This window comes from Nesterenkonia sp. HG001 (genome assembly GCF_034438835.1).
Taxonomy (GTDB): domain Bacteria; phylum Actinomycetota; class Actinomycetes; order Actinomycetales; family Micrococcaceae; genus Nesterenkonia; species Nesterenkonia xinjiangensis.
This window is the reverse complement of record NZ_JAOSZD010000005.1, coordinates 1-229888: the sequence shown is the minus strand read 5'-3', so window position 1 is coordinate 229888 and position 229888 is coordinate 1. Positions and strand designations below refer to the sequence as shown.

At 68.4% G+C, this 229888-nt stretch carries 220 protein-coding genes, 2 tRNA genes and 1 riboswitch (1 of these 223 cut by a window edge); of the genes, 172 read left to right on the top strand and 50 right to left on the bottom strand.

What is annotated here, in order from left to right:
• From ODE13_RS10630 to secG, 7 genes are all read left to right on the top strand, one after another.
• On the top strand, nt 1–993 hold the 3' portion of the coding sequence (locus ODE13_RS10630) for a uridine diphosphate-N-acetylglucosamine-binding protein YvcK (RefSeq protein WP_322479243.1). The gene continues 72 nt to the left of window position 1, outside the view; 993 of the gene's 1065 nt are visible here — the last part of the coding sequence; its start codon lies beyond the left edge, outside the window; the stop codon is at nt 991–993.
• A 142-nt stretch (nt 994–1135) separates the two neighbouring features.
• A complete protein-coding gene (gene whiA, locus ODE13_RS10625; RefSeq protein ID WP_179542601.1) occupies nt 1136–2116 on the top strand; it encodes a DNA-binding protein WhiA in 981 nt (326 codons plus the stop codon).
• A gap of 185 nt (nt 2117–2301) precedes the next feature.
• A complete protein-coding gene (locus ODE13_RS10620; RefSeq protein ID WP_179542602.1) occupies nt 2302–2925 on the top strand; it encodes a superoxide dismutase in 624 nt (207 codons plus the stop codon).
• Between the two features lie 312 nt (nt 2926–3237).
• A complete protein-coding gene (gene gap, locus ODE13_RS10615) occupies nt 3238–4245 on the top strand; it encodes a type I glyceraldehyde-3-phosphate dehydrogenase (protein WP_322479242.1) in 1008 nt (335 codons plus the stop codon).
• Nucleotides 4246–4381: 136 nt separating this feature from the next.
• Nucleotides 4382–5608, top strand: a complete 1227-nt coding sequence (locus ODE13_RS10610; protein WP_322479241.1) for a phosphoglycerate kinase — start codon at nt 4382–4384, stop codon at nt 5606–5608.
• Nucleotides 5609–5684: 76 nt separating this feature from the next.
• Entirely contained in the window at nt 5685–6509 is an 825-nt protein-coding gene (gene tpiA, locus ODE13_RS10605; protein WP_179542605.1) for a triose-phosphate isomerase, read from the top strand.
• A 55-nt stretch (nt 6510–6564) separates the two neighbouring features.
• Nucleotides 6565–6816 (top strand): preprotein translocase subunit SecG, encoded by a 252-nt coding sequence (gene secG / locus ODE13_RS10600; RefSeq protein WP_179542606.1) that lies wholly within the window; start codon nt 6565–6567, stop codon nt 6814–6816.
• 139 nt (nt 6817–6955) lie between these two features.
• On the opposite strand, the gene ODE13_RS10595 is transcribed toward secG, so the two are convergent.
• The 11 genes from ODE13_RS10595 to serB all read right to left on the bottom strand — a co-directional run bounded on the left by ODE13_RS10595 (nt 6956) and on the right by serB (nt 21913).
• Nucleotides 6956–8107: an ABC transporter ATP-binding protein gene (locus ODE13_RS10595; RefSeq protein WP_322479240.1), complete on the bottom strand. Its 1152-nt coding sequence runs from the start codon at nt 8105–8107 to the stop codon at nt 6956–6958.
• 12 nt (nt 8108–8119) lie between these two features.
• On the bottom strand, nt 8120–9784 hold the full coding sequence (locus ODE13_RS10590) for an iron ABC transporter permease (RefSeq protein ID WP_322479239.1): 1665 nt from the start codon (nt 9782–9784) through the stop codon (nt 8120–8122).
• The gene (locus tag ODE13_RS10585; protein ID WP_322479238.1) at nt 9756–10769 is read right to left on the bottom strand and encodes an ABC transporter substrate-binding protein; all 1014 of its coding nucleotides are present in this window, start codon (nt 10767–10769) and stop codon (nt 9756–9758) included. The genes ODE13_RS10590 and ODE13_RS10585 overlap by 29 nt, the downstream gene beginning before the upstream one ends.
• A gap of 76 nt (nt 10770–10845) precedes the next feature.
• On the bottom strand, nt 10846–11670 hold the full coding sequence (locus tag ODE13_RS10580) for a metallophosphoesterase (protein WP_322479237.1): 825 nt from the start codon (nt 11668–11670) through the stop codon (nt 10846–10848).
• 342 nt (nt 11671–12012) lie between these two features.
• A complete protein-coding gene (pgl, locus tag ODE13_RS10575) occupies nt 12013–12813 on the bottom strand; it encodes a 6-phosphogluconolactonase (protein ID WP_322479236.1) in 801 nt (266 codons plus the stop codon).
• Nucleotides 12814–12841: 28 nt separating this feature from the next.
• The gene (locus tag ODE13_RS10570; protein ID WP_322479235.1) at nt 12842–13786 is read right to left on the bottom strand and encodes a glucose-6-phosphate dehydrogenase assembly protein OpcA; all 945 of its coding nucleotides are present in this window, start codon (nt 13784–13786) and stop codon (nt 12842–12844) included.
• A 24-nt stretch (nt 13787–13810) separates the two neighbouring features.
• Nucleotides 13811–15409 carry a glucose-6-phosphate dehydrogenase gene (gene zwf, locus ODE13_RS10565; RefSeq protein WP_322479234.1) on the bottom strand — a complete coding sequence of 533 codons (1599 nt, stop codon included), beginning with the start codon at nt 15407–15409 and terminating at the stop codon, nt 13811–13813.
• Nucleotides 15410–15463: 54 nt separating this feature from the next.
• The gene (locus ODE13_RS10560; protein ID WP_322479233.1) at nt 15464–17104 is read right to left on the bottom strand and encodes a glucose-6-phosphate isomerase; all 1641 of its coding nucleotides are present in this window, start codon (nt 17102–17104) and stop codon (nt 15464–15466) included.
• A 206-nt stretch (nt 17105–17310) separates the two neighbouring features.
• Nucleotides 17311–18435, bottom strand: a complete 1125-nt coding sequence (gene tal / locus ODE13_RS10555) for a transaldolase (protein WP_322479232.1) — start codon at nt 18433–18435, stop codon at nt 17311–17313.
• A 69-nt stretch (nt 18436–18504) separates the two neighbouring features.
• Nucleotides 18505–20715 (bottom strand): transketolase, encoded by a 2211-nt coding sequence (gene tkt / locus ODE13_RS10550; RefSeq protein ID WP_416210656.1) that lies wholly within the window; start codon nt 20713–20715, stop codon nt 18505–18507.
• Between the two features lie 196 nt (nt 20716–20911).
• A complete protein-coding gene (gene serB / locus ODE13_RS10545) occupies nt 20912–21913 on the bottom strand; it encodes a phosphoserine phosphatase SerB (protein ID WP_322479230.1) in 1002 nt (333 codons plus the stop codon).
• Between the two features lie 171 nt (nt 21914–22084).
• Here serB and ODE13_RS10540 point away from each other — a divergent pair, with 171 nt between their 5' ends.
• The 15 genes from ODE13_RS10540 (at nt 22085) to ODE13_RS10470 (ending at nt 36994) form a co-directional block, all read left to right on the top strand.
• The gene (locus ODE13_RS10540) at nt 22085–22873 is read left to right on the top strand and encodes an ABC transporter ATP-binding protein (protein ID WP_179542618.1); all 789 of its coding nucleotides are present in this window, start codon (nt 22085–22087) and stop codon (nt 22871–22873) included.
• A gap of 7 nt (nt 22874–22880) precedes the next feature.
• On the top strand, nt 22881–23723 hold the full coding sequence (locus ODE13_RS10535) for a sulfite exporter TauE/SafE family protein (RefSeq protein ID WP_179542619.1): 843 nt from the start codon (nt 22881–22883) through the stop codon (nt 23721–23723).
• Complete coding sequence (locus ODE13_RS10530; RefSeq protein ID WP_322479229.1) at nt 23720–24595, top strand: RNA methyltransferase; 876 nt, start codon at nt 23720–23722, stop codon at nt 24593–24595. Before ODE13_RS10535 ends, ODE13_RS10530 begins: the two co-directional genes overlap by 4 nt.
• Nucleotides 24596–24673: 78 nt before the next feature.
• The gene (locus tag ODE13_RS10525; protein WP_322479228.1) at nt 24674–25510 is read left to right on the top strand and encodes an NAD(P)-dependent oxidoreductase; all 837 of its coding nucleotides are present in this window, start codon (nt 24674–24676) and stop codon (nt 25508–25510) included.
• Nucleotides 25507–26916, top strand: a complete 1410-nt coding sequence (locus ODE13_RS10520; protein ID WP_322479227.1) for a flavin monoamine oxidase family protein — start codon at nt 25507–25509, stop codon at nt 26914–26916. The genes ODE13_RS10525 and ODE13_RS10520 overlap by 4 nt, the downstream gene beginning before the upstream one ends.
• Nucleotides 26917–26999: 83 nt before the next feature.
• Entirely contained in the window at nt 27000–27257 is a 258-nt protein-coding gene (locus tag ODE13_RS10515; RefSeq protein WP_179542623.1) for a type B 50S ribosomal protein L31, read from the top strand.
• A 157-nt stretch (nt 27258–27414) separates the two neighbouring features.
• The gene (locus ODE13_RS10510; protein WP_322479226.1) at nt 27415–28587 is read left to right on the top strand and encodes a biotin/lipoate A/B protein ligase family protein; all 1173 of its coding nucleotides are present in this window, start codon (nt 27415–27417) and stop codon (nt 28585–28587) included.
• 125 nt (nt 28588–28712) lie between these two features.
• Nucleotides 28713–28799 (top strand) — tRNA-Leu (locus tag ODE13_RS10505).
• Between the two features lie 155 nt (nt 28800–28954).
• Entirely contained in the window at nt 28955–29674 is a 720-nt protein-coding gene (locus ODE13_RS10500) for a GntR family transcriptional regulator (protein WP_322479225.1), read from the top strand.
• Entirely contained in the window at nt 29671–30969 is a 1299-nt protein-coding gene (locus ODE13_RS10495) for an anhydro-N-acetylmuramic acid kinase (protein WP_322479224.1), read from the top strand. Before ODE13_RS10500 ends, ODE13_RS10495 begins: the two co-directional genes overlap by 4 nt.
• On the top strand, nt 30957–32447 hold the full coding sequence (locus ODE13_RS10490) for a sodium:solute symporter (protein ID WP_322479223.1): 1491 nt from the start codon (nt 30957–30959) through the stop codon (nt 32445–32447). The genes ODE13_RS10495 and ODE13_RS10490 overlap by 13 nt, the downstream gene beginning before the upstream one ends.
• A gap of 20 nt (nt 32448–32467) precedes the next feature.
• Nucleotides 32468–33403, top strand: coding sequence for an N-acetylmuramic acid 6-phosphate etherase (gene murQ / locus ODE13_RS10485; protein WP_322479222.1), 936 nt, complete (start codon nt 32468–32470; stop codon nt 33401–33403).
• A complete protein-coding gene (locus tag ODE13_RS10480) occupies nt 33400–34362 on the top strand; it encodes a BadF/BadG/BcrA/BcrD ATPase family protein (protein WP_322479221.1) in 963 nt (320 codons plus the stop codon). Before murQ ends, ODE13_RS10480 begins: the two co-directional genes overlap by 4 nt.
• Nucleotides 34363–34407: 45 nt before the next feature.
• Nucleotides 34408–35727 carry a M20/M25/M40 family metallo-hydrolase gene (locus tag ODE13_RS10475; RefSeq protein ID WP_322479220.1) on the top strand — a complete coding sequence of 440 codons (1320 nt, stop codon included), beginning with the start codon at nt 34408–34410 and terminating at the stop codon, nt 35725–35727.
• Nucleotides 35728–35788: 61 nt separating this feature from the next.
• Nucleotides 35789–36994, top strand: a complete 1206-nt coding sequence (locus ODE13_RS10470; protein ID WP_322479219.1) for an acyl-CoA dehydrogenase family protein — start codon at nt 35789–35791, stop codon at nt 36992–36994.
• A gap of 37 nt (nt 36995–37031) precedes the next feature.
• On the opposite strand, the gene ODE13_RS10465 is transcribed toward ODE13_RS10470, so the two are convergent.
• Nucleotides 37032–37283 (bottom strand): DUF5703 family protein, encoded by a 252-nt coding sequence (locus ODE13_RS10465; protein ID WP_322479218.1) that lies wholly within the window; start codon nt 37281–37283, stop codon nt 37032–37034.
• A 182-nt stretch (nt 37284–37465) separates the two neighbouring features.
• Between ODE13_RS10465 and ODE13_RS10460 the strand changes: the two genes are divergently transcribed.
• The 3 genes from ODE13_RS10460 to mshC all read left to right on the top strand — a co-directional run bounded on the left by ODE13_RS10460 (nt 37466) and on the right by mshC (nt 40116).
• Nucleotides 37466–37810 carry a primosomal protein gene (locus ODE13_RS10460; protein WP_322479217.1) on the top strand — a complete coding sequence of 115 codons (345 nt, stop codon included), beginning with the start codon at nt 37466–37468 and terminating at the stop codon, nt 37808–37810.
• A 91-nt stretch (nt 37811–37901) separates the two neighbouring features.
• A complete protein-coding gene (locus tag ODE13_RS10455) occupies nt 37902–38729 on the top strand; it encodes an undecaprenyl-diphosphate phosphatase (protein ID WP_322479216.1) in 828 nt (275 codons plus the stop codon).
• Nucleotides 38730–38823: 94 nt separating this feature from the next.
• The gene (gene mshC / locus ODE13_RS10450) at nt 38824–40116 is read left to right on the top strand and encodes a cysteine--1-D-myo-inosityl 2-amino-2-deoxy-alpha-D-glucopyranoside ligase (RefSeq protein ID WP_322479215.1); all 1293 of its coding nucleotides are present in this window, start codon (nt 38824–38826) and stop codon (nt 40114–40116) included.
• A gap of 14 nt (nt 40117–40130) precedes the next feature.
• Here the strand turns inward: mshC and ODE13_RS10445 are convergent, their stop codons facing one another.
• On the bottom strand, nt 40131–41069 hold the full coding sequence (locus tag ODE13_RS10445; protein ID WP_378936797.1) for a proteasome assembly chaperone family protein: 939 nt from the start codon (nt 41067–41069) through the stop codon (nt 40131–40133).
• Nucleotides 41070–41162: 93 nt separating this feature from the next.
• Here ODE13_RS10445 and ODE13_RS10440 point away from each other — a divergent pair, with 93 nt between their 5' ends.
• The 12 genes from ODE13_RS10440 to tatC all read left to right on the top strand — a co-directional run bounded on the left by ODE13_RS10440 (nt 41163) and on the right by tatC (nt 54467).
• Nucleotides 41163–41897 carry an HAD family phosphatase gene (locus ODE13_RS10440; RefSeq protein WP_322479213.1) on the top strand — a complete coding sequence of 245 codons (735 nt, stop codon included), beginning with the start codon at nt 41163–41165 and terminating at the stop codon, nt 41895–41897.
• A complete protein-coding gene (locus tag ODE13_RS10435; protein WP_322479212.1) occupies nt 41894–42679 on the top strand; it encodes a site-2 protease family protein in 786 nt (261 codons plus the stop codon). Before ODE13_RS10440 ends, ODE13_RS10435 begins: the two co-directional genes overlap by 4 nt.
• Before the next feature lie 150 nt (nt 42680–42829).
• Nucleotides 42830–43897: a tRNA (adenine-N1)-methyltransferase gene (locus tag ODE13_RS10430; RefSeq protein ID WP_322479337.1), complete on the top strand. Its 1068-nt coding sequence runs from the start codon at nt 42830–42832 to the stop codon at nt 43895–43897.
• On the top strand, nt 43894–45621 hold the full coding sequence (arc, locus tag ODE13_RS10425; RefSeq protein ID WP_322479211.1) for a proteasome ATPase: 1728 nt from the start codon (nt 43894–43896) through the stop codon (nt 45619–45621). The genes ODE13_RS10430 and arc overlap by 4 nt, the downstream gene beginning before the upstream one ends.
• On the top strand, nt 45618–47321 hold the full coding sequence (gene dop / locus ODE13_RS10420) for a depupylase/deamidase Dop (protein WP_179542638.1): 1704 nt from the start codon (nt 45618–45620) through the stop codon (nt 47319–47321). The genes arc and dop overlap by 4 nt, the downstream gene beginning before the upstream one ends.
• A 143-nt stretch (nt 47322–47464) precedes the next feature.
• Nucleotides 47465–47680, top strand: a complete 216-nt coding sequence (locus tag ODE13_RS10415) for a ubiquitin-like protein Pup (protein ID WP_322479210.1) — start codon at nt 47465–47467, stop codon at nt 47678–47680.
• A gap of 4 nt (nt 47681–47684) precedes the next feature.
• Nucleotides 47685–49169: a Pup--protein ligase gene (pafA, locus tag ODE13_RS10410; RefSeq protein ID WP_322479209.1), complete on the top strand. Its 1485-nt coding sequence runs from the start codon at nt 47685–47687 to the stop codon at nt 49167–49169.
• Nucleotides 49170–49295: 126 nt separating this feature from the next.
• Nucleotides 49296–50402, top strand: coding sequence for an FKBP-type peptidyl-prolyl cis-trans isomerase (locus ODE13_RS10405; protein WP_322479336.1), 1107 nt, complete (start codon nt 49296–49298; stop codon nt 50400–50402).
• Nucleotides 50403–50574: 172 nt separating this feature from the next.
• Nucleotides 50575–50979: an FKBP-type peptidyl-prolyl cis-trans isomerase gene (locus ODE13_RS10400; protein ID WP_322479208.1), complete on the top strand. Its 405-nt coding sequence runs from the start codon at nt 50575–50577 to the stop codon at nt 50977–50979.
• A gap of 6 nt (nt 50980–50985) precedes the next feature.
• Nucleotides 50986–53358, top strand: a complete 2373-nt coding sequence (locus ODE13_RS10395; RefSeq protein ID WP_322479207.1) for a helix-turn-helix transcriptional regulator — start codon at nt 50986–50988, stop codon at nt 53356–53358.
• Nucleotides 53355–53618: a Sec-independent protein translocase subunit TatA gene (gene tatA, locus ODE13_RS10390; protein ID WP_179542644.1), complete on the top strand. Its 264-nt coding sequence runs from the start codon at nt 53355–53357 to the stop codon at nt 53616–53618. The genes ODE13_RS10395 and tatA overlap by 4 nt, the downstream gene beginning before the upstream one ends.
• A 9-nt stretch (nt 53619–53627) precedes the next feature.
• Nucleotides 53628–54467 (top strand): twin-arginine translocase subunit TatC, encoded by an 840-nt coding sequence (tatC, locus tag ODE13_RS10385; protein ID WP_179542645.1) that lies wholly within the window; start codon nt 53628–53630, stop codon nt 54465–54467.
• A gap of 138 nt (nt 54468–54605) precedes the next feature.
• On the opposite strand, the gene pepN is transcribed toward tatC, so the two are convergent.
• Nucleotides 54606–57299, bottom strand: a complete 2694-nt coding sequence (gene pepN / locus ODE13_RS10380; protein WP_322479206.1) for an aminopeptidase N — start codon at nt 57297–57299, stop codon at nt 54606–54608.
• 66 nt (nt 57300–57365) lie between these two features.
• Nucleotides 57366–59462 (bottom strand): acyl-CoA dehydrogenase, encoded by a 2097-nt coding sequence (locus tag ODE13_RS10375; RefSeq protein WP_322479205.1) that lies wholly within the window; start codon nt 59460–59462, stop codon nt 57366–57368.
• A 116-nt stretch (nt 59463–59578) separates the two neighbouring features.
• Between ODE13_RS10375 and ODE13_RS10370 the strand changes: the two genes are divergently transcribed.
• The 7 genes from ODE13_RS10370 (at nt 59579) to hemW (ending at nt 68273) form a co-directional block, all read left to right on the top strand.
• Nucleotides 59579–60889 carry an acetyl-CoA C-acetyltransferase gene (locus tag ODE13_RS10370; RefSeq protein WP_322479204.1) on the top strand — a complete coding sequence of 437 codons (1311 nt, stop codon included), beginning with the start codon at nt 59579–59581 and terminating at the stop codon, nt 60887–60889.
• 8 nt (nt 60890–60897) lie between these two features.
• Nucleotides 60898–62256, top strand: coding sequence for a 3-oxoacyl-ACP reductase (locus tag ODE13_RS10365; protein ID WP_322479335.1), 1359 nt, complete (start codon nt 60898–60900; stop codon nt 62254–62256).
• Nucleotides 62257–62349: 93 nt separating this feature from the next.
• A complete protein-coding gene (locus tag ODE13_RS10360) occupies nt 62350–63306 on the top strand; it encodes a MaoC family dehydratase (protein WP_322479203.1) in 957 nt (318 codons plus the stop codon).
• 51 nt (nt 63307–63357) lie between these two features.
• Nucleotides 63358–64383 (top strand): DNA polymerase III subunit delta, encoded by a 1026-nt coding sequence (holA, locus tag ODE13_RS10355; protein ID WP_322479202.1) that lies wholly within the window; start codon nt 63358–63360, stop codon nt 64381–64383.
• 289 nt (nt 64384–64672) lie between these two features.
• Complete coding sequence (rpsT, locus tag ODE13_RS10350; RefSeq protein WP_179542650.1) at nt 64673–64933, top strand: 30S ribosomal protein S20; 261 nt, start codon at nt 64673–64675, stop codon at nt 64931–64933.
• A gap of 208 nt (nt 64934–65141) precedes the next feature.
• Nucleotides 65142–66998, top strand: coding sequence for a translation elongation factor 4 (gene lepA, locus ODE13_RS10345; protein WP_322479201.1), 1857 nt, complete (start codon nt 65142–65144; stop codon nt 66996–66998).
• Nucleotides 66999–67001: 3 nt separating this feature from the next.
• Nucleotides 67002–68273, top strand: a complete 1272-nt coding sequence (gene hemW / locus ODE13_RS10340; protein WP_322479200.1) for a radical SAM family heme chaperone HemW — start codon at nt 67002–67004, stop codon at nt 68271–68273.
• Here the strand turns inward: hemW and ODE13_RS10335 are convergent.
• A complete protein-coding gene (locus tag ODE13_RS10335; RefSeq protein WP_322479199.1) occupies nt 68263–68739 on the bottom strand; it encodes a DUF4870 domain-containing protein in 477 nt (158 codons plus the stop codon). The genes hemW and ODE13_RS10335 overlap by 11 nt on opposite strands.
• 110 nt (nt 68740–68849) lie before the next feature.
• Nucleotides 68850–69674 (bottom strand): DUF3097 family protein, encoded by an 825-nt coding sequence (locus ODE13_RS10330; protein ID WP_322479334.1) that lies wholly within the window; start codon nt 69672–69674, stop codon nt 68850–68852.
• A 166-nt stretch (nt 69675–69840) separates the two neighbouring features.
• Here ODE13_RS10330 and hrcA point away from each other — a divergent pair, with 166 nt between their 5' ends.
• The 10 genes from hrcA to ODE13_RS10280 all read left to right on the top strand — a co-directional run bounded on the left by hrcA (nt 69841) and on the right by ODE13_RS10280 (nt 80578).
• A complete protein-coding gene (gene hrcA / locus ODE13_RS10325) occupies nt 69841–70866 on the top strand; it encodes a heat-inducible transcriptional repressor HrcA (protein WP_322479198.1) in 1026 nt (341 codons plus the stop codon).
• A gap of 3 nt (nt 70867–70869) precedes the next feature.
• Nucleotides 70870–71994: a molecular chaperone DnaJ gene (gene dnaJ / locus ODE13_RS10320; protein WP_179542655.1), complete on the top strand. Its 1125-nt coding sequence runs from the start codon at nt 70870–70872 to the stop codon at nt 71992–71994.
• A complete protein-coding gene (locus ODE13_RS10315) occupies nt 71991–72803 on the top strand; it encodes a 16S rRNA (uracil(1498)-N(3))-methyltransferase (RefSeq protein WP_322479197.1) in 813 nt (270 codons plus the stop codon). Before dnaJ ends, ODE13_RS10315 begins: the two co-directional genes overlap by 4 nt.
• An 11-nt stretch (nt 72804–72814) precedes the next feature.
• Entirely contained in the window at nt 72815–73927 is a 1113-nt protein-coding gene (locus ODE13_RS10310) for a PhoH family protein (RefSeq protein WP_179542657.1), read from the top strand.
• The gene (gene ybeY, locus ODE13_RS10305; protein ID WP_322479196.1) at nt 73924–74457 is read left to right on the top strand and encodes an rRNA maturation RNase YbeY; all 534 of its coding nucleotides are present in this window, start codon (nt 73924–73926) and stop codon (nt 74455–74457) included. The genes ODE13_RS10310 and ybeY overlap by 4 nt, the downstream gene beginning before the upstream one ends.
• Nucleotides 74454–75872, top strand: coding sequence for a hemolysin family protein (locus ODE13_RS10300; RefSeq protein WP_322479195.1), 1419 nt, complete (start codon nt 74454–74456; stop codon nt 75870–75872). Before ybeY ends, ODE13_RS10300 begins: the two co-directional genes overlap by 4 nt.
• An 80-nt stretch (nt 75873–75952) precedes the next feature.
• A complete protein-coding gene (gene era, locus ODE13_RS10295) occupies nt 75953–76927 on the top strand; it encodes a GTPase Era (protein WP_322479194.1) in 975 nt (324 codons plus the stop codon).
• 283 nt (nt 76928–77210) lie between these two features.
• Nucleotides 77211–78953 carry a 2-isopropylmalate synthase gene (leuA, locus tag ODE13_RS10290; RefSeq protein ID WP_322479193.1) on the top strand — a complete coding sequence of 581 codons (1743 nt, stop codon included), beginning with the start codon at nt 77211–77213 and terminating at the stop codon, nt 78951–78953.
• A gap of 9 nt (nt 78954–78962) precedes the next feature.
• On the top strand, nt 78963–79703 hold the full coding sequence (gene recO, locus ODE13_RS10285; protein ID WP_322479192.1) for a DNA repair protein RecO: 741 nt from the start codon (nt 78963–78965) through the stop codon (nt 79701–79703).
• Nucleotides 79703–80578: an isoprenyl transferase gene (locus ODE13_RS10280; protein ID WP_179542663.1), complete on the top strand. Its 876-nt coding sequence runs from the start codon at nt 79703–79705 to the stop codon at nt 80576–80578. The genes recO and ODE13_RS10280 overlap by 1 nt, the downstream gene beginning before the upstream one ends.
• Here ODE13_RS10280 and ODE13_RS10275 read toward each other — a convergent pair.
• Nucleotides 80482–81621 (bottom strand): alpha/beta hydrolase, encoded by a 1140-nt coding sequence (locus ODE13_RS10275; protein WP_322479191.1) that lies wholly within the window; start codon nt 81619–81621, stop codon nt 80482–80484. The genes ODE13_RS10280 and ODE13_RS10275 overlap by 97 nt on opposite strands.
• 64 nt (nt 81622–81685) lie before the next feature.
• Here ODE13_RS10275 and ODE13_RS10270 point away from each other — a divergent pair, with 64 nt between their 5' ends.
• Nucleotides 81686–82888, top strand: a complete 1203-nt coding sequence (locus tag ODE13_RS10270) for a quinone-dependent dihydroorotate dehydrogenase (RefSeq protein ID WP_322479190.1) — start codon at nt 81686–81688, stop codon at nt 82886–82888.
• Here ODE13_RS10270 and ODE13_RS10265 read toward each other — a convergent pair.
• On the bottom strand, nt 82815–83426 hold the full coding sequence (locus ODE13_RS10265; RefSeq protein WP_322479189.1) for a DUF3043 domain-containing protein: 612 nt from the start codon (nt 83424–83426) through the stop codon (nt 82815–82817). The two genes, ODE13_RS10270 and ODE13_RS10265, sit on opposite strands and share 74 nt — an antisense overlap.
• A 106-nt stretch (nt 83427–83532) precedes the next feature.
• Here ODE13_RS10265 and ODE13_RS10260 point away from each other — a divergent pair, with 106 nt between their 5' ends.
• From ODE13_RS10260 to def, 5 genes are all read left to right on the top strand, one after another.
• The gene (locus ODE13_RS10260) at nt 83533–83955 is read left to right on the top strand and encodes an iron-sulfur cluster assembly accessory protein (protein ID WP_322479188.1); all 423 of its coding nucleotides are present in this window, start codon (nt 83533–83535) and stop codon (nt 83953–83955) included.
• Nucleotides 83956–84341: 386 nt separating this feature from the next.
• Nucleotides 84342–85211 (top strand): cytochrome c oxidase subunit II, encoded by an 870-nt coding sequence (gene coxB / locus ODE13_RS10255; protein ID WP_179542667.1) that lies wholly within the window; start codon nt 84342–84344, stop codon nt 85209–85211.
• 2 nt (nt 85212–85213) lie between these two features.
• On the top strand, nt 85214–86938 hold the full coding sequence (ctaD, locus tag ODE13_RS10250) for a cytochrome c oxidase subunit I (protein WP_179542668.1): 1725 nt from the start codon (nt 85214–85216) through the stop codon (nt 86936–86938).
• Complete coding sequence (locus tag ODE13_RS10245) at nt 86938–87339, top strand: cytochrome c oxidase subunit 4 (protein ID WP_179542669.1); 402 nt, start codon at nt 86938–86940, stop codon at nt 87337–87339. Before ctaD ends, ODE13_RS10245 begins: the two co-directional genes overlap by 1 nt.
• A 156-nt stretch (nt 87340–87495) precedes the next feature.
• Nucleotides 87496–88086: a peptide deformylase gene (def, locus tag ODE13_RS10240; protein WP_322479187.1), complete on the top strand. Its 591-nt coding sequence runs from the start codon at nt 87496–87498 to the stop codon at nt 88084–88086.
• Between the two features lie 51 nt (nt 88087–88137).
• On the opposite strand, the gene trpD is transcribed toward def, so the two are convergent.
• Nucleotides 88138–89190, bottom strand: coding sequence for an anthranilate phosphoribosyltransferase (gene trpD, locus ODE13_RS10235; RefSeq protein ID WP_322479186.1), 1053 nt, complete (start codon nt 89188–89190; stop codon nt 88138–88140).
• A gap of 194 nt (nt 89191–89384) precedes the next feature.
• Between trpD and ODE13_RS10230 the strand changes: the two genes are divergently transcribed.
• From ODE13_RS10230 to ODE13_RS10215, 4 genes are all read left to right on the top strand, one after another.
• Nucleotides 89385–90032, top strand: a complete 648-nt coding sequence (locus tag ODE13_RS10230; RefSeq protein ID WP_322479185.1) for a cytochrome c oxidase subunit 3 — start codon at nt 89385–89387, stop codon at nt 90030–90032.
• Between the two features lie 105 nt (nt 90033–90137).
• A complete protein-coding gene (locus ODE13_RS10225) occupies nt 90138–90935 on the top strand; it encodes a c-type cytochrome (RefSeq protein WP_179542673.1) in 798 nt (265 codons plus the stop codon).
• 78 nt (nt 90936–91013) lie between these two features.
• Complete coding sequence (locus ODE13_RS10220; protein ID WP_179542674.1) at nt 91014–92096, top strand: ubiquinol-cytochrome c reductase iron-sulfur subunit; 1083 nt, start codon at nt 91014–91016, stop codon at nt 92094–92096.
• On the top strand, nt 92093–93817 hold the full coding sequence (locus ODE13_RS10215; RefSeq protein WP_322479184.1) for a ubiquinol-cytochrome c reductase cytochrome b subunit: 1725 nt from the start codon (nt 92093–92095) through the stop codon (nt 93815–93817). The genes ODE13_RS10220 and ODE13_RS10215 overlap by 4 nt, the downstream gene beginning before the upstream one ends.
• A 122-nt stretch (nt 93818–93939) precedes the next feature.
• Here ODE13_RS10215 and ODE13_RS10210 read toward each other — a convergent pair whose 3' ends face one another.
• Nucleotides 93940–95346 carry a replication-associated recombination protein A gene (locus ODE13_RS10210; protein WP_416210651.1) on the bottom strand — a complete coding sequence of 469 codons (1407 nt, stop codon included), beginning with the start codon at nt 95344–95346 and terminating at the stop codon, nt 93940–93942.
• Nucleotides 95347–95442: 96 nt separating this feature from the next.
• Here ODE13_RS10210 and dtd point away from each other — a divergent pair, with 96 nt between their 5' ends.
• Nucleotides 95443–95907, top strand: a complete 465-nt coding sequence (dtd, locus tag ODE13_RS10205; RefSeq protein ID WP_322479183.1) for a D-aminoacyl-tRNA deacylase — start codon at nt 95443–95445, stop codon at nt 95905–95907.
• A gap of 55 nt (nt 95908–95962) precedes the next feature.
• Here the strand turns inward: dtd and aspS are convergent, their stop codons facing one another.
• Nucleotides 95963–97786 (bottom strand): aspartate--tRNA ligase, encoded by a 1824-nt coding sequence (gene aspS, locus ODE13_RS10200; RefSeq protein WP_322479182.1) that lies wholly within the window; start codon nt 97784–97786, stop codon nt 95963–95965.
• Between the two features lie 135 nt (nt 97787–97921).
• Nucleotides 97922–99247, bottom strand: coding sequence for a histidine--tRNA ligase (gene hisS / locus ODE13_RS10195; protein WP_322479181.1), 1326 nt, complete (start codon nt 99245–99247; stop codon nt 97922–97924).
• Nucleotides 99248–99346: 99 nt separating this feature from the next.
• On the opposite strand from hisS, the gene ODE13_RS10190 reads away from it, so the two are divergent.
• The 21 genes from ODE13_RS10190 (at nt 99347) to ODE13_RS10090 (ending at nt 122662) form a co-directional block, all read left to right on the top strand.
• On the top strand, nt 99347–100678 hold the full coding sequence (locus ODE13_RS10190) for a DUF349 domain-containing protein (protein WP_322479180.1): 1332 nt from the start codon (nt 99347–99349) through the stop codon (nt 100676–100678).
• Nucleotides 100679–100770: 92 nt separating this feature from the next.
• Nucleotides 100771–102327, top strand: coding sequence for an endolytic transglycosylase MltG (gene mltG / locus ODE13_RS10185; RefSeq protein ID WP_322479179.1), 1557 nt, complete (start codon nt 100771–100773; stop codon nt 102325–102327).
• Entirely contained in the window at nt 102324–103196 is an 873-nt protein-coding gene (locus tag ODE13_RS10180) for a shikimate dehydrogenase (RefSeq protein ID WP_322479178.1), read from the top strand. Before mltG ends, ODE13_RS10180 begins: the two co-directional genes overlap by 4 nt.
• A 116-nt stretch (nt 103197–103312) precedes the next feature.
• Complete coding sequence (aroC, locus tag ODE13_RS10175; protein ID WP_322479332.1) at nt 103313–104557, top strand: chorismate synthase; 1245 nt, start codon at nt 103313–103315, stop codon at nt 104555–104557.
• Nucleotides 104557–105093, top strand: a complete 537-nt coding sequence (locus tag ODE13_RS10170) for a shikimate kinase (RefSeq protein ID WP_322479177.1) — start codon at nt 104557–104559, stop codon at nt 105091–105093. Before aroC ends, ODE13_RS10170 begins: the two co-directional genes overlap by 1 nt.
• A gap of 27 nt (nt 105094–105120) precedes the next feature.
• Nucleotides 105121–106383, top strand: coding sequence for a 3-dehydroquinate synthase (gene aroB, locus ODE13_RS10165; RefSeq protein ID WP_322479176.1), 1263 nt, complete (start codon nt 105121–105123; stop codon nt 106381–106383).
• A 77-nt stretch (nt 106384–106460) separates the two neighbouring features.
• Nucleotides 106461–107024: an elongation factor P gene (gene efp / locus ODE13_RS10160; protein ID WP_179542684.1), complete on the top strand. Its 564-nt coding sequence runs from the start codon at nt 106461–106463 to the stop codon at nt 107022–107024.
• 3 nt (nt 107025–107027) lie between these two features.
• Nucleotides 107028–107438: a transcription antitermination factor NusB gene (nusB, locus tag ODE13_RS10155; protein WP_322479175.1), complete on the top strand. Its 411-nt coding sequence runs from the start codon at nt 107028–107030 to the stop codon at nt 107436–107438.
• A gap of 99 nt (nt 107439–107537) precedes the next feature.
• The gene (gene pyrR / locus ODE13_RS10150; protein ID WP_322479331.1) at nt 107538–108113 is read left to right on the top strand and encodes a bifunctional pyr operon transcriptional regulator/uracil phosphoribosyltransferase PyrR; all 576 of its coding nucleotides are present in this window, start codon (nt 107538–107540) and stop codon (nt 108111–108113) included.
• Nucleotides 108110–109114 (top strand): aspartate carbamoyltransferase catalytic subunit, encoded by a 1005-nt coding sequence (locus ODE13_RS10145; protein WP_322479174.1) that lies wholly within the window; start codon nt 108110–108112, stop codon nt 109112–109114. The genes pyrR and ODE13_RS10145 overlap by 4 nt, the downstream gene beginning before the upstream one ends.
• Complete coding sequence (locus ODE13_RS10140; RefSeq protein ID WP_322479173.1) at nt 109111–110514, top strand: dihydroorotase; 1404 nt, start codon at nt 109111–109113, stop codon at nt 110512–110514. Before ODE13_RS10145 ends, ODE13_RS10140 begins: the two co-directional genes overlap by 4 nt.
• Complete coding sequence (locus tag ODE13_RS10135; RefSeq protein WP_179542688.1) at nt 110511–111011, top strand: hypothetical protein; 501 nt, start codon at nt 110511–110513, stop codon at nt 111009–111011. Before ODE13_RS10140 ends, ODE13_RS10135 begins: the two co-directional genes overlap by 4 nt.
• 8 nt (nt 111012–111019) lie before the next feature.
• Entirely contained in the window at nt 111020–112174 is a 1155-nt protein-coding gene (gene carA / locus ODE13_RS10130) for a glutamine-hydrolyzing carbamoyl-phosphate synthase small subunit (RefSeq protein ID WP_322479172.1), read from the top strand.
• The gene (gene carB, locus ODE13_RS10125; protein ID WP_322479171.1) at nt 112167–115472 is read left to right on the top strand and encodes a carbamoyl-phosphate synthase large subunit; all 3306 of its coding nucleotides are present in this window, start codon (nt 112167–112169) and stop codon (nt 115470–115472) included. The genes carA and carB overlap by 8 nt, the downstream gene beginning before the upstream one ends.
• Nucleotides 115469–116320 carry an orotidine-5'-phosphate decarboxylase gene (pyrF, locus tag ODE13_RS10120; protein WP_322479170.1) on the top strand — a complete coding sequence of 284 codons (852 nt, stop codon included), beginning with the start codon at nt 115469–115471 and terminating at the stop codon, nt 116318–116320. Before carB ends, pyrF begins: the two co-directional genes overlap by 4 nt.
• 130 nt (nt 116321–116450) lie before the next feature.
• The gene (gene mihF / locus ODE13_RS10115; protein ID WP_322479169.1) at nt 116451–116771 is read left to right on the top strand and encodes an integration host factor, actinobacterial type; all 321 of its coding nucleotides are present in this window, start codon (nt 116451–116453) and stop codon (nt 116769–116771) included.
• A 176-nt stretch (nt 116772–116947) separates the two neighbouring features.
• Complete coding sequence (gene gmk, locus ODE13_RS10110) at nt 116948–117517, top strand: guanylate kinase (RefSeq protein WP_322479168.1); 570 nt, start codon at nt 116948–116950, stop codon at nt 117515–117517.
• A gap of 55 nt (nt 117518–117572) precedes the next feature.
• Nucleotides 117573–117836, top strand: coding sequence for a DNA-directed RNA polymerase subunit omega (gene rpoZ / locus ODE13_RS10105; RefSeq protein ID WP_179542693.1), 264 nt, complete (start codon nt 117573–117575; stop codon nt 117834–117836).
• Between the two features lie 31 nt (nt 117837–117867).
• Complete coding sequence (gene coaBC / locus ODE13_RS10100) at nt 117868–119181, top strand: bifunctional phosphopantothenoylcysteine decarboxylase/phosphopantothenate--cysteine ligase CoaBC (protein WP_322479167.1); 1314 nt, start codon at nt 117868–117870, stop codon at nt 119179–119181.
• Nucleotides 119182–119265: 84 nt separating this feature from the next.
• Nucleotides 119266–120465, top strand: a complete 1200-nt coding sequence (gene metK, locus ODE13_RS10095) for a methionine adenosyltransferase (protein ID WP_322479330.1) — start codon at nt 119266–119268, stop codon at nt 120463–120465.
• Nucleotides 120466–120670: 205 nt separating this feature from the next.
• The gene (locus ODE13_RS10090) at nt 120671–122662 is read left to right on the top strand and encodes a primosomal protein N' (protein ID WP_322479166.1); all 1992 of its coding nucleotides are present in this window, start codon (nt 120671–120673) and stop codon (nt 122660–122662) included.
• A gap of 47 nt (nt 122663–122709) precedes the next feature.
• Here the strand turns inward: ODE13_RS10090 and ODE13_RS10085 are convergent, their stop codons facing one another.
• Nucleotides 122710–123669, bottom strand: a complete 960-nt coding sequence (locus tag ODE13_RS10085; protein ID WP_322479165.1) for an alpha/beta hydrolase — start codon at nt 123667–123669, stop codon at nt 122710–122712.
• A gap of 164 nt (nt 123670–123833) precedes the next feature.
• On the opposite strand from ODE13_RS10085, the gene leuS reads away from it, so the two are divergent.
• From leuS to ODE13_RS10065, 4 genes are all read left to right on the top strand, one after another.
• Nucleotides 123834–126359, top strand: coding sequence for a leucine--tRNA ligase (gene leuS / locus ODE13_RS10080; RefSeq protein ID WP_322479164.1), 2526 nt, complete (start codon nt 123834–123836; stop codon nt 126357–126359).
• A gap of 3 nt (nt 126360–126362) precedes the next feature.
• Entirely contained in the window at nt 126363–127379 is a 1017-nt protein-coding gene (locus ODE13_RS10075; protein ID WP_322479163.1) for a DegV family protein, read from the top strand.
• 123 nt (nt 127380–127502) lie between these two features.
• Nucleotides 127503–128333: a ComEA family DNA-binding protein gene (locus ODE13_RS10070; protein WP_322479162.1), complete on the top strand. Its 831-nt coding sequence runs from the start codon at nt 127503–127505 to the stop codon at nt 128331–128333.
• Nucleotides 128327–131098, top strand: coding sequence for a ComEC/Rec2 family competence protein (locus ODE13_RS10065; RefSeq protein WP_322479161.1), 2772 nt, complete (start codon nt 128327–128329; stop codon nt 131096–131098). The genes ODE13_RS10070 and ODE13_RS10065 overlap by 7 nt, the downstream gene beginning before the upstream one ends.
• Nucleotides 131099–131221: 123 nt before the next feature.
• Here the strand turns inward: ODE13_RS10065 and rpf are convergent, their stop codons facing one another.
• The 4 genes from rpf to ODE13_RS10045 all read right to left on the bottom strand — a co-directional run bounded on the left by rpf (nt 131222) and on the right by ODE13_RS10045 (nt 135926).
• Nucleotides 131222–132004 (bottom strand): resuscitation-promoting factor Rpf, encoded by a 783-nt coding sequence (gene rpf, locus ODE13_RS10060; RefSeq protein ID WP_322479160.1) that lies wholly within the window; start codon nt 132002–132004, stop codon nt 131222–131224.
• Nucleotides 132005–132398: 394 nt separating this feature from the next.
• Nucleotides 132399–133625: an FAD-binding protein gene (locus ODE13_RS10055; protein WP_416210666.1), complete on the bottom strand. Its 1227-nt coding sequence runs from the start codon at nt 133623–133625 to the stop codon at nt 132399–132401.
• Between the two features lie 334 nt (nt 133626–133959).
• Nucleotides 133960–135438, bottom strand: a complete 1479-nt coding sequence (locus ODE13_RS10050) for a Mur ligase family protein (RefSeq protein WP_322479159.1) — start codon at nt 135436–135438, stop codon at nt 133960–133962.
• Nucleotides 135435–135926, bottom strand: a complete 492-nt coding sequence (locus tag ODE13_RS10045; protein WP_322479158.1) for a DUF6326 family protein — start codon at nt 135924–135926, stop codon at nt 135435–135437. Before ODE13_RS10045 ends, ODE13_RS10050 begins: the two co-directional genes overlap by 4 nt.
• 162 nt (nt 135927–136088) lie before the next feature.
• On the opposite strand from ODE13_RS10045, the gene ODE13_RS10040 reads away from it, so the two are divergent.
• Complete coding sequence (locus tag ODE13_RS10040) at nt 136089–137228, top strand: sensor histidine kinase (protein WP_322479157.1); 1140 nt, start codon at nt 136089–136091, stop codon at nt 137226–137228.
• Entirely contained in the window at nt 137225–137872 is a 648-nt protein-coding gene (locus ODE13_RS10035; RefSeq protein WP_322479156.1) for a response regulator transcription factor, read from the top strand. Before ODE13_RS10040 ends, ODE13_RS10035 begins: the two co-directional genes overlap by 4 nt.
• A 466-nt stretch (nt 137873–138338) precedes the next feature.
• Here ODE13_RS10035 and ODE13_RS10030 read toward each other — a convergent pair whose 3' ends face one another.
• A complete protein-coding gene (locus ODE13_RS10030; protein WP_322479155.1) occupies nt 138339–138599 on the bottom strand; it encodes a helix-turn-helix transcriptional regulator in 261 nt (86 codons plus the stop codon).
• A 93-nt stretch (nt 138600–138692) separates the two neighbouring features.
• Here ODE13_RS10030 and ODE13_RS10025 point away from each other — a divergent pair, with 93 nt between their 5' ends.
• From ODE13_RS10025 to ODE13_RS10010, 4 genes are all read left to right on the top strand, one after another.
• Complete coding sequence (locus ODE13_RS10025) at nt 138693–138920, top strand: helix-turn-helix transcriptional regulator (RefSeq protein WP_322479154.1); 228 nt, start codon at nt 138693–138695, stop codon at nt 138918–138920.
• Nucleotide 138921: 1 nt separating this feature from the next.
• The gene (locus tag ODE13_RS10020; protein ID WP_322479153.1) at nt 138922–139203 is read left to right on the top strand and encodes a hypothetical protein; all 282 of its coding nucleotides are present in this window, start codon (nt 138922–138924) and stop codon (nt 139201–139203) included.
• Complete coding sequence (locus ODE13_RS10015) at nt 139200–139433, top strand: helix-turn-helix domain-containing protein (protein WP_322479152.1); 234 nt, start codon at nt 139200–139202, stop codon at nt 139431–139433. Before ODE13_RS10020 ends, ODE13_RS10015 begins: the two co-directional genes overlap by 4 nt.
• An 81-nt stretch (nt 139434–139514) precedes the next feature.
• Complete coding sequence (locus ODE13_RS10010; RefSeq protein ID WP_322479151.1) at nt 139515–139766, top strand: hypothetical protein; 252 nt, start codon at nt 139515–139517, stop codon at nt 139764–139766.
• Between the two features lie 71 nt (nt 139767–139837).
• On the opposite strand, the gene ODE13_RS10005 is transcribed toward ODE13_RS10010, so the two are convergent.
• Nucleotides 139838–140305 carry a hypothetical protein gene (locus ODE13_RS10005; RefSeq protein ID WP_322479150.1) on the bottom strand — a complete coding sequence of 156 codons (468 nt, stop codon included), beginning with the start codon at nt 140303–140305 and terminating at the stop codon, nt 139838–139840.
• 25 nt (nt 140306–140330) lie between these two features.
• Between ODE13_RS10005 and ODE13_RS10000 the strand changes: the two genes are divergently transcribed.
• From ODE13_RS10000 to ODE13_RS09960, 9 genes are all read left to right on the top strand, one after another.
• Complete coding sequence (locus ODE13_RS10000; protein ID WP_322479149.1) at nt 140331–140495, top strand: hypothetical protein; 165 nt, start codon at nt 140331–140333, stop codon at nt 140493–140495.
• Nucleotides 140496–140636: 141 nt separating this feature from the next.
• Nucleotides 140637–140834: a hypothetical protein gene (locus tag ODE13_RS09995; protein WP_322479148.1), complete on the top strand. Its 198-nt coding sequence runs from the start codon at nt 140637–140639 to the stop codon at nt 140832–140834.
• Between the two features lie 15 nt (nt 140835–140849).
• Nucleotides 140850–141761, top strand: a complete 912-nt coding sequence (bet, locus tag ODE13_RS09990; protein ID WP_322479147.1) for a phage recombination protein Bet — start codon at nt 140850–140852, stop codon at nt 141759–141761.
• Nucleotides 141754–142308 carry a hypothetical protein gene (locus ODE13_RS09985; RefSeq protein ID WP_322479146.1) on the top strand — a complete coding sequence of 185 codons (555 nt, stop codon included), beginning with the start codon at nt 141754–141756 and terminating at the stop codon, nt 142306–142308. Before bet ends, ODE13_RS09985 begins: the two co-directional genes overlap by 8 nt.
• 39 nt (nt 142309–142347) lie before the next feature.
• Nucleotides 142348–142818, top strand: a complete 471-nt coding sequence (locus ODE13_RS09980; RefSeq protein WP_322479145.1) for a single-stranded DNA-binding protein — start codon at nt 142348–142350, stop codon at nt 142816–142818.
• A 193-nt stretch (nt 142819–143011) separates the two neighbouring features.
• Nucleotides 143012–143998 (top strand): thermonuclease family protein, encoded by a 987-nt coding sequence (locus ODE13_RS09975; protein WP_322479144.1) that lies wholly within the window; start codon nt 143012–143014, stop codon nt 143996–143998.
• A gap of 135 nt (nt 143999–144133) precedes the next feature.
• The gene (locus ODE13_RS09970) at nt 144134–144451 is read left to right on the top strand and encodes a hypothetical protein (RefSeq protein WP_322479143.1); all 318 of its coding nucleotides are present in this window, start codon (nt 144134–144136) and stop codon (nt 144449–144451) included.
• On the top strand, nt 144448–145395 hold the full coding sequence (locus tag ODE13_RS09965; RefSeq protein WP_322479142.1) for a hypothetical protein: 948 nt from the start codon (nt 144448–144450) through the stop codon (nt 145393–145395). Before ODE13_RS09970 ends, ODE13_RS09965 begins: the two co-directional genes overlap by 4 nt.
• Nucleotides 145392–145772, top strand: coding sequence for a hypothetical protein (locus ODE13_RS09960; RefSeq protein ID WP_322479141.1), 381 nt, complete (start codon nt 145392–145394; stop codon nt 145770–145772). The genes ODE13_RS09965 and ODE13_RS09960 overlap by 4 nt, the downstream gene beginning before the upstream one ends.
• 142 nt (nt 145773–145914) lie before the next feature.
• Here the strand turns inward: ODE13_RS09960 and ODE13_RS09955 are convergent, their stop codons facing one another.
• Nucleotides 145915–146460, bottom strand: coding sequence for a hypothetical protein (locus ODE13_RS09955; RefSeq protein WP_322479140.1), 546 nt, complete (start codon nt 146458–146460; stop codon nt 145915–145917).
• 144 nt (nt 146461–146604) lie between these two features.
• Between ODE13_RS09955 and ODE13_RS09950 the strand changes: the two genes are divergently transcribed.
• The 3 genes from ODE13_RS09950 to ODE13_RS09940 are packed head-to-tail and all read left to right on the top strand — an operon-like array spanning nt 146605 to nt 147666.
• Nucleotides 146605–146793 (top strand): hypothetical protein, encoded by a 189-nt coding sequence (locus ODE13_RS09950; RefSeq protein WP_322479139.1) that lies wholly within the window; start codon nt 146605–146607, stop codon nt 146791–146793.
• Nucleotides 146786–147151, top strand: a complete 366-nt coding sequence (locus ODE13_RS09945; RefSeq protein ID WP_322479138.1) for a hypothetical protein — start codon at nt 146786–146788, stop codon at nt 147149–147151. The genes ODE13_RS09950 and ODE13_RS09945 overlap by 8 nt, the downstream gene beginning before the upstream one ends.
• Nucleotides 147148–147666 carry a DUF488 domain-containing protein gene (locus ODE13_RS09940; protein WP_322479137.1) on the top strand — a complete coding sequence of 173 codons (519 nt, stop codon included), beginning with the start codon at nt 147148–147150 and terminating at the stop codon, nt 147664–147666. The genes ODE13_RS09945 and ODE13_RS09940 overlap by 4 nt, the downstream gene beginning before the upstream one ends.
• Here ODE13_RS09940 and ODE13_RS09935 read toward each other — a convergent pair.
• On the bottom strand, nt 147663–148505 hold the full coding sequence (locus tag ODE13_RS09935) for a hypothetical protein (RefSeq protein ID WP_322479136.1): 843 nt from the start codon (nt 148503–148505) through the stop codon (nt 147663–147665). The two genes, ODE13_RS09940 and ODE13_RS09935, sit on opposite strands and share 4 nt — an antisense overlap.
• Before the next feature lie 758 nt (nt 148506–149263).
• On the opposite strand from ODE13_RS09935, the gene ODE13_RS09930 reads away from it, so the two are divergent.
• Together ODE13_RS09930 and ODE13_RS09925 are read left to right on the top strand one after the other, a co-directional pair.
• The gene (locus ODE13_RS09930; protein WP_322479135.1) at nt 149264–149863 is read left to right on the top strand and encodes a hypothetical protein; all 600 of its coding nucleotides are present in this window, start codon (nt 149264–149266) and stop codon (nt 149861–149863) included.
• A 233-nt stretch (nt 149864–150096) separates the two neighbouring features.
• A complete protein-coding gene (locus ODE13_RS09925; protein WP_322479134.1) occupies nt 150097–150396 on the top strand; it encodes a hypothetical protein in 300 nt (99 codons plus the stop codon).
• Nucleotides 150397–150675: 279 nt separating this feature from the next.
• Here the strand turns inward: ODE13_RS09925 and ODE13_RS09920 are convergent, their stop codons facing one another.
• Complete coding sequence (locus tag ODE13_RS09920; protein WP_322479133.1) at nt 150676–151002, bottom strand: hypothetical protein; 327 nt, start codon at nt 151000–151002, stop codon at nt 150676–150678.
• Between the two features lie 73 nt (nt 151003–151075).
• Here ODE13_RS09920 and ODE13_RS09915 point away from each other — a divergent pair, with 73 nt between their 5' ends.
• The 26 genes from ODE13_RS09915 (at nt 151076) to ODE13_RS09790 (ending at nt 172800) form a co-directional block, all read left to right on the top strand.
• Nucleotides 151076–151501: a hypothetical protein gene (locus ODE13_RS09915; RefSeq protein ID WP_070158451.1), complete on the top strand. Its 426-nt coding sequence runs from the start codon at nt 151076–151078 to the stop codon at nt 151499–151501.
• Nucleotides 151502–151512: 11 nt separating this feature from the next.
• On the top strand, nt 151513–151839 hold the full coding sequence (locus tag ODE13_RS09910) for a hypothetical protein (RefSeq protein WP_139827687.1): 327 nt from the start codon (nt 151513–151515) through the stop codon (nt 151837–151839).
• 28 nt (nt 151840–151867) lie between these two features.
• Nucleotides 151868–153445 (top strand): terminase large subunit domain-containing protein, encoded by a 1578-nt coding sequence (locus ODE13_RS09905; protein ID WP_322479132.1) that lies wholly within the window; start codon nt 151868–151870, stop codon nt 153443–153445.
• Nucleotides 153446–153449: 4 nt separating this feature from the next.
• Nucleotides 153450–153596, top strand: coding sequence for a hypothetical protein (locus tag ODE13_RS09900; RefSeq protein ID WP_322479131.1), 147 nt, complete (start codon nt 153450–153452; stop codon nt 153594–153596).
• A 1-nt stretch (nt 153597) separates the two neighbouring features.
• Entirely contained in the window at nt 153598–155466 is a 1869-nt protein-coding gene (locus ODE13_RS09895) for a phage portal protein (protein WP_322479130.1), read from the top strand.
• A gap of 169 nt (nt 155467–155635) precedes the next feature.
• Nucleotides 155636–156328 (top strand): HK97 family phage prohead protease, encoded by a 693-nt coding sequence (locus ODE13_RS09890; protein ID WP_322479129.1) that lies wholly within the window; start codon nt 155636–155638, stop codon nt 156326–156328.
• Nucleotides 156329–156439: 111 nt separating this feature from the next.
• On the top strand, nt 156440–157690 hold the full coding sequence (locus ODE13_RS09885) for a phage major capsid protein (RefSeq protein ID WP_322479128.1): 1251 nt from the start codon (nt 156440–156442) through the stop codon (nt 157688–157690).
• A 73-nt stretch (nt 157691–157763) separates the two neighbouring features.
• Nucleotides 157764–158177: an SAP domain-containing protein gene (locus tag ODE13_RS09880; RefSeq protein ID WP_322479127.1), complete on the top strand. Its 414-nt coding sequence runs from the start codon at nt 157764–157766 to the stop codon at nt 158175–158177.
• Nucleotides 158177–158728: a hypothetical protein gene (locus ODE13_RS09875; RefSeq protein WP_322479126.1), complete on the top strand. Its 552-nt coding sequence runs from the start codon at nt 158177–158179 to the stop codon at nt 158726–158728. Before ODE13_RS09880 ends, ODE13_RS09875 begins: the two co-directional genes overlap by 1 nt.
• Nucleotides 158729–158739: 11 nt before the next feature.
• On the top strand, nt 158740–159096 hold the full coding sequence (locus ODE13_RS09870; RefSeq protein ID WP_322479125.1) for a phage head closure protein: 357 nt from the start codon (nt 158740–158742) through the stop codon (nt 159094–159096).
• A gap of 10 nt (nt 159097–159106) precedes the next feature.
• Nucleotides 159107–159289, top strand: a complete 183-nt coding sequence (locus tag ODE13_RS09865) for a hypothetical protein (protein ID WP_322479124.1) — start codon at nt 159107–159109, stop codon at nt 159287–159289.
• Nucleotides 159282–159662 (top strand): HK97 gp10 family phage protein, encoded by a 381-nt coding sequence (locus ODE13_RS09860; RefSeq protein WP_322479123.1) that lies wholly within the window; start codon nt 159282–159284, stop codon nt 159660–159662. The genes ODE13_RS09865 and ODE13_RS09860 overlap by 8 nt, the downstream gene beginning before the upstream one ends.
• On the top strand, nt 159655–160065 hold the full coding sequence (locus tag ODE13_RS09855) for a DUF3168 domain-containing protein (protein ID WP_322479122.1): 411 nt from the start codon (nt 159655–159657) through the stop codon (nt 160063–160065). Before ODE13_RS09860 ends, ODE13_RS09855 begins: the two co-directional genes overlap by 8 nt.
• 23 nt (nt 160066–160088) lie before the next feature.
• Nucleotides 160089–160499, top strand: coding sequence for a phage tail tube protein (locus ODE13_RS09850; RefSeq protein ID WP_322479121.1), 411 nt, complete (start codon nt 160089–160091; stop codon nt 160497–160499).
• Complete coding sequence (locus ODE13_RS09845; RefSeq protein WP_322479120.1) at nt 160499–160888, top strand: hypothetical protein; 390 nt, start codon at nt 160499–160501, stop codon at nt 160886–160888. The genes ODE13_RS09850 and ODE13_RS09845 overlap by 1 nt, the downstream gene beginning before the upstream one ends.
• A gap of 17 nt (nt 160889–160905) precedes the next feature.
• Nucleotides 160906–161178, top strand: a complete 273-nt coding sequence (locus tag ODE13_RS09840) for a hypothetical protein (RefSeq protein WP_322479119.1) — start codon at nt 160906–160908, stop codon at nt 161176–161178.
• A 13-nt stretch (nt 161179–161191) separates the two neighbouring features.
• A complete protein-coding gene (locus ODE13_RS09835; protein WP_322479118.1) occupies nt 161192–163405 on the top strand; it encodes a phage tail tape measure protein in 2214 nt (737 codons plus the stop codon).
• Nucleotides 163402–164187, top strand: a complete 786-nt coding sequence (locus ODE13_RS09830; RefSeq protein WP_322479117.1) for a hypothetical protein — start codon at nt 163402–163404, stop codon at nt 164185–164187. The genes ODE13_RS09835 and ODE13_RS09830 overlap by 4 nt, the downstream gene beginning before the upstream one ends.
• Nucleotides 164187–166859 carry a phage tail protein gene (locus ODE13_RS09825; protein ID WP_322479116.1) on the top strand — a complete coding sequence of 891 codons (2673 nt, stop codon included), beginning with the start codon at nt 164187–164189 and terminating at the stop codon, nt 166857–166859. Before ODE13_RS09830 ends, ODE13_RS09825 begins: the two co-directional genes overlap by 1 nt.
• An 18-nt stretch (nt 166860–166877) precedes the next feature.
• On the top strand, nt 166878–167687 hold the full coding sequence (locus ODE13_RS09820) for a hypothetical protein (RefSeq protein ID WP_322479115.1): 810 nt from the start codon (nt 166878–166880) through the stop codon (nt 167685–167687).
• Nucleotides 167684–168163 carry a hypothetical protein gene (locus ODE13_RS09815; protein ID WP_322479114.1) on the top strand — a complete coding sequence of 160 codons (480 nt, stop codon included), beginning with the start codon at nt 167684–167686 and terminating at the stop codon, nt 168161–168163. Before ODE13_RS09820 ends, ODE13_RS09815 begins: the two co-directional genes overlap by 4 nt.
• Nucleotides 168160–170262: a glycosyl hydrolase family 18 protein gene (locus ODE13_RS09810; protein WP_322479113.1), complete on the top strand. Its 2103-nt coding sequence runs from the start codon at nt 168160–168162 to the stop codon at nt 170260–170262. Before ODE13_RS09815 ends, ODE13_RS09810 begins: the two co-directional genes overlap by 4 nt.
• Before the next feature lie 10 nt (nt 170263–170272).
• Nucleotides 170273–170560 (top strand): hypothetical protein, encoded by a 288-nt coding sequence (locus ODE13_RS09805; protein ID WP_237090044.1) that lies wholly within the window; start codon nt 170273–170275, stop codon nt 170558–170560.
• A 61-nt stretch (nt 170561–170621) separates the two neighbouring features.
• Nucleotides 170622–171791, top strand: a complete 1170-nt coding sequence (locus tag ODE13_RS09800; protein ID WP_322479112.1) for an N-acetylmuramoyl-L-alanine amidase — start codon at nt 170622–170624, stop codon at nt 171789–171791.
• Nucleotides 171788–172087 (top strand): holin, encoded by a 300-nt coding sequence (locus ODE13_RS09795; protein WP_322479111.1) that lies wholly within the window; start codon nt 171788–171790, stop codon nt 172085–172087. The genes ODE13_RS09800 and ODE13_RS09795 overlap by 4 nt, the downstream gene beginning before the upstream one ends.
• A 32-nt stretch (nt 172088–172119) precedes the next feature.
• Entirely contained in the window at nt 172120–172800 is a 681-nt protein-coding gene (locus ODE13_RS09790) for a hypothetical protein (protein ID WP_322479110.1), read from the top strand.
• 81 nt (nt 172801–172881) lie between these two features.
• On the opposite strand, the gene ODE13_RS09785 is transcribed toward ODE13_RS09790, so the two are convergent.
• The 7 genes from ODE13_RS09785 to orn form a co-directional block, all read right to left on the bottom strand.
• Nucleotides 172882–173358 carry a hypothetical protein gene (locus ODE13_RS09785; RefSeq protein ID WP_322479109.1) on the bottom strand — a complete coding sequence of 159 codons (477 nt, stop codon included), beginning with the start codon at nt 173356–173358 and terminating at the stop codon, nt 172882–172884.
• Nucleotides 173359–173463: 105 nt separating this feature from the next.
• Nucleotides 173464–173688 (bottom strand): hypothetical protein, encoded by a 225-nt coding sequence (locus ODE13_RS09780; protein ID WP_322479108.1) that lies wholly within the window; start codon nt 173686–173688, stop codon nt 173464–173466.
• A complete protein-coding gene (locus tag ODE13_RS09775; RefSeq protein WP_322479107.1) occupies nt 173685–173858 on the bottom strand; it encodes a hypothetical protein in 174 nt (57 codons plus the stop codon). Before ODE13_RS09775 ends, ODE13_RS09780 begins: the two co-directional genes overlap by 4 nt.
• 585 nt (nt 173859–174443) lie before the next feature.
• The gene (locus tag ODE13_RS09770) at nt 174444–175451 is read right to left on the bottom strand and encodes a hypothetical protein (RefSeq protein WP_322479106.1); all 1008 of its coding nucleotides are present in this window, start codon (nt 175449–175451) and stop codon (nt 174444–174446) included.
• 343 nt (nt 175452–175794) lie between these two features.
• A complete protein-coding gene (locus tag ODE13_RS09765) occupies nt 175795–176979 on the bottom strand; it encodes a tyrosine-type recombinase/integrase (protein WP_322479105.1) in 1185 nt (394 codons plus the stop codon).
• 95 nt (nt 176980–177074) lie between these two features.
• Nucleotides 177075–177150: transfer RNA gene (locus ODE13_RS09760), tRNA-His, on the bottom strand.
• 180 nt (nt 177151–177330) lie between these two features.
• Nucleotides 177331–177858 (bottom strand): oligoribonuclease, encoded by a 528-nt coding sequence (gene orn, locus ODE13_RS09755; RefSeq protein ID WP_322479328.1) that lies wholly within the window; start codon nt 177856–177858, stop codon nt 177331–177333.
• A gap of 219 nt (nt 177859–178077) precedes the next feature.
• Here orn and mptB (ODE13_RS09750) point away from each other — a divergent pair, with 219 nt between their 5' ends.
• From mptB (ODE13_RS09750) to ODE13_RS09720, 7 genes are all read left to right on the top strand, one after another.
• Nucleotides 178078–179694 (top strand): polyprenol phosphomannose-dependent alpha 1,6 mannosyltransferase MptB, encoded by a 1617-nt coding sequence (mptB, locus tag ODE13_RS09750; RefSeq protein ID WP_322479104.1) that lies wholly within the window; start codon nt 178078–178080, stop codon nt 179692–179694.
• On the top strand, nt 179687–181402 hold the full coding sequence (gene mptB / locus ODE13_RS09745; RefSeq protein ID WP_322479103.1) for a polyprenol phosphomannose-dependent alpha 1,6 mannosyltransferase MptB: 1716 nt from the start codon (nt 179687–179689) through the stop codon (nt 181400–181402). The genes mptB (ODE13_RS09750) and mptB (ODE13_RS09745) overlap by 8 nt, the downstream gene beginning before the upstream one ends.
• Nucleotides 181399–182745, top strand: coding sequence for a glycosyltransferase family 87 protein (locus tag ODE13_RS09740; protein WP_322479102.1), 1347 nt, complete (start codon nt 181399–181401; stop codon nt 182743–182745). The genes mptB (ODE13_RS09745) and ODE13_RS09740 overlap by 4 nt, the downstream gene beginning before the upstream one ends.
• Before the next feature lie 118 nt (nt 182746–182863).
• Nucleotides 182864–183739 (top strand): SOS response-associated peptidase, encoded by an 876-nt coding sequence (locus ODE13_RS09735; protein ID WP_322479101.1) that lies wholly within the window; start codon nt 182864–182866, stop codon nt 183737–183739.
• A gap of 61 nt (nt 183740–183800) precedes the next feature.
• The gene (locus ODE13_RS09730; RefSeq protein WP_322479327.1) at nt 183801–184802 is read left to right on the top strand and encodes an AEC family transporter; all 1002 of its coding nucleotides are present in this window, start codon (nt 183801–183803) and stop codon (nt 184800–184802) included.
• A gap of 197 nt (nt 184803–184999) precedes the next feature.
• Nucleotides 185000–186211: a tyrosine-type recombinase/integrase gene (locus ODE13_RS09725; RefSeq protein ID WP_322479100.1), complete on the top strand. Its 1212-nt coding sequence runs from the start codon at nt 185000–185002 to the stop codon at nt 186209–186211.
• Between the two features lie 113 nt (nt 186212–186324).
• Nucleotides 186325–186663, top strand: a complete 339-nt coding sequence (locus ODE13_RS09720; RefSeq protein ID WP_322479099.1) for a hypothetical protein — start codon at nt 186325–186327, stop codon at nt 186661–186663.
• Between the two features lie 284 nt (nt 186664–186947).
• Here ODE13_RS09720 and ODE13_RS09715 read toward each other — a convergent pair.
• The 3 genes from ODE13_RS09715 to ODE13_RS09705 form a co-directional block, all read right to left on the bottom strand.
• Nucleotides 186948–188218 (bottom strand): IS3 family transposase gene (locus ODE13_RS09715; protein WP_322479098.1). Its coding sequence is split into 2 segments (ribosomal slippage): nt 186948–187915 and nt 187915–188218, totalling 1272 coding nucleotides; the frame shifts between segments, so codons are not numbered across the junction.
• 172 nt (nt 188219–188390) lie between these two features.
• Nucleotides 188391–188525, bottom strand: a complete 135-nt coding sequence (locus ODE13_RS09710; protein ID WP_322479097.1) for a hypothetical protein — start codon at nt 188523–188525, stop codon at nt 188391–188393.
• Nucleotides 188522–189049, bottom strand: a complete 528-nt coding sequence (locus ODE13_RS09705; RefSeq protein WP_322479096.1) for a TetR/AcrR family transcriptional regulator — start codon at nt 189047–189049, stop codon at nt 188522–188524. The genes ODE13_RS09710 and ODE13_RS09705 overlap by 4 nt, the downstream gene beginning before the upstream one ends.
• A 288-nt stretch (nt 189050–189337) precedes the next feature.
• Here ODE13_RS09705 and ODE13_RS09700 point away from each other — a divergent pair, with 288 nt between their 5' ends.
• The 12 genes from ODE13_RS09700 to ODE13_RS09645 all read left to right on the top strand — a co-directional run bounded on the left by ODE13_RS09700 (nt 189338) and on the right by ODE13_RS09645 (nt 203465).
• Nucleotides 189338–190894 carry an MFS transporter gene (locus ODE13_RS09700; RefSeq protein ID WP_322479095.1) on the top strand — a complete coding sequence of 519 codons (1557 nt, stop codon included), beginning with the start codon at nt 189338–189340 and terminating at the stop codon, nt 190892–190894.
• Between the two features lie 65 nt (nt 190895–190959).
• Nucleotides 190960–191172: a heavy-metal-associated domain-containing protein gene (locus ODE13_RS09695; protein WP_322479094.1), complete on the top strand. Its 213-nt coding sequence runs from the start codon at nt 190960–190962 to the stop codon at nt 191170–191172.
• A 2-nt stretch (nt 191173–191174) separates the two neighbouring features.
• Nucleotides 191175–192164 (top strand): heavy-metal-associated domain-containing protein, encoded by a 990-nt coding sequence (locus ODE13_RS09690; protein ID WP_322479093.1) that lies wholly within the window; start codon nt 191175–191177, stop codon nt 192162–192164.
• A 52-nt stretch (nt 192165–192216) separates the two neighbouring features.
• Nucleotides 192217–194484, top strand: coding sequence for a heavy metal translocating P-type ATPase (locus ODE13_RS09685; RefSeq protein ID WP_416210665.1), 2268 nt, complete (start codon nt 192217–192219; stop codon nt 194482–194484).
• 42 nt (nt 194485–194526) lie between these two features.
• A complete protein-coding gene (locus ODE13_RS09680; protein ID WP_322479091.1) occupies nt 194527–194808 on the top strand; it encodes a YHS domain-containing protein in 282 nt (93 codons plus the stop codon).
• A 111-nt stretch (nt 194809–194919) separates the two neighbouring features.
• Nucleotides 194920–197073, top strand: a complete 2154-nt coding sequence (locus ODE13_RS09675) for a heavy metal translocating P-type ATPase (RefSeq protein WP_322479090.1) — start codon at nt 194920–194922, stop codon at nt 197071–197073.
• 16 nt (nt 197074–197089) lie between these two features.
• Nucleotides 197090–197407: a metal-sensitive transcriptional regulator gene (locus tag ODE13_RS09670; protein WP_322479089.1), complete on the top strand. Its 318-nt coding sequence runs from the start codon at nt 197090–197092 to the stop codon at nt 197405–197407.
• Between the two features lie 553 nt (nt 197408–197960).
• The gene (locus ODE13_RS09665) at nt 197961–199505 is read left to right on the top strand and encodes a gamma-glutamyltransferase (RefSeq protein WP_322479088.1); all 1545 of its coding nucleotides are present in this window, start codon (nt 197961–197963) and stop codon (nt 199503–199505) included.
• Nucleotides 199506–199668: 163 nt separating this feature from the next.
• Complete coding sequence (locus ODE13_RS09660) at nt 199669–200376, top strand: response regulator transcription factor (protein WP_322479087.1); 708 nt, start codon at nt 199669–199671, stop codon at nt 200374–200376.
• A gap of 13 nt (nt 200377–200389) precedes the next feature.
• Nucleotides 200390–201529: a sensor histidine kinase gene (locus tag ODE13_RS09655; RefSeq protein ID WP_322479086.1), complete on the top strand. Its 1140-nt coding sequence runs from the start codon at nt 200390–200392 to the stop codon at nt 201527–201529.
• 124 nt (nt 201530–201653) lie between these two features.
• Nucleotides 201654–202688 carry a DUF418 domain-containing protein gene (locus ODE13_RS09650; protein WP_322479085.1) on the top strand — a complete coding sequence of 345 codons (1035 nt, stop codon included), beginning with the start codon at nt 201654–201656 and terminating at the stop codon, nt 202686–202688.
• A gap of 156 nt (nt 202689–202844) precedes the next feature.
• On the top strand, nt 202845–203465 hold the full coding sequence (locus ODE13_RS09645; RefSeq protein WP_322479084.1) for a DUF305 domain-containing protein: 621 nt from the start codon (nt 202845–202847) through the stop codon (nt 203463–203465).
• A 207-nt stretch (nt 203466–203672) separates the two neighbouring features.
• Here the strand turns inward: ODE13_RS09645 and ODE13_RS09640 are convergent, their stop codons facing one another.
• The gene (locus tag ODE13_RS09640) at nt 203673–203861 is read right to left on the bottom strand and encodes a DUF1349 domain-containing protein (protein WP_322479083.1); all 189 of its coding nucleotides are present in this window, start codon (nt 203859–203861) and stop codon (nt 203673–203675) included.
• 1150 nt (nt 203862–205011) lie between these two features.
• Between ODE13_RS09640 and ODE13_RS09635 the strand changes: the two genes are divergently transcribed.
• On the top strand, nt 205012–205446 hold the full coding sequence (locus tag ODE13_RS09635) for a hypothetical protein (RefSeq protein ID WP_322479082.1): 435 nt from the start codon (nt 205012–205014) through the stop codon (nt 205444–205446).
• 140 nt (nt 205447–205586) lie between these two features.
• Here the strand turns inward: ODE13_RS09635 and ODE13_RS09630 are convergent, their stop codons facing one another.
• Nucleotides 205587–206528 carry a GDSL-type esterase/lipase family protein gene (locus tag ODE13_RS09630; RefSeq protein WP_322479081.1) on the bottom strand — a complete coding sequence of 314 codons (942 nt, stop codon included), beginning with the start codon at nt 206526–206528 and terminating at the stop codon, nt 205587–205589.
• Nucleotides 206529–206875: 347 nt separating this feature from the next.
• Between ODE13_RS09630 and chrA the strand changes: the two genes are divergently transcribed.
• Entirely contained in the window at nt 206876–208117 is a 1242-nt protein-coding gene (gene chrA / locus ODE13_RS09625) for a chromate efflux transporter (RefSeq protein WP_322479080.1), read from the top strand.
• Between the two features lie 70 nt (nt 208118–208187).
• Nucleotides 208188–208306, top strand: a riboswitch (TPP riboswitch).
• Nucleotides 208297–209172 (top strand): bifunctional hydroxymethylpyrimidine kinase/phosphomethylpyrimidine kinase, encoded by an 876-nt coding sequence (gene thiD, locus ODE13_RS09620; protein WP_322479079.1) that lies wholly within the window; start codon nt 208297–208299, stop codon nt 209170–209172. (Overlaps the previous riboswitch by 10 nt.)
• Nucleotides 209173–209174: 2 nt before the next feature.
• Here thiD and ODE13_RS09615 read toward each other — a convergent pair whose 3' ends face one another.
• The gene (locus tag ODE13_RS09615) at nt 209175–210170 is read right to left on the bottom strand and encodes a GTP pyrophosphokinase family protein (RefSeq protein WP_322479078.1); all 996 of its coding nucleotides are present in this window, start codon (nt 210168–210170) and stop codon (nt 209175–209177) included.
• Nucleotides 210171–210357: 187 nt separating this feature from the next.
• On the bottom strand, nt 210358–211353 hold the full coding sequence (locus ODE13_RS09610) for a sugar-binding transcriptional regulator (RefSeq protein ID WP_322479077.1): 996 nt from the start codon (nt 211351–211353) through the stop codon (nt 210358–210360).
• Nucleotides 211354–211514: 161 nt separating this feature from the next.
• On the opposite strand from ODE13_RS09610, the gene ODE13_RS09605 reads away from it, so the two are divergent.
• The 3 genes from ODE13_RS09605 to glpK all read left to right on the top strand — a co-directional run bounded on the left by ODE13_RS09605 (nt 211515) and on the right by glpK (nt 215807).
• Nucleotides 211515–213239, top strand: coding sequence for a glycerol-3-phosphate dehydrogenase/oxidase (locus ODE13_RS09605; protein WP_322479326.1), 1725 nt, complete (start codon nt 211515–211517; stop codon nt 213237–213239).
• Between the two features lie 201 nt (nt 213240–213440).
• Entirely contained in the window at nt 213441–214175 is a 735-nt protein-coding gene (locus tag ODE13_RS09600) for an MIP/aquaporin family protein (protein ID WP_179542717.1), read from the top strand.
• A 114-nt stretch (nt 214176–214289) separates the two neighbouring features.
• Nucleotides 214290–215807 (top strand): glycerol kinase GlpK, encoded by a 1518-nt coding sequence (gene glpK / locus ODE13_RS09595; protein WP_322479076.1) that lies wholly within the window; start codon nt 214290–214292, stop codon nt 215805–215807.
• Between the two features lie 15 nt (nt 215808–215822).
• Here glpK and ODE13_RS09590 read toward each other — a convergent pair whose 3' ends face one another.
• Complete coding sequence (locus ODE13_RS09590; protein WP_322479075.1) at nt 215823–216458, bottom strand: bifunctional 4-hydroxy-2-oxoglutarate aldolase/2-dehydro-3-deoxy-phosphogluconate aldolase; 636 nt, start codon at nt 216456–216458, stop codon at nt 215823–215825.
• Between the two features lie 133 nt (nt 216459–216591).
• Between ODE13_RS09590 and ODE13_RS09585 the strand changes: the two genes are divergently transcribed.
• A complete protein-coding gene (locus tag ODE13_RS09585; protein WP_322479074.1) occupies nt 216592–218040 on the top strand; it encodes an FGGY-family carbohydrate kinase in 1449 nt (482 codons plus the stop codon).
• The gene (locus ODE13_RS09580) at nt 218037–218987 is read left to right on the top strand and encodes a phosphoglycerate dehydrogenase (RefSeq protein ID WP_322479073.1); all 951 of its coding nucleotides are present in this window, start codon (nt 218037–218039) and stop codon (nt 218985–218987) included. The genes ODE13_RS09585 and ODE13_RS09580 overlap by 4 nt, the downstream gene beginning before the upstream one ends.
• Nucleotides 218988–219004: 17 nt before the next feature.
• Here the strand turns inward: ODE13_RS09580 and ODE13_RS09575 are convergent, their stop codons facing one another.
• On the bottom strand, nt 219005–219694 hold the full coding sequence (locus tag ODE13_RS09575) for a FadR/GntR family transcriptional regulator (RefSeq protein ID WP_322479072.1): 690 nt from the start codon (nt 219692–219694) through the stop codon (nt 219005–219007).
• 203 nt (nt 219695–219897) lie between these two features.
• On the opposite strand from ODE13_RS09575, the gene ODE13_RS09570 reads away from it, so the two are divergent.
• The 9 genes from ODE13_RS09570 to ODE13_RS09530 all read left to right on the top strand — a co-directional run bounded on the left by ODE13_RS09570 (nt 219898) and on the right by ODE13_RS09530 (nt 229304).
• Nucleotides 219898–221289, top strand: a complete 1392-nt coding sequence (locus ODE13_RS09570) for a GntP family permease (RefSeq protein WP_322479071.1) — start codon at nt 219898–219900, stop codon at nt 221287–221289.
• Nucleotides 221290–221300: 11 nt separating this feature from the next.
• Nucleotides 221301–222125, top strand: coding sequence for a glucose 1-dehydrogenase (locus ODE13_RS09565; RefSeq protein ID WP_322479070.1), 825 nt, complete (start codon nt 221301–221303; stop codon nt 222123–222125).
• A 14-nt stretch (nt 222126–222139) separates the two neighbouring features.
• On the top strand, nt 222140–223180 hold the full coding sequence (locus tag ODE13_RS09560) for a zinc-binding dehydrogenase (protein ID WP_322479069.1): 1041 nt from the start codon (nt 222140–222142) through the stop codon (nt 223178–223180).
• 424 nt (nt 223181–223604) lie between these two features.
• Entirely contained in the window at nt 223605–223853 is a 249-nt protein-coding gene (gene nrdH, locus ODE13_RS09555; RefSeq protein WP_179542724.1) for a glutaredoxin-like protein NrdH, read from the top strand.
• A gap of 96 nt (nt 223854–223949) precedes the next feature.
• Nucleotides 223950–224444 (top strand): class Ib ribonucleoside-diphosphate reductase assembly flavoprotein NrdI, encoded by a 495-nt coding sequence (gene nrdI, locus ODE13_RS09550; RefSeq protein ID WP_322479325.1) that lies wholly within the window; start codon nt 223950–223952, stop codon nt 224442–224444.
• A gap of 53 nt (nt 224445–224497) precedes the next feature.
• Nucleotides 224498–226618, top strand: coding sequence for a class 1b ribonucleoside-diphosphate reductase subunit alpha (nrdE, locus tag ODE13_RS09545; RefSeq protein WP_378937338.1), 2121 nt, complete (start codon nt 224498–224500; stop codon nt 226616–226618).
• Nucleotides 226619–226712: 94 nt separating this feature from the next.
• Nucleotides 226713–227705, top strand: coding sequence for a class 1b ribonucleoside-diphosphate reductase subunit beta (gene nrdF, locus ODE13_RS09540; RefSeq protein ID WP_322479068.1), 993 nt, complete (start codon nt 226713–226715; stop codon nt 227703–227705).
• Between the two features lies 1 nt (nt 227706).
• Complete coding sequence (locus tag ODE13_RS09535) at nt 227707–228531, top strand: thioesterase family protein (protein ID WP_322479067.1); 825 nt, start codon at nt 227707–227709, stop codon at nt 228529–228531.
• Nucleotides 228528–229304, top strand: coding sequence for a lipoate--protein ligase family protein (locus ODE13_RS09530; RefSeq protein ID WP_322479066.1), 777 nt, complete (start codon nt 228528–228530; stop codon nt 229302–229304). The genes ODE13_RS09535 and ODE13_RS09530 overlap by 4 nt, the downstream gene beginning before the upstream one ends.
• Nucleotides 229305–229334: 30 nt before the next feature.
• Here ODE13_RS09530 and ODE13_RS09525 read toward each other — a convergent pair.
• A partial coding sequence (locus tag ODE13_RS09525) for an MBL fold metallo-hydrolase (protein ID WP_322479065.1) occupies nt 229335–229888 on the bottom strand: 554 nt, incomplete at its 5' end.

The following is a 229888-nucleotide window of genomic DNA, read 5'->3' as shown; positions in this document are numbered from 1 at the left end:
GGCGCGGTTCCTTCGCGCCGTCGTTCCTTCCGGGTGTCCGCGCTCGGCGGCGGACATGGCCTCTCCGCGACGCTGGCGGCCCTGCGGATCATCGCCGCGGAGCACCTGACGGCTGTGGTCACCGTCGCCGACGACGGCGGCTCTTCGGGCCGCATCCGCCAGGACATGGACGTTCTCCCGCCTGGAGATCTGCGCATGGCGCTGGCCGCGCTGTGCGACGACACCGAGTGGGGCAGGACCTGGGCCCAGGTCATGCAGCACCGGTTCCGCTCCCGCGACGGAGTCAGCGGGAGTCTGGACGACCACGCCATGGGCAACCTGCTGATCGTCGCACTCTGGGAGCTCATCGGCGACCCGGTGGGCGGGCTGCGTTGGGCCGGGGCTCTGCTCGGCGCCCGTGGACAGGTGCTGCCGATGTCCCGGGAGCCGCTCACGATGTCGGGTCTGGTCCATCGGCCGGCCCGGCCGGGGGAGGAGCCTCCGGAGCCGATCCGGGTCTCCTCCCAGGTGGAGCTGGCCCATGCCGGCCAGCTCGGGCGGCTGACCGGGGTGCGCCTGCATCCGGAGGACGCCCAGGCCTGCACCGAGGCGGTGACCGCCATCGAGCTCTCCGACTGGGTCGTCTTCGGACCGGGGTCCTGGTACACCTCGGTGCTGCCGCATCTGTTGCTGGACGGGCTCAGCACTGCTCTGTGTGAGACCGAGGCCAAGCGGTGTATTGTGATGAACCTCACGGCGGACACGGATGAGACTGTCGGGATGTCCCCGGCGGATCATCTGGAGATCCTCATCGACCACGCTCCTGACCTGCACGTGGACCGGATCATCGCCGATCCGGCCTCTGTGCGGGGCGACGAGCGCACCGCCTTCGAGGATGCGGCGGCGCGGCTCGGTGCCCATGTCAGCTACCACCGAGTGCACAAGGAGGAGGACCCCGAGGTCCACGACCCGCTCCGCCTGGCGATCGCCTTCGACGAGGTCTTCGGGACCTGAGGGTCGAAGACCTGGATGGGAGGCTCTGCGTCCTGCATGTCATGCGGCTCACACCCTCGACGCCTTGCCCAGCTGATTCCAGTACCATGTCGAAGCCCGTTGCCGAGCTGACCGCGACAGAATTCACCGGAGGAACGTTCATATGGCGCTGACCGAGTCGGTCAAGGAAGAGCTCTCTCGCCAGGAGATCTCCACATCCTCCGAGCGCAAGGCTGAGGTCTCGGCCATGCTGCGGTTCGCCGGCGGGCTGCATATCATCTCGGGTCGGATCGTCATCGAGGCCGAGCTCGACCACGCCGCGACCGCCAGGCGGCTGCGGGCCGCGGTCACCGAGGTCTACGGCCACTCCAGCGAGATCATCGTGGTCTCCGGCAGCGGGCTGAAGAGGGGGAGCCGCTATGTGGTCCGGGTGGTGCGCGAAGGGGAGGCCCTCGCCCGCCAGACCGGACTCCTCGATGCCCGCGGGCGCCCGGTGCGCGGCCTGCCCTCGGTGATCGTCAACGGATCCGTCGCGGACGCCGTCGCCGTGTGGCGCGGAGCCTTCCTCGCCCACGGTTCGCTCACGGAGCCGGGGAGGTCCTCCTCGCTGGAGGTCACCTGCCCGGGCCCTGAGGCCGCGCTGGCGCTCGTGGGTGCCGCCCGCCGATTGGGCATCACCGCCAAGGCGCGCGAAGTGCGCACGGTGGACCGGGTGGTCATCCGTGACGGTGACTCCATCGCTCAGCTGCTCACCCGCATGGGTGCCCATCAGGCGCTGCTGGTCTGGGAGGAGCGCCGGATGCGCAAGGAGGTCCGTGCCACCGCCAATCGGCTGGCGAACTTCGACGACGCTAACCTTCGACGCTCCGCACAGGCCGCCGTGGCCGCCGGGGCTCGGGTGGAGCGTGCGCTGGAGATCCTGGGCGAAGAGGTGCCTGAGCATCTCCGGTATGCCGGCGAGCTCCGGCTGCAGCACAAGCAGGCCTCGCTGGACGAGCTGGGCCGGCTGGCCGAGCCGCCGATGACGAAGGACGCCATCGCCGGACGTATCCGGCGGCTGCTCGCCATGGCGGACAAGCGGGCCCAGGACCTGGACATGCCCGGCACCGACATCAATGTCACGCCGGACATGCTCGACGGCTGACCTCAGTCGCCAGGAAGCATTTAGGAATGCCTAAATATTGATCTCGGCAGTGCATTTCCTCCCGTGGTGAACATCGGCTGTCATAGTCGGTAACCCCTTATGCGTTCTCGGTCGGGGTCATAGGATTGAAGGCGATCGGGGCTCGACGTCCCGGCCCGATGAATCCCTGCTGCAAGGAGTACCGCATGGCTGAGTACACGCTTCCTGAACTCGACTACGACTACGCCGCTCTGGAGCCGCACATCTCCGCGCGCATCATGGAGCTGCATCACTCCAAGCATCATGCGACCTACGTCAAGGGTGCCAACACGGCGCTGGAGAAGCTCGCCGAGGCCCGAGAGAAGGGCGACTACGCCACCACGCCGAAGCTGCTGAAGGATCTGCAGTTCAACCTGGGCGGCCACACCAACCACACGATCTTCTGGAAGAACCTCTCCCCGGAGGGCCAGGAGCGTCCCGAGGGCGAGCTCGCCGCCGCCGTCGACGAGTACTTTGGCTCTTTCGAGAAGTTCCAGGAGCAGTTCACCCAGGCCGCGCTGACCATCCAGGGCTCCGGCTGGGCGATCCTCGCCTTCGAGCCCCTCGGCGGCAACCTGGTGATCGAGCAGTTCTACGACCAGCAGAACGGCGTGCCGGTGGCCACCACCCCGTTGCTGATGCTGGACATGTGGGAGCACGCGTTCTACCTCGACTACCAGAACGTCAAGCCGGACTACGTGAAGGCGTTCTGGAACATCGTGAACTGGGAGGACGTGGCCCGGCGCCTGGAAGCGGCGCGCTCCGGCGCCGCCAAGCTGGTCACTCCCTGACCCGCGGCCGGGAGTCTCTCCCGGCCCGGACTCAGGTGGTCCATATCGTGGACTCATGCCGAAAAGCTCACCCGTGATTCGCTGAGGTATGAGAGAATATGACCTGATAATTCAAGACTGCGTTCTACGGACAACCTGAGAACAACGAAGTTGTTGGGGGTCAGTGGCGCCGGGCGAGAGCCCGCGCTGCTGATCCCCAACGTGTTTCTCGGGACAGTTTCGACCCGCTCCGGCTCCCGGGGCGAGGCACGCAGTCCGCGCACCTCATCGGTCCGCCGACCCGGTGGACGGAGAAGTCTAGGAAGGGAACCTATGGCGACGAAGATCGCGATCAACGGCTTTGGACGCATCGGCCGCAACGTGCTCCGTGTGATCGAGGACCAGGGGCATGACCTGGAGCTCGTGGCGATCAATGACCTCACCGAGCCCGGCCAGCTGGTCAACCTGACCAAGTATGACTCGGTCCTCGGCCGTTTCCCGCAGGACGTCTCCCTCGACGGTGAGCACCTCGTCGTCGGTGACCGTCGCATCCGCCTGCTCTCGGACCGCGACCCGGCGAACCTGCCCTGGGGCGAGCTGGACGTGGACGTCGTCCTGGAGTGCACCGGCTTCTTCACCACCAAGGACACCGCCGGCAAGCACCTGGAGGCCGGTGCGAAGAAGGTCATCGTCTCGGCCCCGGGCAAGGGCGTGGACGCGACGCTGGTGATGGGCATCAACGAGGACACCTACGACGCCGAGAACCACACCGTGGTCTCCAACGCCTCGTGCACCACCAACTGCCTGGCTCCGCTGGTGAAGGTCCTCAACGACGAGTTCGGCATCGTCGAGGGTCTGATGACCACCGTGCACGCCTACACCGGCGACCAGCGTCTGCACGACGCCCCGCACAGCGACCCGCGCCGCGCCCGCGCCGCCGGCGTGAACATGGTGCCGACCTCAACCGGTGCGGCCGCCGCCATCGGTGCGGTCATCCCCGAGGTCGACGGGAAGCTCGATGGCTTCGCCGTCCGCGTCCCGGTGATCACCGGCTCCGGCACCGACCTGACGGTGACCGTCGAGAAGGACGGTGTGACCGCCGACGACGTCAACGCGGCCTTCAAGAAGGCTGCTGAGGCGGAGCTCAAGGGCATCCTGGCCTACAACGAGGACCCGATCGTGTCCTCCGACATCGTCGGAGACCCGCACTCATCGATCTTCGACGCGCCGCTGACGAAGGTCATCGGCCACACCGTCAAGGTGTTCTCCTGGTATGACAACGAGTACGGCTACAGCTCGCGCCTGGCGCAGATGGCCGTGCACGTCGGCGCCAAGCTCTGAACGGTTCACCGCCCCTGCGGCCGGTGATCCGATGACCGAGGCCCCGCCTGCCCGACCGCCTGCGCGGACGTGGCAGGCGGGGCCTCGTGCGTTCCGCCCGTCCCGATCCCTCTGACCGATTGGTACTCTGAATCCCATGACTGCCTCCACTCTGGACACCCTGCTGACTGACGGCGTCACCGGACGTCGCGTCCTGGTCCGTTCGGACCTCAACGTCCCCCTCGACGGCGGGGCCGTCACCGACGACGGCCGCATCCGCGCCTCTCTGCCGGTGCTGGAGAAGCTCGCCCAGGCCGGCGCGAAGGTGCTCGTCACCGCCCACCTGGGCCGACCCAAGGGGCAGGTGGACCCGCAGTTCTCGCTGGCCCCCGTCGCCTCCCGCATGGCTGAGCTCAGCGAGGTCCCGGTGCGTCGCGCCGAGGACCTGGTGGGCCCCTCCGCGACGCAGGCAGCCGCTGATCTGGCCGACGGCGAGATCCTGCTCCTGGAGAACGTCCGCTTCGACCCCCGCGAGACCTCCAAGGACGGCGCCGAGCGTGCGGCGCTGGCTGCTGAGCTGGCCGCGCTGACGGGCGGGTCCGGCGCCTACGTGAACGACGCCTTCGGTGCGGTGCACCGTCGTCACGCCTCGGTCGCCGACATCACCTCCGAGCTGCCCGCTTACCAGGGGGACCTGGTGCGGGACGAGCTCGTCGTCCTCGAGCGGCTCACCGAGTCCCCGCAGCGCCCCTACACGGTGGTGCTGGGTGGGTCCAAGGTCTCGGACAAGCTCGCCGTCATCGAGAACCTGATGGCCCGTGCTGACACGCTGCTCATCGGCGGCGGGATGGTCTTCACTTTCCTGAAGGCACAGGGCCACGGGATCGGCAACTCCCTGGTGGAGGATGACAAGCTCGACACTGTGCGCGGCTTCCTCGCCGCGGCCGAGCGTCACGGCTGCCGCATCGTGCTGCCCACCGACATCGTCATGGCCTCCGCCTTCGCCGCCGACGCGGAGCACGAGGTGCTGCCGGTCGAGAAGCTGGAGTCCGGTGCCCATGGTGCCGAGGCGCTGGGTCTGGACATCGGCCCGGAGACGGCCGAGGCGTTCGCGCGAGAGATCGGCGACTCGAACACCGTGTTCTGGAACGGCCCCATGGGCGTCTTCGAGATGGAGGCCTTCGCCTCCGGCACCGCAGCGGTAGCCCGGGCGCTGACTCAGACGCAGGCCTTCACCGTGGTCGGTGGCGGGGACTCCGCCGCGGCCGTGCGAGGTCTGGGCTTCGAGGAGTCCGGCTTCGGCCACATCTCCACCGGCGGGGGCGCGAGCCTCGAGTACCTGGAGGGGAAGTCCCTCCCGGGCATCGACGCGCTGCAGCGCTGATCCGCCGGATCCAGGGCATTCTGAGACCCCACGCGACACCCCGCGACCGACCACTGTTGGAAGGACCACCCCACTCATGACCGCACAGAAGGACGGACAGTTCGTCCGCCGCCCGCTGATCGCCGGCAACTGGAAGATGAACATGGACCATATGCAGGGCATCGCCCTGGTCCAGAAGCTGGCCTGGACTCTGGACGACGCAGGCCACGACTTCGAGCGCGTGCAGGTCTCGGTGTTCCCGCCGTTCACCGACCTGCGCGGAGTGCAGACGCTGGTGACCGGTGACAAGCTCTCGCTGGACTACGGTGCCCAGGACCTCTCCGAGCACGACGCCGGCGCCTACACCGGTGACATCTCTGGACAGTTCCTCCATCGCCTGGGCTGCGCCCAGGTGCTCATCGGCCACTCGGAGCGCCGGGAGGTCCATGGGGAGTCGGACGAGCTCCTCAACCGCAAGATCCGCGCCGCGCTGCGCCACGAGCTCGTGCCGGTGCTCTGCGTGGGCGAGGGCCTGGAGGTCCGCCAGGCCGGAGAGCACGTCTCGCACACCCTGGCGCAGCTCGATGGTGCGCTGGAGGGCCTCGGCGCCGAGGAGCTCAGCCAGCTTGTCGTCGCCTACGAGCCCGTGTGGGCCATCGGCACCGGCGAGGTCGCCGGGCCGCAGGACGCCCAGGAGATGGCCGCGGCTGTCCGCGCCCACCTGGCGCAGCGCTACTCAGCGGAGTTCGCCGACGGCGTGCGCGTGCTCTACGGCGGCTCCGTGAAGGCGAAGAACGTGGCGTCGATCCTGGCCGGTGCCGACGTCGACGGCGCCCTGGTCGGCGGCGCGAGCCTGGAGGCTGAGGAGTTCGCCGGCATCGCCTCTTTCGAGAAGCATGTCGACACGGGCGACGCAGGCTGACGCGCCGGGTTATCCTGATAGCTGCTGAAACAACAACCGTCCACGAAAGGCCGCTGTGTCTGCACTGACCATCGCCCTCCAGGTCCTCCTGGCCGTCATCAGCCTCCTGCTGATCCTGCTGATCCTGCTCCACAAGGGTCGCGGCGGCGGCATGTCCGACATGTTCGGCGGCGGCGTGACCTCCTCGCTGGGATCCTCCGGCGTTGCGGAGCGCAACCTCAATCGGCTCACCATCACGCTCGGCGTGATGTGGGGCCTCATCGTCGTCGCGCTCGGCCTGCTCATCCAGGTGAACGTGGACGTCTGACCGGTCCGGGGGAAGCGTCCCCCCGCACGTCATCGCGAAGGCCCGCGACCCAGCCCCGTGAGGGGCTCGGTCGCGGGCCTTCCGCATGGTGGGGGCGTCTCGTGAGGAGGCCGGGAGCTGCTCAGCCGCCCCCCCCGGGTCACCCTCCAGATGCTGTGCGGGCAGATCGCGGCGGCGCAGGGGGTCGGGAGGACTCGGACCGATGTGGTCGATGCGTCGGCGGAAGGGGGCCTTCGGGGAAGAAGAGCCCTCCGATCACGTCCACGCCCACCAGGTCGCCGGGAGCCGGCTGCCAGCCCGCGGTCTCTCCGCGCATGCGCCGGCCCGACCAGTTCAGCTCCACCGTGTGGGCATGCCGGCCGTAGAGGCTGGAGACCACGTCGGCACCTCCGGTCTCCTCCGGACCGACGGGGGAGAGGACCACATGGTTCGGCGTCACGGCGAGCTGACCCGGCACCGAGGGCTCACCCGCGGGAAGGTCGGTGGAGACGTTGCGTCGGGGAACCATCAGCGGGAGCCCGTCCGCGTGGAAGCCGTGTGAGTCCAAGACCCCGCTCAGGAGCGTGGCGTCGTTGAGGAACTGTGCGACGAAGCCGGTGGCCGGCTGCGCCACGACCTCGGCAGGGCGGCCTGCCTGCAGGATCCGCCCCTGGTGCAGGACCACGATGCGATCTGCGATGGCGAGAGCCTCGGAACGGTCATGGGTGACATGCAGGACGGTGAGGCCCAGATCCTTGGCCATCGACTGCAGCTGGGAGCGCAGCGTGGCGCGCAGCGGCTCGTCCAGCGCGGAGAGAGCCTCGTCGAGCAGGAGCACACGGGGCTGGTGGATGATCGCCCGGGCCAAGGCGACCCGCTGACGCTGTCCGCCGGAGAGCTGGTCGGGCCGACGTCCTCCCATGCCCGCCAGCCCCACCAGATCCAGCACCTCAGCGACGCGCCGTTCCCACCGGGGTCGTCGGACGCCGGCTAGCTTGAGCGGGTAGGCGATGTTCTCGCCCACCTTCATATGCGGCCACAGCGCGTGCTGCTGGAAGACCATCCCGAGTCCGCGGTGCTCCACGGCGACGAGGCTCTCCGGAGCTGAGACTGGGGCGCCGTCGATGCTGATGGTCCCTGCGCTCGGGGAGATGAAGCCGGCGAGGCTGCGCAGCAGAGTGGTCTTCCCTGATCCGGACGGCCCGACCAGGGCGATGAACTCGCCGTCGGCGATGTCCAGAGAGACGGACCTCAGGGCCTGATGCCCGTCGGCGAAGGTGACGTCGACGGAGTCGAAGTTCACGGTGCTCATGGCGGTGTCCTTTCAGCGGGAGCGCAGTCGGCTGGTGATCAGTCCCATGCCCACCAGCCCGACCACGGTGACCAGGACTGAGAGCGCGGCGGCGGGCCCGTAGGAGCCCGCCTGCTGCAGGTTGAAGATGGCGACGCCGAGGGTCTGCGCGTTCGGCGCCAGCAGCAGCGCGGAGATGGTCAGCTCGCGCACCGCGGTGAGGAAGACCAGCAGAGCACCGGCGGCGGCAGCGGGGGTCGCCAGGCGGACCGAGACGTCGGAGAAGGCACGGACGGGGTTGGCGCCGCTGATCCGTGCCGCTTCCTCCAGGGTGGCGGAGGTCGATCTCAGAGGGGCCTCGATCGCCTGGACCACCAGCGCGAGGAAGGACATCACATACGCGCAGAGGATCAGCCACGGGCTGTTGTAGAGGCCGAGATGAGGGGCCAGCAGGAGCCACCCGACGGCGACGATCAGCCCGGGGACGGCCAGAGGAAGCAGCGCAGTGGTGCGCAGCGCGCTCCGACCGGGAAGCGAGGTGCGGGTGATGACGGTCCCGATCGCCAGTCCCACCGTGCCGGTGATGAGCGCCGCACCCGCGGCCAGGCCGAGACTCAGCTGCGTCCCCTCAGCGGTCCAGCGGCTCTGCAGCACGGTGCCGAAGTGCTGCAGACTCAGGTTCTCCCAGGTGAGGTCCACACCGGGGGCAGGCAGCAGGGACTGCAGGAGCAGAGCGCTCAGCGGCAGGACCGTGATGCCCATCACGAAGCCCCAGGTGAGCCCTCCCAGCAGCAACGGACGCCGGAGCCTGACCAGCTCTGCGGCCGAGTAGGAGGTCTCCATAGAGTAGGACCCCCGGGAGAATCTGCGCATGAGCAGCATGCCCAGCGCGGTCATCGCCAGGAGCACGCCACCGACGCAGGCCGCCAGCTCCAGCGGGTTCTCCACGGTGCCGGAGCGGACGAATCGGTAGGCGATCGTCGCCAGGGTCTCATAGCGCTCCGGCCCGCCCACCAGCGCGGGGATCCCGAAGTCGCCGAGGTTCGAGACCGCCACCAGGATGAAGGACGAGACGAGTGCCGGCTTCAGCAGAGGAAGGGTCACGTCCCGCAGCGCACGCCGGCTGTCGGCCCCTGAGGCCCTTGCCGCCTCCTCCAGCTCCGCCGGGATCCGGGCCAGGGCGGCGGCGATGAGCAGATAGGCGATCGGATACGAGTGGAGGGCCAGGAGCACGATGACGCCGTCGCCCCCGTAGATGATCCACAGCGGGCTGCCGAGCAGATCCTGCGCGACGCTGTTGATCATCCCGGAGGGCCCGAAGAGGCCTGTCCAGCTGATCGCGCCGATGAAGGGCGGGATGAGCATGGGGCTCAGCGCGAGGATCCTCAGCGCGGCGCGCCCGGGCAACGAGGTGTGCTCGATCAGCAGCACCAACGCTGCGGCGATGAGAACAGCCAGGATCCCGGAGCCGGTGGCGGAGGCGAAGCTGTTCCATGCCGCGCGCGCGACGTCGGGCTGTGCGAGCTCCGGAAGGCGGCCGCTGAGCGCCCCGTGGAGCACCACCGTGCCGAGCGGCACCAGCACCAGGCCGAGGCAGAGCAGCCACAGCCCGGCATTGAGGAGTCCCAGGGAGGGCGAGCGGAGTAGGGCGGGCCGCCCTCCCCGGAGGTCAGCCTCCGATGTGGCCGTTGAAGGCATCCAGCGCCTCACTGTGGACCTCGGTGATCTCCTGGAGGTCTGCGTCCATGAACTTGATCTCCTCGAGAGCCGGGGCTCCCTCCGGGCTGCCGGCATCCGTGCGCACCGGCAGGTAGTTCTGTTCCACGGCGAACTCCTGCCCGCGCCGGCTGATCACGTAGTCGACGAAGGTCTGGGCCGCTTCCGGCTCCTCGGTGGCCTCGAAGATGCCGATGGGCTGGTAGATGGAGGGCACGCCCTCGGCGGGGTAGGAGACCTCCACCGGGGAGCCGGCGTCGCGCAGGTCGCGCATCATGAAGTCCACCACGATGCCGACCGGCTGGCTGCCCTCGGCCACGGCCTGTCCCACGGGGCCGTTGGACTCGGCGATGACCGGGGAGTTGGCGCCCAGCTCGTCGAACCAGGACTCGCCGAGGTCCGGGTGGAGATACCAGACAGCGGAGTTGAACGCGGCGGCGCCGGAGACGGCGGGGTCGGGCAGGGTGATCTGGCCGTCGTATGCGGCCTCGGAGAGCTCCTGCCAGGACGATGGAGGGGTGTCGAGCTCATGGGTGTTGTAGGCGATGACGGTGGGGATGACACGGGTGCCCACGTAGTAGCCCTCCGGATCCTGCCAGGTCTCGGAGACCGAGGAGAGCTCCTCGGAGTCCAGTTCCCTGAGGAGGCCGTCCTCCTTGAACCCTTCGAAGGTCGGCGCGTCGGCAGCCAGGAAGACGTCGGCCCCGGGGCCGCCGCCGCGGAGGTCGGTCTCCAGGCGTGCGGTCAGGTCCCCGGTGCCGGCTCGGAAGACGTCGACCTGGATGTCCGGCTCCACCTCGCGGAAGTCGGCGAGCAGCGCGTCGATCTTCTCCTGAGGCTCCGAGGTGTAGAGCGTGATGGTCGCGCCGTCGGGCGCCCCCGCCGCGCCGTTTCCGCAGGCGGTCAGCAGCAGGCCGGAGAGCACAGCGATGCTGAGCGCGGACCGGCGTCGTGCGGTGTGTGACATGGTTCCTCTGCTCTGTTGGTTCTGCGTTGTGTGGTGATCAGGCGTGGTGATCAGGCGTGGTGATCAGGCGTGGTGATCAGGCGTGGTGATCAGGCGTGGTGAGGTGGACATCGGAGGCCTGCGGCGGGGCGCCGAAGAGCAGCGGGGCGTCCTCGGTCAGCGGGAAGGCGGTGACGCTCCAGGCCTCGGGAGTGAGGCTCAGCAGGCAGTATCCGGGGGCGTCGGCACCGCCTGCCGGGGCAGAGGCTCCCGGGAGCATGATCTGTCGGTAGGAGAGCGCGGGCCCGCTCCAGACAGGGTGAGCACCGAAGCTGCCGCTCTGGGCGTGGTGGTAGTGACCCGTGAGGAGCAGACGGACGTCGTCGCCGCTGCGCTGCAGCAGCTCACCGAGCGCCGCCGGGTTCCGCAGACCTTTGCCCTGCAGCGCCGGCAGGGGAGAGGTCAGTGGGCTGTGGTGCGGGCACAGGACCGTCCCCAGGGGGAAGCAGGGCCGCTCGCGGAGCTCATGCTCCAGCCATTCCAGCTGAGCCGGAGGCAGCTGCCCGGAGGAGCTGTCCAAGACGATGAGGCGCAGCCCTTCCACTTCTCGGGCGAAGAACCGGCGCGCCAGCAGCCCGGTGAAGCGGTCGGCGGCCACGACGTCATGGTTGCCGACCACGGGGATCAGCGCCGCGCCGAGCGAACTGGCGAGTCGTTCCAGTTCCTCCATCGCCGGCGCCAGCGCAGCAGGGGAGCAGCGGTCGATGATGTCCCCGGTGACCAGCACGACGTCGACCTGCGGGCGATGCTCGGTGAGCTGGCACCGCAGTGCGCGGATGCGTGCGATGCCGTCGACCTCGCCGTAGAGGTCTCCACCGGCGGTGGCGTGGATGTCGCTGAGGTGGAGGATGTTCAGCTGCATGCCGCAGCCAGTGCGTCGCTGGGGCTGGTGGCGTGTACCTCGAAGCCGGGTAGCCAGGGACGTCCATCTGCTCTGGTGCCGGCGACGCGGGCGTTGAACGTGCCGGGGAGGTCGAGGATGTCTGCCACGCGTGCGTCACCATTTCATGGGCCTGAGAACCTTGCGGCTCCATCATGGTGACTGCAGATGAACAGGGGACGACGCAGAAGGCATCGATCGTTGAGGCCCGGGTGAACTCACGGATCTTCGAGGAGGTCCCCAGCGGGAGCCGGTGTGCCCGGGGAGTGCGGGGGGGGGGGGGGGAGCCCCGCCGCGCAGCGGTGGGCGGACTGCCCCGAGCCTTCAGAGCTTCGAGGCTGCGGCCCTGTCCAGGTGCCAGACGGTCTCCGCCGCGCCGCGGGCGTTCTTGGCTGGAATCTCCTCCACCGGGGTGCCCACCTGGAATGCCTTCTTCGCGGCGTCGGCCTTGTCCTCACCGGTCACGACGGTCCAGACCCGGTGTGCGCTGTGGATCGCGTCAAAGGTCAGCGAGACCCGCGGGGGCGGCGGTTTGGGGGAGTCCTCCTCACCCACCGTGCTGCGTCCCGTGACGGCCAGGGAGGCCTTGCCGGGGAAGAGGCTGGCGATATGGCCGTCGGGGCCGACGCCCAGCAGGATCGCCGCGAAGCGCGGCAGCGCCAGGCCCGCGGGGGAGTCGTGCGGAGCATGTGCGGCCAGCTGTGCGGCATAGATCTCGGCACCGGCCGCAGGGGTCTCCGCCTCCGCGGAGGACGGCATCCGGTGGATGTTCTCCACGGGCAGGCCGTATGCGGCGACCAACAGGTCCAGCAGCGCCTCGTCGGCCTGCTGGGCGTTGCGCTCGGGATCTCCCGCAGGGAGCAGCCGCTCGTCCCCCCACCAGAAGTGCACGGCCGCCAGATCGAGTCCTTCGGCGGCGCCGGAGCGGAACAGCTCCGCGGCCGCGGCGAGCGTGCCGATGCCGGCCCCGCCGCCGGTGAGGACGACGTGGGCGGCCCCCTCCTCCTCCACAGTGCGGCGCAGCAGTGCGACGAGCCTCTCAGCCACGGCCCGGCACAGTGAGTCCTTGTCCTCGAACAGCTCGGTGCGGGGTTCGGCGGCGGCGGTGTTCAGCGACACGGTCATGGGTCGGTCTCTCCTCGGGGACGGGGATTCAGACGGCGGACTGCTCCATGCAGGCCGAGAGGTCGGTCTGGGGGAGCCCGCGGGTGAGGACCTCACCGAAGACCTCGTCGGCGTCGAGACGCCGCATCTCCTCGGAGAGGCAGTCCTCCAGGGTCCTGTGGGGCAGCGGCACCTGCTGCACCGGGGCGTCCTGCAGGTGCAGGGAGGCGATGTCGCCCCCCGGACGGGACAGCACGACGTCGCCCGCGTCGGTGTGCAGCCGCACGGCGCTCAGACCGCGGTCCACGGTGTGCCGGGTCAGCATGACCGGCACTCCCAGTGCCAGCTGCAGCCAGGCCGCTAGCAGCGCGGAGCTGGGCAGCTCCGGGGCCGCCTCCACCGTCGCGCCGGTGATGTCCTCGGCGTCCATGGTGTCCAGGATGCTGGCCAGCTGGATTCGCCAGCCGGTGATGCGGGTCCACGCCAGGTCCGAGTCGCCGTCGTGGTAGCTCTCGGCCACGGTGCGCAGCGCCTCCAGCGGGCGGGCGGCACGGGCGGTGTCGGTGATGCGCCGGTGCGCGATGCTGCCGATCGGAGTGCGGCTCACATCCTCCGGCACCTCGTCGGCCCACCAGGCGACGATCGGGGCATCAGGCAGCAGCAGCGCGGCCACCATGGCCTCGTTCTGCTCGGCCAGTTCGCCGGAGGCACGCAGCACGATCACCTCCGAGGCGCCGGCGTCGCCGCCCACGCGGATCTGGGCGTCCAGACGCGTGGGGCCGGCGGGGTCGCCGGCGGCCAGCACGATGATCCGGCAGGGATGCTCCCGCGAGGCCAGGTTCGCCGCGGCGATAGCCGGCTCCGAGTTCTCCTCGGAAGCCAGGATCACCAGCGTCAGCACGCGGGTCAGGGCGACGACTCCGCCGGCCTCCCGCATCTGGTTCATCTGCTTGGAGACCTTCGAGGTCGTGGTGTCCGGAATGTCAACGATCACAGGTCATCTCCTCGTCTTGCCCGGCTACGGCCGGCGCCAGGTGCGTCCGTCGCGGGCCAGCAGCTCCTGGGCCGACGGAGGGCCCCAGCTGCCCGGAGCGTAGGGCTCCGGCTGCTCGTCCAAGGAGGCCCAGTGCTCCTCGAACGGGTCGAGGATCTTCCAGGACAGCTCCACCTCCTCGTGCCGGGGGAACAGCGGAGGCTCACCGAGCAGGACATCCAGGATCAGCCGCTCATAGGCCTCGGGACTGTCCTCCGTGAACGCATGCCCATAGCCGAAGTCCATGGTCACATCGCGCACCTCCATCTGGGTGCCGGGCACCTTGGAGGCGAAGCGGATGGTCGCTCCCTCGTCAGGCTGGACCCGGATGACCACGGCATTCTGTCCGAACTCGTGGTCGTCGTGGTCCAGGAACAGCAGGTTGGGGGCGCGTTTGAAGATCACGGCGATCTCGGTGACCCGGCGCCCGAGGCGCTTGCCGGCACGCAGGTAGAACGGCACTCCCGCCCAGCGGCGGGTGTTGATGTCCAGCTTCAGGGCCGCGAAGGTCTCGGTCCTCGAGGCGGGGTTGAACCCCTCCTCGTCGAGGAACCCGACGACCTTCTCGCCACCCTGCCAGCCGGAGGTGTACTGTCCGCGTGCGGAGGCCGCATCGAGGTCCTCGGGCAGGTTGACGGCGGCCAGCACCTTCTCCTTCTCGGCGCGCAGGTCCTTCGCGTCGAAGGAGATCGGCTCCTCCATCGCGGTGAGAGCCAGGAGCTGCAGCAGGTGGTTCTGGATGACGTCTCGGGCGGCGCCGACGCCGTCGTAGTAGCTGGCGCGGCCGCCGATGCCGATGTCCTCGGCCATGGTGATCTGGACGTGATCCACATGCTGGGCGTTCCAGAGGGGCTCGAAGAGCTGGTTCGCGAAGCGCAGCGCCAGCAGGTTCTGCACGGTCTCCTTGCCCAGGTAGTGGTCGATGCGGAACACCGAGTCCGAGGGAAAGACCTGCTCCACGACGCGGTTGAGTTCGCGGGCCGACGTCAGGTCATGCCCGAAGGGCTTCTCGATGACCACCCGGCTCCAGGGGGCGGTGCGGCCGTTGCGCGAGGAGGTCTCCTCCGCGCGGCCGGCGAGCCCGTGGGCGGAGAGCTTCTCACAGACGATCTCGAAGGAGTTCGGCGGGATCGAGAGGTAGAAGGCATGGTTGCCGCGTGTGCCGCGGGACTCCTGGACCTCTCGCAGCGTCTCGCCGAGCCGGGAGTAGGCGTCGTCGTCGTCGAAGCCGGTGGCCGGGACGAACCTCAGGCCTGCGGAGAGCTGGTCCCACACACGTTGGTCGAAGCTGGTCCGGGCAGAGGCCTTCACATGGGTGAGGACCTCCTCAGCGAACTGTTCGTGCGTCCATTCGCGACGGCCGAAGCCGACCAGTGAGAAGCTCGGCGGCAGCAGCCCCCGGTTCGCGAGGTCGTAGATGGCAGGCAGCAGCTTCTTGCGGGCCAGGTCACCAGTGACGCCGAACATCACCATGGCATTGGGCCCGGCGATGCGGTTGAGGCGCCGGTCCCGGACATCGCGCAGCGGGTTGCTGCTGCGGGCGGTGCGGCTGCTGCGCTGGGTGCTCCGAAGAGTCGGATTCATACGAGCTCTCTCTGTGTCTCTCCTGGTCAGGACAGGGCGTCTCGACTGTGCGTGTCAGGACAGGGCGTCGACGGCGTCGAGGACCTGCGTGAGTCCCGCGGCGCGGTCCTTCAGATGCACCTGCAGCACCGGCATGCCGTGGCTCGCGAGGACCTGGGCGTCCCCGGCAGCCTGGGCGCCGATCAGCTTCTGCAGGGTGAAGGGACGTTCCGGGACCTCGAGGTCCGTGTCGGCATCGGTGGTGATCTGCAGGAATGCCCCCACGTGTGGTCCGCCCTTGTGGAACTGGCCGGTGGAGTGCAGGAAGCGCGGACCCCAGCCGAAGGTGACGGGACGGCCGGTGAGCGCGGCCAGCTGCGGTCGCACCTCCTCCAGACGGGTCTCGGTGGTCCGGTCCAGGTAGGCCATGACCGCGAGGTAGCCCTCGCTGGGCACCTGTCCGAGCAGCGCACGCAGTGCGGAGACGAGGTCCTCACCCGTCGCGGCACCGCCGTCGGCCCGGATCTCCACGGATCCGTCGACGACGGCCTCGCCGGCCTCCGGGGCGGGGGTGTCGAGCAGCCCACGTGCCGCGGTCTTGGCCGACTCCACGTCGGGCTGATCGAAGGGGTTGATGCCCAGCAGAGCGCCGGCCACGGCGGTGGCGACCTCCCAGAGGACGAACTGGGCGCCCAGGCTGCCGCCGGTGCGGACCACATGGGGGGTCACCACGGTGTCAGCGGCGTCGCCGTCCACCGAGGAGCCCTCCTCGACGTCGGGGTCGATGATCTGCACCACCAGGACGTCGTCGAGCTCACTGGTCAGCTCCGGCTCGCCGTCGGAGACGATGACCGGGAGCACGCCGGTGCCTTCCTTGCCGGTCGACTCGGCGATGAGCTGCTCGATCCACGCCCCGAGCCCGACCAGCGGGGAGCCGGCGTCGGTGATGACCAGCTTGTTGCGCAGCGGCTGGGTGCCGCCGATCGCCGAGGCCAGCTGCAGCCCCGGGTTGGCGTCGTCGTCGCCGGTCAGCACAGTGAAGGCCTCTTCGGCATCGTCCAGCAGGCTCTCGACGTCGGCTCCGGCCAACCCGGACGGCACGAGGCCGAAGGCTGTGAGCGCGGAGTACCTGCCGCCCACCGTGGGGTCGGCCTCGAAGATGGCGCGCACGCCTTCTGACGCCGCCGACTGCGCGAGCGGGGAGCCCGGGTCGGTGACGATCACCGTCCGGGACGCGGCATCGATGCCGGCGGCCGCGAAGGCGGCGGAGACGATGCGGCGCTGCGAGTCGGTCTCCACTGTGGAGCCGGACTTGGAGGACACCACGAGCACCGTGCGTCCGATGTCCTCGCCGACGACTGCCGCGACGTGCTGCGGGTCCGTGGAGTCCAGCACGGTCAGCGACACGCCGTCGGTGGCGCAGATGACCTCGGGGGCCAGCGAGGACCCGCCCATACCGGCCAGCACCACGCGGTCGACTCCCTCGGCGATGAGTGCCTCACGGAGTTCGGCGATGCGGGGCAGCAGGGCACGGGAGTCGTCGAAGAGCGAGACCCAGCCCAGCCGCTTCGAGGCCTCGTCCTCAGCGGCGGCGCCCCAGAGCGTGTGGTCCTGGGCGGCGAGACGGCTGGCGAACTCGTGGTCGATCAGGCCAGGGACCTGGACGTCCACTGCGTCGCGGGCGGCGCCGCGCAGGGTGAGGGAGAGGGAACTCATGGTGTGAATCCTTTCGAAGCAGAGGCTGTCGAGGCAGACTGTCGCCTCGGAGCGGCCGCGTGAAGCCGGTGGCGTGGCCGAGTCTCGGGGTGAGGCGGAGATGAGGCTGAGGAGGACTGAGCTGCCGACCTCCGGCGACATCGGGTGTCCGACGTCGCCGGAGGGGCGGATCAGCGGCCGTGGTTCGGCCGCTCAGCGAGTGGTCCTCAGGCGACGACCCGTCGCAGCCCGGCGTCGATGGTGCCCAGCAGCCCTTCCCAGGACTTCACGAATTTGTCGAGACCTTCGGCCTCCAGGACGTCGACGACCTCGCGGTAGCTGATGCCCGCGGCGGCGATGCCGTCCAGCACACGGTTGGACTCGACGTAGGTGTCGGTCATCGTGTCGCCGTCGACGGTGCCGTGGTCGGCCAGGGCCAGCAGGGTCTTCTCCGGCATCGTGTTGACCACGCCGGCGGCGACCAGCTCGGTGACGTACAGGGTGTCGGAGAGGTTCGGGTCCTTCGTGCCGGTGGAGGCCAGCAGCAGCCGCTGCGGGTGGGCCCCGCGCTCGGCCAGCAGCTGCCAGCGCTCGGAGCTGAAGGATTCCCCGGCGATCTGGTGCGCCAGACGGGCGTTGGCCAGGGCCGCGGAGCTGCGAAGCTTCTCGGTGCCCGGCTTGCCCTCCTCGGCGGCCAGCTCGAGGCGCTTGTCGACCTCGGAGTCCACGCGGGAGACGAAGAACGATGCCACCGAGTGGATCTTCGAGATGTCCCGGCCGTCGGCGTGGGCCTTCTCCAGGCCGAGCATGAACGCGTTGATGACCGCCCGGTACCGCTCCAGGGAGAAGACCAGCGTGACATTCACGCTGATCCCCTCCGCGAGGACGGCGGCGATCGCCTCGATCCCCTCCACGGTGGCGGGGATCTTGATCAGCACGTTCTCACGGTCGACGGCCTCCCAGAGCTGCTTGGCCTGGGCGATCGTGCCCTCGGTGTCTCGTGCCAGGCGGGGGTCGACTTCGATGGAGACCCGGCCGTCGACTCCGTCGGTGCGCTCGTAGACGCCGGAGAAGACGTCGCAGGCCTGCCGCACGTCGGTCGTGGTGATGTCGAAGACGGCCTTCTCGGCGTCGGCACCGGCGTCCGCGAGCTCGCTGAGCTGCTGCTCATACGCCTCGCCCTTGGCCAGGGCACTCTCGAAGATCGTCGGGTTCGTGGTCACGCCGACCACATGGTGGCTCTCGATGAGTCCGGCCAGCGAGCCGGAGTCCAGACGTTCACGGGACAGGTCGTCCAGCCAGATGGAGACGCCCTGCTCGGAGAGCGCCTGCGTGTTCGCGTTGGTGGTCATGGGTGTGCCTCCTGGTGGCAGGTCTGCGGGCGGCGGCGCCGCCCAAGGGTCAGGTCAGCGGGCTGGGTGTCAGCGTGCGGCGGCCACGGACTCCTCCGCCGCCTCGGCGACGGCCTCGGAGGTGATCCCGAACTCCCGGTAGAGGGTCTGGTAGTCGGCGGAGGCACCGAAGTGGTCCAGGCCGATGATCCGCCCGACGTCGCCGACGATGTCCCGCCAGCCCATCGAATGGGCGGCCTCCACGGAGACGCGGGCACGCACTCCGGCGGGCAGCACGGACTCGCGGTACTCCGCACTCTGCTCGAAGAACCACTCGCGGCAGGGCATGGAGACCACGCGGGCTGCGAGACCCTTCTCGGCGAGCTGCTCGCGCGCCTCGACGGCCAGCTGCACCTCGGAGCCGGTGCCGATCAGGATCACATCGGGAGTGACCGCCTGGCCATCCCTGACGGCCTCGGCCAGCACGTAGGCTCCCTGGGAGACTCCCTCGACCGAGCCGAAGGACTCGGCGGTGGCCGGGCCGTCACCACGCTCGTAGGTGGGGATGCCCTGACGTGTCAATGCCAGGCCGGCCGGGCGGTCCCGACGGCGCAGCACCTCGCGCCAGGCGACGACGACCTCGTTCGGATCACCGGGGCGGACCACGTCCAGGCCGGGGATGGCCCGCAGCGAGGCCAGCTGCTCGACGGGCTGGTGGGTGGGGCCGTCCTCGCCGAGACCGATGGAGTCGTGCGTCCAGACGAAGATGGAGCCGATCCCCATCAGCGCGGCCAGACGCACCGCCGGACGCTGATAGTCGGAGAAGATGAGGAACGTGCCGCTGTAGGTGCGCAGCGGCGTCGACAGCTGGATGCCGTTGGTGATCGCCGCCGCCGCATGTTCCCGGACGCCGAAGTGCAGGTTCCGACCGAAGGGGTTGCCGGAGAACTTGGAGGTGGAGCGCTCCTCGGGCACGAAGGAGGGCGAAGCGGCGATGAGCGTGTTGTTGGAGCCCGCGAGGTCGGCGGAGCCGCCCCAGAGCTCGGGGAGGACGTCGCCCAGGGCGTTGAGCACCTTGCCAGAGGCGGCGCGGGTGGCGACGGCTTCACCCGCAGGGAACTCGGGCAGGCTCTCCTCCCAGCCCGTGGGCAGCTCGCCGGCGCTCAGCCGGTCCAGCAGCTCGGCGGCCTCGGGGCTGGCCTGGCGCCAGGCCTGGTAGGCCTGGTCCCACTCGGCGTGCGCGGCGGCACCGCGCTCGACGACGTCGCGGGCGTGGGAGAGGACCCCCTCGTCCACGGCGAAGTGCTGCTCCGGGTCGAATCCGAGGACCTGCTTCAGGGCGGCGAGCTCGTCACCGCCCAGCTTCGATCCGTGGACGCCCCCGGTGTTCTGCTTGTTCGGGGCGGGCCAGCCGATGATGGTGCGCAGGCTGATCAGCGAGGGCTTGTCCGTGGTGGCCTTGGCCTCGGCGATGGCGCGCTCGAGCTCCGCGACGTCCTCGACGTAGTCGCCGGTCTTCAGCCAGTCCACGCGCTGCACGTGCCAGCCGTAGGCCGCATAGCGGGCCGCGACGTCCTCGGTGAAGGCGATGTCGGTGTCGTCCTCGATGGAGATCTTGTTGTCGTCGTAGATGACCACGAGATTGCCCAGCTGCTGGTGGCCGGCGAGCGAGGAGGCCTCGGAGGTGACGCCCTCCTGGAGGTCGCCGTCGGAGGCGATGACCCACACGTGATGGTCGAAGGGGCTCTCGCCCGGAGCGGCGTCGGGGTCCAGCAGACCCCGCATACGGCGCTGACCGTAGGCGAAGCCGACGGCGGAGGCCAGACCCTGGCCCAGCGGGCCCGTGGTGATCTCGACGCCGTCGGTGTGGCGGTACTCCGGGTGGCCGGGGGTCAGCGAGTCCCAGGTGCGCAGCGCCTTGATGTCGTCGAGCTCCAGGCCGTAGCCGGAGAAGAACAGCTGGAGGTAGAGGGTCAGCGACGTGTGACCGGGGGACAGGATGAACCGGTCGCGGCCGATCCAGTGCGGGTCCTTCGGATCATGCCTCATGACCTTCTGGAAGAGCAGGTACGCGGCCGGAGCCAGCGACATGGCCGTGCCCGGGTGGCCGGAGCCGACCTTCTCCACGGCGTCGGCGGCGAGCACGCGCAGGGTGTCGACGGCCCGCTCGTCGAGATCGCTGAAGACGGCGGAGTCGTTCACGGCTGTTTCGGTCACTGAGATTCCTCCAAGGTTTCGACGGATGACAACGAGGCTGCACTTCGTCGTGCCGCGCGTGTCCAGACTACCGGGGTCGAGCATATGTGTCTCGCATCATGTGGTGATTGCCGAATGCTCACGCGAGCGGTCATGTGAGGTGAGGATCGCTCGGGACGGCGTTCGGCGTCGCTCTGGCCAGGGAAGACGGCCACTTCCGCGTCCTCAATGGCGACTGGTCGTCCGTCCGGATGATGGAATGCGGTTTCCCAAATCCGTCGCAACACAGGACGTCCGTGATTCACTGCTCAGATGAGCGGTCCAGATGAGCGGCGGTGGCCGGCTGCTGGTCCAGCCCCAGCGCCAGGCCCACGAGTTCGAGCGACCGATGCCGGATCACCAGGTCAGCATGCTCCGCCAGTGCCGGCTTGGCGCAGAAGGCCACGCCGACGCCGGCGGCGGTCACCATGTCCAGGTCGTTGGCGCCGTCGCCCACGGCGACCACCGACGCTGCAGGGATCCCCTGGTCGGCCGACCAGCGACGCAGGCGGTCCGCCTTCGCGGCCCGGTCCACCACCTCACCCTCGACACGGCCCGTGAGCCGGCCGGACTCGACCTCCAGCAGGTTCGCATCGGTGAGGGAGAGCCCTAGCCGGGCGGCCAGCGGATCGAGCACCTGCACGAAGCCTCCCGAGACCGCGCACGCCGGCCACCGGCGTCGGCGGAAGTCGCCGATCAGCGTCTCGGCGCCGCAGGTGGGCGAGACCGCCTGCACTGTGGAGTCGATCACCGACAGCGGCAGTCCTGCGAGCACGGCCACGCGCTCGTGGAGCGAGTCGGCGAAGTCGATCTCCCCGCGCATCGCCCGCTCGGTGACCGCGGCGACCTCCTGCTCGCGTCCGGCGTGCCGGGCCAGCAGCTCGATCACCTCCTGGTCGATGAGGGTCGAGTCCACGTCCATCAGCAGCATCTTCGGCCCTTCGGGGCGCATGCCGGCCGGGAGCACTGTGGTGGTCACCGGCGCAGCGCCGTCGAGGGCCTCCTCGCCCTGTCCCTCGGCCTCCAGCTGTTCGGCGACCCGGTCGGCCACGTCATGGAGGAGCGAGATCAGCAGCTGGGTGCCGTAGGAGTCGTCGGAGTCATCCAGCGTCACGGACCACCGGGCGACCTCCACCTCTCCGTCGCCGGCGGCGTCGCGGACCGCCACCCGGCGGGTCTCCACGCTGTGCACTGCACCGCGGCGCTCGAGCTCCGCGGTGAGCGAGCGCAGCAGCGGAACATCCAGGCGCCGTGCGGCGATCATGGCCACCGCCCCCGGGGGCAGATCCGGAGAGGGTGCCGGGGCCGATGGGGAGGCTGAAGGGGACGCCGGCGTGGAGGCCGGGGAAGGGGCTGAGGAGGGGGGAGGAGACACGCGGCCGGAGGGATCAGTCATAGTGCGACCAGGGTATCCGGCTTCGATAGTGTGGGGCGCATGAGTCCAGTCCTCGACATCCAGGGCGTCAGCGTGCGCCGCGGCCGGAAGAATCTGCTCGACGACGTCACGTGGTCCGTCGCTGAGGACGAGCGCTGGGTGGTGCTCGGACCGAATGGGGCAGGCAAGACCACCCTGCTGCAGATCGCGGCCGCACGGCTACACCCCACGGTGGGGTCGGTGCAGATCCTGGACGAGACGCTGGGCGCCGTGGACGTCTTCGAGCTGCGCCCGCGGATCGGCCTGTGCTCCAACGCGCTGGCCTCCTCGATGCCTGTGGGGGAGCGGGCCCTGGACATGGTCGTCACCGCCGCCTACGGCGTCACGGGCCGCTGGCGGGAGGAGTACGAGCGGCTCGACGAGCGTCGCGCCTTCGAGCTGCTCAACTCCTGGGGCGTGGGCACCCTGTTCGACCGGACCTTCTCCACGCTCAGCGAGGGGGAGCGCAAGCGTGTCCAGATCGCGCGGGCCCTGATGACCGATCCGGAGCTGCTGCTGCTCGACGAGCCTGGGGCCGGGCTCGACCTCGCCGGGCGTGAGTCGCTGGTGCACCGCACCGCGGAACTCGTGGCCGCCGAGGAGGCGCCGACCACCGTGCTGGTCACCCATCACCTGGAGGAGATTCCGCCGGGATTCACGCATGTGCTCCTGCTCCGTGAGGGCCGCACAGTGGCTCAGGGACCGATCCGTGAGGTGCTGACCTCGGAGAATCTGTCCACCACCTTCGACATCCCCCTGCAGCTCCACGAGCGCGAGGGGCGCTTCTCCGCGTTCGCCACCACCGGCTGAGCCTGCGATGGAGCTCCTCGGACTGGGCCTGGACCAGGTCCTCATCATCGCGCTGGCCGCGGTCTGGGCCGGTGCCATCAACGCCGTCGTCGGCTCCGGCACGCTGGTGACCTTCCCCGTGCTGGTCGCCATGGGCTTCCCGCCGGTGACCGCGACCATCTCGAATGCGATGGGCCTGATCGCCGGCAACATGGCCGGCACCTGGGGATATCGTCGCGAGATCGCCCAGGTCGGCGGAACGCTGCTGCGTCTGGTGCCCGTCTCGCTGCTGGGCGGCGTCGTCGGCGCTCTGCTGCTCCTCACGCTGCCGGAGGAGGTCTTCGAGACCGTGGCGCCGGCGCTGATCGTCGTGGCGCTGGGCTTTGTGGTCTTCCAGCCGCGCCTGCAGCGCTGGGTGCGGGCGCGCAAGGCCGCCGAGCAGGAGCGGCTCACTCGGCTCGCTGAGGACAACGGCCAGGAGCCTCCGGCCGAGCGCCCGGAGGTCGGGCCGCTGTTGATCGCTCTGGTCTTCTTCGCCGGGGTCTATGGAGGCTACTTCGTCGCCGCCCAGGGGGTGCTGCTGGTCGGCATCCTCGGGGTGTTCCTCGCGGCGAGCCTGCAGCAGGCCAATGCGGTGAAGAACGCGCTGGTGCTCACGGTGAACCTCACCGCGGCGGTCAGCTACCTCTTCCTGGCAATAGACCGCATCGAATGGGTGGTCGTGGCCATCATCGCCGTGGGCTCCACCATCGGAGGCTTCACCGGGGCCTGGGTGGGGCGCCGCCTCAGCCCTCTGGTGCTGCGCCTGGTGATCGTCTCCCTCGGGCTCGTGGCTCTGTTCGTCATGATCCGCAACCTGCTGGGCGCATGAGCGGCCCGTCTCGTCCCGTCGACGCCGGAGAGGCCCGTGCGGTGCCCAATCCGGTCATCCGCCTCGACTCGGCCGATGACCCCCGTGTGACGGATTACCGGTCTCTCACCGACGCGGGGCTGCGCCGTCGACAGGACCTCGAGCACGGGATGTACATGGCCGAGTCCAGCCAGGTCGTCCGCCGGGCGGTCGCCGCCGGACATCGGCCGCGATCGTTCTTCATGGAGCATCGGCACCTGGCGGGCCTCGCCGACGTCGTCGCCCGCTGGCCCGACGCCCCCGTCTACCTGGGCGAGGAGCAGGTGCTGGAGGCCATCACCGGATTCCACCTGCACCGCGGGGCGTTGGCGGCCATGCATCGACCGCCGGAGCTGAGCCTGGAGGAGGTGCTGGCTGGACTCGGCACCGGCTCGGAGAAACAGCGGCTCCGCATCGGGATCCTGGAGGATCTCACCGACCACACGAACGTCGGTGCGGTGTTCCGGTCCGCTGCGGCTCTCGGGCTGGATGCCCTGATGCTGTCCCCGGCCTGCGCGGATCCGCTGTACCGCCGGGCGATCCGGGTCTCGATGGGGGCTGTCTTCCAGGTGCCCTGGACGCGGATCCACCCGTGGCCCGATGGTCTCGCGGGCCTGCAGGAGGCCGGCTTCGTGGTGGCGGGCATGTCGCTGGGGGAAGGATCCATCACCCTGGATGCGCTGGTGGCGGAGGACTACCCCCGGCTGGCCCTGGTCCTCGGCAATGAGGGCGATGGACTCCGGGCGGAGACGGACCGACGTCTGGATGCGCGGGTGACGATCCCGATGATGCCCGGGGTGGACTCGCTGAATGTGGCCGCGGCCTCCGCGGTGGCGTTCTACGCGACACGCTGATCGGCGCGGCGCGGAGTCCCTCCCGTACCCAGCCTCCGCCAGGCACCCGCTCTCGTGGTCTGTGCCACACTGGTGCGCATGCGCATCGCACTGACAGGCTCTTCAGGCAAGCTCGGATCTGTGGTCGCGCGGGAGCTTCGTGCCGCCGGTCATCGTGTGATCGGATTCGATCGCACGGGGGAGCGGGATCGCGACTTCGTGCAGATCGATCTGACGGACCACGGAGAGGTCGCCGACGCCCTGGCCTCGGTGAACGACACGCACGACGGCGTGGACGCGCTGGTGCACCTCGGCGCCATCCCCGCCCCGGGGCTCGCTCCCGATGTCGCCACCTTCCACAACAACATGCTCGCCACGTTCAACGTGTTCTGGGCGGCGACGAAGCTAGGGATCACCAGAATCGTCCACGCCTCCAGCGAGACCGTGCTGGGACTGCCCTTCGACGTGCCCCCGCCCTACATCCCGGTCGACGAGGAGTATCCGGCCCGCCCCGAGTCCGTCTACTCGCTGGTGAAGCACCTCGAGGAGCAGATGGCGATCGAGCTCGTGCGGTGGAACCCGCAGACATCCATCACGGCGCTTCGCTTCTCCAACGTGATGTGGCCCGAGGACTACGGCGCCTTCCCCTTCGACGAGGATCCGCGCGAGCGCAAGTGGAACCTGTGGAGCTACATCGACGCCCGCGACGGCGCACAGGCCGTCGAGAAGGCGCTGCAGACCGCACCTGCCGGCTTCGACCGATTCATCATCGCCGCCGCGGACACCGTCACGACTCGCAGGAACGCCGACCTCGTGAGAGAGGTGTTTCCCGAGGTGCCGATCCGCGGCGACCTCGGTGAGCACGACACGATGCTCTCCATCGAGAAGGCGCGCCGTCTGCTCGGCTTCGAGCCGCGGCACACCTGGCGCTCATGATCCGTGGCGACGCGCTCGTCATCGGGGCCGGCGTCGCCGGGCTGACGGCCGCCCGCCTGCTTGGCCGGGCGGGGCGGTCCGTCGTCGTGCTGGAGGCCCGGGACCGCGTCGGCGGGCGGGTGCACACTGCACATGGGCTCGACCTCGGTGCCAGCTGGATCCACGGGATCGACGACAATCCCGTCGCCGAGGCCGCCGCGGCCTTCGACATGCCCATGGTCGAGTTCACGGTGGGCGGATATCAGGTCGACGGCCGTCCCGTCGTGTACTTCGGGCCCGACGGTGCACGCCTTTCTGCCGCGGAGGCCCGAGCCTTCGCTGAGGACGTGCACACCGTCGACCGGACGCTCGTCCCGCTCATCGAGGCCTCCGGCCCGACCGACTCCTATCGGGATGTCGCTGAGGCCGCGCTCGCGGCCCAGGGGTGGGACGCCGACCGGGCCCAGAGGGTCCGTGATCACCTCGCCCATCGCAGCGAGGAGCAGTACGGCGTCCGGATCGAGGATCTCGCCGCACACGGCCTCGACGATGATGAGATCATCGGCGACGAGGTGATCTTCCCTCGCGGCTACTCCGCGCTGCCGGAGAACCTCGCCGCCGGACTCGACGTACGTCTCGAGCATCTCGTCACGCGGCTCATCTGGGGCGCCGACGGCGTCGTCGTCGAGACGGACCGGGGCAGTTTCGCCGCGGACACTGTGGTCGTCACCGTGCCCGTCGGCGTGCTCAGGTCCGACCGGCTGCGGGTGGAGCCGCCGCTTCCGGAGCCGGTCTCGACGGCGCTCGGACGCCTGGAGATGAATGCCTTCGAGAAGGTGATCCTGCGCTTCCCGCGCCAATTCTGGGACGAGGACGCCTACGCCCTCCGGCAGCTGGGACTGGAAGGGCACTGGTGGCACTCCTGGTACGACCTCACCCGGCTCGACGGCGTGCCGACCCTGCTGACCTTCGCCGCCGGGCCCGCCGCGGAGGGGATCCGCGCCTGGAGCGACGAAGACGTCGCCGACTCCGTGCTGGTGCAGCTGAGGAGGCTGCACCGCGACGTCCCCGAGCCCACCGAGGTGCACGTCACGCACTGGGGCGACGATCCGTTCGCCTGCGGGTCGTACGCCTACATGCCGGTCGGGTCCCGGCCCGAGGACCATGACGACCTGGCGATCCCGCTCGGCGGCGTGCTGCACATCGCGGGAGAGGCGACCTGGGGCCAGGACCCGGCGACGGTGACCGCGGCGCTGTGCTCCGGACACCGCGCGGCCGAGAACATCCTCGGCCGTCCCCTCCCGATCTCCGAGATCTGGGCGGGCTCCGAGACTGGGGCGGGATTCGAGATAGGGCCAGGATGCGAGGCGGGGCTCGGGCATGATCGGCGCCCGGGTGGGTTGGGCCGAAGGGCCGGCCTGGGATAGGATGGTGTGCTGGTCCGAAGAGGGCCCCCTGATCCACGCGCCTCTGGCAAAATCCAGCGGCAGACACGAAGGATATCCGCATCATGAAGTCTGACATCCACCCCACGTACGGGCCGGTCATCTTCAACGACCTCTCCTCCGGTGAGAAGGTCCTGACCCGCTCCACCGCCACCTCCACCAAGACCATGGAGTGGGAGGACGGCAACACCTACCCGGTGATCGACGTCGAGATCTCGGCGGCCTCCCACCCGTTCTACACCGGCAAGCAGCGGATCATGGACTCCGCCGGCCGTGTGGACAAGTTCAACAAGCGCTTCAAGGGCTTCGGCGGCAAGAAGTAAGACGTCGCCACCGCCTCTGACGTCCCGCACGGCGGAGGCAGCACGACCAGGGCCGCGGCACGTGCCGCGGCCCTCGTCGTGTCCGGGGAGCTTCAGCGGTCAGGATTCGCCCCCGGTCCGCCGGCTCCCGGTGTCCGGCAGTACGATGGTTGCCGTGATGAGCCCTCAGCAGAGCAGTCCGCAGCAGCCCCCCTCCTCCGGCGTCGCGGGAGCTGATCCCGTGGCCGGCGTCGTGCGCCCCGGCACCGGGGCCACCCGCCACGGCGAGTACAAGGTCGCCGGCGGCAAGCTGGTCGTCGTCGACCTCACCGTGGACGAGGAGGCCCGCCGCATCGCCGCCGTCTCGGTCAACGGTGACTTCTTCCTCGAGCCTGACGACGCCCTGCTGGACCTCAACCGCTCGCTGGTGGGGCTCGACGTCGACGCCGGCCGAGAGACCATCGCCCGCGCGGTGGAGGCCGGCATGCCCGACGACGCCCAGATGTTCGGCTTCGACGCGGGGGCCGTGGGCATCGCCGTGCGACGAGCCCTGGGGCATGCGACCAGCTGGGAAGACCATGAGTGGGAGATCCTTCCACCCATGAAGCTGCCGATCGCGCTCAACGTCGCCCTCGACCAGGTCCTCACGGAGGAGGTCGGCCGGGGGAACCGGCCGCCGCTGCTGCGCCTGTGGGACTGGAGCGAGCGGGCCGTGGTGATCGGCTCCTTCCAGTCGCTGATCAACGAGGTCGACGCCGACGCGGCCCGGGCCACCGATACCACGGTGGTGCGTCGGATCTCCGGCGGGGGCGCCATGTTCATGGAGCCCGGCAACTGCGTGACCTATTCGCTGTGCGTCCCCCAGTCCCTGGTGGACGGGATGAGCTTCGCCGACTCCTACCCGTTCCTCGACTCCTGGGTCATGGAGGCGCTGCGCGAGGTCGGGGTCGAGGCCTCCTACAAGCCGCTCAACGACATCGTCTCAGCGGCCGAGGGCGAGTCCCGGGGGCGCAAGATCGGCGGCGCGGCGCAGAAGCGGCTCGCCAGCGGCGCGATGCTGCACCACGTGACCATGAGCTATGACATCGACGCCGAGAAGATGCTGCAGATCCTGCGCATCGGCCGGGAGAAGATCTCCGACAAGGGCATCACCTCCGCCGTGAAGCGCGTGGACCCGCTGCGCAGCCAGACCGGGCGCAGTCGAGAGGAGATCCTCGAGACGTTCATGGAGGTCTTCGGCCGACGCTACGGCGCCCGTCCGGCGGCGATCCGTGATGCTGAGATGGTGCGTGCCCGGCAGCTGGTGGAGGAGAAGTTCGGCACCGAGGCCTGGACGTCTCGCGTCCCCTGAGGCCGGTGCGCCCGGACCGCACACCGTGCCTCTGAGGAGCAGTAAGGAGGCATATGGCCCGATTCGTGAACCACGTGGCACGCGTGCTAAAGTTTCATGTCGTTGCCCACGGGCATCGATCACCCGCGCGGGTGGCGGAATAGGTAGACGCGCTAGCTTGAGGTGCTAGTCCTCTATTAATGAGGGTGGGGGTTCAAGTCCCCCTCCGCGCACGATTCAGACCCCGGTCTGATCAGGAGAGATCCTGATCAGACCGGGGTCTTTTCGTCGTGTGCCCGGCGGAGTACAGAGGTCTCCGTCACCGCCGACGCGACAGAGTTAGTCCAGTGGTCTTGATTTCGAGAGTGGCGTATGTCTCAATGGTCGGGTGACGAAGTATCACGGGATCCGGGACCAGCTGCTCGAGCGGATCGACTCCATGGCCGCGGGGGAGCAGCTGCCCTCTGAGCGCGAGCTCGCCGCGGAGCTCGGCGTGGCCAGGATGACGCTGCGCCGAGCCATCGACGAACTCGTCGTCCGCGGCGCCGTACGTCGCCGCCACGGCTCGGGAGTCTTCGCCCTGGGGCCCAAGCTCGATCAGGGGCTGGCCGCAAGCTCCTTCACCCGGGACATGCAGGCCCGCGGACTGAGGCCCGGCGCCCGCACCCTCTCCTTCGACACGGGCCCGGCGGGCACGCTGGCCGCCCGCCGTCTTGACCTCGCCCCGGACACCGCGCTGATCCGCCTGACCCGCCTGCGTCTGGCAGATGATGAGCCCATCGCCCTGGAGCAGCTGCACGTGCCCGCCGAGCTGGTGCCCGGACTGAGCCGGGGAGACCTCGAGGACCGTTCCTTCTACACGCTGCTGGCGCAGCGCTACTCCGTGACGCTGGCTAAGGCTGTGCAGACCATCGAACCTACAGTCCTGGACGCCCAGGAGTCCCGCGACCTCGCCGTGCCCGAGCACACCCCCGCCCTGCACTTCGAACGCACCTCCTGGGACGCCGACGGCCGGGCCGTCGAATTCGTTCGGTCCGTCTATCGAGGCGACCGGTACAAGATCCGCACCGAGCTGGCCCTGCCCGGGCCCGAGCAGGAGGCACCGTGATCATCACCGGCCTGATGTCCGGAACCTCCGCCGACGCACTCGATGCGGCCCTGGTGGAGATCACCGACGACGTCGACGGGACCCTGCACCTCGACCTCCTGGCGGCACACGAGGTCCCCTTCCCCGACGCGCTCACCGCCGACATCCACCGACTGCTCACTCCTGGGGAGGTTCCGCTGGAGCTGGTCAGCAGCGTGGACCGCGAGCTGGGCCTGCACAGCGCCGGCGCCGGCGCGGCACTCCTCGAAGCGTCCCCGGACCGGACCGGCCGGCGATGCGAACTGGTCGTCACGCACGGACAGACCATCCGCCATGAGGTGGTCGACGGCCAGGTGCTCAGCACCCTGCAGATCGGCCAGCCCGCCTGGATCGCCGAACGCACCGGCCTCCCGGTACTCTCCGACATCCGCGCGCGAGACGTGGCCGCAGGGGGTTCCGGAGCTCCGCTGGTCAGCCTCCTGGACCACCTGCTCCTGGCCGGACGCCCGGGTGCCGCCGCCGATCGCGCCACGGCGATGCTCAACCTGGGCGGCATCGCCAACATCACCGTGGTCGCTCCGGGCCGCGAGACGATCGCCTTCGACACCGGCCCGGCCAACGCGCTCATCGACGTCATGGCACGGAGACTCAGCGGCGGTGCCCAGCGCTGGGACCGTGAGGGCCGACTCGCCGCCCAGGGAGAGGTGGACCAGCCTCTGCTCGAGGCTCTCCTCGCCGAGCCCTACTATGCCCGGCCGGCCCCGAAGACCACGGGCAAGGAGCTCTTCCACGGAGATCATCTCGACGCCGCACTGCACAGACGCGCCACCCTGCCGGGCCCACGGCCCAGAGACGTCGACGTCGTCGCCACCGTGACCGCGCTGACGGCTCGGACCGTGGCCCAGGCCTGCCGCCGCCACGATGTCGGCGAGGTGGTCGCCTCCGGCGGCGGAACCCGCAATCCGACGCTGATGCGGATGCTGCGCGCTGAGCTGACGCACGGGGGAGCGCTCATCGAGCTGACCACCACCGATGACGCCTTCGGCCTGCCGGAAGGGGCCAAGGAGGCCTGCCTGACTGCATTGCTGGGCTGGCTGAGCTGGCACGGGCTGCCCGGCACCCTGCCCAGCGTCACCGGCGCGGCGCACCCCTCCGTGGCCGGACGCCTGACCCCCGGACACGACCCCCTGGCCCTGCCCGATCCGCGTGGCCGGATGCCCGACCGCCTGCGCATCCGCCGGGCCTCGGAACCAGCCGCCGCCCCGACGACCACCCCCGCGCACCAGTGCCCAGGAGGCCCGGAATGCACACCCTAGACCTCATCGTCATCCTCGGATACCTCGCCGCCACCGCCTGGCTGGGGCTGCGTCTCAGCGGCCGCCAGGCCGGGCTGAAGGACTACTTCCTCGGCGGACGCAACCTGCCATGGTGGGCCGTCTGCCTCTCGGTGGTGGCCACGGAGACCAGCGCGCTGACCGTGGTCGGCACCCCGGTGATGAGCTATCTGGGGGACTTCTCCTTCCTCCAGGTGGCCATGGGCTACCTGATCGGGCGCATCGTGGTCGCCTTCCTGATGCTTCCGCGCTACTACGACGGCGAGATGGTCACCGCCTACGCCTATCTGGGTAAGCGGTTCGGGCAGAGCACCCAGACCACCGCCGGGGTGACCTTCCTCTTCACCCGCCTGCTCGCCGATGGTGTGCGGGTCCTCGCCGCCGCGATCCCGATGAAGCTCATCCTGGACGGCATGGGCCTGCACACGAACTACTTCACGATCATCGTGATCCTCTCCGTGGTCACCATCGCCTACACGTTCATCGGCGGCATCAAGGCTGTGGTCTGGGTCGACGTCGTCCAGATGTGCCTGTACGTGCTGGGCGGATTCCTGGCGATCATCGTGGTCTCCGTGCAGACCGGCGGCGGCTGGTTCACCGACGCGGCCGCGGACGGCAAGCTGAACCTGCTGGTCACCACCGGCAATCCGCTGTCCGACGCCTCCACGCTGATCCCCTCGCTGATCGGAGGCGCGGTGTTCGCGATGGCCTCCCACGGGGCCGACCAGATCGTGGTCCAGCGTCTGCTGACCTGCCGCAGCCGTGGTGAAGCCCAGAAGGCGCTCATCGGCTCCGGCATCCTGGTCTTCTTCCAGTTCCTGGTGTTCCTGGTGGTGGGTCTGGCGCTGTGGGGATACTACGAGCAGCGTGCTCCGCAGGACCTGGGGCTGGGGCGCGACGATGAGATCTTCCCCCTGTTCATCATCGAGGCGCTTCCGGCCGGCATCTCCGGTCTGCTCCTCGCCGCGATCCTGGCCGCCGCGATGAGCACCCTGTCCTCCTCGCTGTCGGCGCTGTCCTCCTCCACCGTGACCGATGTCTACGCGAAGATCCTGCGGCGCCCGCTGGGGGACCGCGAGGGGCTGCGCGCCGGCCGGTGGGCCACTGTCGGATGGGGCCTGGCCTTCATCGTGCCGGCGGCCTTCTTCCAGTCCGACGAGGGCAACATCGTCATCCTCGCCCTGGGCATCGCCGGCATCACCTACGGAGGGCTGCTCGGGGCGTTCATCTTCGGCATCGTGAACAGCAGGGCCCGGGCGGCCGACGCGAACATCGCCTTCGTCGCCGCGGTCGCGGTGAACCTGTTCTTCTTCGTGATGGAGAAGTATGTGGTGGGGGAGGTCTGGGTGGCCTGGCAGTGGTACCCGCTGCTGGGAGTCATCGTCACACTGAGCGTGGGCGGACTGCTCGGGCTGCGCCATCCCGCCCCCACTCGCCCCGCCGACGTGCCCACCACCTGATCGTCCCCGGAAAGGACCCCATGGCCCAGCACGACGCCGCCCTGCCGCCCACGGAACGGCGCAACCCCCGCACAGAGAACCTGGAGGAGCTCAGCACCGAGGAGCTGCTGCGCCGTCTCCATGACGAGGACCACCGAGCGGTGTCCGCGGTGGACGCGGTGCTGCCTGATCTCGCCGTCGTGGTCGACCGGGCCGCCGAGAGGTTCAGGCGCGGAGGCGATGTGCACTACTTCGGCGCAGGGACCTCCGGGCGGCTGGGGGTGCTCGACGCCAGCGAGCTGCTCCCGACCTTCAACCTGCCGCCCGGGAGGGTCGTCGGGCATATCGCCGGCGGACCTCGAGCGCTGCAGGAGGCGGTCGAGGACGCGGAGGATTCCTTCGACGACGGCGCCGCCGCAGTGGCGGAACTGGGCGCCGACGACGTCGTCATCGGACTCACCGCCAGCGGCTCCACCCCCTACGTGGGCGGGGCGCTCGCCACCGCCAGGGACCGTGGACTCGCCACCGTGCTGATCTCCAGCAACCCGGAGGCCCCGCTGCGGGCGCACGCAGACCATCACCTCTGCCTCGACACCGGGCCGGAGGCCATCACCGGCTCCACGCGCCTGAAGGCCGGCACCGCGCAGAAGCTGGTCCTCAACGCTTTCTCCACCGCCCTCATGGTGGCCGTCGGGCGGACCTGGAGCAACCTCATGGTCTCCATGGTCGCCACCAATGCCAAGCTGCGCGAACGCACCGTGCGCATCCTGCGCGAGGCCACCGGCCTCGAGGAGCCTGCGGCCCGCAGGACGCTCGCCCAGGCTGAGGGCGACCTGAAGACCGCCCTCCTGATGGCACTCTCCAGCCTTGACGCGGATCAGAGCGCCCGCCTCCTGCATGAGCATGACGGCTCGGTCCGCGATGCCCTACGCGCCGACGAGAAGCCTGCCACGCTGCGAGAGCAGGGGCGGACATGACGCTGCTCGGCATCGACGTCGGCGGCTCCGGCAGCCGAGCGGCCCTGCTCGCCGGCGACGGCGCGTCACGCTGGGTGCTCCACGGTCCGCGTGTGGAGGTCCGCCCCACCGGGAGCACCGCCGCGGAGATCGTCCAGGAGCTCATCCGCCGGATCCGCGAGCAGCGTCCGGCGGACCTGCTCGATCTGAAAGGTGCCGCAGTCGGCGCCACCGGCCTCGCCTCCCTCGTGGCCCGGCCGCAGGACATGCTGGAGCTGCTGGGTGGGGAGACCCGCACCGCCGGGGCGGTCGCCATCGACGCCGTCACCGCACACCTCGGAGCGCTGGGCGGCGCGGGCGGAGCCGTCACTGCGCTGGGCACCGGTGCCATCACGGTCAGCCACCCTGGTCCGCAGGGTCCCGGCCGCTGGCGGCGAGTCGACGGCTGGGGGCATCTGCTCGGGGACCGAGGGGGAGGATCCTGGGTGGGGCGGCGCGCGCTGGAGACCGCGCTGCGCGCCCATGACGGCCTCGACCCGGCCGGGGCCGCGATCCTGGCGCAGGGCGTCCGCCGGTTCGGACCGCCGGGCAGCTGGCCGGCGCAGATCTATCCGCGCCCGGACCGCGCGGGGGTGCTCGCCTCCTTCGCCCAGGACGTCGTCGGTCTCGCGGAGCACGATCCCAGCGCCCGGAACATCCTCCGCGAAGCCGGCAGGGAAGCCGCCGCGGGCACCCTGGCGGCGCTCGAGGCCGCCGAGCGGACCGAGGACACGCCCGTCCCGCGCCGGGCGGCGCTCGCCGGAGGGCTGGCCGGGACCGCGGTTCACCTCCAGGAGAGCTTCCGCGCCGTGCTCGAGGAGGCCGATCCGCCCGTGGACCTGGTGCCCTCCCAGGGGGACCCGCTCGACGGAGCCCTGCGCCTGGCGCGGATGGTGGCCGGTGGGGTCCGCGTGGCGCAGCAGGGCCATGTCTGGACATGAATCCCGCCCTCCGTCGGGCGACAGGGCGAGCGATAGGGTGGTCCCATGACTGACGCACTCGACCCCGCAGCCCTCTCCGAGCAGGACGTCGTCGACTTCTGCCGGGACCTGATCCGGATCGACACCACCAACTGGGGCAACGGGCGCTCCCACGGGGAGCGCGTGGCCGCCGAGTACTGTGCGGAGATCATGCGCAGGGCAGGTCTCGAGCCGCAGATCTTCGAATCCGCCCCGGGGCGGGCCTCCGTGGTGGCGCGCTGGGAGGGCACTGACCCGGAGGCCGGCGCGCTGGTGGTCCACGGTCACCTCGACGTGGTCCCGGCCCAGGCGGAGGACTGGCAGGTGGACCCCTTCGCCGCCGAGATCGTCGACGGCATGATCTGGGGCCGCGGTGCGGTGGACATGAAGGACATGGATGCGATGATCCTCGCCGCCCTGCTGCGCATGCGTCGCGAGGGGCACCGGCCGGTGCGAGACATCATCTTCGCCTTCTTCGCCGACGAGGAGGACAACGGCACCTACGGCGCCGGGTGGCTGGTGAAGAACCATCCGGAGCTCTTCGCGGGCGCCACCGAGGCCATCAGCGAGGTCGGCGGATTCTCGACAGAGATCGCCGGCACCCGCGCCTATCTCATCCAGACCGGGGAGAAGGGCCTGCATTGGACGAAGATGGTCGCCTCGGGCACCGCCGGGCACGGCTCCGCGGTCCAGACCGACAACGCCGTCGTCACCCTCGGTGCTGCCGTCGCGCGCATCGGTGAGCACGAGTGGCCCATCGAGTACACCAAGACCACCCGGGCGCTGATGGAGCAGCTCTCCGAGCTCACCGGCATCCCCTTCGACGAGCAGGACCCTTCCGCGCTGCTGGAGGCCACCGGCAGCACCTCGAAGTTCATCGCCGCTACGCTGCGCAACACCTCCAACCCGACGGTCCTGGAGGCCGGATACAAGCACAACGTGGTCCCGGGCACCGCCGAGGCGCTCGTCGACGCCCGTACCCTGCCGGACCAGGATGAGAAGGTCGCGGCCACGCTGCAGGAGCTGGCGGGGGACAAGATCCGCTTCGAGCTGCAGAACGGCGGACCCTCTCTGGAAGTGCCCTTCTCCGGGGCCTTGGTGGAGGACATGGTCGCCTCGCTGCGAGCGGAGGACCCCGACGGCGTCGTACTCCCGTACATGCTCGGCGGCGGCACGGACAATAAGCACCTCTCTGCGCTGGGCATCGCCGGCTACGGGTTCGCCCCGCTGCAGCTCCCTGCGGAGCTGGACTTCACCGGCATGTTCCACGGGGTCGACGAGCGCGTGCCGGTGGACTCGCTGATCTTCGGCGTGCGGGTGCTGCATCGTTTCCTGACCGCCCAGTGACGGAACGGGCCGGTCACTGCCCGTCACTGCCCGCGCAACACCGCCTGAGAGGACATCCCCGATGGACCCTGACCACCGTGACCTCCTCGCCGAGAATCCCGATCCACGGGTGCGTGAGCTGGTCTCCCATGTGCTGACCCCGGAGCTGCTGGACCGCGTCCGATCACGTGCACCGGCCTACGACGAACGCAACGAGTTCTGCCACGAGGACCTGGCCGAGCTGATCGAGGTCGGTTACCTGCGGGCACTCGTGCCGAAGGAGCTGGGAGGGCTGGGCTGGGACCTGCCGGACCTGGTCGCGGGGCAGCGGCTGCTGGCGGCGCACGCCCCGGCCACCGCGCTGGCGGTCAACATGCACCACGTGTGGGTGTCCGCAGCTCGGCAGATGGTGGCCCGCGGTCATTCGGAGTTTCGACAGGTCCTCCAGGAGGCCGCGGCGGAGGAGATCTTCGCCTTCGGGATCTCCGAACCGGGCAACGACGCGGTCCTCTTCGACTCCGGCACCGAAGCCCGTGTCGCCGAGGACGGCTCGGTCAGCTTCACCGGGATCAAGATCTTCACGACGCTCGCACCCGTGTGGACCCGGCTGGGTCTCTTCGGACGCGACGTCGACGGCGGCGAGACGCCGCTGATCTTCGGCTTCCTCGAGCGCGAGGCCGACGGCTGGCGCAGCCTCGACGACTGGGACACCCTGGGCATGCGGGCCACCCAGTCGCACACCACCGTCCTGGAGGGGGCGCGGGTGCCGGCCGGACGGATCGTGCGACGACTGCCAGCGGCTCCGAACCGGGACCCGCTCGTCTTCGCGATCTTCTCCTCGTTCCTGGGGCTGCTCGCCGCGGTCTACACCGGCATCGGGGATCGCGCCCTGGAGCTGGCCGTCGCGCACGTCGGCTCCCGCACCGCCCGCACCACCGGGCAGCCGCTCAGCACCGATCCGGACATCCGCTACCGGCTGGCCGAGGCGCGGCTGCATCAGCTCGCCCTCGACGCGCAGCTGCGCGGCGTGAGCCAGGACATCGAGAACGGCGCAGATCACGGAGAGCTGTGGTTTCCCCGGCTGGTCACCCTGCGCACCAGCGCCACCCGCACCGCTCGCGACGCCGTCGACACCGCGCTCCAGGTCAGCGGGGGAGGGCAGTACCGCCGGCTCAGCGAGCTCAGCCGGCTCTATCGGGACGTCCTGGCCGGGGTGCACCACCCCTCAGACGACGAGTCCGCCCATAGGACGTTGGCGACATCGCTGCTGGGCGCCCTTGAGGGATGATCCGCTGCCGGCGGACGCGTGTCAGCGGCGGCGACGCTCAGAGGGTGGGCCGGACCTTCATGATCCGGCGACGCAGCCAGTATTTGCGCACCCCTCCGGTGTACAGGCGGCTGCGGCGCAGCTCCCATTTGCCGTATTCCGCGTGGTCGACGATCCGTCGTCGGACCTCTGTGAGAGACTCTCTGGGCTGACAGGTGATCACCATGTACTCCCAGTGCAGGCCGGACGCATCGTCGGCGGTGTACCGGGCGGCGGCGGAGGAGGGGAACGCGGAGAACTGCTGGGACATTCCTGCCGATCACGCTCACTCTCTGGAGTGCGGCCGAAGGGCGATGTCAGCGCGGCATCGCCTCTGCGATTGAGTGCACCTTAGCACCCGTTCCCCGCACGGTGGTCACGCGCGTCGGGAACGTGTCCGGAAACTCTTCCGGAGGTCTTACCCCACGGCCTGGGCGTTGGTACGGTGTGCCTATGAACATCGATCCCCGCGTCGCATTGAGCACGCTGACGAACGCTCTTGAAGAGCACCTCTCTGCTTCACTCAACCGGCGAGGCGAGCAGGACCCGTCGGTCGAGGCTGCCTTCTACGGGATCGCCGACGCCTTCGAGGGCTACGAGGACGCGCTCTTCGCCGCGACCGGAGAGGTCACCCCGCTCGACCTCTACGACGAGGACGAGGACTCCGACGACGCGTTGGACGAGGACGACGAGGACGACGAGGATGACGACGTCCTGGAAGAGGACCTCGACGACGACGAAGACGACGAGGACCTCGACTCCGAGGACGACGAGGAGCGTGACGAGGGGCGACGCTAGAGGCCCTGCTGCGGGGCGCTGCGCACACGGTGTCGGATCTCACCCGGTGAGGTGGACCGCCGGACCGCCCTGGATGATCTAGGCTCAGCCTGTGCAGTGGATTGAAGCGATCATCCTGGGACTGGTCCAGGGCCTCACCGAGTTCCTCCCGGTCTCCTCCTCGGCGCATCTGCGCATCGTGGGGGAGTTCCTCCCAGGAGCGGCAGACCCCGGCTCCGCGTTCACCGCGATCACTCAGCTCGGCACGGAGACGGCGGTGCTCGTCTACTTCTGGCGGGACATCGTGCGCATCCTGCGGGCCTGGTTCGCCGCCCTCACCGGCAGACTTCCGCATCGGGACCCGGATGTGCGCATGGGCTGGCTCATCATCGTCGGCACCATCCCTATCGTGGTGCTCGGCCTGCTCTTCGAAGACCTGATCGACACCACCTTCCGCACGCTCTGGTTGGTGGCCACGATGCTGATCATCTTCGGCGTGCTGCTGGCCGTGGCCGACGCCGCCGGCCGGCAAGCCAAGCCGCTGGCCGAGCTGAGCATCCGAGACGGCATCCTCTTCGGCTTCGCCCAGGCGCTGGCGCTCGTCCCCGGGGTCTCGCGATCCGGTGGAACGATCACCGCCGGTCTGCTGATGGGCTACACCCGTGAGGCGGCGGCCCGGTACTCCTTCCTGCTCGCGGTGCCGGCGGTCTTCGGCTCGGGCCTCTACAAGCTCCTGGGCTCTGTGGGGGAACAGTCCGGGCCGTACACGATGGGCCAGACCATGGTCGCCACCGTGGTGGGCTTCGCCGTGGCGTACGTGATCATCGGCTGGTTCCTGCGTTATGTGTCCAGCCACTCGTACACGCTCTTCGTCAACTACCGCATCGTGGTGGGTCTGCTGGTCTACGCGCTGCTCGGCCTGGGCATCATCAACGCCTGAGCGGAATCCGCAGGAATCCACAGGCTGGAAATACCCAGCCCCTGGCCGACGTTGTCCACTGACCGGACTGCCCGCGCAGAAAGGACCCGCCCGCGTGAAATCCTGGACCTCCCCGGTCGTGCCGACCCTCCCGCCCCTGCCGGAGGCTCTGCAGGTGCACGACACCGCGCGCGGAGGTCTGGCCGACGTGGCCTCCCGCGACGGCCTGGGCTCGCTCTACGTCTGCGGCATCACCCCCTATGACGCCACGCATCTGGGCCACGCGAACACCTACCTCCAGTTCGATCTGCTGGTCCGCTACTGGCGAGCCTGCGGCCTGGACGTCCGCTATGTGCAGAACGTCACCGACATCGATGATCCCCTCCTGGAACGTGCCGAGACCACCGGCGTGGACTGGCGCGTCCTGGCCGAGGACCAGACGGAGCTCTTTCGGACCGACATGCAGGCCCTCGGCGTGATCGCCCCGGACGTCTATCTCGGTGCCGTGGAGACCATCCCTGATGTCGTCGAGGACGTCGAGGCGCTGGTCTCCCACGGGGTGGGGTACCCCGTGCCGGTACCCGCCGAGGACCTTCCCGAGGGGGTGGCGCAGGCGCACGACGTCTACTTCGACATCGCCGCCGCCCAGGCACGCACGGGCTGGCGCCTGGGCAGCGTCGGCGCCTATGACCGCGGCACGATGGAGGAGCTGTTCCCGGAGCGCGGGGGAGATCCTGACCGTCCGGGCAAACGGGATCCGCTGGACCCGCTCCTGTGGAGGGCCCGCCGTGACGGTGAGCCCTCGTGGGACGGCCGGAGCCTCGGCGAGGGACGTCCGGGCTGGCACATCGAGTGTTCGGTGATCGCCCGACGCCATCTGCCGGCTCCCTTCACCGTCCAGGGCGGAGGGTCGGATCTGCGTTTCCCGCATCATGAGTTCTCTGCCGCGCACGCCACCGCCGCCGAAGGGCTGCCGCTGGCCGAGAGCTACGTCCACACCGGGATGGTGGGGCTCGACGGAGAGAAGATGTCCAAGTCCCGGGGCAACCTCGTGCTGGTCTCCCGGCTGCGCGGGGAAGGAGTGGACCCTCAGCTGATCCGTGTGGCGCTGCTGGGCCAGCACTGGCGGCACGACTGGAGCTGGAGCGATGACCTCCTCGACCACGCCCAGGTGCGGATGGACCGTTGGAACGCGGCACTGGGCCGCGCCCCGGAGGTGCACGACGGCAGCCCCGACGTCGCCGAGGACCTGCAGTACGCGCTGCATGCTGCGCTGTCGATGAACCTCAACGCCCCGGCGGCGCTGGATCAGCTGGACCTGTGGGCGGCCGGACAGATCGCGGGGGGCACCGGCCAGGACCGGGTGCGCGAGGTCGTCGCCGGGCTGCTGGGCCTCCGACTGGGCTGAGGCTCCGGGGTGGCTCAGCCGTCTCCGGGCTCCGGGGGCCGTCGGCGGCGCAGGTAGCGTTCGAATTCGCGGGCGATGGCCTCGCCGCTGGCCTCCGGGAGGCTGGGCGTGTCAGTGGCCTCCTCCAGCCGCTGGACGTACTCGGCGATGTCGGTGTCCTCCTGAGCGAGCTCGTCGACCCCACGCTCCCAGGCCTCCGCGTCCTCGGCGACCTCCTCGACCTCCAGGGTGAGGCCGAGCAGATCCTCGAGCTGCCGCATCAGTGCCAGCTGCGCCTTCGGGGAGGGCGCCTGACCGACGTAGTGCGGCACCGCCGCCCAGAGCGACACTGCCGGGATCCCGGCCTGGTTGGCCGTGTGCGCGAGGACTCCGACGATCCCGGTGGGCCCCTCATAGGTGGGTGCGTCCACATCCAGGGCGTCCTGCAGGGCGGCGTCCTCGCTGGAGAGCGCGGCGGGGATCGGGCGGGTGTGCGGCACATCGGCGAGCAGGGCCCCCACCAGGACGATGGCAGCGACATCATGCTCAACCGCCTTGGTGAGTATCTCCGCCGTGAACGCCTGCCAGCGGAAGCTGGGCTCCACCCCGTTGACCAGCAGGAGATCAAGCGGCGTGGACTCCGGGCGTGCCCGGTAGATCCTGGTGGCGGGCCAGACGATCTCCCGGTGCGTCCCGGTGCGTCGCACCCGGGGGCGGGTGAACTGATAGTCGTAGTAGTCCTCATCGTCGATGCGCTCCACGAGCTCGCCGTCGGCAGCCGTGGTAATCGACCGGACGGCGGAGGAGGCGGCACCACCGGCGTCGTTCCATCCCTCGAAGGCCAGCACCATCACGGTGGGGCGCGCGTCGGGAGTCTCTGCGGACTCGCGCAGGTGATGGATGAACCGGGCCGCGCGGGCCTCGGTCTCCTGGGGGGCGTCCTCGGGCTGGCTCTGCTCATCCACGCTTCTCACACTAGCCCTGGCGCCGAGGGGAGGGAAGTGCTGACCAGGGCGTGTGACGTCGGTGACGGCGTGAGCGCGGGAGCGGCCCCTAGGATGGATCCCATGCTCTCCCACACCTCCTCGGCCGATCCGTCCCGTCCGCTCCAGGCGGTGTTCTGGGACATGGACGGGACCCTCGTCGACACCGAGCCCTACTGGATCGCCTCCGAGTACGAGCTCGTCGCCGCGCACGGCGGCACCTGGTCCGAGGAACAGGCCCATTCGCTGGTGGGGCAGGCGCTCACCCACAGCGCGGCGGTGCTGCAGGCCGCCGGGGTGGATCTGAGCGTCCGGGAGATCATCGACCACCTCATCGGCAGAGTCGTGGCGAAGGTCCGGGAAGAGATGCCGTGGCGCCCTGGGGCCCGTGAGCTGCTGCAGGAGCTGCACGCCGCCGGGGTCCGCTGTGCGCTGGTGACCATGAGCGAGGGTCCGCTGGCCCATGAGGTCGTGGACGCTCTGCCCGAGGGCCAGATCGAGTTCATCGTCTCCGGAGACATGGTGGCCCGCGGCAAGCCTGATCCGGAGGCCTATCACCGGGCCTTCGAGCGCATGGCCGCAGACCACCCCGAGCCGCTGGCGCGCGAACGCTGCCTGGCCGTGGAGGACTCCGTGCCGGGCACCGCCGCCGCCGCCGACTCCGGGATCGTCACCCTCGCTGTGCCGCATATGAGTCCGCTGCCCGAGTCCGATCGCTGGCATGTGCTGCCCAGTCTGCGCGGCCTCGGGGTCGATGCCCTGGAGCGCCTGGTGTCGGTGTCGCCGGGGAGCGCGCTCGGCTCCCTGGTGCGCCCATGACCCGGCGCCTGAGCGGCGGCGGATTCACGATCGCCCGTGTGGCAGGCACCCCAGTGCGCCTGCAGTACTCCTGGTTCCTGGTCAGCGCGGTGATCGTGGTGCTCTTCGGGCCGCAGGTGCAGCGCATCTTCCCGGAGATCGGTCCGCTGGCGTACCTCGTCGCGGCCGCCTATGCGGTGCTGCTGCTGGTCTCGGTGCTGGCCCATGAGCTCGCGCACGCGCTCACCGCCCGGGCCTTCGGCTGGCCCTCCACGGAGATCGAGCTGAACCTCTGGGGCGGGCACACCCAGTTCGTCACCCGGGACGCCACTCCCGGGAAGTCGCTGGCCGTCGCCCTGGCCGGGCCGGCCGCGAACCTGCTCATCGCCGCCGTCGGCTGGGCGCTCATCGAGGCGCTGGAGCCGGTGGGGGTGCTGGGCATGCTCGCCTTCGTCACCGTGCTGGTCAACTTCCTGGTCGGCGTCTTCAACCTGCTGCCCGGGCATCCGCTGGACGGCGGGCGCATCGTGGAGTCTGCGGTGTGGCGCTCCACCGGCAGCCAGGATCGCGGCATGCTGGCCTCCGGCTGGGCCGGACGTGCGGTGGTCGTGGCGATCGCGGCCACCGTGCTGGCGCTGGCGGCGTCGGGGTCTCCACGGGTCAGCATCCTGGTCGTGGTGGTGGCCACCATGGTGTGCTTCTTCCTCTGGCAGGGCGCCGGCGAGTCTGTGCGGCTGGCTCGGGCCCGGCTCGCGCACCGCCGCGGCCTCGACGGCGGGCGCGAGGGCTCCCAGGAGCGATAGGCTCTTCGGTGAGCCCGACGGCGCCCGCCAGGGTGCCCGCGCGAGCAGCGACCTGACACCCTTTCGACGAGAGTGAGATCCGTGAGCACCACCCCCGAGTCCGACCCGGCAGCATCCGTGACCGAGGGTCGCGGCCCCGTGGGCGTGCACATGCGCAAGGGCCCGCTGCAGGCAGGACAGCGCGTGCAACTGACCGACCGGCGGGGGAGGCCCAGCACCATCACGCTCCAGCGTGGCGGCGAGTGGCACACGCACCAGGGCGTGCTGCGCCATGACACGCTGATCGGCCAGCCGGAGGGGATCGTGGTCGTCAACGACGCCGACCACCAGTACCAGGTGCTGCGGCCCCTGCTCAACGACTACGTCCTCTCCATGCCGCGCGGGGCGACCGTGGTGTACCCGAAGGATTCTGCGCAGATCGTGCAGATCGCCGACGTCTTCCCCGGAGCGCACGTGGTCGAGGCGGGCGTGGGCTCCGGAGCCCTCTCGCTGTCTCTGCTGCGTGCCGTGGGCGATCAGGGCACCGTGCACTCCTACGAGCGCCGAGAGGACTTCGCGGAGATCGCTCGGGGGAACGTCGAGGGCTTCTTCGGCCAGCGGCACCCCGGCTGGCAGGTCCACGTCGGAGACATGCAGGAGCAGGTCCCGCGGATCGAGGCACCGGGCTCGGTGGACCGGGTGGTGCTGGATATGCTGGCGCCCTGGGAATGCCTCGACGCCGTCCGCCGCGCGCTGGCGCCCGGTGGTGTCTGGGTCAGCTACGTCGCCACCGTCACCCAGCTGTCGCGGCTGGCCGAGGCGATCCGCGCCTCCGGGGTCTTCACGGAGCCAGAGGCCCACGAGACCATGCTGCGGACCTGGCACCTGGACGGGCTGGCCGTGCGTCCCGACCATCGGATGGTCGCCCACACCGGCTTCCTGCTCTCTGCGCGTCGGCTCGCCGATGATCAGACGCCGCTGCAGCTGAAGAAGCGGGAGAAGCAGTCGGAGGTCACCGCTGAGGACATGGCGGCCTGGATGCCTGAGGACGCCGTGTGGGACGAGCACACGCTGAAACGTCGCACCGTCACCGGACGCAAGGCGCGCAAGGCCGCCACCCATGCGAGGAAGATCGCCGACGCCGCTCGTGAGGGCGACGCCGTCGCGCCGGCCGAGGACGCCGGCCGTGCCGACCACGACCCGCAGGGCGGGGGCGGCGGAGAGGAGCAGACACCATGAGCCAGGAGCACACCCCCGGTTCCCCGACCGGACCCACGACGCCCTCCGTCGAGCAGCTGCAGGAGCGGCTCGACCGCACCCACCGGCAGCTGGACGCGCTGCGCCAGCGCAGCCGGCAGCTCGAGCAGCAGCTGCAGACCGCCGGAACCAACAACCAGCGAATGGCCCGCCTGCTGGAGACCACCCGGAACCAGATGGACCAGCTGCGCCAGGCGCTGCACGCCGACGGTCAGGCTCCCTTCACCTTCGGGACCGTGATCGGCTATCGGGAGAAGCATGAGCTTGTCGAGGGCCGCGAGATCGAGGCCACCACCGGGCCCGGCGTGGACATCCTCCACGCGGGTCGCAAGATGAGGGTCAGCGTGTCGCCGCTGCTCGATCCGGCAGAGCTCCGCCCCGGGCTGGAGGTGCTGCTCAACGAGCACCTGGCTGTGGTGGCGGTCCTGCCGGCCGAGTCCACCGGAGAGCTCGCCCGCGTCAAGGAAGTGCTGCCCGACGGGCGACTGGTGATCCTCAGCCGGGGAGAGGACGAGCGGGTGGTGCGGCTGGCCCTCGGTGAGGAGGACGTCAGCGTCCGGGTGGGCGACGCCGTCACAGTGGATCTGCGCACCGGCACCGCCACCGAGGTCGTCCCGCTCTCGGAGGTGGAGGACGTGGTGCTCGAGGAGACCCCGGATGTGTCCTACGCGGACATCGGAGGGCTCTCTGAGCAGATCGAACAGATCCGTGACGCTGTGGAGCTGCCGTTCCTGCACTCTGACCTGTATCGCGAACACGGGCTCAGCGCGCCCAAGGGCATCCTGCTCTACGGGCCGCCCGGCTGCGGCAAGACGCTGATCGCCAAGGCGGTGGCCTCCTCGCTGCAGGGCGGAGGCGCTCCCGGCGGGCACAAGAACGGGGAGGTCGCGGCCCCGCGCAGCTTCTTCCTCAACATCAAGGGCCCTGAGCTGCTCAACAAGTACGTCGGCGAGACCGAGCGGCACATCCGGGTGATCTTCTCCCGGGCGCGGGAGCGCGCATCGGCGGGCCACCCCGTGGTGGTCTTCTTCGACGAGATGGAGGCGCTGTTCCGGACCCGCGGCACCGGAGTCTCCTCGGATGTGGAGACCACCATCGTCCCGCAGCTGCTGGCCGAGATCGACGGAGTGGAGTCGCTGGACAACGTCATCGTCATCGGCGCCTCCAACCGTGAGGACATGATCGACCCGGCGATCCTGCGTCCGGGCCGCCTGGACGTGAAGATCCGCGTCCGCCGGCCGGGTGCGGCTGGTGCGCGCGAGATCCTGGGCATCCATCTGGGCGGACGTCTGCCGCTGCGCGCCGACTTCGTGGCGGAGCGGGGAGGCCACGCCTCGGCTGTCCAGGCATTGGTCGAGGCCGTCGTCGCCCGGCTCTATCCGGCAGAGTCGGAGCCACGGCTGCGACTGGTCCATGCCGACGGGTCCCGCACCGACTTCGCCGCCGCGGACTTCATCTCCGGCGCCGTGCTGAGCAACATCGTCGACCGGGCCAAGAAGTCCGCGATCAAGGAGTTCCTGGCCTCGGACCGCCGCCCCGACGCCAAGGGGCTGACGGAGGACCAGCTGCTGGCCGCCGCTGAGGCAGAGCTGCGGGACCAGGAGGATCTGGTGAACACCGTCGACCCGCAGGAATGGGCGCGCGTGCTGGGGGCGGCCCCGTCCCCGGTGGTCGGCGTCGAGCGGCTGGCCGGAGGCCCGTCATGAGTGTGCGTCGGCTGATCGGCATGGAGACGGAGTACGGCATCCACGCCCCGCAGAACCCACGGGCCAGCCATGTGGCGCTGTCCATCGAGCTGGTCAACGCCTATGCGGCGGCGGTCACCGAAGAGGGCGGCGCCGTCGCCGGCACGGAGTGGGACTACCAGTCCGAGTCCCCGCTGGTGGACGCCCGCGGCTGGGTGCTGCCGCGCTCCGCCGCGCATGCCAGCCAGCTCACCGACACTGCTGAGGCGCTGGACGGCGTAAGCGGGGGAGATCCTTCGCCCGCGGACGTCGCGAGCCCGGCCGACGTCTCCGAGGGGCAGCAGGGGCACGGGGACTCCGAGTTCCATGCGCCCGGCTCCGCACACTGGCGGGGCGACTTCTTCCGGCTGCGTGAGGGGCAGCCGCAGCTACTGATGAACCTGGTGCTGTCCAACGGGGCGCGGCTCTATGTGGACCACGCCCACCCGGAGTACTCGGCCCCGGAGACCATCGGCGCCAGGCGCGCCGTGCTCTACGACGTCGCCGGTGACGTCATCGTGCGCCGTGCCGCGCAGCGGCTGGCTGACGAGGAGGGCAGCCCGGAGCTGCTGCTGTACAAGAACAACACCGACGGCAAGTCCGTCTCCTATGGGGCGCACGAGAACTACCTGGTCCCGCGCGAGGTGCCTTTCGACCAGCTGGTCGCCGGACTCATCCCGTTCTTCGTGACGCGGCAGATCATCTGCGGCGCGGGGCGGCTGGGGATCGGTCAGCGGGCCACCGGCGTCGGATTCCAGATCTCCCAGCGCGCAGACTTCTTCGAGGAGGAGGTCGGCCTGGAGACGACGGTCCGTCGGCCGATCATCAACACCCGGGACGAGCCGCACGCGGACGCGGACCGGCACCGCCGGCTCCATGTGATCATCGGCGATGCCAACATGAGCGAGTACTCCGCCTGGCTGCGCGTGGGCACCACGGCGCTGGTGCTGGACCTGATCGAGTCCGGACATGCTCCGCAGCTTCGCCTGCACGATCCCGTGGAGGCGCTGAAGGCGATCTCCCACGATCCCTCGCTGACCACCACCGTGCGGACGAACCGTGGCCAGATGACGGCCCTGGACATCCAGCGGCTCTACCTGAAGGCCGCGATCTCCCGTGCCTCGGAGAAGTCCGGGCCGAAGACCGCGCTCACCGCCCCGGACACGGAGACCGCCGAGATCCTCGAAGCCTGGGGGACGCTGCTGGAGGATCTCACCGAGGACGTCTCGCAGGCGGCGGACCGTGTCGACTGGGTCGCGAAGCTGGCCCTGATGGAGTCCTACCGGCGCCGTGACGGGTTGGACTGGGATGCGCCCCAGCTGAAGCTGATCGACCTGCAGTACGCCGATCTGCGGCCTGAACGCGGGCTGTACCACAAGCTCGTGCGGGCCGGCCGGATGCGGCGGCTGTTCTCCGACGAGCAGATCGCGTGGGCCGCCGCGCACCCGCCGGAGGAGACCCGCGCCTGGCTGCGCGGCCAGCTGGTCGCCCAGCACTCCGAGCACCTCGTGGGGGCCAGCTGGGACCAGATCCTGCTCCGCACAGGCCCGCTGGCCCGCGCCACCCGGCTCAGCATGACCGAACCGACCCGCGGCTCCCGGAACGACGCCGAGCTGGTCCTGCTCGACGCCGACACCCCGGAGAAGCTGGTGGCCGGCCTGACCCGGCTGCTGCAGCCCTGAGCGGGGCGTGTCTGTGGGGCCGTCCTGACGGCGTCGGTGGCAGGGTCGTAGACTCGACCTGAGGCCTGAGAGAGATCGAGACCGCCGAGCCGTCGGCGCCCAGCCCGGGCGGCGTCACCTCGGCGGGGAGAAGAGGAGCGACCATGCCGTCCCAGCCGCAGCGCCGTCCCGGCGAGAGCGCCCAGGACCGACCCACAGTGCCCGACGACGGCGCCGCAGCTCCGGTGCCCACCGGCGGCAGCGCCCAGTCCCAGGGCCGCGCCGAGGAGCTCGACAGCCTGCTCGACGAGATCGACTCGGTGCTGGAGACCAACGCGGAGGAGTTCGTCAAGGGGTTCGTCCAGAAGGGCGGGCAGTAGCCGGATGGAGCGACGCGTCGTCGGTGTGGAGACCGAGTTCGGGCTGGCCCACCAGGGGCGCGGGCGGCGCGGTCTGCCGCCGGACGAGGCGGCCCGGTACCTGTTCCGCCCGGTGGTCGACTGGGGGCGCAGCTCCAACGTCTTCATCCCCAACGGCTCACGCCTCTACCTCGACGTCGGCTCCCATCCGGAGTACGCCACCGCCGAGTGTGACGACCTCCTCGACCTCATCGCCTCGGACCGCGCCGGCGAGCTGATCATGCATGACCTCGCGCTCCGCGCCGAGGAGGCGATGGCCGCCGACGGGCTGCCTGGCTCGGTGTACCTGCTGAAGAACAACATCGATTCCCAGGGCAACTCCTACGGATCCCATGAGAACTACCTGATTCCGCGCACCACCCATTTCCGGCGGCTCTCTACGGTGCTGCTGCCCTTCCTGGTCACGCGGCAGATCATCGCCGGGGCCGGGCGGATCGTGCCCGCCACCGAAGACCAGGAGGCCCATTTCGCCTTCTCCCAGCGGGCGGACCACATGTGGGAGGGTATCTCGTCGGCCACCACCCGCTCTCGGCCGATCATCAACACTCGCGACGAGCCGCACGCCGATGCGGCCGTGCATCGTCGGCTGCACGTCATCGTCGGGGACTCCAGCATGTCCGAGACCACCCAGCTGCTGCGCTTCGGCTCCACGGACCTGGTGCTGCGGATGATCGAGTCAGGGGCGCCCCTGGGGGACCATGAGCTGGAGAACCCGATCAGCGCGATCCGCCACATCAGCCATGACGTCACCGGCCGGGCGAGGGTGCGGACACGGGAGGGCCGTCAGGTGACCGCCGTGGAGATCCAGCAGAACCTGTTCGATCGGGCGCGGAGTTTCGTGGCTCGGCACGGTGCTCACCACGACCGTGTCGAGGAGGTCCTCGAGCTCTGGGGCCGCGCCGTGGAGGCGGTCGCCAGCGGGGACCACTCGCTCATCGATCGCGAGATCGACTGGGCGATCAAACGACGACTCATCGATGAGGTGGCCGGCCGAGCCGGGCTCGGGCTCGGTGACGCGCGACTGGACCAGATCGACTTCGCCTATCACGACATCCACCCGGACCGAGGGCTGTTCCACCTGCTGGTCCGCCGGGGGCGGGCCGTGCGGCTGCTCGACGAGGCCCGGCTGCGACGTGCGATCACCGATCCGCCGGCCACGACCCGTGCGGCGGTGCGGGGACGCTTCCTCTCCGCGGCCCGGGCCCATGGCGCCGGGCACACCGTGGACTGGGTGCATCACAAGCTGGTGGACCGGCCCCTGGAGGCGGTCATGGTCAAGGATCCCTTCGCCGCCGAGGATCCGCGGGTCGACACGCTGCTGGGCAGGCTCCGCGGCGAACTGCGCGAGCTCGACGATGCCGAGCGGGAGGCACAGCCGGGACCGCTGGCGCTCTCCGAACGGTACGTGGCGACATCGCCGGTGCCTCCGCCGGAGCCGCCGCTCATCTGAGGAGACGCGCTGACCTGGAGTGACGGCTCTGCCCTGAGCGGGGCTCCGGGTCGACCCTGTACAGTTCACCCTGGCGACATCACCGCCCGCCCCGATCAGTTGTGGAGGACACCCTTCGTGCGAAAGATGCAATACGCCCTGGCTGCCCCAGCAGTGCTGCTGCTGGCCGGCTGCTCCAGCGACGGACTCGGCGACACCTCGGCTCTGTCGGGGATCGATCTGCACTTCACCGACGAGGGTGTTCCCGAGGTGCTGATCAGCAATCCTGTGGAGTCCGACGAGGAGTCCTCGCTGATCCTGTCCCAGGGGGACGGCGATGAACTGGATCCGGAGCAGATCCTGCACGTGTCCTCGGCGACGGTCGACCCGGCCAGCGGCGCGGTGCAGCAGGAGAACTTCAGCGAGGACACGCCCTCGCTGCTGTTCCTGCCGATGATCCAGGAGCAGAGCGAATTCATCTACGACTCACTGGTGGACACCGGGGCGACCGTCGGCTCCGACATCGCCCTCTATGAGCCGGGCAGCGCCGAGACCGGCGGTGCGGACTCGCTGGTGATCCTCCGCATCGATGACCAGGTGCCCGCCCATGCGACCGGCGAGGAGCAGGAGCAGAGCGGAGACCTGCCGGAGATCACCTCGGAGGTCGGCGAAGCTCCCACGCTCCCCGCCGCTCCCGATGAGGAGGAGGCTCCGGAGGAGACCGAGAGCGAGGTGCTCATCGCCGGCGAGGGTGCGGAGATCGGAACCACTGACCAGGTCGTGGTCCGCTACACCGGCTGGACATGGTCCGACGGCGAGGTCTTCGACTCCGCGTGGCCGGGCGTCACACCGCCGGACTCGGAGCAGGCCACCGAGGACGGGACCACCGAGGACGAGGAAGCCGAGGACGACGGCGAGGACGGCGAGGCCGCCTCGGTGCCGCCGGCCAGCTTCCCCCTGGACAACCTGGTGGACGGATGGGCCGAAGGGCTGGAGGGCAAGCACGTCGGTGACCGTGTGCTTCTGGTGATCCCGCCGGAGTCCGGCTACGGCGAGGCCGAGGGCCATGATCTGCAGGACGAGACGCTGATCTTCGTGGTGGACCTCATCGCCTCCGCCCCGGCGCCCGAGCAGACCCAGGAGCAGATGCCGGAGCAGCCCGAGCTCACGGAGGAGGAGCTCGAGGAGCTCGAGGAGATGATGCAGGAGCAGGGCGGCGAGGACGCAGACGCCGACGACACGGAGGACGACTGATGTCACTGAGCTGACATGGACGACCGGGACGCCCCGGGAGCATCACCTGCAGGTGATGCTCCCGGGGCGTCCTGCATGTGCCCAGGGTGAGCAGGGACTCTCCGCGCCGAGCATCGGCTCTCGACTCCGTTAGGCTGGGACGAGTCGTCCCGCAACGGAGAGGAAATCCCCCATGTCTTTCGGTCAGCGCAGCTACGACCGCACCCGTCCTGAGATCGACTTCCCCGGCGACACCCCTCCGGAGGAGCTCGTCGTCGAGGAGCTCATCCCCGGCGGCGGCCCGGGAGTCGAGCCCGGAGACCAGATCTCCTGCCACTACGTCGGGGTCTCCTGGTCCACCGGTGAGGAGTTCGACGCCTCCTGGAACCGCGGCCAGCCTTTGGACTTCACCGCCGGCGCCGGCCAAGTGATCTCCGGCTGGGACCAGGGCCTGATCGGGATGAAGGAGGGTGCTCGGCGCCGTCTGGAGATCCCGCCGCACCTGGCCTACGGGGAGCAGGGCGCCGGAGGGGCCATCGGTCCGAACGAGACCCTGATCTTCGTGGTCGACCTGGTCAGCATCCGCCGAGCCGGCTGAGCCGACGTGGTCGGGTACCGGCACATCAGCCGCCGCGCCGCGGACCGCGTCGTGGGCATCGACGCGGGCATCGACGGGGACGTCGTCGCGGAGTATGAGGCCGCCTCGCACGACACGGGTGCGGAGGAGACTCAGGACGTCACCGCCGACTCCGGGGTGAGCCGTGCCCTGTCCCTGGCCGCCACGCTGATCGACGCCGCGCCGAGCGGACTCACCAAGGCTGAGGTCCGGGAGCGCGTCGAGCACTACCGGACTGCGGGTGACGGGGCCTCTGCGGAGGCCTTCGAGCAGCAGTTCAGCCGGGACAAGCGGCATCTGCGACGCATCGGCATCGAGATCACCGAGCAGGGCGGCGGTGCGGAGGATCGCGAGGGACGCGGAGGGGACCACGAGTTCCGCTATCTGATCGATCCTCAGGCCCACGGGCTGCCGCTGCTGGAGCTGGACGCCGAGGAGGTCGTCGCGCTGCGGCACACCGAGCTGCTGTGGAGCGGCACCCGAGCCCAGCAGGCGATCCGTCAGGCCTCGGGCGCGCTGCTCGCGCCTCATCTCGGCGAGGGCGGGCTCCCCGACATCGGCGGACCGGCGCAGTCCCAGCCGTCCGCGGTCCGCCTGGGACTGGCGGACGATCAGGTCCTCGACCACCTGGCCGTGCTGGCTGAGGCCCGCGGCTCACGGGTCGTCGGATTCGCCTACGGCCCGCGCGGCCGGCACCGCGCTGAACGCCGCCGGACTCTGCCTCTGGGCGTGGGGTCGCGCGGCGGCTGGTACCTGGTGGGCCACGACCTGGACCGCGATGCCGTGCGGGTCTACCGATTGGACCGCATCCGGGGGGCGATCGAGCCGCTCACGGTGCAGGACGACGGTGCCGCCGCCATCCTGCAGGGCATCGCGGAGGGACGGGTCGATCCCCGGAAGGTCACCCAGGAGCAGCTCGAGACCCTGGGGCCGGTCCATGGCACCGAGACCGTGGAGCTCTCGGTCGCCGAGGCGCTGGTGCCCTCCTTCCTGCCGCATGCCCGGGCGCAGAGTGCTGAGGATGTTGAGAGCGCGGATGGTGCCGTCACTCAGCGCCGGCGGAGCCGAGGAGACGGCGCCCGCAGGCTCACCGTGGAGACTTCGCTGCACGACTCCTTCGTCGGGAAGGTCGCGGCGGCGGGGCCCCAGGTGCACATCCTGTCCGGTCATCGGCTCACCGCTCTGGTGCGGTCCCACCTCGAGTCGGTGCTGCGCGCCCACCGGGACTTTCCGGCGGAGCCGATCGAGCTGAAGCCGGCCAGGCACGGGGCGAGGAACGACGCCCTGGTCAAGATCGCCCGTGTGGTGAGCATCGCCGCCTATCTGCAGGCCTCCGGCGGCGCCAGGGTCAGCGACCTGCTCCGGCGCTACAGCCTGGAACCCCGCCAGCTGCACCGCGACCTGCTCTCACTGCAGCAGTCCGCGGCCTTCGACGACGCGCAGTTCGGCCACTACATCGACATCACCCCGGAGCTGCCGCTGACCCGTCGCGTCTTCGAGGAGCGGCTGGTCCCGGAGGATCCGGTGATCCGGGTGCAGCTGCCCGGGGAACGGCTCAGCAGCACCCTGGGCAGGCCGCTGCGGCTCTCCACCCCGCAGGCACTGTCCCTGCTCATCGGACTCGAGGGTCTGATCGCCTCGGAGGACCCCACTGAGGAGCTGGTCCGGGCCGCCGCCGAGCGGCTGCGTGACCGGATCCGCGCCATCGTGCCTGAGGAGCTCGACGTCACCGCCACCGAGCTGAGTGTGGTCTGGCACAGCGACGATGACTTCGGCCGGGAGCCCCAGCTGCACGCGGCCCTGGGCGCCGGTCATGCCGTGGAGCTGCTCTATGAGGACCTTCAGGGGCGGCGCACCAGGCGCACCGTCGATCCGGTGAACCTGCTGCATGACGGGCCACGCACCTATCTGCGTGCCTGGTGCCGCTCTGCTCAGGGGGAGCGGAACTTCCTGCTGTCCCGGATGCTGGAGCTTTGTCCGCTTCCGGAGACGCCGTTGAGCCGGGAGTCGCTCCGGCTGGCCGCCGAGCCCGCGCGGCGTCCTGAGGTTCCCCGGCTGCCCGAGGACACGCTGGTCACGCTGCGCTTCGCCCCGTCGGCCGTCGCACTCGCCGACGGCTGGGCGCCGCTGCGAGAGGCGTGGCATGAGGGCGGCTCCCGCACGGTGGAAGTCGCACTGCGCAGCCCGGCCATCGCCGTCGACCTGGCCCTGCGCTCCGGCGGCGACGTCACCGTCACCGCTCCGGAGGAGCTCTCTGCGGAGGTGCTGCACCGGGCCGAGGCGGCGTTGGCGGCGGTGCGGCGGAGCGCGTCCAGCTGCGTGGAGTATCCTGAGACACAGACGAAAGGACGCACTCCATGAACATCACCGGTTGGCAGATCGCCATCATCGCCCTGCTCATCATCCTGCTGTTCGGTGCGCCGAAGCTTCCGCAGCTGGCCAAGTCCGTGGGCCAGTCGATGCGCATCTTCAAGTCCGAGGTCCGCACGATGAACGACGAGTCCCAGGACAAGGAGCCCGAGCCCGACGCCGACGAGCGCCCGGCGGTGGAAGGCCGCGTGGTGGACCCCTCCGAGTCTCCGCGCCGCCGCGGCTCGGAGCAGCGCCGGGACCACGCCTGAGGGCGGCCGATGGCCGGGACGCAGGACGAGGATCCCCGGACCACCGGACGACGCCGCAGGAAGAGACGCCGCAGGGACGCTGAGGGGAAGATGCCCCTCAAAGAGCATCTGCGTGAGCTCCGCAATCGCCTCATCAAGGCCTGTCTCGGCATCGTCGTCGGTGCGGTCGCGGGCTTCTTCCTCTATGACACGATCTTTGCGCTGCTGAGCTCCCCGGTGGTCGACTTCGACGACGTCGACCGCAGCACCGAGATCGCCTTCAACACGGTCGGGCAGCCGCTGGATCTGATGATCCGCATCTCCCTGTTCGTGGGCATCGTGATTTCGTCTCCGGTGTGGCTCTATCAGGTGTGGGCGTTCATCATGCCCGGGCTGCAGAAGAAGGAGAAGCGCTATGCGATGGGCTTCATCGCCGCATCGGTGCCGTTGTTCGTCATCGGGATCGCCATGGCCTATGTGGTGCTGCCGCAGGCGATCCGCTTCTTCTTCACCCTGAACCCCGAGGGCACCTCCAACATCATCGCCCCGGATGTCTACTTCACCTTCGTGCTGCACCTCTTCCTGGCCTTCGGGATCGCGATGGTCATCCCGGTCGTGCTGGTCGGGGTGAACATGATGGGCCTGATCACCGGTCGGCGGGTGCTCAAGAGCTGGCGCGGCACGCTGATGTTCATCGCGCTGATCTCCGCGATGGCCGCCCCCGGCGGTGACGCGATCACCATGTTCTTCATCGCCGGGCCCCTGGTGGTGCTCTTCGGGGTCGCGATCGTGCTCTGCCTGCTCAATGACAAGCGGCGCGAGAAGCGCGTGGCCGCGCGTGAGGCCGCCAACGAGGATCTCGTCGCCTAGTCGTCGCCGGGCAGCAGGTCCTTGCCGGCTCTGAGATCGTCGCTCAGTTGCGGATCGTCGCTGAATTCAGAGACGATCCGCAACTGAGAGACGATCTGGGGCGGGGCCCGGCTGGTGACTTGCCTCGGGCAGAGCCGCTCAGCTCCGAGCGGCCTGCTGGGCACGAAGTCCGCGCAGCAGGCCGTCCTGCTCTTCGATCAGGATGCGCCGCAGGGCCGCGGGGGCGTCGTCGTGGGCTCGGAGCCACTCGGCGGTGCGCCGGGCCGCGGGGTGCTCCTCAGGGGACTGGCCGGCCGCAAGGTCCTGGACTCCCGGGTAGAGCCCGGAGACCACTCGGGTGGCCTGTCCCTGGCTCATCCGTGTCCAGACGTCCTGCAGAGCAGCGAAGTAGTCCTCGTCATGGTCCGCGACGAGGGTGGACGGTCCGCAGCGGAACCCCACTACGGTGGCGGTGAGGTGATCGTTGGAGAGCTCCGCGCCGTGCTCGTCCGTGCCGGCGATCGCCTGGGCGAAGGCCGCACGCTTGACCTCGGCCTGGGGTCGGGCGGCCAGCGCCAGCCGGTGGGCGATCCGCCCGCGTGCCGTGGTGCGGGCGGCGAGCTCGGCGTCGAGCACCTCACGCTGGACCCGCCCGTGGACGGTCAGCGCCTGGAGGAACGCCCAGCGGATCTCCTCATCCAGATCCAGCCCGGAGATGCCCAGGGATGCGGCCTCGCCGTCGAGCAGCGCGGCCAGCAGCTCCAGCTGGGCCGATGTCCGGCGCGAGAGGGTGGCGAGCGTGCGGGCGGCCGCGCGCTGCCGGTCCCCGCCCGCCTCCTCGGAGATGAACTCCGCCAGGCGTCCGGCGAACCTCTCCTCCAGCGTCTCGCGCTGCTCGACCGGAGTGTACAGCTCCAGGGCACGGACGCTCTGCCGCAGCAGCGCCTGGACGACCACGACCTCCTCGATCTGAAGGCCCAGGGTCATGACCGCCTCCAGGAATCGGGAGGCGCTCAGTTCACCGTCGCGGACCATGGACCACAGCGCGGCCCAGACGGTGGCGCGGGCCAGCGGGTCCTGCACGGGGTGGACCAGCACCGCGGCCACGGACTCGGCGTCCAGGCTGAGCTTGGCATAGGTGAGGTCCTCATCGTTGGCCAGCAGCAGTCGCGGAACCCCCGGAGCGGGAAGCTCCAGCTCGGTCACCACGGTCCGGCCGTCCAGGGTCGTGGGCACCGAACAGGTGCGGCGCAGCGTCCCGGTGGTCTCATCGAGCACGTGGACACCGACCTCCACGACGTGCGGACGACTGATCGGCCCACCCGTGGCGGGATCAGTGCCGCTCTCGTCGACCACGACGCGGCCGGCGTCGTCCACGGAGGCGGCGAGCACCGGCACGCCGGCCGTCTGCAGCCAGGCCTCGGCCCAGCTGGTCATGTCGCGGCCGGAGACCTCGCCGAGCACCGACAGGAAGTCGTTCAGGCTCGCATTGCCGAAGGCATGCCGGGAGAAGTAGCGTCGGGCCGCCTCGCGGAAGGCCTCGCGGCCGACGAAGGCGGCCAGCTGCTTGAGCACTGAGGCGCCCTTGGCGTACGTGATGCCGTCGAAGTTCTGGTCGGCCGCCTCCAGGTCGGTGATGTCCGCGACGATCGGATGAGTGGTGGGCAGCTGATCCTGCACATACGCCCAGGCCTTGCGCCCGTTGGCGAAGGAGATCCAGGACGTCGTCCAGTCGGTGGCTTCGTCCACGGCCAGGGAGCCCATGTAGTCGGCGAAGGACTCCTTGAGCCACAGGTCGTCCCACCAGCGCATGGTGACCAGGTCCCCGAACCACATGTGCGCCATCTCGTGCATCAGGGTGTTGGCGCGCGTCTCACGCTGGGCATCGGTGGCGGCGGTGTCGAAGACGTACGCCTCGGTGAACGTCACCAGCCCCGGGTTCTCCATGGCGCCGAGGTTGTATTCCGGCACGAAGACCTGGTCGTACTTGCCCCACGGGTAGGTGAAGGCGAACTCCGCGTGGAAGAAGTCCAGGCCGCGACGGGTCAGGTCCAGCAGTTCCTCGGCGTCGAGATGCTCCGCCAGGGCGGATCGGCACAGCACCGCCAGCGGCACCTCGAGAGGCTCTTCGCCCTCCACTCCGCCACTCCAGAGGCCGTCCACACGGCGGTAGGGCCCCGCGAGCAGCGCCGTGATGTAGCTGGAGAGCCGGCGGGTCTCGGCGAAGCGGACCCGCACCAGGCCCACGCCCTCGAGACCCGCCGCGGCCCCCGGGACCTGTTCGCGGGAGGTCTCCGCCCCGTTGGAGCGCAGCTCCCAGGTCTCCGGACCGGTGATGGTGATCCGGAAGACCGCTTTGAGATCGGGCTGCTCGAAGACCGGGAAGACCCGCCGGGAGTCCGCCGGCTCGTACTGCGTGTAGAGGTAGACCTGACCGTCGGCGGGGTCCACGAAGCGGTGGAGACCCTCACCGGAGCGGGAGAACCGCGAGGTGGAGCGGATCTCCACCAGGTTCTCCTCGGCCAGCTCCGGCAGGCGGATGCGGGCGGCTCCGACGTGCTCGGCCACCGGAAGGGCGGCTCCGTTGAGGACGACCTCCTCCACGGAGGCACCCAGGTAGTCGAGGAATGTCTCCCCGCCCGGGGCCGAGGAACGGAAGCTGATGCGCGTGGTCACCGGATAGGTCGTGGCCCCCTCGGCGGCCGCTGCGGAGAGGTCGACGTCGACGTCGCAGGTCTGCACGCTCAGGTGCGCCGAACGCGCGGCGGCCTCGTCCCGGGTGAGGTTCTCCACCTCGGCCCGGGGGAACGGGCCGTCGAGGTCGGCGGATGCGTCAGTGTCAGTGATAGTCATGACACCATTCAACCGCATCCGCCGAGCGCGGCGACGGGCGTCTTCGACACGGTCCGTGGGAGAGCCTCAACCCCCCTTACGCTGGCTGCGGCGCTCCTGCTGACGCCGCTTGAGCAGGATCTTCTCGTCGATCGGGGCTTCCGAGGAGGCGCGCAGCACTCGGTGGTGCTCCATCGCCTCGTCCTGTCGCTCCTGCTCGGCGCCGGAGGCGACCTCCATGCGCACATGGTCGGCGGTGTAGCCGAAGGAGTCCACGATGTCCTGGGCCAGAGGCCGGAGCCGGGCGAGCAGCCGGTTGATGTAGGGCGAGAGGGTCCTGGCCCGCTGAGCGGAGATCCTGCCGTGGAGGAGGTACCAGTCCAGGGTCTCCTCGATGCGGGTGAGCGCATAGACGTCGCGCAGCCAGGTGAGCACCTGCCGAGTGCCGGCGTGCTCCACCTCCTCGAGGGCCTCGGTGAAGGACTCCCACACCAGAAGGTCAGCATGGGCCTTGGCAGCGTTGATGATCTCGTACTGGTGCTCGTTGAACGTCGCGGCCTGCTCAGCCTGAGGCTTGCGGGCCACGCTGCGGAGCTGCCCGGCGACGTCGGCGACCATCTGCCGGACCCGGTCGGTGAGCAGCTCGCGCTGCACCTCGGTCTGCTTGAACCAGTTGGCGCTGCGCCGCTCGTCACCGGTGTCCTGCACCGACTGCAGGGCCCGCCGCAGCCCGAACCGGTGCAGCACGGTGGACTGGGCCTGGGAGGCGACGTACCGGGAGAGGGCGCCGACGTCGGCGTCCTTGAACTCGGAGGCGTAGTCGCTGAGCAGCCGCTTGGCCACCAGCTGCAGCAGCACATTGTTGTCACCCTCGAAGGTGACGTAGATGTCCAGGTCGGCGTGCAGGGTTGTGAACCGGTTCTCCGCGATGAAGCCGGCCCCTCCGCAGGCCTCCCGGGCCTCCTGCAGGGTGTCCAGGGCGTGCCACGTCGCCACCGGCTTGATCGCCGCCGCGAGGGTCTCCAGTTCCTGACGGTTCTCGTCGCTGTCGTCGGCGCCGGAGAAGACGTCGTCGAACTTGGCCAGCAGCTTCTCCTGGGCGAAGCTCAGCGCCACGGTGGTGGCCAGCCGGGGGAGCAGGCGCCGCTGGTGGAGCTGGTAGTCCATGATGACCTCCTCCTGCACCGGGGAGGAGGCGTTGAACTGGCGGCGCTGGTTGGCGTAGGTGACCGCACCGATCAGCGCCAGCTTCGAGGCCGCTACCGAGGCGCCGGTCAGCGAGACCCGCCCCTGCACCAGGGTGCCGATCATGGTGAAGAACCGCCGTCCCGGGCTCTCGATCGGGGAGGAATAGGCACCGTCGGCGGTGACGGCGCCGTACCGGTCGAGCAGGTGGCTGCGCGGGACTCGGATCGAGTCGAAGCGGATCCGCCCGTTGTCCACACCGTTGAGCCCACCCTTCTGACCGTCATCGGTGATGGTGATGCCGGGGAGGGTGTTGCCGTCATCGTCGCGCAGGTGGCAGTAGAAGCAGTGGACCCCGTGGTTCACGCCGTCGGTGATCAGCTGGGCGAAGACCACGGCGTCCTTGCCGTCGACCGCCGCATTGCCGAGATATCGCTTGGTGGCCGCGGTGAACGGGGTGTGGATGACGAACTCCTCGGTGTCCGGGTCATAGGTCGCCGTGGTGCCGAGGGATGCCACGTCCGAACCGTGCCCGATCTCGGTCATCGCGAACGCCCCGGGCACGCTGAGGTCCATGATTCCGGGCAGGAAGCGTCGATGGTGTTCCTCGGTCCCCAGGTGGAGCACCGCCGCGCCGAACAGGCCCCATTGGACCCCGGACTTGATCTGCAGCGAGGGGTCGGCGGTGACCAGCTCCTCAAAGGCGGCGATGTTGCCCCCGTGGGAGTCGGCCCCGCCGAACTCCCGGGGGAAGGCGCGGTGCACCGCATCGGCGGAGACGAGGTCGTGGAGCTGGCGCAGCACGCGCTCGCGGTGGTCCTCCTTGGTGAGGCCTTCGATCTTGTGGAAGCGCTCCTCGGCGGCCAGCGCCCGGGAGACGCGCCGCGTCTCGGCCCAGCGGCCCAGCAGGACCTCCTCGAGCACAGCGGTGTCGAGGGATGGTGAAGCCACCTCGTGGTCAGTAGTGTCGGTGGTGGTGTGACTTGTGGTCTGACTCATGGTCCGACTCCTTCGCCCGCGTGGTCAGTGTGACAGTGATGATCGACACAGCTAGTCTAAGATACTGATCAGTAATAACGCCAAGTCCTGGTGCCCCGACTGGAGGAGAACACCTCGTGACCACCCCTGACCCGACTCGCCCTGACCGGACGCGTGAGGCCGTCATCATCGGCGGCAACCGCATCCCCTTCGCCCGCGCCCACGGCGCCTACGCTTCTGCCTCGAACCAGGACATGCTCACCTCGGCGCTCAACGGCCTGGTGGCACGGTTCGGGCTGCAGGGCCAGCGTCTGGGCTCGGTCGCCGGGGGAGCGGTGATGAAGCACTCGAAGAACTTCAACCTGGTGCGTGAGTCCCTGCTCGGCACCCCGCTGGATCCTGCGACCCCCGCCACCGACGTGCAGATGGCCTGCGCCACCGGCATGGAGGCCATCGGCTCGCTGTCGGACAAGATCCGGCTGGGCCGCATCGAATCCGCCGTCGGTGCCGGTGTCGATTCCATCTCGGATGCGCCGATCGTGGTCACCGACGAGCTGCGCGGCATCCTCATGGAGGTCAACCGGGCCAAGACGCCCGGTCAGCGTCTCAAGGCGCTGACGAAGATCCGGCCGGGCCACCTCGCACCGCAGGCCCCCGGCGTCAACGAGCCGCGCACCGGAATGTCCATGGGCGAACACATGGCCGTCACCGCCCATGCCTGGGGGATCGGCCGTCAGGAGCAGGACGAGCTCGCCCTGGCCAGCCACCAGAACCTCGCCGCCGCCTACGACGACGGCTTCTTCGACGACCTGGTGACCCCGTTCCAGGGCGTGCAGCGCGACACCAATCTGCGGCCCGACTCCAGCCTGGAGAAGCTCGGGCGGCTGGCTCCCGCGTTCGGCCGGGACCTGGGGGAGGAGGCCACCATGACGGCCGCCAACTCCACCGCGCTGACCGACGGCGCCTCCGCGGTGCTGCTGGGCTCCGAGGAGTACGCCGACGCCCACGACCTGCCCAAGCTCGCCACGTTCGTGGACTACGAGCAGGCGGCGGTGGACTTCGTCGACGGCGCCGAAGGGCTGCTCATGGCGCCGGCCTACGCGGCCGCGAGGATGCTCACCCGCAACGGTCTCACCTTGGAGGACTTCGAGTACTTCGAGATCCACGAGGCCTTCGCCTCCACCGTGCTGGCGCAGATCGCCGCGTGGGAGGATGAGGACTTCTGCCGGGAGAAGCTCGGCCTGGACGCTCCTCTGGGCCGTGTCGACCGCAGCCGGCTGAACCTCCACGGCTCCTCCCTGGCGGCCGGGCACCCCTTCGCCGCGACCGGCGGGCGGATCGTGGCCACGCTGGCGAAGATGCTCCACGGCAAGCCCGGCAAGCTGGGATTCATCTCGGTCTGCGCGGCCGGCGGCCAGGGCGTCACCGCGATCCTGGAAGGGCGGTGAGCATCCCGATGTCCCGTGACACCTACACCGAATTCGTCAACACCTCGGTCGGCAAGCGCCTGACCAAGGCTCTCGGCCTGCCTCAGCCGGCGCGTCTGCGCCGTCATCGGCCCGGCGAGGCCGTAGTCCGGGGCCCGGTCGTGGTGGTCGGCACCAGCTCGGCCTCGGACGAGATCGCCGCGCTGCTGCTCGGCTGGGACCTCGACGTCCGTCGCCACGTGGAGCCCCGGGAGCGCGTCTCGGCGGTCATCGCCTGCTTCGACGCCGTCACCACTCCGGCCGACCTCAGCGAGACCGTGCTGGGCCTGGGTCGGGTGCTGAAGCAGGTCGGCCCCTCCGGCCGCGTCATCACCCTGTACCGCCGGCCCGAGACGGCGGTGGACCCCGCGGTGCGGGCCGCCCGCAAGGGCGTGGAGGGGCTGACCCGCTCCGTGGCCCACGAGATGCGCGCCGGCGCCACGGCCAACGGCCTGATCCTGGCCGAGGACCTGGACGTGGCCGCCCCCTCCGTGGCCGGGGGACTGCGCTTCCTGCTCTCCGGTCGCTCGGCCTTCGTCTCGGGGCAGCTGCTCACCGTGGACTCCGTCAACGGGACGCTTCCCCAGGACTGGGACCGTCCCCTGCAGGGACAGGTCGCCGTGGTCACCGGCGCTGCGCGCGGGATCGGTGCCTCCATCGCGGAGGTCCTGCACCGCGACGGCGCCCGAATCATCGCGGTGGACGTGCCCGCCGCCGGAGAGCAGCTGGCGGCCACCGCGAACCGGGTGGCCGGCACGGCGCTGCAGCTGGACATCACCGCCGAGGATGCCGGAGAACGGATCCTCAGCCACGCCCGCCAGCACCACGGACGCCTCGACATCGTCGTCCACAACGCCGGCATCACCCGGGACAAGCTGCTGGGCAATATGGACGCCGGGCGCTGGGACTCGGTGATCGCAGTGAACATCGAGGCTCAGCTGCGGATGAACCGCGCACTGCTGGCCGATGAGCTGTTCAACCGTCCCGAGAGCTCCAGCGGGCCGCGCATCGTCTCGCTGGCCTCGACCTCCGGGATCGCCGGAAACCGCGGGCAGACCAACTATGCGGCATCCAAGGCTGGCGTCATCGGGATGGTCGCCGCGACGTCAGCGCAGCTCGAGGCCCGCCACGGGACGATCAACGCCGTCGCCCCCGGCTTCATCGAGACGGAGATGACCGCCCGCATGCCCTTCGCCACCCGCGAGGTGGCCCGCAGGCTGAACTCACTGAACCAGGGCGGCCGGCCGGTGGACGTCGCGGAGGCGGTGGCCTACCTGGCCTCTCCGGCGGCGGGCGGCACCAGCGGGCTGACCCTGCGCGTCTGCGGACAGAATCTGATCGGTGCGTGAGCGGATGAGGACGTGCCGGACACCGGAGCTGCGCACCGCGTCGGAGTCGCGCAGGAGCCCGGAGAGTGACCGGCGCGCAGGGAGGAGCAGCACATGAGCCCCGAGGAGATCCGAAGGATCGAGCTGCAGGCGCTGCCGCAGGTGTACCTGCGCGCCGGCTGGGAGGCCGCACGTTCCGCAGTGGGCGGTCGGTCCGGCGCAGGCGAGCAGAGCCTGCTGCCCGCGGACGCCGTCGTCGCGCGGCACCCCGGAACGACGTCCGCCCAGGTGGAGGACTACCGGCGACTCGTCGGCGGTGAGGTCTTCGACGGTCGCCACCGCAGCGGGCTGCCCTCGGTCCTCGTCCACATCATGGGCTTCCCCGTCCAGATGGGCCTGCTCGGCAGGGAGGACTTTCCGCTGCCGCTGATGGGCATGGTGCATCTGAGCAACGTGGTGGAGCATCGTCGTCCCGTGACGGCGGAGACCCCTGTGCAGATCCGGGCCTGGGCCGAGGGGCTGCGGCCTCACCGCCGCGGCACGGTGTTCGACGCCGTGGTCGAGGTGCTGTCCGAGGATGCCGAGGTGGAGGAGCCGACCGAGTCGGACGTGCTCTGGCGCGGCACCTCGACTTACCTGAGCCGCGGGGTGCATCTCGCAGGGCGGCCGGACGCGTCCCAGACGGAGAGCCGTTCAGGTCGGGAGGAGTTCACACCTCCGTTGAAGACCGCACAGTGGCGCCTGGGCGCCGACGCCGGCCGACGCTACGCCGCGGTCTCGGGAGACTGGAACCCCATCCACGTGAGCGGGATCAGCGCGCGGGCACTGGGCATGCCGAGGGCCATCGTCCATGGCATGTACGCCGCCGGGAGGATGCTGGAGGGTCGTGAGCCCGAACAGGCGGGGCATCGTTGGCGCATCAGCTTCGAGGCGCCCATGCGGCTGCCCGGCACCGTGGCCTTCCACGCGGGGCGCGACGAGGCCGCCGAAGGAGCGGTCTGGAGCTTCACCGGCTGGGACGCCCGCAAGGGCAGGCGGCACTTCCACGGCGAGCTGGTCCTGCCCGCCTGAGGACGGCCCGGCGTGGTGCACGTGTCATCGCCACCCTCTAGGATTGTCTCCATGGCAGCGGCACAACGTGGTTCAGGGCAGCGCGGGCGCAGAGGCGCGGCCCCGAGCGCCGGGGAGGACTTCCGGACCGTGGAGCCGGCGGCGCTGATGCTGCTGCGAGGCCCCGAGGACTACCTGGCCTCCCGCGCCCTGGATCGCATCAAGTCTCAGCTGCGCGCTCAGCACCCGGATCTGGAGTACACCCGATTCGACGTCAGCGTGGCCGCCTCCGGGGAGCTCGCGACCCTGGCCTCGCCGTCGCTCTTCGGGGAGGCCCGGATGATCCTCGCCGAAGACCTCGCCCAGATGAACGACACCTTCCTGGCCGACGCGCTGGCCTATCTGGACGAGGTCGCCGAGGACGTCACGCTGGTGATGCGGCACTCCGGGGGGAACCGCGGCAAGAAGCTGATCGATGCGCTTGCCGGCCGTGCCGTCGTCGTCGACTGTGCTGCGGCGAAGTCCGACGCCGACAAGATGGACTTCCTACGCCGGGAGTTCCGTGCCGCGGGCCGGGAGATCCAGTCCGACGCCGCCCGCGCGCTGGTCGCGGCCGCCGGCTCGTCGTTGTCCGACCTGGGAGGCGCCTGTCAGCAGCTGATCCGTGACGTCGCCGGTCAGATCACCGAGGACGATGTCGATCGCTACCACGGGGGGAGGGTGGAGGCCACGGCCTTCAAGGTGGCCGACGCCGCATTCGAGGGACGCCGTGACGCCGCCACCCGGCTGTACCGACACGCGGTCTCCACCGGTGTCTCGCCGATCGCAGTGACCGCCGCGCTGGCCCGCAAGGGGCGGCAGATCGCAGCGCTGGTGGACCACCGGGGCAGCACCGACCGGCTGGCATCCAGCCTGGGGGTGCCGCCGTGGCAGCTGCGGCAGGCGGCCGAGACGGCCCGCCGCTGGCAGTCGCACCGCGCGGCCGCGGCGGTGGAGGCGGTGGCTCGGGCAGATGCCGAGGCGAAGGGCGCCTCACGGACCCCTGAGTACGCCGTGGAGCGGGCGATCGGCATCATCGCAGGCTCGGTGGGCCGCTGACAGGCCCCTGACCAGCAGCGTCCTGGAGTGCTGCCACGGTGGCGGCCCACCGGCGCGCCGCGTCCCGACGGGACCGCGGCCCAGTTCTCTGCTACCATCTATAGGCAGTGTCCACGGCCCTCGTGGCCGGCACTCCCTGCGGCAGAGAGCTCTCCGCGCGGCGTCAGGTCCCTCTGCCTGATGACGTCACGCGATCGCCATGGCACCCCACGCCCCTCAGTCTGTCTTCTGCCGCCCAAGCAGGGATGCAGCCCTCACCACACAGTGAACCCAGACAGAAAGACAACACGTGGCAAACATCAAGTCTCAGAAGAAGCGCATCCTCACCAACGAGAAGGCTCGCCTGCGCAATCAGGCCGTGAAGTCCGAGCTGAAGACCGCGGTGAAGAAGGTCCGCAAGGCGGTCCAGGCCGGTGACAAGGACGCCGCAGTGGCGGCGAACCGCGAGGCCGGTCGGAAGCTGGACAAGGCCGCCACCAAGGGAGTCATCCACAAGAACCAGGCGGCCAACCGCAAGTCGGGGCTGGCAGCCAAGGTCAACGCCCTCTGATCCTCGTAGGCTCCGCATACGTGGAGCCCTCGACCGCGGGCCCCGTCGCACTTGCTGCGACGGGGCCCGCGTCGTGTCGGCGTGGAACTCTCCCGCCGGAGGGGACGACCCGTGTCCGGAGGATCCCGGGCGCGTCCCCCGCGGAGTTTCATGGAAGAATGGAGCGTCAGCCGCACATCGCGTCTCCGAGGGAAGGACCATCCGCACCGTGTCTCCGAAGGCCCGCACTCCTCAGGTGCCCGCCGCGACCGATCCTGGCGTGATCCGCAACTTCTGCATCATCGCGCACATCGACCACGGCAAGTCCACGTTGGCGGACCGCATGCTGCAGCTGACCGGAGCCGTCCAGGCCCGGGAGATGAAGGCGCAGTACCTGGACCGGATGGACATCGAGCGTGAGCGTGGCATCACGATCAAGTCCCAAGCGGTGCGCATGCCCTGGGAGCACGAGGGCAGCACCTACGCCTTCCACATGATCGACACTCCGGGGCACGTGGACTTCTCCTACGAGGTCTCCCGCTCGCTGGCCGCCTGTGAGGGTGCGCTGCTGCTGGTCGACGCCGCTCAGGGCATCGAGGCCCAGACGCTGGCCAACCTGTACCTGGCCATGGAGCACGAGCTGACGATCATCCCCGTGCTCAACAAGATCGATCTGCCGGCGGCGATGCCGGACAAGTACGCCGAGGAGCTCGCCCATCTCATCGGTGGGGATCCCGAGGACGTCCTGCGCGTCTCCGGCAAGACCGGCGAAGGCGTGGAGGAGCTGCTGGACCGCATCGTGGAGGAGATCCCGGCGCCCGAGGGCGACCCGGATGCTCCCGCCCGGGCGATGATCTTCGACTCGGTCTACGACACCTACCGCGGGGTGGTGACCTTCGTCCGCGTGGTCGACGGCAGCCTGGGACACCGGGAGCGCATCAAGATGATGTCCACCGGTGCCACTCACGAGCTCCTCGAGATCGGCGTGTCCTCTCCGGAGCCGGAGCCCACCAAGGGCCTCGGCGTCGGCGAGGTCGGATATCTCATCACCGGGGTGAAAGACGTCCGCCAGTCGAAGGTCGGCGACACCGTCACCTCGCAGCGGAAGCCCGCCGAGGAGATCATCGGCGGTTATGACGAGCCTCGGCCGATGGTCTTCTCGGGGCTGTTCCCGATCGACGGCTCAGACTTCCCGGTGCTGCGCGAGGCGCTGGAGAAGCTCCAGCTCAACGACGCCGCCCTCAGCTTCGAGCCGGAGACCTCGGCGGCGCTGGGCTTCGGGTTCCGGGTGGGCTTCCTGGGCCTGCTGCATCTGGAGATCACCCGCCAGCGTCTCGAGAGCGAGTACAACCTCGATCTGATCTCCACCGCGCCCAACGTCATCTATCATGTCACCGCTGAGGACGGCTCGACCCATGTGGTCACCAACCCCAGTGAGTTCCCGGACGGCAAGACGGCCGAGATCCGAGAGCCGGTGGTCGACGCCACGGTCATCGTGCCCAGCGAGTTCATCGGAGCGGTCATGGAGCTGTGCCAGGCGCGTCGCGGCTCCATGGAGGGCATGGACTACCTGTCCGAGGACCGGGTCGAGCTGCGCTACCGGCTGCCGCTGGCGGAGATCGTCTTCGACTTCTTCGACCAGCTGAAGTCCCGCACTCGAGGCTATGCGTCGTTGAACTGGCAGAGCGAAGGCGATCAGGCCTCCGATCTCGTCAAGGTCGAGATCCTGCTGCAGGGAGACAAGGTCGACGCGTTCTCCGCGATCACCCACCGCGATCACGCCTATGCCTACGGGGTCAAGATGGCCTCGCGGCTGAAGGATCTGATCCCGCGGCAGCAGTTCGAGGTGCCCATCCAGGCGGCGATCGGTTCGCGCATCATCGCCCGCGAGAACATCCGCGCCATCCGCAAGGACGTGCTCTCCAAGTGCTACGGCGGCGACATCAGCCGCAAGCGCAAGCTGCTCGAGAAGCAGAAGGAGGGCAAGAAGCGCATGAAGATGGTCGGCACCGTGGAGGTGCCTCAGGAGGCCTTCATCTCCGCCCTGTCCTCCGACGAGGACTCGGGCGAGAAGGGCAAGAAGTAGCCCGTGCCCGCCACGCTGCCGCTGGGAGAACCCGTCCCGGTCGACGGCGCGCTGCCCGAGCAGGTGCTCGCCGCGCTGCCGGGCCGGGCCTCCAGACCTCTGGGGCTCTACGTCCACATCCCGTTCTGCTCCGTGCGCTGCGGGTACTGCGACTTCAACACCTACACCGCTGAGGACCTCGGCCCCGGGGCGTCCCGCGAGTCCTACCCGGACACGCTGATCCGCGAGCTGGAGCTGGCCGCGGACGTGCTCGAGCGTTCCGGGGCGCCGGCGCGCCCGCTGACCACCGTCTTCTTCGGTGGCGGCACTCCGACGCTGCTCCCGGCCACGGAGCTCTCGCGCATTCTGAGGCGTGCCCGCGAGCTCTTCGGCCTGGCCCCCGACGCCGAGGTCACGACCGAGGCCAACCCGGACACCCTCGATCCGGCTGCGGCGGAGGTGCTGGCGGATGGCGGATTCACCCGAGTGAGTCTGGGCATGCAGTCCGCCGTCCCGACGGTGCTGCGCACGCTGGACCGCACTCATGACCCGGCCAACGTGTCACGGGCCGTCGACGCCGCCCGGCAGGTGGGGCTGCAGGTCAGTCTGGACCTGATCTACGGCACGCCGGGGGAGAGCCTGGCCGAGTGGCGCACCAGTCTCGAGACGGCCGTGGCGCTCGAACCGGAGCACATCTCCGCCTATTCCCTGATCGTCGAGGAGGGCACCGCGATGGCGGCGAAGGTGCGCCGCGGCGAGCTGCCCGACATCGACCCCGATGACCATGCCGACAAGTACCTGCTCACCGATGAGCTGCTCGGCGCCGCCGGCCTCCGCTGGTACGAGGTCTCCAACTTCTCCCGGGACGAGGCCAGCCGTTCCCAGCACAACCTGAATTACTGGCTGGACTCCGACTGGTGGGGGGCGGGCCCCGGCGCGCACTCCCATGTGGCGGGGCTGCGCTGGTGGAACGTGAAGCACCCGGCCGCATACGCCCAGCGACTGGCCCAAGGGATCGCGCCCGGCCACGGGCGGGAGGTGCTCGACGACGACGCACGGGCCCTGGAACATCTGATGCTGCGCCTGCGGATCGCCGAGGGTCTGGACGTAGCGGCCCACGAGGCGCTGCCCGGGGCCGTGCCGCTGGAGGACGCGGTGCTGCGCGGCCTGGTGACCGACGGGCTCGCCGCGGATTCTCCGCTGCGGCCGAGCCCGGCGAACCCGCGAGGCCGTGTGGTGCTGACGCTCAAGGGCCGCCTGCTGGCTGACGCGGTGACCCGCCGCCTCAGTGGATGAGGCGCAGGTTCATCCGGTACCGGTAGGGACGTCCCTTGTTGCACTCGATCCCGGCGACCAGCCCGGAGATCGTCATGAGCATCCAGAGGAAGACGGCGACCAGGCCGAAGATCCATCCCACGGCGGGGATCAGCGCGAGGACATAGCAGACCAGCAGCACCGCGGTCACCGGGAGGGTGAAGTTCAGCGCCTCCTTGGACTCCTGGGCGGTAAACGGGCCGCGGTCTCGGAAGACCAGGTAGATGATCAGCGACGGGACACAGCCCATGAGTCCGCCGAAGTGGGACAGCGTCGCCCAGCGGCGGTCCTCGGACGGGGTCAGCGGCAGCGCCGCGTCAGAGGACCCCTCGACGCGGTCGGAGTGGCTGGAGTCCCGGGGATCTGAGGCCGCGGGGCGTCGGTGCCCGGACCGGTGGGGACCATCCGAATGTGGCTGCCGCGAGTGTGGAGGCTCGGACTGTGGCACGGTGCCCCTCTCTGATGCTCGTGGGATGAAGGACCCGCGGCGCGGTGGGCGCCGGAGTGGTCGACATTCTACCGTCCGCGCCTGGACGCTGACCGGGGGCGACACCCCGTTCAGACGGTGACGAAGTCGATGAGCTCCTCCACCCGTCCGAGCAGAGCCGGCTCCAGGTCCGCGTAGCTGCTGACCGTGCCGAGGATCCGCTTCCACCCTGTGGCGATGTCTCGGCGGTCCCGGTGCGGCCAGCCCAGCGCCTGGAGGGTGCCGACCTTGATGTCGATGTGCCGGGGGATGTCCGGCCAGCGCTCCAGTCCGAGCAGCTGGGGCTTCACCGCCTGCCACACATCCACATAGGGGTGGCCCAGGACCATGACGTTGCCGGCGGCCCCCCGCATGGCCATGGCCTCTGCCGCGATGCGGCTCTCCTTGGATCCGGGCACGAGGTGGTCCAGAAGCACGCCGACCCGCCGCTCCGGGGCGGGGCCGAACCCCTGGAGAGCGCCGACGAGATCGTCGGCACCGTGCAAGGGCTCCACGACGATCCCCTCGAGGCGGAGGTCCTCACCCCAGACCTTCTCGACGAGCTCGGCGTCGTGGGTGCCCTCCACCCAGATGCGCGAGGCGCGAGCCACCCGGGCGCGGGCGCCGTCCACCGCGAGCGACCCCGAGGCGGTGCGGCGGGGAGCCTGCACGGCTGTCGGTCGCGGCGCCGGGGCGATGAGCTCCACGGGGGCGCCTTCGTGGAGGAACCCGTGGCCCAGCGGGAAGGCGCGGCTGCGTCCATGGCGATCCTCGAGTCGGACCAGGTGGATGCCCCCGGAGGCCTCCACCCCCACGACGGCCCCCACCCAGCCGGACTCGGTCTCCTCGAGCACCGTGCCGGGGTCAGCAGGCACCTGCGGGACCCTGCGATGCTGCGCGCGACGGCGGGAGGCCATGTCAGTGGGGCCCCAGGAGGACCAGTCGGTGGAGAAGTGAGGAGAGGTCACAGGGCGGGAGCCTAGCAGCGGCGTCGCAGGCTTCGTCGGATCTGACCGACACGCGCTAGAATTGGCACTTGCTGCAGGAGAGTGCCAGCCGTTGTCGGGAGAGGAGAGTCGCACGATGTCGGACACCCGTCGTCTGCAGGTGCTGCGTGCGATCGTCGAGGACTACGTGCAGACCCAGGAGCCGGTGGGCTCGCGGGCGCTGGTGGAGCGCCACAACCTGGAGGTCTCTCCGGCGACCATCCGCAATGACATGGCCTTCCTCGAGGCCGAAGGTCTGATCGCTGCGCCGCACACCTCGGCCGGCCGCATCCCGACCGATCAGGGCTATCGCATCTTCGTGGACCGGATCTCCGAGGTGAGGCCGCTCTCCCGCGCGGAACGCCGTGCCATGGGCACGCTGCTCGAGGCTGCGGACGACCATGACGAGATGCTCGAGCAGACCGTCCGGCTGCTCGCCATGCTGACCAACCAGGTCGCCGTGCTGCAGCACCCCCAGCAGTCCACCGCCAGGATCCGGCACATCGAGGTGCTCTCCATGGGCACGCACAAGGTGCTGGTGGTGGTGATCCTCTCCTCCGGCCGGGTGGAGCAGCGCATGGCCACCATGGCCGCTCCGCTGGACGACGACTCCCTGCAGCGCATCGGCCAGCGGCTGGTCGAGGAGCTCCACAACCGCTCGGTCTCGGCCCTCCCGCTGCCCATGGACCAGCTCGTCGGCACCGTCGAACCGTCGCTGCAGCCCGCCATGGCGATCGTCGCCCACACGGTGGAGACGGTGCTGGAGGCCGGGCGCGTGGATCGCATCATCATGGCCGGCACTGCTAACCTCGCCAGGTCCGATCGCGATCTGGGTCCCTCCATAGGCCCCATCCTCGAGGCTCTCGAGGAGCAGGTGGTGCTGCTGCGCCTGCTCACCGAGATGGAGCAGGACCGCCGCGGACTTTCGGTGCGCATCGGTCACGAGACCAGCCACGATTCGCTCGCCGAGACCTCCGTGGTGGCGGCGGAGTACGCGATCGGCGACGGCGGCGCCGCCGCCAAACTCGGGGTCGTGGGCCCCACACGCATGGACTACGGCTCCACCATGTCAGCGGTGCGAGCCATGGCACGGTACCTGTCCCGGATCCTCTCTGAAGGGTGAGAAGTGACTGACTACTACGAGGCGCTCGGCGTGAGCCGTGGAGCGTCCACCGACGACATCAAGAAGGCGTACCGGAAGAAGGCGCGCAGGCTGCACCCGGACGTCAACCCGTCGGAGGATGCGGCTGAGCAGTTCAAGCTCATCGGGCGTGCCTATGAGGTGCTCTCCGACGCCGACAAGCGCCGCAACTATGACGCCACCGGCGATGAGAACGGCCGCTCGCCCTTCGGCGGCGGCGGTTTCGGCGGTGGTCAGGGCTTCGGCGGCTTCGGCGACATCTTCGAGACCTTCTTCGGTTCGGGCGCCTCCGGGCCGGCCTCGCGCACCCGCCGTGGCCAGGACTCGCTGATCAGGATCCGCCTGGACCTCAAGGACGCCGTCTTCGGCACGACCAAGGAGGTCGAGATCGAGACGGCGGTGACCTGCTCGGTCTGTCAGGGCTCCTGCACCCGGGAGGGCACCAGCCCCACGACCTGCCCGGACTGCCAAGGGCACGGTCAGGTCCAGCGCCCCATGCGGTCCATCCTCGGCACCGTCCTGCAGACCGAGACCTGCGCCCGCTGCGCCGGGTTCGGCAGCATCATCGAGGACCCCTGCCAGGAGTGTGACGGCCAGGGCCGTGTCCGGGAGCGTCGCACCCTGAAGGTCAAGATTCCCGCTGGGGTGGACAAGGGGAACCGCATCCACCTGGCCGGCGAGGGGGAGGCCGGTCTGGCCGGCGGGCCGCAGGGCGACCTGTTCATCGAGGTCGATGTGCGTCCTCACGAGGTCTTCACCCGCCGCGGAAACGATCTGCACGCCACGGTCTCGATCCCGATGACGGCGGCCGCACTGGGCACCACCGTCAGCCTCGACACCTTCGACGGCGTCGAGGAGATCGAGGTGAAGCCGGGCACCCAGTCCGGTGAGGTCCTCACCGTCCGCGACCGAGGGGTGGCCCACCTGCGCGGCGGGGGACGCGGTGCGCTCAAGATCCATCTCAAGGTCGAGACTCCGGCGAAGCTCAGCGACCGGCAGCGCGAGCTGCTGCGTGAGCTCGCCGTCGAGCGTGGCGAGGAGCTGGGCGAGTCCACCACCGAGCACCGCGGCGTGTTCGCCAAGCTCCGTGAGGCCTGGGACAGTCTGTGACGGCTCCGCTGTTCCATCTCGAGCCGGGGCAGCTCGACGGCGTCGAGGTCGGCGGCCAGGTCGTGCTCGACGGCGCCGAGGGGCACCATGCCGCCACGGTGATGCGGCTGAGCCCCGGGGCGGAGATCCAGCTCTCCGACACCCGGCGGCTGCGCGTGACCGGCGAAGTGGTCGAGGCCGCGCGGGGTGAGCTGACCGTGGCGGTCTCTGAGGTCCGCCGAGAGCCGCTCGAGCGGCCCCGTCTGGTGCTGGTCCAGGCGCTGGCCAAGGACCGTCGTGACCTGCAGGCGGTCGAATCGGCCACCGAGCTCGGGATCGAGGCCGTCGTGCCCTGGGAGGCCGAGCGGTCCGTGGCCCGCTGGAAGGCCGGCCGGGAGGCGAAGAAGCACGCCGAATGGGTGTCCATCGTGCGTACCGCGGCCAAGCAGACTCGCCGGACCGCCGTGCCGGAGGTCGAGCAGCTGCACACGACCGCTCAGTACTGCCGACGGATCGTCGAGCAGAAGGGCGTCGCCGTCGTCGTGCTCCATGAGACCGAGGAGCGCTCCCTGGACGGCGCACTCCGAGAGCTGGACGCCGTCGATGCCGAGGAACTCCATCTGGTGGTGGGGCCGGAGGGCGGAATCACGCCCGGTGAGATCGAGCGGCTGGTCAGCGCCGGGGCCCGCGTGGCTCGGCTCGGTCGCACCGTGCTGCGCTCCTCCACCGCAGGACCGGCGGCACTGGCCGGTGTGCAGGTCCTGCTGGGGCGATGGAGCGGACCGGGGAGCCCGGAGGCGGGTGCCTCGGGTCCTGCGCGACGGCAGTAGACTGAGCACCGATGACTGATACTCCTTTCACCTCGGCCGACTCCACCTCCGGCGTGGCGGCCGGTGCCGCCGCCTCCCCGGTGGGAAGCATCGAGCGCACCGTCCACTTCGCGGACCCGGACAGCATGTTCCGCACCCTCGGGCCACAGGACCTTGCCGTCCGCATCCTGCAGGGGATCAGCCCGGCAGCCTCGATCGGACTGCGCGACCAGCTGATCACCGTGGCGGGCCCCGAGCAGGACGTGCTGCAGATCGTGGAGATCCTCTCGCAGCTGAAGAGCCTGGCGGCCTCCGGCACCACAGTGGGTGAGGAGCTGATCGAGCAGGTGGCCACGATGGTGCGGGCGAATCGTGCCGGCGCCTCCGCGAAGATGGTCACCACCAACATCCTCTCCCATCGGGGCAGGACCATCCGGCCCAAGACAGCCAACCAGCAGACCTATGTGGACCAGATCGACGAGTCGACCGTGGTCTTCGGCATCGGACCCGCCGGCACCGGAAAGACCTATCTCGCCATGGCCAAGGCGGTCCAGGCGCTGCAGGCCAAAGAGGTCAACCGCATCATCCTCACCCGTCCGGCGGTGGAGGCCGGGGAACGGCTGGGGTTCCTGCCCGGGAGCCTCAACGAGAAGATCGACCCCTATCTGCGGCCGCTCTACGACGCGCTGCACGACATGATCGACGCCGAGTCGATCCCGCGGCTGATGGAGTCGGGGATCATCGAGGTCGCTCCGTTGGCCTACATGCGGGGCCGCACGCTCAACGACTCCTTCATCATCCTCGACGAGGCGCAGAACACCACCGCCGAGCAGATGAAGATGTTCCTCACCCGGCTGGGCTTCAACTCCAAGATCGTGGTCACCGGGGACATCACCCAGGTCGATCTGCCTCGCGGCACCGACTCGGGCCTGCGCACGGTCCTGGAGATCCTCGAGGGCGTGCAGGACATCATGATCTCCAGGCTGGGTTCCGAGGATGTCGTCCGCCACCAGCTGGTGGGTCGCATCGTCGACGCCTACGAGTCCTTCCAGCAGCATCAGGAGGGACGGCGGCCGCAGGGCCGGCGCCGCCCCCAGGGCGGGCCGGGGCGTGCCGCCGACCATCGCCAGGAGCCTCGCGGATGACCAGCGAGGACATCGCGCCGGCGGGCTTCACCCAGCCTGTCGGCGTCGTCGTCGACGACGACTCAGGATTCTCGTCGGTGCCCGCGGACATCGGGGAGACCCTGGGACGGCTGACCGGGTTCCTCTACGCCCGGATGCATCTGGATTCCGCGGTGGAGCTCACCGTGACCCTCGTCGACGAGGCCCGGATGGAGCAGCTCCACCTCGAGTGGATGGACCTGCCGGGCCCCACAGACGTGCTGAGTCTCCCGATGGACGAGCTGCGCCCGGGGACCGCCTCGGCGGCGGTGACCGAGGGGATCCTCGGGGACGTCGTCATCTCGCCCGAGGTCGCCCGCCGCCAGGCCGCGGCCGCCGGGCATGACGTCAGCGACGAGCTCGCGCTGCTGACCGTCCATGGAGTGCTCCACCTGCTGGGCCACGACCACGTCGAGGCCGAGGAGCGTCGTACGATGTTCGAGCTGCAGGCCAGCCTGCTCGAGGGCTTCCTGGGCCGCGCGGCCCCGACCCCCACCGTCGACGACTCATGATCACCGGGCTGCTGATCGTCGCGGCGCTGCTCTGCGCCGCCGTGGCCGCTGTGCTCTCCACCGCCGAGGCCGGGCTGATACGGCTCTCCCGCCGGGAGGCAGAGGACATCGCCGAGCGGCAGGGCTCCGGTGCCGTGCGGATGCTTCTGCAGGAGCCGGTGCCCCACACGGTGGCCCTGCAGCTGTGGCGGTGGCTCTTCGCCACGGCCGCAGTCGTGCAGATCACCGTCGGGGTGCAGCTGGCCGTGGACGATGTCGCACTGGCCGCCTTGACCGCCGGCGCGGTGCTGGTGGTGGGCGGGGTCGGGCTGGCCACGGTGTCGCCGCGGCGGCTCGGCCGTGCCCACCACCTGGTGGTCTCCGCGGCCACGGCCCGCCTGGTGCGCGGCCTGCGGCTGGTGCTGGGGCCGGTCCCGGTCATGCTGGCCGGCATCGGCGCCCGCATCGCCCCGGGCCCCGGCGAGGCCTATCAGGGCTTCTTCGACGACGAGGAGTTCCGCGAGTTCGTGGCCCGAGCGTCGGAGACCGACATCCTGGAGGACGCCGAGGCCGAGCTGATCCAGTCGGTCTTCGACCTCTCCGCCACGCGCGTGCGGTCGGTCATGGTCCCACGCACCGACATGGTCACCGTGGACACCGGGGCGAGCCTGCCGGAGGTCATGACGCTGTTCCTGCGCTCCGGCTACTCCCGCGTGCCGGTGGTGCGTGGTTCGGCCGACGACATCACCGGGATGGTGTACCTCAAGGACGTGGCCTATCTCGAGCATCAGCTGCGCACCGGTGAGGCCGCTGCGGAGTATCGCGGGCGGGCCGCCGAGGCGATCACCGTCGACGAGGTCCAGCGGGACGTCCGCTATGTCCCCGAGTCCAAGTCGGTCTCGGAGTTCCTCTCCGAGCTGCAGCGGGAGTCCACCCACGTCGCCGTCGTCGTCGACGAGTACGGGGGCACCGCCGGCCTGGTCACCCTCGAGGACCTCATCGAGGAGATCGTCGGTGAGATCGTCGACGAGTACGACGTCGAGGCGGTGGAGGTGGAGGACCTCCCGGACGGACGCCGACGGCTCTCGGCACGGATGGCGGTGGACGACTTCGCCGATCTCTACGACCTCGACCTCGATGACGAGGAGGAGGTCGACACCTTGGGCGGCCTACTGGCCAAGACCCTGGGTCGAGTACCGATCGCCGGCTCCGAGGTGGAGATCGAGGGGGTCGTGCTGCGGGCCGACCGGCTCGAGGGCCGCAGGAACCGCGTCAGCCATGTGCTGGCCTGGGAGGTGGAGGGCCGACGCGGCGCCCGGGCGGGCCTCGGCACGGACGACGCCCCGGAGGCTCTCGCCGAGCAGACCGGGGACGGCGGGGAGGCCGAGGGCCTCGAGACCATCGCGGAGGGCGCCGACGCACGGCAGGGACACTAGAGGGAGCGGGAGCTCCCGCCACGACGGCGGCGCGCGACGCACCAGGACCAGGACCACAAGATCGACCGGCAGGAGCAGCGGTGAGCAAGGACGCAGAGATCACCTTCGCAGAGCATGACGAGAACTTCCGCGCTGGATTCGCCAGCTTCGTGGGGCGGCCCAATGCGGGGAAATCCACGCTGACCAACGCACTGGTCGGCGCGAAGGTGGCGATCACCTCCTCGAAGCCGCAGACCACTCGGCACACGATCCGCGGCATCGTGCACCGGTCCGACGCGCAGCTGGTGCTCGTCGACACCCCGGGCCTGCACCGGCCGCGCACTCTGCTCGGGCAGCGGCTCAACGACCTGGTCGTCGACACGCTCTCCGAGGTGGACGTCGTCGGCTTCTGCCTGCCTGCCGACCAGAAGATCGGCCCGGGAGACCGGTTCATCGCCGGGCAGCTGACCAAGCTGCCGCACAAGCCGGTCGTCGCTCTGGTCACCAAGACCGACACCGTGCCGCGGGACTCTCTGGCTGAGCAGCTCCTGGCCGTGGACCAGCTCGGGCGTGAGCATCTGGCGGGGGAGGGGAAGCAGGCTGACGGCTTCTCCGCGATCATCCCGGTCTCCGCGGTGGCGGGTGACCAGACCGATGTGGTGGCGGACGAGCTGGTGTCCATGATGCCGCTGTCCCCGCCGCTGTATCCGGAGGGTGAGCTGACGGATGAGCCGGAGGCCGTGATGGTCGCCGAGCTGGTGCGTGAGGCGGCCCTCGAGGACGTCCGCGACGAGCTGCCGCATTCGATCGCGGTGGTCGTCGACGAGATGATCCCGCGTGAAGGGCGTCCGGAGGGTCGGCCGCTGCTCGACGTGCACGTCAGCATCCATGTGGAGCGTGACTCCCAGAAGGCCATCATCATCGGCCGAGCGGGGTCCCGGCTGCGCGCCATCGGCACGGCGGCCCGTGAGGGGATCTCGAAGCTGCTGGGCACCCCGGTCTACCTGGACCTCCACGTCAAAGTCACCAAGGACTGGCAGCGCGATGCGAAGAAGCTGGGTCGGCTGGGCTTCTGACCAGAGCATCCCCAGGGGCGTCGTCCACAGTGTGGAACACTCTGACACGGCCATGGGCACGTCGGGACCGACGTGCTAGCGTGAGAGATGTGCAGAACATGGCCACCGCCCCGCGACTACGTCAGCTTCTCCGCCGCAGCGGGGACCAGCTGGCGCGCGTGCAGCACATCATCCACGGCGCAGCATCCTGACAAGCCGAACCTCGTTGCGGAGTCTCCACCCCCGGTCCTGCTGACCGGCGTCTCGGCTTGATGCCCGCACACTCACGATCCAAGGATGAACGATGCGCACTCTGCAGCAGCCCTCCCCGATGCCCTACCACCGGTACCTGCCCTTCCAGGAGCAGATCACCGTCTCCCTGCCTGACCGCACCTGGCCGGACCAGGTCATCGCGTCCCCGCCGCGCTGGTGCGCCGTGGACCTGCGGGACGGCAACCAGGCGCTGATCGACCCGATGTCCCCCGAGCGCAAGCACCGGATGTTCGACCTGCTGGTCTCCATGGGCTACAAGGAGATCGAGGTCGGGTTCCCCGCGGCCTCCCAGACGGACTTCGACTTCGTCCGACAGCTGATCACCCAGGACCGTATTCCTGAGGACGTCTACATCCAGGTCCTCACCCAGGCGCGCGAGCATCTCATCGAACGCACGTTCGAGTCCATCGAGGGGGCTCCGCGGGCGATCGTGCACCTCTACAACTCCACCTCGGTGCTGCAGCGGGAGGTCGTCTTCCGCCAGGACAAGGACGGCATCGTCGACATCGCCACCCAGGGTGCTCGGCTCTGTCGCAAGTACGAGGAGCAGATGCGCTCCGCCACCGAGGTCGTCTACCAGTACTCCCCGGAGTCCTTCACCGGCACGGAGCTGGAGTTCGCCGCGCACATCTCCGACGAGGTCGTCGACGTCTTCGGCGCGACCCCGGAGAACAAGGTCATCGTGAACCTGCCCGCCACTGTGGAGATGGCGACCCCCAACGTCTATGCGGACTCCATCGAGTGGATGCACCGCAATCTGCGCCACCGCGACTCGATCATCCTCTCGCTGCATCCCCACAACGACCGCGGCACCGGTGTCGCGGCCGCCGAGCTGGGATACATGGCCGGCGCGGACCGCATCGAGGGCTGCCTCTTCGGCAACGGTGAGCGCACCGGCAATGTCGACCTCATCACCCTGGGCATGAACCTGTTCAGCCAGGGCGTGGACCCGCAGATCGACTTCCGGGACATGGACCACATCCGACGCACCGTGGAACATTGCAACCAGATGCCCGTGCCGGAGCGTTCTCCCTACGGCGGCGACCTGGTCTTCACCGCCTTCTCCGGCTCACATCAGGACGCCATCAAGAAGGGCTTCGACCACATCGAGCGACGCGCCGCCGAGCAGGACCGCGAGGTCTCCGACATCACCTGGGCCGTGCCGTATCTGCCGATCGATCCCAAGGACATCGGCCGCAGCTATGAGGCGGTCATCCGGGTGAACTCACAGTCCGGCAAGGGCGGCGTCGCCTATCTGCTGAAGTCCGAGCATGGGATCGAGCTGCCGCGCCGGGCGCAGGTGGAGTTCTCCCAGGTCATCCAGCGACGTGCCGAGGACGGCGGCGGCGAGGTCTCCGGCGAAGAGATCTGGCAGATCTTCCAGGACGAGTACCTGCCCGTGGACGGCGACTCCCGGCGCTGGGGCCACTATCGCTTCGGGGAGGTGCGCACCTCGTCCACCGCGGAGGGCTCGTTCTCGATGGACCTCGAGCTGCAGACCAACGGATCGATGGTGGAGCACCACGCTGAGGCCAACGGGCCGGTGGCCGGACTGGTCGACATCCTCTCCCGCGACGGCGTCGACGTCCGAGTCCTGGACTACACCGAGCACGCGATGAGCCAGGGCGGCGACGCGCAGGCCGTCGCCTTCGTGGAGTGCGCCATCGGCGAGCGTGTGCTGTGGGGCGTGGGCATCGACCACAACACCACCGCGGCATCCCTCCAGGCCGTCGTCTCGGCAGTGAACCGGGCGATCCGCGACACGGAGTCGTAGACTCGATCTGTGGCCGGATCGACCTTCGCCTCGCGCAGCTATCGCGACACCGCACTGGTCCTCCGCACCCGGGACCTGGGTGAGGCGGACCGCATCATCACGATGCTGACCGCCTCCCACGGCCTGGTCCGGGGGGTGGCCAAAGGGGTGCGCCGGACCTCCTCGAAGTTCGGCGCCACCGTGGAGCCCTTCATGGTCGCCGATGTGCAGCTCGTCCACGGCCGCAGCCTCGACATCGTCACCCAGGCGATCTCCCAGGGCTCCTACGGAGCCATGATCGTCGCTGACTATGACAAGTACACCGCCGCGAACATCATGGCGGAGGCCGCCGAGCGGCTCACCGAGTCGGAGGGGCTGGACAGCCGACCTCAGTTCCGTCTCCTGCACGGTGCCGTCTCGGCGCTGGCCCGCGGTGTCCATGAGCCGGACCTGGTGCTCAACTCGTATCTGCTGCGTGCGCTGAGCACCGCCGGCTGGGCGGTGACCTGGACGTCCTGTGTGGCGTGCGGCCGGCCCGGCCCCCAGCCCGGGTTCCATGCTGCGCTCGGCGGTCCGGTGTGTGACGACTGCCGTCCTCCGGGGACCCGCCAGATCGCGGCGGGGACCGCGGACCTCCTGCACGCCCTGCAGCAGGGCTCCTGGCAGGTCGCACGATCCGCCGACCGGCAGGCGCGTCACGAGGCCGGCGGCGTGGTCACCAGTTACGTCCAGCACCACCTCGAGCGCAGGCTCAGCTCGCTCGGGAGATAATGGAGCCCATGGCATCACAGCGCAGCGCACACCGGCGCCCGTACTCCGACCCCTGGCCCCACCGTGACGGCGCCCGGCCGCCGCTCCTGCCCGAGGAGCTGGTACCGCGCCACGTGGCCGTCGTCATGGACGGCAACGGGCGCTGGGCCAACCAGCGTGGACTGCCGCGCACCGAAGGACACCGTGCGGGCGAGGGCTCACTGATGGAGGTGATGGCCGGAGCGATCGAGGCCGGCGTCGACCATGTCTCCGTCTACGGGTTCTCCACGGAGAACTGGAAGCGTTCCCCCGAAGAGGTGCGCTTCATCATGAGCTACTCCCGGGACGTGCTGCGCCGCCAGCGGGACGTGCTGCACGACTGGGGCGTGAGGATCCGCTGGAACGGCCGACGTCCGAAGCTGTGGAACTCGGTGATCCGCGAGCTGGAGGCCGCGGAGGAGATGACCCGCGACAATGACCGCTGCACCCTCACCATGTGCGTCAACTATGGCGGGCGTGCGGAGATCACCGACGCGGTGAGGCGCATCGCGCAGAAGGCGGCCGCGGGCGAGCTGAACCCCGCGCGCATCCGGGAGTCGACGATCGCCGCCCACCTCGATGAGCCGGACCTGCCCGATGTCGACCTGTTCCTGCGCAGTTCGGGGGAGCAGCGGCTCTCCAACTTCCTGCTCTGGCAGTCCGCCTACGCGGAGATGGTCTTCCTCGACGTGCTCTGGCCCGATGTGGACCGCACCACCCTGTGGCATGCCCTCGAGCTCTACGCCCAGCGTGATCGGCGCTACGGCGCCGCCGTGGACCGGGTGTCCCGCTCGGCCCGTTCGGCCGGCTCCGCCGGGGCGGCGGACTCTGCCGGGACCTCGGTCTCCGGTCCGTAGGCGCGCAGCCAACGCAGCACCTCTCCGAACGCCTGCCGACGGACCGGCTCGGGCGAGGCGAAGACGTCGTGCATCGCGCGGCGCAGTCGGACGACAGTGACCCGGCTTCCCAGCTTCACCGCGCGGCGGGCGAGCAGCTCGACGTCGAGCACCGTGTCGGACTCCAGGAGCTGCTCGTTCCACTGTCTGCTGTAGACGGTCTGCGTGGAGAGCAGGACCAGCACGGGGATCTCCAGGGACAGCCCCTCATGGACCTGTCGGTGCCCGGCGAGGACCGCGCGCAGCCAGCCCGCCGACATCCGGAAGGACTTCCGCGGCCGCCAGAGCGGATGCAGCGTCCACTCACCCTGGGCCTGGTCCGAGAGCGACTGCCAGTAGTTGTCCACTCGCGGGACCCGCAGCGGGCGGCGCGGGTTGAGGTGGCTCAGCGGCGCGAGAAGGCCCTCCACCGCGGTCCGGGCGGCGGCATCCCCGGGAAGTTCCAGCCACGGGCTGTTCAGCACCAGGGCTGAGGCCGCACTTGGGTGCCGGTGCGCCCACAGCGCGGCGACCAGCCCTCCGGTGGAGTGCCCGTGGATCACCGGTGCCGGAGCTCGGGGATGCTCCTGGCGCATCACGGCGAGCGCAGCCTCGAGGTCCGCGTCATACTCGACGAGATCGTCGATGTATCCGGGGGTCTGCCAGGCGCGCAGGCTCCGGCCGTATCTGCGCAGGTCCAGCGCGTAGAAGGGGCGGCCCTGAGCCGCGAAGGCCTCGGCCAGCGGACGGTTGTAGAAGTAGTCGGACCAGCCGTGCAGGTGCAGCACCGGGGCGCGCGGGGCCCCGTCGAAGCGGGCGGCATGGTCGGAGTCGAGCCCCGGCACGGAACCGTCCTCACCGTCGTGGCGCACCAGGGTCGCACTGATCGGCCCCTCCTCGTCCTCGCCCAGCGGCAGCGTGCGTCGCACGCAGCCGGGGAGCACATCGGGGACCCACTGACCTGCGGGGGATTCCTCGAGCAGCTCCTCCTGCGGGACTGTGGGGGTGATGTCGGTGTGCGCCATGGATCCATAGTAGGGAGTCGTCGACGCCGCGGCCATCGAGGCACCGGCGGCATAGGATGGCATCATGCGACGTGATCCCCTCCCGGGCGCCGGACCGGCCGCCGAGACCCGCCCAGATGCCCTCTACTCCGCCGTGTTCCGTGGGGTGCTGTCCCGGATGGATCCGGAGGACGCCCACCACCTGGCCGTGCGGGGGCTGCGCGCCGCCCACGCGCTGGGGATCACCCGGGTGCTGGAACGGATGACCCGCCCGGATCCGTCGCTGGCTCGTGAGGTGCTGGGGCACCGCTGGCCCTCTCCCTTCGGACTGGCCGCCGGCTTCGACAAGGGCGCGATCGCAGTGCTGCCGCTCGCCGCGCTGGGCTTCGGGCATGTGGAGATCGGCACGGTCACGGCCCAGGCTCAGCCGGGCAGTCCGCGGCCGCGGATGTTCCGGCTGGTGAAGGACCGTGCCCTGATCAACCGGATGGGCTTCAACAACGACGGCGCCGAGGAGGTGCGGCACCGGCTTGACGAGACGCGTCGCCGCATCGAGGACCTCAAAGCCGCCGGTCGCCATGCGCCGGTGGTCGGGGTGAACATCGGGAAGACCAAGGTCACGCCGCTGGACGACGCCGTGGAGGACTACCTGATCTCCACCCGAAGGCTCGCGCCGGTGGCGGACTACCTGGTGGTCAACGTGTCCTCGCCGAACACCCCGGGGCTGCGCCAGCTCCAGGACATCGAGGCTCTGCGGCCGCTGCTCGAGGCGGTGGCCCGGGAGGCGGACTCAGTGGCGCGTCGGCACGTCCCGCTGCTGGTCAAGATCGCTCCAGACCTGGCGGACGACGACGTCGACGCCGTCGCCGATCTGGTGGCGGACCTCAGGCTGGACGGAGTGATCGCCACGAACACGACCATCTCGCGGGACGGGCTGCAGACCCCGATCTCCGTGGTGGAGGCCGCCGGGGCCGGCGGGCTCAGCGGCCCGGTGCTCGCCGAGCGGGCGGTCGCCGTGCTGAGCCGGCTGCGCGCCCGCCTGCCGGAGCAGACCGTGGTGATCTCCGTCGGAGGAGTGGTGAGCGCCGCCGACGTCGCTGAACGACTCCGGTCGGGAGCTGATCTCGTCCAGGGCTACAGCGCCTTCATCTACCAGGGGCCCTTCTGGGTCCGGCGGATCAACCGCGGCCTGGCCGCGATGGCGCCGGACCGGCTCAGGAGGGGAACTCGCCGCGGCCGACCAGGGGCTTCGGCAGCCGCAGACGGCGGATCTGCAGGGCACGCATGATCGCGTAGAAGCGGATGCCCTTCTCCTTCTCGCCGAAGCGCTCCTCGATCTTGCGGCGCACGCTCCTGGCGACCCACCAGCACTCGACGAGGACGACGAGCACCAGCAGCCAGAGGAACTGGCTCATCACGATGCGCAGCTGCTCCGGGACGGCCAGGGAGACGAAGAGGAACAGGAGGACGACGATGAGCATCCACTCGCCCACGCCGGTGCGGGCGTCGATCCAGTCCCGCACGAAACGGCGTTGGGGGCCGCGGTCACGCACCGGCAGGTAGCGCTCGTCGCCGGTCTCCATGGCGATGCGCTGCTTCTCCCTCAGCTGGCGAGTACGCTCACGCTGCGTCTGGCGGGCGACCTTCCGGTCATTCGGCACCAGGGGCCGCCGGCGTGCGGCGACCTGGTCCTTCCGCCTCGGCGTGGGCTGGCCCTTGGGCTGCGGGGGGCGCCTTTCCTCCGCCTCGCGTGCCTCCTGCTCGGCACGTTCGGCATCACGACGGGCGACCTCGGCCTCTTCCTGCTTCTTCTTTCGTCCTAGCACCGCACCAGTCTACCGGGAATGATCAGGAACACCTCCGGCGTTGATACGGTGAAGAGCAAGAGACCGACCCAGCCCGACACCCGTCGAGATCGGAAGAGGTGCACGGATGAGCACTCCCACCCAGGACACAGCGCAGGACACAGCACAGGACCCGGTCCAGGAGACCGTCCAGGAGACCACGGGCACTGTGGAGGGGCACAAGCCGCACCAGGTCGCACTGACCGAGAGTGCGGCCCACAAGGTGGCCTCGCTGCTCGAGCAGGAAGGCCGCCAGGACCTGCGGCTGCGCGTGGCCGTGCAGCCGGGCGGTTGCTCGGGCCTGATCTACCAGCTCTACTTCGACGAGCGCCTGCTCGACGGTGACGCGCTGCGTGAGTTCAGCGGCGTCCAGGTCGTCGTCGACAAGATGAGCGTGCCGTATCTGGAGGGCGCGTCCATCGACTTCGAGGACTCCATCTCCAAGCAGGGCTTCACGATCGACAACCCCAATGCCGGAGGATCCTGCGCCTGCGGAGACTCCTTCCACTGAGCTCACGACGGTCCCCGGATTCGTCATATTCATGACACGATCCGTCACCTGATCCGAGTCCCGGCCCGGGCGCTGTGACTCCGTGACGAGAACTCCGCCTGCGCCGCGTTTCTACGCGGTGTAGAAGCGGAGTTTTCGTGCATCTGACCTGATCACCTCACCCCTCTCGGCGGCCTCGCCACAGCCCCCGGGGCTGCCTTCCTGCGCTCGTGGCCGTGTCATAGCCGCCGGGTGCGGGGCGCGAACTACTACAGTTGGTAGTAATCTTGTCGTCGAAGCGTCCAAGGCCGTCCAGCGGTGCTCGTCCACGCGTGACCAGCAGCTCTGCGGGCGGCCCCATAACGTGCCGATCGCATTCGCACACCGAGGAAGAGGAAGGGCCGTCTGTGAGTTCGCAGAAACGAACCGGCAGCCGAGGCCAGCGCGCCGTCAAGGGGATGGCGCTGGCCAGCGCGGCGGCACTGGTGCTGACGGGCTGTTCGGAGCAGGTCCAGCGTGGCTGGCTCCCCGGCAGTCGTGAGACCACCAGCAACACTGCTGAATTGACCGACCTGTGGGTCAACTCCTGGATCGCGGCTCTGGCCGTCGGCCTGCTGACCTGGGGTCTCATGCTCTGGTGCATGGTGGCCTACCGGCGTCGCAAGGGGGAGACGGGATACCCGCGCCAGCTGGCGTACAACATCCCGCTCGAGATCATGTACACCATCGTGCCGCTGGTCATGGTGGGGGTCCTGTTCTTCTACACCGATCAGGTGCAGCGCTCCGTGGACGAGGCCCATGCAGACCCGGACCTCGTCGTCGACGTCCGCGGCAAGCAGTGGGCCTGGGACTTCAACTACAGCTATGACGGCGACGAGCGCTACTTCGCCGGCACGCAGGCCCACCTCACCGGTGAGGAGGGCGTGCGTGAGCAGCTCCCCACCCTGTACCTGCCGGTCGACCAGTCAGTGACGTTCGAGCTGAACTCGCGTGATGTGATTCACTCGTTCTGGATCCCCGCGTTCCTGCAGAAGCGTGACATGATCCCGGGCCGCACCACCGAGATCCACCTGACTCCGCAGGAGGAGGGCAGCTTCGACGGCAAGTGCGCCGAGCTCTGCGGCGAGTACCACTCTGAGATGCTGTTCACCGTGGAGGTCGTCTCCGAGCAGGAGTTCCGCGACTACCTCGAGACCCTGCCCGAGGGTCACCTGGGTGACGAGTACGACCGGAACATCAATCTTCACGACGACGTGACTGCGACCGAAGGGGACTGATCGTGGCGACCTACGAATACACCGCTGACGAACGCGCGGTAGAGTCGCGCGTCGTGCCCCGGTCCAAGGGCCGGATTGTCGTGAACTGGCTGACGACCACCGATCACAAGACGATCGGGTACATGTACCTGATCGCCTCGTTCCTGTTCTTCTGCATCGGCGGCGTGATGGCGCTGATCATCCGCGCCGAGCTCTTCGAGCCGGGCATGCAGTTCCTGCAGACCAAGGAGCAGTACAACCAGCTGTTCACCATGCACGGCACGGTGATGCTGCTGATGTTCGCGACTCCGCTGTTCGCGGGCTTCGCCAATGTCATCATGCCGCTGCAGATCGGTGCTCCGGACGTCGCGTTCCCGCGGCTCAACGCTCTGGCGTTCTGGTTCTTCCTCTTCGGCTCGCTGATCGCCGTCTCCGGCTTCCTCACCCCGCAGGGTGCGGCCTCCTTCGGCTGGTTCGCCTATGCGCCGCTCTCCGACACCACCTATTCGCCGGGGGTCGGGGGAGACCTGTGGGTGTTCGGCCTGGCGCTGTCCGGCTTCGGCACCATCATGGGTGGCGTCAACTTCATCACCACGATCATCTGCATGCGTGCTCCCGGCATGACCATGTGGCGCATGCCGATCTTCACCTGGAACACGCTGATCACGGCGATCCTGATCCTGATGGCGTTCCCGCCGCTGGCGGCCGCGTTGTTCGGCCTGGGCCTGGACCGTCGCTTCGGCGGCCACATCTTCGATCCGGAGTCCGGCGGCGCCATCCTGTGGCAGCACCTGTTCTGGTTCTTCGGGCATCCCGAGGTCTACATCATCGCCCTGCCGTTCTTCGGCATCATCTCGGAGATCCTGCCGGTGTTCAGCCGCAAACCGATCTTCGGGTACAAGGGGCTGGTCTACGCGACGATCGCGATCGCCGCCCTGTCGGTGACCGTGTGGGCGCACCACATGTATGTCACCGGCGCGGTCATGCTGCCGTTCTTCGCCCTGATGACCATGCTCATCGCGGTCCCCACGGGAGTGAAGTTCTTCAATTGGATCGGCACGATGTGGCGGGGCTCGATCACCTTCGAGACACCTATGCTGTGGAGCCTGGGCTTCCTGGTCACGTTCCTGTTCGGCGGCCTGACCGGCATCATCCTGGCCTCCCCGCCGCTGGACTTCCACCTCTCCGACACCTATTTCGTGGTGGCGCACTTCCACTACGTGGTCTTCGGCACCGTGGTCTTCGCGATGTTCGCCGGCTTCTATTTCTGGTGGCCGAAGTGGACCGGCAAGATGCTCAACGAACGTCTGGGCAAGATCAACTTCTGGATGCTGTTCGTCGGCTTCCACGGCACGTTCATGATCCAGCACTGGCTGGGCGTGATGGGCATGCCGCGGCGTTATGCCGACTACATGGTCGAGGACGGGTTCACCGCGATGAACCAGTTCTCCACGGTCTTCTCGATGATCCTCGGCGCCTCTCTGATCCCGTTCTTCTGGAACGTCTGGATCACTCACCGCAAGGGCAAGAAGGTCCTGGTCGACGACCCGTGGGGCTTCGGAGGCTCCTTGGAGTGGGCGACGTCCTGCCCGCCGCCGCGGCACAACTTCTACTCCCTGCCGCGCATCCGTTCGGAGCGTCCGGCACTGGACCTGCACCACCCGGAGCTCTCCGACAGGCACAGCCTGCACACTCCGGCGGGCAAGGTCTTCGGCCCCGCTGATCAGAAGGACAAGGCAGGTATCTGATGAAGACGAATTCCGGACTGTTCGGCCTCCTGGGCGTCTTCGTCCTTCTCGTGGCTTTCATCTATGGTTTCGTCACGGGCTTCGAGGAGCTGGCCGGCTTCCCGCTGCTGCTGCTCACCGCCGGGCTGGGCTTCATGCTGTGGTTCTACCTGCGGCTGACCGCCAAGCACTCGGAGGTCATGGACTCGGACAACCCTGAGGGTGAGATCCACCAGCAGGCGGGGAACTACGGGGAGTTCGCTCCCTGGAGCTGGTGGCCCCTGGGCCTCGGCTTCTCCAGCGCCTTCGTGTTCTTCGGCATGGCCTATGACTGGTGGGTCGTGTTCATCGGCGCCATCCCGGCGATCTTCTTCGTCACGGGCTGGGTGCTGGAGTACAACCGCAAGCGCTACGCCCACTGAGCGCCCTTCTGCCGGGCTCGCAGCCTGGCAGGGGAGCTCCATGTCGTTCCCACCTACGACGACGCCCGCCGGCGGCTCTGCCCCGGCGGGCGTCGTCGTGGGCGGGCCGCCCGTCGTCGGGCGTCCCTGAGGATCACCATCGAGAGGACCGAGCCCATGACCATCCGCCCCATCACCATCCACGGTGAGCCGGTGCTGCACCGACGGGCCGCAGAGGTCGAGACCATCGACGGCGAGATCCGTCAGCTGGTCGAGGACATGTATCAGACCATGGACGCCGCCCACGGGGTGGGGCTGGCGGCGCCTCAGATCGGCGTGGGGCTGCGCATCTTCACCTACGCCTATCCGGACTCCGGGGCGGTGCCGCCCCGTGGAGTGCTGATCAACCCCGCTCTGCGGCTCATCGGCAAGGTCTCCAGGAACCCCCCGGACCCTGACGAGGAGACGGAGGGTTGCCTGTCGGTGCCGGGCTACGGCTTCCCGCTCACGCGCAGCGGCCATGTGGAGGTGTCCGGGCTCGACCTCGACGGCACGGTGCGACGGTTTGAGGCCACCGGGTGGTTCGCGCGCATCATGCAGCACGAATACGACCACCTCGACGGCTACCTCTACGTCAATCGGCTGGACCAGAAGTGGACGCGACGCTGGAAGAAGACCATGAAGAAGGAGGGCTGGACGGAGCCGGGCAACACCTGGATGCCCGGGGTGGACACCGACCCGTTCGGCCACGACGGCACCGAGGACTGAGCGGCCCTCGCCGGGCGGCCGTTGCGGTGCTGCGGCGCCGGGAGGCAGCCCTCAGGCGTGGCTGAAGTCGACCCAGCGCTGCAGCACAGCGGCGGCCGCCCCGGAGTCGAGCGACTCCTCGGCACGGGCCCTCTGGGCGTGCAGCCGCTCCAGCAGGTCACCCTCGGCGGAGTCGTCGACGGCGGCGAGCCCGGCGGCCGCGTTGATCAGCACCGCCTCACGGACCGGCCCGGGCTCTCCCTCGAGCACCCGCCGCACGATCGCAGCGTTGTCCATGCCGCTGCCGCCCCGCAGGGAGTCGACGTCCACCTGGCTGGTCCCGAGCTCGCTGGGGGAGAACTCGTGGTGGCGGACCTCGCCGTCGCGGACCTCCCAGAGGTCGGTGGAGGCAGAGGTGGTGATCTTGTCCCGCCCATCCTGGCCACGGAAGACCAGGCCGCGCGTGCCTCGTGCGGCCAGCACCTGGGCCATCTTCGGGGCGAGGCCGCGGTGCGCGCAGCCCAGGGCCTGCGCATCGACCCGTGCGGGGTTGGAGAGCGGACCCAGGAAGTTGAAGATGGTGCGGACTCCCAGCTGACGACGTGTCGGGGCCACGAAACGCATCGACGGGTGGAACCCCTGAGCGAAGAGGAACGTGATGCCGACCTCCGTGGCGGCGCGCGCCACCCGTTCGGCAGGCAGCGTCAGGTCCACGCCGAGGGCCTCGATGACGTCGGCGGCGCCGGCCGTGGTGGAGGCGCCCCGGTTGCCGTGCTTGACCACCCGGGCGCCGGCCCCGACGGCGACCAGCGAGGACATCGTGGAGATGTTCACGGTGCCGAGCCGATCTCCTCCGGTGCCGACGATGTCCAGCGTGGGGCCCGGGATGGAGATCTCCACGGCCTTGGACATCATCGTCGCCGACAGCCCCACCAGCTCGTCGGCGGTCTCACCCTTGGCGCGCAGGGCGATCAGGAACCCGGCCACCTCGGCATCGCTCAGCTCGCCGCTCATGAGCCGGTCCATGGCCCAGGCGGAGGTCCCCGAGGTGAGGTCCTCACCGGCGAGCAGAGCGTCCAGCAGGTGCGGCCAGGTGGGCGGGGGGGAGGTGGCTGAGTCGGTCACCGGACCAGGATATCCCGGCCCCCGACACGCCGTTTCTCTACATTTCGTAGAAATTTCTGACACATTCCCACCGGTGCTGACCTTGGTACTTCCTGGGAATGACGGGGGATCGCCGGTCTGACAAGGAACTTGGGGACGCGCCACGCACCCCTCGCCGATGGCGGAAGGGCAGCGATTCAGGCAATAATGTCCTCGTGACGTCTGCAACCCAAGCCCCCAACGCTCCGGCGCGCACGCTGCCGAACCGCCCGAACATGGTGTCCGTGGGCACCATGGTCTGGCTGACCAGCGAGCTCATGTTCTTCGCCGGCCTGTTCGCGATGTTCTTCACCCTGCGCTCGACGCAGCCCGAGATGTGGGCGGAGTACAGCTCGCGACTCGACATCACCCTGGCCACGATCATCACCGTGATCCTGGTGGCGAGCTCCGTGACGGCGCAGTTCGGAGTCTTCGCCGCCGAGCGTCACCAGCCCCGCCGCACCGGTTCTCTGATGAACATCAAGAACTGGGGCATGGTCGAGTGGTACATCCTCTCGTTCCTCATGGGCGCGATCTTCATCGCCGGCCAGACCTTCGAGTTCGCGGAGCTCGTCTCCCACGGCGTGGCGGTCCAGACCAACGCCTTCGGGTCGGCCTTCTACATCACGACCGGCTTCCACGGCCTCCACGTCATCGGCGGGCTCATCGCCTTCCTCTACGTGATCGCCCGGGCCTACTTCAGCGTGAAGTTCACGCACAAGGAGGCCAGTGCCGCCGTCGTGATCTCGTACTACTGGCACTTCGTCGACGTCGTCTGGATCGCGCTCTTCGGCGTCGTCTACCTCCTGCCACTCTTCGTCTGACCGGTGGCCCCCGTCGGCCGGCTGGACGCTGAACATCCCACCCACCCATCACTCGGCCCGCAGGACCGCACGCGGGCCCCGCACCGAGAAGTTAGGAACCGGCACGTGAAGGCACTCTCACAGAAGCGCCGCCACCCCTTCGCTGGAGTGGCACTGCTCCTCCTGGGCCTCCTGATCACAGGGGGGCTGTATGCCGCTGCCACCACCATCAACCAGGCACAGGCCAGCAACGAGGCCGACGGGTACTCGGCCAGCGACGTCGACGAGGGAGAGCGCCTCTTCGTCGCGAACTGCGCGACCTGCCACGGGATCAACGCCGAGGGGACCGACGCCGGCCCCTCGCTGATCGGTGTCGGTGCGGCCTCCGTGGACTTCCAGGTCGGCACCGGACGCATGCCGATGCAGATGCAGGGTCCGCAGGCCCAGGTGAAGCCACAGCAGTTCAATGACGAGCAGACCATGCAGCTGTCGGCCTACGTGGCCTCGCTGGGCGCCGGCCCGGCCGTGCCTGCGGAGGAGCACACTGACGCGGACCAGGGCGACCCGGCCCGCGGCGGCGAGCTGTTCCGCATCAACTGCGCCATGTGCCACAACGCCGCCGCCGCCGGCGGCGCGCTGACCGAGGGCAAGTACGCGCCCTCGCTGCACGGCGTCGAGGAGCGCCACATCTACGAGGCCATGCAGACCGGCCCGCAGAACATGCCGGTCTTCAACGACGCCAACATCCCCCCGGAGGACAAGCGTGACATCATCGCCTTCCTGAAGACCTACGACTCCCAGGGCACCCCCGGCGGCTTCGCGCTCGGCTTCCTGGGTCCGGTCTCCGAAGGTCTGTTCATCTGGACCGGCGGGCTGGCCGTGCTCATCGCGTCGATGGTCTGGCTCACCTCGCGCTCCTCCTGAGTCGCCGGCCGCGGTGAGCCGCAGACACCGCACACACGCACCCACCACGCAAGCACTCAAGCAAAGGACGAGAACCATATGGGCGAGCACGGTCACGGCGACCCGCATGAGTCGGGGGCCGTCATCACAGCCGGTGACGGGGAGTCGGGCAAGTACGCCATCGACAACCCCGGTCTGCCGCCGCACCGCCCGCGGGTGGCAGATGAGGACCCTAAGGCCGCGAAGCGCTCCGAGCGCCAGGTCGCCACGCTGTTCCTCATCTCGATCATCGGCACCGTGATCTTCTTCATCGGCTACTTCGCCGTGGAGCTCAGCGAGGACCTCCACGCCCTGCGCCTGCAGAACACGCTGCTGGGCCTCGGCGTCGGGTTCGCGATGCTGGGCCTCGGCCTGGGCGTGGTCCACTGGGCCAAGACCCTGATGCCTGACCATGAGCTGGTCGAGGCCCGCAAGCCGCTGCGCACGGAGGAGCACCGTCAGGAGGCGGAGCAGATCATCGACGAGGTGCTCGACGAATCGGGCATCAAGCGCCGTCCGCTGATCCGCAACACGCTCATCGGTGCCGCCGTGCTGGCCCCGCTGCCGTTCATCCTGACGCTGCGCGACCTGGACCGCTCTGAGGACTTCGGCATGGACCGGATGCGCCACTCCCTGTGGGAGGAGGGCGTCCGCCTGGTCCGCGACCCCACCGGCACCCCGATCCGCGCCGCGGACATCACCGTGGGCTCGGCCATGCACGTGATCCCGGAGAACCTGCGTGAGGTCTCCGGCCACGCAGACCGTCTCTCGGAGAAGGCCAAGTCCGTGGTGCTGGTCGTGCGGATGAACCCCGACGAGATTCAGCAGGTGACCCCGGGCCGAGAGGACTGGACCCACGACGGCATCATCGCCTGTTCCAAGGTCTGCACCCATGTCGGCTGCCCGGTGGCGCTCTACGAGCGGCACACGCACCACCTGCTCTGCCCCTGCCACCAGTCGACCTTCGACGCCGCGCAGGAGTTCAAGGTGGTCTTCGGCCCCGCCGGCCGCCCGCTGCCGCAGCTGCCCATCGCCGTGGACGAGGAGGGTTTCCTCATCGCTCGCAGCGACTTCACTGAGCCTGTCGGCCCGACCTACTGGGAGCGTGGCTCCACTGACCCCGAGGGTGATTACAACGCATGAGCGCCTCCAACGAGACCTACACCGAGGACCAGTACCTCGAGACTGAGAAGTACCAGCCCTCCACGTCGACGGGCCGTATCGCCAACTACGTGGACCAGCGAGTCGGCGGCTCCGGCATGGTCCGTGAGTTCGGGCGGAAGATCTTCCCGGACCACTGGACCTTCATGTTCGGCGAGGTGGCCCTCTACAGCTTCGTCATCCTCATCCTCTCGGGGACGTTCCTGACCTTCTGGTTCGACCCGTCGATGGCCAGCACCCGCTATGACGGCTCCTATGCGCCCCTGCAGGGCCTGGAGATGTCCACGGCCTACGCGACAGCTCTGGAGCTGTCCTTCGACGTGCGCGGCGGCCTCTTCATGCGTCAGCTGCACCACTGGGCGGCGTTGCTCTTCGTGATGGCGATGTCGATCCACATGCTCCGTGTCTTCTTCACCGGAGCCTTCCGCAAGCCGCGCGAGCTCAACTGGGTCGTCGGCTGTGCGCTGCTGATCATGGGCCTGGGTGCCGGCTTCACCGGCTACTCGCTGCCGGACGAGGTGCTCTCCGGCAACGGTCTGCGCATCATCGACGGCATCCTGAAGGCCCTGCCCGTGGTCGGGACATACATGTCCTTCTTCCTCTTCGGCGGAGAGTTCCCCGGCGGCGAGGTCATCCCGCGGCTCTATGTCATGCACATCATGGTCATCCCGGCGCTGATCCTGGTGCTGATCGCGGTCCACCTGTTCATGGTGGTCACGCACAAGCACACCCAGTACCCGGGCCCGGGCCGCACCGAGCGCAACGTGGTCGGTTACCCGGTCGGTCCGGTGTATGCGGCCAAGGCCGGCGGCTTCTTCTTCATCGTCTTCGGGATACTCGCGGTCATCTCCGGCACCTTCCAGATCAACGCGCTGTGGAACTACGGTCCCTACGACCCCTCTCCGGTGCAGGCCGGGGCCCAGCCCGACTGGTACATCGGTCCGTTCGAGGGCGTGCTGCGACTGATGCCCGGCTTCCTGGGCAACATTCCGCTCGAATTCGTCATCCCCACTCCCTGGGGTGGGAACTCCGTGGCGACTCCGGTGCTCATACCGCTGATCCCTGTGGGCATCATGTTCCTGGTGATGTTCATCTGGCCGTGGGTCGAGTCCTGGATCACCGGGGACAAGAAGGAGCACCACATCCTGGACCGTCCGCGCAACGCCCCGACGCGCACCGCGGTCGGCGTCGCCAGCGTGACGTTCTACTGCATCATGTGGGGCATGGGGTCCAACGACCTCATCGCCACGCACTTCCACCTTTCGCTCAACGACATCACCTACTGGTCGCGGGTGCTGATCTTTGTGGGCCCGATCATCGCGTTCATGCTCACGAAGCGGATCTGCCTGTCTCTGCAGCGCAAGGACCGGGAGACGGTGCTCCATGGTCATGAGGCCGGTGTGATCGAGATGTTGCCGCACGGGGAGTTCCGTGAGAAGCACACTCGCCCGTCCGACTACGAGCTGTACACGCTTGTGGCCTACGAGGCTCCGGCCCCGTCGGGTCCGCAGCCGAACGCCAAGGGTCGGATCACCCGCACCGAGAAGTTCAGGGCGAAGCTCAACCAGTGGTTCTACGAGGACCGTGTCGAGCCCGTCAGTCGCGAGGAGTACCTCGAGGCACTGGAGCACGATCACCACGGTGACGGCCACCAGGGTGGTCTCGAAGCCACGGACCGGCACACGATCGAGGCCAGGCACTGAGCATGAGCCGGGCCATCGGTTGAGCAGCTCCGGCTGACACGACGACGGTGGGGCCGCTTCCTCTTCGGAGGAGGCGGCCCCACCGTCGTCCGGGCAGCGGGGCGCCGGATCCCGTCAGGAGTTCAGCTGCGCCGGCGCACGATGGCGCGGAGCTTCTCCAGCCGCTGGGCGACGGCGCGTTCCTGGCCGTTGCCGGTGGGGCGGTAGTAGTCGACGTCGAGCAGGTCGTCCGGCGGGTACTGCTGGGCGGCCACGTGATGTGGCTCGTCGTGGGCGTTGACATAGCTGCGGCCGTGGCCGAGCCGGTGTGCGCCCGAGTAGTGCGCGTCGCGCAGGTGCATCGGCACCGGGCCCCCGCGGCCGGCTCGGACGTCGGCGATGGCGGCGTCGAGGGCGCGGTAGGAGGCGTTGGACTTCGGTGCGGTCGCGATGTGGACCGTCGCCTCGGCGAGCAGGATGCGCGCTTCCGGCATGCCGATGAGCTGGACGGCCTGCGCGGCGGCCATCGCGGTCTGCAGCGCGCTGGGGTCAGCCATGCCCACCTCCTCGCCGGCGGCGATGACCAGGCGGCGTGCGATGAATCGCGGGTCCTCCCCGGCGACGACCATCCGCGCCAGGTAGTGCAGGGCGGCATCGGGATCAGAGCCCCGCAGCGATTTGATGAACGCGGAGACGATGTCATAGTGCTGGTCGCCGTCGCGGTCGTAGCGCTGGACCGCATGGTCCATCGCCTGCTCAGCATCTTCGGCGGTGATCGTCACCAGGGGGCGGTCTGTGGCCTCGGCGGATTCTGCGCCCTCGCCGTCGGCCTCGGCGCGTCCTGCGGCGACGGCAGCCGCCGCCTCCAGTGTGGTCAGCACCCGACGAGCGTCGCCGCCGGCCATGCGCAGGATGTGTCCGCGGGCGTCGTCGTCGAGGGTGAACGAGCTGTCGAGGCCGCGCTCGTCACGCAGGGCCCGGTCGATCAGCGCGCCGGTGTCCTCGTCGTTCAGCGGGCGCAGCGTCAGCAGCAGAGAACGGGACAGCAGAGGTGAGACCACGGAGAACGAGGGGTTCTCCGTGGTCGCGGCGACGAGGATGATCCACCCGTTCTCCACACCGGGAAGCAGGGCGTCCTGCTGGGCCTTGTTGAACCGGTGGATCTCGTCGAGGAACAGCACGGTGGTCCGCCCGTGCAGATCCCTGTCCTCCAGGGCCTGGTCCATGACGCGACGCACGTCCTTGACCCCTGCACGGATGGCGGAGAGCTCCACGAATGTGCGGGACTCACCGCGGGCGATCACATGGGCGAGCGTGGTCTTGCCCGTGCCCGGCGGGCCGTAGAGGATGACGGAGGAGGCACCCGCGGGACCGCGGGATCCCTCGGTGAGGATCCGAAGCGGAGAACCCTGGTCCAGCAGATGCTGCTGGCCCACCACCTCGTCCAGGTTCCGTGGGCGCATACGCACCGCCAGCGGGACGTGACGGCGTCGTCCGCCGCCCTCCTCGTCCGCGGCGGAGAACAGATCGCCGGTCAGGGGATCGGTCACCGGACACTCCTCGTAGACATGTTCGAATCGGACAGCACCACTCTACCGCCGCGCGCCGGTCGAGGCGGTGCTCCCCACGGTGCCAGAATGGGCACCATGCGTGCCGTGATCCAGCGAGTCTCCCGTGCCCAGGTCCGCGCCGAGCTGGCTCAGGGCGGCTCCCATGTCTCCGGCTTCGACGGCGAGGGCCTGGTGGTCCTGCTGGGCGTCACCCATGGGGACACCGAGCAGGAGGCCCGGCTGCTGGCGGAGAAGACCTGGCGGCTGCGGATCCTGGCCGATGAGCGCTCCGCCGAGCAGGCGGGGGCTCCGGTGCTGGCCGTCAGCCAGTTCACCCTCTACGGAGACGCGCGGAAGGGACGCCGCCCCTCCTGGAGCAGGGCGGCGCCCGCGGAGGTGGGGGAGCCCCTCTGCCGAGACTATGTGCGGATTCTGCGCGAGCTCGGCGCCGAGGTCCTCACCGGCGTTTTCGGGGCGGCTATGGAAGTGGAGCTGGTCAACGACGGGCCGGTGACGCTGACCCTCGACACGGAGGAGCTGCGCAGACCCCGCCGGAGATGAGTCCGACGGGCCCTGCGCGGGCCACCGGCCTGCGTCCGCGGATGAAGGGGACGGGTCAGGCCTCGGCCGTGGCGTGCTGTGTCGCGGCGGAGGCCTTCTGTCCCTCCGGTGCACCATCTATGCGCTCGGGCCGTGCATCCACTCCAGCCTCTTTGCGCTGCTGGGGGGTGATCGGCGCGGGTGCGGCGGTCAGCGGGTCGAAGCCACCGCCCGATTTCGGGAAGGCGATGACCTCGCGGATCGAGGACTCCCCGGTGAGCAGGGCGACCACGCGGTCCCAGCCGAAGGCGATGCCACCGTGCGGGGGCGCTCCGAACTTGAAGGCGTCGAGCAGGAAGCCGAACTTCTCGCGTGACTCCTCCTCGCCGATGCCCATCACGGCGAAGATCCGCTCCTGCATCTCCCGCTGGTGGACACGGATCGAGCCTCCGCCGATCTCGTTGCCGTTGCAGACGAGGTCGTAGGCGTAGGCGAGGGCCTCACCGGGCTCGGTGTCGAAGCTTTCGGCGAACTCCGGCTTCGGCGCGGTGAAGGCGTGGTGCACTGCGGTCCAGGTTCCGGAGCCGACGGCGACGTCACCGGCCGCGGTGGCCTCAGCAGTGGGCTCGAACATGGGTGCGTCGACGACCCACACGAAGGACCAGGAGTCGTGGTCGATGAGTCCCGTGCGTTCGGCGATCTCCACGCGGGCCGCGCCGAGCAGCGCGCGAGAGGCCTTCTGCTCGCCCGCGGCGAAGAAGATGCAGTCTCCAGGCTGAGCGCCGACGGCCTCGACCAGGCCGGCCCGCTCCTCCTCGGAGAGGTTTTTGGCGACCGGCCCGCCCAGCTCGCCGTCCTCGGTGACGAGTACGTAGGCGAGCCCCTTGGCGCCGCGCTGCTTGGCCCACTCCTGCCAGGCGTCGAGGGTCCGGCGGGGCTGGTCGGCCCCGCCGGGCATGACCACAGCGCCCACATAGGGGGACCGGAAGACCCGGAATGGAGTCTCGGAGAAGTACTCGGTGAGCTCCACCAGCTCGAGGCTGAAACGCAGGTCCGGCTTGTCGGTGCCGTAGCGCGCCATCGCCTCACGGTAGGTGATCCGCGGCAGCGGGCCCTCCAGGTCGACGTCGATCAGCCGCCACAGTCGCTGGACGAGCTCCTCGGTCAGGCCGATGATGTCCTCCTGGTCCACGAAGCTGGCCTCGATGTCCAGCTGGGTGAACTCCGGCTGACGGTCCGCGCGGAAGTCCTCGTCGCGATAGCAGCGGGCGATCTGGTAGTACTTCTCGAATCCGCCGACCTGCAGGAGCTGCTTGAACAGCTGCGGGGACTGCGGCAGGGCGTACCAGGCGCCCGGGGCCAGACGAGCCGGCACCAGGAAGTCGCGGGCGCCCTCAGGAGTCGACCGGGTCAGTGTCGGAGTCTCGATCTCGGTGAAGTCCTCGGAGTGCAGGAACTCCCGGGCCACGCGGTTCGCCTCCGAACGCAGGCGCAGGGCGCGCTGCGGCGCTTCCCGGCGCAGGTCCAGGTAGCGGTGACGCAGGCGCGCCTCCTCACCGACCTCGACATGCTCGTCCACCTGGAAGGGCAGCGGGTCGGCGGTGTTGAGCACCGTCACCTCGGCGGCGATCACCTCGACCTCGCCGGAGGCCAGGTGGGGGTTCTCGTTGCCCTCTGGCCGGCGCTCCACAGTGCCGCGCACCTGGAGGACGTACTCGTTGCGCAGCGGGGCGAAGTCCTTCTCGTCGCGCACCACGACCTGGGCCACGCCGGAGGCGTCGCGCAGGTCGAGGAACGCCACGCCGCCGTGGTCGCGGCGACGGGCGACCCAGCCGGTCAGCGTCACGGTCTGTCCGATGTGCTCGGCGCCCAGGGCGCCGTTGTGATGTGTGCGAAGCACGGTGTCCTTCCCTGGAGGTCAGTCGGAGGTCGCTGCGGCGGTAGTGCGTCGCGTCGGCCTCGTGGTGCTGGTGTATGACGTGTGGTGGCTGCTGCGTGGCACGTCCGTGCCTCGTGGTCGGAGCCCGTTCCCGGATCAGCCCGCGGGGAGCACCCGCGGGACCAGATCCTCCTCGGGCGGCGTCCAGGTCCGCGGATCTGCGGCCACCTGTTCGCCGGAGCGGATGTCCTTGACCTCGTGAAGGCCCTGGTCGTCGGTGAACCACACGAAGGGGATGCCGCGGCGGTCGGCGTGGCGGATCTGCTTGCCGAACTTCTCGGCACGCAGGGCGACCTCCACATTGACCCCCCGGGACCGGAGCGCGTCGGCCACGTCCTGCGCCGCTCCCCAGTCCTCGTCGGTGCGCAGCGCCACGTAGACCGCACTGGGCACCGCACGGGTGGAGGTCACGGTGCCTTCGGTCAGCATCCGGGAGACCAGACGCGTCACTCCGATGGAGAGCCCGACCCCGGGGAAGCTGCGCTTCCCCGCCGAGGCCAGCGACTCATAGCGTCCGCCTGAACAGATCGACCCGAGCGACTCGTGACCCTCGAGGACGGTCTCATAGACGGTGCCGGTGTAGTAGTCCAGCCCGCGGGCGATGGAGAGGTCGGCCACCGCGCGTCCGGGCACGCGGCGTTCGAGCTCCCCGATGACCTCGGCGAGCTCGGCCAGGCCTGCGTCGAGCAGTTCGTGTTCGCCGCCGAGCGCACGGACCCGCTCCACGAAGCTGAGGTCCTCGGTGCGGATCTGGGCCAGGGCCAGCGCCTTCTCCGCCTGCTCGGCGGTGGCACCGGCGGTCTCCATGAGCTCGGCGGCCACCCGCTCAGGACCGATCTTCTCGAGCTTGTCGATCGCGCGGAGCACCGCAGCAGTGTCCTGCAGCCCGATCGAGAGGTAGAACCCCTCGGAGAGCCTGCGGTTGTTCACCCGAAGACGGAAGTCTCCGATCGGCAGCGACTCCAGTGCGCGGGCCATCACCACGGCCAGCTCGACGTCGCAGCGGAACGGAAGCGCTCCGTCGCCGACGATGTCGATGTCGGCCTGGGTGAACTCGCGGTATCGGCCGTCCTGGGGGCGTTCCCCCCGCCAGACCTTCTGGATCTGATACCGACGGAAGGGGAAGGCCAGGTGCCCGGCGTTCTCCACTACGTACCGGGCGAAGGGAACGGTCAGGTCGAAGTGCAGCGCGAGGCGGGCCTCGGCGTCGTCCTGCGCCTGGAGTCGGGAGACGCCGTAGATCTCCTTGTCGATCTCGCCTTTCTGCAGCAGCGTGTCCACCGTCTCCACCGCGCGGGACTCGACGGAGGAGAACCCATGACGCTCGAAGACCTCCCGCAGCGTGTCGAGCACGTGGAGCTCCACCAGGCGCTCCTGGGGGAGCCACTCGGTGAAGCCGGAGAGGGACGTTGTGCGTGCCATGCGGAGAGGACGCTCCTCACTGGAGGTGACGGGTCGGAAGACTGGATCATCATACCGGCCCCGTCGCAGGTCGCGCGCGGTGCCGGTAGGGTGGTGGTCATGAGTGCCGCAGTGAGACCCGGACACCACGAGACCACCCTCGACGAGGCGCGACGGCGGGCGCGCGTGGACGAGGACGGACACGTCTTCGCCCTGTCCTCCTCGGCTGAGGCGCAGGCCGCCACGGCGGAGGCAGCCACAGGGGAGGCAGTTACGGGGGAGGCCTACGTCGGGCAGTATCCGGGCGCCACGGTTGAGGAGGCCCTGCAGTACTTCACACGGAAGTTCGATGAGCTCTACAACCGCGCGCTGCTGCTCAGAGCCCGGGTGGAGACTGCCGCCGACTCTGCCAAGGCGCTGCGTGAGAGTCGGGACGCCCTGCTGGCTGAGCTCGACGGCGGAGCCTGGGTGGGGGACACCGACTCCCTGCGGAGCATCCTGACCGCACTGGGCGAGGGCATCGACGCCCGCGCCGTCCTGGAGAAGGAGCAGGCGGAGAAGGCTGTGGCCGAGCACCTGGCCGTCCGCGAGGAGATCGTGGCAGAGGCCGAGCGGCTCGCTGCCGCGGACCCTGCCACCCAGCATTGGAAGTCGGCCCAGCAGCGCATGGGTGAGCTCTTCGACGCCTGGAAGGCCGAGCAGAAGAAGCCTCCGCGCCTGACGAAGTCCCAGGAGGACCCCTACTGGAAGCGGTTCCGTGCCGCGCGCAGCACCTTCGACAAGGAGCGTCGCGCCTTCTTCAGCCACCGGGACAAGGAACACGGAGAGATCAAGAAGGTCAAGGAGGAGCTCATCGCCCGCGCCGAGGAGCTGCAGCACAGCACCGACTTCGGCCCCACGACCAAGGCCTACCACCGGCTCATGGACGAATGGAAGGCCTGCGGCCGCGGTGCCCGTCGGACCGACGACGCCCAGTGGACGCGCTTCCGCGCGGCCCAGGACGTGTTCTTCGCTGCGCGCGATGCGGCCAATGCAGAGGTCGACGCCGAATACGGCGCCAACCTCGAGGTCAAGGAGCAGGTGCTGCAGGAGCTCGAGAAGCTCATGCCGTTCTCGGCTCCCGATGCCGTCCGCGACGAGTATCACGCCCTGCTGGCACGCTGGGATGCGGCCGGGCGCGTGCCGCGCGGTGACGTGAAGCGCATGGAAGGCGCCCTCAAGCGCGTCCAGGACGCATTCCGCGAGGCCGAGCAGGCGCACTGGCGGCGGACCGACCCGGAGACGATGGCCCGCCAGAACTCCATGCTCGCCCAGCTGGATGAGACCATCGCCGGACTCGAGCGGGAGCTCGCCGACGCGCGTGCCGCGGGGGATTCGCGGGTGATCGCGGAGGCTGAAGAGGCCCTCGAGGCACGGCTCAGCTGGCGCAGGATGATCGCCGAGGACGGCTGACCGCGCCGAGATCCTCCCTTTTGCCGAGCTTTGATCACGAATAGATTACAATCGCACAGACATGTGCTGTTGACACCAGTGAGGACCCGCGCGTGAGCGATGATATGCCGCATCAGGCGGGCTCCCGCCGTCGCCGTCGAGAGATCCGCGAGGCACGGGAGCGCGCTCGGGCGGACCACCAGGCTGCGCCGCACCGGGCATCTGCCGTCGGCGGCCCAGGCACCTCGGCGGCCTCCGGGGCTCCGGTCGGGCAGGTCCCCTTCGAAGAGGCCATCGGTGCGGCGTCGCCGGATCCGGCCGGGAGGACCCAGGTCGCCGGAGAGGTCCACGCCGCGGAGCTGCCTGATGCCGAGGACCTGCTGGGCCCTGAGGAGCATCTCGACCAGGACCACATCGAGCACGACGCCGACGGCACGCCGCTGCTGATCACCTCCTCCAGCTACGGCCGCGGGTATCAGACGGTGACGCCCATCGCCACAGGAGCCAGCCGTGAGATCCTCACCAGGCGGCACGAACGGCGTCGACGCCGGAACATCGCCCTCGGGCTGGTCATCAGCGGCTTCGCGGTTTTGCTGGTCATCTTCGCCCTGGTGTTCAACGCCGTCTTCGGGGGCCTGCTCTCCGGGCCGGAGGACTATGACACCCAGGCCGGCGAGACGACCACCTTCGAGGTCAACCAGGGCGAGGGCTGGGCCGTGGTCGCCAATCGGCTCGCCGACCAGGGGATCATCGCCAGCCCGGAGGCCCTCGATGCGGCCCTGCGCGAGTCCGACGACGTCGGGATCCTGCAGCCCGGTGAGTATGAGGTGCGCGAGGAGATGCCCGCCGTCGATGCCATCGCCGCGTTGACCCCGGACGCGGCGGGCCAGGACTACGTCGCGATCGCTGCGGGCTGGCGCATCGACGACGTCTTCGCCGCGCTCGAGGAGGGCACCGGATTCTCCGAGGAGGAGTTCCGCGAGGCCGCCGAGGACCCCACGGACTACGGGCTGCCCGAGGAGGCCTCCACGCTGGAGGGCTACCTGGCCAGGGGGGACTACCGCTTCGACCTGGACGCCGAACCGGAGGAGATCCTCCAGATCATGGTCGACAGGACCTTCGAGTACCTGGAGGAGGCCGGGATCACTGAGGAGGACGAGCAGTGGCGGTCCGTGATCATCGCCTCGCTCCTGACCGGAGAGGCCAATCACCAGGAGCGGGACGGTGGTGAGCGGGAGGAGGACTACCGGCTGATGGCCGGAGCGATCGAGAACCGGCTCGACCCGGACAACAGCGAGACCGACGGCCTCCTGCAGATCGACGCGGCGGTCAACTATGGTCTGGGCCTCTCCGGCGACCTGCACTTCCCGGAGGAGGAGCGGTTCAACGCGGACAACGAGTACAACACCTACGTCCATCAGGGACTGCCGCCCGGACCGATCGCCGCCCCCGTACCGGCCACGCTGGAGGCCGCCGCCGATCCGGCCGACACCGATTACTACTACTGGGTGACGGTCAACGTCGAGACGGGCGAGACGCGCTTCAACGAGACCTACGCTGAGCACCTCGAGGATGTCGCAGTGTTCAACGAGTACTGTGATGACAACCCCGGGGTCTGCAGCCCCGCCGACGAGGAGGCCGCCGAGGCTGAGGTCGAGGAGGGCGAGTGAGAGGTACCCGCGCCGCGGTCCTGGGCCACCCCATCGACCACTCGCTCTCCCCGGCGCTGCATGGTGCGGCCTATCGCCTGCTGGGGGTGGACATCGACTACTCGCGCCGGGACGTCGACCTCGGCGGCCTCCCACGGTTTCTGGCGACCGAGGGCGCCGACCAGGATTGGGTCGGATGGTCCGTGACCATGCCGCTGAAGGCCGCCATGGTCTCGCACATGGACACCGTCTCGGCTCGTGTGGAGACCCTCGGGGTGCTCAACACCGTGGTCCACGGCCCGGACGGCATGCACGGGGAGAACACCGACGTCGACGGGATCGTCACCGCGCTGGGCGAGGCTGGGCTGCGGACCGGCGCCGCCGACCAGGGTCGGTTCGGCGTGATCGGTGCCGGCTCCACCGCAGCGGCCGCACTTGCGGCGGCGGCCGAACTCGGCTTCCGGGAGGCCCGCTCCTATGCGCGATCCCCTCAGCGCGCGCAGGCGCTGCTTCCGGTGGCCGAGGCGCTCGGACTTCGCCTACGCCTGCTGCCGCTCGACGAGCTCGGTGGGGATCTGGCCGGTGACGAGCTGGCCGCTGTCGTCTCCACGCTTCCCCCGCGCGCGGCCGACGAGCTGGCCCCGGCGTTGCCTCGGCTGCTGCAGAACGTGGCGCTGCTCGACGTGGCCTATGATCCGTGGCCCTCGGTGCTGGCCGGGGCCTGGGAACGGGCTGGGGGACAGGTCGTCTCCGGGCTCGCCATGCTGCTGCACCAGGCCGTCCGGCAGGTCGAGCGTTTCACCGCGGCGTCCTCCCGGCCCGCCGCCTCGCTTTCCGCCGAGGAGCACAGCGAGCTGGTCGCGCGGATGCGCGCGGCCCTGCCCCGCTGAGCAGTCTCGCTGAGCAGCCCCTGCCCGCCGGAGGCAGGACACCGGGGGCGTCCATCAGGCGGAATTCGCCGTCGTCGACGCCTCCCGGGGTCTGCCGACATGGCATCATGGAGGCCATGTTGCGTTGGCTGACCTCCGGAGAATCACACGGCCGTTCCCTCGTCGGCATCATCGAGGGCCTTCCCGCCGGGGTGCGGCTGACCACGGAGATGGTCCAGGACGCCCTGGCACGCCGTCGCCTCGGATACGGCCGCGGAGCTCGGATGAAGTTCGAGAAGGACCAGGTCCGTCTGCTGGCCGGTGTGCGCCACGGGCTCACCCTCGGCGGGCCGCTCACCATCGAGGTCGGCAATACCGAGTGGCCCAAGTGGGAGAAGGTCATGTCCGCGGACCCGGTGGATCCCGACGAGCTCGAAGGGCTGGCCCGCAACGCGCCGCTGACCCGGCCCCGCCCCGGCCACGCCGACTACACAGGCATGCAGAAGTACGGCTTCGACGAGGCTCGTCCGGTGCTGGAGCGCGCTTCCGCCCGGGAGACGGCCATGCGTGTGGCGCTGGGCACTGCGGCCCAGTCGTTCCTCACCGACCTGGGCATCACCACGGTCTCGCACACCACCGCGATCGGCTCCGTAGAGATCCCGGAGGACGCCGAGACGCCCTCTGCCCGCGATGTCGAGCGCCTCGACGCCGACCCGCTGCGCTGCACGGATCCGGAGACCAGCAGGCAGATGGTCGCCGAGGTCGACGACGCCCACAAGGCCGGCGAGACCCTCGGCGGCGTCGTGGAGGTCGTCGTGGACGGGCTTCCTCCCGGACTGGGTTCCTTCGTCCACTGGGACCGGCGCCTCGACGCCCGACTGGCCGGCGCTCTGATGGGCATCCAGGCGATCAAGGGCGTGGAGGTCGGCGACGGTTTCCGCACCGTGCGCCGGCGCGGCTCCCAGGCCCATGACGAGATCGAACCCGAAGGGGCCGGCGCCCGCCGCACCACCAACCGCGCCGGCGGCATCGAGGGCGGCATGAGCATCGGGACCCCGCTGCGGGTCCGGGCAGGCATGAAGCCGATCGCCACCGTGCCGCGCGCCCTGCGCACCGTGGACACCGCCAGCGGCGAGGCCACGACGGCCCACCACCAGCGCTCCGACGTCTGCGCCGTCCCTGCCGCCGGGGTCGTGGCCGAGGCCATGGTCTCCCTGGTCATCGCCCAGGCCGTGCTGGAGAAGTTCGGCGGAGACAGCCTCCCCGAGGTGCGTCGGAACCTCCAGTCCTACCTCGCCTCGCTCCCTGAACTCGGCACCGACCCCACACGCACCGGCACCGACGGTGACCCGCTGCAGGCCCCCGCGGCCATGCAGGACTGATGGCGGGGCCCGAGCGCATGCCGGACCTCTCGCGCAACATCGTGCTCATCGGCCCCATGGGCTCCGGCAAGTCCACGGTCGGGGCGGCGCTCGCCCGCCGGATGGGACGCCCGCATGTGGACACCGATCACTTCTTCGTCGCCCGCCACGGCAGCATCGCCGAGTACTTCGTCCAGCGCGGGGAGAGCGCCTTCCGCGCCGAGGAGGAACGGGTGGTCGCCGAGCTGCTCGACGCACCTCGCCCGTCGGTGATCAGCCTGGGCGGCGGCTCTGTCCTGAGCTCCCGCACCCGCGAGGCGCTGGCGGAGCAGCTGGTGGTCATGCTCGACCTCACCGAGCAGCAGGCGGCTCAGCGGCTGGGTGACGGCTCTTCCCGACCGGTGCTGGGCGACGACCCCGTCACCGCGTGGCGCCGCATCTACGCCGAGCGCGAAGCCCTGTATCGTGAGTGCGCCGACGTGGTGGTCGAACCCGCCGAGGGGACGATCGACCAGCGAGTAGATACCATCGTCAGAGCACTCCGTGCCGTCCACTGAATCCCCACGAGGAGAAGACCTCACTCCATGAGCCCGCAGGCAGACACTGCATCGCACGACGCTGCACCGCGAAACGACTCCCCGCACGACGCCGCGCCCGGCGAGGGGTCCCCGTCCGGGACCGCCCCCCAGGGCTCCGGCTCCGCGGAGACGGCGGAGCAGCGGCCCGAACCCACCGTCATCACCGTCGGGGACGGCGGCGGCTCCGGGGGACAGGAGCTCGGCTACGAGGTCGTGATCGGCAACGGTCTGCTGGGCCGCCTGCCGCAGATGATCGGCGCCCAGGCCGAGCGGGTCCTGGTCATCCACCCCCGCGCCCTGCGCGCCACCGGCGACGTCGTGCGCCAGGACCTCGAGAACGCCGGCTACAAGGCCGTGGTCGCGGAGATCCCGGACGCCGAGGAGGGCAAGCACATCCAGGTCGCCGCCTTCTGCTGGCAGGTCCTGGGGCAGAACGACTTCACCCGCTCCGATGCGGTGGTGGCCGTGGGGGGAGGTGCGGTGACAGACGTCGCCGGCTTCGTGGCCGCCACCTGGCTCCGTGGCGTGCGTGTGGTGCACATGCCCACCACCCTGCTGGCCATGGTCGATGCCGCCGTCGGTGGCAAGACCGGCATCAACACCGCCGAGGGCAAGAACCTGGTGGGCGCCTTCCACCAGCCTGCCGCGGTGCTCGCTGACCTCGACACGCTCCTGACGCTGCCGCGCAACGAACTCGTCGCCGGTCTCGCTGAGGTGGTCAAATGCGGTTTCATCGCCGATGAGCGGATCCTCGAGATCATCGAGTCCTCGCCGGAGCAGGCGCAGAATCCGCACTCTCCTCAGTTGCGCGAGCTCATCGAGCGGTCCATCAGGGTCAAGGCCTCGGTGGTGAGCGAGGACCCCAAGGACTTCGGGACGCGCGAGTCGCTGAACTACGGCCACACCCTGGCGCACGCCATCGAGCTGGCGGAGCGGTATCAGTGGCGCCACGGGGCGGCGGTCTCCGTGGGCATGGTCTTCGCCGCGGAGCTGGCGCGGAGCCTGGGTCGTCTCGATGACGCCACCGCGGACCGTCACCATGCGGTGCTCACCTCGCTGGGGCTGCCGGTGACCTACCGCGACGATCGCTGGAACCAGCTCCTGGAGGGCATCCGGCGGGACAAGAAGAACCGCGGGGACCAGCTGCGCTTCGTGCTGCTCTCCGGGCAGGGTCAGCCGGCCACGGTGGAGATCCCGGACGCCTCGATCCTGTTCGCCACCTACCAGGAGATCGGGGAGTCGGACGAAGGGTCGCCGGTCTCCCTGTAGAATCGACACCCGCTGACGCCGTCACGTGCATCGACCGACGCACTGACACCCGCATCCGAAGTGAAGAAGGGCAAGTAGTGGCCACCTCCAATGACATCAAGAACGGCTCCGTCCTCAAGATCGAGGGCCAGCTGTGGAACACTCTGGAGTTCCAGCACGTCAAGCCCGGCAAGGGCGGAGCGTTCATCCGGACCAAGCTGCGGAACATCACCTCCGGCAAGGTCGTGGACAGGACCTTCAACGCCGGTGCGAAGGTCGAGTTCGCCACGGTGGACCGCTCCAACTATCAGTACCTCTACGCCGACGGTGAGGACTATGTCTTCATGGATCTGCGGGACTTCGATCAGATCACCGTCCCGGGCACCGTCCTGGGCGACGCCGCCAACTTCCTGCTGGAGTCCCAGCAGGTGAGCATCGCGCTGCACGAGGGCACCCCGCTGTATCTGGAGATGCCGCCCTCGGTCGTGCTGGAGATCACCTACACTGAGCCGGGCCTGCAGGGTGACCGCTCGTCGGCCGGCACCAAGTCCGCCACCCTGGAGACCGGACACGAGATCCAGGTTCCCCTCTTCGTCGACCAGGGCACGAGGGTCAAGGTGGACACGCGGTCCTCCGAGTACCTCGGCCGCGTCACGGACTGACCCGTGGCCAGACGAAGCAAAGCTCGCCGTCGTGCCCTCGAGATCCTCTTCGAGTCCGAGCAGCGTGGCGCGACGCCCCTCGAGGTGCTCAGGCTCCGCCGGGAACGGGCCGACCTGGTGGTCGACGACTATGTGGTGACCATCCTCGACGGCGTGGGCGCCCAGCGTGAGCGCATCGATGAGCTGCTGACCACCTACTCGCGCGGCTGGACCCTCGAACGGATGCCGCGGGTGGACCTGATGGCGCTGCGGATCGGCGCCTGGGAGCTGCTCTACAACGAGGAGATCCCCGACGGCGTCGCCGTCGCCGAGGCCGTGGCCCTGGTCCGGGATCTCTCCACCGACGAGTCCCCGCCCTTCGTCAACGGGGTGCTGGGTCGGCTGCAGAAGCTCAAGCCCACGCTGCGGGACTGATCAGCCCGAGCCGCTGTCGGATCCGCTAGAGTGGTGACGAACAGCTGAATACCCGCTGTCTCCTTTAATGATCGTCCCGTGAGGCGAGGAAGGAGTCGCCTGGTGAATGCACCAGAGACCTCTCAGGTCATGTCCGCTCCCGATGTGGAGCGGGCCTTGACGCGCATCGCGCACGAGATCGTCGAATCCCATCGCGGAGTCGAGGACCTCGTGCTGCTCGGCATCCCACGCCGCGGAGCCCCCCTGGCCCGCCGCCTCGGCGATCGTCTGGCCCATATCGACTCGGCCTTCGACCCCGCCCGTTCAGTGGGCTCGCTCGACATCACCATGTATCGGGACGATCTGCGCTCCGGCCATGCACGCACCCCGGAGCCCACGCTGCTTCCCGAGACCGGGGTCGACGGCGCCACCGTGGTCCTGGTCGATGACGTCCTCTATTCCGGCCGCACGGTCCGCGCCGCCCTCGATGCGCTCTCCGCGCTGGGACGCCCGCGTGCGGTGCGTCTGGCGGTCCTGGTGGACCGCGGCCACCGCGAGCTGCCCATCCGCGCCGACCATGTCGGCAAGAACCTGCCCACCTCTCGGGAGGAGCGGGTCTCGGTGCGTCTCGCCGACGTCGACGACGTCGCGCCTGAGGACGAGGCCGTGCTCATCGTGAGGGGGTCGCGTCCATGAGGCACCTGCTCTCCACCGCCGACCTCTCCCATGCGGACGCGCTGCGCATCCTCGACACCGCCGAGGAGATGGCCGGCGTCGCGACCCGCGAGGTCAAGAAGCTGCCCACGCTGCGCGGCCGCACCGTGGTGAACCTCTTCTTCGAGGACTCCACCCGGACGCGGATCTCCTTCGAGGCCGCGGCCAAGCGACTCTCGGCCGACGTGATGAACTTCTCCGCCAAGGGGTCCTCGGTCTCGAAGGGCGAGTCCCTGAAGGACACCGTCCAGACCCTGGAGGCCATCGGTGCCGACGCGATCGTCATGCGGCACTGGGCCTCCGGGGCGGCCGCCCAGCTGGCCGAGTCCGGCTGGACGGACTGCGCGGTGATCAACGCCGGAGACGGGACCCACGAGCATCCCACCCAGGCGCTCCTGGACGCGCTGACGCTGCGCCGCGGTTGGGCGGAGGGCCGGGGCACCGACCTGAGCGGCATGCGCGTGCTCATCGTCGGAGACATCCTGCATTCCCGGGTGGCCCGTTCCGGAGTGTGGCTGCTCAGCACCCTCGGTGCGGAGGTCGGCCTCGTCGCCCCGCCGACGCTGCTGCCGGTCGGTGTGGAGCAGTGGCCGGTCACCGTCCACTACAGCTTCGACGAGGCGCTGGCCACCGACCCGCACGCGGTGATGATGCTGCGCGTCCAGGCTGAACGGATGGGGGGCTCCTTCTTCCCGAGTCCGGCCGAGTACATCCGACGCTGGGGTCTCACCGATGGGCGGCTGGCCGTCGTGCAGGGTCTCGACGGCCCGGCCGGCGCCGGAGGGATGATCCTGCACCCAGGTCCGATGAACCGGGGGGTGGAGATCTCTGCGGCCGCCGCCGACTCACCGCTGAACCGTGTGCTCGATCAGGTGTCCCACGGAGTCTCGGTGCGCATGGCGGTGCTGCACCTGCTCCTGAGCGCCGATCGATCCGCAGCAGCCGAGAAGACCACCATGACCATTCCAGGGGGCATCGCATGAGGCAGACCACCGAGACCACCGAGGCCGGCAGGACGATCCGCGAGGAGACGCCGCTGCTCATCAGCGGGTCCTCGCTGTACGGGGAGGAGCGCGCCGACCTGTTCATCGCTGAGGGCCGCATCCGGGCGCTCGGCCCGGAGGCGGCCGCCGAGGCCAAGCGGCTGATGGCCGAGCACGGCCCGGACGCGGTGCGCCGCATCGACGCCGAGGGCCTCATCGCCCTGCCGGGGATGGTGGACCTCCACACCCATCTGCGCGAGCCCGGACGCGAGGACGCCGAGACCGTCGAGAGCGGCAGTCGCGCCGCGGCCCTGGGCGGGTTCACCGCAGTGCACGCCATGGCGAACTCCTCTCCTGTGGCCGACACGGCCGGCGTCGTGGAGCAGGTCCACCGGCTCGGCCTGGAGTCCGGCTGGACCGAGGTGCACCCGGTGGGCGCCGTCACCGTCGGACTGGCGGGAGAGCAGCTCGCCGAGCTCGGCGCCATGGCGGACTCCTCCGCCCAGGTGCGGATGTTCTCCGACGACGGCATCTGCGTCCACAATCCGGTGCTGATGCGCCGGGCGCTGGAGTACGTGAAGTCCTTCGGCGGCTTCATCGCCCAGCATGCGCAGGAGCCGCTGCTCACCGACGGCGCCCAGATGAACGAGGGCTGCGTCTCGGCCGTGCTGGGTCTGCCCGGCTGGCCCGCCGTGGCCGAGGAGGCGATCATCGCCCGTGACGTCCTGCTCACCCAGCACGTCGAGTCTCGTCTGCACGTCTGCCACGTCTCCACGAAGGGCTCGGTGGAGATCGTCCGCTGGGCCAAGGAGCGCGGCATCGACGTCACCGCGGAGGTCACTCCGCATCACCTGATCCTCACCGAGGAGATGGTCCGCAGCTTCAACCCCGTCTACAAGGTCAATCCGCCGCTGCGCACCGCGGAGGACGTCCATGCGCTTCGCGAGGGCCTGGCCGACGGAACCATCGACGTCATCGGCACCGACCACGCCCCGCACCCCACCCAGCTCAAGGAATGTGAGTGGCACCAGGCCGCGATGGGCATGACCGGACTCGAGACGGCGCTCTCCGTCGTCCAGCACACGATGGTCGACACCGGTCTGATGGACTGGCGCCGGTTCGCCGAGGTCAGCTCCGTCCGACCCGCAGAGATCGCCGGGCACCCCCACCAGGGCCGTCCGCTGGCGGTCGGCGAGCCGGCTCATCTGATCCTGGTGGATCCGCAGGCGCGTCGCACGGTCCGCCCCGAGGAGCACGCCACGAAGGGACGCAACTCTCCCTTCTCCGGGATGGAGCTCCCCGGCCAGGTGCGGACCACCATCCTGGCCGGCCGCGCCGTGGTCGACGAGGGCGCTCTGCAGCGCTCGCTCACCGGCAGGAAGGCTGATCACCGGGCATGACGCAGGTCTATCTGAACTATCTCTACGTCTCGATCGCGATCATCGCCGTGGCGGCGCTGCTGCTGTGGTGGGGTTGGCGCGGTCGCAGGCGTCGCCAGTCCGGGCTGCCCGAGCCGGCTGAGATCGGCCCGGAGATCATCGACACCGAACCTCTTGCCGCCGGAGAGGGGATGGTCATCGGCACGGTGAAGGCCGCCGACTATCTGGACCGCGTGGCGGTCCACGGCCTGGGCATCCGCACCGACGGCCGTCTCGAGGTCCATGAGCAGGGGGTGGCGGTGTTCCGTGCCGGAGCTCGGAACTATCTCATCACCCGGGATCAGCTGGCCTACACGCGCACCGACCGTGGTGTGGTGGGCAAGTTCGTGGAACGTGACGGGGCCCTGATCGTCGGTTGGACGCTGGGCGCCGAAGACGTCGAGACGGCGTTCCGGGCCCGTCACGCCGAGTCCCATGACCAGCTGCTGAGCCAACTGAAACGTCTGACCGAGGAGTGAACCACCACATGAGCACCTTCGACCCTGCCCTCCTCGTCCTCGAGGACGGCACCGTGCATGAAGGGACCGCCTACGGCGCCCGCGGCTCGCGGCTGGGTGAGGCTGTCTTCGCCACCGGCATGACCGGGTACCAGGAGACCCTCACCGACCCCTCCTATGCGCGGCAGATCGTCGTCCAGACGGCACCGCACATCGGCAACACCGGGGTCAACGACGAGGACTCCGAATCCCGTCGGATCTGGGTGGCGGGCTACGTGGTCCGCGACGCCGCGCGGCGCGCCTCGAACTGGCGCAGCCGCCGTAGCCTGGACGAGGAGCTCATCGCCCAGGAGGTCGTCGGGATCCAGGGGGTGGACACTCGCGCGGTGACCCGCCACCTGCGGTCCGCGGGGTCCATGAAGGCCGGGATCTTCTCCGGGGAGGCCTCCGCACGCTCGGTGGCCCAGCTGGTCGAGGAGGTCCGTTCCCAACCCTCGATGAAGGGTGCCCGGCTCGCCGAAGAGGTCACCACCGAGCAGGCCTATGTGGTGGAACCTTCCGCGCACGGCTGGGAGGGCGAGCCGGTGGCCGTCGTCGCCGCGATCGACCTGGGCATCAAGACCATGACTCCGGTCCGGATGGCCGAGCGTGGGCTGCGGGTGCACGTGCTGCCGGCCACTGCGAGCCTGGCGGACATCCATGCGGTCTCGCCCGCCGGGGTGTTCCTGTCCAACGGCCCGGGGGACCCGGCGACGGCGGCCGATCAGGTCGGCCTGCTGCGCGAGGTCCTCGACGCCGGGATCCCGTTCTTCGGGATCTGCTTCGGCAACCAGATCCTGGGCCGTGCCCTGGGCTTCGGCACTTACAAGCTGCCCTTCGGACACCGCGGGATCAACCAGCCCGTCATGGACCACACCACCGGCAAGGTGGAGATCACCTCACAGAACCATGGCTTCGCGGTGGACGCCCCGGTGGGGGAGACCCTCACCGCGCCGGAGGAGCGGTACGGGCGCGTTCAGGTCAGCCACTCCAGCCTCAACGACGGTGTCGTGGAAGGCCTGCGCTGCCTCGACATCCCGGCCTTCTCCGTGCAGTACCACCCGGAGGCCGCCGCCGGGCCCCACGACTCCGCCTACCTCTTCGACCGTTTCGTCGAGCTGATGAAAGTGAAGGACAATGCCTAAGCGTCAAGACCTCAAATCCGTGCTGGTCATCGGCTCGGGTCCGATCGTCATCGGCCAGGCCGCGGAGTTCGACTACTCGGGGACCCAGGCCCTGCGGGTGCTGAAGGAGGAGGGCATCCGGGTCATCCTCGTCAACTCCAATCCGGCCACCATCATGACCGACCCGGAGTTCGCCGACGCCACCTACGTGGAGCCGATCAGCCCTGACGTCGTCGCCAAGATCATCGAGAAGGAGCGCCCGGACGCGATCCTGCCCACCCTGGGCGGTCAGACGGCGCTGAACACCGCGATCGCCCTGGACAAGGACGGCGTGCTGGAGAAGTTCGACGTCGAGCTCATCGGGGCGAACATCGCCGCCATCGAACTGGGCGAGGACCGCGAGAAGTTCAAGGGCGTCGTGGAGCGTTCGGGCGCGGAGTCGGCCCGGTCGCGGATCGTCCACTCCTTGGAGGAGGCCTTCGAGGCCGCCGAGGACCTCGGATACCCGATGGTGGTGCGTCCCTCATTCACCATGGGCGGGCTGGGCTCCGGGCTCGCCTATGACGCCGCGGACCTGCGGCGCATCGCCGGTGCCGGCCTCCAGTACAGCCCCACCACCGAGGTGCTCCTGGAGGAGTCGATCCTCGGCTGGAAGGAGTACGAGCTCGAGATGATGCGCGACGCCCACGACAACGTCGTGGTGGTCTGCTCCATCGAGAACCTCGACCCGGTCGGCGTGCACACCGGCGACTCGATCACCGTCGCACCGGCGCTCACGCTCACCGACCGCGAGTACCAGAGGCTGCGCGACATCTCCATCAACGTGATCCGTGAGGTCGGCGTGGACACCGGGGGCTGCAACATCCAGTTCGCGGTGGAGCCGGGGACCGGCCGCGTGGTCGTCATCGAGATGAACCCGCGCGTGTCCCGCTCCTCCGCGCTGGCCTCGAAGGCGACGGGCTTCGCCATCGCCAAGATCGCCACCAAGCTGGCCGTGGGATACACCCTCGACGAGATCCCCAACGACATCACGCAGAAGACCCCCGCGAGCTGCGAACCGACCCTGGACTATGTGGTCGTCAAGATCCCGCGCTTCGCCTTCGAGAAGTTCCCCGCCGCGGATCCCACGCTGACCACCACCATGAAGTCCGTGGGGGAGGCGATGGCCATCGGCCGCAACTTCACCGAGGCCCTGCAGAAGGCCCAGCGGTCCCTGGAGCAGCGGGGCTCGGAGTTCGACTTCACCCCGGCGGGGGAGGAGGGGCTCACCGAGCTGCTCGAGGGTATGGCCACCCCGACCACGGAGCGGATCCATCAGGTCCAGCGGGCGCTGCACTCCGGGGCGACGCTGGAGCAGGTCCATGAGATCACCTCCATCGATCCCTGGTACCTGGATCAGATCGAGCTGATCAACGAGACGGCTCGAGCGATCGCCGTGGCCAAGGAGCTGACCCCGGCCCTGCTGCGCACCGCCAAGCGGCATGGCTTCTCGGACTCCCAGATCGGGGCGCTGCGCCATATGGACCCTGCGGTGGTCCGCGGCGTGCGGCACGCCCTGGGCATCCGCCCGGTCTACAAGACCGTGGACACCTGCGCGGCCGAGTTCGAGGCCTACACCCCGTACCACTACTCCTCCTACGACGTCGAGGACGAGATCAGCCAGCATGAGAAGCCCTCGGTGATCATCCTGGGCTCCGGTCCCAACCGCATCGGCCAGGGCATCGAGTTCGACTATTCGTGCGTCCACGCCACCATGGCGCTGCGTGACGCCGGCTACGAGACGGTGATGGTCAACTGCAATCCGGAGACGGTCTCCACGGACTACGACGTCTCCACCCGGCTGTACTTCGAGCCGCTGACCCTCGAGGACGTCCTCGAGGTCATCGCGGCCGAGGAGCGCACCGGGGGCGTGCATGGGGTCTTCGTGCAGCTCGGCGGCCAGACGCCGCTCAAGCTGGCTCAGCAGCTCGCTGACGCCGGGGTGCCGATCCTGGGCACCTCGCCGGAGGCCATCGATCTCGCCGAGGACCGAGGGGAGTTTGACCAGGTGCTGGGCAGAGCGGGCCTGATCGCGCCGAAGAACGGCACCGCCGTCAGCTTCGAGGACGCCAAGCGGGTGGCCGACTCGATCGGCTATCCGGTGCTCGTGCGTCCCAGCTACGTGCTCGGCGGGCGTGGCATGGAGATCGTCTATGACGAGCCCGGCCTGGCCCGCTACATCGCCAATGCCACCGAGGTCACCCCGGAGCATCCGGTGCTGGTGGACCGTTTCCTCGAGGACGCCATCGAGGTCGACGTCGACGCGCTCTACGACGGCGAGGAGCTCTATCTCGGCGGCGTGATGGAGCATATCGAGGAGGCCGGCATCCACTCCGGGGACTCCGCCTGCGTGCTGCCGCCGATCACCCTCGGCCCGGACGTCCTGGAGCGGGTCCAGCACGCCACCGAGGCGATCGCCGCCGGCGTCGGGGTGCGAGGTCTGATCAACATCCAGTTCGCCCTGGCCTCGGACATCCTGTACGTCATCGAGGCCAATCCGCGAGCTTCTCGGACGGTGCCGTTCGTCTCGAAGGCCACCGGCGTGCAGCTGGCCAAGGCCTCCGCGCTCATCGGCACGGGGGTCTCCATCGCGGAGCTGCGCACCGGATCCGGCCATCCCTCCGGCGGACTCCTGCCCACCTTCGGCGACGGCTCCCTGCTCCCGCCGGGTGCGCCGGTGTCGGTGAAGGAGGCTGTGCTGCCTTTCAACCGGTTCCGCACGCCCGAGGGCCGTGTGGTGGACTCGCTGCTCGGCCCGGAGATGCGTTCCACCGGTGAGGTCATGGGCATCGACAAGCACTTCGACACCGCGTTCGCGAAGTCCCAGCTGGCCGCGAACAACCCCCTGCCGACCTCCGGCAAGGTCTTCGTCTCGGTGGCGAACCGGGACAAGCGTGCCATCGTGATGACGGTCAAGCGCCTGGTGGACCTCGGCTTCGAGATCGTCTCCACAGGTGGCACCGCCGATGTGCTGCGGCGCAACGGCATCAGTCCCTCGGTGGTGCGGAAGATCGCCGACGCGCCGGGGGAGGGGGAGACCATCCTCGACCTGGTCGAGTCCGGTCAGATCGACCTCATCGTCAACACTCCTTCGGGAGGCGACGCCCGCAGCGACGGCTACGAGATCCGCGCCGCGGCCACCTCCATGGGCACCCCGGTGATCACCACCGTGGCCGAGCTCGGTGCCGCAGTGCAGGCCATCGAGGCCCAGCGCCAGTTCAGCTGGTCGGTGACCTCGCTGCAGGACCACGCCGCCCGGCTCGCGGAGCTGTCCGCATGAGCACCGGCGTGCCGCGGTTCGGCGCACGGCTGGCCGAGGCGATCGCTCGCCACGGCCGGCTGTGTGTCGGCATCGACCCGCATCCGCACCTGCTGCAGGCCTGGGGGCTGAACGACGACGTCTCAGGGCTCAGGGAGTTCGGCAGCCGGGTCCTGGAGGCCGCCGTGGGCCGGGTGGGAGTGATCAAGCCCCAGGTGGCGTTCTTCGAACGGCGAGGACCGGCCGGCCTGGCCGTGCTCGCGGAGCTGCAGCAGGAGGCCCGGCGGGAGGGTCTGCTGGTCATCGCCGATGCCAAGCGGGGTGACATCGGCTCCACGATGGCCGGCTACGCGGACGCCTGGCTGGCACCGGGGGCCGAGCTGGCCGCGGATGCGCTGACCGTCTCCCCCTATCTGGGCTTCGGCTCGCTGCGTCCGGCGCTCGAGGTCGCCCGACGGCACGGTGCCGGACTGTTCGTCCTGGCGCTGACCTCCAACCCGGAGGGGCGGGAAGTCCAGCTGGCACGCACCGAGGACGGCACCGTGGCCGCGCGGATCGCCGTCCAGGCGGCCGCAGAGAACCCGGCGCCGCAGATCGACGGGGCCCTCGGCGACGTCGGCCTGGTGGTCGGGGCGACCACCGCCGGGCTGGCGGAAGAGGCCGGCGTGGACCTCACCGCCGGGGCGATGCCGCTCCTGGCCCCCGGCTTCGGTGCTCAGGGCGCCACTGCTGAGGACCTTCGCACCGGCTTCGCCGAGGCCCACCGACAGGTGGTGGTGAACTCTTCCCGAGGGATACTCGCCGCAGGTCCCGACATCTCGGCGCTGACGGCAGCGGTCCGGCGGACGGCGGAGGAGCTCGCCGACTGACCCGCCGGCGGCGCAGGTTCGCCCGGTCGGTCGACTGCCCCCTGATCTGGGGGAACGGACTATTGCCCCACAGACGAATAGCGGCTAGATTCTGCCACATGTGATAGGCGGCGCAGCAGAGGAGAACACCGTGGCCCTGCGAGAACTGAGCAAAGAAGAGCGCGACATCGCCCGGCAGAAGGCATTGGCGGCCCGGATTGAACGAGCCGAGCTGAAGGAGGCCTTCGGGTCGGGGAGGATCAGCTTCGAAGATGTCCTCGTCAAGGCCTCGACGTCCGAGGCAGTGGCCCGTCTGAAGACCGTCGAGCTGCTGGAGGCCCTCCCCGGTGTGGGGAAGGTCACCGCGGCACGCACGCTGGAGGCGCTCGGGATCTCCGAGAACCGCCGCATCGGAGGTCTCGGCATCAAGCAGCGCACAGCCCTGGCCAAGCACCTGGCCGACCTGGTCTGAGCTGATCGCGGAGGACGAGTCGGACGGCACCGAGCCGGGGCGTTAGGATGGACGACATCCTGATCCCCAGGGTCGACGCGTGCTCCTGACGCACCGCCGCTCACGCCCCGTCGACCCGACCGATGCTCCGCAGCCGCCCTCGTGCGCCGCGGCGCCGTGCCGAGGAGTCTGTAGACGTGAACGAGCCCCAGGTCACCGTGCTGGCAGGCCCCACCTCAGTGGGGAAGTCCACGATGAGCCGCTACATCCGAGAGAACTACCCGGCGGTCTGCTTCTCCGTGTCCGCCACCACTCGGGATCCGCGCCCGGGGGAGGTCGACGGCGTCGACTATCACTTCATCTCTGCGGAGGAGTTCGACCGTCTCGTCGAGCAGGGCGCCTTCCTCGAATGGGCCACCGTGCATGGTCGGCACCGCTACGGGACACTGCGATCCACGGTGGAGGAAGCGCTGGGTGCAGGGCGCTGCGTCCTGCTGGAGATCGACCTGCAGGGCGCCCGCCAGGTGCGCCGGACCATGCCGGAGGCCCAGTTCGTGTTCCTCACGCCACCCTCCTGGGAGGAGATGGTGGCGCGTCTCACAGGTCGCGGCACGGAAGGTCCCGAGGAACAGCAGAGGAGACTGGAAACCGCTAAGATGGAACTCGCGGCAGAATCCGAGTTCGACGTCACCGTCGTCAACGACGACCTCGACCGCGCCGCCGCCGAACTCGTCGCCCTCATGGGCTTCCAGCGGAACGCAGTCTGAACGACGGCCGACCTGACGCGACCGACCACACGCGACCGACAAGGACCATTCTTCAGTGACTGAGAAGCTCGAAGGCATCATCGACCCGCCGATCGACTCCCTGATGGGCAAGAGCGCCTCCAAGTACGCCCTGGTGCTCTTCGCCGCCAAGCGCGCCCGTCAGATCAACGCCTACTACGCGCAGCTCCACGAGGGCCTCTTCGAGTACGTCGGCCCGCTGGTGGACACCAAGCTCAACGAGAAGTCGATCTCCATCGCCCTGCGAGAGATCGACCAGGACCTGCTGGTCAACCACGCGGCCGAGAACCCGGCCTCCTGACCGGCCCCGTCCGAGACGTCTGATCGACCTGATGCGCATCATCCTGGGAGTCAGCGGAGGAATCGCCGCCTATAAGGCCGTGCATCTTCTCCGCCTGCTTCGGGAGGACGGGCATCAGGTCGATGTCGTTCCCACGCCCGCCGCCGAGGAGTTCGTCGGCCGGCCCACCTGGGAGGCGATCAGCGGCCGCAAGGTCAGCACCTCGATCTTCTCCCATGTGGACGAGGTGCGTCATGTGCGGCTGGGGCAGGAGGCGGACCTCGTGGTCGTCGCGCCTGCCACCGCCGACCTGCTGGCCCGGGCACGCGCCGGCATGGCCGACGACCTGCTGACCTCCACCCTGCTCGCGACTGAGGCGCGGCTGCTCTTCGTGCCCGCGATGCACACCGAGATGTGGCGGAATCCGGCCACCGTGGACAACGTCGCCATCCTGCGCGGACGGGGCCACGAGGTCATGGAGCCCGCGGTCGGGCGGCTCACCGGAGCGGACTCCGGCCCTGGACGCCTGCCGGAGCCCGAGGACATCCATGCCAGAGTCCGCGAGATCCTCGCCGAGCTGGACGGCGCCTCCGCCCCCGCAGCACCGATCTCTGCGCCCTCGGCGCAGGACGGGCTGCTCGCCGGACGCCGTGTCATCGTCACCGCCGGAGGCACCCGCGAGCCGCTGGACCCCGTCCGCTACCTGGGAAACCGCTCCTCCGGCAAACAGGGCGTCGCGCTGGCCGCCGCCGCCGCCGCGGCCGGAGCCGACGTGCATCTGATCGCCGGGATCATGGAGGTGGCCGCACCCGAGGGCGCGGCGGGCATCACCGTGGAGCGGGTGGAGACGGCCGAGGAGCTGCACACCGCCGTCGCCTCCGCGGGCGACGAGGCGGACCTGCTCCTCATGGCCGCCGCCGTGGCGGACTTCCGTCCCGCGGACTACGCCGAGGCCAAGATCAAGAAGACCGAGGACGGTGTGGATCCGGTCATCCACCTGCAGCGCAATCCCGACATCCTGGCAGCCACCGTCCGTCGGCGGGCGGAGCGGGGGAGCGGACCCACCGTCATCGTCGGCTTCGCCGCAGAGACCGGTGACGCCGCGAACGACCCGCTGGACCTCGCGCAGGCGAAGCTGCTCCGCAAGGGGTGTGAGCTGCTGGTGCTCAACCGGGTCGGCGAGGGCCTGGTGTTCGGCCAGGACGACACCGAGATCCACATCCTCGCCTCCTTCGGAGTCCAGGGGCTCCTCGGGGAGGCCGACCCGCTGCACGTCGCCGGCTCCAAGCAGGAGGCGGCCCGCGCCGTCGTCGAGCGCGCCGGCGAGCTCCTCAGCAGGCAGGCCCGCTCGCCTTACGCTCTGTGAAGCCAGCGCCCGGCGGCTCGGCCGGGGCCGTCGCCGCTGGCGTAGGATGAGCCGGTGACCAACACCAGCGCTGCCTCCTCCGACATGCCCACGCCGCAGGCACTGCGGCTGTTCAGCTCCGAGTCGGTGACGATCGGCCATCCGGACAAGATCTGTGACCAGATCTCCGACGCGGTGCTCGACGCCATGCTCGCCGTGGACCCGGAGTCCCGGGTCGCCGTGGAGACCCTGACCACCACGGGACTCGTGCATGTCGCCGGGGAGGTCACCACCTCCGGCTACGTCGAGATCCCGCAGATCGTGCGGTCCACCCTCCTGGACATCGGCTACGACTCCTCGGCCAACGGTTTCGACGGCGCCCGCTGCGGCGTCTCGGTGAGCATCGGCCAGCAGTCCCCGGAGATCTTCGCCGGGGTGTTCAACTCCTTGGAGGCCCGCTCGGGGGCCGAGGACCGCCGCGACGCGCAGGGTGCCGGCGACCAGGGCATCATGTTCGGCTACGCCACCAACGAGACCGACACCTTCATGCCCACCCCGATCGCCCTGGCGCACCGGCTCTCCGCCCGCCTCACCGACGTCCGGCAGAACGGGCTGCTGGAGTACCTGCGCCCGGACGGCAAGACCCAGGTCACCGTCGGCTACGAAGGTGACCGGCCGGTGAGCCTGGACACCGTGGTGGTCTCCACCCAGCACACCCAGGAGACCTCCCAGGAGCAGCTGCACGCCGACCTGGCCGAGCACGTGGTGACTCCGGTCATCGAAGCCTCCGGACTGGACGTGGCAGCCGCCTCACAGATCATCAACCCCTCCGGCCCGTTCGTGGTCGGGGGCCCGGTCGGCGATGCGGGTCTCACCGGACGCAAGATCATCGTCGACACCTATGGAGGCTTCGCCCGCCACGGCGGCGGGGCCTTCTCGGGCAAGGACCCGTCCAAGGTGGACCGTTCCGCCGCCTACGCCATGCGCTGGGTCGCGAAGAACGTCGTCGCCGCGGGTCTTGCCGACCGGGCCGAGATCCAGATCGCCTACGCCATCGGTCGTGCCCGCCCGGTGGGCATCTACGTGGAGACCTTCGGCACCGAGACCGTGGACCCGGCACGCATCTCCGCGGCCATCGACGAGGTGTTCGACCTCCGCCCGCTGGGCATCATCGAGGACCTGGACCTCAAACGGCCGATCTACCGGGAGACGGCCAAGAACGGCCACTTCGGCCGGGAAGGGGCGAACTTCCCCTGGGAGCGTCTCGACCGGGTCGACGCCCTGCGGTCCTTCTTCGGCGCCTGAGGCCCCTCCGCTGATCGGCGGCTGGTGCACGGCTCCGTCCTCCCGGCGAGGACGGGGGCCGTGGCATCCGCCGGACTTCCTGGGTGTCAGCCCGGGCGCGTAGCATCGTCCGGTGAGCAGGGCCGGCCGTGCAGGACTCCCCGAGAGCGTGTCTTCACCGGGCCCCGGACGCGGTGACGCCGCAGGACAGGACAGGGGGCGGGTGATGGCGGAGCAGGACGATCAGCAGCCGGCGCTGCTGGATGCGCTGGCGCCCCCGCCGCCGGCCCGGCTGCCCGCCGGAGCCGCCGAGGAGCTGCCGGTCGCGCGGGTGCTCCTGGACTCCGGGGTGCCCCACCTGGACCGTCCCTTCGACTACGTCGTGCCGCGGGACCATGCCGGGTCCGTGGTGGCCGGCAGTCGGGTGAAGGTCCGATTCTCCGGGAGGGAGATGCTCGGCTTCGTCGTGGAGCGCCGTGCCGCACCGGGCACCGCCTCCCGCCTCTCCATGATCCACAAAGTCGTCTCGGCGATCTCGGTGCTCTCTCCGGAGGTCCTCTCTCTGGCTGAGAAGGTCGCGGAGCGCGGCGCCGGGGTGACCTCCGACGTGCTGCGTGCAGCGATCCCTCCACGAGTGGCCAGGGTGGAGAAGGAGTTCGCCGGGCTCGTGGCCCCCGAGCCGGTCCTCACGCCGGCGGAACCCGGCCCGCGTCGAGCCGGGCTGGCCCTGACCTCCTACGGCGAGCAGGGCTGGGCCGCGCAGATCGTCGACGCCGTGCGCCGCTGCCTGGAGGGCGAGGGCGATGCCGTGGTCGTGCTGCCCGACGCCAGGGACGTGGAGCATGCCGCCGCGGCGCTGGAGGCCGCACTGGGAGAGGAGCAGGTCGCCCGGCTGACCGCCGACGTCGGCCCCACACCCCGATATCGGGCGTTCCTGCGCCTGCGCTTCGGGATGGCCCGGGTGGCGGTGGGCACACGCTCGGCCGTGTTCGCCCCGGTGCCGCGGCTCCGGCAGCTGATCGTCGTCGACGACGACGACCCCGCGCACTCGGAGCCGCGCGCCCCCTACCACCACGTGCGCGAGGTCGCGCTGCAGCGCACCGTGCAGACAGGATGCTCGCTGCTGTTCCTCTCCACCTCCCGAAGCCTGGAGGTGCAGCGGCTGGTGGAACGCGGCTGGCTTCAGGAGACCGCACCAGATCGGGACTCTCGCCGGGAGGCCTCCCCGCTGATGATGGCCACTGCGGACTCCCACCATCGGGAGCGGGATCCGATGTCGCGCCAGGCGCGCCTGCCGGCTGCGGCCTACCGGGCGGCACAGCAGGCGCTGCAGCATGGACCGGTGCTCGTGCAGGTGGCGCGTGCCGGCTTCATCCCGGCGGTGCTGTGTCAGCGCTGCCGGTCCCGTCAGCAGTGTCCGTCCTGCCATGGGCCGCTGAGCCTGCCGGCGCATCATGAGCAGTCCGGCACCTTGCGGTGCCGCTGGTGCGGGCTCCACCACCGCGGACACCGGTGTGTGGAATGCGGCCATGACCGCTTTCGGGCCGGGGTGCGCGGAGCGGATCGGACCGCTCACGAGCTGGGGCGGGCCTTTCCCCACATCACGGTGATCTCCTCCACGGCGGATCATCCGGTGCGCACGGTCTCCTCCGACCCTGCCGTGGTGGTCAGCACCCCGGGGGTGGAGCCGATCGCGGAGGACGGATACGCGGCCGCGCTCCTGCTCGACGGGGACGCGCAGCTCAGTCGTGAGGGCCTGGACGTGCCGCGCAGGGTGCTGGCCCGCTGGTTCCGGGCCGCGGCTCTGGTGCGCCCCTATGGGGAGGCCCCGCAGCGTTCGGGTGCCGTGGTGGTCACCGCGGAGGTCGAGGAGCTCACGGCCGCCCTGGTCCGCTGGGATCCGGTGTCCTATGCCCGCCGGGAGCTCTACCGGCGGCTCGAGCTGGGGCTGCCCCCTGCGAAGCGGATGCTCAGCCTGACCGCGGAGCCTGAGGACGCCGAGGCCTTCACCCGGTCAGCCGGGCTGCCGGAGGGCGTCGACTGGATCGGGCCCTCGCCCATGGAGGACGGACGGCACCGGTACCTGCTGTTCTTCGGCTATGCCCAGGCCCAGGAGATCATCGCCGAGCTGAGCCGGCTGCGACGCACGCAGAGTGCCCAGCACTCGGCCCGCGCGGTGCGGATCGTCGTCGACGACGTAGACGCCCTGCAGGTCTGAGAAGCTCTGAGCGGGTCTGGGCTCCGGAGGTGTGCGCCGGGGCAGGATCACAGCCCGCGCAGGAACCGACGGATGGCACGTGCCGTCTCAGCAGGCTTCTCATAGTGCAGCAGATGCCCGACACCGCGGATGACCTCCATGCGGCACTGGGGGAGCCGGCCGGCGAGCCGCTGACGGCCCCGCAGCGTGCTGAGCTGATCGCGGGCTCCGACCACCAGGAGGGCAGGGAGATCCAGCCGTTCGGCGAAGCTGGTCACAGTGGTCCGGCTGGACGAGCGGTAGGCCTGCAGCACGGTCTCGCGGTCGGCGAACCCACCGAAGTGCTGCTGATGCTGATCTCGGACGTAGCGGACGACATCGCGGTCCCGAGAGACGATCATCGTGAGATTGGTCACTCCGAGTATCAGTGGTGAGCGCAGCAGGGCCAGCGCCCAGGGCTCCGGAAGGCGGCCGCAGACCCGGTAGTAGGCCTCGACGGCGGCGGCTCCGGGGAGCAGCCTGCCGGTGAAGATGCCGTCGCTGATGGGATTCAGCAGCCCCAGGCCCGCCCAGCGGCGGCCCTCCGGGAGCGACTGCTGCCAGGCCGTGTGGGCGGCGGCGACGATGGAGCCGAAGGAATGGCCCAGCAGGACGTCCTGGTCGTCGAGGTCCAAGGAACGGGCCAGGGCCTCCACCACCCGGGCGTAGGTGTCGGCGTCGTGCACCCCTGAGGGGAGGGGTGGGCTGGCGCCGAATCCCGGGAGGTCGGGCACCAGGAGCTCCTGCTCCGGCAGGGCGTCCACCACCAGCTGCATGCCGTGGTGGTCGCCGCGGAAGCCGTGGATGAGCAGCAGGCGGCGTCGTGGCCCCCGACGACGGCGCACCGGTGGGTAGTGCCAGAGCGACACCGGGCAGGTGGTGGTGACGCCGTCGGCCAGAGTGACGGTCAGGATCAGGGTACGGAGCTGCCCGGGCCGGGAGGGATGCTCGCTCCAGGGAGCCGGGGAGGGGCGGGAGGGCAGAGGCACGAGACCAGCGTAGCTGTGCCGCCTGGCCATGATTCGTCACTTAGACTGGGACGGGCTGGAGATCGCGTGGCCCTCCGGTGCTCATGCCCGGAGCCGCGCCGGCCCGAACGCCCCATGAACGACCCTTGACCGTCCCCGATGACCGACCACGAGGTGCCCCCCAGGTGAGCAACGCGAGCGAGTCCGCCGCGGCAGAGGCCGCGCAGACCTCCGAGAAGCCCAAGCCGTACGACTTCGCCGAGATCGAGGCGCGCTGGCTTTCGTTCTGGGAGGAGGACGGCACGTTCGAGGTGGACCCCGAGGACACCCGTGAGCGCCGCTACGTGCTGGACATGTTCCCGTACCCCTCCGGTGACCTGCACATGGGCCACGCCGAGGCCTTCGCCATCGGCGACATCCCGGCCCGCTACGCCCGCCTGCGGGGCTGCAACGTGCTGCACCCGATCGGCTGGGACTCTTTCGGGCTGCCCGCTGAGAACGCCGCCATCAAGAACGACGCGCACCCGGCGGACTGGACCTACGCCAACATCGAGACACAGGCCGCGTCCTTCAAGCGCTACGCGATCAGCACAGACTGGTCCCGCCGCCTGCACACCTCGGATGAGTCCTACTACCGCTGGACCCAGTGGCTCTTCCTGCAGTTCCACCGTCGCGGTCTGGCCTATCGCAAGGACTCGCCGGTCAACTGGTGTCCGAAGGACCAGACCGTGCTCGCGAACGAGCAGGTCGTCGACGGCGCCTGTGAGCGCTGCGGCACCCAGGTCATCAAGAAGGCACTGAACCAGTGGTACTTCAAGATCACCGAGTACGCGGACCGGCTGCTCGACGACATGGATCAGCTCGCCGGATATTGGCCCGAGCGCGTGCTGAGCATGCAGCGCAACTGGATCGGGCGCTCCACCGGTGCCACCGTCCGGTATGAGATCGAGCCGGTCACCGACGGCGCGGACGTCGCCCCGATCGACGTCTTCACCACTCGGCCCGACACCCTCTACGGGGTCACCTTCATGGTGGTCGCCGCCGACGCCGACCTGGCCCAGCAGCTCGTCACCGAGGAGCATCGCGAGGAGCTGGAGAGCTACCGGACCGCTCTGGGTCACGTCTCGGACATCGAACGTCAGTCGGCCGACCGGGCCCGCACCGGAGTCTTCCTGGGGCGTCACGCCGTCCACCCGATGACCGGTGAGAGGCTGCCCGTCTGGGCCTCCGACTATGTCCTGGCCGACTACGGCACCGGCGCGGTCATGGGTGTTCCGGCCCATGACCAGCGTGACCTGGAATTCGCCCTAGCCATGGGCCTGGACGTCCGCGTCGTCGTCGAGACTGGGGAGGAGCATCCTGCGCAGTCGGGGTCCGCCACCTCCGGTGAGGGCACCCTGGTGAACTCCCCGGCCTGGGACGGACTGGGCAAGGAGCAGGCGGTCCCTCGTGCTGTGCAGGTGCTGGAGGACAAGGACCTGGGCCGCGCCACCGTGAACTATCGGCTGCGTGACTGGCTGCTGTCCCGCCAGCGCTTCTGGGGCGCGCCCATCCCGATCGTGCACTGCCCCAGCTGCGGCGAGGTCCCGGTGCCCGAAGAGGAGCTGCCGGTGCGGCTTCCCGCCGACCTGCGAGGTGAGCAGCTGGCGCCCAAGGGGAAGAGCCCGCTGGCCGCGGCGGAGGAGTGGGTCTCCGTGGACTGTCCCGGCTGCGGGGAGCCCGCCACCCGTGACACCGACACCATGGACACCTTCGTGGACTCCTCCTGGTACTTCCTGCGGTTCCTGAACCCCCAGGACGACGCTCGGGTCTTCGATCCCGCCGAGGCAGACCGTTGGATGCCGGTGGACCAGTACGTCGGCGGCGTGGAGCACGCGATCCTGCACCTGCTCTATGCCAGGTTCTTCACCAAGGTCATCCACGACCTCGGCCTGATCAGTTTCGACGAGCCGTTCAAGGCCCTGATGAATCAGGGCCAGGTGCTCAACGGCGGCAAGGCGATGTCCAAGTCGCTGGGCAACGGGGTGGACCTCGGCGAACAGCTGGACGCCTACGGGGTCGATGCGGTGCGCCTGACCATGGTGTTCGCCTCCCCGCCGGAGGACGACGTCGACTGGGCCGACGTCTCGCCCTCGGGGTCGGCCAAGTTCCTCGCACGGGCCTGGCGCGTCGCTCAGGACGTCACCAGCGACCCGGGCACAGACCCGGCCGACGGCAGCGATCAGCTGCGCTCGGTCACCCATCGGACCGTCGCCGACGTCGAGCAGCTGCTCGAGGACCAGAAGTTCAACGTGGTCATCGCCCGCCTGATGGAGCTGGTCAATGCTGTCCGCAAGGAGATCGACTCAGGTGCCGGCCCTGCCGACCCCGCGGTCCGGGAGGGTGCGGAGATCGCCGCGCGGATTCTGAGCCTGGTGGCGCCCTACACCGCTGAGGACATGTGGGCGATGCTCGGCCGAGAGCCCTCCGTTGCGAACGCCGGATGGCCGAGCGTGGATCAGAGCCTGCTGGTGGAGGACACCACGACCGCGGTGGTGCAGGTCAAGGGCAAGCTGCGCGACAAGCTCGAGGTCGCCACCGACATCAGCGCCGAGGATCTGGAGGCCCGCGCACTGGCCCTGCCGAAGATCCAGAAGTACATCGAAGCCGACGGCGGTGTCCGGAAGGTGATCGTCCGGGCGCCCAAACTGGTCAACGTGGTCACGGGCTGACCCATGGACCCCGCATCGGCGGCCCACCGGGACGAGCTGCTCGCGGCCTGGATCCGATCCTCCCGGGGCCCGCTGGCAGGGGGCGGACCTCGCCGTGCCGGCCTGTGGGGAGCCCGCCGGCGGCGTGGCGGCATCGCTGTGGTCACCGACTCCTCCTGCTCCCTGCCCTCCGAGCTGTTGGAGGCCGCCCGGGTGCCCGTGGTGTCGGTGCCGATCCCGGTGATGATCGGGGAGCAGATCTACACCGAGACGGCCGGAAAGGCGCGCGGGTCGGCCGGTGCCGGCACCCCGGGTGATCAGACGGAGCTGGACCGGGACCTGGCCCTGGCGGTGGCGCAGGGGATCACGGTGCGCACCTCCCGTCCTTCTCCGGGGCGGCTGGCGCAGGCCTTCACCGCTCTGCAGGAGCAGGGCTGCGACGGCATCGTCGCGATTCATCTCTCCTCGAAGCTGTCCGGGACGGTGGACGCGGCTCGTCTCGCCGCGGGGGAGGTGGACATCCCTGTGCGCGTGGTGGACTCACTGCAGACCGGAGCCGCTCTGGGACATGCCGTCCTCGACGCCGCGGCCGCAGCCGGCCGGGGCGCGGGCCTCGAAGGGGTCGCCGAGACCGCCGAGCACAGCGCCCGTGGAGGCACCTCGTTCTTCGTGGTCCCGAGTTTGGAGCAGCTGCGCCGCGGAGGGCGCATCAACGCGCTGGCCAGCCTTCTGGGCGGTCTGCTGTGGGTGAAACCGCTGCTCGGTCTGCAGGACGGCGAGGTGCAGCTGGTGGAGCGGCCGCGGACGATGCCTCGCGCCATGGAACGGCTGATGGCCCGGGTGGAGGAGTCGGCCGCAGGGATGGAGCGGCCTCGCCTGGTCGTCCACGCCTTCGGCAATGCCTCCCCTGCGGTGGAGCTCGCCGACCAGGTCGCCGGCCTGTCCTCGCGCCCCGTGCCGGTGGTGGACCTGCCCCCCTCGCTGGCTGCTCATCTCGGGCTGGGGGCGCTGGCCGTGTGCCTGACTCCCGAGCCCGGGTGATGTCCGTGCGCGGTGGCTGGCTGTTCCTCCACAGGAGGGCTGCGGGGGCCGTGACACGCGGACCCCTCCACAGGGCCTGCTGAGCCTCTGCGGGCGGTGCCACGGGGCTCCTACCGTGGTCGCATGGAGGATCCAGGGCTCTGGGACGAGGAACCGGTGCTCTCCCGTCGAGAGAGGCTTCGCCGGGAGCGGGAGGCCGCTCATCAGCGACCCGTGCGCACCCGTCTGCGCATCACTGCCGCGGCGGCGCTCGTGGCCGCCCTCCTGGCCTGGCTGCTGGTCTCATGGGGGACAAGCTCTCCGTCCTCCTCCGAGCCGCTGCCCGAACCCCCGGAGCTGAGCGGCTCCGACGACGGCGGTTCGCGGCCCCGGGAGACTCCGCCGGACGGAACAGCGCCGGCGGAGACGCCGGACGAGGCGGCGGACGGGGAAGGGGACTCCACTGGGGGCCCCGGGGAGGAAGAGGCTCCGGTGCTCGTGGTCCATGTGGCCGGGGCGGTGAAAGAACCCGGGGTGGTCGAACTGCCCTCCGGTTCCCGGATCCATGACGCGCTGGAGGCGGCGGGTGGTGCTGTCGACGGCGCCGCACTGGAGGCGCTCAATCTGGCCGCCGAGGCCGTGGACGGTTCCCTGATCCACGTGCCCACCCGGGAGGAGGTCGACGCCGGTGGGCCGCCACCCATTTGGCCCCAGGACGGTGCGGGCCAGGACCCTGCGGGCCAGGATCCATCGGATGGGTTTCCCTGGGACGGCGCAGAGGAAACTCCGGTCAACCTCAACGAGGCCGATGCTGGGCAGCTGGAGCAGCTGCCCGGCATCGGACCCGCCCTGGCCGAGCGGATCGTCGACCATCGCAGCGATCAGGGCCCCTTCGGTTCGCTCGAGGAGCTGGCCGGGGTGCGGGGGATAGGCCCGGCGATCCTTGAGGACATCGCTGACCAGGTGACATGGTGAGGCATCTGCCACCCGGACACGTCACCGAGGGTGAGCTCCGCCGCGGCGCACCGGCCCGTCCAGTCCCTGATCCAGACGGAGACGGCCTCCGCGGCAGGGAGGCTGGTCACCCGGCACGGCCAGTCGATCTGCGGCTGCTCCCCGCCGCCCTCGTGGCCTGGGGCGCCGCATGGATCACCATCCAGACCTCTGTGGCGACGGCTCTCGGGCTGGGTGTGCTCCTCGGCGGGGTGGGGGCTCTGCTGCTCGGTGTCCTGGTCCTCCTTCATCGGATGATGTCTCCGGATCGGTGGGCGGTCCTCGCCGCGGTGCAGGTGGCGGTCTGCTGCGTGGCCGGGGGCTCCGTGGCCCTGAGCGCGCACCAGACGCACCAGCGGGTGGAGGTCACTGGGTGGGAGGAGGCGGTCGAGGCTGAGGTCCCGATCCGGGTCGAGCTGCGCGTGGTCGGAGCACCCCGCGAGGCGGCCCGTCCTGGCCCCGACGGTGCTGGCCGCGCCGTGGTCCGGGCCAGGGTCAGCGCCTTCGAGCATCGCTCTGCCCCGCCCGAAGACCACATGGCACAAGGAGAAGATGCCAATGGCTCATCAGCGTCACATGTCTGGCGACATGTCCAGACTGACGCCGTGCTTCTGCTCGACGCGGACGCGGCGACGGAGCTGCAGGTGGGCGAACGGCTCCACGGTCTGGTGCGGCCGATCGGCACTGAACCAGGGGATAGGGCCACTGCCCTGCTCATTCCTTTCGGCGTCGATGCCCTGACACCCTCCTCCGGAAATCTCGAGGACGAGGAGCGGGCCGTCTCCAGAGCCGTCGAATGGTGGAGCGAGATCCGCAGGTCGGTGCGCGACGGCACCATCGAGGCCTCAGGACCGGCGGCCGGAGACGCGCCCGAGCTGCTCCCTGGGCTCATCCTCGGAGACAGGAGCGGCCAAGGTCACGACCTGACCGAATCGATGCGAGCAGCTGGCATGACGCACCTGACGGTGGTGAGCGGAACCCACTGCGCGCTGGTCATGGGAGCGTTCCTGGGTCTGCTGCGCCTGCTGAGGACGCCCCGGCTCCTGGGTCTGCTCCTGGCGCTGCTCGGGCTGGTGCTCTACGTGGGCCTGGTGGATCCCGCCCCGAGCGTCATCCGGGCGGCGGTGATGGGCGCCCTGGGAGCCCTGGCCCTGTTCTCCGGGCGTCGCCGGGCATCGTTCTCCCTGCTGTGCGTGTGTGTGCTCGGCATGTTGATCTGGGATCCTCACTACGCTGTGGAGCCTGCGATGCAGCTCTCAGCTGCGGCGACGGCAGGAATCATCCTCACCGGGGCGCGCATCCAGGACGTGCTCAAGCGCGTGCTGCCGGGGATCCTCGCCGGTCCTGCGGCGCTGGCCTTGTCCGCTCAGCTCTTCGTCACTCCCGTGCTGCTGCCCCTGAGCGGCGGCCTCACCACCTATGCCGTGCCGGCCAACATTCTGGCTTCGCCGCTGCTGCCGTTCGTGACGGTGCCGGGGTTGTTCGGCGCGCTGCTGTCTCCGGTCGTGCCGGACTTGGCAGGAGGACTGCTCTGGCTCTGCGGGTTTCCGGCGGCTGCCATCGGATGGATCGGACGCCGGGCGTCCGCCCTACCCCAGGCGGTGGCGCCCTGGCCCGACGGGCTGACAGGCGTCGCGCTGGTGGTGGCCTATGTCATCGCTGTGGTGCTGCTGGCCCGACGCCTGGTGACTGGACTCCCATCGAGTGAGCCGGCTCAGACGGAGGGACGGCGCCATGCAGGGCCACGGTCAGGGCCTCCTCGCCGAACTGTCCTCGGGCTGCTGCGCTCCGGAGCTCCTGTGTGGTCCTGTGCGGCCGTGGCGGGGGCACTGACGGCCCTGGTGCTCCCGGGGAGGCTCCCCGGGGCCACAGGCGCCCCTGAGGGCTGGAGCGTGGTGATGTGCGATGTGGGGCAGGGCGACATGCTGGTCGTGCGCAGCGGCGCGCGAAGCGCCGTGGTCGTCGATGCGGGGGAGGAGCCCCACCTGGCGGATGACTGCCTGAGCCGCCTGCAGGTGGAGACCGTGGACACGCTCTTCATCACCCATGAGCACCGCGATCACTACGGCGGCGTCCCGGGCGTGATAGAGGGTCGTGCTGTGCACGAGGTGCTGTACGGCGGCAGCGCGGACTGGACGCCCCGGGCCGAGCCGGAGCTCGAGACCGCGCTCGATGACGTGCGGGTGCGTCGGGTGGGTCCCGGCGAGACCTCAGAGTCTGGGAGGTCGGCGGGGGAGCCGTCCAGTATGGCAGGAGAAGAGACGATGGGGGCTGGACTGTCCGAGGCCAGGGCCCGCTGGCAGGTGTGGCTTGCCCACCAGCACTATCCGGAGCCCAACGACAACTCGCTCGTCGTGCTCTTCGAGCTGGAGGACGGTGAGGCCGAGTCGCAGTCCCGGGGCGGTCGCGATGATCCGTGGCGACTGCTCGCCACCGGTGACCTCGAGGAGGACGCGGCCCGGCTGGCGATCCGGACCGGCGCCCTGCCTGAACATGTGGACATCCTGAAGGTCGCCCATCATGGTGCCGCGAACGGCGGCACCGAGACGCTGGAGAGCACCACCCCGGAGATCGCTCTCATCGGTGTCGGGGAGGACAACTCCTACGGGCATCCGGCCCCCTCCATCCGCCAGGCTCTGGGTGAGGCGGGGACGAGCGTCTACCGCACTGACCTTCATGGCGGGATCGTGCTGCGCCTGGGGGAGGACGAGATCGAGGTCGAGTCGCTCGGAGCAGTTGCGCCGTGAGTCTCACCTGCCCCAGACACGCCGAAGGCGGCCCCGGCAGAGGATGTCTGCAGAGGCCGCCTTCGGGTGCGGCAGTGGCGGGTCAGGGACCGGCGCCGCTGTCCTGGGTGTTCAGTCTCTCGATCAGAGGACCGGGAGCTTGAGCTCCTGGCCGACGAAGATCAGGTTCGGGTCGTCGATCAGGTCAGCGTTGGCGCCCCACAGGTCGCGCCAGTCCTCGACACCGAGAGCGTCGGAGATCTTGGTCAGCGAGTCGCCGGCGGTGATCGTGTAGGTCTCGTCCGAGACCTCGACCTCAGCGTTCGGCTCAGCCGACGGCGAAGACGGAGCCGGAGCCTCCTCCTGCACGGGAGCCTCCTCCTGGACCGGAGCCTCCTCCTGGACCGGAGCCTCCTCCTGCACCGGGGCCTCCTCCTGCTGAGTCTCCTCGGCCGGAGCCTCCTCCTGCACGGGAGCCTCTTCCTGGACCGGGGCCTCCTCCTGCTGAGTCTCCTCGGCCGGAGCCTCCTCCTGCTGAGTCTCCTCAGCCGGAGCGGAGTCGTCGGCCGGAGTGGAGCTGCCCGGGCTGCCCGAGATGCCCAGGCTGGCGGTGCATGCGGGCCATGCGCCCCAGCCCTGGATGGCCTGCAGCTTCTCGGCGCGGTGGATCTGCTCCTGCTTGGAGGCCTCGTGCGGGTAGCCGGAGCCGCCCACGGCCTGCCAGGACTGCAGGTTGAACTGCAGGCCGCCGTAGTAACCGTTGCCGGTGTTGATGGACCAGTCGCCGCCCGACTCGCACTGGGCCAGCTGGTCCCAGACACCGGAGGCGTTGGCGGCCGGGGCCGCAGCAGCGACGCCGGCGCCGGCGAGGGTGGCAGCCGCCAGGCTGCCGCCGACGATCTTCTTGAAAGTCTTGTTGGTCTGCATTAGGCAGTAGCTCCGAAGTCCCCGACACTCGGACCCTCCCGGGCCTTCCTCATGTCACCGTCCAGCTTCATTCACGTCGAATCGTGGTCACGTTCACCAGGGCCGACACAATGGACGGTGACGGGGAGTCTGTCGGCCCCTGTACTTCCGCAACGCCGGCGTCGTCGATCCGGTGCGAACCAGATCACGCCAACATCACGGAAGATGTCCGCCACCTAGTAAAAGGTCTCAGAACGATTGCGTCAACCTGGCCGATCCGGCGCGTCGGGGGCCATAACCCCGGAATCATGCCGATCCACCCTCGTTACCGTCTCGTGATCTAAGTTCCTGTGAAAAACGTGTGAGTGAGGTCGCGCCCCGTGACCCGCTGCACGATCCACCGTGACGTTCCAGGTCAGAGGCCCAGCGAGGCCAGGAAGTCGTTGCGCAGTGCGCCCTCCGGATCGAAGCGGTCACGCAGACCGGCGAAGTCGTCCCAGCGCGGGAACCGAGACCGGACCTCCTCCGCAGGGAAGGTGAACAGCTTGCCCCAGTGGGGTCGGGCCGAGGCCGGAAGTGCCTCCTCGAGTCGGGGCAGGAGCGCCGTGACGGCGGCCTGCTCCGGGCGCCAGGTGAAGTGGAAGCCCACGGTGTCCTCCTCGTGAGCGGGGCTGAGCCAGAGCCTGTCTCCGCTCATCGTGCGCAGCTCGTTGGCCTGCAGCAGGGGACGGATCTCCGTGGCGAGTCCGCGGACCGCCTCCAGGGCGGCAGCGGCATCTCTGCGGGGCACCAGGTACTCGGTCTGCAGCTCGGCGCCGGCGGACGGGGTGAAGCCCAGCTGGAAGTGGGGGAGGCGGTCGTACCAGGGGCCGGGGATCCCGCCCTGCTCGGAGCAGGACTCTGCAGAGACTCCTGGGAGCGGGTGTCGTTTCTCCGTCGCACGCCGGGCGCCCAGGAGCTCCACCAGGTCATCCGACTCAGCCTGGGTGACCTGCGCGGGCACAGCAGACTTGACCCAGATCTGGTCGGCGACGTCGGTGCGGCTCCAGGTGGTGAAGATGCTCACGCTGCGACCGAGGCGGGTGACGTCGTCGAAGTTCTCCAGGACGGCCTCCCAGCGTGGCTGCTCCAAGACGGTCTGGGCGATCTCGTAGGTGGGCTCCACATCGAGCTCCAGGGTGAGTATCGCGCCGAGTGCTCCCAGGCTGACCACGGCCCCGTCGAAATTCGGCTCGCCGCGGCGCAGGGTGTGGATGGTCCCGTCGGGGGCCATGATCGTCAGGGTGCGCACCGCAGAGGCCAGTGTGCCGATCTGGTCGCCGGAGCCGTGGGTGCCGGTGGACACTGCGCCGGCCACCGAGATGTGCGGCAGGGACGCAAGGTTGCCCAGAGCCAGACCCTGCTGGTGGAGGTTCGGGGCGAGGTCGCCGTAGCGCATCCCTCCGGCGACTGTGACGGAGTCCTGATGGACCTCCAGAACCGGGGGCATCAGATCGAGGCAGATCAATGTGCCGTCGGTGTCGGCGATGGTGTTGAAGCTGTGCCGGGAGCCGAGGAGACGCTTCGGCCCAGGGCGCGTCATGGCCGCCCTCAGCTCGTCGACGGAGCGCGGGTGGAGCACCTCGTGTGCCCGATAGGTCAGGTTGCCTGCCCAGTTGTGCTCTGCGGGCCCGGGGGTCGTCCGGGTTCGCTGTGGCCGCCCGCTGGTCGCGGCTGACGATTCCTGGTGTTCAGTGTTCCCCGGGTGCTGGTCCACGTCGTCCTCCGCCTGTCGCTGTTCGCTGGTGTCGCGTCCGGCAGGGCTTCGGCCACGGCGGTGCCGGACTCCTCGACGCCGGTGGCGCCCTGCCCCGATCATCGCTCAGTCTTGCAGATCGGACGCGCTCGAGGAGGAAGATGTACAACGATGTAAAAGGGTCGTCGCGGGGAGTTGGCTTCCCTTGGAGCCAGCGTCGTCCAGGCATCAAGGGCCATCCTCAGCGCGGCGGTACGGGTGGCGTGGTCTCCGGGTCCGGGGCCAATGACGACCTGAGCGATCTCACGAGCTCATGGAGGGCGGTTCCATGGGAGGACTTCACGATGACAGTGTCGCCGGCTCTGAGGTCAGACAGTACGGTGCGTGCCAGCTCGTCGAGATCGCTCCAGTGGGTGCTGACGAGCCCCCTTGTGGCAAGTGCCGCATGCAGGTGCCGCATGTCTGTGCCGTACAGGTGTGTGACCTGGGCACGGGACTCTGCGACGGCCGAGGCCAGTGAGGCATGGAGTTCAGCAGACGCGGTGCCGAGCTCGAGCATGTCACCGAGAACCAGGATCACGCGACCAGCACCGAGGTCAGGGACCTCGGCTGCCGCCTGCAAGGTGACCTTCATCGATCCGGGGTTCGCGTTGTAGGCCTCATCGACCACCGTCACCGCTCCGCCGTCTGGCAGGCCCAGTGCATGGGAAGCGCCTCGACCGTCCAGGGTGGCGAAGGTGGCCAGCGAGTCGATGCCGCGCCGCCAGCCGGGGAGTCGGTAGCTCCGCAGGGTGGCGATGACCGCCAGGCTGTTCAGCGCCATATGCTTCCCGCGCGCCCCGACCGTGTAGGCGATGCTCTCTCCGGCGACTCTGGCTGTGACCTCACCGGTCTCAGACCTGTACTCGAGGAGGCGGAGCGCCGCATGAGGCGATTCACCATAGGTCACGAGCTGGCATCCCTGATCTGCAGCACGCTCCACCAGGATCTCCGCGCGTGGGGCGTCGAGATTGATGACCGCAGTGCCGGCCGTGGGAGGCCGGTCGAAGATGTGCGCCTTCCGGGTCGCCACAGCTTCGAGGTCGCCATGCTGATCGAGATGGGCCTCGGCGATGGACGTGACGATGGAGACGTCTGCGGAGACGGTGAAGTCGTTCGCGAGATACTCTGCAAAGGCTCCGCCGGCGATCTCGACGACGGAGTGGCGCACCTGGGGCGACCTGCTCAGATACTTGGCCGCGTCTGTCGAGACGTTGAAGGACTTCGGGCTGGACCTGACCCGAGCCCTGGGAGCGGCCGCGCGCAACGCGTGTGCGAGCATCCGCTTGGTGGTGGTCTTGCCGGAGGATCCGGTGATGGCGGCGATCTTGGACAGACCACGTGAGTCGCGCAGGACACCGGCCACACGGTAGAAGGTCTCCTGGGCCGTAGGTCCGGACAGGACCTTCTGGCCGGCCAGGGCAGGGTGAGTCGCACCCGCGGAGCTGGTGATGAAGCCGGCGACACCGCTTGCCGCCGCAGATCGGACCCAGTCCACCAGGTCATGCTCTTGCTGCTCCCGGATGCGAGCAGGTGCCGCACCGTGCCACTCGTCGTCGATGATGGTGGCGAACTGGTCAGCGATCCTGCCTTGGCCCCGCCCCAGCTGGACGCCTTCAATGCGAACTTCCAGGTCGCCCTGGAACGCGTAGCCGCCCCAGGCTTCAAGGCGCGCGATCACGCCTGCTGCTGGGCACGAGGGGCTCCACGGTCCTGGGTGGTCACCGTGGTCGCCGACGGTGCGGTGCGGGGCCAGGTCCAGGCCGAGCGGAGGATGTAGGCGAGGATGATCAGTTCGAGCACGACGCCGAGGCCCAAGAAGTACAGCCAGGACCCGCCGACCAGGTTGAACGCCGAGACGGGGATGTAGAGCGATGCCACGACGAGGTTGATCGTGCGGCTGGCACGGGCGGGCAGCGCCATGGAGAGCAGGATCATGAGGATCGGGATCCCCACGAGTACGAGCGCACTGACGACGAATGTCTGGCTGGTGTCGAATTCGAAGACGACGCCGGCCAGGATGTCGTCGATGATGCCGGGCTTGTACAGGTGGAGGTAGTCGACGTAGATATAGAAGAACATGAAACTCGTCCACGCTGCTGCAAGCTTGACTTTCACCGGCAACCGCAGGTCTTCCAGCGCGGTGGCGGTGGGTTGATGGGTTCTCATGATGAGCTCCGTTGTCGTGGTGAGGATCGGTAGTTCCACGATCGCTGACCACGACGGCGGGCACATCGGCCCTGAGGCCGGAGTTCACCTGGCCGATGGCACAGTCTCTCTCTCGTCCATTCGGCTGATCCGCCGCTGCCGCGCTGTCCCTACACTGGACAGATGGTGACGAAGGCGTTGCGCTCGTGGTGGGCTGAGCCTCGACCGGCGAACCCGCCACGGCGGGTGTGGCGGGATTGGGCACTGCTTGGGGTGGCCGTCGCGGCGTCGCTGATCGAGGCCGTGCTACGGCCGGACCGAACCTGGCTCCTGGCTGCCCTGGTCGTCAGCGGCGTGGTCGCCGTTGCGGTGCTGTGGCGGCGGACCCAGCCGCTGGGAGCGGTCGCGGTCGCTTTCGGCACGCTGATCGTCTTCGATGTGGCACGGATCGTCGCGAGCGATGCGACCGGACTGGCGAGCATCGCGCTCGCGCTCGTGCTGCCCTACGCGTTGCTGCGGTGGGGGTCGGGCCGCGAGGCCGTCATCGGGCTCGGGACCATCCTGGTGTGGGTGAGTGTGACCCTTGTCGCAGTTCCGACCACGGTTCCAGAGGTGGTGGCCGGGTACGGGTTCTTCCTGTTCTCAGCTGCGCTCGGGGCCGCCATCCGCTTCCACGCGACCACTCGCATGCGTGAAATCGAGCAGGCCGAGCTCCGGCAGCGTCACGAGCTTGCTCGCGACCTGCACGACACCATCGGTCACTACATGTCGGGCATCGTCATCCAGGCCCAGGCGGGGCGGGCCTTGGCAGCCTCTGACCCCGATCGTGCGCTGGCCGTGCTCGAAACCATCGAGCAGGCAGCGACGAGGGTGCTGGCGGAGATGCGCACCATCGTCGGTGTCCTGCGTGTCGGGGCCGAGCCGGATCTCGCCCCTCAACCCGGCCTTGCTGACATTGAGCGGTTCGCCCGCGCCGCCGGCACGCCACGCATCGAGGTGGACCTGTCGGACCTGCACGACCTCCCTGCGGAGGTCAGCGTCGCGCTCTACCGGATCGCGCAGGAAGCCCTCACCAACACGATGCGCCACGCCCGCAACGTCACCCGCGTGCACATCGATGTCGTGGGTGACGTCGACCGGGTGCGTCTGACTGTCCGTGACGACGGGGGCCCCACTCCGGCCGGGGGCGCCCGCGCGGGGTACGGACTCGTCAGCATGCGGGAGCGTGCGACCCTCCTGGGCGGCACATTTCACGCCGGTCCGACCGCCGGCGGCGGCTGGCAGGTCGAGGCGATGCTGCCCCGCGTCGGGGCCACCTCATGAGCATCAAGGTGCTCATCGCCGATGACCAGGACATCGTGCGCACCGGCCTGACGATGCTCCTGAACGCCCAACCCGGCATCGAAGTGGTGGGCGCCGCCACCGATGGGCGCCAAGCGGTGAGTCTGGCGCGACAGCTGCGCCCTGACGTGTGCCTGTTCGACATCCGCATGCCGTTGATGGACGGCATCGAGGCCACCCGCCAGCTCGCCGGCCCTGACGTCGCCGACCCCCTGCCGATCGTGGTGATCACGACCTTCGATCTCGATGAGTACGTCCACGGGGCGTTGAAGGCCGGTGCTCGGGGCTTCCTGCTCAAGGACGCCGGACCCGCGCTCCTGGCACAAGCGATCCACGCGGCTGCCGATGGTGACGCACTGATCGCTCCGAGCGTCACGGTCCGCCTGCTTGCGGCGTTCGCCAACTCGCCGAGCGGTCCATCCGCGCAGCCGGTCGAGCCGCTCACCGCCCGTGAGGAGCAGGTGCTCCTCGCGGTGGCTCACGGGCGAACCAACAGCGAGATCGCCGCTGAGCTTTACATCAGTCCCAGCACCGTCAAGACCCATCTGACCAGCCTGATGCGCAAGCTCGGCGCGCGCAATCGGGTCGAGCTCGCCATGTGGGCTCATGAGACCGACCGCTTCTGAGGTTGGAGCGGAGGTGCCGCAGATGCCGGCGTCTTACCTGATCCTCGCCCTGTCCCGGACGCATCGGCCACAAAGAAAAAACACCCCGAACCGGTGACGGTTCGGGGTGTCTCCCATCTCTTGAGACAGGACATCAGGGTGAGCGACGGGGCTTGAATCTAGGTGCCACCTCTCAAAACTAAAGCGCTCTGATCCGCACCATTGCAGGGAAGTAGGCTTGCGCGTCGCCGCCGCATCACTTCGCCAGTTAGCCCGATTTCGCCGGTTTCGCCGCATAATCGCACCTGAGGTGCGATTCGCTGAGGGCCCGTCACAGTCGAGACATGTGAATCTTGCAACAATGTCACCTCCGCCCTGTAGGCTCGAACATACGTTCGAATCGCACCGAGTCAGGAGGGGCTCCGAGATGGGGGAGATGACTATTGAGGAAATCACGAGAGTGTCAGCGAGCCTTGGGGTCAGCCCTTCACGGCTGGTGGACGCGTTCCTCTACTTTGCGCATCACATCGGGCAGGCTGATGTCTAGGGCGTCAGCGATCGCGTGGAGTCGACCGAATGGCATGTCCCGCTCGCCTGAGAGGTACCGGTGCAGCGTCTTGATCTGCATGCCGGTATATGCCGCCATGGCGTCGTAGGTGACTCCGCGGGTCTCGCGTTCGTTGCGCAGCTCGGCGGCGAGGGCGTGCCGGTAGGCCAGTGCGTACTCGTCCAGGTCTTCGATGCTCATGGAGGTCAGTCTATGACCATCTGGACAACGGCGACATGCCAACTTTCAACCCCAGGTTGACCGTACGGACAAAACTTGCCTACTGTAGTCCGTATGGACAAAACAGCAGCACTCGGACAGCACATCCGAGATCTCATGGACAACGCCGGGCACAGCGAGAACAGCCTTGCTGAGACCACCGGCGTCCCTCGTGTGACCCTCCGCCGCCGACTGGACGCCCCGGAGAATCTGAGCGTCGGAGAGATCGCACGCATCGCCGCAGCCCTCCACGTCGAGCCCTCCGCGCTGACCGAGTACTACTACGGTGAGGCGGCGGCGTGATATGGCAACTGCAGCAGCGATCCGCACCGACCCGAGGGCCGACTGGCTCACCGGCGCCCGCGAGGCAATCGAAGCCCTTGCCGCCCGCTCCGCCCGAACAGGGGCAGAGTTCACCGCCGACGACCTGCGCCGCATGATCGGCGAGCCCGACCACCCCAACTGGTTCGGCTCGGCGTTCAATACCGCTCGCATCGCCCGCATCATCGAGCCCGTCGGATTCACCATCAGCCGCGCCCGCTCGCGACACGGCGGCGTCATCCGCACATGGAGGGCTGTCGCATGAGCCGCACTACTCGCACCGCCGTGCAGGTCTCCGACGCCTGCCGCGTCCTCAGCTCCAGCCGGTCCACGATCTACCGGCTCATCAGAGCCGGCGAGCTCGACGCCATCAAGGGCAAGGGCCGCACGTCGAAGTACCTCATCTACGAGGACTCCATCGAGGCGTACCAGCGCCGCCGGGCCGTCACCCCGGCCTACGACCGCAAGCGGATCCGCGAGCTCCTCGCCGCGTAACCCTCCCCGCAACTCGCATCACTCAAAGTCCGTCGTCTGACGGCAGGGCCGGCATCGGCCCGACTGAACCGAGGAAAACCTATGCCTGCACACAGCCCTACCGGCCCCTGCCTTCCTGGCTTCGTCGAGGCCAAGAAGTGGGTCAAGTACACCGCCCGAGAGCTCGGCGCATCCGTGAGTGAGCGCCACGCCAAGGCGCTGGCCCGCTGGCTCGTCAGCGTCCAGGGCCGACGCCCCGACCCCACAGACAGCGCGCTGTCCATCGTCTACGCCGACCCGGTCGGCGAGCAGATCGCAGACCGCTGGTGGGCCTACATCACCGAGAGGAAATGACATGACACCCGAGTGGATCTTCGCCCTGATCTCCATCGCCGCCGCTGCGACATCAGGCGTCTTCGCAGCGATTACGTGGGGCGGATCGGCACGTGAACATCACGATTGCCGTCGATCCGGAGATGAAGATTCGACGGAATCGTGTGACCCATAGAAGCCAGGGCGCGCATCTCTAACTGTGCCCCGGGCGGAATCGTCGCGGGGATCTCACGCTCGATGTCGAGCTGCATGAAGTCCTCGTCATTGACTACCTCGGATATCACCACAGGCGCGTCAGTCGTGTTCTCCAGCCATATTCGTCGACCTGACTTGGTCCTCTCTGCCACCGCGACGAGCGGAGGGCGGCTCAGTCCATCGACTAGCCGACGCAGTTCGGCGGCCTGCTTTTCTACGGCGTCGACCTTTCGGTTCGCCCGCTGCTCGGCTGCATCAGCCGCCTGTCGGGCCGCCTTCGACAGGTTCGACCGGTGCCACGCCACGACGGTGAACGCAGCAGAGAAGACAGCGGCAACAGATGAGACCCAAGCAGCGACGTCCATGCCCACCACCGTATAGGAGCCCCTCATGTCCATGCTGATCACCACCGAGTGCGAGGACTGCCGATCGCCGATGTGCCTCGCCTCCGAGCAGGCCCTGACCCTGGAGCGCCGCTACGGCCGGATCCTCTGCTACCGCTGCGCGGGTCAAGCGCGCCCCCGAGTCGAGGGGAGGCCCGGCCATGCGGCTTGATACCCCGATCTGGCACACGCGCCCGTGCGAGTGGGACGGCTGCCCCGAGCGGTCAGAGAGCTATGGCTTCTGCTCCGAACATGCCGAGCAGATCGACGAGGAATCACACCTGGAACGCCTGTGGGAGATGGAGGCCGGCCGATGACCTCGCACTCGCACATGACTCGCCACCACCGGCCTCCGCACGTCCGCCGGAAGCTACGCCTGTGGGCACCACTGGCCGCCCTCGGAGTCGCCGTCTACGTCTGCAATTTCCACGACGCCGGTGCCGCGCTCGCGGGTGCCGCCCTTGCCACGGTCGGCCTGCTCGGCCTCATCGGCGACAACACCACAACCTGACTAGGAGACACCACCATGACCGACGCCTCGACCGCGTTGACCATCACCGACGATCAATCGGGGTTCACCCCCGCGCAGGCGACCGCCCTGCAACACATGGGTGTCGAGAAAGCCACCCAGGCCGACGCACAAGTGTTCTTCCACGTGTGCAAACGGACCGGTCTCGATCCGTTCGCCCGACAGATCTACATGATCGAGCGGCAGGGCAAGCAGACCATTCAGACCGGCATCGACGGATTCCGACTCATCGCCGATCGGACCACCCGGCGGACGCAGGAGACCCTCGGCTATGAGGACACCCAGTGGTGCGGCCCTGACGGCAAGTGGTCGGACGTGTGGCTCGCCCCGGAGCCGCCCGCCGCCGCCCGCGTGGTCGTCCGCCGGGGTGGCGAGCGATTCCCCGGCATCGCCCTGTTCAGCGAGTACGCCGCCCGCAAGCGAAATGGTGACCTGACGCAGATGTGGCGCGACCGCCCGGCCGGTCAGCTCGCGAAGTGCGCCGAGGCGCTCGCGCTCCGCCGAGCGTTTCCCCAGGATCTCTCCGGGCTCTACACCTCCGACGAGATGCAACAGGCCGACAACCGGGACGCCGCCCCGGATATTGCCACCACCCGGCCCCATGGTCGGCCTGCCGACGAGGACCACGCCGCCACTCACAGCCCGAAGCGCACCACCTCCGCCGACACGGACGACACCACACCCGCGAACATCATCGACAGTGTTCGCGCCGGGTGGGACAACCCCGACCAGCTCGAGCAGATCGGTAAATGGCTGGCACGCAACCGGCCCCACGACCCCATCCTCGCCGAGGTCCGCGCCCGCTTCACTGAGCTGACCACCCCCGCGCCGACCGCCCGCGACGAGGCCCCCGTCGACGCCGAGATCATCCCCGACAACACCACAGAGGAGACACCCGACCATGTCTGACCACACACCCCTCACCAAGGCCGACCGGCTCGCGTTCCTGCTCCGCAAGACAGTCGCCGACGCCGCAGGCGCCGAGGTCAAAGCCGAACGGCAGCACGTCATCGACGATCTGCTTGAGCTCCACGAGGAGCATGGCGTCAAGCAGGTCGCCGTCAAACTCCCCGACGACGAGCAGATCGCGACGCTCACGATCTCCCAGCCCACCCCCCGCACCGAGATCACCGACGACGACGCGTTCATCGACTGGGCCGCCGAGCACTACCCCGACGCCGTCGAGAAGGTCACCGTCCGCCGGGTCGACCCGCAGCTGCTCAAGGTCATCGCCGCCGAGTACCCCGAGGCCGATGGGCGCCACTACAGCGCCGACGGCGAGCAGGTGCCCGGCGTCCGCACCCACACCCCGCCGCCCTCGTCGTTCAGCGTCAAGTACGCCGACGGCGACCGATCCCGCGAGCGACTCATCGGCGCATGGCGCGGCGGCGAGCTCGCCGAGCTCGACACCGGCGACACCCTCCCGGCCCTCGAATGGACCGGCAACACCGCATGACCACCACACACCAGCACGACAACACCGAAGGGTCCACACATGGCAAATGACACTTTCATCACCGTTACCGGCAACCTCACCGCCGACCCCGAGCTGAGGTTCACCAAATCCGGCGTCGCGGTCACCAACTTCACCGTCGCATCAACCTCGCGCCGCTGGGACCGACAGCGAAACGAATACGTCGACGAGGAGCCCCTGTTCGTCCGGTGCAACGTGTGGCGCGAAATGGCCGAGAACGTCGCCGAGACCCTCACAAAGGGCGCCCGCGCCCTCGTGCACGGCCGCATGAAGGCGAGCACGTTCGACACCAAAGAGGGTGACCGCCGCACCGTGTGGGAGGTCGACGTCGAGGAGGTCGGCCCCGCCCTCCGGTTCGCCACAGCCCGAGTCCAGCGCGCCGGCCGCAACAACGGCGGCGGGTCCACCTGGGGCGGCCACCAGACCACGACAGCCGTGGCTACCGGCGCAGGCTGGGATACCCCGCCCGTCGGCGGTGAGCCCCCGTTCTGAGGCCGCCGACATGTCAATCCTGACCGGGTTCGCTATCCGCACCCGCCGCTGACAACACCACCACACCGGCCCCGTCGCCCACACCAGGGCGGCGGGGACGCCGCGTGGGCAACGCCTGCGAGTGCGAGACGGGCTACTCTGTCCTCAGATCTGGAGAGAGGGCCAGATCACTCGCACCTTGTAAGGACGCCCCATGACCAGCACCCCAGGCAAGCTCTCACGGTGGCAACGCTTCAAGCGATGGCCGCTGATCCTCAAGATCCCCGCCATCGGCTGCAGCAGCCTCGTTCTGCTCTTCGCCGCGATCATCGCCCTCGGCACGATCATCACGCTCGTCGACCCGGACGGGACTGCGGAGCGTGCCGCCGACCGTGAGCAGCAGCGCACAGAGGTCGAGACCAGCTCGAAGGCCACCGCCAGCGAAGAACCCGACGAGGAGCCGGAAGAATCTGAGTCACCGTCAGAGTCTCCCTCGCCGTCTGAGTCCCCTTCGGACGAGCCCAGCGACGACCCCACCACGGAATCCCCTACCCCCACCCCATCACCAACGACAGAGTCGCCGTCCCCGACACCGGAACCCACTCAGGACTCCGACACGCACACCGCGGTCGTGACCCGGGTGATCGATGGAGACACCGTCGTCCTCGACAACGACGACCGGGTACGCCTCCTCGGTATCGATACCCCCGAGACCGGCGAGTGCCACGCCGACACCGCCACCCAGCGCATGGTCGAACTCGTCCAGGGCAAGACTGTCACCCTGGTCCGAGACGGCGACGACACCGATCGTTACGACCGGCTGCTGCGCTATATCGACGTCGACGGGGTCGACGCCGGGCTGACTCTCATCCAGGAAGGCCTGGCGATCTCCCGGTACGACTCTCGTGACGGATACGGGTTCCACACGAGGGAGCCGGACTACATCGCCGCGGACGACGCCACAGCGATGCGCACCTGCCAGACGCAGGCGCCAGAGCCGGAACCTGAGCCTGAACCGGAGCCGGCCCCGGAGCAGCCTGGCGCGGAGTGTGCGGAGGGCTACTCACCGTGCATCCCGCCCTACCCGCCGGACATCAACTGCGGTGACCTGCCGGCGGAGTCCAAGCCCGTCCGAGTGACCGGCAGCGACCCGCACGGTCTCGACGCGGACAACGATGGGTGGGGCTGCGAGAGCGGCTGACTGACCACAACAACTACACGCCTCTGAGGGCCCTGCACCACTAGGTGCGGGGCCCTCAGGGTTTCACAGCGCCACCTGCGGCCCCGTCGCCCCCATCAAGGGGAGGCGGGGCCGAGTCGCGCCCGAGAGGATCGCATGAATATCTTCACCATCACATGCTCAGCCGGACACCCGCTCCGCAAGGTCGCTGTGGTCGTCGACTTCGGCGGCTGGGCGTGCGACCCACCCGAAGCAGACATGAACCTCCGCCGGCGACCTGTCCACGGGTACAGCTTCCGCTGCTCATGCGGCGCCGGCGCGGCCGCCCACAAGGACGACATGCACCGGGTACTGACCCGGTTGGCGGCCGACTACGGGGTCGACGAGCTCAGCATCCAAGCCATCGCCCGCGCCCGACGCTGGCAAGGCGGCTTCCGCCGACCCGAACAACTCAACGAGAGGAGCCCCGCATGACCTGGTTCAAGGTCGACGACAAGTTCCACGGACACCCGAAGGTCGCGGAGCTTTCGCTCGCCGCCGTCGGCGTGTGGACGGTTGCCGGCTCGTGGTGCGCCGACTACCTCACCGACGGAGCGATCACTCCGGGCCAGTTGCGGCGACTCGGAGGCACCGACGCCGAGGCCGCCGAGCTAGTCGAGGCGGGCCTATGGGAGCAGACCGCCACCGGATGGACGTTCCGCAACTGGCACGTATACCAGCCCACACGTGAGTCGGTCGAGGCCAAGCGCGGCGCCGAATCCACTGGCGCGGCTCGAGGCAACCACCAGCGCTGGCACGTCGCTCGCGGTGTTGTCGCTCACGACTGCGAGTTCTGCACCGCAGAATCGGGTACCCGATCAGGTACCCGATCAGGTACCCGATCAGGTGCCCGATCAGGTCAGGATCAGGTGCCCGTCGGGTCAGTGTCAGCCAAGGACGAATCGTCCCCGAATCCTCCCGTACCCGTACCCGTACCCATCCCTACTGAAGTAGGGATGAGCGACGCACGCGCAAGCGCGAGCGCCGACATGAGCCACGGAGGCAGCGGCGGCAAAGGACGACGCAAACCCGCCCGGCCGATCCCCGACGACTGGACCCCCACCGAGGCGCACGCCACCCGAGCCCGAGAGCTCGGCGTCGACCTGAACCTCGAGGCCGACAAGTTCGTCAACTACGCCAATGCCAACGACCGCCGACAGGCCGACTGGTCCCGCAGTTTCTTCACCTGGCTGACCAACGCTCACCAGTTCCAGAAGCGCGACGGCGGACCACGCCGCACCAGCGCCGAGCAGCGGATCGACGCGGGCCGCGCATGGCTCTCCCGCAACGAAGGCTGGGATGAACAGCGCGCCGCCGCCGATAACCCGTTCATGCTAGACGCCCCCACCACCGAGGAGCCGAGGAGGATCACCCGATGAACGACCGCCCTGACCAGTTCACTGAGGAGGACGCCAAGGCGGCCGTGACCTACCTGGCGCAGATCGACGCCCGCGTCATCGCATCCAAAGAGATTCCGGCGCTTGCCGAGGTGTGGCACCACGGGCTGAGGAAGTTCACTCCGGCACAGGTCCGGTGGGGGATCAAGCAGTACTACGGCGTCCTGGCGATCGACAAGGCGCCCGTTCTGACGGCGGCAGAGTGCCGCCGGATCCTCATCACCACCCGTGTCCAGTCGGAGGCCAAGCGGGCCGCACTGGGGGAGCTCCCGAAGCCACAGGGCACGCCGATGCCCGACGAGCTCCGCGACAAGCTCGACCGCATCGGCGGCCGCGTCGACGCGGAGGGCCCCGCGTGACCCCGCAGCCGACCGGGACCAACAATGGCCGGGCCGCCCGCCCGGCTCCGAGGCGCACGCGGCCGAGACCGACGCGCCGAGAGTCGAGCAGCTGGCTCTGTTCTGACAGGGGAGGCGCGCCGGGCCGAGGCCGCCGCGTCGATCAGTCCTCGGGCACGACCCGGTAGACCCGGCGCTTCTTCCCCTCGGTGAACCCCAAGCGCTCATACCTCCGTACCAGGTCGTCACTGGCAGCCGCGGCCACCAACACCGTGCCCGGCGGCAGAGCCTCGCCCAGCCGGCGCGCAAGCTGCACCGCCGACAGCCTGGTCCCGGGGCGCTGCGCCAACGCGGCGACCTGCCATCGCTTCCCCCGGGGTGTCTCACGTCCGGTCGGCAGCGACATTGATCCCTGTCCCAGGGCGACCGCGGCACCGAGCAGCAGGGCCATCAGTGCAGCCCAGTACGTGGTCGCCCACCCGATCCCATGCGTGTTGAGCAGCCAGATGTACAGCACGAACAGCGGCACCATCAGGACCGCGACGATCACGAATTCAGCCCAGAGCCGGTACCGGCCGAAGATCACCATCCCGTCCCCTTGCGGTGTCTCGTAGAGCTGACCGCGCAGGGCGTAAGGGACCAGCATGAGCACGGCCAGCGGGGCTGCGAGAACCGCAGACGTCCGTGTTTTCGCGAACGCGGTGGCCATCAGCCAGCCCAGCGGGATAACACGAGACGCACCAGCGGGAGAAGGAGATTTAGTCACCCGCCCAACCCTACCCAGGAGCCTTCGGCCGTCGCCGGGGGCTCTGTTATTTCGAGACCGAGCAGCACCCCTGAGAAGGAGTCCACCGTGCATATCACCGCCGACGCCCCCGACCCGGTGCCCATGAAACTCAACCCCGCGTACCTGCGAGACACCCTCACCCCTGGCACGTGCATCACCCGCGCCCGCCACTGCCTCGATACCGGACAGCCGCGACTCGCCGAGCTCTACATGGGCCGCGCCTCCCAGCAGATCGAGGAGGCCGCCCGTGCCTGAGCTGTTCATCCCACAACCCGCCGCGTTCATCAATGCGAACGACCGGATGCACTGGGCTCCGAGGGCGCGGCTGACAAAGGAATGGCGCCGCACCGCCGGCCTCATGGCCCGCACCGCCCGGATCGGCCCATATGACCGCATCCACGTCACCGCCCACGTACACAAGAAGACCCGACGCGCCTACGACGCCCACAACCTCGTCCCCACCCTGAAAGCAGTCATGGACGGGCTCGTCGACGCGCACGTCATCCCCGACGACACCAACGAACACCTCACCGGACCAGACCCCCGCGAAGGCGACGCCCGGCCACACGCGCCCGGCATCACGCTCACCATCACCCAGGAGGACACCTCATGACTGACCTAGACACCCAGCAGCGAACGCCACGCAGAAACCTCCATGCCACAATGACACCTATGCATACACCAGATGCCCCGGGGATCATCGGAATCGGCTACGAAGGCAAGACCTCCGAGCAGCTGATCCGTGAGCTCGACCTATGGCAGATCGATGTAGTCGTAGACGTGCGACTGAACCCGATCTCCCGCAAAAAGGGCTTGTCAAAGACGGCCCTTCGCGAGGCGCTCGCCGGTGCTGGAATCCGCTACGAGCACCGCCGCGAGTTGGGCAACCCCAAGGAGAACCGCGCTGGATTCTGGGACCCCGGGACTGCAGCACATCAACACGCCCGTGAGACGTTCGCTGACATATTGAAGGCTGAAGCCGCTTCACCTGCCCTCGAGGAGCTCGTATACCTGGCCGGGCACGAACGCGTCGCTCTCCTATGCTTCGAGGCGTCCGAGCGTTGTTGCCATCGCGCAGTCATACTCGCCGAGGTGAAGTCCGCCCTGAGCCGCCTGGCAGCCGTCTAGGCGGATCGATACACACCGAGCACGCCGTAAGCCTGAGGACGTTTCGCTTGGTTTCCCACGAAGAAGAGGGGGCCCCGGTCAGGGTCGCATAGCTCCCCCAGGAACTTTCGCCGGAGCTGTTCCATCGCGGTCTCATCGTCCTGGTCAGGTAGCCGCCGGCTTAGGGCGACGAATTCCCAGTCGAGGAGACTCTGGCGATGGCCGTTGCATCCGGAGCTCATGCAGAGATACTTGAACCATGCCTGGAATCGGGGTGCATCAAGTACGTGCTGTTTGGCCACCTCCCCGAAGAGGTCCATCTGTCCGACGTCTCTTCGAAGCTTCACTAGCTGATCTTGAGTCCAGCCGGGGTGATGCTCGATGTCCATCCCCATTACCTTGGCAGGAACGATCGCAGCCAGGGAGGGGAACACTTCGCCTGCTTCGCGTGCTTTAGCAATACTGCACATCGTCCATTCCCCCACAAGTGGTCCTATGAAGGTGTGCCGGGTCTCCCACTTACTGAGCCGTTGCCCACGGCGTATGCGACTCCGATCCGGCTTGAAGCTCTCGGCGCGAGAGTCATCTCGAGAGGGCCTGATAGGGACCTCGATGATCTCGTACTTAGAGAATCTCGCGTACTCTTCCAGTGAGCGGAAGGGTATTGGATAGAGTCTTACCCACTCAGGGCCGTGATCTGAGAGTCGAATCCCTGCCACGCAGACGGTATCGCCGTACTTTTCGGAGGGCTGAGGGGCTGCCTTCACGGTGATCAGGACACTTGCAAGTTCCTCCTTGTCCGAACTGGGTTTCGGGTAGACGCTGCGGCCTTCTCCGAATACCGGCAACTGATCAAACATCCCGCTCTCCTGACCGCGCCGCGGCAAGCAGCTCGGGGAGCCACGCCGAGGGCGCCTACGCTAGCGCTATTGCCATGATGCTACCGGCCGCAAAGGCCCTTGGGGATAGTTGCGGTTCACAGCAGCCGCTCGCACGGATTGTCGCTCGCTGGATTCAGTGGGTAGCTAGCCACTTCTTGAATTGCCGCTCGTGTGCATTGAGAGGTGATCGCCACGTCGTCGGCGCGTGGCAGGAAGCCCATAGACGTTCAGGAGGATGCGGACCCCTACCCAATGAAGTTCTAGTCCTGAATCAGCCCGGATGGAGGCTCCCCTGGCATACGATCAACATCACACCTGATTCTGAGCGCTCCATGACGGCTGCGAGTCACCCCGGACGGGATAGTCCCTTCACGCAGCCAGTAGGTGTGAGAAGTGCACATTCAAAGGAGGCAACCATGACAGACGGCCGAGACGTACCTGGGTGGAGTATTGCAACGTACAGCAAGCTTCGTCCAGGGGATCGAGTCAGGGTCTCGAAGCGTTATTCCTCACATCCAGAAGTGATTGGCGAAGTGCATAGTTTTGACGTCGACAGAATGTTCGTGCTGAGTGACGAAGGAGGGAGTCATGAGGTGTCACCGGTTCACGAGTACTTGATCCACGTGCCTGTCGGCGATCCACCCGCATAGCTACAGTTCGCACACAGCCCTCACGAGCCCCGCCACCTCACCACGGTGGCGGGGCTTTCTCATGCCCACACGCACCACGGAGGCCCCATGACCGAACCCATGACGCTCCCACAGAACATCCATCAGCTGATCCGCGCCCACCTCGCCAAGCGAGCAGATGGCCGGCTGGTCCAGCGGCCCGCGCTGCTCGACCAGCTGGCCGGAGAGGTCCAACCGTCCGGCGGAGGCCAGGGAGGCGGCAATGAGAGCCCGCTGCCGATCAACACCGACGCCGTTGAGCTGCAGCTACAGCTGCTCCACACCGCGCAGCAGGAGGAGGCGGAGAGGGTCGGTCTCACCGGGCCGCTCGACGTCATCCTGGACCGCTGGGCACGGGAGGATAGGCCCGAGACTGTCGCGCACCTGGTGCAGGTCACCCGTGACATGATCGACAGCATCCATCAGATCGTCGACCCGGCACCAGCACGTCGGCCGCTGAGGAAGGCCTGCCCCGCGTGCGGCGTCACCTGGATCTGCAACGAGAACGGCGACCGTAAGGCGGCCCTGACCGCTGGCGTCTGGGACGAGAGCGGCGGACTGAGACCGACCACAGACTGGGACATCTCGTGCGCCGAGTGTGGAGCCGTCTGGCACGCGGCCGACCCAGGCTTCAACGCGCTGATCGGGCTGTTGAGCGAGGCCGCCTGAGGTGTGTTAATCTGGTCCCGGTTCAAGCAGACGTGTATCCAAAGGCCCCTCTCCCGGATCGGGATGGGGCCTTTCGCATGTCCGGCGACGTTCCTTTCACAGGTGGTTCTGGGAGTCAGTGCCCCGGTCGACGCAGGGGAAGGCGCGACCGGGGCACACCCCCACCCTCACCAGAAACAGGAGGGGAGGGGGAGGGCGCACCCCCACCGAAAAACACAGGGGGGGAGGGTGCCATGACCGACGGCCGAAGCACCCCCGCCTGGAACGGACGCCGCGCCGCCCGCGCACTCGACGAGGTCAAGCGCAAAGGCCGAGCACGCGGCGAACCCTGCTGCATCTGCAAGCAGCCCATCGACTACGACCTGCCCTCCACCGACCCCGACGGCTGCTCTGTCCAGCACGTCAAGTCACGCGCCCTGTTCCCGCACCTCACATGGGATCCAGCGAACTGGAGTCCTGCGCATCTGTCCTGCAACAAGGCTGAAGGCAAGACCGCGACCGTGAGCATCGGGAACACGTCGCGACAGTGGTAAGTCCGGCATTCTCAATAAGTCCCGGAAAAAACTGGGCCGATCCTCCGAAAATCGCCCGACCTGATGCCTTGAGGGCATCACAGAGCGGCGAAAAGGGGAGGGGCGGGTCAAAACTCTGAGGACCAAGGGGGCGGCAACAGCGGGGGTTTAGCGGCCTCCCTCCCCCGAGGGGCATAGGGGGGTCGCGCATGCGTGCGCGTGATACCTGATGTCAAGTCATACCGCAAGACTTATTGAGAATGACGACAGCCTGGGTATGGCTGAGGAACTCGGGCCGCACTACTCCACGCCCTCGCAGGCGGGCGCGTCAGGAACGGAATAGCAGACCGTGTTGATGGATCCCGAGACGTCTGCGCGTTCGGTGAGGCCCATCGCCCCCGGATACTCAGCCAAGGCCGCTTCCCATTCCTCGGGAGAGTCACACGCATACGCAGTGTCCTTGATCAGGGGGTCCGCGGCGTCAGGGTCGGGCTCGTCGGCAGCGGCGCTCATCGCGTCCAGGCATTCGGCGGAGGGCCCTGCATCCTCGGACTCGTCGCCTGCGCAGGCGGTAAGGCTCGCAGCGGCGAGCAGGAAAATGGCTGCGGCGAATCGGGGAGAGTTCATATCAAGGACTCTATCCAGTTTGGGCCAGGTGCCAAGAGGTGTAAGTCAATACCTATTGCGAATGGGGTCACCAGTGCGACAGGTTGTCCTGCTCTGTGGCCCGCCTGGTGCGGGCAAGACCACGGAGGCCCGGCGCTCAGGGCTCACAGTCTACGACCGCGACGACCCGGAGTGGCTGTCGGAGCGGCACTTCACGGACGCACTGAAGCGGCTGGCCGATGACGCCGGCGCTCGTGCTGTGGTGATCCGCTCGGCGGCGACCTCGTCGGCACGTCGGCGTGCTGCGCGCATGGTCCGAGCGACCGACACGTTCCTGCTCTCGGCGCCACGCGAGGAGCTGATGCGCCGGGTGCGCAGCCGAGGCCGGGATGTGCCGAGGGAGCAGGCCGGGGTGAAGCACTGGCTGGAGAGCTTCGACGATGCCGACGGCGTCCGGCGATTCCCTGGCTGGCCTGCTGTCTTCGGCGAGGGACTGGGATCGACATCGAGGCGGTGGTGACAGTGGGTGACGTGCGAGATGCCTTCGAGGACGCCGTCGAAGCTGCTGACCACCTGACCGAGACTGACGCCGGGACAATCGCCGCGGCTCGCGCTCTGGCCGACAAGATCGACGCCTGGGACGTGATCGTGCAGTGGGCGAAAGAGGACGCGTCCGAGAGTGGCGACAGGCCCACCGTGCCCCACAACGACAATGTCACGCTGCCAACGTTCTTGAAGTTCCTCGACGCTCTGGGTCTGACGCCGATCGCTCGCCAGAAGCTGGACAAGGAGGATAAGGGGGGCTCGGGTGGCAAGCTCGCGCAACTCCGCAAAGACACGGGGCTCCGGGCAGTCTAAGAAGCTGCGGGGCTCTGAGGTTCCCCGGGTGTGGACGCGACCGCTGCGGCCGCTGACGGAGAACACCTCGTTGGGATTCGCGGCGATCAGGTTCGCGGAGAACGTCTGCGACGTGACGCTGTACCCGTGGCAGAAGTGGCTGCTGATCCATGCCCTGGAACTCTCGCCCGGGGTGACGGTGAAGAACATGCACCGCCGCGGCAAGGATGTTCCGCTGTTCCGCTTCCGCACGGTCGTCGTGCTGGTAGCACGCCAGCAGGGGAAGTCGACCCTGTCGCAGGTGCTGGCCCTGTTCATGCTCTACATGCTGGGGATCAACCTGATCCTGGGCACGGCGCAGGATCTGGACACGGCCGAGGAGGTCTGGGACGGCGCCCTGGAGATCATCGAGGAGACCCCGGAGCTCGCCGAGCTGGCTGACAAGCCGATCATGGTCAACGGCAAGAAGACGATCCGGCTGAAATCGGGGGAGCGGTACAAGGTCAAGGCCGCGAACCGCCGGGCTGGCCGTGGCCTCTCGGGTGATCTGATCATGCTCGACGAGCTGCGCGAGCATCAGACCTGGGATGCCTGGGGCGCGATCACCAAGACGACGATCGCCCGCCCGAACGCCCAGGTGTGGGCGATGTCGAACGCCGGCGACGCGACCTCGGTCGTGCTGCGCTACCTGCGGAAGATGGCCCACAAGCCCTTGGGTGACCCCGATGGGATCAACGCTGACGACGACCCGGAGTCGCTGCTGCCGGCGGAAGGCGTTCCCGGCATGGACGACGCCGAGGAGTCGAGCGCGTCCACCGGCGATGAGTCGCTGGGGATCTTCGAGTGGTCGGCGCCGCCGGGCTGCGACGTCATGGACCCCGAGGGCTGGGCGCAGGCGAACCCGTCGCTGGGCCATGGCCTGGTCACCGAGCGGTCCCTGATGTCTGCGGCCAAGACAGACCCGGAGTGGGTCTTCCGCACCGAGGTTCTGTGCCAGTGGTCGGACGGGTCACTGGAAGGCCCGTTCCCGCCGGGCGCGTGGGAGGCCGGCCAGTGGGTCGCCGAGGATCATCCGGGCGAGGAAATGCCGCAGATCGTCGGCAACGTCGTCGCCTGCGTGGACATCGCAGTCGACCGCGGCCGGGCGCATATCGCCTTCGCTGGCCGGGACGCCGAGGGCTTCCCCCAGGTGGAGCTGGTGGCGTCGCGGTCGGTGTCTGAGTCCGCCGGCACGGGCTGGGTCATCGACTGGCTGACTGAGCGCGCCGAGATCATCGACGCGGTGACCGGCCAAACTCGCGGCGCCCCGGTGTCAGATCTGATGCCGCAGCTGGAGGAGGCAGGCCTTCCGGTCGTGTCCTGGTCCGGCCCGGAGCTGACCTCCGGGACGGGCAAGTTCTATGACGCGGTCCGTGACAACGGATTCCGGCACTTCCCGCAGCCGGTGGTCGATGTGGCCGCTGCGACTGCGACACCGAAACTCACCGACGGCGGCAGCTTCCTCTGGGACAGACGCAAATCCCCGGTGGACGTCTCGCCGCTGATCGCTTTCACCGGCGCCCTGTGGTGCCTGGACCGCCCCGTGGAGAAGAAACCCGAGCCGAGGATCCGGCAACTAGGAGGCTGAGGGCATGTCTGAGAAGACGCAATCGAGGCTCGAACTCCTCGGCGCCGGGCTGGCCGTGGCCGGGGTCGCCCTGATCTACATTCCAGCCGCCCTGATCCTTGCCGGTCTCGCCCTCATCGCGATCGGCAACCTGCCCAAGAGAGGAGGCTGATGTGCCGATTCTTCGTGAGTTCTTCTCTGCCTCTGATCCTGTGAAGCGGGGCCGGATGCCTCGACTCGGCGGCACCTCCACGGCAGCCGGGGTCGCGGTGGACGCAGAGCGGGCACTGCAGGTCTCCGCCGTTTACGGCTGCGTGCGACTGATCTCGGAGGCCATCGCTCAGCTGCCAGTCCACGTCTACCGGCGCACCGCGAACGGACGCGAACAGGTGCGAGACCATCCGCTGATCCCACTGCTGACGGACCGCCCGAATCCTGACGTGGACGCTGGAGAGTTCTTCCGAGGCATGGTCGGCTGGATGCTGCTGCGCGGCAACGGCATCGCCTACCGGGAGATTGGCGGCGATGGCCGCACCAAGGGTCTGTGGCCGATCGCCCCGACCTCGGTGGAGATGAAGCGCACCGCCTCGGGCAAGCTGTCCTACCTGATCACGCTGAACAGCGCGGAGTACGTGCCCGGCTTCACGCCCGGGCAGAAGCGTGCTGTGCCGCAGGATCGCATCCTGCACTTCCGGGCATTCGGCATGGGCAACTGGGGGCTGTCCCCGATCGGCCTGGCCCGCACCAAGATCGGCACCGCATTCGCGGCCGAGGAGTACGGCGCCGGATTCTTCGCACGCGGCGCCCTGCCCGGCGGCGTCCTCACCACTGACGGCTCGTTGACTGACGAGCAGTTCGACCGACTGAACCAGCAGTGGAACGAATCGCACGGCGGATTCGGCAAGTCGCATAAGCCTGCGGTGCTTGAAGGCGGAGTCAGCTGGGAGAACGTCGGCCTTCCGCCGGCCGAAGCCCAGTTCCTGGAAACGCAGAAGTACACGTCTTCGACCATCGCAGGGCACATCTTCTTCGTGCCTCCACACCTGATCGGCGACGTGGAGCGCTCCACCTCGTGGGGCTCCGGGATCGCCGAGCAGGGTGTCGCGTTCGTCCGCTACTCGCTCATGCCGTGGATCGTACGACTGGAGCGCGTCCTGAACCGGCTGTTCGCCGAGTCCGACCTGTACGTGAAGTTCAACGCCGCCGCCCTGGAACGCGGCGACATCAAGACACGCTACGACGCCTACGCCATCGGCAAGCAGTGGGGCTGGCTCTCGACCAACGACATTCTCCGCAAGGAGGACGAGTCCCCGGTCGACGGCGGCGACGTCTACCTGCATCCGCTGAACATGGTGCCGGCCGGCACCTTCGACGAGCCCGAACGGGCACGCCGCAGCGCAGGATCCGCGACGCGGTCGCCGTCGATGCGAGAGCGGCACGTGACGGCCCACGAGCGGGCGCTGTCTCGGTTCTTCGCTGATCAGCAGGAGGAGATTCTGGCGGAGTACACCGGGCGCGGAGCCCGAGCGATCGACCGGGAATCCTCGGATCGCGAGCTCGCCCGACTGCTGGCCTCGCTGGGTTTGTCCGCTGCGCTGGATTCCTCGCGTGAGGTGCTATCGCGGTTCGGCCTGGATCTCGACGACGGCGGCTTCGCTGGGTGGATGTCGACGATGGGGCGCAACACAGCACGCCAGATCAACGACTCCACCTTCAGCGCGGTGGCATCCGCATCCAACGCAGACGAGATCCGCAACGTCTTCGAGAACCTGACCACGGCGCGAGCCTCACAGATCGCGGTCAGCCGGGTCACCGAGGCGTTCGGGTTCGGGCGCCAGGAGGCAGCCAAGCAGTCGGGCGCGAAGAAGAAGACCTGGCGGACCAACTCGGGCAATCCCCGCTCGGAGCACGCGGCGCTCGACGGCGAGACCGTCGACGTCGGCGACACGTTCTCCAACGGGGCCCGCTGGCCCGGCGACTGGGCGAACCTCGACGCCGACCAGGCTGCAGGTTGCCAATGCGACATGGAGGTCAGCACATGACCATCTGCGGATCGACCAGTACCGGGTGCCGTGGGCTCTGCGTGCTCCGAGAGGGACACCCGGGTGAGCACCAGTGCGGAGACGAGGCGCACGACCGCCAGCAGCAGGAGAGGCAGAAGGGGCGCCCCGCCCATGACCGACAGATGACCAACCCCGGAAGGGACAGATCATGAACCGCGTGTACCTCCACGGCTTCGCCCAGCGTGCCGAGGCATCCGGCACTGAGCCCGGTCGGCCGATCCGATTCATCGTCGCCACCGAGGGCCGTAAGGGCGACGGCCTGAACCTGCAGATGAGTGGTGCCAACCTGGAGCGCTTCAAGGCCAACCCGGTCGTGATGCCCAACCATGACTACTCGCGGCTGCCCATCGGGCGAGCCGAGAACATCTCCATCGAGGACGGGCAGCTGCTGGCTGATGCCGTGTTCGATACCGGCAGCCCCGAGGGCGCCGAGACTGACCGGCTCTACCGTGAGGGATTCCTCAACGCAGTCAGCGTCGGGTTCGACATCACCGACATGGACACCCGCACCGGCGACGTCCACGAGTGGGAGCTCATCGAGTTCTCTGCTGTCTCCGTGCCCATGGACCCCTCCGCGGTGGTCGAGTCTGGGCGCACCCTCGCCATGGCCCGCGCCTTCGACGCGGTCCGCGAAGGCGCCGCCCTGACGGATGACCACAAGGCCGCGGTGCAGCAGGCCGTCGAGTCCCTGAGCGCACTGCTCAACGACGCCGAGGAGGAAACCTCGCCGGAGGGCGGGGAGGACGCGCCCGCTGGCGACGCGCAGGAGGACAGCCGGGGCCTCGCCCTGGCGGCTGCGCGGCTCGGCGTCGACTACATGGAGCGCGTGAGCTCCGCCTGATTCTTCCGCGCCGCCCTCGCCGGGTGGCGCGGTGCCCCTCGTCGGGGCGACCACGCCTGCGCGCAGCAGGCATCCCTTCACTACCCATACGACAACCGAGGAGGTTGAACGATGCCTTCGAGCATTGAGCTGCGACAGCAGCGCGCCAGCGTGGTCGAGCAGACGCGAGAGCTGGTCACCCGCAGCGAGAACGAGAACCGCGACCTGAGCGCTGAGGAGCGCCAGTCCTACGAGCGGATGAACAACGAGTTCCGCTCCCTGACTGACCGCATCGAGCGGGTCGAGGAGCAGGAGGCCCGCGACCTGGAGATGGCGCGGTCCATCCCCAACCCGGAGAACCCGGAGGCCGGGTCTCGGGAGTCTGGCGCCAAGGGCTACCGGACGTCGAACCTGCCCGGTGACGCCGAGGCCCGCGACGCTCGTATGGCGTTCCTCGACCTGATCCGCCACGGCCGCGGCGGTCTATCTCCCGAGGCACGCGCCCTGGTGCAGGACGAGGCCGGCGAGATCCTGGTGCCCGAGGCGCTGGAGACCGAGCTGCGCCGCGACATCCCGGCCCTGACCGTGGTGCGCAACATCGCCGGTCAGCGGACCATCGGCACCAACCGTGTCCGTCGTCGCTCCCTCGACGAGGTCTCTGTCGGCTGGGGCAAGCTGGAGACCGGGGACCAGAGCCTCTCCGACTCCATGCCCTCCACCCCGCAGGAGGAGTACACCTACATTCAGGACCTCTACGGGCTGGCCAAGATCGGCGAGGACGAGCTGATGGACTCCGACGTCGACCTGGAGGCCTTCGTCCGGGACAGCTTCGCCCGCGCCATCGCCGAGGCCGAGGACACGGCCTTCACCATCGGTGGCGGCAACTCCTCGCACCAGCCCACCGGCTTCATGACCTCCGGTGGCGGTGTCTCCTCGGTTGATGCCGGACAGGCCGATGGGGTCACGGTCGATGACTTCAAGAAGCTCATCTACGCCGTGCCCTCTCAGGCCCGCCGGAACGGCCGGTTCATCCTCGCCTCCACCACGGAGCTGCTGCTGTCGACCCTGAAGGACGACAACGGCCAGTACCTGTGGCAGCCCAGCGTGCAGGCAGGACGTCCGAACACTTTCCTGGGCTACGCGCTGGAGAACCAGGAGGACATCGCCGAGGTTCCGGGTGACGGCTCCGAGCAGCATGTCGCCGCGTTCGGTGACTTCAACGCTGGCTACCGGGTCTATGACCGCATGGGCGTGACCCTGAAGCGACTGGAGGAGCTCTACGCCGAGGAGGGCATGGTCGGCTTCAAGGTCCACTTCCGGGTCGGTGGCGATGTCACCAACCCGGCCTACCTGCGCCGCCTCCGGGTGCCGGCCACCGGCTGATCCCGCTGATCACCAGTCCCGTCCCCGCGTCTCTGGTGCGGGGGCGGGGCGGGTCCAACCCTGAGGAGTGGACATGAAGATCGTGATGAACAACTCTGTGGCTACCCGTGGCGGGAGTCTCACCAAGGGGCGCCAGGTGGACGTGCCGGATGGTGTGGCCCGCTCGCTGGTGGCCGCTGGGCACGCATCCGTCGTGGATGGCCAAGACGTGACGCTCGACGTCACGACCACGGAGCCCATCGCGGAGCAGACGGTGCAGGCCGAAGCTGAAGCCGATGGCGACGCAGTCTCTGCGGACGAGGCAGCCGAGGAGGAGCCCGACGAGCCTTCCGATGCGCCTGCCGATGAGATCGCTGAGGAGTCCGCGCCCGAGTCGGTCGACCTGGACTCGCTGAAGGTGGCAGAACTCCGCGAGCTGGCTGCTGAGCGCGACCTCTCAACCGCGGGGACGAAGGCGGAGCTGCAGGCTCGTCTGCGGGGTGAGTGATGCCCTACGCGACACCGGATGAGTTGAAGTCGCTGACCGGTTGCGAACTTGAGAACGCTGAGCTGGTGCTGCAGCTGGCCTCGTCCACGATCGACGCCTACGTGCGGCACAGTCTGACCGAGGCCGAGGTGGAGGAAGTCCTCCCGGGGTCTGGTCGTCCTGTCCTGTGGGTGGTCCCTCCGGGCTGGCCGCTGGACGTGGCCACCGTGGTCGAGGGTGACGCTGAGGCGTTCGAGGGTGAGGACTTCCGGGTCCGCGCCGACGGTGCCCTGCGTCGCCTCGACGGCGGGGTGTGGGACGAGGACGTGGAGATCACCTACACCACCGGCTTCAAGGAGGACTCTGCAGAGCTGCTGACGGCCAAGCGGATCACGCTGGAGCTCGCTGCTCGTGCGGTGGCGAATCCGCAGCTGCTGGACTCGCTGGGATTCGACAGCACCTCGCCGAGCTTCGTGGTCCGTGAGGGGCAGAACATGCTGCCGCAGCTGACCCTGAGCGGCCTGCAGCGCGAGGATCTGCGCCCGCTGATCTGGCGCCGGAGGCTCGCATGATTCCCCCGGGCATGCAGTGCGCCATCGGCAACTACGCGAAGCGGCTCATGGTCTCCGCGCAGGTCTGGCGCAAGGAGACCACCACCGATGAGGGCGGCGGGCAGATCGTCGACTGGGTCGACCAGGAACGCACGATCAGCGTCGAGCTGACCAGCCCCTCGGATACCGAGCTGCAGGTCGCCGCGCAGATGGGCGTGACGATCACCCACAGCGCCATGATGCCGCTCGACGCCGAGGTCTCCTACGGCGACCGCATCGAGGTCGACGGCGAGTTCTACCAGCTGCAGTCGGACCCGCTGTCCTCCACTCACAGCGCGATCGCCCGAGCGACCGTGCGCAAGACCCCATTCGATGAGACGACCAGCTGAGGAGGCTGTCATGGCAACGACCCGATACCGGAACAAGACCACCGGCAAGATCGCGACCTACTCGCGGATGATCCCGCGGCTGGAGAAGTCCAAGTCCTGGGAGCGCGTGACAGAGGCGAAGGCAGAGCCCAAGGCGCAGGCCAAGGCCGAGTCCAAGACACGGGACAAGGCCGGGGGCAAGTCCGGTGGCTAAGAGTCTCCGGGTCAAGATCGACGGCGCCGGCCAGCTCAAGGCCGCCGGCGCCCGGGCCGCAGGTCGCATCAAGCAGGAGCTGCAGTCCGCGCTGGAGGCCGAAGCGGCCGAGCTGGAGCAGGACGCCCAGGACAACGTCCGCGTGGACTCCGGCGACCTGCGCGACTCGATCGAGGCACGCGTCGGGGACATGACTGCTGACGTCGCCCCGCGTTCGGGGAACCTCGATGGTCCCTATGAGAAGGCCATGGTCAACGAGTTCGGCAAGAGCTCGGATCCCGGCCAGCCCTACATGGTCCCGGCCGCCGAGGCATCCCGGAAGCGCTGGCCCGAGCGGGCCCGGCAGGCCATAGAGAGGGGCGCGAATGGATAACACCGACCCGGTATGGCCGATCCAGGCCGCGATCTACCAGGCCCTGACCGGCGATGCCGAGCTGATGGCCGAGGTGACCGGAGTCTACGACCACGTCCCGAAGAACACCGAGTTTCCCTACATCAGCATCGGCGAGACGACGGTGACCCCGGGCGGCGCCCATGACCGCTTCGGATCCCGGTCGACGATCACCATCCACGGCTGGTCGACCTACCACGGCAAGCGGGAGATCTCCGCGCTGGCGAATCACCTGGTGCGGATCCTCGATCACCAGCCGCTGGAGATCGAGGGGCTGCACACCGTCTACGTGCATCACGCACAGACGGTGACTCAGACAGAGCAGGACAACGACATCCGGCACGTCGCGTGCCGATTCTCCATCGAGACAGAGCACGCCGCGTGAAGCGGCAGAAAGAGGACTGAACCATGGCCGGCATTGATGCCTTCGGCACCACGCTCTCCCGCGAGGATGACGCGGGCGGCTTCGAGCCCATCGCCAACGTGACCTCGCTGTCCCCGCCGAACATCTCGCGGGAGACCCTGGACGTCACCAGCCACGACAGCCCCAACGGGTACATGGAGTTCCTGGGCGGGCTGAAGGATCCCGGCGAGGTCTCCGTCGAGGTCAACTACGACCCCTCACAGCACGACAAGTTGGTCGACGACTTCGAGGAAGACGACCCGATCAAGTACGAGATCGCATTCCCCGACGGCACCGTGTGGGCCTTCGAGGCGATCCTGACCGCATTCGAGCCGGATGCACCCTACGACGACAAGCTCACTGCGGAGATGACTCTGAAGGTCACCTCCAAGCCGGAGATCACGGAGGCCGCCTGATGACTCTACTGTCCAAGTCCGACATCCTCGGAGCCGACGACCTGCCCACCCGTGACGTGGAGGTGCCCGAATGGGGCGGCACCGTGCGCGTCCGTGGCCTGACCGGACAGGGGCGTGATGCCTTCGAGATGAAGATGGCCGCCTCCCGGAAGAACCTCGGTGCGGTGGATGACGTACGCGCCTCGCTGGCCGCGAAGTGCATCGTCGGCGAGGACGGGGAGCGGATGTTCACCGACAAGGAGGTCGTGCAGCTGGGCCGCAAGTCCGGGGCTGCTCTCGACCGCGTCTATGGGGCGATCCGTGAGGTCTCCGGCATGGACGAGGGCGCAGCCGAGGAGGCGGTCGAGGATTTCGGCGAGGCGGCTGGCGGCGATTCACCTTCCGACTGACCGCCCACCTGGGCGGGATGACCCGGGAGGAGATGCTCTCGCGCATCTCCAGTGCCGAGCTAACCCAGTGGCAGGCCTATGAGCGTGTCACTGGGCCGCTCGGCACGGAGCGCGACGACACCAACGCCGCCCTGACCGCTTTCTACATCCTGCAGGGCCTGGGTTCCAAGAAGGTCAAGCTCGAGAAGCTGATCCCGAAGTGGGACCGCAAACCGGCTCAGAAGTGGCAGGACATGAAGATGATCGCCCAGGCGATGACCAAACAGTTCAAGGGCGAGCCCAAGAAGTAGGGGGGTGCCAGTCATGGCCAGTCTTGCTGACCTGATGGTCCGCGTCGGTGTCGATGACCAGCTGTCCTCCGGGATCGAGTCTGCCGTGGATTCGGTGGAGCGCAACCTGGGGCGGATCGGTATCGGTGCTGCCGCCGGAGGTGCCGCTCTGGAGGGCTTCGCCCGGGGCCAGGCAGACGCCACGGGTTCCCTGCGCCGGACCTCGATCGCCACCGGCGAGACCGAGGACTCTCTGCGCGACCTCGCTCACGGGATGTCGGACCACACCTTCGCCGCGGCCGACGCCGCCGATGGGATGGATCTGCTGACACAGAAGGGCATCACCACCCGCGAGGGGTTCGAGGAGATCCTGCCTGCGGTCGACACGCTGGCCGATGCCACCGGCATGGAGCTGACCGACTCGATCGAGGCCGCGGACAAGATGCTTGCCCCGTTCGGCGATGACCTCAACGACGTCGGGGAGAACTCCGACCAGATGGCACGGTTGATCACTCAGACCGACGTGCCCCTGGCCACCCTGGAGCGCAACCTGGGCCGGGTGCCGGATGAGCTGCAGGGCCTGGGCTTCGGCCTGGACGACGCGGCCGCCGGCATCGAGCACTTCCGGGATCAGGGCTACACCGGGCAGGAAGCGGTGCGCGAGTTCCGCCGCTCGGTGGCTGACTCCGAGGGCGACATGGACACCTTCCTCGACACCCTGGGGCTGACCGCCGAGGAATGGGACGAGTACGGGGAAGCTGTGGAGCCGATGCCGGGCCTGGCCCAAGAACAGGCCGATCAGATGAACGATCTGATGACCCCGATGGAGAAGCTGCAGCAGAACGTCGAGAACCTGATGTTCAAGTACGGCGGCCTCGCCGAGGCGGCCGGGATGCTGGCGATGCCGATGATGGCCCTGGGGCCGCTGCTGAAGGGGATCCTCACGGTGGTGCCGCTGCTCGCCAAGGGCGTGGTCGGGCTGGTGACGGGCATCGGTGCAGCTGCCACGGCGATCTGGGCGAAGGTCGCCGCCCTGTCTGCCTGGGTGGCTCGCATGGTGGTGGCCGCAGCGCAGGGCGTGGCGGCCATGATCACGGCGGCGGCTCAGATCACGGCCCGGTTCCTGGCGATGACTGCTGCGGCTGTGGCCTCGGGTGTGCGGATCGCCGCGGTGTGGACTGCTCAGATCATCGCCTCCGCGGTCCGCGGTGCGGCCGCCATGGCAGCTGCTGCTGCACGTGTGGTGGCCGGCTGGGTGCTGATGGGTGTGCAGTCGATGATCCACGCCGCCCGCATGGCAGCAGCCTGGCTGGTGGCCATGGGGCCGATCGGCTGGATCATCGCGGCAGTGGTCGGCCTGGCCGCGCTGATCATCGCCAACTGGGACAAGGTCTCCGCGTGGACCGCCAAGGCCTGGGATGCGGTGGTCACCTTCGTCGTCGACGCGTGGAACAACATCGTCGATTGGGTGACCGATGCCGCCTCCAACGCGGCAGATTTCGTCCGCGACGGATGGGAGACCGCGAAGCGCTGGACTTCCGACATCTGGGACGGCATCGTCGATTGGATCTCCTCGATCCCGGAGCGGATCGTGCAGGGTCTGATCGCTCTGGCGCAGCTGTACGTCCAGTTCGGCGAGTGGATCCTCTCGGTGAAGGATGCCGCGGTCGAGAAGTTCGTGGAGCTGCTCGACTACGTGAAGGGCATCCCCGGTGACATCGTCGCCAACCTCGGCGACCTGGGATCGTTGCTATTCGAGGGTGGACAGAACATCATCCAGGGCCTCATCGACGGCATCACCAACATGGTCGGTGGGGTCGGAGATGCGATCTCCGGCGCGGTCGATGTGGTCAAGGACTTCCTGCCCTGGTCGCCCGCGAAGGAAGGCCCGCTGCGGGACAACCCGCCGGAGCTCGGCGGCAACAACATCACCAAGATGCTCTCCGAAGGCATGGCCGAGGGTGAAGACGATGTTGTCGCCGAGGCTGAGCGCATCGCCGCGGCGGCCGCCATCCAAGCCCCCGACGTGGAAGGCCCACGAGTGCCCAGCGCGGCCCGCGTGGACCCCGCCGACAGTGGCTCCGGCGGCCAGGGCTCCGGCGGCGGTCTCACGCTGAATGTGGACATGCGCGGAGCACGCCTGGACTCGGACGACCGGGTCAAGCAGCTCTCGCAGGATCTGAACACCCGCATCCAGCGGGCAGACCGGTCACGGGGCCGCGTCAGCCTGGAGGGAGCAACGCGATGACCAGCTTCACCTACGGCGGAGTCCTGGCTGACGACCTCGACGGTGTCGAGGCCCGGCTCACCGAGTGGCCCTCACTCGGTGGGCTGGAGCTTCACACCGTCGATGCCCCGGGACGCAACGGTCGATTCTTCGGCGGCGCGTCCCGGGAGGCCCAGCAGATCGTCTTCGAGGTCCGCGTCATGGGCCCGTCTGCGGAGCAGACCTACCGGCGCCGGGATGAGCTGATGGCGATGCTCGACCCCGCACGTGGGCCTCGTGACCTGGTGATCGAGGGAGACGAGGACTGGGCGATCCCGGAAGCGGTCGTCGCCGAGTCCATCGACTGGGAACGAGTCATCTGGCGTGGCGCATCGCCTCTGAGCCTGAGAGGAGATGTCGTCTTCGAGACGGTCGGCCCGGAGCCGGCCGCCCTCGAGGCGGACCCGACCGAGCTCACCGCTACCGGGTCACTGACCTACACCCACGACATCGGCAACACCAGTGCCTACCCCACCCTCGTCGTCTCGACCAACGGCAATGACGAGGAGTACACGATCACCATCGGGGATCACGAGGTCAGCCTCACCCGGTTCTACTCGTGGGGCACCACCCACGAGCTCGTGCTCGACTACCACCGGATGGAGTTCTACCTGTGGAACACCGACCGGGATGAGGCGGTGTCCTCGGCGGTGCACCGGATGAGTAACTACGACCGGCCGAGGCTCGAGCAGGGACAGACCTACCAGGTCGAGGTGTCCCCGGCGCGGGCGATCACATTCCGGCCCAACGCGAGGAGAATCTGATGCCGCAGTGGTCCGACCGGTTCGCCTACTCGGGCGAGGTGCCCCTGTCCTGGCCGGACCTCAACCCGGTCGCGCTGCAGCGCATCGCCCCGGCCGGCGGCAGCCTGTACTACGACGCCGTCGACGACACCCGCACCTGGGAGCGGATCCCCGGCGGCGCCAACGACGGGTACACCGACGGCTACTGGGGCCTGCACATGGGGGTCAACACCGTCGACCCGGCCGAGGACCAGGGCCGGTTCGAGCTGGCCCACTTCGACGGGCTCTGGCCTACGGGCGGCCGGCTGCTGCTCGGTCTGTGGGTGCGGCAGCAGTACACGATGAGCTTCAACCCGCTGATGTCCACCCGGGCCGGCGCGGACCCGGTCGTGTACCTGTCGACCTCGGGATCCTCGGGGCGCATCCGTCACCAGGTCTACGACGATGCCGGCGACCTTGTGCTGGACCAGTACGAGGACCACCCGTGGGTCCAGACCACCAGCTACCAGTTCGTTGGCATGCTGGTCGACTACGATGCCCAGACCTCCCAGATGATCAGCGTCGAGCGGGCGGGCCGCCGCGCCTGGACCGGCCCGGTCCGTGACCTCTCCGGGGCACCGGCGACTAGCAGCAGCGCGAACCTCGACATCTTCGACCTGCGTACCGCGAACTACTGGACCGGCGGCGCTTTCGACGAGGCGCTCGTCGCGCACCCCGGCCCCGGCTTCGACCTCGAGGCGTTCGCCGAGGCGATGGCGCATGGCCAGTGGGCCAACGGGCAGGACGAGGACCACCTCGACACGTTCGAGGTCACCGAGGACGGGGTCACCGCCACCGAGGCCGGCACCCTGCACACGGGTGCGGAGCAGGTCACCTGGGAGAAGCAGCCGGTCGTCCAGGGAGCCCCGGACGGGGCGACCCCCTACCTCTCCGAGGACGACGGCGACACCTGGGAGGAGGCCGACCCGGCTGAGCTGCCGGAGACCTTCGACGGGCTCATGCGCTGGGAGATCCCGCTCGACTCGGGGGATGAGTTCACCGGCATCACGCTGACCATCCCGGAGGATCCGCCGCCCGAGCTCGAGTCGATCGGCGACATCACTCTGCGACAGGGAGAGCTGCACACCGAGCAGCTGGAGTTCCAGGTCTCCGGCGACCCCGAATGGTCGGCGACCGCCGACCGGCTGGTCGATGTCAACGTGACCGAGGACGGCACCCTCACCGTCGCCGCCGGCTTCGAAGTTGACACCGGTTCGGTGACGATCACCCTCGCCGACGAGCTCGGCCGTACTGCCAGCCGCAGCTTCACCGCCACCGTGGAGGCACGCGAGTGGGAGGAGGGCGACCCGCCCGTCTACCCCTACGCGCCGGTCATCCTCTGGGACGACGACCAGCCCGCCGCCGTAGTGATCGACCCGACCGAGGCCGTAGTCACCACGGAGGTCAACGGGGAGCACACCTTCGAGCTCAGCATCCCGGCCTCCCACCGGCATGCGCACCTGATCCGCGCCGAGCGGATCGTCGAGGTCGCTGGCGAGCGCTACTGGATCCGCCGCATCAGCACCGCGAGGACAGGCCGCCAGCCAGTCCTGGAGATCTACGCGGAGGCCCGCTTCTATGAGCTGGCCACCGCCGGCGAGGTGACCGGGCAGGACTACACCCAGACCTCCGCGGGCCAGGCCATGGAGGACGTCCTCGAGGGCACCGGGTGGAGTGTGGGCGTGGCGAATGTGACCACCCGGCGCAGCTACGAGCTCGAGGACACCAACCCGTTGGAGGCGCTGCGCACCATCCAGGAGCAGCACGGCGGGGATCTTGTGTTCAACAACGCGGACCGGACGGTGTCCCTCGTGACACGGGAGGGCCGGGACCGGGGCGTCTCGTTCTTCGCCCAGCGTGGCCTCAGCGACGTCCGCCGGGTGGAGGACACCACCAGCCTGGTGACTCGGATCTACGCCAGAAACGAGGATGGCACCACCATCGCTGAAGTCAACGACGGGGTGCCCTACGTGGAGGACTTCAGCTATACCGACGACGTCCGCGAGGCGACGCTGACCTTTGACTCCGGCACCTCTCCGCACGCGATGCTCGACCGGGCACTGGATGCGGTGGCCCGCCGGTCCCGGCCGGATGTCTCCTATGAGCTGACCGTCAGCGACATGTCGGCGGTGACTGATCGGGACATCGACCGGTTCGACGTGGGAGACCTGGTCACCGTCATCGACCCGGAGCTGGGGGTCGACGACAAGCAGCGGATCGTGGCCATGGAGTACAACGTCATCGAGCCGTGGCGCTCGGAGGTCACTCTGTCAGCCAAGCTGCGGGAGCTCGGCTCCGAGGACGCGGGGAACGCGTCGTCGATGACCACCGGCAGCGACGTGTCGACCTTCGACCTGGTGCCGTTCAACCTGCTGCTGAACAGCCGGTTCGACCAGGGCCTGGCGCATTGGGCATCCAGCGGTGCGGAGATCGTCGAGACCGGGCAGGGTACCGGGGACTACGCGGTCCGGTTCGCCGGGTCGGGGGAGCGGTGGATCGAGCAGACCATCGCCCCGGACAACCGGGAGGACTACGCGTTCAGCTTCGACATCGACACTGACGGGCCCTCCGGCTGGACGCCGGACCTCACCGTCGAGGCGGTCGTCGAGTACGAGGACGGCAGCACCGACACCATCGAGCTCGAGCTGAGCTGACCGAAGGGAGGCGCTGGCATGCACGGCGTGCTGAATGTCGGCCAGGACCGACCCGCGAAAATCACCCTCCGCGTCGGGGTCCGGTCCCTGCCGTCCGAGGCGGAAGTCACCGTCACCGACGTGCAGCTGCAGCCCGGCGCCACCGTCACCGGGTGGATGCCGCACACCACCGAGCTGCCATGGTCGGCAGGAGTCAGCGAGGAGGCCGGCATGTACCCATCGGCGAACCTGGTGGAGCTCGACGAGAGAGTCCGCGCCATCGAGGAGGACGGCACCGAGGACAGCACCGCCCGATCCTGGGCGCAGGAGGCACAGAGCACCGCCGACCAGGTCCAAGGCGAGGTCGACGGACTCAGCTCGGACGTCAGCGACCTGCAGGACGACGTCTCCGCGGTGCAGGATCAGCTCGCCACGGTGCAGGACGAGCTCACCGCGATGCAGTCCCGCCTCGAGGCCGTCGAGGAGTTCGCCGACCGCGCCGAGGAGGGCACCGGACTCCGGGACATCACCGACCTGTTCCCGAACATCTCCACCAACTTCGGGATCTACACGGAGCGGCGCGGCCCATTCGTCGCCCTGTACGTGGTGGCGGTGGACTTCGGCGAGGGCACCTATGACGAGGCCGACGTCTACCCCGAGGGGTTCCGGCCCTCGCAGACCTACTACGCCACCGTCGCCGAGGGCATCGGCAGCCCGGAGCTCGGACTGCTGACCGTGTGGCTTCACGGCCGATTCCGGGTCACCGGACCGGACGGGCAGTTCCGTCTCTCCGCGCTATGGGTCACTGAGGACGACTGGCCCGACACGCTGCCAGGTGATCCGGCGTGAGGCTGCAGCGACCCCTCCACACCCCCGGAGGTGTCCGGCGCATCACGCTGCGCATCCGCGCCCGCGACCTCCCGGCCACGGCCCGCATCGACATCACCGACGTGCAGCTGCAGCCCGGCAAGCCGGCCACCGGCGTCACCGTCAGCCCACGGGAGGTCGGCACCCGGCCGGGCGGCCGCCAGTACCGGAACGCAGTCATCCAGGACGGGCTCGAGGTGGTCGCGCTGGCGAACCTGGACGCCGCGACCCCCGTGCAGGTCGGGGTCGCCACCACCAGCCCCGGCGACGTCCGTGTCGGCTCCTACCGGTTCGGTGAGGTCGACGGGACCGCGGAGGTCGACGGCCGCCGGCACAAGGCCTCTCAGGGCTGGGGCAGGCCTCCCATCATCACCCGCCGCTCCGACCTGTGGGTCAGGACCGAGACAGACGACCGGGCGCATCTGCGCCTGGCATGGGAGGACAGGGAGCCAGAATGACCAACGCGTCGGCGGTGTGGGTATGGGTCGGGCTGCTCTGGAACGAGCGGGTCCAGTTCGCCCTCGAGCACTACGGCGACCGGATCACCGACGTGGCGATCTTCGCCTGGTCCGTCGACCGGAACGGAGGCCTCACTGAGACGTTCGACCCCAGCCTCCTCGACCCGTACCGGGAGCAGTGGCCGCACATCCGGTTCTGGGGATGCTTCCGCAACATGGACGACCCCGACGACGGGCCGCGGGCGATCTTCGATGCGCTCCGGGACTCGGCGGCAGCGCGTGGGCACCTCGCCGACCAGGTCCAGTCGCAGATGTTCGAGGCCTACCCGTGGCTCTATGGCGTGGACATCGACATGGAGTATGGCGGCGACACCCGCTCCGAGGAGTCGGAAGCGATATTCCAAGCGGTCGCGGACCGGGCTCACGGGCTCGGCCGCGAGTGCTCCGCAGCCCTTCCGCCGTTGACCAGCACCGGCAGCATCGGCGGGGAGAACTGGGTCCGCTACGCGCAGCTCGGCAGCATCCTCGACCGTGTCGAGATCATGTCCTACGACTTCGCATGGAGCGGCAGCGCGCCGGGACCGATCAGCCCCGGCTTCTGGCTTGAGGAGGTCTACGACTGGGCCGCCTCCCAGATCGACCCGGCCAAGGTACACATGGGCCTGCCGCTGTACGGACAGTTCTGGCGCATCCACCGCAAGCCGGACCCCACGGAGTACCGCGGCCTCCCGGGCAGCTACTACGCCGCCTGGCAGATGTTCACCGGCGTCACCCCGTGGTCCAGCCGGCACCACAACACCGGCTGGATCTGCTACCGGGACCAGTCCTCCGAATCCCTCTGGGGGATCAGCGACTGCTACGACTGGCGGTTCCCCCAGCAGACCGAGACCAGCCGCGGCGTCCTGTTCGATCAGTTCCAGCAGCGCGACTACGCCGTCCGATATGGGCTCCCCTCGGCGGTGCCGCTGTGGAGCGTGACGGACAACAGCGTCGGCGACGCCCACCTGACCTACCAGTTCCACGCCGCCGAGGTCATCGACAACACCGGCCGACCGGTGTCACCGCGCACCGGGTACACGCTGACCACGGAGGTCATCAAGCGTGACCCGGTCGCGGCCACGATTATCGACGACTACGCCGGAGCCTCCGAGCTCGACAACCTCTACACCCAGCCGGACGGGGAGACCTGGTTCTGGTGGCAGCAGGACCAGAGCAGCTACTCACAGTTCCGCGGGTCCGGCCGGCTGCGGTTCGCCAATGACTTCGGCAGCCAAGCGCTCTACGCGCTCGCCCGCTACCAGTACGTCGACGCCGGCGCCTTCCGTATCACCCTGCAGGGCATCACCGCGGAGGCCGACAACACCGGGCAGGTCCGGCTCCTCGACACCGACGGCACGGAGCTCGCCAGCATGACCTCCGCGTCCCGGCCGGTCGGCGCCGACCCCGGCAGCGGCCGGGCGGTCCTCGCCCTCCGCGTCCGCGAGGGCACCGCCCGGGTCTACTACAGCATCAGCGAGACCAGCGTCCCCCTGGCCCTCGAGGAGGACGTCACCCCTGCCATGGACGGCGTCGCAGAGTATGACACCACCGGGCAGGTGTGGCTGGATCACAGTTACCTGGGCGACGGGTGGTGGTACCAGCCCCGCGAGGCATTCGAGGTCGAGGTCAACGGCAGCACGGAGCTGTTCGGCCGCCTGCCCCGTGAGGGCGTCGAGTGGGACGACCGCAACCGGTTCCGACCCCTCGAGGACGTCGACGAGCCCGAGTCCAGGGCCGGGCAGGAGACCAGCATCTCCCAGGACTGGGTCTATGAGCACTGGCAGGGCTTGCCGATCGCCACTGGGGCGGACACCGAGGTGGTCGTCCGGCCGACCGACCACGACGTGTGGATCGGCCGGCTCATGGTCATCGACCGCGACGGGGCCAGCCTCGTCTACTTCTCCGACGCGCAGACCATCGTCCGCTGGCGCGGCCGGGCAGACCACGACTGGGGCCTCGCCGGCATCGCCCTCTGGACGATCGGCCAAGAGGATGTCCGCCTGTGGGACCAGCTCGAGGGCGGGGAGCTGCCAGCCGAGACGAAACGACTCAACGCATGAAAGGCGTCGAATGAGCACAGCCGCCATGACCGCGATCATCAGCCTCACGGGGGTCATCCTGACCGTGATGGCCGCGACCCAGGGGCACCTCTGGTCCCGACTGAAGCAGGCCGAGGATAAGGCCGAGCAGGTGCGAGCGCACTCGCTGGAGCAGGACCGCCGCATCGGTGAGCTGTGGGACAAGCGGCGAGAGGATGCGGTGGTGATCCGGCTCCTCGGCGACCACATCGACACCCTGGAAGATCACATCCGTGACCGGCGCGAGCCTCCGCCGCCGCCCCGCCCTGAAGGGCTCTGATCACCCTCGACCCCCGTCATCCGGCGGGGGTCTTCCTATGCCCGATGAACAGGAGACCCTGATGTTCCTCACTGGCCTGGACCGGCTGCTCCGCGACGCCGATGTCCCCTTCCGCACACAGGACGGCTGGCAGACCCGCACCGCCCACAGCGGGGGTTTGACCGAGGTGCGTGCGGTCATGTGGCACACCACCGAGACCTCCGACTCGACGTTCCGTGCCTCGTCCTCCGACGCTCCGACGTTGAACTACACGGTCCGAGGCCTGGGCTATCCCTTGTACGGGATCTTGATCGGCCGAGACGGCACCGCGCACATCATCGCCGCCGGCACTGCCGGGCACGCGGGCCGCGGCTCCGGGTTCGGCATGCCCCGGGACAACGCGAACCGCTACTCCGTGGGGGTCTCGTTCGACGCGAACGGGTCCGGCCACCCGGTGACGGCTGCGCAGCTGGAGACCGGCGCACGCATCGGCGCCGCCTTCGACGAGGAGTGGCGTGGCGAGATCCGCCACGTCATGCACGGCGAATGGGCGCCGACCCGCCGCACCGATCCCACCGGCGTCGACTGGGAGAAGCTGCGCGCCGCGATCGACCGCGGCCGCTGGGCCACCGACGCGGCAGCAGGAGGCGGGACACAGCCCGCCCCATCGGCGCCCTCGGCGTCCGAGGACTTCCTCGTCGGCGGCAGCCGCGTTCCCGTCCACCCGGCCGCCACCCGGGACCGTGACCCCATCGGCCACGTGGGAGCAGGGCACGCGATCCGTCGAGACCCCAGCAGAGACACCCCGGGGTGGTTCGGGGTCGGTGATCACTGGTTCGTGCACCGATCCGAGGTCGAGGGCACCGACGCCGACACCAGCGCCGGCCTCTACGTCGGCCAGTGGCCCGGACGCGCCCTGCCCGGCCGCGACGCCCACACCTGGGAGTCTCACTACGCCTGGGTCGAGCTCCTCGCCCGGGTCGGCTACGACGACGATGACCTCACCGAGGCGATCCAACGGTGGCTCGACGACCTCGGGGAGGACGTCGGACCGGCAGACGGCGACTTCGGGGAGCGCACTACGGCGGCGCTGCAGGACTTCCTCACCACCCGGGACCACTACGCCGGCCTCATCGACGGGGTCCGTGGGCCGATGACCATCGGCGCGGAGCTCGCCTATCTCAACGCCCAGCTTCGACACCTTGACAGCAAGTGGCCGCAGCACGCCCGTGCGCCGAGGATCAACCGATGAACACAGGAGGACCGCTCATGTACAGCATCACGTTCTGGAAGGACGCCGCCGAGCGCGCCGTCGCCACCATCGCCCAGACCTGGGCAGCCCTGATCGTCGTCGCCGTCGGCGGCGAGATCACGGGCGTGATCGACCACGCCGCCATCGACTGGGCCGGGATCGGGATCACCGGCCTGATCGCCGGGCTGCTGTCCGTACTCAAGGCCGTCGGCGCCGGAGCCTCCGACGGAAACGCGGGTATCGGCTCACTCAACGTCCCCCGCGAGCGCGACGGGGGAGACCAGCCCGGCCAGTGAGGCCGGGGAAACCGAGAGAACTGGAGTAGTCTATGAGCATTGAGCAGCACAACCGGGCCATCATCGAGTCCAGTGCCCGCGAGAAGATCCTCCGAGCGCTGTCGGAGGTCGCTGAGAAGCTCGATCCGCAAGATGACTGGCGCCCACTGCTGGATCGTGCCTACGAGCTCGGATACCGGCCCGACTGGGATGGCTCGGTGGACTTCAACACGGGAGTGTTGGTCGGCGGATCGCCGATTCACACGATCATCGATGTGGAGGAAGCCCTCAACGAGGACGATGCACTCGCCCTGGGACACATCGATCTGGCCACCTACGAGCTCGGGAAGCGGATCTCCGGCGAGCCGACGCCGGGTGCCACCACGGAAAGTGATGCGAACCTGAGTCAGACGTCCCTTGCGTCGACATCAAGCACCAGCGCTATCTACGGGTGGACACGGAGCACCTCCGGGTCTGACTTTGAGCAGGGCGCCTGGCAGGTGGCCTACACGGACACCTACTACCGCACGCGCACCATCCGTCGCCACGGCATCCGCTGGGGCAACGCGGGAGGCGGACGAGGGGGCCGCGCCTACTGGGAGTACACCGGCGCTGGCCACAACTCTCGGCAGTGGTCGAAGTGGCGCCTGGAGACGGGGTCCTCGACCACTTCCTGGGCAGCCTGGAGCGTCGAGGTTGCAGCCTATCGAGCGCAGATCGGAGTGGGCTGGTAAGGACGTACACGTAGGGCCGCGCCCAGCACCTGACTCGGTGCTGGGCGCGGCCCATTCGTGCGTGTAGAGGAAGCCCTGGAGTCAGGGGAGCTCGTTCTCGCAGTCCTCCTCGGAGATGTAGCCCTCATCGCACATGTCGTCGACGGACATGGCGTGGCGGACGCTGATGAGCTCGTCGAGGGTAGATCCGTCGTCGTATACGTAGACCGGCTCCTCGAAGGTGATCGAGCCGTGAATGTCGGGTTCGCATCCGAGGTCGATGGCTTCGGAGATCAGCGAGTCCATCTCATCGAGGAATTCGTCCGGGTCGTCGGGCGCCTGGGCGGCGAGTTCGTCCTGGTATGGGCAGGGCTCAACTTCTGGCGCATTGATGACCGGGCGGGGAGTGTCGTCCGCGTCGCTGGACTCTCCTCCGGGCTCTGGGTGGATGGCCTGCTCGGCGTTGAGGGCATCCGCGCTCTCGGGCTCAGGCTCTCCGGTCTCATTGCAGCCAGTGATGGCCAGCAGGGTAGCGGCGCCGACGGCGACCGCGGCGCGGTGAATGGTGCGAGTGTGCATGGTGTCCTCTCTGATGCGTACCCCTATAGCGTGTTGATCTGCGGATGAGTCTACGCACCGGGTGTGACATGGGTCGATGACAGGCGGGTCACGATTCGGTAGATCTCAGCGGGGCCTGTGTTCCTTCAGGAGCTTGTACAGGGTGACCCGGTTGATGCCGATCTCCTCGGCTAGGCGTGTGGCCGTCACGCCGCCGTCCAGGGCCTCCTGGAGTGATGCGGCGCGCTCGGCCTTCAGTTCCCGCTCACGGGTGCGCAGCTGCTCCTGCTCGCTGCGCACCCGCTCGTAGGTCTGTTGTGCCTGTGAGATCAGTTCCTCCTGGCTGCTCATCGTCGGGGCTCCGTCTCGGTGCGGTGCCGCTGGATGCCCATCCCGGAGATGAAGCATCCGGCGGCGGCGATGATGACCGCGAGGTGTGGCCACTGGCCTGCGGCGACCAGAGTGCCAGCGAGGACGGCGAGGGCTGCCCAGGGCCAGGGTGTGCGGATGATGCTGTTCATGGTGTGGAGCGGATCGTAGAATGGACCCCGAGGTCGGGGACCTGGATACTTACCTTATCCAGGTCCCCTTCCTCATTTCCCGCAGTGCGGGCATCGTGCGGGTCGGGGGAACCGCCAGGCCAGGATGCTGACTGCGATCCCTGCGGCCCCGATGATGAGTCCGATTGTCTCGATCCGCCTCACCTCCTTTCTTCTGTTTTCAAGTGCTCCCCTTGAGCACACTTCTATTGTCGCCTAGTAGGCGACATAGCGCAAGTTGGCGATGAGGGGAGAACGACTCCAGATCAGGCTGATGGAGCCGGCCGCCGTGAACAAAGCCCGGCGGCCCGGGCGGTCGGTGACCATGTTCGTCGCTGGATGATAATGGTCGCCGCATGATCAGCGCCCGGCCTCCCTCGAGGGAGGCCGGGCGCATCTGTCGTTCGGCCTAACCAGTGACCTGGCCTGCGAACTTCTGCGATACCTAGAGCGGTCACCATCGCAGGGAGCACCAGGATCCAGGCCACTTCCCGGGAGGCCTTGCCAGCAGGTTCTTAGAGGGGCGGATCCGGGACGGTGTGAGGTGCACGGCCCCGGATTTTGAAGCTAGTTTGTCGGCTCCCAAGGGTCGTCCGAAATCGACCCTGGGGGAAACTCAATCCGGTCGGGATGCGTTACGCCGCCTCCAAGACTGAAAACGCGCCACCCTTCACCAGGATAGAAAACTAGGGTGACGTACTGGACCCGGACTTCTGCCGAACCACCCGCTCCGACGTTGTTCGCACGGTCCCCTTCATGCAGCAGCCGGACATAGGCAACTTGAGGCGCTGGGTAGCTGACGTAGGCACCTACCCCGAAGTCTCCAAGCTCGTCCCCCCAAGATTGAACGGAGGCGTCGTCCAACTCGTTCCAGCCGGACGCGTTCTCAGCCAGGAGCGGGGCCAGCTCGGAAAGCTTGACCGGCGGGTCTTCACGAGTAATCAGGCTAACGAACTGGACAACGGTCCAGACCGGGTTGAGACCATTGGACGCCTCGACCTGCCGAGGATCCCCCTTTTCCTCGGGCGCGCTAGCCTCGTCTTCAACAGATTTCAGCTGCAGGGCTCCGTCGAAGTCTCGGACCCACCTGTGGCCGTCAGCATCGGAGAATTCCAGCCTTGCAATCGGTTCTGAAGGCAGTTGAAGGCCGCCTCCATAGGCTGCTATCCCTAGCGAGATGTCCCAGGAGCGGTGACGCGCTGGTGGAAGCGTTGGAATTGGAACTGGCACTGCCAAGGGCCCAACTTGGATCAGGGGACGACTAACCCCAACGACGACATGAACGTCGAATACGGGCGCATTGCTCTCGTTGGCGACGTGGATCAACGCCTTCCGCACGTAGTGCGTACCGTCCGAAGAGGGATGTAGTTCCGTCTCTATCCACGCCGAAACTAGAGTTGCTGAGCTGCGCTTCTCGGCCTTCGCGTTCGACTCTTGATCTTTGACCCTTTGCTTCTCCGTGCGGCGTGCTTGAATACCTGCGGCGAGTGCCAGCACGACAGCAACTGCAGTAGCACCCACGGTGCCCACAGCCTGCGCGGCTTCCCACCAGTCCGCCCCCCACAGTTCAGGCATACATCCCCTTGGTTTTGATCCTCGGACTTGTGCATCTTCCGGTCAAATGCAGTCACCCCGATCATATGACAGCGCGTCGAGGTGACAATCCAGGCCAGCGACTACTCCTTCTCGACAGAGAGCTGCGCGTTCTGGGAGCCTCAGCAGTAGCCTGCGCAATGGGGCTAGCCAGCATCAGGGATCTCAGTCGCGAAGTGTCCCCGCATCCATGTGGAAAACGGTAGACCCCGGGTTGGGCCAGCGTGAGGGGGACGCTGTATCGGCCAGACCCGGGGACCGGATCACTCGCTGTTGCACCAGACGAGGTGAGACCGGCCTACGGGGAGGGTCTGACACGAACGGATCATGACGCCGCGAGCTCCGCGGTCCCACCACCCAGGGCCTTGGCCGCGAAGTTGGCGGCCTGGTAGTGCGCGTCGGGCTTCAGGTGCGCGTAGTGCTTCTCTGTGACGTTCACTGACGAGTGACCCAGGTGTCGGGAGAGCTGCCAGATCTCCATGCCCGCATCGAGCATGAGGGACGCGTGCGTGTGTCGCAGGGCGTAGAGGTCCGGCTTCTTCGTCAGCGGCGCCGGCGTCTCTTGGCCCTCCGTGTCGATGCCCGGCTTGCGGAGCTTCCCGACTCGGCGCTGCCAGGTCTGATACATCCGCTTCCGGCGGAGCCGCACGCGCTGGGCGTTCTTCCCGGGGCCGGCGGCTTGAGTGAACAGGGGCGCAGACGGTGGTCGACCCTCGACCAGCGGGCGCAGCTCCTCGACGGCCGACGGCGGAAGGCCGACAGTGCGGACGGCCCGCTCGGACTTCGGCTCGCCGATGTAGTCGCCCTGCTCTCGGTCCTGCTTGATGGCCTTCGTGACGCGGATGCTGGGCTGCTGGGCAGTCAGGTTCACGTCCGACACGTCCAGGGCGCAGAGCTCCTGCGGCCGGAGACCCGTGGCGAGCATGATGCGATACGGGGTCGGGTTGCACAGGCCGGAGATGATCAGGTCCACCTCCTGGAGGGAGAGGAACTGGTCTCGTTCGACCTTCTGCGTCTTGGCCCGTGGAAGCAGTGCGTCGTCCCAAGGGCTGGCGTCGAGCCACCTGTACTTCACCGCATGGGAGAGGACCGGGGAGAGCGTACCGACGATGTTGCGGATCGTCTTCGGGGCGCGGCCCTTGTCCTCCAGGGTGGTCACGATCGCCCGGATGTCGTCGGCCGCCAGGGATGAGACGGGGTAGGACCCGATGGCGGGGGAGAGGTGGAGTCGCCAGTAGCTCTGATAGTTCTGCCGCGTGTACGGCGTTCCTCGGTGGCGCTCGATCCAGTGCTCGAATACATCGTCGAGGCTGGGGCCAGTGTGCTTGACGCGGGCGAGGTCTCGGCCTGCGGCATCCTGGTCACCCCTGTGCAGCTCGATGAGCCGCTTCCAGTCCTCGGCCTCCTGGCGCGACTTCAGGGTGATCGGTGGTTGGCGCTTGCCCTGCTTGTACCAGGTGACTCGCCAGGATGATCCCGATTTGTTGCGGCGCTCCTCGATGACTGCCATCCGGCCAGTCTAGGCGCCGCCAGGTGCGATTTTCTCGGTTTGAGGTGCGATCCCCGGGAGTCCGGCTCTACTTGCCCGGAATCCCGGGGATCTCTTGGGGTGAGCGACGGGGCTTGAACCCGCGACCCTCGCGACCACAACGCGATGCTCTACCAGCTGAGCTACGCCCACCATGATCCGGCTTCGGACCTCTTGGTCCTTCTCGGATCTCTGCTCGACCGATCCGGTGTCCGGACCGCTCGAGCAGCGCGAATCAGTCTACACATATTTCCGTCCGGATGAGACATCGAGCCCGGTCGGAGCGGAGTGTGATCTCGGCCGCACCTGGGCGAGGGCGTCGTCGGGGCTGCCTCAGAGGGCCCGGAACACGGTTCGGCGGTAGTGCTTGAGCTCCTCGATGGAGTCTCGGATGTCACCTAGGGCACGGTGGTTGCCAGTCTTCGCCGGTGCCTCGGCGCGGGCTTCGGGGTACCAGCGGGAGGCGAGCTCCTTGATCGTGGAGACGTCGACGATCCGGTAGTGGAGGTGGTCCATGAGCTTCGGCATGCCCAGACGCAGGAACGCCTTGTCCGCATGAACGGTGTTTCCGGCCAGCGGCGCCACACCCGCCTCCGGGACCCAGGCCCGCACATAGTCCAGGACCCGGCGTTCGGCCTCTTCGAGGCTGACTCCGGAGTCCAGCTCCTTGAGCAGGCCGGAATCGGTGTGCATGCGGCGCACCACCGGAGCCATGCCCTCCAGGGCGCCCTCCGGAGGTCTGATGACGACGGACACTCCGTCGCCGAGGATGTTCAGCTCGCTGTCGGTCACCAGGGCGGCGGCTTCGATGAGGACATGCGAATCCGGGTCCAGTCCCGTCATCTCGCAGTCGATCCACACCAGGCGGCCGGACCAGTCACCGGCGCCGCTGGATCCCGAAGGTGCCGTACCCTGCCGGGTGCCCTGGGTGGTGGTGGGGGCGGTGTCGTCTGCAGTCGTCTCAGTCACGGACCAACTCTATCGGCCGGGTCCCGACGCCGACACCGCAGCTTCTCCGCGGTCGGGACGGCGCCTGATCCGGGCCGAGCCGGAAAAGGGGTCGGTGGTATCTTCGTGGGGATGACCGACGTGGCCGGCGCCGAGAACTCCGCCTCTGCCCAGCGCAGACCCGGCGGGGCCCTCAGCGACACCGTCACGCAGGGTGCGCGCCGGCTGGCCGCGCTCGGACACACCACACACCGCCCGGCGGGCCCCCTCGGTCCGCTCGTCGAAGGTCTGGTGGGCTCCCTGATGGTGCTCTTCGGCTCCCTAGGCGTGGGGTGGCTGGTCAGCACCTCGCCGATCGCCCGCCTGCCGTGGATCATCCCGCTGCGCACCGAATCCCTCGGGGTGATCATCTGCACGGTGGCCCTCACATTGGGCTGCTGGGTGATGTTCCGTGCCTGGCTGCGGCTCGGACGGGCCCTGGACGGGTTCGGGCCCAAGACGCTGCGCACGGTCAACCTGGCGGTGGTGCTGTGGTCACTGCCGCAGCTCGTCACTCTTCCGATCTTCTCCCGCGACGTCTTCGCCTACTTAGGCCAGGGACGGCTGGTGCTGGCCGGTGAAGACCCCTACACCACCGGGGTCTCGAGCCTGGACAACTGGTTCCACCTGGGCACCGACATCCTGTGGGCAGAGTCCGAGACCCCGTACGGTCCGCTGTTCCTCTGGATCGAGGCCGTGGTGATGAGGCTGACCGGGGAGAGCCCGGACCTGGCGATCCTGCTGTTCCGGCTCGCCTGCGTGGCCGGCGTCGTGCTGATCATGGTCTACGTGCCGAAGCTGGCGGCGCTGCACGGCGTGGACGGAGCGCGCGCCCAGTGGATCACGGTGGCCAATCCGCTGCTGATCATCAGCTTCATCTCCTCGGCCCACAATGACGCCCTGATGGTCGGCTTCGCCCTGGCCGGGGTCCACGCCGCGGCACGTGGCCACGGAGTGCTGGCCACGTTGCTGGTGGTCGTCTCCATCGGGATGAAGCCCATCTCGATGGTCCTGCTGCCGTTCATCGCCCTGCTCTGGGCCGGTCCGGCGGCGAGCTGGAGCCGTCGATTCCTGTACTGGACCTGGACCGCGGGGATCGCCGCAGTCGTCCTGATCGCCGTGGGGGTCGTCCAGGGCTACGGATTCGGCTGGCTGGCGGTGATGGCCGGCACCGGCACCGGCAGCGTCTTCTGGTCCCCGCTGGGCATCGCCGACGGCATGGTCACCACCGTGCTGAACTCCCTGGGGATCCCCAGCTACTGGACCCTGGACACGCTGAAGCTCATCGGCCGACTGCTCTCGGTGATCATCGTGCTGGCACTCATGTTCCGCGGCGATCCCCGGCATGTCGTGCAGCGGATGACCTGGGCGTTCACCGCACTGGTGGTGCTCTCTCCGATCATCCAACCGTGGTACCTGCTGTGGCTGCTCCCGCTGTTCGCGGTCACCGGCATCCGGAAGGACTGGCAGTTCAAATGGGTCGTCTTCACCGTCGGCTTCTTCCTGGCATTCGGCGCCTCGGACCAGCTCTCCATCTGGCAGTTCCTGGACATGGATCAGCAGATGGTCGTCCTCTCCCTGGCCCTCTCCTGGGCCTGCATGCTCTGGCTGGGCCTGTTTGACCGGGGGACACGGTGGGTCGTCTACGAGGGATGGAACCTGCCTGCGCTGCGGCTCGAACTGCCGCGTCGGAGGAGAGAGAGTGCGTGACACCCTGATCTCGCGCGCCGCCCTCCGGACACGTGATGTGCTCGGTTCCTTCCCCGGCACCGCGTGGCTGATCGGTGGTGAGGAGGCCGCCGCCTCGCACACCCTGCGCCAAGGACTCCTGGCCTCCCTGATGATCATGGTCGGCTCGTGGGGGGTGGGCTGGCTGGCGATGACTCCCTCCTCGGTGCTGGCCGTACACCCGCTGCTGCTGCCGCTGCGCACCACCACCGCAGGTGTCATCACCTGCGCGGTGCTGCTGAGTCTGGGGGCGATGCTGCTGGTGCGCTCCTGGCTGCGGCTCTCCCAGCGCGTCGGTGGCTGGCACGAGGGCGCGACGTCGACCATCCGCCGCGCGGTGCTCATGTGGGGCGCACCGCTGCTTTTCACCGTGCCGATATTCTCCCGGGACGTCTATTCCTATCTGGCCCAGGGCCGGGTGCTCCACGCCGGGCTGAACCCCTATGAATCCGGTGTCTCGGAGCTGCCCGGGTGGTTCATGGAGGGCGCCGACGGGCTGTGGGCGGAGTCGCCCTCACCCTATGGGCCGTTGTTCCTGCTGGTGGCCCAGCTGATCTGGTTCCTCTCCGGCGGGGTCCCAGAGGTCTCCGTGATGCTCTTTCGGCTGCTCAGCGTCGCAGGGGTGGCGATGATGCTGCTGGTGGTGCCGCGCCTGGCTCGAGCCTTCGGCTCCCAGCCGGCATGGGCGTTGTGGCTGTGCGTGCTGAACCCGCTGAGTCTGCTGGTCTTCCTGCCGGCAGCCCATAACGACGCCCTGATGATCGGGCTGCTGCTGCTGGGCATGTGGTGCGCACTGCGTCGACGGCGGCTCGGCGCGGTGCTGCTGATCACCGCCGCGGTGGCGGTCAAACCCATCGCGATCACGGTGCTGCCCTTCGCCGTGCTGCTCACCCTGAAGAACCCCACACGCATCGTGGGCGACTACCGGGCCCGGCTGCGGGAGTGGGCCTTCGCCGGGCTGCTCTCCGCCGGACTGCTCGTGGGGGCGGGGATGCTGCTCGGCGTCGGGCTGGGATGGATCACCGCGGCGCTGGGCGCCGGATCCGCCATCGCCCCGGTCGCACCGGTCGGGCTGCTGGGCACCGGGTTGGGCCTGGTGGCGGCCGTGGCCTGGGGCGCGGACCCGCAGCAGACCGCCTCCTGGATCTACACCGGCGCGCGTGTCGTCTCCGCTGCGGTGCTGGCCTGGATCCTGCTGCGCCGCCGCCTCGGCAACCCGGTGCTGTGGGCCGGGGTGGGGCTGATCGTGGTGGTGCTGAGCTCCACGGTCGTCCAGCCCTGGTACCTGCTGTGGATCCTGCCGCTGTTCGCCGTCGTGCATGTCCACCGCGGCCGTGCGTTGGTGCTGGTGAGCCTGCTGATCACGGTGCTGGTGCTGATCTCCCTGGTCGGCCAGCTCTCCGTGGCCCAATGGATCGACACCACTGTGGTGCAGACGGTCGCGGCCGGCGTCGCGACGGTCTACCTCGTCTACCTGCTGGTCTTCGACCCGAACACCACCGAGCTGTTCGACATGCGGCGCCCCTCACAGATCTGGAATGCCGCCGTCGGATGGACCGGCCTGGGACAATTGACCCGATCCCCGGCCCCCGTGCCCGCGGAACTCCGGCTCGAGGGCTCCGAGAGATCCTCCCGCCCTGACCTGCCCGCTCCTGCGGACGCCCCGGACCGACCTGAAGGAGCCCGGTGACCAGCACCGCCGAGATTCGCCCCACGCCTCGTACCTCTCGGCTGCTCTGGATCCTGCTGGCCGCCACCTGCCTGGGCGCGGTCCTCTCGGTGCTGGCTGTGCAGTGGTGCCGGATCAACGGATGGACCGACCCGGGCCAGCACGTGCACATGTGCTACTCCGACTTCGCGCTGCTGTTCACCGAACGGGGTCTGGCCGCCGGGCACTTCCCGTTCCTCGGGGACGCCCCGGAGGGCCAGGCCATGGAGTATCCGGTGCTCATCGGCGTCGTCGCGGGCGTGCTGTCCTGGCTGGTCCCGGGCACCGGCGAGGGGCCCGAGCGTGTCCTGGCCTTCTACGATCTCAACCATGCTCTGGTAGTGCTCTGCTGGCTGGGCACCGTGCTGGCCACGGCCTACTCGGCGGGGCGTCGTCGTTCGGACGCGATACTTGTGGCCCTGGCCCCGGGCATCGTCCTGACCCTGTCGGTGAACTGGGACATGTGGGCGGTCTTCCTCGGCGCGCTGGCACTTCTGCTCTGGGGTCGAGGCCGACCCGGCTGGGCCGGCGTGCTCATCGGTCTCGGGGCAGCGATGAAGCTCTACCCGTTGTTCTTCTTCGGCGCAGTGCTGGTGCTGTGCGTGCGCTCCGGGCGCCTACGCTCGGCGGTGACCACCCTGTCAGCAGCTGCGGCGACGTGGCTGGCGGTCAACCTGCCGTTCATGATCGCCGCATTTGACCAGTGGGCACTGTTCTATCGGTTCTCCTCCGAGCGCGAGGTCAGCTTCTCCTCGATGTGGCTGGCCTTCGGCTGGCTCGGGCTCGACGGCGAAGGCTTTTCGCTGCTCTCCAACGGGCTGTTCCTGCTGTGCTGCCTGGGAGTGGCCTACCTGGCCTGGGCGGCCCCCACGCGGCCTCGGATGGCCCAGCTGTGCTTCCTGATCGTGGCCAGCTTCATCCTGCTGGGAAAGGTCTACTCGCCACAGTTCGTGATGTGGCTGATCCCGCTGGTGGTGCTGGCGCGGCCCCAGGTGCGGGGCTTCGTGGTGTGGCAGGCCGCCGAGGTGTTCCACTGGGCGGCGGTGTGGCTGATGAGCGCCAAGATCACCTCCGGCGGGGAGTTCGGCGCCGGACATCACCTCATCGAGGCCGCCTACGGGCTGGGCATCGTGCTGCACATGGCCACCGTGATCTACCTGATGGTGCAGGTGGTCCGGGAGATCCTGCATCCGGAGCGTGACGTGGTGCGTCGGGGAGCGCCCGACGACGCCTACGACCCTCTTGCCGGAGTGCTCGCCGGCCATGGTGACACCTTCGCTCTCCCCGGGCTGGGCCGCCCGGCCGAGCTGCGGCTGCGCTGGTAGGTCTGCTCGGCCACGTGCTGCCCGCAGCCGCCGACGGCGCTCGGGTCCGCGGGACTTCTGCCGCCGCCGTCGAGCACGTACGCTCCGGAGAAGTGGAGGACGTGGGGAAGGGAGAGTCATGTGTGGACGCTATGTGATGGCACTGCGCGCCGGTGACCTGGTCGATGCACTCGAGGCCTGCGGGATCGATGACGTCGTCCTGGCCGGCCCGGCCACTGGCGTTGATGCGTCGCCGGCGGGTCCGGAGCAGTCGTGGCGTGTCTCCTGGAACGTCGCGCCCACCTCCACTGTGCCGATCCTTGTGGAGCGGTATCAGGAGGGTGCGGACAAGCCCGAGGCGGACGCGGGGCGACAGCGGGAGATCCACCCGGCCCGGTGGGGCCTGCTCCCGCGGTGGGCGGAGACCCCCGCGTTCAGCTCGAAGACCTTCAACGCCCGCTCCGAGACGGTGGTCTCCAAGCCCAGCTTCCGCTCTGCGGTGCGCCGCCGACGGTGTGTGGTGCCTGTCCAGGGGTACTACGAGTGGAAGGTGTCCGAGGACCCGCAGACCGGCAAGACCGTCCGCGTCCCGCACCTCGTCCGAGACCGTGAACGGCCGCTGATCCTCTTCGCTGGTCTCTACGAATGGTGGAAGGACCCCGAGCGCGAGGCTCAGGGGCGGGACGCCTGGGTGCTCTCCACCACGATCCTCACCGGCCCGTCACCCGATGTCGACGACGACGGCGCAGGCACGGCCCACGGTGACCGTTCGGTGCTCACCGAGCTGGCCCAACTGCACGATCGTCTGCCGCTGGCCGTGAGCGCCGAGGAGGCGGCCGACTGGATCGCTCCGGGGGAGCGGAGCCGGGAGGCCACGGAGGCGGATGTGGAGCGGCTGCGGGTCGGAGCTGTGGAAGTCGCCCACGGGTGGACCCTGCATGAGGTGGACCGTGCGGTCGGCAATGTCCGCAACGACTCTCCTGAGCTGATCCGGCCCCCTGACGTCATGTTCTGAGCCCCGCTGGGCGAGGCTCGGGGGAGCGCCATCGATGACCTAGGATCGAACGGTGCTCTCCATGCTCACGACGATCGCCCCGATGTTCCTCGTGCTCGTCGTCGGATTCCTGGCGGGCTTCGCCTCCCGATTCCGCGGGTTCCAGGGTGCGCTGAACGCCTTCGTCTTCTATTTCGGACTGCCGGCCTTCGTCTTCTCCGCCGTGGTGGCCGCACCTCCGGCTGACCGATTCCCGGTGGGGGCGGTGATCATCGCCGCGGTGGTCACGCTGGCGCTCTCCGCGGGCACCTACGGCGCGGCCCACCTGCTGGGGTCCCGAGCCCGTGCCGGGGCGGCGCCGACGTCGCTGGCGGCCACGTTCGGCAACGTCGGCTACTTCGGCATCCCGATCACGCTGAGCACCATTGGGCCTGAGGCCGCACTGGCTGCCGGCATCATCCATCTGGTGCACAACATGATCTACATGACCGGCTATCCGGTGGTCCGCACGGCCCTCGGCGGGGCTCCGTCCACGCGGCCGGGACCAGGGGATGCAGGAGACACCCCCTCAGGGGTCGGGTTCCGCTCCGCCTGGCGACGTCGGCTCTGGCCGATCGTCCGCCGAGCGGTGCTGCTGAACCCCATCGCGCTCTCCATGGCCGCCGCGCTGCTGGTGGTGATGACCCCGCTGGCCCCGCCCCAGGTGCTCTCGGAAGGGGTGGAGATGATCGGACAGACCGCGGTCCCGCTGGCGCTGTTCGCCGTGGGGCTGGCCATGCACCCCGCGCTGGAGGGCATCCGCAGCGGCGGAGTGCCCAAGCGCTCGATCGCGCTGGGCACTGTGGTCAAGCTTCTGCTGCTGCCTGGGGTCACCTGGCTGGCGGTGCTTCCTTTCCTGGACCACCTGGGGCCGGTCTGGGCCGCGACGCTGGTGCTGATGGCGGCCATGCCGTCGTCCACCACGGTGTTCATCTTCTCCGAGCAGTACGACGGGGACGGTCGGCTTGCTGCCTCAGTGTTGGTAGCTACGACTGTTCTCAGCGTAGTGACATTGCCGCTGATCGCTGAGTTCATGCGGATCTAGGCGGGTCGAAGGCCCCGGGGAATCGAGGTCGAGAGGGCACGGTTGGACGGGACGGTTGGTCGGGGCGTAACACCTCGTGACCGATTTACGACCGACTTTCGGAAGGCCCCCGCGGTGCGACCCGTTCCTGCCCCCTCACCCTTCACGAGTATTTCCGGACACTTTTGGTACGTACCGGAGAATCGGAATGGAGTGTCATGGGACGACCAGGACTGCGGATCGGCGAGCGTGGCAAGATCACCTACTTCCAACTCGACGACGGATCATGGAGGGCCCGGTGCTACTACCGAGACAGCCGAGGCCTTCGACGCGAGCTCACGGTGCGTGAGTCCACCAAGGGGAGGGCGACCACGGCGCTGAAAGCGAAATGGCATCGCAAGTCGCAGGACATCTTCAACGGTCGTCTCGGCGGTGAAGGGGTGACGCTCGCCCAGGTATTCGACAGTTGGTTCGAACACCTGGAGAAGAAGTCCCGGCGGACCGGGCATCCGCGCCTTCGATCGATCAACGACGACCGCTACGTGGTGAAGAACCACGTGCTACCCGTCGCGGGAAACTGGGCGATGGACGAGATCACCGTCGGAAAACTCAACGAGCTTTTGTGGTCGATTCCGACAACTGACGGCTGCCTGATGGCTACGGCTCGACGCGTACAGACGATTCTTTCGCGTGCGTGCGCGTACGCAGTCGCACCTGAGCTTCTGCCCTTCAACATGGGTCGTGAGACCGAACGCATCCAGTACAAGGCTCCTGAGCCCTCTGTGATCTCGGCAGAAGACCTCGCCGAGGTCCGTGAGGTCTTCCGCAGGTGGTGCGATCACCCCACACGTGAGCGCACGCCGATCCTCGACATCATCGATCTTATGCTCGCCACTGGGTGCCGAATCAGCGAGGTCCTCGCCCTGAGCTGGGACAAGGTCCATCTCGATGACGAGGTTCCCTGGATCCTGGTGGATGCTGGGACCAACTATGAACCTGGCAAGGGCCTCTACATCGACACCACTAAGTCCGGCAAGGCGCTGCGCATCGCGCTACCGACCTTCGCGGCTATCATTCTGAGGCGTCGCCTCGATGCGAGAACAGATTCTGATTTCGTTTTCCATACAGCTACCGGGCGCCCGTACTATCTGTCATCGGTCGAGAGGTCGGTCAAGTACGCGATGGCTGATGCTGACCATTTGAGTCACGTGTGGAACGGGGGATTCAGATCTCACAGTCTGCGCAAGACCGTCATCACCGCCGTTGAGAGACGGCACGGCCTGGCCGCCGCAGCCCGGCAAGCTGGTCACTCCGACGAGTACACCACCAGGAAGTTCTACGTTGCGCCGAACCTCGAAACCATTGACTACACCGGCGCCATCGAGTCCATCGTCAAGATGGAACAGCCGGTCCTGGCTGACGCAGCCTGATGCGGCAGAGCCTGGCGAGATGCCGCTACCGTGGTTCGACCTCATATCCGCGTAGCGGGGCGAGCCGAGTGCCTGAGGAGCTCACAAGAGCTCCTTCCGGACACCGGACATGCATGACACTTCACCAGCACGCCGCTGTCCCTGTCCCTGGCACTCTCGGCGAGGACACCACTACACGACTGCTATGGTTGGACTTCGAGACCAACTGTCTGCACGACCGTGGCTATGAGGTCCATGTTCTGGAGGTGGCCGCTGTGGTCACCGATGCGAGCCTCGATCAGTTGGCTGTGTTCGAGCCGATGGTGATCCGCGCACCCGAGTCTGCCTACGAGTCCATGGACGACTACGTACGCACCATGCACACCACCAACGGGCTGCTGGCCGAGTCCCGGGCCTCGACCACGACGGTGGAGGAGGCCGATGCCGCATTGGCCGACTTCGTCACCAAATAGCTCCCAACCAAGGGGACAGACTCGGAGACCCCCGGCTATGACTACAAGGGTGCAGTGGTCGCTGGCTCATCTGTGGGCAGCTTCGACCTGCGGGTGCTCTCCGAGCGTTTCCCAGCCACCCGCGCCTTGTGCTCGTACCGGACCTACGACGTCTCCGCAGTCAATGAGTTCGCCGTCCGGCTCGGTGTCGAGAGTCGGAATACCACGACCTCGGCGGCCTCCAGCGAGCACCGTGCCCTGGCCGATATCCAAGTGAACCGCCCTGGGTTTGATGGAGACTCCAGCTATAGGGATTCCACCAGCTCATTGGCTCTGGTGTTGTCATCGTAGAACAGGGCCTCGAACTCTGCCGGCGGCCGGTCACCGAGGTATCCATGGAGCCGCTCGGTGTTGTGCCAGTGGACCCATCCCAGAGTGGCCAGCTCCACATCTTCGACCGCCTTCCATGGACCGCGCTGAGCCCGTACCGGTCCTCGGATCAGCTCAGCCTTGTGGTAGCCGTTGACGGTCTCGGCCAGAGCGTTGTCGTAGCTATCCCCAACGGTGCCGATCGAGGGGGTCGCCCCGATCTCTGCCAGTCTCTCGCCGTAGCGAATGGACGTAAATTGAGATCCTGCATCGCTGTGGCACCGCAGCTGCTCGTGCCGTGGGCCTCGTGACCAGCGGGCCATCTCGATCGCATCGAGCACCGTCTCAGTGCGCATCGTAGAAGCGACCCTCCACCCAACGATCGTCCGGCTGAAGGCATCGATGATGAAGCAGACATAGGCCACACCGGCCCAGGTCGGTACGTAGGTCAGATCGGTGACCCAGAGCCGATTCGGCGCAATCGCGACGAACTCGCGATTGACCAGATCCGGATGCCGCGGGGCTTCAGGATCAGGTGAGGTGGTGCGGAGCTTCTTGCGCCGGAGCACACCTTCCAGGCCAGCGTGGCGCATCAGTCTCGCCGTCTGATCTCTACCGATGCTCAGGCCGGCCCGGTTCGCGGCTTTCCAGAGTTTCCTGGCTCCATAGACCCCGTAGTTCTGCACATGGAGTTTCACCAGCCGCGGGATCAGCTCAGCATCGCGGAGGCTCCGAACTGAGGGTTCACGGTGTTTCGCGGCGTAGTAGGTGCTCAGAGCCACCCGCAGCGTCGTGCAGATGGGCTCGACTCCGAGTCGACGACTCTCGATGACGTCGTCCTTGTTGGCTTCGATGAAGGCGACTAGCTCGGTGACTGGCGGTCGAGCTCCGCCCCGAAGAAAGTCGCAGCCCGTTTCAGAATCTCGTTGGCGCGCCGCAATTCGCGGTTCTCTTGTTCCAGGGCTTTCTCCCGCGCGGACTGCTCGGTGCTCTGCCCCGGAGCGTGACCCTCATCAATGTCAGCTTGGCGCACCCAGGACCGGACAGACTCAGGCCCGTAGCCCAGTTGGGTAGCGACTCTCTTCACGGTGCCGTGGTCGGTGCCCAGCTCCTTGCGCAGCTGACGGACCATGCGGACTGCTGCGGCCTTCTCCTGCTCGGAGTATCGGCGCGTGGTCGCGTTCCCCGGGTTGATCTCTTTCGGCATGTCTCCATCATCCTTTCCAAACGATGGAGTCTCCATCAAACCCAGGGCGGTTCACTGACTCGGCCGATTGTGGAGGTCGTCTCCTTCTCAGTTGCGATGCCGCCAAGAGGGCCAGGCAACAGCGGCATGACCGAGCCGTGCGCCAGGCCCGACGCGCCTTGACCCGGCCCGATTAGGGCACCTCAGCACGGCCGATCCCGAGGGGAACCAGCTCGACCTCCGTCTCGGGTATGGCGGCGTGCAGGGTCACCACGACCGCCGTCTCGGCTGCGGCTTCCCCGAGAATGCCGAGGAATACCGGGATCATCGCGACTTCTTAGGCTGGGCGGCATTGGTGAATCCAGGCAGCAGGATCGCGTCGATGAACCGCGGCGCGTCGTCGGGGTCGAGGCGTCCGGCTCGTACTTCCTCAGCCGCGCCGTTCATCACCACGTGGGTGGTGGTCAACAGCCAGCTCACCGGTAGATCGGAGCGGAACGCTCCCTCGGCCTGGCCGCGCTCCAGGAGTCCGCGCATGCGGGCTTCGGCCTTCTCGTGCATCTCTCGAATCCGTTCGGCCGGGAGCTCCTTCTGGGCTGCGGCCAGCAGGGCGCGGGATCGGTCGACCAGCACCCAGCTGGAGGCAACCAGGCGCTGGAACGCCGCCACGGGGTCGCCGTCGAGCTGCACCTTGCGCAGCACCTCTTCGCCGCGCTCGAGGCTGTCTGCCAGGGCGGCGTCGATCAGCTCAGGGCGGGTCTTGAAATGCCCGTAGAGCGACTGCCTGCCCGTGCCGGCCTCAGCAGCGATATCAGCCAGGGAGGCATCAGGGTTTTTTCGGATCGCCGTCACCGTCGCAGCAAGGAACTTCGCTCGATTACGCAGGGCATCGGCACGCCTGTTGGCCGCGCCACGCCTGCCCGTACCGAGGGTAGACACTGAGCTCGTCGTGGCCTTGCTGTTCACTGGGACTCCACCTTCCTATCTCATACGGGAATGTATGAGATAGTGTAGCCGTTTCAAGTCATACATGCATGTAGGAGTTCGTGAGTGGCGAGTCACCGGCCGCTCAAGAAAGGGCAAGTAAGGAGTGTGAGCCATGAGTACGACAGTCACGACACGCGCAGGAGGTGTCCGATCATGAATCAGACCGAGACTCCGGCTCCCCGGGCGGGAGCGAAGCAGTGGTGGGGCCTGGCCGTGCTGGTCACCCCCTCGACGCTGCTGTTCATGATGCTGACCATCCTGTTCCTGGCCGCGCCGAACATGGCGGCGGATCTGAACCCGACCAGTACGCAGCTGCTGTGGATCTTGGACATCTATGGGTTCGTGATGGCCGGGTTCCTGGTCGCGATGGGTGTGCTTGGGGACCGGGTCGGCAAGCGCCGGCTGATGATGATCGGCGCGGCGCTGTTCGCCGCAGTCTCGGTCGCGGCGGCGCTGACGACGAGCCCGGAGCTGATGATCGCTTGGCGAGCGGTCCTGGGTCTGGCCGCAGCGATGATGATCCCAGCAACGCTAGGTCTGATTTTCGCGCTGTTCGCCGATGCCAAGCAGCGCGGGGTGGCGATCGGAGTGTGGGCCGGCGGCATCTCCGCCGGCGTCGCGCTCGGCCCGCTGCTGGCCGGCCTACTGCTGGAAGGCTTCGGTTGGCAGGCCACCTTCCTGGTCGCAGTGCCGATCATGGTGCTGGTCGTCATCGGCGCGCCGTTGCTGCTGCCCGAACACCGCGACCCGAGCGCGCGGATCGACCTGCTCAGCGCCCTGCTGCTGGTCGGCGGGTTGCTCGCGATCATTTACGGTGTCAAGCGGTTCGCCGCCCAGGAGCCCGCCGGACCCTCGATCGGACTGCTGGTCGCAGGGGTTCTGATCGGGCTGTGGTTTGTGGCCCGCCAGCTGCGCGCCGAGCGTCCGCTGCTAGATGTGCGCCTGTTCGCCAACCGCACGGTCTCTGGGGCTCTGGTCGTGTTCCTGCTCTCCGCCGCGGCGCTGGGTGGGGTGTACTCGCTGTTCACCCAGTATCTCCAGCAGGCCCAGGAACTCTCCCCGCTGCAGGCGGGACTGGCGATTCTGCCTGCGGCCGCGGTGCTGATCGTGGTCTCCACGCTCTCACCGGTGTTCGCCCGGAAGTTCCGGCCAGGCAGCGTGATCGCGATCGGCCTGCTCACCCAGGTGGTCGGCTACATCCTGTTCACCCAGCTCGACGCCGGCACCGGCCTGGCGCTGGTGATCGCCAGCTTCGTGATCACCTACCCCGGTGTCGCCCCCTCAATGGCGCTGACGACGGACCTAGTTGTCAGCTCCGTCCCCCCGGAGAAGGCGGGCGGCGCCTCCGGGCTTGCGGCCACCGCAAACGACCTGGGCATCTCGCTCGGTGTTGCGGTGATCGGCAGTGTCGGTATCGCCGCCTACCGGGGCCAGATCGGCGGCCTGCTGCCTGATGGCCTGCCCGCCGATGCTGCCGCGATGGCATCGGACAGCGTCGACGGGGTCATGGCCGCCGCATCCGAGCTGCCCGGCGGCCTTGGCGAGCAGGTCATCGCCGCGGCACAGGAGGCCTTCACCTCCGGGCTGAACACCGCCGCGATAGTCTCCGCCGTCATCGCCGCCGTAGCCGCGATCATCGCGGCCACCCGGCTGCGCCATGTCCGCTCCACGGGGCAAGCGCAGCAGGCAGAGGAAGCAATCACCCGTTGACCGATACCCCCTAGGGGTATAGTGTCGAAGCTGTAAGTCGGACACGAGTGAAGGAGTTGCGCACGATGGCGACCACGACTGAGTACCAGGTGACCGGGATGACTTGCGGGCACTGCGAGACCGCGATCCGCACCGAGGTCTCCGAGATCGACAGTGTGACCGGCATCGAGGTCAGCGCCCAGACCGGCTACCTGGCTGTGACTGCTGAGCAGCCCGTCGATGACGCCGCGGTGATCGCGGCGGTCGATGAGGCCGGCTACGCCGCCGTCAGGAGCTGATCATGATGGCCCCTGCACGCCTGGGCCTGTACGGGCTGGTTCTCGTGGCCGTGTTCGCCGTGGCTGGATTCACGGCGAACACGGTCATCCCCGAGGGCGCGGTGCAGGCCTGGGTCGAAGAGACCCCAGAAGACCATCACGGAACAGAAGAACACGACGACGAAAGAGTTGAGATGAAAGGCGGGCATGAGGGCCACGAGGTCGACGCGGCCCCCCTGGGCCTCGGCCTGGCCCAGGACGGCTACCAGCTCACTGAGGTGAACACCCCCACCGAGACCGGCACCGAAGGCGAGCTGTCCCTTGCGGTCACCGGCCCTGACGCGCAACCGGTGACCGACTTCGAGCTAGACCATGAGCAGGAAATGCACCTGATCGCCGTCCGCGCGGACGGGCAGCACTTCCGCCACGTCCACCCCGAACGGGACGAGACCGGCACCTGGTCCGTCCCCTGGGAATGGGATGAGGCAGGCACCTACCGGGTCTTCGCCGACTTCGTCTCCACCGACACCGGAGAGGGTGTGACCCTGTCGACCACGGTGCAGGTCGCAGGCGACTATGACCCGAACCCGGCCACCGAAACGGTCACCGAAGCAGACGTGCACGGTTTCGACGTGGCCGTGGAGGGAGACTTCGTCGCAGGCGAGGCATCTCAGCTGACCATGACCGTCAGCCGTCAGGGCGAACCGGTCACTGAGCTGGAGCCGTACCTGGGGGCGTTCGGTCACCTGGTAGCCCTGCGCGATGGGGATCTTGCCTATCTGCACGTCCATCCCCATGGCGACGCGCCCAGCGCCGGTGAGACTTCAGGGCCGGAGATCGTCTTCGAGGCCACCGCACCCACGCCAGGGCGCTACCTGCTGTTCCTGGACTTCCAGATCGACGGCCAGGTGTACACCGCTCCGCTGGTCATCGACACCACCACTGAGTCCCGTGGCGGCGACACGGGCAGCGGCAGCGGGCACGAGGAGGAAGGAGAGGACCGTGACCACTGAGAGCACCAGTACCGAAGTGAATCTCGCCGGGGTTGAGCTGCAGATCGGGGGCATGACCTGCGCCTCCTGCGCGAGCCGGATCGAGAAGAAGCTCAACAAGCTCGACGGCATCGAGGCGTCGGTGAACTACGCGACAGAGAAGGCCAGCGTCACCACCCCCGAAGGCTACGACCCCCAGCTGCTGATCGCCGAGGTGGAGAAGACCGGCTACACCGCCGAACTACCACCCTCCGGCAAGGACGCCGCACCTGCTGCTGGTGATCAGGGCGAGTCCAGCGAGGATGCCGAGATCCGGGTGCTCAAGCAGCGCCTGGTCGGAGCCGCCATCCTCTCCGTGCCGGTCATCGCCATGGCCATGATCCCGGCGCTGCAGTTCGACTACTGGGGATTCGGGTCCTTGGTCCTGGCTGCACCGGTGGTGGTGTGGGCGGGCTGGCCCTTCCACAAGGCCGCCTGGGCGAACCTCAAGCACGGCACCGCCACGATGGACACGCTGATCTCGGTGGGCACCACCGCGGCCCTGATCTGGTCAATCATCGCCCTGTTCTTCGGCACCGCCGGCCAACCCGGTGTCGTCCACCCCTTCGAGCTCACCATCTCGCGGGCCGACGGACTCGGCCACATCTACCTTGAAGTCGGCGCCGGGGTGATCACCTTCATCCTGCTGGGGCGCTATTTCGAGAAGCGTTCCAAACGCCAGGCCGGCGCCGCCCTGCGTGCCCTGCTGGATCTCGGGGCCAAAGAGGTCTCGATCCTGCGGCATGGCCAGGAGGTGCGAGTCCCCACCGACGAGCTGTCCGTCGGCGACGAGTTCGTCGTCCGCCCCGGTGAGAAGATCGCCACCGACGGCACGATCGTCTCTGGGACATCCGCAGTCGACGCCTCCATGCTCACCGGTGAATCCGTGCCGGTGGAGGTCTCCGGGGGCGATGCCGTCACCGGTGCCACCGTCAATGCCGGGGGCCGACTGGTGGTCAAGGCCACCCGTGTCGGCTCAGATACCCAGCTGGCGCAGATGGCCAAGATGGTCGAGGATGCGCAGTCCGGAAAGGCCGAGATCCAGCGACTGGCTGATCGCGTCTCCTCGGTGTTCGTGCCCGTGGCAATCGCCATCGCTGTCGGCGCGCTCGGCGCGTGGCTGGGCGCCGGATTCCCGGTCAGTGCGGCCTTCACCGCCACCGTGGCGGTGCTGATCATCGCCTGCCCGTGCGCGCTGGGTCTGGCCACACCGACGGCGCTGCTGGTCGGCACCGGCCGCGGTGCCCAGATGGGCGTACTCATCAAGGGCCCCGAGGTCCTCGAGTCCACACGCAGGGTCGACACGATCGTGCTGGACAAGACCGGGACCATCACCACCGGGAAGATGACCCTGACAGAGGCCATCCCCGCCGCAGGTGTGGCCCGCGCCGAGCTACTGCGCATCGCCGGTGGCCTGGAGGACTACTCCGAACACCCCATCGCCCAAGCGATCGCCGTCGGCGCCACGGCCGAGGTCGGCAAGCTGCCCGCCCCGGAGTCCTTCGAGAGCATCGAGGGCCAAGGCGTCCAGGGCGTGATCGACGGTCACGCCGTGGTCGCTGGACGTGAGGCGCTGCTGGCCGACTGGTCGATGCACCTCGACGAGGAACTCATGTCCGCCAAACAAACTGCCGAAGCCCGGGGCAGGACCGCGATCACGGTCGGTTGGGATGGTCAGATCCGTGGCGTGCTGGTGGTCTCTGACATGATCAAGCCGACCTCTGCCGAGGCCATCGTCCAGTTCAAGGAGCTGGGGCTGACCCCGGTTCTGCTGACCGGGGACAACCAGACAGTGGCCGAGCAGGTCGCCTCCGAGGTCGGCATCACCGAGGTGATCGCTGAGGTGCTGCCGCAGGACAAGGTCGATGTCGTCGCTCGCCTCCAGGGTGAGGGCAAGGTGGTGGCCATGGTCGGCGACGGCGTCAATGACGCTCCGGCCCTGGCCCAGGCCGACCTGGGCCTGGCCATGGGCACCGGCACCGACGTGGCCATCGAAGCTGCTGACATCACGCTGGCCCGCGGCGACCTGCGGGCCGCTGCGGACGCGATCCGGCTTGCGAGGCGGACACTGCGCACGATCAAGCAGAACTTGTTCTGGGCCTTCGGCTACAACACCACTGCGATCCCCATCGCCGCCATGGGCCTGCTCAACCCCATGCTCGCCGGAGCGGCCATGGCCTTCTCCAGTGTGTCGGTGGTCGCCAACAGCCTCCGGCTGCGCCGATTCCAGGCCAAGGTTGACGACCAGACCGCCTCAGCGGGTGGCGCTCCTTCACCGGCACGCCGACCGGTACAGGTCTGAAGAACCCAATTGTCGTCTACCTCAGAAAGGACACCATCCACGATGACTGCACACGACCACCACAACCACGGCCACAGCGAGCACGAACACAAGGCTGCTTCTGGCAGGTGCAGCGGCCACGCACCCAAGACCGAGGATCTGGCCACCGCGAACAGGGACGACGTCACCGAGTGCCTGGTCATGGCCGGCACCACGGTGATCACGTCTCAGGCCGAGGAAGCCGGACTTTACCGCGACTACCAGGGCCAGCGGTATTGGTTCTGCTGCGCGGCCTGCGGCCCGCTCTTCGACGCAGATCCCGACCGGTACGCGAACGCCGCATAAGGCATCGACGGGTGCGACCCCTGTGCCCCAGCGAGACGACGTTCTGAGGAGACACACGGACATCTCGCGCTCCGGAACGACCCGCAGGAGGCAGACGAGGGAGAACCGAGCATGACCCACCAGCACCCACCCGCAAACGATCAGAAGAGCCACCACGCAGGCCACGATCATCAGCACCACGAGCACACCGGCCGTCATGAGCACCACGGTCACGCCCATCAGTGCCACGACGACCATGCTGCACACGACGACCATGCTGGACACGGCGGCAATGCCGGGCATGACGACCACGTGGGCCAGTTCCGTCGCTTGTTCTGGATCATGCTCGCCCTGGCCATTCCGGTAGTCGGATTCAACGAGATGTTCGCCCACCTGCTCGGCTATCACCTGCCGGAAGCTGAATGGGTATGGTGGGTCTCCCCGGTGCTCGGTACCATCGTCTACCTCTGGGGTGGCCGGCCCTTCCTGAGCGGCGCGATCAGCGAGATCCGCTCCCGCCAACCGGGGATGATGCTGTTGATTGGCCTGGCCATCACAGTCGCGTTCATCGCTTCCTGGGGCGCGACCTTGCACATCCTCGATCATGAGCTGAACTTCTGGTGGGAGCTGGCCCTGCTGGTGGTCATCATGCTGCTGGGCCACTGGATCGAAATGCGCTCCCTGGCCCAGACCACCTCCGCTTTGGACTCTCTGGCCGCGCTCTTGCCCGATGAAGCCGAGAGGGTTGACGGCGAAGATGTGGTCAAGGTCGCCCCGGCCGAGCTGGTCGTCGGTGATGTAGTCATTGTGCGCCCCGGCGCCTCAGTACCGGCCGATGGGAAGATCGTCGACGGATCCGCATCGATGGATGAGTCCATGGTCACCGGCGAGTCCAAACCGGTCCGCCGGGAGACCGGCGACCACGTCGTCGCAGGCACCGTCGCCACTGACTCCGGGCTGCGGGTGGAAGTCACCGCGGTCGGTGATGAGACCGCCCTGGCCGGCATTCAGAAGCTCGTCACCGACGCTCAAGCATCGTCGTCTCGTGCGCAGCGGATCGCCGACACTGCCGCCGGCTGGTTGTTCTGGTTCGCGCTGGGTGCTGCGGTGATCACAGCGATCGTCTGGGCACTGGTCGGGATGCCTGATGCCGCGGTGGTGCGCACCATCACCGTGCTGGTCATCGCCTGCCCCCACGCCCTGGGGTTGGCGATCCCGCTGGTGGTCTCCATCGCTACCGAACGCGCGGCGCGCGGCGGCGTGCTGGTCAAGGATCGACTGGCGCTGGAGTCCATGCGCACGGTGGATGCGGTGCTGTTCGATAAGACCGGCACCCTGACCAGGGGCGAGCCTACCGTCACCGGTATCGAACCGGTATCCGGCCGTGACGAGGACCAGGTGCTGGCCCTGGCCGCCGCCGCCGAGTCCGACAGCGAGCACCCATTGGCCCGCGCCATCGTCGGCGCGGCCAGCAACAATAACCTCCAGGTACCCAGAGCCTCTGACTTCTCGTCATCTCCGGCGGTCGGGGTCAAGGCAACCGTCGATGGCACCGTGATCGAAGTTGGTGGTCCTTACCTGCTCGAACAGCGCAGTCAGTGTGAGCTGGCGGTGGCTGAGCAGTGGCGCGAAGAAGGCGCGATCATCCTACATGTCCTCGCCGACGGGGAGGCCATCGCAGCGCTCAGGCTTGCCGATGAGATCCGGCCCGAATCGCGCGATGCCGTCGATGCCCTCCACGCGGCCGGTTCACAGGTGGTGATGATCACCGGCGACGCCCAGGCCGTGGCCGACACCGTGGCCAGGCACCTTGGCATTGATCGGGTCTTTGCTGGAGTGCTCCCTGAGGACAAGACCGCCAAGGTAGCCGAACTCCAGGACGAGGGCAGAAAGGTCGCCATGGTCGGTGACGGCGTCAACGACGCCCCCGCGCTGGCACAAGCTGATGTCGGTATCGCAATCGGTGCCGGTACCGATGTGGCCATCGGGTCGGCAGGGGTCATCCTCGCCTCATCCGACCCGCGTTCGGTGCTGTCGGTGTTCGAGCTCTCTCGGGCCAGCTATCGGAAGATGAAGCAGAACCTGTGGTGGGCCGCCGGATACAACCTCATCTCCGTCCCCCTGGCCGCAGGCATCCTTGCCCCCATCGGGTTCGTGCTGCCGATGAGCATCGGCGCGGTCCTCATGTCCGCGTCCACCGTGGTCGTCGCACTCAACGCGCAACTGCTGCGCCGCCTGGACCTCACCCCGGAAGCCAGCACCGACAGAACCCTGAACCGTACCTGACGCGAAAGGCAAGACGATGACCACCACCGCGCCCGCAGCTGCGGCAAGTCACGGCTACATCAGGGAGAAAGACCGCTACCTGGCCAGGCTGAAGCGCATCGAAGGTCAAGTCCGTGGCATCCACCGGATGATAGATGAAGACAACTACTGCATCAACATACTCACTCAGATAAGCGCAATGACCTCAGCGCTCGAGAATGTCGCCCTGGGACTGCTCGACGATCACCTCAACCACCGCGTCACCGACGCGATCCAAGACGGAGGACCCCAAGCGGAAGCCAAGATTCAGGAAGCCTCTGCCGCGATCGCCCGCGTCGTGCGTTCCTACCAATGAAGGGGACCACCAAGTACACCTTCACACGCGGCTTCACTGGCCCCGGCCCGTGTCAACAACGTCACGCCCTCTTGCAGCGCGTCACCCGCTGGTGCAACTACTCCTAGAATGCGCCCGTGAGAGGCGGAACTAGACCAGGATGCTTCAGCTACGCTCCTCTTGAGAAGAGTTAACTTGGCCCCGTGGTTCTTTCGCCTAACCTATAGCCTTCCGGAACGTCACTGCCACCAGCAGCTGGCCCATCCCTACCCCCATCGAGAGGAACCCCGGGCCACCCATGGAACAGAAGCCAATGCTTTCCTGAGGGAGCGGAATCATGCAGCCGAGTAACCAGCAGCGACGCCCCCGAACTACCCGCACACCGAGCCCAAAGCGCGCCGAGACCCGACGGGGCCCTGGCCGAGTCAAGTGCAGCCGGGGCATGCGCAGTACCGCATTACTGACCGCATGGGGAATGCTCACTGCCTGCACCGTAGAGGAGGAGCCCCTGTCTCCGCCGGCGCCCGGTGAAGAGTCGCAGGAACCCACCAGCGCCCCTCATCCGGCAGACAATGTGCGGACCCAGCAGGGCATCAGCGCCGGTCACCCGCTCGCGGTCAATGTAGGGGAGCAGGTCCTGGCGGAGGGTGGAAACTCTGTGGACGCGGCGATCGCCACGGCCTTCGCGGTCTCGGTGGTGGAGCCCTTCGCCTCGGGACTCGGCGGCGGCGGCGCCGTGGTGATCGCGGGTCAGGACGGGGAGCCGCTGTTCTACGACTATCGCGAGATGGTGGGCGTGGATGGCGAGATCCCGGAGAGCGGGATCGGAGCGCCGGGTTTCGTGGCCGGGATGGGGCGCCTGCATCAGGAGCACGGTAGCCTGGATTGGGACAGGCTGGTCCAGCCCGCTCAACAGCTCGCGGCCGACGGATTCGAGATCTATGACTTCCTAGCCACGCGGATGACCGACGACCTCGGCTCGGACGCCATCGGCGGGGTGGAACCCTTTGAAGTCGACGGCCAGGTACTGGCCAGCGGTGACCAACTGGTCCAGTCCGAGCTCGCCAGTACCTTGGCGACGCTCGGAGAGGAGGGCTGGGAGTCCTTCTACACCGGCAGCCTCTCCGAGGAGCTGACTCAGGTGGAGGGCCTCGACGCAGAGACCCTCGCCGATTACGAGGTCACCGCCTCCGACCCGGTCTCCGGGGAATTCGGAGACTATGAGGTGCTTGCCGCCGCGCCGGCGTTGCCAGGTCCGGCGCTGGTACAGATGCTGCAGGTCGCGGAGGCCCAAGGCATCGCGCGGCTTGAACCGGGTTCCTCCGAGTACATCCAGACCCTCTCGGGGGCTTGGCTGATCGCGGAGGAGACTGTGTTCACCGAGATCGGCGACCCGAGCTTCGTCCAAGTGCCAGTCGAGGAGATCATGAACGAGCAGTCCAACGGTGCCTTGGACATCTTCACCCAATCCTCCGCCCAACCTGAGCAAGGTGAGCCCGGACAGGCTGCCAGGAGTGGGGCCGGGGAGCGGCCCGCTCAGGCCCAGGCTCCGATCGACCCCAACACGACCCATATCTCCGTGATCGATGACGAGGGCATCATGGTGTCGATGACAAACACCTTGACCAACTTCTGGGGAGCAGGCGAGGTCAGCGGAGGGTTCTTCCTCAACAACCAGCTCAGCCGATTCGAAGCGGTGGAGTCCCCGGCGAACCAGCCAGAGCCCGGCCGCAAGTCGGTGACCTGGTCGATGCCCACCATCATCCTGGATGACCAGCAGCGACCTGTGCTGGGTATCGGGACCCCCGGCGGTCATCAGATCCTGAATATCATGGGGACCGTGCTCACCCAGTGGGGACTGCAGGACGTGCCCCTGCAGGACGCTATCGACGGACTGCGGTTTCGCCTGGACGGCGACAGTGAGACGCTCTTCGTGTCCGACGAGCCCGACGAGCAGACCGCCCAGGAGTTGGAGGAGCTGGGCTGGGAGCTTCAGACTTGGCCGGACGAGTGGGGAGGATTCGGCTCGGTCCACGCGCTGGAGGTCGACTATCAGACCGGTGAAGTCTCCGGTGCCGACGACGACCGCCGCGCCGGCTCCTACGCGGTGCTGGACTGACCGAGGTGCTGGGCTCTGCTCGGACGAGCCAGTGTCGGAGCAGTTCATCACTGATGTGGTCCTGCGTGCCCCTGTCAGCTTCTAAGAGCACCCGGCGTTTCTGTCCACAGAGCTTGGCACTCGCCGAACCGCCGAGAATGTCCTCTGACCTACGATCAAAATCATGACAGGTAACGAGAAGGAATCCATGAGGGTACTTGTAGTCGACGATGAGGAGCCGCTGGTCCGTCTCGTGGAGCGGTACCTCATCCATGAGGGGTTCAGTGTGATGACAACTGGGGATGGATCGCATGCGGTAGACATGGTGCGGGAACAGGACCCCGCCGTGGTGATCCTGGACCTCGGGTTGCCAGGAATGGACGGGGTGGACGCATGTCGGCGGATCCGTGCGATTTCAGACTGCTATGTCGTCATGCTGACAGCGCGCGCAGAGGAAGTAGACCGAGTGATCGGGCTCTCTGTGGGCGCCGATGATTATGTGACCAAACCGTTCAGTCCGAGGGAGCTGATGCTGCGGGTGCAGGCTATGCTCCGCAGGCCGCGACGGAGCACCGGAGGTGAGCAGACCGTCTACGAGCTGGGGGAGCTCCACGTGGACTCGGCAGCGCGTGAAGTCCACCTCCGAGGCGAACCTGTCGATCTCACCCGCACCGAGTTCGACGTGTTGGTCGCCTTGGCCTCAGAACCAGGCGTCGTTTTGTCCCGGCACGCTCTGATCTCCAAAGTCTGGGGTGATGACTGGTTCGGAGACAGGCACATCATTGACGTTCACATCGGACACCTGCGCCGGAAGTTAGGCGACCATCCGACCGGGCCTGAGTTCATCCACACCGTCCGCGGGATCGGGTACAAGGCTGGGCCCACACGATGACTGGGGCCACACGATGACTGGGCCCAGACGGCTCACGGGGCTGGGCGCCCGCGTTCTCACCGCGTTGATCGTGGTGCTCTGCGTAGCGGTAGTCACTGCCTGGGTTGTTGCGCTGGCGGTGGGGCCGGCGATCTTTGAACATCACATGGAGATGGTCGAGACCTCGCATCATAATCCGGAAGTCATCGCCCATGCCGAGGAAGCCTTCGATGCAGCGTGGAAACTCTCCCTTCTCCTCGCCCTGGTGGCGGCTCTTGCCACGTCAATCATCGTCACGGTCTTCTTGGTGAACAGACTGACCAGACCTATTCGTCGGGTGCGCCGCGCGGTCGTCAAGATTACTGAAGGCGATTACACGGCAAGAGTGCCAGAGAGCACTCTCGGAGTGGAGTTCTCTGAACTGATGGCCGCTTTCAACAGCATGGCGGCGGAGTTGGATCGCACTGAACTCACTCGCAAGCGTCTACTCTCGGATTTGGCGCACGAACTACGCACACCTGTGGCCACCGTGGACGGATACCTCGAAGCCATGCAGGACGGCGTATCTCACGCCGACGAGGACACCCTGATCATGCTCCGGGGACAGACCGAGCGTCTGACGCGGCTTGCAGAGGACATCTCCCTGGTCAGCGCCGCAGAGGAGCGACATCTGGATCTGCGGTATGCCGCGGTTCACGTCGGGGACATCCTCGCAGCAGCGGTAGCCCAGGTTCGGGGACGTGGCCAGGACCACGGGGTGAAACTCGGCCTCGAAGCTGACGACCGCACCAAGGCCGTCACGGTCACGATCGATGGAGACCGGATTGGGCAAGTCCTCACCAACCTGCTGGACAACGCATTGCACCACACTGAACCTGGCGACCAGGTGACACTGAGTGCATGGTCTTCGCAGGGTTCTGTGATCCTCGCGGTGACAGACACCGGTCACGGGATCGAAGCCGAGCATCTGCCCCATATCTTTGAGCGCTTCTACCGCGCGGATAGCGCACGCGATCGCAACCATGGTGGTTCAGGCATCGGCCTGGCTCTTGCCCGGTCCATCGTCTCCGCTCATGGCGGGTCAGTCTGGGCGCACAGCGATGGACCAGACCAAGGCGCTACGTTCACCGTTGAGCTTCCTCAGCGGCCCAAGGACTCTATGAAGGTTCAATGAAGGGCCTCCTCCTGGCACGCTCCGCGAGGGGATGGATGGTTAAGGTGAAGAGTTGCCCGAGCACCGGCACCTTGAGAACCTACGTCGCCGCACGAGAGAGGGAGCGGGAGTGTCTACTCAGCGAATGATGGCGCTGGACGCCGCGCGCGGACTCGCCGTCATCGGCATGATCGCCGTCAACACTGGCCCCCGCGGTGACAATGGCCTCCTGGAGATGCTTTATCGCGTTCCCTACGGTCGAGCTTCGCTGCTCTTCGTCCTGCTCGGGGGCATAGGTATCTCCTTGATGACTCGGCGCGCTCGTGAACGGCAGACGCCGCTGCCCTGGGGTTCACTGTTGTGGCGCTGTCTCCTGCTGCTGCTGGGCGGCCTGGCTCTCCAAGAACTCGACCACGACGTCGCTGTGATCCTGCAGATCTACGGACTGCTGATTCTCTTGGCCATCCCCCTTCTTAAATCCTCGAAGAGGACTCTGCTGCTGGTCATGGGACTAAGCGCCCTCTTAGGACCCGTGCTCTGGATCGCCACACAGCCACAGATCGACGGGCGCGTCTATAGGGGCCCCGTCTCAGCTTCTGAGCCGCCCGGGGAGATGCTCGTAGGCATAGTACTCACGGGGCCCTACCCTCTGCTCGTCTGGATCGCGCCCTTCGTCCTCGGCGTCTGGCTCGGCCGCCAGCAATTGACCGAGCCTAGGGTGAGCACTCGACTCATGATCTGGGGTGTGAGTTCCGCTGTCGGCGCTCGATTGGTTTCGGTGCTTCTGGTGGGTGTCTTCGGCGAACCCACCAGCCACATCGTGTGGCAGCGACTCTTCAGCGCGGTCGCGCATTCCCAGATGCCGTTGTGGCTCATCAGCGGTACAGGGTCCGCGGTCTTCGTCCTGGGCGTGTGCTTGAAGATCCAGACGTGGTCACGTTCCGTGTGGTCGCCTCTGATCTTCCTAGGGCAACTCGCCCTGACCGCATACGTCGGACACCTGGTGATCCTCGCATTCGTTGTTCGCCCCGGACCCGAGACGTTAGGCCAGGGCATGATCGCGACCACCGGCACAGTTGCGGTGCTCATGGTTTTTGCTTGGCTCTGGCGGAAACGTTTCACACGCGGACCTTTGGAGATGGTGCTGCGGGCGCCGAAACTGCAACGTCGTTCGCGTTGAGCCTGTCACCGACGTGGATGCGGCGAAGGTTCCATCAAGAACGTGTCTACGTTCGGTGAAGGTTTATTCAAGATCCCCCTCGTCGATCGAGATCGGGCCAGCTGGTGCGGTTGACTTGTATGTGGTTGATCTGAGATCTCGACACGGGAGGAACCTATGAAGACCTTGACATCGGCATCATTGATCGGCGCGTTCGCCCTGACCGCCGCCTTGACAGGTTGTAGCAGCCCCGAGGAGCCGACCAGTGAGACTTCGCCCGAGCAGGCGGAGGCTGGGGAAGAGGTCTCAGCGGAATACAACGACGCAGACGTCGAGTACATCTCTGGGATGATCGCCCACCACCAGCAAGCGTTCGAGATGTCAGGGACGGTGCTTGAGAAAGACGAGGTCGAACCCGAGGTTGCTGTCCTCGCGGGGGACATCCGTGAAGCCCAAGGCCCGGAGATCCAGCAGATGGAATCCTGGTTGGACTCCTGGGGTGCGAGTGACCGCCGAGACATGGAGGACATGGATCACGGAGACATGGGTGACGGTCAGATGGAGCACGAGGGCATGATGAGTGAAGAAGAGCTCGCCGACCTCGAGGAATCTACCGGCACTGAAGCCTCCCGGATGTTCTTGGAACAGATGATCGTCCATCACGCAGGTGCCGTCTCCTCTGCAGAACAGCACCTCCAGGAGGGGGAGAACTCCGAAGCCTTGGAACTTTCTGAGAGCATCATCGCCGACCAGCAGGCCGAGATCGATCACATGGAAGAACTGCTGGCGAACTTTTGACCCAGCTGCATCGACCGCTGCCGTTGACCTTGCATACGGACTATAGCGACCCGCTCCACCCGGGGGTGAACTTTTGTCGAACGGCGTGACACGGACAAACTGCTGGTCTCCTCCGGCCCAGCCAGCACGGAGGTTCAGAGCATCGCGTGTATGAGTGACTCGTATGGTGACACGATGACCGGCCCAGTCATCGACGGGTGCCACAGATCAGTCCGAATGGCCGTGTGTTACTACCGCGCCGAGCTGGAGACGTCCATCCGAACGTTCGAGCCCGGGCTTGCCCCAACGTTCTGTGTCGATCCTGACGAAGACGCCTGCTTGGTAGAACTGCTCGGAGAGGTTGGCGGTGAAGGTCACCTCGACGGCGGGGCCGACTGGAAAAGGTGCCAGAAGCACGCGCTGACCATGGCCACTGCCGGCTGCGTCATCCTCGCCGCTGCGCCCACCGCGGCTATGGGCTCCCTCGACTGGCCATTCCACGCAGCGGGATAGGTGGTCTTGTTCCCTATCCTGCTCAGGCGAAACCTGCGTCTGATGGAGCCCGCACGACCAGGACGAGCCACATCGATCATCACCACTGTCGCCTACCTCGGGTTCCTTCTGGGCTCGGCCCATCTCGGACTCCTGGCAGACATAGGCGAACTACGTCAAATAATCGACGGAGTGGCCGCCCTAGCGCCCGTCTTCACCATCGCGGCAACTCCCACGAGCCGACACATGCCACGCGTGCTCTCATCACGTGACGAGGCTCGAGTCTGGCGTCCCCGATGGCACCCTGAGTGCCTCGGCACGCTCTGGGGTTCCATGAGGGGTTCTCACCCGTACACATCCCTGGCTGCTCGTGCCCGCACTGCGCCACTTGCGCCGAGTCCCTTCGGTGATTCCCCAGTACTCAGCGCCCTCCTCGGAGTCCATGAGTCGGGACAGATCGTTCATCGTGAATCTTCGTGCCATGCTCTCAAACTGTCCGGCGCACCACGCAACGGAACACAGGAGTAAAGCGACCGGTTCTGTGACTGATTTACGACCGACTTATGCAGTTGCACGTGTCTCTCCACGGGTACGCAACGGAACACGGTAATCTCGCTAGAGAGCCGGAAACTCGGGCGAAAGGCCCAAGATTCCAGCGATCCAGCACAGCCGGTTTTCATCTTCTCCGAGCAGTACGACGGGGACGGTCGGCTTGCTGCCTCAGTGTTGGTAGCTACGACTGTTCTCAGCGTAGTGACATTGCCGCTGATCGCCGAGCTGCTGCAGATATAGGGGAGTTCGCGACGGTCGGTCGGAGACCATCACCCTTCGGAGGCCGAGCCTGAGCACGCGTGAAGGCGGCAAGGTCTCCTGCCCGAACTCACTCTTCACCGGCGTCATCATCGTGACGACGAAATCGACCGTCATGTCTTAACAAGGCGAGTGATCTTCCCTAGTGTGGGGTGCAGAGTCCGTCGGGAATCGTGGACCGCAGGCATTTGACGTGCTGCGATGCGGCGGCGCTCACTGAGAACACGAAAGAGTGATTACACCGCAGAAGGGGTGCCGAGAGACAATGATGACACGGACTTTCTATGCCACCGCAGCAGCCGCAGCACTGACCATCGGGACAGCAGGGGCCGCCTCCGCTGCCGGCGGCGGTCACCACCCCGCTGAGCCAGAGGCCCCCGCCCCGAGCGCCGAGCCTGTGCTCACGGAGACCGAGGAGCAGCCGAACGCCCCGGTTCTCGAGATCAACCGTCTCAACCACCTGGCGATCGTGACCTGGGAACCGGTGGAGGGCGCTGAGACCTACCGATGGTCACTGGCCAGTGAGGAAGAGACCGTCGACGGTGGCCTCACGCACGAGAGCAACCGGGCGATCGCATACGACACCATCGGCCTTGAGCCCGGCTTCTACACGCTCACCGTGACCGGGTTCGATGAGAACGGTGTTCCCGGCGAGGCGAGCAGCGTGGAGGTCCAGGTCGCCGGGATGATCGGCGGCTGAGCGATACCCACAACGCAGAGGTGCTCTGAAGGCTCCGCCCGAGGTGAGGGCCAGCTAGGTGCCTAAGACGGGACATCCGCACCAGCGTCTCGGCGGGCCGTCCGCGACGCTGACGCAGTGTCGGGACGGCCCGCCGTCGTTCATCGTCCCGAAGGGCTCGCCAGCACTGCGCGAGCGAAACGTTCCCCGATGAAGCGGTGCGTCGCAGTGTCGGGGTGCAGGCCATCCGGCAGAGGACGGGTCTGTGCGTCGTCAGGACCATAGAGCTCCAGGCCGTCCACCAGGTGAAGGTCGGGGTCGGTCGAGGCTCGCTCTGTCACGATGCGCGTCAGCTCGGCTCGCACCACCGTCAGGTCGAGCCGCCCCTTAGAGACGTGTGCCGGATCCCCGGTGGCGTGGAAGACCCGACGCACGCCGCCGTCGTCATCCGTGTGGTGCGTCGCGACGACCGGCCCGGGGGTGAGCTCCTGGATGCCGCACCACAGGGGCGTGATCACGTGCACCGGCGTGTGCGGATGGCCGTCGCGGATCGTGTCCAGGAAGCCGTGGACCGCCGGAGAGAAGCTGCGCAGCCGGAAGACGTCCCCGTTGACCACGTTGATCCCCAGCTTGAGGGTGATCACCTCGGCCGGCAGGTCACGGATGGTGCGGGCGGTGAACTGGTCGAGCATCGCATTGCCGCCGAAGCCCAGGTTCACCACGTCGTGGCCAGAGAGCAGCGCCGCCACGGCGGTCCATGTCTGGGAAGGGCCTTCCGCATCGGAGCCGTGACTGATGGAGCTGCCGTGGTGCACCCAGCGCGGTCCGGCCGGCGGCACCGGGAACACAGGCTCGTCGCTCTGCAGGGACACCAGCTCGGCGGGCTCCTCATACGGCATCCAGATCTCCACGAGCTTCTCTCCGGCAGGCAGCAGCCCTGTCGGCGCCGCATCGGAGAGCTCCACTGTCCATGGTGCGTCCGGCATGTCGCAGGGGTGCGCCACCGCTCGTGAGGTCAGGACGCCGTCGACCAGCACATCATGCACCGGCGCGGGGCGCGCAGGGTCCTGACGGGCTCCCAGATCGGTCGGCAGCACCTGCATCGACAGACGTCGGGCGCTGGTCCGCACTCGCAGCCGCACACCGGCCGGCGCCGCCGCCGCGGCTGCCGTGCCCGGATCATGGAGCTGGGCGCGCGCGCGTGGGCAGGCAGACGCTGGGGCAGGAGCCCGTGCCTCCCGGGGACAAGCTCCACCGCCCCATGGAGGTGGTGATCCATGATGCGGGTGGTCTGCAGGGCAGTGGCCTGGGACAGCTCGGTCATGCCTCCAGAGTCTACTGACCTCCCCGTAGCCGGCCTGCGGGTCCACCCGTCGCTCGCAGGCGGCAGAACGGGACGAGGCGGTGACGTTCGCCATCCGTTAACCTGACTTCGACAGTCTGGAGTCCTGTGAGCCACGTACACCACCCCTCAGTCCCCGCTCGAGGCCATGACGGCAGCGTCGCCGAGGTCTTCCTCATCTTCCTCCGTCTCGGACTGACCTCGTTCGGCGGTCCGGTCGCCCACCTGGCCTATTTCCGTGAGGCCTTCGTGGAGCGGCGCCGGTGGCTGAGCGAGAAGGCCTATGCGGATCTCGTCGCTCTGTGCCAGTTCCTGCCGGGGCCGGCCTCCAGCCAGGTCGGGATGGCCCTGGGCCTGCAGCGAGCCGGCTGGGGAGGCATGTGCGCGGCATGGTTCGCCTTCACTCTGCCCTCGGTGCTGCTCCTGGTGGCCTTCGCCTATGGTGTCGCCACGCTCGGGGACCTCTCTGATGCGGGCTGGATCCACGGGCTCAAGGCCGCCGCCGTCGGCGTCGTCGCCCATGCGGTGCTCGGCATGGCGAAGACGCTCACCCCGGATGCGCCCCGGGCGAGCATCGCCGCCGGGGCCATGATCACTGTGGTGCTCGTCCCGCAGCCTTTCGTGCAGGTGGGGGCGATCGCCGTCGCCGGACTGGTCGGCCTGCTGTGGCTGCGTCCCGAGACTCCCCAGCCCCGGGACGAGGACACCTTCACCGTCAAGGTCTCCAAGAAGGTCGCCGCCGGTGCGCTGATCCTCTTCGGTGCCCTGCTGGTGGGGCTGCCGCTGCTGGTCGCCTCCGCCGGATCGGCCGCTTGGCACGGGGCGGCCCAGCTGGTGGACCTCTTCTATCGCGCAGGCTCTCTGGTCTTCGGCGGCGGGCACGTGGTCCTCCCGCTGCTGGAGGCGGAGATGGTCGGGCCCGGGCTGGTCGACTCGGAGGTCTTCCTGGCCGGCTACGGCGCCGCCCAGGCGGTCCCCGGCCCGCTCTTCACCTTCGCCGGCTACCTGGGCGCCTCGACGACCGAGGGGCCCGGAGGTGCCGCCGGGGCGCTGATCGCCGTGGGGGCGATCTTCCTGCCTGCGGCGCTGCTGGTCATCGGAGCCCTGCCGTTCTGGGAGGCGCTGCGCGGTGCGCCGCTGGCACGGCGGGCATTGACGGGTGTCAACGCCGGGGTGGTCGGAATCCTCGCGGCCGCGCTCTATGACCCGGTGTTCACCGCCGGAGTGCTCGACGTCGGCCTGGTGGCACTGGCCGTGGCCGTGGCGTCCTTCGTCGCGCTGAACAGCTGGAAGGTGCCCGCCTGGGCGGTGGTCATCGGTGCAGGCCTCCTGGGCTGGATCGTGCTCTGAGCACCGTCCGGGACGTGCCGTCGTCGGGCAGACCGTGTGAGGTCCCGCACGCCCTCGTCGACTAGACTCGATCAGCGGCACGGGGTGCCTGAGCCTGCGGAGCGACTCTGCCCAGCGGCTCAGGCTGAGAGCACACCCGTTGAACCTGATCCTGATCATGCTCGCGAAGGGATGCCCCGATGAAGTCACCCTCCTCTGCTCGCCCAGCTCCGGGCGCCCCACGGGAGATTCCCAACATTCTCTCCATCGCCGGGACCGACCCCACCGGGGGAGCCGGGATCCACGCGGACCTGAAGAGCTTCGCCGCCCACGGCGGCTACGGGATGGCGGTGGTGACTGCGCTGGTCGCGCAGAACACCCAGGGTGTCCGGGAGATCCATCTGCCCCCGATCTCCTTCCTGCAGGCGCAGCTGGAGGCGGTCAGCGACGACGTCGCTCTGGACGCGGTCAAGGTGGGCATGCTCGGAACGGTGGACGTCATCGAGACGGTCTCCACCTGGTGGGACGCCCTGCCGGGCCGGCCCTGGTTGGTGGTGGATCCGGTGATGGTCGCAACCTCGGGGGACCGGCTGCTCCAACCCGACGCCGAGCAGGCGCTCATCGGGTTTCTGCACCGGGCGGACCTCATCACCCCGAACATCCCGGAGCTGGCGCTGCTGGCCGGAGGACCACCCGCCGAGGACGGCGAGTCGCTGATCCGCCAGGCCCGCACGGTGGCGGACGCCCATGACGTCGTCGTGCTCGCCAAGGGTGGTCACTTCGACGACGACGAGGTCGAGGACATCCTGGTCCACCCGGCCGAGGCCGACGGCACCCGCACGCCTGAGGGGCGGCACGTCTCGGAGCGCATCCGCACCACCAACACCCACGGCACCGGCTGCTCGGTGTCCTCAGCGCTGGCCGCACTGCGGGCACGTGGACTGGACTGGGAGACGGCGGTGCCGGTGGTCAAGGAATGGATGACGGCGGCCCTGCGAGACACCGAGCGGCTCGACGTCGGCCGCGGCCACGGACCCATCCAGCACTTCGCGCAGCTGTGGGAACGCCGCTTCTGAGCTCAGTTCTGCTGAGAGGAGGCCTGCTGGGCGATGTCCTCCCACTTCCAGGCGGCTGTGGTGGCCTGCTCGCCGGAGAACTCGTCCTCCGAGAGCTCCTCATCCGGGAACCACGGCCCGGTGCGGGGCCGGTCGGCAGCGGCTGGGGTGGGGCCGGTGGCGCCCTGGCCAGAGGTGGGGGCCTGCTCCTTGAGCTGAGTCACGCGGTCCCTGATCTCAGCCATCTGGCGATCCAACGCGGCAGCCTTCTCCGCGGCGTCACGCAGCTCCTCGTGAATGTCGTCCGGGACCTCGCCGGAGTAGGTGTAGTAGATCTTGTGCTCCAGGGAGGCCCAAAAGTCCATGGCGACGGTGCGGATCTGCACCTCGACGTAGACGAACTCGGTGCGATTCGAGAGGAACACCGGCACCTGCACGATCACGTGCAGACTTTGGTAGCCATTGGGCTTGGGACTACGGATGTAGTCCTTGACCTCCACGACCCGCAGGTCCGGCTGACTGCACAGCATCTCCGCCACCCAGTAGGCGTCGGAGACGAAGGAGGTGGTGATGCGGATGCCCGCGATGTCTCGGATCGACCCACGGATGCCCTCCAACGTCGGCTCGCAGCCGTAGCGCTGCACCTTGTCCAGGATCCGATCCAGGGACTTCAGCCGGAAGTTCACGTGCTCGATGGGGGAGTAGTCGCGGGTGTGCTCGAACTCCTCACGCAGCACGTTGATCTTGGTGAGCACCTCGTCCATGCCGAACTTGTAGTGCAGCTGGAACTCGGTGAGCTGTCGGCGGATGTCGATCATCCGCGGCACCACCCCGGTGGTGCCGTTCTTGCCGGCGTTGGTGTGGAGCTGCTTCAGCAGCTGCTGATAGGTGTCGTCCTCATGCTCCTCGCTCCGGGCGAGGGCGGAGCCGGTGGGGCGGGGCTGCTGCCGGGGGGAGGGGCTTCGCCCATCAGTCGACAGGAGACGGCTGTCGGCCTCAGTGGACTGGCCAGCGGACATGGTCACTCCTTCGTATTCCATCCCGGGGCAGAACTGCTCGCCGGGGAGGTCGAGTCGGTGCACCTCGACCCCTTCGATTCTCGACCCTAGGAGCAGAACCTGTGAAGTCCCTCGACGGTTGTGGCCGAATCGATACCTTCCGCGCCGCGATGGACCGCGGCGGAGACCTGTGGCGTGCAGGCCCCGTTCAGGCCCCTCCGGCAGGCTGATCGCGCGAGTGCCCGTAGGCCAGCCTGTCAGCGGAGACCTGGTCGAGCACCAGGTCGGTGACGAGCCCGGCGGCGAGGGCTCCTCGCAGTGCGGGAACCTTGTGCGGCCCGTTGACCACGCAGATCCGCCGCGGGACGCGGACCAGCTCCGAGGGCACCGGACCGGAGCCGCGGCGGTTGAGCGCGATGTCCTCCCAGCTGCCGTCCGCTCGGAGGAAGACGGTGCAGACATCGCCGACCACCTGCTCTGAGGAGAGCGCGTTGAGGTCGTCGCGGCTGAGGTACCCGCCGGAGTACACCTGGGAGGGCAGACCCTCGGCGAAGGTGCCGACGCCGAAGACCGCCAGCGCGGCGCGGCGGTGCATGTCCAGGATCCGTCGCGTGGAGCGTTCGCGCCACAGCGCCTGCTTGGTCTCCTCATAGTCGAAGAATGCGGGCACGGCGAAGACATGGGCGCGCGCGCCATAGGCCGCGGCGAACCGCTCGACCACTCCGATCCCGGTGCCCAGGGGCGCGCCGATGCCCTCCGGCTCGGAGTTGACGGCTCCGTTGAGCTGGACGACGTGCAGGTCCGGAACCTCCCGTCTGTTCAGCCGGGCCACCACTGAGGTCATGGTCTGGCCCCAGGCGACGCCGACCACGGAGTCGGGACGCACCAGCCGGTCGACCAGGCCGGCGGCGAGCACCGCCACGCTGTCGCTGCGGCGCGAGGGTGCGTCGCCGCGTTCGGAGACGGCCACATGGGCACGCACCCCGTAGAGCTCCCCGATCCGGTGCTCCAGGGCGCTGGGACGGTCCACGGGAGGGTGCAGGGAGATCCGCACGATGCCCTCGCGCCGTGCCTGCTGGAGAAGCCGGGAGACTGTCGATCGGGAGACGCCGAGCTCTGCGGCCACCGCCTGCATCGTGCGATGTTCCCCGTAGTACATCCGTGCAGCGTGGTACTCGGCCTTCTCCCGATACGTGGTCTTCATAGGGCGCAGTATCCCCTATTTCTGCACGTATGTGCAGATTCCTTGAGAAGATGCACCACACCCGGTGAGATGGACCCCACATCGCCGTCCATGTGACAAGGAGATCGCCGGTGAGAGCAGAGCCGCTCAGCGCAGAGACCCGCCGTGAGGCGCTGGACGCCATGGCAGGGACCAGTCCCGAGGACCCTCTGGACATCCTGATCGTCGGCGGAGGTGTCGTCGGCGCAGCCGCGGCCTTCGACGCCGCCACCCGAGGCCTGCGTGTGGGCCTGGTGGAGTCGCAGGATCTGGCCCAGGGCACATCCTCCCGTTCCTCGAAGCTCGTCCACGGTGGTCTGCGCTATCTGCAGATGCTGGACTTCAAGCTCGTCGCCGAGGCCCTGCGCGAGCGCGACCTGTTGCTGAAGCACACCGCGCCGCACCTGGTCCGTGCCCTGCCGTTCGTCTTTCCCTTCGAGAAGCGGGTGGTCGACCGCGCCTTCATCGGCTCCGGCGTCTCGCTCTATGATGCGATGTCCATGCGGCCGGGGGAGAAGCGTCCGGTGCCGTTCCACCGCCATCTCTCCCGCACCCGCCTGCGCCAGCGCTTCGCCGGCCTGGACCACGAGAAGTTCATCGGCGCGCTGGAGTACTACGACGCCCAGGTCGACGATGCTCGCCTGGTGATGACTCTGGCTCGGAGCGCCCACAGCCTCGGCGCCCAGATCGCCACCCGTACCGAGGTGATCGAGTATCTGCGTGCGGAGGCTCCCGACGTCGACGACGCCGATCAGGCCGCCGCCGAGCACGCCCCGGTCCGGGGAGTGGCCGTGCGGGACAAGGAGACCGGGCGACGCCTGGAGATCCACGCCCGGGAGACGATCCTGGCAGCCGGCGTCTGGACCGGACGTCAGCAGGAGACCGCCGACGTGCCGTCTGGGCTGAAGGTGCTCGCCTCCAAGGGCATCCACATCACTGTGCCCAAGGACCGGATCGCCGCGGACGACCACGTCGGAGTGATCACGCAGACCGAGAAGTCGGTCCTGTTCATCATTCCCATGGGGAACTACTGGTCCATCGGCACCACCGACACCGCCTGGCACGAGGACGTCGACACGCCTGCACCGACCTCGGAGGACATCGACTACGTGCTCGAGCACGCCAACGCCGTGCTGGAGGCGGATCTCAGCCGGGAGGACGTCATCGGCAGCTGGGCGGGCCTGCGGCCGCTGCTGCAGCCGATGGAGACTGACGAGTCCAAGAGCTCCAAGGTCTCCCGCGAGCACACCGTCATGCAGCTCTCTCCGGGACTCTCCGCAGTGGCCGGGGGCAAGCTCACCACCTATCGGGTGATGGCCGAGGACATCATCTCCTTCGCGCTCGGAGACCGCCAGGTCCACCGCGAGAGCCTCACTCATGCGATGCCGCTGCTGGGCGCGCAGGGCTACAGCGAATGGGAGTCCCGTGCCCCCGAGATCGCCCGCGACTACGGCTGGTCCGACGAGACCGTGGACCGCCTGCTGAACCGCTATGGCTCCCTGCTGGCCGAGCTGCTCGCCTTGGTGGACCAGGACGCCGATCTCGGCAAGGAGGTCCCGGACAGCGGGGGCCACCTCCGCGTGGAGTTCGTCTACGCCGCCCGCGCCGAGGGTGCCCTGCACGTGGAGGATCTCCTGGAGCGTCGCACACGGGTCTTCCACGAGGTGCCGGACCGTGGTCTCCGGGCCATGGAGACCGTCGTCGAACTGGTCGCCCCGATCCTGGCCTGGGACGAGGAGACCGTCTCCCGGGAGAAGTCGGCCTTCACCGGAGTGGTGGAGGCGCATCTGGCCGCCGAGCGCTCCAGCAGCGACGCCGAGGCGGCCGGACTGGTCTCCGCGGCGACGCCCGAATACCTGCCTGGCTAGTCCGAGGTGCTGCCGTCGCCGGGAGCTCCCGGCGGCGGCAGCACCACCGCAGCTCTGTGGCCCCGCCGGGGGCGGGCATTCGTGTATCCGCTGGGCAGTGTGATGGGCGACACTGAACGAGAGGCTGATAGGGGTCGAGAAAGCTTGACGGGTACATCATTCGCATCGTATTCAAAGACGAATATCTTCTGAGAGGAAACCATGGGAACAATCTTCCTGTTTGAGATCATGGGGACGGCCATGCTCATCCTGCTGGGTGCCGGGGTGGTCGCCAACGCGATCCTCGTCGGCACCAAGGGCATGGGCGGCGGCTGGCTGCTGATCAACTTCGGCTGGGGGCTCGGCGTCTTCGCCGGTGTCTACGTGGCCTACGGCTCCGGTGCGCACATCAACCCGGCCGTCACCGTGGGTCTGATGACCTCAGGGGCCGAGGAGTTCGCTCCGGGCATCGCGGCGAACCTGCAGAACATGCTGGCCTACTTCTCCGCGCAGATGATCGGCGCCTTCCTGGGGGCCGTCGGCGCCTGGCTCGCCTACAAGAAGCACTTCGACGATGAGACCGACCCCGGTAAGATCCTCGGGGTGTTCTCCACCGGCCCGGAGAAGCGCGCCTACGGGTGGAACGTGGTCACCGAGGTCATCGGCACCTACGTGCTGGTCCTGCTGGTGCTGATGTTCGGTGAGACACCTGCCGAGCTCGGACCTCTGGCGGTGGCCCTGGTCGTCGTCGGCATCGGTGCCTCACTCGGTGGGCCCACCGGCTACGCCATCAACCCCGCTCGTGACCTCGGCCCGCGCATCGCGCACGCGCTGCTGCCGATCGGCAATAAGGGCTCCAGCGACTGGGCCTACTCATGGGTCCCGATCGTGGGGCCGATCCTCGGCGCCATCCTGGCCGGCTCCACCGTCCAGGTGCTGCCCCTGCTCGGAGCCTGAGAATCCGCTGAGGCGTACCCTCGAGACAGCAGCAGCACCCCGTTCCGGTCGGCTGACCGGCCGTCGGAGCGGGTCCGAACCAGCACGGCACACCATTGGGAAGGAACAAGCCCCATGAATGACTACGTCCTCTCGATCGACCAGGGCACGACGTCGACGCGCGCGGTGGTCTTCGACCACGGCGGACAGATCGTCGGCAGCGGCCAGAAGGAGCACGAGCAGATCCTGCCGCGGGCCGGCTGGGTCGAGCATGACCCGCTGGAGATCTGGCGCAACACCCGCGAGGTCGTCGGACTCGCCCTGGCGGATGCCAACATCAACCGCCACAGCCTCGCCGCCGTGGGCATCACCAATCAGCGTGAGACCACGGCGGTTTGGGACCGCCGCACCGGTGAGCCGGTCTACAACGCCATCGTCTGGCAGGACACCCGCACGCAGAAGATCTGTGACGAGCTGGCAGGGGACGCCGGGCCGGAGCGCTACAAGGAGCGGGTCGGACTGCCGCTGGCCACCTACTTCGCCGGGCCGAAGATCCGCTGGATCCTCGACAACGTCGAGGGTGCCCGGGAGCGGGCCGAGGCCGGGGATCTGATGTTCGGCACCATGGACTCCTGGCTGGTGTGGAACATGACCGGGGGCCCCAACGGGGGGACTCACATCACGGATGTCACCAACGCCTCGCGCACCCTGCTGATGAACATCGACACCTTGGACTGGAACGAGGAGATCTGCGCGGACATGGGCATCCCGATGTCCATGCTGCCGGAGATCCGGTCCTCCTCCGAGGTGTACGGCCATGGCCACAAGCAGGGTCTGCTGATCGACACCCCGATCACCGGAATCCTCGGCGACCAGCAGGCGGCGACCTTCGGGCAGGCCTGCTTCGAGCCCGGCATGGGCAAGAACACCTATGGCACCGGAAACTTCATGTTGATGAACACCGGCACCGAGGCGGTCCGCTCCGACAATGGGCTGCTGACCACTGTGGCCTACAAGCTCGGGGAGGAGAAGACCGTCTACGCGCTCGAGGGTGCGGTGGCGGTGACCGGCTCGCTGGTCCAGTGGCTCCGCGACAACCTGGGCATCATCAGCTCGGCGCCGGAGTCCGAGGAGAAGGCCAAGAAGGTCGAGGACAACGGCGGCGCCTACATCGTGCCAGCCTTCTCCGGGCTCTTCGCACCCTATTGGAAGTCCGACGCCCGCGGTGTGATCGTCGGACTGACGCGCTACGTCAACCAGAACCACCTCTGCCGGGCGGCTCTGGAGTCTGTGGCGTACCAGAGCGCCGAGGTCGTGGAGTCCATGGACGAGGACGCCGGACGTGCGCTGACGGAGCTCAAGGTCGACGGCGGCATGGTGGTCAACGAGACCCTCATGCAGTTCCAGGCCGACATTCTCGGGGTGGACGTGGTCCGTCCGCAGGTCATCGAGACCACAGCCCTGGGTGCGGCCTATGCGGCCGGCCTGGCGGTGGGCTTCTGGAAGGGCACCGAAGAGGTCACCGCGAACTGGGCCGAGGACAAGCGCTGGACGCCGAACATGGACCAGGCGGACCGGGAGCAGGCGCTGCGGCTGTGGAAGAAGGCCGTCACCAGGTCCTTCGACTGGGTGGACGAGGACGTCGACAGCTGAGCTGACGAGCGGGTATCACCCGCGGATCTGCGCGACCAGGGCCGCGCTGCGCCGAGCCTGCTCGGACAGCGCGGCCTCGTCCTGTGTGGCCACCAGGTGCTGCGGCACCATCCAGGAGCCGCCTGCGGCCATCACGCACGGGATCGTGAGGTAGTCGGAGAGGTTCTGCGGGCTCACTCCGCCGGTCGGCATGAACCGCACCTGAGGGAAGGGGGCTGCCAGGGCGCGGATGGCGGCCGGACCGCCTGAGCTGGCGGCGGGGAAGAACTTCAGCGCGGTGAGCCCGAGCTCGAGGGCGGCCTGCACCTCCGTGGCGGTGACGGCCCCTGGGATCACCGGCAGGTCATGTGCGGCAGCGCGCTCGACGACGCTGCGGGACAGGCCCGGGGAGACGATGAATCGGGCGCCGGCCGCGGCGGCTCGGTCCACCTGATTCGCGGTGATGATCGTGCCGGCTCCGACCAGCAGCTTGGGCTCCTGGCTGAGTGCGGCGACGGCGGCCTCGGCGGCGTGCGTGCGAAAGGTGACCTCGGCGACCGGCAGTCCGCCGGTCAGCAGCGCGCGCCCGAGGGTGGGGGCATGGGCGGCGTCGTCGAGCGTGACCACGGGCACCACGCCGTGGTCGCAGATCCGGGAGAGCACGGAGGACATGAAGGGCCTTTCCACCGGGTGTCAGAGTGGCCCGGTTCACTTTTGACCGGAAATGATCATATCATTGGCCTCAGGCGGTGCCGCCTCGGTCGGCTCGCCTCCACCCTCAGCGTCGACCCCGGAGGCGAGACGGATGCTCATCCTTGCCCTTGAAGCAAGCACCACCTCGGCGAAGACCATGCTCTTCGACACGGAGACCCAGGAGGTGACGGTCCGCACCCGCCGGTTCGTCATCGGGGGAGAGGACCCGGCCGTCCGTGAGGCCGAGGGCATCTTCGTCCAGCTCGTCCAGCTCGGCGCAGAAGCTGCGGCAGGGCGCGCGGTCGACATGATCGCCCTGTCCGGCACCTGGCACGGGATGACCCTGCGCGAGTTGGACCTGGCTCCGATCACCGCCGTGCAGGAATGGCCCTACACCGGAGCCCAGGACCTCTGCGCCCAGCTGCGCGAAGACCAGGAGTTCACCCGCTGGTTCTACGGACGCACCGGGTGCATGGTCAATGCGAGCTATCCGGCCTTCAAGCTCATGCTCCTGCGTCGCCAGGGCATGCAGGTCGCCGGCGGTCTGGTGCTGGATCAGAACAGCTACACCTTCGCTCGGCTGACCGGCCGCGTCTGGACCTCCTACTCCCAGGCCTCCGGCACCGGACTGCTCAGCACTGCCGAGGATGACTGGGACCGGGAGGTGATCAGCCGCCTCGGACTCGACGGAATCCTGCTGCCTGAGCTGCATCATGGCGAGGAGACCGCCCCGCTGACCCGCGAGGCCGCCAGCATGCTGGGCGTGGCCGCCGGGACCCCGGTGGTCCTGCCCGGCCCCGACGGGGGGCTCAACCAGGTGGGCGAGGATGCCACGGCCCCCGGGGAGATGACCTTCTCGATGGGAACCTCAGGCGCCCTGCGCTGCGCCGTCGAGGCACCGTCGCTCTCCCCGCAGATGAGCACCTGGGCCTACCGCTCGCCCACGGGGTGGCTCTCCGGGGCGGCCACCTCGGGGTGCACGAACTGCGTGGACTGGGCCAAGGATCAGCTCTTCGGCGGGTCCACGACCTACAATCAGCTCGAGCCGATGCTGAGTACCCGGGAGCGGGACATGCCGCTGTTCATGCCGTTCCTCTTCGGGGAGCGCTGTCCCGGCTGGCAGGACCAGCGCCGGGGCGGCTTCCTGGACCTGCACCCGAGCCATGGCAAGGAGGACCTGTACCAGTCGGTCCTCCACGGGGTGACCTTTTCCCTCTACCACTGCTACCGCGAACTGATCGCGCTCAACGGGGAACCTGAACGCATCATCCTCTCCGGTGGGGTGCTCTCCTCGCCGTTCTGGACCCAGCTGACCGCTGACGTCTTCGGGGTGGAGATGGAGCTCTCCGCCCTTCAGCACAGTTCCACGGTCGGCGCGGTGAAGATGGCGCTGCGCGCCGCCGGTCTGCCTGCGGCCCAGCCGGCGCTGACGGACTCTCACCGGGCATCGGTCGTCCCGGAACTGACAAGGAGCCGCCGCTATGCCGCGGAGTTCGAACGCTATCTGGAGGGCTACGCCCGCACCAGCCCTGACCAGGACGTCCGAGGAGGCCTCCGATGAAGATCCTCGTGACACCGACCTCACTGAGCCGGTCCCCGGAGGCCTCCGCCATGCGACGCCTGCGCGACGCCGGCGCGGAGGTGGTCATCAACCCGCACGGCCGACCGCTGACCCCCGCTGAGCTCAGCGTGCTCCTCACCGATGTCGACGGCGTCGTCGCCGGTCTGGACCACTACACCGCCGAGATCATCGCCGATGCCCCTCGGCTGAAGGTCATCTCCCGGTACGGGGTCGGCACCGACCGGGTCGATCTGGAGGCCGCACGCGCCGCCGGCGTGGCGGTGGCCAATGCCCCCGGGGCCAACTCCCGGTCCGTGGCCGAACTGACCGTGGGCCTCATGTTCGCCGTGGCGCGCCGCATCCCGATGCTCGACGCGGCCGTCGCCGACGGCGGGTGGCCCCGCGCCGACGGAATCGAGCTCGGAGGGCGACGGCTCGGAGTGATCGGCCTGGGGGCCATCGGCCGCCAGGTGGCCCGGGCGGCCGCAGGCCTGGGCATGGAGGTCCATGGCTGTGACCCAGCGATGGGGGAGCGGCAGATTCGCGACCTGGGCATCTTCCCCGGCTCCTTGGACGACGTCTGCGCACGCGCCGACGTGCTGACCCTGCACGTGCCGCTGACCGAGGGGACGCGCCACCTGCTCGACGCCCGGCGCCTGGGCCTGCTGCCGGAGGGGGCGATCGTGGTCAACACGGCACGGGGAGGCCTGCTCGACGAGCAGGCGGCATGGCGCGCCCTGGAGGCGGGGAGGCTGCACGGTGTGGCCGTGGACGCCTATGAGAGCGAGCCGCCGAAGGCGTCTCCCCTGGTGGGCCACCCTCGTGTGGTGGCCACCCCGCACAGCGGCGCGCACACTGCCGAGGCGGTCACCCGGATGGCCGACACCTCGGTGGAGAACCTGCTCGCGCTGCTCCAGGGCCGACCTTGTGATCACCGGGTGGTCTGAGGGCGGAGGCGCCGGACTCAGGGGTAGGCGCGGACCTCAGCCAGGATCGCCTCCACGTAGCCGCGCACATGCCGTTCTGCCGCGTCGGCGTCGCCGCGCACGATGGCGGCGGCGGCCTCCACGTGGTTGTGCAGCGCCTCATGCACGGGGTGCGCTGGGGTGAGCCCGGCGTCCTGGCGACCGGTGAGCACCTCAGCGATGGGCTCTCTGATCGCGGTCAGCATGAGGTTGCCGCAGGAGTCGAGCAGGCAGTCATGGAAGGCGATGTCGGCGGCGAGGTATTCAGGGCTGTCCCCGCGTCCGTCCTCGCCCAGACGCTTGAGCTCGGCGGCAAGCCGGCCGATCTCGGCCCGCTGGTCCTCTGTGGCGCGCAGCGCTGTCAGCCGAGCGGCGGCGGGCTCGACTGCCAGGCGCAGCTCTGTGAGCGCGACGATCTGCTGAGCACGGGCGGCACTGCGCAGGCGCCAGCGGATGAGTCCGGGATCGAGCACGTTCCATTGCCGCAGTGCGCTGACTGTGACCCCGATGCGGCGCTTGGATGCCACCATGCCCTTGGCCTCGAGGACACGGACCGCCTCACGGATGACCGTGCGGGAGACTCCGTACTCGTCCTCCAGTCCTGCCAGGGTCAGCACTGTGCCGGGGGCCAGTTCTCCGCCGGCGATCCGACGTCCGAGGTGGTCGAGGACGGAGTCGTGAGATGCCACGGAGCCTGCCTTAGGGGTGCGACTGTGCTGATCACCACAACACTAGGTCACCAGGATGAACCGGTGAGGACTGACACGCATAGGTATGACGACTCCTTGCGAAAGGTGTGATCTATATGGCAAGCTCGCATCGATCGCAGCGTGTGAGGCAGGACACTTGATCCGCTCGTCCGCTCCGTCCCCGCACATCAATGGAGAGTCACATGGACAACTGGACCCAGACCCTGGGCACGGGCCCGCTGCTGGCGATCGCCGCCGGCGCCATCGCCCTCATCCTCATCCTCATCATCCGCTTCAAGGTCCACGCCTTCATCACACTGGTCGTAGTCTCCGCCCTGACTGCGATCGTCGCCGGGGTGCCCATGGGGGCCATCTCGGACACCCTCATGGACGGATTCGGCTCGACCCTCGCCTCGGTGGCAATCCTGGTGGCCTTGGGCGCCATGCTCGGGCGCCTGGTGGAGCACTCCGGCGGGGCGCAGGCGTTGGCGGACCGGATGGTCAGCACCTTCGGCGAGAAGCGCGCACCGTTCGCCCTGGGCATCGCCGCGCTGATCCTGGGCTTCCCGATGTTCTTCGACGCCGGCCTGGTGATGATGCTGCCGATCGTCTTCGCCGTGGCGCGGCGCGTCTCCGGCAACAAGTCGGTGCTGCTCTTCGGCATTCCGACCGCGGCCGCGTTCTCGGTGATGCACGTGTTCCTGCCGCCGCACCCCGGGCCGGTCTCGGCCTCTGAGTTCTACGAGGCTAACCTGGGCCTGGTCCTGCTGGTCGGCCTGCTCATCGCCTACCCGCTGTGGTACTTCGCCGGCGCGATGTGGGGCCGACTGGTCGGGGAGCGCATCATGCTTCCGGTGCCGAGCCTCTTCGGAGACGTCGACGACGACCAGCCGAAGAACCCGCCGCGGGTGGGCACCGTCATCGGCATGCTCCTGCTGCCGATGTTCCTGATCTTCCTCAACACCGGCCTGAGCAGCCTCGCCTCGGTGGGCGTGGTCGACGACGAGGCGCTCTGGGTGCAGACCCTGACTTTCCTGGGCACCTCCGCCATGGCACTGCTGATCACTGTCATCGTGGCCACCTTTGTGCTCGGCCACCGCCGCGGCGAGAAGGGCACCGCCCTGGAGAAGCTGCTGGACTCCGCGCTCGGCCCGGTCTGCTCCGTCATCCTGATCACCGGTGCAGGCGGCATGTTCGGCGGTGTGCTGCGAGCCTCCGGCATCGGTGACGCGCTGGCCGACACGCTCAGCGGCGTCGGCCTGCCGGTGATCGTGGCCGCCTACCTGATCGCCGTGGCCCTGCGTCTGGCCCAGGGCTCGGCCACCGTCGCACTGGTGACCGCCGCCGGTCTGGCCTCGCCAGCCGTGCTCGCTGGTGATTTCAACCCGCTGCAGGTCGCCTGCATCGTCCTGGCCACGGCCGCGGGATCTGTCTTCGCCGGACACGTCAACGACTCCGGCTTCTGGCTCGTGGGTCGCCTGATGGGCATGGACGTGAAGACCACGCTGAAGACCTGGACCGTGCAGCAGGCGCTGCAGTCAGTCGTCGGATTCCTGCTGGTCGGTATCGTCTACCTGGCCGCCAGTGCGCTCTGAGGAGGAGCATCATGATGGATGAACAGCAGCACATCGGCGATCCCGCCGCCGGGCAGACCCCAGGCCTGCCCTCAGGTCTCTTCGACGTCCGCGACCGCCTGGCCCTGGTGACCGGCTCGTCGCGGGGGCTCGGTCGCTCCCTGGCGCTGGCTCTGGCCGACGCCGGTGCCCGGGTCGTCGTCCACGGGCGCAACGCGCAGGCGCTGGAGGAGGTCCGACGCGAGGCCTCCGAACGATCCCGGCACGAGGCCGTCAGCGTCCGGTTCGACGTCACGGACGTCGACGCGGTCCGCGCGGGGGTGGAGGATCTGGTCTCCGAGTACGGCGTGCCGGACATCCTGGTCAACAACGCCGGACTGCAGCGCCGGGCGCCCTTCGAGACCTTCGACCCGCAGGACTGGGACGCCCTGGTCGCCTCGAACCTTGACAGCGTGTTCTACGTCTCCCGACATGTGGTGCCGGGGATGGTGGAGCGCGGCTCGGGCAAGATCATCAACATCGGCTCGGTCCAGTCTCTGCTGGCCCGAGAGACCATCGCCCCGTACTCGGCCACCAAGGGCGCCGTGGTCCAGCTGACCAAGGGCATGGCCGCCGACCTCGCTCGCCACGACATCCAGGTCAATGCGATCTCCCCGGGGTACTTCGCCACGGAGATGAACCGGGCGCTGGTGGAGGACGAGACCTTCAGCTCCTGGCTGGTCAACCGGACTCCGGCGCGCCGCTGGGGCTCCTTCGACGAGCTCTCCGGGGCGCTGCTGTTCTTCGCCTCACCGGCCTCCAGCTTCATCTCGGGACAGAACCTGTTCGTCGACGGCGGCATGACGGCGGTGGTCTGATGCAGGACCACAGCATGCCGAGCAGCCGCGAGGTCCGCGCACTGTTCATCGACGCGGCGGAGCAGGCGGCCGTGCGGAGAGTGGACGTCCCCGCCCCTGAGGCGGGCCAGGTGCGCCTGGAGGTGCACCATGTGGGCATCTGCGGCTCGGATCTGCACTACTACTACGAGGGTGCCAACGGAGCCTTCGTGGTGAGGGAGCCGCTGATCCCCGGCCATGAGCTCTCCGGCGTCGTCGAGCACGACCCCGCCGGCGAGCTGGCGCCGGGCACCCCGGTCACCGTGCATCCAGCCCGGTTCGGCGAGAGGGACGCCCGGTTCGCCGACGCTCCGCACCTGTGGCCCGGCGGCTCCTATCTCGGCAGCGCCTCGACCTGGCCGCACACCCAGGGGGCGCTCAGCGAGCTGCTGGTGGTCGAGCGGGACATGGTGCGGCTGCTGCCTCCGGAGCTCCCCGTGCGACGCGCGGTGCTGGCCGAGCCGTTGGCGGTCTCCCTGCACGCGCTGACCCAGGCCAGGGGCGCGGGAGCGCAGCTGGAGGGTGCGAGGGTGCTGGTCACCGGTGCGGGTCCGATCGGACTGCTCGCGGTGGCCGCCGCCGTCGACGCCGGAGCGGCCGCGGTGACCGCGGCCGACGTGCTTCCCGGTCCGCTGGAGCGGGCGCGCGGGCAGGGCGCCCAGGACACTGTGGACGTCTCTACGGACGCGCTGCCGCAGAGCAGCTTCGACGTCGTGCTGGAGTGCTCCGGGGCCACGGCCGCGATCGGCTCTGTGCTCCAGGCAGTGCGCCCTGCCGGCGTCGTGGTCCAGGTGGGGATGGTCCCCGCGGAGCCCCGACCCGTGGACCTCTCGCCGTTCATCGCCAAGGAGGTGCGCTACGTGGGCACCTTCCGGTTCCATGAGGAGATCGACGCCGCGATCAGCCTCCTCGCCCGACGCCCGCAGATAGAGGCTGTCATCACCCATGAGCTGCCTCCGGAGGACCCGGAGGGGCTCTTCTCCGCCGCTCGGGACTCCGCGAGCTCCGGGAAGGTGATCAGCGCACCCTGGAGCTGAGAGAAGAGAGGGGAGCCGCCCACCGCGGGGCAGGACCGCCGTGGGGGCAGCTCGTCACCCCACCGGGCCGGCCGCAGCACAAGATGTTGCGGTCGGCCCGGTGTCGTGGCGGCACATCTTCGGTCCGAGGGGAGACGACACGCCGCGACACGCGGTGAGAAAGATCATCCCCTCCGTGGACAGGCGGATCTCCACAGCTGTGGAGCAATGAGGGTGCAGGTGGGTGGATCCGCGTGAATCCGGGCATCCGTCGATCCACAGGGGCTGTGCACTCACCGGTGGACGAACTACACTGGTGTGAGTACAGCATCTAGTGGTGACTTCCATGCCTAGACCCAAGATGTAGTATTGAGGCACAGCTTCAGCAGGAATGCCAGATGACGACGCCCGGCCCTCACCGAGGGCGGGAGAGAAGGGGAGGACCATGTCCGTCACCGTCTACACCAAGCCCGCATGCGTCCAGTGCAACGCCACGTACCGTGCCCTGGACAAGAACGGCCTCACCTACCGGTCCGTCGACATCTCGCAGGACGCCGAGGCGCTCGAGCGGGTGCGGGCCCTGGGCTACATGCAGGCTCCCGTCGTCATCACGGACGACGACCACTGGTCCGGCTTCCGTCCGGACAAGATCTCCGGCCTCGTCGCCCGCGCAGAGGCCACCTCCGTCGCCTGAGACGCGCTCTGCGACCGGGGGAGGAGCCCTCACCCGGACGGACGGCCCACAGGGCCGCCAGGAACCAGCACGGAGCAGCATCGAGGAGCACCGATGATGACCGCAGCAGCCACGGAGACCTCCCGGCTCAGTGCCGGATCGCCGGGGGACGCGTTCCCCGGCGGAACCACCTCGGCCTCGCTGATCTACTTCTCCTCGGTCTCTGACAACACTCACCGGTTCGTGATGAAACTGGGACTGCCGGATGATGAGATCGCCAGGCTTCCGCTCCGCACCCATGAGGACACCCTCCGGGCGACCGAACCCTTCGTGCTGATCCTGCCCACCTACGGGGCCGGCGGCGGCGAAGGCTCCGTACCCAAGCAGGTCATCAAGTTCCTCAACGTGGAGTCCAACCGGGACCTCCTGCGCGGTGTGATCGGCGCGGGCAACACGAATTTCCACGAGAGCTACTGCATCGCCGGTGACATCGTCGCCGCCAAGTGCGGAGTCCCTCATCTGTACAGGTTCGAGCTGATGGGCACTGAGGATGATGTGTCCACCGTCCACCAGGGATTGGAAGAGTTTTGGAAACAGCAGTCATGCCGCTGAAGGACCGCGACGAGCACCCACGTGCCGCCGGAGAGCCGTCGCTGGCCAAGGAGATGCCCCCGCAGTGGCAGGGGCTGAGCTACCACGAGCTCAACGCCATGCTGAACCTCTACGGCTCCGACGGAGAGATCCAGTTCGAGGCCGACCAGCTCGCCGCACGCCAGTACTTCCTCGACCACGTGAACACCAACACGGTGTTCTTCCACGACCTGGACGAGAAGCTGAAGTACCTGGTCGAGAAGGACTACTACGAGATCGAGACGCTCGAGCAGTACAGCCGGGAGTTCATCAACGGACTCTGGGACGAGGCCTACGCCCGTCGGTTCCGCTTCCCGACCTTCCTGGGCGCCTTCAAGTTCTACACCTCCTACGCGCTGAAGACCTTCGACGGCAAGCGCTACCTCGAGCGGTTCGAGGACCGAGTCTGCATGGTCGCCCTGCACCTGGCCCGCGGTGAGGAGAAGCTGGCGTCGCAGATCATGGAGGAGATCATCTCCGGGCGCTTCCAGCCGGCCACGCCGACCTTCCTCAACGCCGGCAAGAAGCAGCGCGGAGAGCTCGTCTCCTGCTTCCTGCTGCGCATCGAGGACAACATGGAGTCCATCGCCCGCGGCATCAACTCCGCCCTGCAGCTCTCCAAGCGTGGCGGCGGGGTGGCCCTGTCGCTGACGAACATCCGTGAGCACGGTGCTCCGATCAAGCAGATCGAGAACCAGTCCTCCGGGGTCATCCCGGTCATGAAGCTGCTCGAGGACTCCTTCTCCTACGCCAACCAGCTGGGCGCCAGGCAGGGCGCAGGTGCTGTGTACCTCAACGCCCACCACCCGGACATCCACCGGTTCCTGGACACCAAGCGTGAGAACGCCGACGAGAAGATCCGGATCAAGACCCTGTCCCTGGGTGTGGTGGTTCCGGACATCACCTTCGAGCTGGCCAAGCGCAACGAGGACATGTACCTGTTCTCCCCGTACGACGTCGAGCGCGTCTACGGCAAGCCCTTCAGCGAGATCTCGGTGACGGAGAAGTACTACGAGATGCTCGACGACGCGCGCATCCGCAAGACGAAGATCAGCGCTCGGGAGTTCTTCCAGACCCTCGCGGAGATCCAGTTCGAGTCGGGCTATCCCTATGTGATGTTCGAGGACACGGTGAACCGGGCGAACCCGATCGCCGGTCGGATCACGATGTCCAACCTGTGCTCTGAGATCCTGCAGGTTTCTGAGCCCAGCGCCTACCGCGCGGACCTCGGCTACGAGACCGTGGGCAAGGACATCTCGTGCAACCTCGGCTCGCTGAACATCGCGCGCACCATGGACTCCCCGGACTTCGGGCAGACCATCGAAACGGCGATCCGTTCGCTCTCCGCGGTCTCGGACATGTCGTTCATCGACTCCGTGCCTTCCATCGCCGACGGCAACCGTCGGTCCCACGCCATCGGCCTGGGCCAGATGAACCTGCACGGATACCTGGCCCGTGAGAAGGTCCACTACGGGTCCGAGGAAGGCATCGACTTCACCAACATCTACTTCTACACCGTGCTGTTCCACGCGCTGCGGGCCTCGAACCAGCTGGCCCAGGACACCGGCGAGAAGTTCGACGGCTTCGAGGACTCGACCTACGCCTCCGGCACGTTCTTCGACAAGTACACCGAGCAGGTCTGGGAGCCGGAGACCGAGAAGGTCCGCGAGCTGTTCAGCCACGTGCACATCCCTACGCAGGCGGACTGGCGTGAGCTGAAGGCCTCCGTGATGGAGCACGGCATCTACAACCAGAACCTGCAGGCGGTGCCGCCCACGGGGTCGATCTCCTACATCAACAACTCGACCTCCTCGATCCACCCGGTGGCCTCGAAGATCGAGATCCGCAAGGAAGGGAAGATCGGACGGGTCTACTACCCGGCTCCCTACCTGAACAACGACAACCTGGAGTACTACCAGGACGCGTACGAGATCGGCTACGAGAAGATCATCGACACCTATGCCGCGGCCACCCAGCATGTGGACCAGGGCCTGTCGCTGACGCTGTTCTTCAAGGACACCGCCACCACCCGCGACATCAACAAGGCCCAGATCTACGCGTGGAAGAAGGGCATCAAGACGCTGTACTACATCCGTCTGCGTCAGCTGGCCCTGGAGGGCACCGAGGTCGAGGGCTGCGTGTCCTGCATGCTGTGAGCCCCACCCGGGCCCAGAGCCGCCGCACGATCTCCGGACAGACATCGCCTGCCCCGCAGGCGCCGCCAGCACGAGAAGAGAGACCTCACCCGAGATGACCACATCAGCAGGAGCAACGACCTCCGCGACGCTGCTCGACCATGTCGAGGCGATCAACTGGAACCGGATGCAGGACGACAAGGACGGCGAGGTCTGGAACCGTCTGGTCAACAACTTCTGGCTGCCCGAGAAGGTCCCGCTGTCCAACGACGTCCAGTCCTGGGCGACGCTGACGCCCGAAGAGAAGACACTCACGATGCGGGTCTTCACCGGGTTGACGCTGCTGGACACGATCCAGGGCACCGTGGGCGCCGTCGCGCTCATCCCGCATGCGCTCACCCAGCATGAGGAGGCGGTGTACACCAACATCGCGTTCATGGAGTCGGTGCACGCGAAGTCCTACTCCTCGATCTTCTCCACGCTGTGCTCCACCAAGGAGATCGACGACGCCTTCCGCTGGTCCCGGGAGAACCCGAACCTGCAGCGCAAGGCCCAGATCGTCATGGACTACTACCATGGGGCGGACGGGCTGAAGAAGCGGGTGGCCTCCACCATCCTGGAGTCCTTCCTGTTCTACTCCGGCTTCTACCTGCCGATGCACTGGTCAGCCCACGCCAAGCTGACCAACACCGCTGACGTGATCCGGCTGATCATCCGTGATGAGGCCGTGCACGGCTACTACATCGGCTACAAGTACCAGCGCGCTCTGGAGGCCGAGACTCCGGAACGCCGCCAGGAGCTCAAGGACTACACCTTCGAGCTGCTCTTCGAGCTCTACGAGAACGAGGTGCAGTACACCCACGACCTCTACGACGGCGTCGGGCTGTCCGAGGACGTGAAGAAGTTCCTGCACTACAACGCCAACAAGGCGTTGATGAACCTGGGCTACGAGGCGATGTTCCCCAAGGACGTCACCGACGTGAACCCGGCGATCCTCTCTGCCCTGAGTCCCAACGCCGACGAGAACCATGACTTCTTCTCCGGCTCCGGGTCCTCCTACGTCATCGGCAAGGCCGTGGAGACCGAGGACGAGGACTGGGACTTCTGAGGTGACCGCACAATCAGGGACCGAGGCTCGGGCGACGCCGGAGCTCGCCGTGGGGGACTTCTTCTATGTACCCCTCGGCGACGGCCGGTTCCGCTCCACGGTCCACGCCCAGGGGGCGTGGAATCCGCACGAGCAGCACATGGCGCCCGCCACCGGCCTGCTCACCCACGCGCTGGAGTCCTTCCAGCCGCGGGAGGATCTGCGTCTGGCTCGGCTGAGCCTCGACATCCACGGGCTCATCCACGCGGGCGAGGTCGAGGTCACCACACGGATGATCCGTCCCGGACGGACGATCGAGCTGGTGGAGGCAGAGATGATCGCCCAGGGGCGCACCGCCGTGGTCGCCCGCGGATGGCGGCTGCAGACTGCAGACACCACCGCCGTGGCGGCTGTCGAGGACGCGTCGATCGGCACCCCGGACGGGCTTCCCGGAGGGGACGGCATGTCGGTGTGGCCTGGCGGCTACATCCGTTCCCTGGAGATCCGGGTGGGGGAGGAGCACCGGCCGGGTCGAGGAATCACCTGGCTGCGCAATCCGTATGAGATGGTCGCCGGCCACGCCACCGGCTCGCTGGTCAGGCTCCTGGGCATGGTCGACACCGCCAACGGTGTGGCGCCGCGTGTGTCTCCGGGGCCGGACTCCTGGATGTTTCCCAACGTCGACCTGCAGATCCACCTCCATCGAGCCCCCGTGGGCGAGTGGCTGGGCATGCAGACCTGCCAGACGTTCGGCGAGGATGGGATCGGCCTGACCTCCTCGGTCCTGCACGACATCGCCGGTCCCTTCGGCCGGGCCGAGCAGATACTCACCGTCCGTCCGTTGTGAAGAGAACTCGACGCCGGCCCCGCCCGGTTCCTGAGCTGAGCCTGTGTCGGCAGACCGAGTCCCTGGGCGTCAGCGCAGATCTCGAAGAGGCCATCTCCCTGCTGCAAGGCACCCGTGACGGATCCGCAGTTCCGCTCCTGCGGCTGTATCGTCCGCTCCCCACGGTCGCCTTCGGCCAGCGCGACCGTCGACTGCCCGGTTTCGAGGCCGCGGCTCAGGCTTGCCGTCGGCTGGGGTACGAGCCGCTGGTGCGCCGGGCAGGGGGCCGTGCGGCGGCCTACCATCCTGGCTGCCTCGTGGTGGACCACATCGAACCTGACCCGGACCCGATCGTGGAGTCGCGAGACCGCTTTGCCGCCTTCGGAGAGCTGCTCACCGACGTGCTGGTCTCCTGCGGCCTGGACGCACGCCTGGGAGAGATCCCCGGTGAGTACTGCGCCGGCAGGGAATCCGTCCATGCTGTCGGAGCCGGTGAGATCGGGGCCTGGTCATCCGACCGCCGGGTGAAGATCATCGGCACCGCCCAGCGCGTGATCGCCACCGGCTGGCTGTTCTCCTCGGTGATCGTCGTCCAGGGCGGCCCTTCTGTGCGTCGCGTCCTCAGCGAGGTGTACGGGCATCTGAACATCCCCTGGGATCCGCTGACCGCCGGCGCGGCCGACGAGCTGCGTCCTGGTCTGGACGTGGACGCAGTGGAGCAGGCCGTGCTGGAGACCTATAGCCGCCACTGGCGGCTCGTCCCAGAGAGGCACGAGGCCGTGACGTCGGGCTGAGCGCCGCGCAGCGGGTCCGGCCGGCGGGTGTCAGTGTCCGCGGTTTACCCATTCTTGGAGGTGGGGCTTTTCTTTGTCGATGCGGGTGGACTCTCCGTGGCCGGGGTGGACCTCGGTGTTCTCTGGTAGCTGCGCGAAGATGCGGTCGCGGATGGACTCGATGATTGTCTCGAAGCTGCTGTGGGAGCGTCCGGTGGCTCCGGGGCCTCCTTGGAAGAGGGTGTCCCCGGCGAAGAGCACTGGTCCTTGCGTGCCGTCGGTGTGGGGGAGGTCTTCGGCGTAGAAGCAGGTGGAGCCGGGGGAGTGTCCGGGGGTGTGGATGGCGGTCAGGCGGGTGTCGGAGATGGTGAAGACATCGCCATCGGAGATCTCGACCTCGGGCAGGGCATGGGCGTGGACCTGTTCCCAGAGCACGTGGTCGGCGGGGTTGAGGTGGATGCGGCCTCCGACCTTGCGTTGGACCTCGAAGACTTCACGGATGTGATCGTCATGGCCATGGGTGAGCAGGATGGCCAATACTTGGCGGTCACCGACCTGCTGGGCCACTGCCTCGGGGTCATGGGCGGGGTCGATGATGAGCACTT

Bases quoted from the DNA above. Each gene is read 5' to 3' on its own strand.
- tal (WP_322479232.1), bottom strand. From the start codon at position 18,435: ATGACCACCAACGCGAACACGCAGGCGCTCTCCGAGCAGGGCGTCTCC.
- ODE13_RS09780 (WP_322479108.1), bottom strand. From the start codon at position 173,688: ATGAGCAGCCAGGAGGAACTGATCTCACAGGCACAACAGACCTACGAG.
- ODE13_RS09935 (WP_322479136.1), bottom strand. From the start codon at position 148,505: ATGTTTGATCAGTTGCCGGTATTCGGAGAAGGCCGCAGCGTCTACCCG.
- ODE13_RS10525 (WP_322479228.1), top strand. From the start codon at position 24,674: ATGCGCATCGCACTGACAGGCTCTTCAGGCAAGCTCGGATCTGTGGTC.
- ODE13_RS09795 (WP_322479111.1), top strand. From the start codon at position 171,788: ATGAACACAGGAGGACCGCTCATGTACAGCATCACGTTCTGGAAGGAC.
- ODE13_RS10040 (WP_322479157.1), top strand. From the start codon at position 136,089: ATGGTGACGAAGGCGTTGCGCTCGTGGTGGGCTGAGCCTCGACCGGCG.
- ODE13_RS09670 (WP_322479089.1), top strand. From the start codon at position 197,090: ATGACCACCACCGCGCCCGCAGCTGCGGCAAGTCACGGCTACATCAGG.
- coaBC (WP_322479167.1), top strand. From the start codon at position 117,868: ATGCGCATCATCCTGGGAGTCAGCGGAGGAATCGCCGCCTATAAGGCC.
- ODE13_RS10435 (WP_322479212.1), top strand. From the start codon at position 41,894: ATGACCCGGCGCCTGAGCGGCGGCGGATTCACGATCGCCCGTGTGGCA.
- ODE13_RS09735 (WP_322479101.1), top strand. From the start codon at position 182,864: ATGTGTGGACGCTATGTGATGGCACTGCGCGCCGGTGACCTGGTCGAT.
- ODE13_RS10065 (WP_322479161.1), top strand. From the start codon at position 128,327: ATGGTGAGGCATCTGCCACCCGGACACGTCACCGAGGGTGAGCTCCGC.
- nrdF (WP_322479068.1), top strand. From the start codon at position 226,713: ATGACCACATCAGCAGGAGCAACGACCTCCGCGACGCTGCTCGACCAT.
- ODE13_RS09855 (WP_322479122.1), top strand. From the start codon at position 159,655: ATGGATAACACCGACCCGGTATGGCCGATCCAGGCCGCGATCTACCAG.
- ODE13_RS09560 (WP_322479069.1), top strand. From the start codon at position 222,140: ATGCCGAGCAGCCGCGAGGTCCGCGCACTGTTCATCGACGCGGCGGAG.
- ODE13_RS10470 (WP_322479219.1), top strand. From the start codon at position 35,789: ATGGACCCTGACCACCGTGACCTCCTCGCCGAGAATCCCGATCCACGG.
- ODE13_RS10510 (WP_322479226.1), top strand. From the start codon at position 27,415: ATGAGCCCTCAGCAGAGCAGTCCGCAGCAGCCCCCCTCCTCCGGCGTC.
- ODE13_RS10580 (WP_322479237.1), bottom strand. From the start codon at position 11,670: ATGCAGCTGAACATCCTCCACCTCAGCGACATCCACGCCACCGCCGGT.
- ODE13_RS09660 (WP_322479087.1), top strand. From the start codon at position 199,669: ATGACAGGTAACGAGAAGGAATCCATGAGGGTACTTGTAGTCGACGAT.
- ODE13_RS09610 (WP_322479077.1), bottom strand. From the start codon at position 211,353: ATGAAGACCACGTATCGGGAGAAGGCCGAGTACCACGCTGCACGGATG.
- ODE13_RS09630 (WP_322479081.1), bottom strand. From the start codon at position 206,528: ATGCAGGTGCTGCCGACCGATCTGGGAGCCCGTCAGGACCCTGCGCGC.
- ODE13_RS10540 (WP_179542618.1), top strand. From the start codon at position 22,085: ATGAGTCCAGTCCTCGACATCCAGGGCGTCAGCGTGCGCCGCGGCCGG.
- ODE13_RS09845 (WP_322479120.1), top strand. From the start codon at position 160,499: ATGACTCTACTGTCCAAGTCCGACATCCTCGGAGCCGACGACCTGCCC.
- pgl (WP_322479236.1), bottom strand. From the start codon at position 12,813: ATGACCGTGTCGCTGAACACCGCCGCCGCCGAACCCCGCACCGAGCTG.
- murQ (WP_322479222.1), top strand. From the start codon at position 32,468: ATGGCCCAGCACGACGCCGCCCTGCCGCCCACGGAACGGCGCAACCCC.
- ODE13_RS10530 (WP_322479229.1), top strand. From the start codon at position 23,720: ATGAGCGGCCCGTCTCGTCCCGTCGACGCCGGAGAGGCCCGTGCGGTG.
- ODE13_RS10405 (WP_322479336.1), top strand. From the start codon at position 49,296: ATGCAATACGCCCTGGCTGCCCCAGCAGTGCTGCTGCTGGCCGGCTGC.
- pepN (WP_322479206.1), bottom strand. From the start codon at position 57,299: ATGACTATCACTGACACTGACGCATCCGCCGACCTCGACGGCCCGTTC.
- ODE13_RS09975 (WP_322479144.1), top strand. From the start codon at position 143,012: ATGACCAGCACCCCAGGCAAGCTCTCACGGTGGCAACGCTTCAAGCGA.
- tatC (WP_179542645.1), top strand. From the start codon at position 53,628: ATGGCCGGGACGCAGGACGAGGATCCCCGGACCACCGGACGACGCCGC.
- ODE13_RS09615 (WP_322479078.1), bottom strand. From the start codon at position 210,170: ATGTCCGCTGGCCAGTCCACTGAGGCCGACAGCCGTCTCCTGTCGACT.
- ODE13_RS10480 (WP_322479221.1), top strand. From the start codon at position 33,400: ATGACGCTGCTCGGCATCGACGTCGGCGGCTCCGGCAGCCGAGCGGCC.
- carB (WP_322479171.1), top strand. From the start codon at position 112,167: ATGCCTAAGCGTCAAGACCTCAAATCCGTGCTGGTCATCGGCTCGGGT.
- ODE13_RS10020 (WP_322479153.1), top strand. From the start codon at position 138,922: ATGGCAACTGCAGCAGCGATCCGCACCGACCCGAGGGCCGACTGGCTC.
- ODE13_RS09830 (WP_322479117.1), top strand. From the start codon at position 163,402: ATGACCAGCTTCACCTACGGCGGAGTCCTGGCTGACGACCTCGACGGT.
- ODE13_RS10070 (WP_322479162.1), top strand. From the start codon at position 127,503: ATGGAGGATCCAGGGCTCTGGGACGAGGAACCGGTGCTCTCCCGTCGA.
- ODE13_RS09785 (WP_322479109.1), bottom strand. From the start codon at position 173,358: ATGCACACTCGCACCATTCACCGCGCCGCGGTCGCCGTCGGCGCCGCT.
- ODE13_RS09765 (WP_322479105.1), bottom strand. From the start codon at position 176,979: ATGGCAGTCATCGAGGAGCGCCGCAACAAATCGGGATCATCCTGGCGA.
- ODE13_RS10595 (WP_322479240.1), bottom strand. From the start codon at position 8,107: ATGAGCACCGTGAACTTCGACTCCGTCGACGTCACCTTCGCCGACGGG.
- ODE13_RS09570 (WP_322479071.1), top strand. From the start codon at position 219,898: ATGGACAACTGGACCCAGACCCTGGGCACGGGCCCGCTGCTGGCGATC.
- ODE13_RS10245 (WP_179542669.1), top strand. From the start codon at position 86,938: ATGAAGACGAATTCCGGACTGTTCGGCCTCCTGGGCGTCTTCGTCCTT.
- nrdI (WP_322479325.1), top strand. From the start codon at position 223,950: ATGACCGCAGCAGCCACGGAGACCTCCCGGCTCAGTGCCGGATCGCCG.
- ODE13_RS10145 (WP_322479174.1), top strand. From the start codon at position 108,110: ATGAGGCACCTGCTCTCCACCGCCGACCTCTCCCATGCGGACGCGCTG.
- ODE13_RS10000 (WP_322479149.1), top strand. From the start codon at position 140,331: ATGTCCATGCTGATCACCACCGAGTGCGAGGACTGCCGATCGCCGATG.
- ODE13_RS10035 (WP_322479156.1), top strand. From the start codon at position 137,225: ATGAGCATCAAGGTGCTCATCGCCGATGACCAGGACATCGTGCGCACC.
- ODE13_RS10515 (WP_179542623.1), top strand. From the start codon at position 27,000: ATGAAGTCTGACATCCACCCCACGTACGGGCCGGTCATCTTCAACGAC.
- pyrF (WP_322479170.1), top strand. From the start codon at position 115,469: ATGAGCACCGGCGTGCCGCGGTTCGGCGCACGGCTGGCCGAGGCGATC.
- ODE13_RS09730 (WP_322479327.1), top strand. From the start codon at position 183,801: ATGCTCACGACGATCGCCCCGATGTTCCTCGTGCTCGTCGTCGGATTC.
- ODE13_RS10310 (WP_179542657.1), top strand. From the start codon at position 72,815: ATGACTGATACTCCTTTCACCTCGGCCGACTCCACCTCCGGCGTGGCG.
- ODE13_RS10375 (WP_322479205.1), bottom strand. From the start codon at position 59,462: ATGAGTCAGACCACAAGTCACACCACCACCGACACTACTGACCACGAG.
- ODE13_RS09770 (WP_322479106.1), bottom strand. From the start codon at position 175,451: ATGCCTGAACTGTGGGGGGCGGACTGGTGGGAAGCCGCGCAGGCTGTG.
- dtd (WP_322479183.1), top strand. From the start codon at position 95,443: ATGCGTGCCGTGATCCAGCGAGTCTCCCGTGCCCAGGTCCGCGCCGAG.
- glpK (WP_322479076.1), top strand. From the start codon at position 214,290: ATGAATGACTACGTCCTCTCGATCGACCAGGGCACGACGTCGACGCGC.
- dop (WP_179542638.1), top strand. From the start codon at position 45,618: ATGAGTGTGCGTCGGCTGATCGGCATGGAGACGGAGTACGGCATCCAC.
- ODE13_RS10005 (WP_322479150.1), bottom strand. From the start codon at position 140,305: ATGGACGTCGCTGCTTGGGTCTCATCTGTTGCCGCTGTCTTCTCTGCT.
- ODE13_RS10535 (WP_179542619.1), top strand. From the start codon at position 22,881: ATGGAGCTCCTCGGACTGGGCCTGGACCAGGTCCTCATCATCGCGCTG.
- ODE13_RS09980 (WP_322479145.1), top strand. From the start codon at position 142,348: ATGGCAAATGACACTTTCATCACCGTTACCGGCAACCTCACCGCCGAC.
- holA (WP_322479202.1), top strand. From the start codon at position 63,358: ATGGCAGCGGCACAACGTGGTTCAGGGCAGCGCGGGCGCAGAGGCGCG.
- whiA (WP_179542601.1), top strand. From the start codon at position 1,136: ATGGCGCTGACCGAGTCGGTCAAGGAAGAGCTCTCTCGCCAGGAGATC.
- ODE13_RS10030 (WP_322479155.1), bottom strand. From the start codon at position 138,599: ATGAGCATCGAAGACCTGGACGAGTACGCACTGGCCTACCGGCACGCC.
- ODE13_RS10360 (WP_322479203.1), top strand. From the start codon at position 62,350: ATGAGCCCCGAGGAGATCCGAAGGATCGAGCTGCAGGCGCTGCCGCAG.
- ODE13_RS10140 (WP_322479173.1), top strand. From the start codon at position 109,111: ATGAGGCAGACCACCGAGACCACCGAGGCCGGCAGGACGATCCGCGAG.
- ODE13_RS09985 (WP_322479146.1), top strand. From the start codon at position 141,754: ATGTCTGACCACACACCCCTCACCAAGGCCGACCGGCTCGCGTTCCTG.
- aroC (WP_322479332.1), top strand. From the start codon at position 103,313: ATGTTGCGTTGGCTGACCTCCGGAGAATCACACGGCCGTTCCCTCGTC.
- rpf (WP_322479160.1), bottom strand. From the start codon at position 132,004: ATGCAGACCAACAAGACTTTCAAGAAGATCGTCGGCGGCAGCCTGGCG.
- ODE13_RS09655 (WP_322479086.1), top strand. From the start codon at position 200,390: ATGACTGGGCCCAGACGGCTCACGGGGCTGGGCGCCCGCGTTCTCACC.
- hisS (WP_322479181.1), bottom strand. From the start codon at position 99,247: ATGGCACGCACAACGTCCCTCTCCGGCTTCACCGAGTGGCTCCCCCAG.
- zwf (WP_322479234.1), bottom strand. From the start codon at position 15,409: ATGAATCCGACTCTTCGGAGCACCCAGCGCAGCAGCCGCACCGCCCGC.
- ODE13_RS09965 (WP_322479142.1), top strand. From the start codon at position 144,448: ATGACCTGGTTCAAGGTCGACGACAAGTTCCACGGACACCCGAAGGTC.
- ODE13_RS09840 (WP_322479119.1), top strand. From the start codon at position 160,906: ATGACCCGGGAGGAGATGCTCTCGCGCATCTCCAGTGCCGAGCTAACC.
- ODE13_RS09690 (WP_322479093.1), top strand. From the start codon at position 191,175: ATGATGGCCCCTGCACGCCTGGGCCTGTACGGGCTGGTTCTCGTGGCC.
- ODE13_RS10025 (WP_322479154.1), top strand. From the start codon at position 138,693: ATGGACAAAACAGCAGCACTCGGACAGCACATCCGAGATCTCATGGAC.
- ODE13_RS09805 (WP_237090044.1), top strand. From the start codon at position 170,273: ATGAGCACAGCCGCCATGACCGCGATCATCAGCCTCACGGGGGTCATC.
- ODE13_RS09920 (WP_322479133.1), bottom strand. From the start codon at position 151,002: ATGAACTCTCCCCGATTCGCCGCAGCCATTTTCCTGCTCGCCGCTGCG.
- ODE13_RS09875 (WP_322479126.1), top strand. From the start codon at position 158,177: ATGCCCTACGCGACACCGGATGAGTTGAAGTCGCTGACCGGTTGCGAA.
- ODE13_RS09835 (WP_322479118.1), top strand. From the start codon at position 161,192: ATGGCCAGTCTTGCTGACCTGATGGTCCGCGTCGGTGTCGATGACCAG.
- aroB (WP_322479176.1), top strand. From the start codon at position 105,121: ATGAGCCCGCAGGCAGACACTGCATCGCACGACGCTGCACCGCGAAAC.
- tatA (WP_179542644.1), top strand. From the start codon at position 53,355: ATGAACATCACCGGTTGGCAGATCGCCATCATCGCCCTGCTCATCATC.
- ODE13_RS10220 (WP_179542674.1), top strand. From the start codon at position 91,014: ATGGGCGAGCACGGTCACGGCGACCCGCATGAGTCGGGGGCCGTCATC.
- ODE13_RS09675 (WP_322479090.1), top strand. From the start codon at position 194,920: ATGACCCACCAGCACCCACCCGCAAACGATCAGAAGAGCCACCACGCA.
- ODE13_RS10460 (WP_322479217.1), top strand. From the start codon at position 37,466: ATGAACATCGATCCCCGCGTCGCATTGAGCACGCTGACGAACGCTCTT.
- ODE13_RS09700 (WP_322479095.1), top strand. From the start codon at position 189,338: ATGAATCAGACCGAGACTCCGGCTCCCCGGGCGGGAGCGAAGCAGTGG.
- ODE13_RS09695 (WP_322479094.1), top strand. From the start codon at position 190,960: ATGGCGACCACGACTGAGTACCAGGTGACCGGGATGACTTGCGGGCAC.
- ODE13_RS09970 (WP_322479143.1), top strand. From the start codon at position 144,134: ATGAATATCTTCACCATCACATGCTCAGCCGGACACCCGCTCCGCAAG.
- ODE13_RS09720 (WP_322479099.1), top strand. From the start codon at position 186,325: ATGACACTTCACCAGCACGCCGCTGTCCCTGTCCCTGGCACTCTCGGC.
- ODE13_RS09710 (WP_322479097.1), bottom strand. From the start codon at position 188,525: ATGATCCCGGTATTCCTCGGCATTCTCGGGGAAGCCGCAGCCGAGACG.
- ODE13_RS10270 (WP_322479190.1), top strand. From the start codon at position 81,686: ATGCGACGTGATCCCCTCCCGGGCGCCGGACCGGCCGCCGAGACCCGC.
- arc (WP_322479211.1), top strand. From the start codon at position 43,894: ATGAGCCAGGAGCACACCCCCGGTTCCCCGACCGGACCCACGACGCCC.
- ODE13_RS10400 (WP_322479208.1), top strand. From the start codon at position 50,575: ATGTCTTTCGGTCAGCGCAGCTACGACCGCACCCGTCCTGAGATCGAC.
- ODE13_RS10585 (WP_322479238.1), bottom strand. From the start codon at position 10,769: ATGTCACACACCGCACGACGCCGGTCCGCGCTCAGCATCGCTGTGCTC.
- ODE13_RS10075 (WP_322479163.1), top strand. From the start codon at position 126,363: ATGGACCCCGCATCGGCGGCCCACCGGGACGAGCTGCTCGCGGCCTGG.
- ODE13_RS10280 (WP_179542663.1), top strand. From the start codon at position 79,703: ATGGAGCCCATGGCATCACAGCGCAGCGCACACCGGCGCCCGTACTCC.
- ODE13_RS09890 (WP_322479129.1), top strand. From the start codon at position 155,636: ATGAACCGCGTGTACCTCCACGGCTTCGCCCAGCGTGCCGAGGCATCC.
- ODE13_RS10090 (WP_322479166.1), top strand. From the start codon at position 120,671: ATGGCGGAGCAGGACGATCAGCAGCCGGCGCTGCTGGATGCGCTGGCG.
- ODE13_RS09865 (WP_322479124.1), top strand. From the start codon at position 159,107: ATGGCAACGACCCGATACCGGAACAAGACCACCGGCAAGATCGCGACC.
- bet (WP_322479147.1), top strand. From the start codon at position 140,850: ATGACCGACGCCTCGACCGCGTTGACCATCACCGACGATCAATCGGGG.
- ODE13_RS10490 (WP_322479223.1), top strand. From the start codon at position 30,957: ATGCACACCCTAGACCTCATCGTCATCCTCGGATACCTCGCCGCCACC.
- ODE13_RS09810 (WP_322479113.1), top strand. From the start codon at position 168,160: ATGACCAACGCGTCGGCGGTGTGGGTATGGGTCGGGCTGCTCTGGAAC.
- leuA (WP_322479193.1), top strand. From the start codon at position 77,211: ATGCGCACTCTGCAGCAGCCCTCCCCGATGCCCTACCACCGGTACCTG.
- ODE13_RS09790 (WP_322479110.1), top strand. From the start codon at position 172,120: ATGAGCATTGAGCAGCACAACCGGGCCATCATCGAGTCCAGTGCCCGC.
- ODE13_RS09725 (WP_322479100.1), top strand. From the start codon at position 185,000: ATGGGACGACCAGGACTGCGGATCGGCGAGCGTGGCAAGATCACCTAC.
- ODE13_RS09825 (WP_322479116.1), top strand. From the start codon at position 164,187: ATGCCGCAGTGGTCCGACCGGTTCGCCTACTCGGGCGAGGTGCCCCTG.
- ODE13_RS09565 (WP_322479070.1), top strand. From the start codon at position 221,301: ATGATGGATGAACAGCAGCACATCGGCGATCCCGCCGCCGGGCAGACC.
- ODE13_RS10440 (WP_322479213.1), top strand. From the start codon at position 41,163: ATGCTCTCCCACACCTCCTCGGCCGATCCGTCCCGTCCGCTCCAGGCG.
- ODE13_RS10300 (WP_322479195.1), top strand. From the start codon at position 74,454: ATGATCACCGGGCTGCTGATCGTCGCGGCGCTGCTCTGCGCCGCCGTG.
- ybeY (WP_322479196.1), top strand. From the start codon at position 73,924: ATGACCAGCGAGGACATCGCGCCGGCGGGCTTCACCCAGCCTGTCGGC.
- ODE13_RS10590 (WP_322479239.1), bottom strand. From the start codon at position 9,784: ATGCCTTCAACGGCCACATCGGAGGCTGACCTCCGGGGAGGGCGGCCC.
- ODE13_RS09635 (WP_322479082.1), top strand. From the start codon at position 205,012: ATGATGACACGGACTTTCTATGCCACCGCAGCAGCCGCAGCACTGACC.
- ODE13_RS10365 (WP_322479335.1), top strand. From the start codon at position 60,898: ATGTCCCGTGACACCTACACCGAATTCGTCAACACCTCGGTCGGCAAG.
- ODE13_RS10015 (WP_322479152.1), top strand. From the start codon at position 139,200: ATGAGCCGCACTACTCGCACCGCCGTGCAGGTCTCCGACGCCTGCCGC.
- ODE13_RS10415 (WP_322479210.1), top strand. From the start codon at position 47,465: ATGCCGTCCCAGCCGCAGCGCCGTCCCGGCGAGAGCGCCCAGGACCGA.
- tkt (WP_416210656.1), bottom strand. From the start codon at position 20,715: ATGCTCGACCCCGGTAGTCTGGACACGCGCGGCACGACGAAGTGCAGC.
- nrdH (WP_179542724.1), top strand. From the start codon at position 223,605: ATGTCCGTCACCGTCTACACCAAGCCCGCATGCGTCCAGTGCAACGCC.
- ODE13_RS10560 (WP_322479233.1), bottom strand. From the start codon at position 17,104: ATGAGTTCCCTCTCCCTCACCCTGCGCGGCGCCGCCCGCGACGCAGTG.
- ODE13_RS09645 (WP_322479084.1), top strand. From the start codon at position 202,845: ATGAAGACCTTGACATCGGCATCATTGATCGGCGCGTTCGCCCTGACC.
- ODE13_RS10135 (WP_179542688.1), top strand. From the start codon at position 110,511: ATGACGCAGGTCTATCTGAACTATCTCTACGTCTCGATCGCGATCATC.
- mptB (WP_322479104.1), top strand. From the start codon at position 178,078: ATGACCGACGTGGCCGGCGCCGAGAACTCCGCCTCTGCCCAGCGCAGA.
- ODE13_RS10275 (WP_322479191.1), bottom strand. From the start codon at position 81,621: ATGGCGCACACCGACATCACCCCCACAGTCCCGCAGGAGGAGCTGCTC.
- def (WP_322479187.1), top strand. From the start codon at position 87,496: ATGACCATCCGCCCCATCACCATCCACGGTGAGCCGGTGCTGCACCGA.
- ODE13_RS10475 (WP_322479220.1), top strand. From the start codon at position 34,408: ATGACTGACGCACTCGACCCCGCAGCCCTCTCCGAGCAGGACGTCGTC.
- ODE13_RS10010 (WP_322479151.1), top strand. From the start codon at position 139,515: ATGCCTGCACACAGCCCTACCGGCCCCTGCCTTCCTGGCTTCGTCGAG.
- ODE13_RS10260 (WP_322479188.1), top strand. From the start codon at position 83,533: ATGAGCACTCCCACCCAGGACACAGCGCAGGACACAGCACAGGACCCG.
- metK (WP_322479330.1), top strand. From the start codon at position 119,266: ATGCCCACGCCGCAGGCACTGCGGCTGTTCAGCTCCGAGTCGGTGACG.
- ODE13_RS09850 (WP_322479121.1), top strand. From the start codon at position 160,089: ATGGCCGGCATTGATGCCTTCGGCACCACGCTCTCCCGCGAGGATGAC.
- ODE13_RS10465 (WP_322479218.1), bottom strand. From the start codon at position 37,283: ATGTCCCAGCAGTTCTCCGCGTTCCCCTCCTCCGCCGCCGCCCGGTAC.
- pafA (WP_322479209.1), top strand. From the start codon at position 47,685: ATGGAGCGACGCGTCGTCGGTGTGGAGACCGAGTTCGGGCTGGCCCAC.
- ODE13_RS09650 (WP_322479085.1), top strand. From the start codon at position 201,654: ATGATGGCGCTGGACGCCGCGCGCGGACTCGCCGTCATCGGCATGATC.
- ODE13_RS10170 (WP_322479177.1), top strand. From the start codon at position 104,557: ATGGCGGGGCCCGAGCGCATGCCGGACCTCTCGCGCAACATCGTGCTC.
- ODE13_RS09600 (WP_179542717.1), top strand. From the start codon at position 213,441: ATGGGAACAATCTTCCTGTTTGAGATCATGGGGACGGCCATGCTCATC.
- ODE13_RS09880 (WP_322479127.1), top strand. From the start codon at position 157,764: ATGAAGATCGTGATGAACAACTCTGTGGCTACCCGTGGCGGGAGTCTC.
- ODE13_RS09900 (WP_322479131.1), top strand. From the start codon at position 153,450: ATGTCTGAGAAGACGCAATCGAGGCTCGAACTCCTCGGCGCCGGGCTG.
- ODE13_RS09995 (WP_322479148.1), top strand. From the start codon at position 140,637: ATGACCTCGCACTCGCACATGACTCGCCACCACCGGCCTCCGCACGTC.
- ODE13_RS09585 (WP_322479074.1), top strand. From the start codon at position 216,592: ATGCTCATCCTTGCCCTTGAAGCAAGCACCACCTCGGCGAAGACCATG.
- ODE13_RS09955 (WP_322479140.1), bottom strand. From the start codon at position 146,460: ATGGCCACCGCGTTCGCGAAAACACGGACGTCTGCGGTTCTCGCAGCC.
- ODE13_RS10190 (WP_322479180.1), top strand. From the start codon at position 99,347: ATGAGTGCCGCAGTGAGACCCGGACACCACGAGACCACCCTCGACGAG.
- ODE13_RS10045 (WP_322479158.1), bottom strand. From the start codon at position 135,926: ATGAGAACCCATCAACCCACCGCCACCGCGCTGGAAGACCTGCGGTTG.
- ODE13_RS09775 (WP_322479107.1), bottom strand. From the start codon at position 173,858: ATGAACAGCATCATCCGCACACCCTGGCCCTGGGCAGCCCTCGCCGTC.
- ODE13_RS09685 (WP_416210665.1), top strand. From the start codon at position 192,217: ATGACCTGCGCCTCCTGCGCGAGCCGGATCGAGAAGAAGCTCAACAAG.
- ODE13_RS09580 (WP_322479073.1), top strand. From the start codon at position 218,037: ATGAAGATCCTCGTGACACCGACCTCACTGAGCCGGTCCCCGGAGGCC.
- ODE13_RS09930 (WP_322479135.1), top strand. From the start codon at position 149,264: ATGACCGAACCCATGACGCTCCCACAGAACATCCATCAGCTGATCCGC.
- ODE13_RS09800 (WP_322479112.1), top strand. From the start codon at position 170,622: ATGTTCCTCACTGGCCTGGACCGGCTGCTCCGCGACGCCGATGTCCCC.
- ODE13_RS10520 (WP_322479227.1), top strand. From the start codon at position 25,507: ATGATCCGTGGCGACGCGCTCGTCATCGGGGCCGGCGTCGCCGGGCTG.
- ODE13_RS09590 (WP_322479075.1), bottom strand. From the start codon at position 216,458: ATGTCCTCCGTGCTCTCCCGGATCTGCGACCACGGCGTGGTGCCCGTG.
- ODE13_RS09925 (WP_322479134.1), top strand. From the start codon at position 150,097: ATGACCGACGGCCGAAGCACCCCCGCCTGGAACGGACGCCGCGCCGCC.
- ODE13_RS10430 (WP_322479337.1), top strand. From the start codon at position 42,830: ATGCGCAAGGGCCCGCTGCAGGCAGGACAGCGCGTGCAACTGACCGAC.
- serB (WP_322479230.1), bottom strand. From the start codon at position 21,913: ATGATCGCCGCACGGCGCCTGGATGTTCCGCTGCTGCGCTCGCTCACC.
- ODE13_RS09940 (WP_322479137.1), top strand. From the start codon at position 147,148: ATGACTGACCTAGACACCCAGCAGCGAACGCCACGCAGAAACCTCCAT.
- ODE13_RS10610 (WP_322479241.1), top strand. From the start codon at position 4,382: ATGACTGCCTCCACTCTGGACACCCTGCTGACTGACGGCGTCACCGGA.
- hrcA (WP_322479198.1), top strand. From the start codon at position 69,841: ATGTCGGACACCCGTCGTCTGCAGGTGCTGCGTGCGATCGTCGAGGAC.
- ODE13_RS09885 (WP_322479128.1), top strand. From the start codon at position 156,440: ATGCCTTCGAGCATTGAGCTGCGACAGCAGCGCGCCAGCGTGGTCGAG.
- gap (WP_322479242.1), top strand. From the start codon at position 3,238: ATGGCGACGAAGATCGCGATCAACGGCTTTGGACGCATCGGCCGCAAC.
- thiD (WP_322479079.1), top strand. From the start codon at position 208,297: ATGAAGTCACCCTCCTCTGCTCGCCCAGCTCCGGGCGCCCCACGGGAG.
- ODE13_RS10330 (WP_322479334.1), bottom strand. From the start codon at position 69,674: ATGGCCTCCCGCCGTCGCGCGCAGCATCGCAGGGTCCCGCAGGTGCCT.
- carA (WP_322479172.1), top strand. From the start codon at position 111,020: ATGAGCACCTTCGACCCTGCCCTCCTCGTCCTCGAGGACGGCACCGTG.
- ODE13_RS10620 (WP_179542602.1), top strand. From the start codon at position 2,302: ATGGCTGAGTACACGCTTCCTGAACTCGACTACGACTACGCCGCTCTG.
- ODE13_RS09820 (WP_322479115.1), top strand. From the start codon at position 166,878: ATGCACGGCGTGCTGAATGTCGGCCAGGACCGACCCGCGAAAATCACC.
- ODE13_RS09680 (WP_322479091.1), top strand. From the start codon at position 194,527: ATGACTGCACACGACCACCACAACCACGGCCACAGCGAGCACGAACAC.
- ODE13_RS10215 (WP_322479184.1), top strand. From the start codon at position 92,093: ATGAGCGCCTCCAACGAGACCTACACCGAGGACCAGTACCTCGAGACT.
- ODE13_RS09605 (WP_322479326.1), top strand. From the start codon at position 211,515: ATGGCAGGGACCAGTCCCGAGGACCCTCTGGACATCCTGATCGTCGGC.
- ODE13_RS09870 (WP_322479125.1), top strand. From the start codon at position 158,740: ATGCAGTGCGCCATCGGCAACTACGCGAAGCGGCTCATGGTCTCCGCG.
- ODE13_RS09960 (WP_322479141.1), top strand. From the start codon at position 145,392: ATGAACGACCGCCCTGACCAGTTCACTGAGGAGGACGCCAAGGCGGCC.
- tpiA (WP_179542605.1), top strand. From the start codon at position 5,685: ATGACCGCACAGAAGGACGGACAGTTCGTCCGCCGCCCGCTGATCGCC.
- nrdE (WP_378937338.1), top strand. From the start codon at position 224,498: ATGCCCCCGCAGTGGCAGGGGCTGAGCTACCACGAGCTCAACGCCATG.